General features: G+C 54.8%; 203 protein-coding genes, 5 tRNA genes, 1 pseudogene and 2 riboswitches (1 of these 211 only partly in view). Of the genes and pseudogenes, 52 read left to right on the top strand and 157 right to left on the bottom strand.

What is annotated here, in order from left to right; translation table 11 throughout:
• The 4 genes from Q4G72_RS04985 to Q4G72_RS04970 all read right to left on the bottom strand — a co-directional run.
• Window positions 1–515 carry the 5' portion of a bestrophin family protein gene (locus Q4G72_RS04985; RefSeq protein ID WP_303310304.1) on the bottom strand. Its footprint begins 454 nt before the window's first position, so 515 of the gene's 969 nt are visible here — the first part of the coding sequence; it begins with the start codon at window positions 513–515; the stop codon falls past the left edge of the window.
• Between the two features lie 151 nt (window positions 516–666).
• Window positions 667–2,520 carry a MutS-related protein gene (locus Q4G72_RS04980; protein WP_303310303.1) on the bottom strand — a complete coding sequence of 618 codons (1,854 nt, stop codon included), beginning with the start codon at window positions 2,518–2,520 and terminating at the stop codon, window positions 667–669.
• Between the two features lie 59 nt (window positions 2,521–2,579).
• On the bottom strand, window positions 2,580–3,077 hold the full coding sequence (locus Q4G72_RS04975) for a (4Fe-4S)-binding protein (protein ID WP_303310302.1): 498 nt from the start codon (window positions 3,075–3,077) through the stop codon (window positions 2,580–2,582).
• Window positions 3,078–3,103: 26 nt separating this feature from the next.
• Window positions 3,104–3,535 (bottom strand): RidA family protein, encoded by a 432-nt coding sequence (locus Q4G72_RS04970; protein ID WP_303310301.1) that lies wholly within the window; start codon window positions 3,533–3,535, stop codon window positions 3,104–3,106.
• A gap of 117 nt (window positions 3,536–3,652) precedes the next feature.
• Here Q4G72_RS04970 and Q4G72_RS04965 point away from each other — a divergent pair, with 117 nt between their 5' ends.
• From Q4G72_RS04965 to Q4G72_RS04955, 3 genes are all read left to right on the top strand, one after another.
• Complete coding sequence (locus Q4G72_RS04965) at window positions 3,653–4,486, top strand: energy transducer TonB (protein WP_303310300.1); 834 nt, start codon at window positions 3,653–3,655, stop codon at window positions 4,484–4,486.
• Window positions 4,487–4,513: 27 nt separating this feature from the next.
• A complete protein-coding gene (locus Q4G72_RS04960) occupies window positions 4,514–6,070 on the top strand; it encodes a DNA integrity scanning protein DisA nucleotide-binding domain protein (RefSeq protein WP_303310299.1) in 1,557 nt (518 codons plus the stop codon).
• Window positions 6,071–6,477: 407 nt separating this feature from the next.
• On the top strand, window positions 6,478–6,831 hold the full coding sequence (locus Q4G72_RS04955; protein ID WP_303310298.1) for a rhodanese-like domain-containing protein: 354 nt from the start codon (window positions 6,478–6,480) through the stop codon (window positions 6,829–6,831).
• A gap of 113 nt (window positions 6,832–6,944) precedes the next feature.
• Here Q4G72_RS04955 and Q4G72_RS04950 read toward each other — a convergent pair whose 3' ends face one another.
• The 22 genes from Q4G72_RS04950 to dapF all read right to left on the bottom strand — a co-directional run bounded on the left by Q4G72_RS04950 (window position 6,945) and on the right by dapF (window position 33,520).
• Window positions 6,945–8,036, bottom strand: a complete 1,092-nt coding sequence (locus tag Q4G72_RS04950; protein WP_303310297.1) for a 3-oxoacyl-ACP synthase III family protein — start codon at window positions 8,034–8,036, stop codon at window positions 6,945–6,947.
• A gap of 151 nt (window positions 8,037–8,187) precedes the next feature.
• Complete coding sequence (locus Q4G72_RS04945) at window positions 8,188–8,751, bottom strand: PaaI family thioesterase (RefSeq protein ID WP_303310296.1); 564 nt, start codon at window positions 8,749–8,751, stop codon at window positions 8,188–8,190.
• A gap of 149 nt (window positions 8,752–8,900) precedes the next feature.
• Entirely contained in the window at window positions 8,901–10,895 is a 1,995-nt protein-coding gene (locus Q4G72_RS04940) for a DUF3857 domain-containing protein (protein ID WP_303310295.1), read from the bottom strand.
• Between the two features lie 57 nt (window positions 10,896–10,952).
• The gene (locus Q4G72_RS04935) at window positions 10,953–12,899 is read right to left on the bottom strand and encodes a DUF3857 domain-containing protein (RefSeq protein ID WP_303310294.1); all 1,947 of its coding nucleotides are present in this window, start codon (window positions 12,897–12,899) and stop codon (window positions 10,953–10,955) included.
• Window positions 12,900–13,009: 110 nt separating this feature from the next.
• Window positions 13,010–13,471, bottom strand: a complete 462-nt coding sequence (locus Q4G72_RS04930; RefSeq protein ID WP_303310293.1) for a PPC domain-containing DNA-binding protein — start codon at window positions 13,469–13,471, stop codon at window positions 13,010–13,012.
• A 195-nt stretch (window positions 13,472–13,666) separates the two neighbouring features.
• Window positions 13,667–14,959, bottom strand: coding sequence for a DUF4097 family beta strand repeat-containing protein (locus tag Q4G72_RS04925; RefSeq protein ID WP_303310292.1), 1,293 nt, complete (start codon window positions 14,957–14,959; stop codon window positions 13,667–13,669).
• The gene (locus Q4G72_RS04920) at window positions 14,956–15,711 is read right to left on the bottom strand and encodes a hypothetical protein (RefSeq protein WP_303310291.1); all 756 of its coding nucleotides are present in this window, start codon (window positions 15,709–15,711) and stop codon (window positions 14,956–14,958) included. The genes Q4G72_RS04925 and Q4G72_RS04920 overlap by 4 nt, the downstream gene beginning before the upstream one ends.
• Before the next feature lie 95 nt (window positions 15,712–15,806).
• The gene (locus Q4G72_RS04915; RefSeq protein ID WP_303310290.1) at window positions 15,807–16,370 is read right to left on the bottom strand and encodes an RNA polymerase sigma factor; all 564 of its coding nucleotides are present in this window, start codon (window positions 16,368–16,370) and stop codon (window positions 15,807–15,809) included.
• 259 nt (window positions 16,371–16,629) lie between these two features.
• The gene (gene amaB / locus Q4G72_RS04910) at window positions 16,630–18,228 is read right to left on the bottom strand and encodes an L-piperidine-6-carboxylate dehydrogenase (RefSeq protein ID WP_303310289.1); all 1,599 of its coding nucleotides are present in this window, start codon (window positions 18,226–18,228) and stop codon (window positions 16,630–16,632) included.
• Window positions 18,229–18,395: 167 nt separating this feature from the next.
• Window positions 18,396–19,898: a Do family serine endopeptidase gene (locus Q4G72_RS04905; protein ID WP_303310288.1), complete on the bottom strand. Its 1,503-nt coding sequence runs from the start codon at window positions 19,896–19,898 to the stop codon at window positions 18,396–18,398.
• 183 nt (window positions 19,899–20,081) lie between these two features.
• The gene (locus Q4G72_RS04900) at window positions 20,082–20,525 is read right to left on the bottom strand and encodes an Hsp20/alpha crystallin family protein (protein WP_303310287.1); all 444 of its coding nucleotides are present in this window, start codon (window positions 20,523–20,525) and stop codon (window positions 20,082–20,084) included.
• Window positions 20,526–20,766: 241 nt separating this feature from the next.
• Window positions 20,767–21,558: a hypothetical protein gene (locus Q4G72_RS04895; RefSeq protein WP_303310286.1), complete on the bottom strand. Its 792-nt coding sequence runs from the start codon at window positions 21,556–21,558 to the stop codon at window positions 20,767–20,769.
• On the bottom strand, window positions 21,551–22,783 hold the full coding sequence (locus tag Q4G72_RS04890; RefSeq protein ID WP_303310285.1) for a M20 metallopeptidase family protein: 1,233 nt from the start codon (window positions 22,781–22,783) through the stop codon (window positions 21,551–21,553). Before Q4G72_RS04890 ends, Q4G72_RS04895 begins: the two co-directional genes overlap by 8 nt.
• Before the next feature lie 56 nt (window positions 22,784–22,839).
• Window positions 22,840–23,235, bottom strand: coding sequence for a hypothetical protein (locus Q4G72_RS04885; RefSeq protein WP_303310284.1), 396 nt, complete (start codon window positions 23,233–23,235; stop codon window positions 22,840–22,842).
• A gap of 11 nt (window positions 23,236–23,246) precedes the next feature.
• Window positions 23,247–23,792: a sporulation protein gene (locus Q4G72_RS04880; protein WP_303310283.1), complete on the bottom strand. Its 546-nt coding sequence runs from the start codon at window positions 23,790–23,792 to the stop codon at window positions 23,247–23,249.
• Window positions 23,770–24,456: a deoxyribose-phosphate aldolase gene (gene deoC / locus Q4G72_RS04875; protein ID WP_303310282.1), complete on the bottom strand. Its 687-nt coding sequence runs from the start codon at window positions 24,454–24,456 to the stop codon at window positions 23,770–23,772. The genes Q4G72_RS04880 and deoC overlap by 23 nt, the downstream gene beginning before the upstream one ends.
• 95 nt (window positions 24,457–24,551) lie before the next feature.
• Window positions 24,552–27,953, bottom strand: a complete 3,402-nt coding sequence (gene secA / locus Q4G72_RS04870; protein WP_303310281.1) for a preprotein translocase subunit SecA — start codon at window positions 27,951–27,953, stop codon at window positions 24,552–24,554.
• Window positions 27,954–28,118: 165 nt separating this feature from the next.
• Window positions 28,119–29,162 (bottom strand): acyltransferase family protein, encoded by a 1,044-nt coding sequence (locus Q4G72_RS04865; protein ID WP_303310280.1) that lies wholly within the window; start codon window positions 29,160–29,162, stop codon window positions 28,119–28,121.
• 287 nt (window positions 29,163–29,449) lie between these two features.
• Window positions 29,450–30,631 carry a UDP-galactopyranose mutase gene (glf, locus tag Q4G72_RS04860; protein WP_303310279.1) on the bottom strand — a complete coding sequence of 394 codons (1,182 nt, stop codon included), beginning with the start codon at window positions 30,629–30,631 and terminating at the stop codon, window positions 29,450–29,452.
• 55 nt (window positions 30,632–30,686) lie between these two features.
• Entirely contained in the window at window positions 30,687–31,910 is a 1,224-nt protein-coding gene (locus Q4G72_RS04855) for a glycosyltransferase family 1 protein (RefSeq protein WP_303310278.1), read from the bottom strand.
• Between the two features lie 119 nt (window positions 31,911–32,029).
• Window positions 32,030–32,551 carry a GNAT family N-acetyltransferase gene (locus Q4G72_RS04850; protein WP_303310277.1) on the bottom strand — a complete coding sequence of 174 codons (522 nt, stop codon included), beginning with the start codon at window positions 32,549–32,551 and terminating at the stop codon, window positions 32,030–32,032.
• Between the two features lie 174 nt (window positions 32,552–32,725).
• Complete coding sequence (dapF, locus tag Q4G72_RS04845) at window positions 32,726–33,520, bottom strand: diaminopimelate epimerase (RefSeq protein ID WP_303310276.1); 795 nt, start codon at window positions 33,518–33,520, stop codon at window positions 32,726–32,728.
• Between the two features lie 287 nt (window positions 33,521–33,807).
• On the opposite strand from dapF, the gene Q4G72_RS04840 reads away from it, so the two are divergent.
• From Q4G72_RS04840 to Q4G72_RS04830, 3 genes are all read left to right on the top strand, one after another.
• Complete coding sequence (locus Q4G72_RS04840) at window positions 33,808–34,695, top strand: class I SAM-dependent methyltransferase (RefSeq protein ID WP_303310275.1); 888 nt, start codon at window positions 33,808–33,810, stop codon at window positions 34,693–34,695.
• Window positions 34,696–34,782: 87 nt separating this feature from the next.
• Window positions 34,783–35,739 (top strand): Ppx/GppA phosphatase family protein, encoded by a 957-nt coding sequence (locus tag Q4G72_RS04835; RefSeq protein ID WP_303310274.1) that lies wholly within the window; start codon window positions 34,783–34,785, stop codon window positions 35,737–35,739.
• Between the two features lie 95 nt (window positions 35,740–35,834).
• Window positions 35,835–36,902, top strand: coding sequence for an Ldh family oxidoreductase (locus Q4G72_RS04830; protein WP_303310273.1), 1,068 nt, complete (start codon window positions 35,835–35,837; stop codon window positions 36,900–36,902).
• A 64-nt stretch (window positions 36,903–36,966) separates the two neighbouring features.
• Here Q4G72_RS04830 and Q4G72_RS04825 read toward each other — a convergent pair whose 3' ends face one another.
• On the bottom strand, window positions 36,967–37,800 hold the full coding sequence (locus tag Q4G72_RS04825; protein WP_303310272.1) for a murein L,D-transpeptidase catalytic domain family protein: 834 nt from the start codon (window positions 37,798–37,800) through the stop codon (window positions 36,967–36,969).
• Window positions 37,801–38,096: 296 nt separating this feature from the next.
• On the opposite strand from Q4G72_RS04825, the gene Q4G72_RS04820 reads away from it, so the two are divergent.
• Window positions 38,097–40,469 carry an alpha-amylase family glycosyl hydrolase gene (locus Q4G72_RS04820; protein WP_303310271.1) on the top strand — a complete coding sequence of 791 codons (2,373 nt, stop codon included), beginning with the start codon at window positions 38,097–38,099 and terminating at the stop codon, window positions 40,467–40,469.
• A 71-nt stretch (window positions 40,470–40,540) separates the two neighbouring features.
• On the opposite strand, the gene Q4G72_RS04815 is transcribed toward Q4G72_RS04820, so the two are convergent.
• From Q4G72_RS04815 to Q4G72_RS04805, 3 genes are all read right to left on the bottom strand, one after another.
• The gene (locus tag Q4G72_RS04815; protein WP_303310270.1) at window positions 40,541–41,212 is read right to left on the bottom strand and encodes a HupE/UreJ family protein; all 672 of its coding nucleotides are present in this window, start codon (window positions 41,210–41,212) and stop codon (window positions 40,541–40,543) included.
• Between the two features lie 47 nt (window positions 41,213–41,259).
• The gene (locus Q4G72_RS04810; protein ID WP_303310269.1) at window positions 41,260–42,585 is read right to left on the bottom strand and encodes a tetratricopeptide repeat protein; all 1,326 of its coding nucleotides are present in this window, start codon (window positions 42,583–42,585) and stop codon (window positions 41,260–41,262) included.
• A gap of 110 nt (window positions 42,586–42,695) precedes the next feature.
• The gene (locus Q4G72_RS04805) at window positions 42,696–44,780 is read right to left on the bottom strand and encodes a DUF4331 family protein (protein WP_303310268.1); all 2,085 of its coding nucleotides are present in this window, start codon (window positions 44,778–44,780) and stop codon (window positions 42,696–42,698) included.
• 392 nt (window positions 44,781–45,172) lie between these two features.
• Here Q4G72_RS04805 and hscA point away from each other — a divergent pair, with 392 nt between their 5' ends.
• Both hscA and Q4G72_RS04795 read left to right on the top strand, forming a co-directional pair.
• Window positions 45,173–47,035: a Fe-S protein assembly chaperone HscA gene (gene hscA / locus Q4G72_RS04800; protein ID WP_303310267.1), complete on the top strand. Its 1,863-nt coding sequence runs from the start codon at window positions 45,173–45,175 to the stop codon at window positions 47,033–47,035.
• 90 nt (window positions 47,036–47,125) lie between these two features.
• Window positions 47,126–48,328 (top strand): anhydro-N-acetylmuramic acid kinase, encoded by a 1,203-nt coding sequence (locus tag Q4G72_RS04795; protein ID WP_303310266.1) that lies wholly within the window; start codon window positions 47,126–47,128, stop codon window positions 48,326–48,328.
• Here Q4G72_RS04795 and Q4G72_RS04790 read toward each other — a convergent pair.
• The 54 genes and pseudogenes from Q4G72_RS04790 to Q4G72_RS04525 form a co-directional block, all read right to left on the bottom strand.
• The gene (locus Q4G72_RS04790) at window positions 48,325–48,771 is read right to left on the bottom strand and encodes a hypothetical protein (RefSeq protein ID WP_303310265.1); all 447 of its coding nucleotides are present in this window, start codon (window positions 48,769–48,771) and stop codon (window positions 48,325–48,327) included. The two genes, Q4G72_RS04795 and Q4G72_RS04790, sit on opposite strands and share 4 nt — an antisense overlap.
• Window positions 48,772–48,905: 134 nt before the next feature.
• Window positions 48,906–52,937 (bottom strand): CARDB domain-containing protein, encoded by a 4,032-nt coding sequence (locus Q4G72_RS04785; RefSeq protein ID WP_303310264.1) that lies wholly within the window; start codon window positions 52,935–52,937, stop codon window positions 48,906–48,908.
• 107 nt (window positions 52,938–53,044) lie between these two features.
• Complete coding sequence (locus tag Q4G72_RS04780) at window positions 53,045–53,359, bottom strand: FtsB family cell division protein (RefSeq protein ID WP_303310263.1); 315 nt, start codon at window positions 53,357–53,359, stop codon at window positions 53,045–53,047.
• A gap of 78 nt (window positions 53,360–53,437) precedes the next feature.
• Window positions 53,438–54,709 (bottom strand): phosphopyruvate hydratase, encoded by a 1,272-nt coding sequence (gene eno / locus Q4G72_RS04775; protein WP_044515392.1) that lies wholly within the window; start codon window positions 54,707–54,709, stop codon window positions 53,438–53,440.
• Between the two features lie 319 nt (window positions 54,710–55,028).
• Window positions 55,029–55,610 (bottom strand): 50S ribosomal protein L17, encoded by a 582-nt coding sequence (gene rplQ, locus Q4G72_RS04770; protein WP_303310262.1) that lies wholly within the window; start codon window positions 55,608–55,610, stop codon window positions 55,029–55,031.
• Window positions 55,611–55,822: 212 nt separating this feature from the next.
• Entirely contained in the window at window positions 55,823–56,812 is a 990-nt protein-coding gene (locus Q4G72_RS04765) for a DNA-directed RNA polymerase subunit alpha (RefSeq protein ID WP_303310261.1), read from the bottom strand.
• A 68-nt stretch (window positions 56,813–56,880) separates the two neighbouring features.
• Window positions 56,881–57,486, bottom strand: coding sequence for a 30S ribosomal protein S4 (rpsD, locus tag Q4G72_RS04760; RefSeq protein ID WP_303310260.1), 606 nt, complete (start codon window positions 57,484–57,486; stop codon window positions 56,881–56,883).
• 131 nt (window positions 57,487–57,617) lie between these two features.
• Window positions 57,618–58,010: a 30S ribosomal protein S11 gene (gene rpsK, locus Q4G72_RS04755; RefSeq protein ID WP_054411020.1), complete on the bottom strand. Its 393-nt coding sequence runs from the start codon at window positions 58,008–58,010 to the stop codon at window positions 57,618–57,620.
• A gap of 76 nt (window positions 58,011–58,086) precedes the next feature.
• Window positions 58,087–58,464: a 30S ribosomal protein S13 gene (gene rpsM / locus Q4G72_RS04750; RefSeq protein WP_044515408.1), complete on the bottom strand. Its 378-nt coding sequence runs from the start codon at window positions 58,462–58,464 to the stop codon at window positions 58,087–58,089.
• A 28-nt stretch (window positions 58,465–58,492) separates the two neighbouring features.
• Entirely contained in the window at window positions 58,493–58,609 is a 117-nt protein-coding gene (rpmJ, locus tag Q4G72_RS04745; protein ID WP_045688470.1) for a 50S ribosomal protein L36, read from the bottom strand.
• A 9-nt stretch (window positions 58,610–58,618) separates the two neighbouring features.
• A complete protein-coding gene (gene infA, locus Q4G72_RS04740) occupies window positions 58,619–58,837 on the bottom strand; it encodes a translation initiation factor IF-1 (protein WP_022822146.1) in 219 nt (72 codons plus the stop codon).
• 4 nt (window positions 58,838–58,841) lie between these two features.
• Window positions 58,842–59,612, bottom strand: coding sequence for a type I methionyl aminopeptidase (gene map, locus Q4G72_RS04735; RefSeq protein WP_303310259.1), 771 nt, complete (start codon window positions 59,610–59,612; stop codon window positions 58,842–58,844).
• A gap of 7 nt (window positions 59,613–59,619) precedes the next feature.
• Complete coding sequence (secY, locus tag Q4G72_RS04730; RefSeq protein ID WP_303310258.1) at window positions 59,620–60,936, bottom strand: preprotein translocase subunit SecY; 1,317 nt, start codon at window positions 60,934–60,936, stop codon at window positions 59,620–59,622.
• Between the two features lie 12 nt (window positions 60,937–60,948).
• Window positions 60,949–61,395 carry a 50S ribosomal protein L15 gene (gene rplO / locus Q4G72_RS04725; protein ID WP_044515424.1) on the bottom strand — a complete coding sequence of 149 codons (447 nt, stop codon included), beginning with the start codon at window positions 61,393–61,395 and terminating at the stop codon, window positions 60,949–60,951.
• 13 nt (window positions 61,396–61,408) lie between these two features.
• Window positions 61,409–61,588, bottom strand: a complete 180-nt coding sequence (gene rpmD / locus Q4G72_RS04720; protein ID WP_121235832.1) for a 50S ribosomal protein L30 — start codon at window positions 61,586–61,588, stop codon at window positions 61,409–61,411.
• Window positions 61,589–61,592: 4 nt separating this feature from the next.
• Window positions 61,593–62,201 (bottom strand): 30S ribosomal protein S5, encoded by a 609-nt coding sequence (rpsE, locus tag Q4G72_RS04715; RefSeq protein ID WP_303310257.1) that lies wholly within the window; start codon window positions 62,199–62,201, stop codon window positions 61,593–61,595.
• Window positions 62,202–62,207: 6 nt separating this feature from the next.
• The gene (gene rplR / locus Q4G72_RS04710) at window positions 62,208–62,558 is read right to left on the bottom strand and encodes a 50S ribosomal protein L18 (RefSeq protein WP_044515439.1); all 351 of its coding nucleotides are present in this window, start codon (window positions 62,556–62,558) and stop codon (window positions 62,208–62,210) included.
• A gap of 9 nt (window positions 62,559–62,567) precedes the next feature.
• Window positions 62,568–63,122 carry a 50S ribosomal protein L6 gene (gene rplF, locus Q4G72_RS04705; protein WP_303310256.1) on the bottom strand — a complete coding sequence of 185 codons (555 nt, stop codon included), beginning with the start codon at window positions 63,120–63,122 and terminating at the stop codon, window positions 62,568–62,570.
• A 20-nt stretch (window positions 63,123–63,142) separates the two neighbouring features.
• On the bottom strand, window positions 63,143–63,541 hold the full coding sequence (gene rpsH / locus Q4G72_RS04700; protein WP_044515446.1) for a 30S ribosomal protein S8: 399 nt from the start codon (window positions 63,539–63,541) through the stop codon (window positions 63,143–63,145).
• Window positions 63,542–63,734: 193 nt separating this feature from the next.
• Entirely contained in the window at window positions 63,735–64,004 is a 270-nt protein-coding gene (gene rpsN / locus Q4G72_RS04695) for a 30S ribosomal protein S14 (RefSeq protein ID WP_044515448.1), read from the bottom strand.
• A complete protein-coding gene (rplE, locus tag Q4G72_RS04690; RefSeq protein WP_121235834.1) occupies window positions 63,997–64,557 on the bottom strand; it encodes a 50S ribosomal protein L5 in 561 nt (186 codons plus the stop codon). Before rplE ends, rpsN begins: the two co-directional genes overlap by 8 nt.
• A gap of 24 nt (window positions 64,558–64,581) precedes the next feature.
• Window positions 64,582–64,836, bottom strand: a pseudogene (gene rplX / locus Q4G72_RS04685) (50S ribosomal protein L24); the annotation flags it as partial.
• Between the two features lie 3 nt (window positions 64,837–64,839).
• The gene (rplN, locus tag Q4G72_RS04680; RefSeq protein WP_022822134.1) at window positions 64,840–65,208 is read right to left on the bottom strand and encodes a 50S ribosomal protein L14; all 369 of its coding nucleotides are present in this window, start codon (window positions 65,206–65,208) and stop codon (window positions 64,840–64,842) included.
• A 1-nt stretch (window position 65,209) separates the two neighbouring features.
• Complete coding sequence (rpsQ, locus tag Q4G72_RS04675) at window positions 65,210–65,503, bottom strand: 30S ribosomal protein S17 (protein ID WP_303310255.1); 294 nt, start codon at window positions 65,501–65,503, stop codon at window positions 65,210–65,212.
• Window positions 65,504–65,505: 2 nt separating this feature from the next.
• Window positions 65,506–65,718 carry a 50S ribosomal protein L29 gene (gene rpmC / locus Q4G72_RS04670; protein ID WP_044515457.1) on the bottom strand — a complete coding sequence of 71 codons (213 nt, stop codon included), beginning with the start codon at window positions 65,716–65,718 and terminating at the stop codon, window positions 65,506–65,508.
• Window position 65,719: 1 nt separating this feature from the next.
• Window positions 65,720–66,145, bottom strand: a complete 426-nt coding sequence (gene rplP, locus Q4G72_RS04665) for a 50S ribosomal protein L16 (protein ID WP_303310254.1) — start codon at window positions 66,143–66,145, stop codon at window positions 65,720–65,722.
• Window positions 66,146–66,184: 39 nt separating this feature from the next.
• Window positions 66,185–67,057: a 30S ribosomal protein S3 gene (rpsC, locus tag Q4G72_RS04660; RefSeq protein ID WP_303310253.1), complete on the bottom strand. Its 873-nt coding sequence runs from the start codon at window positions 67,055–67,057 to the stop codon at window positions 66,185–66,187.
• A gap of 5 nt (window positions 67,058–67,062) precedes the next feature.
• On the bottom strand, window positions 67,063–67,548 hold the full coding sequence (rplV, locus tag Q4G72_RS04655) for a 50S ribosomal protein L22 (protein ID WP_303310252.1): 486 nt from the start codon (window positions 67,546–67,548) through the stop codon (window positions 67,063–67,065).
• A gap of 1 nt (window position 67,549) precedes the next feature.
• Window positions 67,550–67,828, bottom strand: a complete 279-nt coding sequence (gene rpsS / locus Q4G72_RS04650; protein ID WP_054410997.1) for a 30S ribosomal protein S19 — start codon at window positions 67,826–67,828, stop codon at window positions 67,550–67,552.
• Window positions 67,829–67,831: 3 nt separating this feature from the next.
• Entirely contained in the window at window positions 67,832–68,659 is an 828-nt protein-coding gene (gene rplB, locus Q4G72_RS04645) for a 50S ribosomal protein L2 (RefSeq protein ID WP_044515466.1), read from the bottom strand.
• A gap of 40 nt (window positions 68,660–68,699) precedes the next feature.
• Window positions 68,700–68,987, bottom strand: coding sequence for a 50S ribosomal protein L23 (rplW, locus tag Q4G72_RS04640; RefSeq protein ID WP_044515468.1), 288 nt, complete (start codon window positions 68,985–68,987; stop codon window positions 68,700–68,702).
• Window positions 68,987–69,625: a 50S ribosomal protein L4 gene (rplD, locus tag Q4G72_RS04635; RefSeq protein WP_121235836.1), complete on the bottom strand. Its 639-nt coding sequence runs from the start codon at window positions 69,623–69,625 to the stop codon at window positions 68,987–68,989. The genes rplW and rplD overlap by 1 nt, the downstream gene beginning before the upstream one ends.
• 6 nt (window positions 69,626–69,631) lie before the next feature.
• Window positions 69,632–70,252: a 50S ribosomal protein L3 gene (gene rplC, locus Q4G72_RS04630; protein ID WP_303310251.1), complete on the bottom strand. Its 621-nt coding sequence runs from the start codon at window positions 70,250–70,252 to the stop codon at window positions 69,632–69,634.
• A 217-nt stretch (window positions 70,253–70,469) separates the two neighbouring features.
• Entirely contained in the window at window positions 70,470–71,750 is a 1,281-nt protein-coding gene (locus Q4G72_RS04625) for an O-antigen ligase family protein (RefSeq protein WP_303310250.1), read from the bottom strand.
• Window positions 71,751–71,914: 164 nt separating this feature from the next.
• A complete protein-coding gene (gene rpsJ / locus Q4G72_RS04620; protein ID WP_044515480.1) occupies window positions 71,915–72,220 on the bottom strand; it encodes a 30S ribosomal protein S10 in 306 nt (101 codons plus the stop codon).
• 20 nt (window positions 72,221–72,240) lie between these two features.
• Entirely contained in the window at window positions 72,241–74,385 is a 2,145-nt protein-coding gene (gene fusA, locus Q4G72_RS04615) for an elongation factor G (protein WP_303310249.1), read from the bottom strand.
• A gap of 93 nt (window positions 74,386–74,478) precedes the next feature.
• Window positions 74,479–74,946 carry a 30S ribosomal protein S7 gene (gene rpsG / locus Q4G72_RS04610; RefSeq protein ID WP_044515484.1) on the bottom strand — a complete coding sequence of 156 codons (468 nt, stop codon included), beginning with the start codon at window positions 74,944–74,946 and terminating at the stop codon, window positions 74,479–74,481.
• 84 nt (window positions 74,947–75,030) lie between these two features.
• A complete protein-coding gene (gene rpsL / locus Q4G72_RS04605; RefSeq protein WP_054410986.1) occupies window positions 75,031–75,459 on the bottom strand; it encodes a 30S ribosomal protein S12 in 429 nt (142 codons plus the stop codon).
• 239 nt (window positions 75,460–75,698) lie between these two features.
• Complete coding sequence (locus Q4G72_RS04600; RefSeq protein WP_303310248.1) at window positions 75,699–76,622, bottom strand: hypothetical protein; 924 nt, start codon at window positions 76,620–76,622, stop codon at window positions 75,699–75,701.
• Window positions 76,623–76,703: 81 nt separating this feature from the next.
• Window positions 76,704–77,039, bottom strand: a complete 336-nt coding sequence (locus Q4G72_RS04595; RefSeq protein WP_303310247.1) for a DUF3467 domain-containing protein — start codon at window positions 77,037–77,039, stop codon at window positions 76,704–76,706.
• 117 nt (window positions 77,040–77,156) lie between these two features.
• A complete protein-coding gene (gene rpoC, locus Q4G72_RS04590; RefSeq protein WP_303310246.1) occupies window positions 77,157–81,509 on the bottom strand; it encodes a DNA-directed RNA polymerase subunit beta' in 4,353 nt (1,450 codons plus the stop codon).
• A gap of 336 nt (window positions 81,510–81,845) precedes the next feature.
• Window positions 81,846–85,721 (bottom strand): DNA-directed RNA polymerase subunit beta, encoded by a 3,876-nt coding sequence (gene rpoB, locus Q4G72_RS04585; RefSeq protein ID WP_303310686.1) that lies wholly within the window; start codon window positions 85,719–85,721, stop codon window positions 81,846–81,848.
• Between the two features lie 224 nt (window positions 85,722–85,945).
• Window positions 85,946–86,323, bottom strand: a complete 378-nt coding sequence (rplL, locus tag Q4G72_RS04580; RefSeq protein WP_303310245.1) for a 50S ribosomal protein L7/L12 — start codon at window positions 86,321–86,323, stop codon at window positions 85,946–85,948.
• A 69-nt stretch (window positions 86,324–86,392) separates the two neighbouring features.
• Window positions 86,393–86,947 carry a 50S ribosomal protein L10 gene (gene rplJ / locus Q4G72_RS04575; RefSeq protein ID WP_303310244.1) on the bottom strand — a complete coding sequence of 185 codons (555 nt, stop codon included), beginning with the start codon at window positions 86,945–86,947 and terminating at the stop codon, window positions 86,393–86,395.
• A 20-nt stretch (window positions 86,948–86,967) separates the two neighbouring features.
• Complete coding sequence (gene rplA, locus Q4G72_RS04570; protein ID WP_044515503.1) at window positions 86,968–87,663, bottom strand: 50S ribosomal protein L1; 696 nt, start codon at window positions 87,661–87,663, stop codon at window positions 86,968–86,970.
• A gap of 20 nt (window positions 87,664–87,683) precedes the next feature.
• Complete coding sequence (gene rplK, locus Q4G72_RS04565; RefSeq protein WP_054410974.1) at window positions 87,684–88,127, bottom strand: 50S ribosomal protein L11; 444 nt, start codon at window positions 88,125–88,127, stop codon at window positions 87,684–87,686.
• 110 nt (window positions 88,128–88,237) lie between these two features.
• Window positions 88,238–88,804: a transcription termination/antitermination protein NusG gene (gene nusG, locus Q4G72_RS04560; protein ID WP_054410972.1), complete on the bottom strand. Its 567-nt coding sequence runs from the start codon at window positions 88,802–88,804 to the stop codon at window positions 88,238–88,240.
• A gap of 12 nt (window positions 88,805–88,816) precedes the next feature.
• On the bottom strand, window positions 88,817–89,011 hold the full coding sequence (secE, locus tag Q4G72_RS04555; protein ID WP_054410969.1) for a preprotein translocase subunit SecE: 195 nt from the start codon (window positions 89,009–89,011) through the stop codon (window positions 88,817–88,819).
• A 50-nt stretch (window positions 89,012–89,061) separates the two neighbouring features.
• A tRNA-Trp gene (locus Q4G72_RS04550) sits at window positions 89,062–89,135 on the bottom strand.
• Window positions 89,136–89,251: 116 nt separating this feature from the next.
• Complete coding sequence (gene tuf / locus Q4G72_RS04545) at window positions 89,252–90,442, bottom strand: elongation factor Tu (RefSeq protein WP_044515515.1); 1,191 nt, start codon at window positions 90,440–90,442, stop codon at window positions 89,252–89,254.
• Between the two features lie 167 nt (window positions 90,443–90,609).
• Window positions 90,610–90,681: transfer RNA gene (locus Q4G72_RS04540), tRNA-Thr, on the bottom strand.
• Between the two features lie 82 nt (window positions 90,682–90,763).
• Window positions 90,764–90,836, bottom strand: a tRNA-Gly gene (locus tag Q4G72_RS04535).
• Between the two features lie 76 nt (window positions 90,837–90,912).
• Window positions 90,913–90,995, bottom strand: a tRNA-Tyr gene (locus Q4G72_RS04530).
• 254 nt (window positions 90,996–91,249) lie between these two features.
• On the bottom strand, window positions 91,250–93,841 hold the full coding sequence (locus Q4G72_RS04525) for a M1 family metallopeptidase (RefSeq protein WP_303310243.1): 2,592 nt from the start codon (window positions 93,839–93,841) through the stop codon (window positions 91,250–91,252).
• Between the two features lie 96 nt (window positions 93,842–93,937).
• On the opposite strand from Q4G72_RS04525, the gene Q4G72_RS04520 reads away from it, so the two are divergent.
• From Q4G72_RS04520 to frr, 3 genes are all read left to right on the top strand, one after another.
• Window positions 93,938–94,438 carry an acyl-CoA carboxylase biotin carboxyl carrier protein subunit gene (locus tag Q4G72_RS04520; RefSeq protein WP_303310242.1) on the top strand — a complete coding sequence of 167 codons (501 nt, stop codon included), beginning with the start codon at window positions 93,938–93,940 and terminating at the stop codon, window positions 94,436–94,438.
• A 64-nt stretch (window positions 94,439–94,502) separates the two neighbouring features.
• Window positions 94,503–95,297, top strand: coding sequence for a UMP kinase (pyrH, locus tag Q4G72_RS04515; protein ID WP_303310241.1), 795 nt, complete (start codon window positions 94,503–94,505; stop codon window positions 95,295–95,297).
• Between the two features lie 109 nt (window positions 95,298–95,406).
• Complete coding sequence (gene frr, locus Q4G72_RS04510; RefSeq protein ID WP_303310240.1) at window positions 95,407–95,970, top strand: ribosome recycling factor; 564 nt, start codon at window positions 95,407–95,409, stop codon at window positions 95,968–95,970.
• Window positions 95,971–96,049: 79 nt separating this feature from the next.
• Here frr and nadD read toward each other — a convergent pair whose 3' ends face one another.
• The 7 genes from nadD to Q4G72_RS04475 form a co-directional block, all read right to left on the bottom strand.
• Entirely contained in the window at window positions 96,050–96,634 is a 585-nt protein-coding gene (gene nadD / locus Q4G72_RS04505; RefSeq protein ID WP_303310239.1) for a nicotinate (nicotinamide) nucleotide adenylyltransferase, read from the bottom strand.
• A complete protein-coding gene (gene gmk, locus Q4G72_RS04500) occupies window positions 96,631–97,215 on the bottom strand; it encodes a guanylate kinase (protein WP_303310238.1) in 585 nt (194 codons plus the stop codon). Before gmk ends, nadD begins: the two co-directional genes overlap by 4 nt.
• Window positions 97,216–97,224: 9 nt before the next feature.
• A complete protein-coding gene (locus Q4G72_RS04495; RefSeq protein ID WP_303310237.1) occupies window positions 97,225–97,515 on the bottom strand; it encodes a hypothetical protein in 291 nt (96 codons plus the stop codon).
• Between the two features lie 18 nt (window positions 97,516–97,533).
• Entirely contained in the window at window positions 97,534–98,184 is a 651-nt protein-coding gene (locus tag Q4G72_RS04490) for a sigma-70 family RNA polymerase sigma factor (protein WP_303310236.1), read from the bottom strand.
• A gap of 62 nt (window positions 98,185–98,246) precedes the next feature.
• Window positions 98,247–99,545: an O-antigen ligase family protein gene (locus Q4G72_RS04485; protein ID WP_303310235.1), complete on the bottom strand. Its 1,299-nt coding sequence runs from the start codon at window positions 99,543–99,545 to the stop codon at window positions 98,247–98,249.
• Between the two features lie 28 nt (window positions 99,546–99,573).
• Entirely contained in the window at window positions 99,574–100,614 is a 1,041-nt protein-coding gene (locus tag Q4G72_RS04480) for a glycosyltransferase family 9 protein (protein WP_303310234.1), read from the bottom strand.
• Window positions 100,611–101,378, bottom strand: a complete 768-nt coding sequence (locus Q4G72_RS04475; RefSeq protein ID WP_303310233.1) for a glycosyltransferase family 2 protein — start codon at window positions 101,376–101,378, stop codon at window positions 100,611–100,613. The genes Q4G72_RS04480 and Q4G72_RS04475 overlap by 4 nt, the downstream gene beginning before the upstream one ends.
• A gap of 307 nt (window positions 101,379–101,685) precedes the next feature.
• On the opposite strand from Q4G72_RS04475, the gene Q4G72_RS04470 reads away from it, so the two are divergent.
• Window positions 101,686–102,276, top strand: coding sequence for a tetratricopeptide repeat protein (locus Q4G72_RS04470; protein WP_303310232.1), 591 nt, complete (start codon window positions 101,686–101,688; stop codon window positions 102,274–102,276).
• 15 nt (window positions 102,277–102,291) lie between these two features.
• Here Q4G72_RS04470 and ahcY read toward each other — a convergent pair whose 3' ends face one another.
• Both ahcY and Q4G72_RS04460 read right to left on the bottom strand, forming a co-directional pair.
• Complete coding sequence (ahcY, locus tag Q4G72_RS04465; RefSeq protein ID WP_303310231.1) at window positions 102,292–103,602, bottom strand: adenosylhomocysteinase; 1,311 nt, start codon at window positions 103,600–103,602, stop codon at window positions 102,292–102,294.
• Window positions 103,603–103,720: 118 nt separating this feature from the next.
• Window positions 103,721–104,431 (bottom strand): DUF4397 domain-containing protein, encoded by a 711-nt coding sequence (locus tag Q4G72_RS04460; protein WP_303310230.1) that lies wholly within the window; start codon window positions 104,429–104,431, stop codon window positions 103,721–103,723.
• 134 nt (window positions 104,432–104,565) lie between these two features.
• Here Q4G72_RS04460 and Q4G72_RS04455 point away from each other — a divergent pair, with 134 nt between their 5' ends.
• Both Q4G72_RS04455 and Q4G72_RS04450 read left to right on the top strand, forming a co-directional pair.
• Window positions 104,566–105,165: a hypothetical protein gene (locus tag Q4G72_RS04455; RefSeq protein ID WP_303310229.1), complete on the top strand. Its 600-nt coding sequence runs from the start codon at window positions 104,566–104,568 to the stop codon at window positions 105,163–105,165.
• Between the two features lie 89 nt (window positions 105,166–105,254).
• A complete protein-coding gene (locus Q4G72_RS04450) occupies window positions 105,255–106,445 on the top strand; it encodes a class I SAM-dependent methyltransferase (RefSeq protein WP_303310228.1) in 1,191 nt (396 codons plus the stop codon).
• A gap of 134 nt (window positions 106,446–106,579) precedes the next feature.
• Here Q4G72_RS04450 and Q4G72_RS04445 read toward each other — a convergent pair whose 3' ends face one another.
• The gene (locus tag Q4G72_RS04445; RefSeq protein ID WP_303310227.1) at window positions 106,580–107,179 is read right to left on the bottom strand and encodes a DNA-3-methyladenine glycosylase; all 600 of its coding nucleotides are present in this window, start codon (window positions 107,177–107,179) and stop codon (window positions 106,580–106,582) included.
• Between the two features lie 94 nt (window positions 107,180–107,273).
• Window positions 107,274–107,501, top strand: a riboswitch (cobalamin riboswitch).
• A gap of 158 nt (window positions 107,502–107,659) precedes the next feature.
• Between Q4G72_RS04445 and Q4G72_RS04440 the strand changes: the two genes are divergently transcribed.
• Window positions 107,660–109,603 (top strand): TonB-dependent receptor, encoded by a 1,944-nt coding sequence (locus tag Q4G72_RS04440; protein WP_303310226.1) that lies wholly within the window; start codon window positions 107,660–107,662, stop codon window positions 109,601–109,603.
• Between the two features lie 27 nt (window positions 109,604–109,630).
• A complete protein-coding gene (locus Q4G72_RS04435) occupies window positions 109,631–110,716 on the top strand; it encodes a YncE family protein (protein ID WP_303310225.1) in 1,086 nt (361 codons plus the stop codon).
• A gap of 76 nt (window positions 110,717–110,792) precedes the next feature.
• Here the strand turns inward: Q4G72_RS04435 and Q4G72_RS04430 are convergent, their stop codons facing one another.
• Window positions 110,793–111,065, bottom strand: coding sequence for a hypothetical protein (locus Q4G72_RS04430; protein WP_303310224.1), 273 nt, complete (start codon window positions 111,063–111,065; stop codon window positions 110,793–110,795).
• Window positions 111,066–111,646: 581 nt separating this feature from the next.
• Here Q4G72_RS04430 and Q4G72_RS04425 point away from each other — a divergent pair.
• Both Q4G72_RS04425 and Q4G72_RS04420 read left to right on the top strand, forming a co-directional pair.
• Window positions 111,647–112,219, top strand: a complete 573-nt coding sequence (locus tag Q4G72_RS04425) for an AraC family transcriptional regulator (protein ID WP_121235863.1) — start codon at window positions 111,647–111,649, stop codon at window positions 112,217–112,219.
• 105 nt (window positions 112,220–112,324) lie between these two features.
• A complete protein-coding gene (locus tag Q4G72_RS04420) occupies window positions 112,325–113,824 on the top strand; it encodes a hypothetical protein (RefSeq protein ID WP_303310223.1) in 1,500 nt (499 codons plus the stop codon).
• 10 nt (window positions 113,825–113,834) lie between these two features.
• On the opposite strand, the gene Q4G72_RS04415 is transcribed toward Q4G72_RS04420, so the two are convergent.
• Window positions 113,835–114,236 (bottom strand): hypothetical protein, encoded by a 402-nt coding sequence (locus Q4G72_RS04415; protein WP_303310222.1) that lies wholly within the window; start codon window positions 114,234–114,236, stop codon window positions 113,835–113,837.
• Window positions 114,237–114,340: 104 nt separating this feature from the next.
• Here Q4G72_RS04415 and Q4G72_RS04410 point away from each other — a divergent pair, with 104 nt between their 5' ends.
• Window positions 114,341–116,536, top strand: coding sequence for a B12-binding domain-containing radical SAM protein (locus tag Q4G72_RS04410; protein ID WP_303310221.1), 2,196 nt, complete (start codon window positions 114,341–114,343; stop codon window positions 116,534–116,536).
• 10 nt (window positions 116,537–116,546) lie between these two features.
• Here Q4G72_RS04410 and Q4G72_RS04405 read toward each other — a convergent pair whose 3' ends face one another.
• The 3 genes from Q4G72_RS04405 to Q4G72_RS04395 form a co-directional block, all read right to left on the bottom strand.
• Window positions 116,547–117,662, bottom strand: a complete 1,116-nt coding sequence (locus Q4G72_RS04405) for an alpha/beta hydrolase family protein (protein WP_303310220.1) — start codon at window positions 117,660–117,662, stop codon at window positions 116,547–116,549.
• Between the two features lie 61 nt (window positions 117,663–117,723).
• A complete protein-coding gene (locus Q4G72_RS04400) occupies window positions 117,724–118,260 on the bottom strand; it encodes a GNAT family N-acetyltransferase (protein ID WP_303310219.1) in 537 nt (178 codons plus the stop codon).
• Window positions 118,261–118,290: 30 nt separating this feature from the next.
• A complete protein-coding gene (locus Q4G72_RS04395; RefSeq protein ID WP_303310218.1) occupies window positions 118,291–118,575 on the bottom strand; it encodes a hypothetical protein in 285 nt (94 codons plus the stop codon).
• Window positions 118,576–118,755: 180 nt separating this feature from the next.
• Between Q4G72_RS04395 and Q4G72_RS04390 the strand changes: the two genes are divergently transcribed.
• Window positions 118,756–118,828, top strand: a tRNA-Gly gene (locus tag Q4G72_RS04390).
• Between the two features lie 342 nt (window positions 118,829–119,170).
• Here Q4G72_RS04390 and Q4G72_RS04385 read toward each other — a convergent pair.
• From Q4G72_RS04385 to Q4G72_RS04365, 6 genes are all read right to left on the bottom strand, one after another.
• Window positions 119,171–119,728 carry a hypothetical protein gene (locus Q4G72_RS04385; RefSeq protein WP_303310217.1) on the bottom strand — a complete coding sequence of 186 codons (558 nt, stop codon included), beginning with the start codon at window positions 119,726–119,728 and terminating at the stop codon, window positions 119,171–119,173.
• Window positions 119,712–120,986, bottom strand: a complete 1,275-nt coding sequence (locus tag Q4G72_RS04380; protein WP_303310216.1) for an ATP-binding protein — start codon at window positions 120,984–120,986, stop codon at window positions 119,712–119,714. Before Q4G72_RS04380 ends, Q4G72_RS04385 begins: the two co-directional genes overlap by 17 nt.
• Window positions 120,987–121,360: 374 nt before the next feature.
• A complete protein-coding gene (locus Q4G72_RS17875) occupies window positions 121,361–121,543 on the bottom strand; it encodes a DDE-type integrase/transposase/recombinase (protein WP_368408970.1) in 183 nt (60 codons plus the stop codon).
• A complete protein-coding gene (locus tag Q4G72_RS04375) occupies window positions 121,544–121,687 on the bottom strand; it encodes a hypothetical protein (RefSeq protein WP_303310215.1) in 144 nt (47 codons plus the stop codon).
• A gap of 183 nt (window positions 121,688–121,870) precedes the next feature.
• Entirely contained in the window at window positions 121,871–125,170 is a 3,300-nt protein-coding gene (locus tag Q4G72_RS04370) for a hypothetical protein (protein WP_303310214.1), read from the bottom strand.
• Between the two features lie 41 nt (window positions 125,171–125,211).
• Window positions 125,212–126,975, bottom strand: coding sequence for a hypothetical protein (locus Q4G72_RS04365; RefSeq protein WP_303310213.1), 1,764 nt, complete (start codon window positions 126,973–126,975; stop codon window positions 125,212–125,214).
• 1,067 nt (window positions 126,976–128,042) lie between these two features.
• Between Q4G72_RS04365 and Q4G72_RS04360 the strand changes: the two genes are divergently transcribed.
• Window positions 128,043–128,372: a DMT family transporter gene (locus Q4G72_RS04360; RefSeq protein WP_303310212.1), complete on the top strand. Its 330-nt coding sequence runs from the start codon at window positions 128,043–128,045 to the stop codon at window positions 128,370–128,372.
• A gap of 8 nt (window positions 128,373–128,380) precedes the next feature.
• On the opposite strand, the gene Q4G72_RS04355 is transcribed toward Q4G72_RS04360, so the two are convergent.
• On the bottom strand, window positions 128,381–128,956 hold the full coding sequence (locus Q4G72_RS04355; protein WP_303310211.1) for a Crp/Fnr family transcriptional regulator: 576 nt from the start codon (window positions 128,954–128,956) through the stop codon (window positions 128,381–128,383).
• A 73-nt stretch (window positions 128,957–129,029) separates the two neighbouring features.
• Here Q4G72_RS04355 and Q4G72_RS04350 point away from each other — a divergent pair, with 73 nt between their 5' ends.
• From Q4G72_RS04350 to Q4G72_RS04335, 4 genes are all read left to right on the top strand, one after another.
• Window positions 129,030–129,560 carry a GNAT family N-acetyltransferase gene (locus Q4G72_RS04350; RefSeq protein WP_303310210.1) on the top strand — a complete coding sequence of 177 codons (531 nt, stop codon included), beginning with the start codon at window positions 129,030–129,032 and terminating at the stop codon, window positions 129,558–129,560.
• Between the two features lie 11 nt (window positions 129,561–129,571).
• Window positions 129,572–130,501, top strand: a complete 930-nt coding sequence (locus Q4G72_RS04345) for a DMT family transporter (protein WP_303310209.1) — start codon at window positions 129,572–129,574, stop codon at window positions 130,499–130,501.
• Window positions 130,502–130,511: 10 nt separating this feature from the next.
• Entirely contained in the window at window positions 130,512–131,018 is a 507-nt protein-coding gene (locus tag Q4G72_RS04340) for a GNAT family N-acetyltransferase (RefSeq protein ID WP_303310208.1), read from the top strand.
• Window positions 131,019–131,139: 121 nt separating this feature from the next.
• Window positions 131,140–131,682, top strand: a complete 543-nt coding sequence (locus tag Q4G72_RS04335) for a GNAT family N-acetyltransferase (protein ID WP_303310207.1) — start codon at window positions 131,140–131,142, stop codon at window positions 131,680–131,682.
• A 641-nt stretch (window positions 131,683–132,323) separates the two neighbouring features.
• On the opposite strand, the gene Q4G72_RS04330 is transcribed toward Q4G72_RS04335, so the two are convergent.
• The 12 genes from Q4G72_RS04330 to Q4G72_RS04275 form a co-directional block, all read right to left on the bottom strand.
• Window positions 132,324–134,249: a YfjI family protein gene (locus Q4G72_RS04330; protein ID WP_303310206.1), complete on the bottom strand. Its 1,926-nt coding sequence runs from the start codon at window positions 134,247–134,249 to the stop codon at window positions 132,324–132,326.
• Complete coding sequence (locus tag Q4G72_RS04325; RefSeq protein WP_303310205.1) at window positions 134,246–134,899, bottom strand: BT4734/BF3469 family protein; 654 nt, start codon at window positions 134,897–134,899, stop codon at window positions 134,246–134,248. Before Q4G72_RS04325 ends, Q4G72_RS04330 begins: the two co-directional genes overlap by 4 nt.
• Before the next feature lie 31 nt (window positions 134,900–134,930).
• The gene (locus Q4G72_RS04320) at window positions 134,931–135,158 is read right to left on the bottom strand and encodes a helix-turn-helix domain-containing protein (RefSeq protein ID WP_303310204.1); all 228 of its coding nucleotides are present in this window, start codon (window positions 135,156–135,158) and stop codon (window positions 134,931–134,933) included.
• Window positions 135,159–135,357: 199 nt separating this feature from the next.
• On the bottom strand, window positions 135,358–135,657 hold the full coding sequence (locus Q4G72_RS04315) for a helix-turn-helix domain-containing protein (protein ID WP_303310203.1): 300 nt from the start codon (window positions 135,655–135,657) through the stop codon (window positions 135,358–135,360).
• Between the two features lie 112 nt (window positions 135,658–135,769).
• Window positions 135,770–136,603 (bottom strand): hypothetical protein, encoded by an 834-nt coding sequence (locus tag Q4G72_RS04310; RefSeq protein WP_303310202.1) that lies wholly within the window; start codon window positions 136,601–136,603, stop codon window positions 135,770–135,772.
• Between the two features lie 53 nt (window positions 136,604–136,656).
• Entirely contained in the window at window positions 136,657–138,027 is a 1,371-nt protein-coding gene (locus tag Q4G72_RS04305; RefSeq protein ID WP_303310201.1) for a site-specific integrase, read from the bottom strand.
• A gap of 361 nt (window positions 138,028–138,388) precedes the next feature.
• Window positions 138,389–139,135, bottom strand: coding sequence for a LytR/AlgR family response regulator transcription factor (locus Q4G72_RS04300; protein WP_303310200.1), 747 nt, complete (start codon window positions 139,133–139,135; stop codon window positions 138,389–138,391).
• A complete protein-coding gene (locus tag Q4G72_RS04295) occupies window positions 139,132–140,238 on the bottom strand; it encodes a sensor histidine kinase (protein WP_303310199.1) in 1,107 nt (368 codons plus the stop codon). The genes Q4G72_RS04300 and Q4G72_RS04295 overlap by 4 nt, the downstream gene beginning before the upstream one ends.
• Window positions 140,239–140,334: 96 nt before the next feature.
• On the bottom strand, window positions 140,335–141,036 hold the full coding sequence (locus Q4G72_RS04290; protein ID WP_303310198.1) for a pirin family protein: 702 nt from the start codon (window positions 141,034–141,036) through the stop codon (window positions 140,335–140,337).
• Window positions 141,037–141,085: 49 nt separating this feature from the next.
• A complete protein-coding gene (locus tag Q4G72_RS04285; protein ID WP_303310197.1) occupies window positions 141,086–141,796 on the bottom strand; it encodes a dioxygenase family protein in 711 nt (236 codons plus the stop codon).
• Between the two features lie 194 nt (window positions 141,797–141,990).
• Complete coding sequence (locus Q4G72_RS04280) at window positions 141,991–142,464, bottom strand: DUF4890 domain-containing protein (RefSeq protein WP_303310196.1); 474 nt, start codon at window positions 142,462–142,464, stop codon at window positions 141,991–141,993.
• Between the two features lie 48 nt (window positions 142,465–142,512).
• Window positions 142,513–142,923, bottom strand: coding sequence for a hypothetical protein (locus Q4G72_RS04275; RefSeq protein ID WP_303310195.1), 411 nt, complete (start codon window positions 142,921–142,923; stop codon window positions 142,513–142,515).
• Window positions 142,924–143,444: 521 nt separating this feature from the next.
• On the opposite strand from Q4G72_RS04275, the gene Q4G72_RS04270 reads away from it, so the two are divergent.
• The gene (locus Q4G72_RS04270; RefSeq protein ID WP_303310194.1) at window positions 143,445–143,615 is read left to right on the top strand and encodes a hypothetical protein; all 171 of its coding nucleotides are present in this window, start codon (window positions 143,445–143,447) and stop codon (window positions 143,613–143,615) included.
• A 92-nt stretch (window positions 143,616–143,707) separates the two neighbouring features.
• On the top strand, window positions 143,708–145,618 hold the full coding sequence (locus Q4G72_RS04265; RefSeq protein ID WP_303310193.1) for a T9SS type B sorting domain-containing protein: 1,911 nt from the start codon (window positions 143,708–143,710) through the stop codon (window positions 145,616–145,618).
• Window positions 145,619–145,667: 49 nt separating this feature from the next.
• Here the strand turns inward: Q4G72_RS04265 and Q4G72_RS04260 are convergent, their stop codons facing one another.
• The 6 genes from Q4G72_RS04260 to kaiC all read right to left on the bottom strand — a co-directional run bounded on the left by Q4G72_RS04260 (window position 145,668) and on the right by kaiC (window position 152,897).
• On the bottom strand, window positions 145,668–147,119 hold the full coding sequence (locus Q4G72_RS04260; RefSeq protein ID WP_303310192.1) for a phytoene desaturase family protein: 1,452 nt from the start codon (window positions 147,117–147,119) through the stop codon (window positions 145,668–145,670).
• Window positions 147,120–147,151: 32 nt separating this feature from the next.
• Window positions 147,152–148,687: a lipase maturation factor family protein gene (locus tag Q4G72_RS04255; protein ID WP_502213667.1), complete on the bottom strand. Its 1,536-nt coding sequence runs from the start codon at window positions 148,685–148,687 to the stop codon at window positions 147,152–147,154.
• A 95-nt stretch (window positions 148,688–148,782) separates the two neighbouring features.
• Window positions 148,783–150,465 (bottom strand): PAS domain-containing sensor histidine kinase, encoded by a 1,683-nt coding sequence (locus tag Q4G72_RS04250; RefSeq protein WP_303310190.1) that lies wholly within the window; start codon window positions 150,463–150,465, stop codon window positions 148,783–148,785.
• A gap of 25 nt (window positions 150,466–150,490) precedes the next feature.
• Window positions 150,491–150,820 carry a circadian clock KaiB family protein gene (locus Q4G72_RS04245; RefSeq protein WP_303310189.1) on the bottom strand — a complete coding sequence of 110 codons (330 nt, stop codon included), beginning with the start codon at window positions 150,818–150,820 and terminating at the stop codon, window positions 150,491–150,493.
• A 1-nt stretch (window position 150,821) separates the two neighbouring features.
• Complete coding sequence (gene kaiB / locus Q4G72_RS04240; RefSeq protein WP_303310188.1) at window positions 150,822–151,154, bottom strand: circadian clock protein KaiB; 333 nt, start codon at window positions 151,152–151,154, stop codon at window positions 150,822–150,824.
• 9 nt (window positions 151,155–151,163) lie between these two features.
• Window positions 151,164–152,897: a circadian clock protein KaiC gene (gene kaiC / locus Q4G72_RS04235; protein WP_303310187.1), complete on the bottom strand. Its 1,734-nt coding sequence runs from the start codon at window positions 152,895–152,897 to the stop codon at window positions 151,164–151,166.
• Window positions 152,898–153,432: 535 nt separating this feature from the next.
• Here kaiC and Q4G72_RS04230 point away from each other — a divergent pair.
• From Q4G72_RS04230 to Q4G72_RS04220, 3 genes are all read left to right on the top strand, one after another.
• Window positions 153,433–153,855 (top strand): STAS/SEC14 domain-containing protein, encoded by a 423-nt coding sequence (locus Q4G72_RS04230; RefSeq protein ID WP_303310186.1) that lies wholly within the window; start codon window positions 153,433–153,435, stop codon window positions 153,853–153,855.
• A 51-nt stretch (window positions 153,856–153,906) separates the two neighbouring features.
• Window positions 153,907–154,335 (top strand): SpoIIAA family protein, encoded by a 429-nt coding sequence (locus Q4G72_RS04225; protein WP_303310185.1) that lies wholly within the window; start codon window positions 153,907–153,909, stop codon window positions 154,333–154,335.
• An 82-nt stretch (window positions 154,336–154,417) separates the two neighbouring features.
• Complete coding sequence (locus Q4G72_RS04220; RefSeq protein WP_303310184.1) at window positions 154,418–155,206, top strand: bestrophin-like domain; 789 nt, start codon at window positions 154,418–154,420, stop codon at window positions 155,204–155,206.
• Window positions 155,207–155,239: 33 nt separating this feature from the next.
• On the opposite strand, the gene Q4G72_RS04215 is transcribed toward Q4G72_RS04220, so the two are convergent.
• Together Q4G72_RS04215 and Q4G72_RS04210 are read right to left on the bottom strand one after the other, a co-directional pair.
• Window positions 155,240–155,926, bottom strand: coding sequence for an SOS response-associated peptidase (locus Q4G72_RS04215; RefSeq protein ID WP_303310183.1), 687 nt, complete (start codon window positions 155,924–155,926; stop codon window positions 155,240–155,242).
• Window positions 155,927–156,044: 118 nt separating this feature from the next.
• The gene (locus Q4G72_RS04210; RefSeq protein WP_303310182.1) at window positions 156,045–157,286 is read right to left on the bottom strand and encodes a PAS domain-containing sensor histidine kinase; all 1,242 of its coding nucleotides are present in this window, start codon (window positions 157,284–157,286) and stop codon (window positions 156,045–156,047) included.
• Window positions 157,287–157,686: 400 nt separating this feature from the next.
• On the opposite strand from Q4G72_RS04210, the gene Q4G72_RS04205 reads away from it, so the two are divergent.
• Complete coding sequence (locus Q4G72_RS04205) at window positions 157,687–157,887, top strand: hypothetical protein (protein WP_303310181.1); 201 nt, start codon at window positions 157,687–157,689, stop codon at window positions 157,885–157,887.
• A 110-nt stretch (window positions 157,888–157,997) separates the two neighbouring features.
• On the opposite strand, the gene Q4G72_RS04200 is transcribed toward Q4G72_RS04205, so the two are convergent.
• From Q4G72_RS04200 to Q4G72_RS04190, 3 genes are all read right to left on the bottom strand, one after another.
• Window positions 157,998–160,997 (bottom strand): PAS domain-containing protein, encoded by a 3,000-nt coding sequence (locus Q4G72_RS04200; protein ID WP_303310180.1) that lies wholly within the window; start codon window positions 160,995–160,997, stop codon window positions 157,998–158,000.
• Window positions 160,998–161,124: 127 nt separating this feature from the next.
• Window positions 161,125–163,863, bottom strand: coding sequence for a PAS domain S-box protein (locus tag Q4G72_RS04195; RefSeq protein ID WP_303310179.1), 2,739 nt, complete (start codon window positions 163,861–163,863; stop codon window positions 161,125–161,127).
• Window positions 163,864–163,943: 80 nt separating this feature from the next.
• Window positions 163,944–166,964: a chemotaxis protein CheB gene (locus tag Q4G72_RS04190; RefSeq protein ID WP_303310178.1), complete on the bottom strand. Its 3,021-nt coding sequence runs from the start codon at window positions 166,962–166,964 to the stop codon at window positions 163,944–163,946.
• Between the two features lie 209 nt (window positions 166,965–167,173).
• Between Q4G72_RS04190 and Q4G72_RS04185 the strand changes: the two genes are divergently transcribed.
• On the top strand, window positions 167,174–168,178 hold the full coding sequence (locus Q4G72_RS04185; RefSeq protein WP_303310177.1) for a chemotaxis protein CheB: 1,005 nt from the start codon (window positions 167,174–167,176) through the stop codon (window positions 168,176–168,178).
• A gap of 209 nt (window positions 168,179–168,387) precedes the next feature.
• Here the strand turns inward: Q4G72_RS04185 and Q4G72_RS04180 are convergent, their stop codons facing one another.
• Window positions 168,388–168,801 carry a hypothetical protein gene (locus Q4G72_RS04180; protein WP_303310176.1) on the bottom strand — a complete coding sequence of 138 codons (414 nt, stop codon included), beginning with the start codon at window positions 168,799–168,801 and terminating at the stop codon, window positions 168,388–168,390.
• A gap of 192 nt (window positions 168,802–168,993) precedes the next feature.
• On the opposite strand from Q4G72_RS04180, the gene Q4G72_RS04175 reads away from it, so the two are divergent.
• Entirely contained in the window at window positions 168,994–169,521 is a 528-nt protein-coding gene (locus Q4G72_RS04175; protein WP_303310175.1) for a DUF421 domain-containing protein, read from the top strand.
• 18 nt (window positions 169,522–169,539) lie between these two features.
• On the opposite strand, the gene Q4G72_RS04170 is transcribed toward Q4G72_RS04175, so the two are convergent.
• The 3 genes from Q4G72_RS04170 to uvrB form a co-directional block, all read right to left on the bottom strand.
• Window positions 169,540–170,043 (bottom strand): hypothetical protein, encoded by a 504-nt coding sequence (locus Q4G72_RS04170; protein WP_303310174.1) that lies wholly within the window; start codon window positions 170,041–170,043, stop codon window positions 169,540–169,542.
• Between the two features lie 121 nt (window positions 170,044–170,164).
• Window positions 170,165–170,752: a hypothetical protein gene (locus tag Q4G72_RS04165; protein ID WP_303310173.1), complete on the bottom strand. Its 588-nt coding sequence runs from the start codon at window positions 170,750–170,752 to the stop codon at window positions 170,165–170,167.
• A 15-nt stretch (window positions 170,753–170,767) separates the two neighbouring features.
• Entirely contained in the window at window positions 170,768–172,804 is a 2,037-nt protein-coding gene (uvrB, locus tag Q4G72_RS04160; RefSeq protein WP_303310172.1) for an excinuclease ABC subunit UvrB, read from the bottom strand.
• Between the two features lie 352 nt (window positions 172,805–173,156).
• Between uvrB and Q4G72_RS04155 the strand changes: the two genes are divergently transcribed.
• Window positions 173,157–175,598, top strand: a complete 2,442-nt coding sequence (locus tag Q4G72_RS04155) for an RCC1 domain-containing protein (RefSeq protein WP_303310171.1) — start codon at window positions 173,157–173,159, stop codon at window positions 175,596–175,598.
• A gap of 174 nt (window positions 175,599–175,772) precedes the next feature.
• Here Q4G72_RS04155 and Q4G72_RS04150 read toward each other — a convergent pair whose 3' ends face one another.
• Window positions 175,773–177,584 (bottom strand): hypothetical protein, encoded by a 1,812-nt coding sequence (locus Q4G72_RS04150; protein WP_303310170.1) that lies wholly within the window; start codon window positions 177,582–177,584, stop codon window positions 175,773–175,775.
• Window positions 177,565–178,146, bottom strand: coding sequence for an RNA polymerase sigma factor (locus tag Q4G72_RS04145; RefSeq protein ID WP_303310169.1), 582 nt, complete (start codon window positions 178,144–178,146; stop codon window positions 177,565–177,567). The genes Q4G72_RS04150 and Q4G72_RS04145 overlap by 20 nt, the downstream gene beginning before the upstream one ends.
• Window positions 178,147–179,113: 967 nt before the next feature.
• On the opposite strand from Q4G72_RS04145, the gene Q4G72_RS04140 reads away from it, so the two are divergent.
• Window positions 179,114–181,696, top strand: a complete 2,583-nt coding sequence (locus tag Q4G72_RS04140; protein WP_303310168.1) for a TonB-dependent receptor — start codon at window positions 179,114–179,116, stop codon at window positions 181,694–181,696.
• Between the two features lie 78 nt (window positions 181,697–181,774).
• On the opposite strand, the gene Q4G72_RS04135 is transcribed toward Q4G72_RS04140, so the two are convergent.
• From Q4G72_RS04135 to Q4G72_RS04090, 10 genes are all read right to left on the bottom strand, one after another.
• Entirely contained in the window at window positions 181,775–182,515 is a 741-nt protein-coding gene (locus Q4G72_RS04135) for a shikimate dehydrogenase family protein (RefSeq protein ID WP_303310167.1), read from the bottom strand.
• A gap of 96 nt (window positions 182,516–182,611) precedes the next feature.
• A complete protein-coding gene (locus tag Q4G72_RS04130) occupies window positions 182,612–183,286 on the bottom strand; it encodes a DedA family protein (RefSeq protein ID WP_303310166.1) in 675 nt (224 codons plus the stop codon).
• Window positions 183,287–183,377: 91 nt separating this feature from the next.
• A complete protein-coding gene (locus Q4G72_RS04125) occupies window positions 183,378–184,025 on the bottom strand; it encodes a spermidine synthase (RefSeq protein WP_303310165.1) in 648 nt (215 codons plus the stop codon).
• Window positions 184,026–184,083: 58 nt separating this feature from the next.
• Window positions 184,084–184,974, bottom strand: coding sequence for an alpha/beta hydrolase (locus tag Q4G72_RS04120; protein WP_303310164.1), 891 nt, complete (start codon window positions 184,972–184,974; stop codon window positions 184,084–184,086).
• Between the two features lie 72 nt (window positions 184,975–185,046).
• Window positions 185,047–185,880: a phosphosulfolactate synthase gene (locus Q4G72_RS04115; RefSeq protein WP_303310163.1), complete on the bottom strand. Its 834-nt coding sequence runs from the start codon at window positions 185,878–185,880 to the stop codon at window positions 185,047–185,049.
• 199 nt (window positions 185,881–186,079) lie between these two features.
• On the bottom strand, window positions 186,080–187,477 hold the full coding sequence (locus Q4G72_RS04110; RefSeq protein WP_303310162.1) for a tetratricopeptide repeat protein: 1,398 nt from the start codon (window positions 187,475–187,477) through the stop codon (window positions 186,080–186,082).
• Window positions 187,478–187,568: 91 nt separating this feature from the next.
• Window positions 187,569–188,585, bottom strand: coding sequence for an NAD-dependent epimerase/dehydratase family protein (locus tag Q4G72_RS04105; protein WP_303310161.1), 1,017 nt, complete (start codon window positions 188,583–188,585; stop codon window positions 187,569–187,571).
• A gap of 1 nt (window position 188,586) precedes the next feature.
• Window positions 188,587–189,351, bottom strand: coding sequence for a tyrosine-protein phosphatase (locus Q4G72_RS04100; protein WP_303310160.1), 765 nt, complete (start codon window positions 189,349–189,351; stop codon window positions 188,587–188,589).
• Between the two features lie 9 nt (window positions 189,352–189,360).
• A complete protein-coding gene (locus Q4G72_RS04095; protein WP_303310159.1) occupies window positions 189,361–191,862 on the bottom strand; it encodes a GumC family protein in 2,502 nt (833 codons plus the stop codon).
• A gap of 26 nt (window positions 191,863–191,888) precedes the next feature.
• Window positions 191,889–192,839: a polysaccharide biosynthesis/export family protein gene (locus Q4G72_RS04090; protein WP_303310158.1), complete on the bottom strand. Its 951-nt coding sequence runs from the start codon at window positions 192,837–192,839 to the stop codon at window positions 191,889–191,891.
• Between the two features lie 236 nt (window positions 192,840–193,075).
• Between Q4G72_RS04090 and Q4G72_RS04085 the strand changes: the two genes are divergently transcribed.
• From Q4G72_RS04085 to hpf, 4 genes are all read left to right on the top strand, one after another.
• On the top strand, window positions 193,076–194,215 hold the full coding sequence (locus Q4G72_RS04085) for an acyl-CoA dehydrogenase family protein (protein ID WP_121235888.1): 1,140 nt from the start codon (window positions 193,076–193,078) through the stop codon (window positions 194,213–194,215).
• Between the two features lie 160 nt (window positions 194,216–194,375).
• Window positions 194,376–194,573 carry a 30S ribosomal protein S21 gene (gene rpsU / locus Q4G72_RS04080; protein WP_044517381.1) on the top strand — a complete coding sequence of 66 codons (198 nt, stop codon included), beginning with the start codon at window positions 194,376–194,378 and terminating at the stop codon, window positions 194,571–194,573.
• A gap of 136 nt (window positions 194,574–194,709) precedes the next feature.
• The gene (locus Q4G72_RS04075; protein WP_303310157.1) at window positions 194,710–195,597 is read left to right on the top strand and encodes a tyrosine-type recombinase/integrase; all 888 of its coding nucleotides are present in this window, start codon (window positions 194,710–194,712) and stop codon (window positions 195,595–195,597) included.
• A 37-nt stretch (window positions 195,598–195,634) separates the two neighbouring features.
• Entirely contained in the window at window positions 195,635–195,934 is a 300-nt protein-coding gene (gene hpf, locus Q4G72_RS04070; RefSeq protein WP_044515627.1) for a ribosome hibernation-promoting factor, HPF/YfiA family, read from the top strand.
• A 79-nt stretch (window positions 195,935–196,013) separates the two neighbouring features.
• Here hpf and metK read toward each other — a convergent pair whose 3' ends face one another.
• A complete protein-coding gene (metK, locus tag Q4G72_RS04065; RefSeq protein WP_303310156.1) occupies window positions 196,014–197,276 on the bottom strand; it encodes a methionine adenosyltransferase in 1,263 nt (420 codons plus the stop codon).
• Window positions 197,277–197,519: 243 nt separating this feature from the next.
• Here metK and Q4G72_RS04060 point away from each other — a divergent pair, with 243 nt between their 5' ends.
• Complete coding sequence (locus tag Q4G72_RS04060) at window positions 197,520–198,962, top strand: hypothetical protein (RefSeq protein ID WP_303310155.1); 1,443 nt, start codon at window positions 197,520–197,522, stop codon at window positions 198,960–198,962.
• Between the two features lie 78 nt (window positions 198,963–199,040).
• Here Q4G72_RS04060 and Q4G72_RS04055 read toward each other — a convergent pair whose 3' ends face one another.
• The 4 genes from Q4G72_RS04055 to Q4G72_RS04040 form a co-directional block, all read right to left on the bottom strand.
• Window positions 199,041–201,494 (bottom strand): S9 family peptidase, encoded by a 2,454-nt coding sequence (locus Q4G72_RS04055; protein WP_303310154.1) that lies wholly within the window; start codon window positions 201,492–201,494, stop codon window positions 199,041–199,043.
• A 123-nt stretch (window positions 201,495–201,617) separates the two neighbouring features.
• A complete protein-coding gene (locus Q4G72_RS04050; protein WP_303310153.1) occupies window positions 201,618–202,268 on the bottom strand; it encodes an HD domain-containing protein in 651 nt (216 codons plus the stop codon).
• Window positions 202,269–202,298: 30 nt separating this feature from the next.
• Entirely contained in the window at window positions 202,299–202,763 is a 465-nt protein-coding gene (locus Q4G72_RS04045) for a GNAT family N-acetyltransferase (protein WP_303310152.1), read from the bottom strand.
• Between the two features lie 12 nt (window positions 202,764–202,775).
• Window positions 202,776–204,452 carry an amidase gene (locus Q4G72_RS04040; protein ID WP_303310151.1) on the bottom strand — a complete coding sequence of 559 codons (1,677 nt, stop codon included), beginning with the start codon at window positions 204,450–204,452 and terminating at the stop codon, window positions 202,776–202,778.
• A gap of 131 nt (window positions 204,453–204,583) precedes the next feature.
• On the opposite strand from Q4G72_RS04040, the gene Q4G72_RS04035 reads away from it, so the two are divergent.
• Complete coding sequence (locus Q4G72_RS04035; RefSeq protein ID WP_303310150.1) at window positions 204,584–205,981, top strand: PQQ-dependent sugar dehydrogenase; 1,398 nt, start codon at window positions 204,584–204,586, stop codon at window positions 205,979–205,981.
• Between the two features lie 103 nt (window positions 205,982–206,084).
• The gene (locus tag Q4G72_RS04030) at window positions 206,085–207,755 is read left to right on the top strand and encodes a T9SS type B sorting domain-containing protein (protein ID WP_303310149.1); all 1,671 of its coding nucleotides are present in this window, start codon (window positions 206,085–206,087) and stop codon (window positions 207,753–207,755) included.
• A gap of 17 nt (window positions 207,756–207,772) precedes the next feature.
• On the opposite strand, the gene Q4G72_RS04025 is transcribed toward Q4G72_RS04030, so the two are convergent.
• Window positions 207,773–208,768 carry a cation diffusion facilitator family transporter gene (locus Q4G72_RS04025; RefSeq protein ID WP_303310148.1) on the bottom strand — a complete coding sequence of 332 codons (996 nt, stop codon included), beginning with the start codon at window positions 208,766–208,768 and terminating at the stop codon, window positions 207,773–207,775.
• 165 nt (window positions 208,769–208,933) lie between these two features.
• Between Q4G72_RS04025 and Q4G72_RS04020 the strand changes: the two genes are divergently transcribed.
• Both Q4G72_RS04020 and Q4G72_RS04015 read left to right on the top strand, forming a co-directional pair.
• Window positions 208,934–210,292 carry an Nramp family divalent metal transporter gene (locus tag Q4G72_RS04020; RefSeq protein WP_502213672.1) on the top strand — a complete coding sequence of 453 codons (1,359 nt, stop codon included), beginning with the start codon at window positions 208,934–208,936 and terminating at the stop codon, window positions 210,290–210,292.
• A 15-nt stretch (window positions 210,293–210,307) separates the two neighbouring features.
• Window positions 210,308–211,180, top strand: coding sequence for a transporter (locus Q4G72_RS04015; RefSeq protein ID WP_303310146.1), 873 nt, complete (start codon window positions 210,308–210,310; stop codon window positions 211,178–211,180).
• A 105-nt stretch (window positions 211,181–211,285) separates the two neighbouring features.
• Here the strand turns inward: Q4G72_RS04015 and Q4G72_RS04010 are convergent, their stop codons facing one another.
• Window positions 211,286–213,937, bottom strand: coding sequence for a lamin tail domain-containing protein (locus tag Q4G72_RS04010; protein ID WP_303310145.1), 2,652 nt, complete (start codon window positions 213,935–213,937; stop codon window positions 211,286–211,288).
• A gap of 136 nt (window positions 213,938–214,073) precedes the next feature.
• On the opposite strand from Q4G72_RS04010, the gene Q4G72_RS04005 reads away from it, so the two are divergent.
• Both Q4G72_RS04005 and Q4G72_RS04000 read left to right on the top strand, forming a co-directional pair.
• Window positions 214,074–215,069, top strand: coding sequence for an aspartate-semialdehyde dehydrogenase (locus Q4G72_RS04005; RefSeq protein ID WP_303310144.1), 996 nt, complete (start codon window positions 214,074–214,076; stop codon window positions 215,067–215,069).
• A gap of 233 nt (window positions 215,070–215,302) precedes the next feature.
• The gene (locus Q4G72_RS04000) at window positions 215,303–217,246 is read left to right on the top strand and encodes a TonB family protein (RefSeq protein ID WP_303310143.1); all 1,944 of its coding nucleotides are present in this window, start codon (window positions 215,303–215,305) and stop codon (window positions 217,244–217,246) included.
• A 3-nt stretch (window positions 217,247–217,249) separates the two neighbouring features.
• Here Q4G72_RS04000 and Q4G72_RS03995 read toward each other — a convergent pair whose 3' ends face one another.
• The 4 genes from Q4G72_RS03995 to dxs form a co-directional block, all read right to left on the bottom strand.
• The gene (locus Q4G72_RS03995) at window positions 217,250–218,008 is read right to left on the bottom strand and encodes an alpha/beta fold hydrolase (protein ID WP_303310142.1); all 759 of its coding nucleotides are present in this window, start codon (window positions 218,006–218,008) and stop codon (window positions 217,250–217,252) included.
• Window positions 218,009–218,160: 152 nt separating this feature from the next.
• The gene (locus tag Q4G72_RS03990) at window positions 218,161–219,630 is read right to left on the bottom strand and encodes a T9SS type A sorting domain-containing protein (protein ID WP_303310141.1); all 1,470 of its coding nucleotides are present in this window, start codon (window positions 219,628–219,630) and stop codon (window positions 218,161–218,163) included.
• Window positions 219,631–219,960: 330 nt separating this feature from the next.
• A complete protein-coding gene (locus Q4G72_RS03985; RefSeq protein WP_303310140.1) occupies window positions 219,961–221,166 on the bottom strand; it encodes a T9SS type A sorting domain-containing protein in 1,206 nt (401 codons plus the stop codon).
• Between the two features lie 703 nt (window positions 221,167–221,869).
• Window positions 221,870–223,813, bottom strand: coding sequence for a 1-deoxy-D-xylulose-5-phosphate synthase (dxs, locus tag Q4G72_RS03980; protein ID WP_303310139.1), 1,944 nt, complete (start codon window positions 223,811–223,813; stop codon window positions 221,870–221,872).
• Between the two features lie 215 nt (window positions 223,814–224,028).
• Between dxs and Q4G72_RS03975 the strand changes: the two genes are divergently transcribed.
• Window positions 224,029–225,108, top strand: coding sequence for a lysylphosphatidylglycerol synthase transmembrane domain-containing protein (locus Q4G72_RS03975; RefSeq protein ID WP_303310138.1), 1,080 nt, complete (start codon window positions 224,029–224,031; stop codon window positions 225,106–225,108).
• A gap of 92 nt (window positions 225,109–225,200) precedes the next feature.
• Here Q4G72_RS03975 and Q4G72_RS03970 read toward each other — a convergent pair whose 3' ends face one another.
• Window positions 225,201–225,614 (bottom strand): hypothetical protein, encoded by a 414-nt coding sequence (locus Q4G72_RS03970; protein WP_303310137.1) that lies wholly within the window; start codon window positions 225,612–225,614, stop codon window positions 225,201–225,203.
• Between the two features lie 239 nt (window positions 225,615–225,853).
• Here Q4G72_RS03970 and Q4G72_RS03965 point away from each other — a divergent pair, with 239 nt between their 5' ends.
• The 4 genes from Q4G72_RS03965 to Q4G72_RS03950 all read left to right on the top strand — a co-directional run bounded on the left by Q4G72_RS03965 (window position 225,854) and on the right by Q4G72_RS03950 (window position 230,642).
• Window positions 225,854–226,141 (top strand): LysM peptidoglycan-binding domain-containing protein, encoded by a 288-nt coding sequence (locus Q4G72_RS03965; RefSeq protein WP_303310136.1) that lies wholly within the window; start codon window positions 225,854–225,856, stop codon window positions 226,139–226,141.
• 200 nt (window positions 226,142–226,341) lie between these two features.
• A riboswitch (SAM riboswitch) is annotated at window positions 226,342–226,455 on the top strand.
• A gap of 374 nt (window positions 226,456–226,829) precedes the next feature.
• Complete coding sequence (locus tag Q4G72_RS03960; protein ID WP_303310135.1) at window positions 226,830–228,206, top strand: O-acetylhomoserine aminocarboxypropyltransferase/cysteine synthase family protein; 1,377 nt, start codon at window positions 226,830–226,832, stop codon at window positions 228,204–228,206.
• 155 nt (window positions 228,207–228,361) lie between these two features.
• Entirely contained in the window at window positions 228,362–229,393 is a 1,032-nt protein-coding gene (metX, locus tag Q4G72_RS03955) for a homoserine O-acetyltransferase MetX (RefSeq protein ID WP_303310134.1), read from the top strand.
• Window positions 229,371–230,642 (top strand): homoserine dehydrogenase, encoded by a 1,272-nt coding sequence (locus tag Q4G72_RS03950; protein ID WP_303310133.1) that lies wholly within the window; start codon window positions 229,371–229,373, stop codon window positions 230,640–230,642. The genes metX and Q4G72_RS03950 overlap by 23 nt, the downstream gene beginning before the upstream one ends.
• Window positions 230,643–230,686 lie beyond the last annotated feature (44 nt).

The following is a 230,686-nucleotide window of genomic DNA, read 5'->3' as shown; positions in this document are numbered from 1 at the left end:
CGTACCAGGTGGGCAGCAGGGTTCAGATAGTGGCGCATCCGTTCCCCTTCTGCTGCTTCCAGGAAAGGAGCTACGGCTATATCCCATTGGTCCGGCTGCCGGCGCAGCTGAATGCGCAACGCATTGCACCAGGCTATTTGCCGGTACACCAGGCGGCGGTGTCGCTCCGTCAGCTCCTGCGCCGTGGCAGCGGGGGCATCCACATCGGGGGCATCTACGCGGGAGGTAATAAACTCCAGTGACTGCATGGCCCAGGTACGGCTGGAGTTCACCACCCCACCCCATAGCTTGCGCCCTTCCCAGAAACGCTCATACGAGCCGTTATTCTTGAAGCCGAGATAAAAGGAAACAGCAATACCCAGCGTAGCGACCGGCTGCCAGGGAATAGACAGCGAATGAAACCCAATAGGCCCATACACCAAGCATATCAGTAAGGCATACAAGGTAAAAATGAGCACATTTTTCCGCGCCACACGCCAGATAAGTGACCAACGGATATTATTACGAACATACATAGCAAGGGCGAAGACGGACTAAGGCCACCATACAACCTAACCATACGACTGCAGCCCCACATAGATGCCAAGCAAAGGCATACTGCAGGCCCGAATAGCCCGCGGTGTGCCTTTTAGTAGCCAGTTCGAAATAGTACGCTTCAACCCGGTGCTAGGAAGCTTCGTTGTCGTCCTCCACCGCAATGCCCATCAGCCGCATCAGCTGACTGGCGTTGAAGGAGCGGCACACGCCGGGGGTCAGGCGGTAGTCAAAGTGAATCTGCTGGCCGCTGAAAGTGCTGTTGAAGCTGTAGTTAGTGACGAACCCCGGCAACTCCTCGGCCAGTTCGCCCAGTTCCAGGTCGTGGGTGCTGACCAGGCCACTGGCGGGGCGCCGGTGTAGCTGATGGATGAGGGCGCGGGCGCCGCGGTGTCGGTCGCGGGAATTGGTGCCTTTTAGAATTTCATCCAACAGATAGAAAACCGGCTGCCCGGTGGCGGTGAGTTCCAGCAGCAAGCGCAGGCGTTTTAGCTCGGCGTAGAAGGAGGAAGTGCTTTCGGCCAAGTTATCCTGCGTGCGCATGGCCGTGTACACCTGGGCCAGGCTCACACGCAAACGGCGCGCGCAAACGGCAGCTCCGGCCAAGGCCAGCACCATGTTGAGCCCCACCGTGCGCAGAAACGTGGTTTTGCCTGACATATTGGACCCTGTTACCACACCCGTGCTGCCCGGACCCAGGGTACTGAAGTTGTTGGTGACGCGCTCCGTCGTAAAGATGAGCGGGTGCCCCAGTTCTTCAGCAGTAAACTCCAGGGGTGAATTGCTTAGCTCCGGCACGGCGTAGGTGGGGTTGGCAAACTGGAAAGCCGCCAAACTTACCAACGCTTCCGTTTCGGCTACTACTTCCAGTATGGCATCCAGGCGGTGGCCGCCGAGGTGCTTTTTCCAGCCTTCCAGCCGCCACATCCAGAAGAAGTCCCAGAAGAGCAGGTTATTGGCAAAAAACGCGGCCAGCGTGCTTTGGCGCATAGAAAAGTACTCCACGATGATGGCCAGACGGCCAAGCAGCCGGGTAGCCGGGGACCCATCGGTGGCGGCATACAGGGTGCGGTGCAGCTCTAGCAAACGCGGGGCCTGCATTTGCCGGTCCTCCAGCAGCAGCAGCTGGTCGCGGTAAGCGCGCAGCACATCGTGCATGCTTTCACTGTGGTCAAAGTAGGCGTCGCGGGCGGTTTGGTAGCGGTGGTTTATGGCGCCCATCAGCACCAGGAATGGCGCCACCACCCACAAGGAGTAGCCGCTGAGCCAAAGCCCTACGCTGGCCAAGGCCAGCGGCGGCAGAATAAACACCAGCGCTTTCAGCCAGGTTTTATCGGCGAAAAAGTCGGGGGCGCGCAGCCATTCGGTAAAGCGGCGCGGGTCATCGGCTTGTTTAGGAAAATGCCGGGCACGGGCCTGCCACTCGTGCTGCCAGGCGGCATCGGGTGCCAGCTCGGCTACGGCTTCCTGACGGGCCAGTAGCGCGGCCGGGGAGCCGGCAGCTTGCAGCCAGGCGGCCAGTTGGTCCTGCCCCAAGCGGGAGGTAGCCCGGCTAAGCAGCTGAAATGCGGAATGCGGCCCGAACACATCCAGGTCGGCGGTGTAGGGGTGTTGGGCGTCTACGTAAGGCAAGCCCGCATCAAAGCCGCTGAGGCGTCCGGCTAGGCGGTCCAGCTCTTCCTGGTTGATCTGACGGAGCAGGCGGAAATGGTCGCGCTGATAGCCCAGGCGGCTGTGCCAGCGCATCACCAGTACAAAGCCCAGGTATGCCGCCAGCAGCACTCCAAGCCCTAGCGCGTACTGCTGTCGGCTCATCAGCAGATAAACAGCCAGTGCGCCGCCCGCAAACACCGCAACCCGCAGCCATGCCACAGCCTGGTGCCGGCCAGCATAGTGCTGCTCCTGCACGGCATGAGCCCTCAGGTTTTCAGTAAAGACATCAGTAGGCGAAACGGCAAGCGGACGAAAATGAGAAGCAACAGCCACGGCAGTAGAATTTTCAGGAACCGTGAAGGTACGGGCTCCAACGCGGCGACCGAGCCGGACTACGCCGGATTTGCGCCCGCCTGGTCCCAGCCGGGCGGCAGGTCGCGGTGCGTGCCGTCGCAGTAAGGCTTATTTTTTGATTGGCCGCAGCGGCAAAGGGATGTGCGCGGGTGGCTATGCTCCAAACCATCGGGGGTGCGCACCACAACCGGGCCACTGATGAGCAAAGGGCCGCCCGGACTTACCTCTACCCGAATAGTGGCAATGGGTACGGCTTCGGCGGCGGTAGTTTTCTGGTCGTCGGGCACGGCGGGGGCTTCATGGTCCAAGAAATAGCTCAGCGCCCCTGATGGGCACTGCTCTATCTGCCGCATAATTTCCGGGCTGGCCGCGGCGGTGGGGTCAATCCAGGGGCGGCGCTCAAAGTCAAACACGCCGGGCAGGCCTCGCACGCAATGCCGCGAGTGAATGCACAGCGCCGGCTGCCATACCACCGTTACGGTGCCGTTGGAATAGTGCTTGACGATGGACGCTTTATCAGAATCAGGCGTAGCCATGGCGGAATCAACTTAAAAATTAAGCTTTATGGCACTATCGCAATACACTTCAGCTCAATGGCAATGGGCGTGGGCAGGCAGTTGATTTCGACGGTGGTGCGGCAGGGCTGGCTGGAGGCAAAATACTCGGCATAGAGCCGGTTATAGGTCGCAAAGTCATCCTTCATATTGGTCAGGAACACGGTTACATCCACCAAGTCTTCCCAGCGGGCGCCGGCCTCCTCCAGAATATAGCGAACATTCTGGAACACGGCGTGGCACTGGCTTTCAAAATCATAGCGGAGGATGGAGCCATCTGAGGCCAGCTCTACGCCGGGCACGTTTTTCTGGCCGCGCTGCCGCGGCCCTACGCCGGAAAGAAACAGCAGATTGCCGGCCCGGCGGGCATGTGGATACAGGCCCACGGGCTCGGGGGCGCGGCTGGAATTATGTACGCTGGAAGTTTCATCGGCTTTCATAAGGTCAAATCTATTGAAATTCGACTCTTTGCATATATCCTGAACCCACAGGGCGGCTTGTACCGTTGAGGATGCATGGCCGGCACGCCCGGGTTTTCCTTTATCTCACATGTTGCTATGATGCGTTTCGTTTCCCGTTTGGTCCTGCTCTTCAGCCTAATCACCGTTAGCCTGGCTCCTGCTTACGCTCAGAAAAAGCTGAAATACCCGAAGCCGGAGAAAGATAAAGTATATGATGCGGTAGAGAAGCCTGCCATTCCGGTAGGCGGCCTGGAGGCCTATGGCCAGTACCTGGCCGACCACCAGAACTATCCCACGGCGGCCCTGCAACGCGGGGTGCAAGGCACCGTTACGGTTTCCTTTGTAGTAGAGAAATCCGGTGACCTGACCGAGGTGGCCCCCATACAGCCCGGCGACGCCGACCTGGACCGTGAGGCAGTGCGCACCATCCAAAGCGGCCCCAAATGGACCCCGGCCATGCATAAAGGGGCCAAAGTGCGGCAGCGCATGAGCATTCCTATTACGTTCCAGATTCCGGCCGATGCCGGTAGTGCCGCCGCACCGGCAGCTACTACCCCGGCGGTGCCAACTACCTCAGCAGCGGCCGCCCCAGCGTCCGTGCCAGCCGAAACCAGCACGCCCACCGTTATTGCCCCCGACCAGCCTGCCCGCCCGGTAGGCGGCACAGAAGCTTTTTTTGCCTGGATTCAGCAGAATCAGAAGTACCCGTCCCTGGCCAGGCAGCGCAAAGTGGAAGGCCGCGTGATTATGGAGTTTATTGTGCAGAAAGATGGCACCCTTACGGATATCAAGCCCGTGAAGCGCATTGGTTCCGGCTGTGATGAAGAAGCCATCCGCCTGCTGAAAGCGGCGCCCAAATGGGCACCGGCCAGCTATAAAGGCCAGCCCATAAAGCAAAAGATGGTGTTGCCGGTTGTATTCCAGCTATAGACATTTCTGTTTTCTATTTTTGTTTCCATGCTTGCTCCGCTTCCCTTACTGAGTGCCCCGCCCGTACAGCCTATTGCCCCCGAGCCGGTTGTCGGCCCGCTGGCTATGTGGCCACATCAGGCCCGGTTTCGGCAGGGGGCGCAGCAAAGTGCCCAGAGCGTATTTGATGCTCTGGATGAGGAGCTAAACCCTACAGTACTCCTGCTGGGTATTCCTGCTACCCAAACCCTGGGCTCGGACCCTAACGTGTGCCTGGAGCCCGCAAATGCCCTGCCCGACCGGGAGCGGTTTTTAGGAGTGCGGCAGCGCGGACTGGCTTTGCAGCAGGAAGAGCCCTGGCCTTTCCGGGGCTATGAGGTGGTATCAGAATGGTATGAGCAGTGGCGGCAGGAAGGCGTATCCCTGCGCCGGGCCGTGCAGGAGGTATTTGATGCCGACCCCGCCAGCCACAAGCGGGTCAGCTTTGTGGGCATGCCCGTGCTGGTCCACAATCATTTTGTGCTTACGGTACTGCAGCTAAATGCCAAAGTAACGCGCCGCTATGCCGCGCTGAAGCCCGAGCGGTACTACACCGATGGACGGCCCCTGGCTACTTCGCTAATTCAGGCTGTTGTTATCCGCTTTCATGAAGAGTGCTGGAAAGCGCTGAACGAGCCCGAAGCCGGCCTGAGCCTGTTCATGCGCCCCCGCGACACCGACGAGCTGATTCGCGCTGCTGGCCGCCTTTTTATGGATACGCCGGCCCAGGACCTGGATCTGGACCCTACTTTGGCCAAGCTGTTTGCCACCTGCACTACCATTTCCTCCCTGCGCTACGAGGGGGCCGAAGGGGTAGGGAAGCTGCTGCTGGCCCGCCGGCGCCACCCCAATCTGGAGGAGGTATTTGCCCTCACCTGCCCTACCCCGCTCACCGACTATCGCGCCGTGCGCAAGCTGCTGGAAATGGCTACGGCCGATGTAAGCCTGCTGGCCGATGGCGAAAATGTGTACGCACTGGGCCGCCTGGTGGGCAACTACGACCCTGCCCGCGAAGACTTGTTTGTCATCAACTTCGTGAAGCACTATATCTGGGAGTTTCAGCACGATGGCCAGGTGCTGATGCGCGCCAACTATGGCACGCCCACCCTGCCTCGTACGCGCCTTAACCGCACCCATTTCCGCCGCGAGCTGCGGCATACCTTCGGCCTTACCGATTCTGCCAAAATAGAGCGTCTCTGGGATGTTATGATGGAAGCCAGCCGGCAGAAACACGGCACTCTATTAGTCATCACCACGGAGGCACTGGCCGAGGCCGACCGGCTTAAGCTGCAATGCACCCTCATTGAGCCCGTGCCGCTTACCCCGCTTATTACCCGCCTTATCACCGCCATCGACGGCGCGGTTCTCCTTGACCCCGACGGATACTGCTACTCTATTGGCGTTATTCTGGATGGCAAAGCTACCGGGCGCGGCACCAGTACCCGGGGCGCCCGCTACAACTCGGCCATTCGCTACGTGGAAAGCAGCCCTTACCCGTGCCTGGCCGTGGTGGTCAGCGAGGATGGCTTGGTAGATGTTATTACCAAGGAAAATCTAGGAGAGTAATATGGCTCCTCTCCTACAGGTACCTCCAATAGCTGGAATAATTTAGCTCTTAAGGGGTTAGTTCTGACAGCAATTGAGTGTCAGGGAATTAAACAGAACCCATACCCGTTGGAAAGCAGTTACCTTTGTAGGCACCTGGTAAAAAACTACTTATAAATTTATCCTCTGCGCTTAGTTAAGATTGCGAAGTTACCCTGAGGCAACCCAGCATCGGTACAATCCTCTGCTTACAAAGTATGGTTGCCCTCTCTTAACAGATTAGCCGTATATACTTTTTAGAAAATAATAGAACCTACTTCGATTACTAGTTATAAGCAAACCGTAACAGTTTGTACATCATCAGGCCTCTATCCGGCTGTTTTTCGACAGTCTTAGAATAATTCTTTTTCATTCTTTTTCTTTTATCCATGTTCGGCATCTTGAAATCCGCTGCTCCTTCTGTGTACCAAAACCTATCTTCTGCGCAGTTTGGCGCGGGCATGCGCCTCACCGGTGCATTATTACTTGATGTGCGCCGTCCCGAGGAGTTTGCCCAGGGCCACCTGCCCGGTGCAGTGAACATGGACATTTCTGACCCTGGTTTTGCTCAGCGTGTAGCCACTCTGGATAGCAAGCGCCCGGCTTATGTGTACTGCCGTAGTGGTGCGCGCTCGGCTAAAGCAGCCAAGGAACTGGGCATTGCCGGCTTTTCGCAGGTTTTTAACCTGGCGGGCGGTATGCTTGACTGGCCAAGTAAGCTGGGCCGTTCTACTTTGCGCTAATAGCCATCGATCCTCCTCTTTAGAAATTTGTTCACTAACAAGAACAGACCCTAAAACCCGAGGCCCTACCTGATTCTTCAGGTAGGGCCTCGGGTTTTAGGGTCTGTTCTTGTTTAAGCTTCTTCCGGAACCTGATATACTACGGCATTAATGTTCATACCCGCCCCTACGGAGGCGAATACAATAACGCTTCCGGGTTCAATGGTCTGATCTTCCAGTTCGCCTTTCAGCATCAGGTCCAGCAAGGTAGGTAGGGTAGCTACCGACGAGTTGCCCAGCCAGGAAACCGTCATAGGCATTACCCCCACGGGTGGCTCCTGAATGTTATAGAGTGCATAGAGCCGCTTCAGAATAGCATCGTCCATTTTGCCGTTGGCCTGATGAATCAGGACTTTGCTGACCGCTTCTATTGGTACGCCGGCTTTTTCCAGACAGGCTTTAATGGCCTGGGGCACGGTTTTCAGGGCGTATTCATAGAGCTTACGCCCGTCCATCTTCAGGAACAAATCCTGGGCGGTGTACTCCGGGTTGTAGGATGTGCCCATGCGCAGCAGGTGCGCAAACTGGTCGGTATCGGAGCGGGTGCCGTGTTTAATGATGCCCACTGGCGTCTCGCTTTCCCGGGCTTCCAGCAGCACAGCGCCGGCGCCATCGGCGTAGAGCATGCTGTCCCGGTCGTGGGGGTCCGATACCCGTGAGAGAACCTCCGCCCCTATTACCAGTACCTTTTTAGCATCGCCGGAGCGCAGGAAATAATCGGCCTGAATCATGCCCTGCAGCCAGCCTGGGCAGCCAAACGGTAGGTCGTAAGCTACGGTATATGGGTTTTTGATGCCTAGCTTAGCCTTGATGCGGGCGGCCAGGCTGGGCACCATATCCGTGCGCTTATTGGTGGCCGATACGTTGCCGAAGTTGTGCGCTACAATGATGTAGTCTAGCTCTTCCTGATCGATAGCAGACGAAGCCAGCGCGGCCTGCGCGGCAAAGAAGCCAATATCGGAAGTGCACAGGTCGTCGGTAACGTAGCGCCGCTCCCGAATTTCGGTAATCTGCTCAAACTTCTCGGCTATTTCCTGGCCGGGTTTATCCAGCCGGTTGCCGCCGGCATCAAAAAACGCCGTAGACACAAAATGCTCGTTGGTAATAACGCGGGTGGGCAGGTAACTGCCCGTGGCCGTAATGACCGAATACAATCTATTACTCATGGCGCGTGCTGTGCGGGATGATTCTGGGAAGGAGCAGTCTGCTACCCCTGTATGTGTGCGGGTTCCGGCATGTTGTTCTTCAGTGAGTTTGCCGGCTGTGGCCTATGGCTGCTCTTCTGACGGAACCGCAAGGTCGGGAAAAGCCGGGGTACTACTGCTGAGCTTCGGGCCGATTTTTTTTCGCCCGGAACGACCATGTGATGCGAAACGTGGCTACCACGTCGCCCTGGGCATCTACACCGGTGCTGGTGCAGAGCACGGCGCGGCCTTCGCCGGTGGCCCGGCTTTCGGCAATGGCCTCCTCTATTTCATGCCCATCGGTGCTGGTGAAGGCAATTAGTCCCACCGCTTTTTTGGTGAAGTCGGCCTGCATGCTCACCACCAGCATCGAAACCGGAACGCCCGCTCCCTGAATGTGCATCATAGCCAGTACACCGCTAGCCATTTCAGCCGCCATGCTCAGGCAGGCGAAGTAGATGCTGCGAAATGGATTTTTAGTAAGGTACTTGAACGGTACCGTGACGGTAGCATGCTCCGGCGTGATGCTGGCCACGCGCAGCCCGGCCAGATAGGCCATAGGCAGGCTGCGCAGCATAAACAGGCGCAGCTTCACGGGGTTGGAAATTGTTTGGCAAAATGCCGCGGCCTTATCCATCGAAGACAGGTTGGAGAGTGGAGGCTGTGGGTCGCGGGTGGGAGCGAGAAAAGGGGTCAAAAGATGCCGCAGGCTCCGCATGGAGGGGGTGGCCAAGCCTACGCTTCGGCAAGATAACAACATCAGGCTGAACATGGCACCCCGGCTTTTCGCTTCCAGGAAAGAAAGGCGGGCAGGACATAGTCAACTGCTTATTAAGTGCCAGCGGTTTACTTTTTCTCGAGCACTAATACTACTTTATTGAAGTTGGCGGCAGCGTTAATGACGCTGCGGTAAGCCTCAAAATCCTTCTTGGGCCAGCGAATCTGGTTGTAAACTTCGTCTATGGTGACGGTGACCAGCTGGCCTTTTTGCTCCGAGCTGGAGCGGAAGTAGTACACGGGTGCCTTGGCATCGGGGCCGGCCTGCACGTTCAGGTTCAGATCCTGGGCGTTGCGCACCTGGTAGCCGGCGGGCAGTTCAAACCTAATGACGCGGTGATAGCTGCGGTTGAAGTCGTTTTCCACGTCAAACTGCCGCTCCGTGGTCTGATACAGCTCCGACTGCGGCCCAATAAGCTCCCCGATGTGGAACAGGTAGCGCGGCCCCGCCCGGTCCAGCAACGCTACCGATTCTACCGTGGCATCCACAATAAAGGGTTTCGTTAAGGGGCTTAGCCCCTGCTCTCCATTGATAATCTTCAGGCTCTTGATGGTAGCGTCTTTCACATTAGACTTCACCAGCTCCTGCATGGCTTCTGTGCGCTTATCTTCCGGAATGAAAGAGTAGAAGGGTTGAATGGCCTGGGCATTATACCCGCCAAAGCTCTGACGCATGTCCACAGTGGCTTTGTCCATTTCCGGGGAGAAGCGCACGGTAATGTCGAGGTCATTGGGGCTTTGGGCGGCCGTGAGCGTGGGGATGTCGCGCACTTTGCCTGTCCCTCTTTCGGCTTTGCCTTCCTTCACCGTGCGAATGAAAAGACCTTTGTTAGCCGTCCATTCGGCGGGTACCATACCATAGCGGTAATCGGGCCGGGTGGGCGCCATAAACTGCTTGGTGCCGGGAAAGTAAATCAGGCTGTGGTCGAGGTAATTCCAGGTATCGAAGGTTTCGTCGAAAGGCGCCTCCTCGCGACCGGTGGTCAGCACCAGCTCGTGCTCCAGGCCCAGGCGCCGGAACACCACAGCAAAGAGCTTGGTGAAGGCACTTTCCGGGGCATTGCGCGTGGCAATTACCTTCACCAGGTCGCCCTCAGCGGCCGGGTCCAGGTTGAAGTTGCTTTTGATATACTGCTCTACGGACTGGATTTTAGCCTCGGGCTTGGCGCTGGCCGAAACTTTGAGCTGTTTCATGAGCTTATCCACGGCTTTACCTTCCTCTTTGGTAAGAGCGTAAATATTGCTGTGCAGATACTGACTGGCATCGTCCCAGGTAAACAGGCGCTCCTCGCCGCGGGTCTTGTTATAAGCCAGCTTGTACTCAATGCGCATCTGCTCGGCCTGCACGTTGGCAAATGCCTCTTCGCGCACCGGCGCTACTTTATCCAGCTGCAGCCGGATCAGGTGCTTGCCATCCACCAGGGTATCGGGGGCGGGCTTGGGGCCGTGGTACACGCGGGTATCAAACACCAGCGTTTCCGGCGAAATGAGCTCAAACGTAACGTTGCGGGCCGGGATATCGGATTGCAGATAATCCCGCCCGTAGAAGTTGAAGGGACGGGCGCGGGTGTAGAGGTATTCAATTTCGCTGCCTTTCTGCACGCCTTCCAGGGCAAAAATCTTGAAGCGCCGCTCATCGTCCTGCAGTTCTTTGATGCTGCTTTGGTCTACCTCCACTATCTCGCCACGGGGGCTGATGGTGCGCGCCTTCAGGGAAAGCAGCTGGCCCCCATCCTGAATGGGAATGTAGATTTTGTTGAACTGCTCAATGGCATCGGCCGAGTTTACCCGGATAATGCGGTGGTCGGTGGTATACAGCTCCAGCTTCTCGTGACTCGCATCGTAGGCATACTCGTGGGCAATAAGCTGGCGCAGGATGATGGCGGGCAATTGCGCGTCGGCCGCAGAAATGGGCAGCCGGCCGCGGCGCGCCTCCCAGTTATAGGTAGCATAGCGCAGGGAAGAGGGCACGGCCGTGGCCGCTGACTGCGCGAATACTGCCGTGGTGCAGGTCAGCAATAACAGCAGCACGGTAAGCAGCCGCATCCGGAAAACAGAAGGCATATAACGGAGGTAAGAAGGGCGCTACAGGCAGCACGCCCGCAGTATAAGGGCGGAATATCAGGCTTTTTTTCGCTTTAAGATGACCACGTCCCGGTAGGCAGTTGTCAGCTTATCCACCACGGCATTCCACTGGGCAAACTGCGTGGGCTGTAGCAGCAGGTAGTTTATGTATACTTCCTTGTCCTGCACAATCTTATTCCCGCTGCGCTCGTAGCGGATGGTGAAGCCCAGCACAGGATCCTGCACGGAGGCATTGGCCGGCAGATATTCCACCTCGTAGCCGGCCGGAATTTCCAACTCGGTGCGGGAATGGGTGGTGTGGTTGAACTCGTTGTAGCGGGGCAGCCGGCGCTTGGCCGGGTCTATCCGGTCGTTGGCGTAGGGCTGCTCCAGGTTCAGGTTTACGTAGATTTCACCGTCCAGCTTCTGCACGTAGTCCTGCACGTGGTATTCGTAGTCGATGGCCAGGGGCTTGTCGCGCTCCTCTCGGTTGCGAATGGTGTAGCGGTCCACGAAAAACTTGTTGTTACCGCGCTCCAGCAGCTTTTTCAGGTACTTGGGCTCGTTGGTTTCATCCAGCCCATCCAAAGCGTAGGACTGCATAATTTTGGGGTAGCCGCTCATCGTCAGCTGCCCTTTGCCGCGCAGCCCCGTCCCGTCCAGCGTCAGCGTCGATACATCGGCTATGCTGTTTTGCTCCTTTGGAATAACCGGCACACTGACCACTTTGGAGGTTTTCCCATCAATTGACATCAACGCCTCTTTGCCCTGAATCATGGAAGAAGGCATCCCAAACGGCGTGTGCTGGCTGGTGGCATCCAGGAAAACGTACTGCCCGGGCTTGGCCTCGTAGGTCGTAATCATGTGGTTATCCACGCCGGGCGTGGCCACCTCGGAGTAGCGGTAGGGCAGGTCGCGGGTGCCAATCCAGGTGAGGTAGGATTTGATGCCCGCCAGCTGCAGCATGTCGTGGGTCAGGTTGGCCATGTCCTTGCAGTCGCCATAGCGGCGGCCGTATACCAGGCCGGCATCGTGGGGAATAAACCCGCGCAGGCCGTTTTCGAAGGCTATGTAGCGCACGTTATCCTGCACCCAGTAGAAAATGCGGCGCACCCGCTCCTCCTCCGTTTTGGCGCCCACTACCAAGGAGTCCACGGTGTGCTTGAGGGCGGGGTTATTCTTCCGGTCGATGCGAGTGATGAAGCTGGTGTAGAGCGAGAATAGCTCCGGCACGCCGGAGAGCAGCTTGCGCTGCTGTCCGGCCACCGGGGCTTCCTCAATGTAGTACATCAGGTGTGGGCGGTAGTAGCTGCCTTCCGGCCCGTCATCGTCGCGTGGGGGCGTGGGCAGGTTGTCGGCTGCCCATCGGTAGACCACCGTATTGCCTTTTTGCTGCTTGCTAAACTGCACCTTTACCTGGTCGGTATTGAAGAGCTTGCCTTCCACTTTCACGCCGGCGGGGGCCGTAATGGTCAGCTCGGCATGGCGCACAGGCACGTAGGAGCTAAAGAAGAAAGGCTGCAGAAAGCGCGAATCGGGGTGGCGCACGGTGTAGTCCGTCACGGTGCGTGCGCCGGGCGTCACCACCGGGAAGCTGAAGGTAGTCACACGGGTGTCGTCGTAGAAAATACCGGGCTGGGTTTCAAACTTCGATTTAAAGTCTGTCACTTTCACGGTGCGGTAGTCGCGGCCGTTGGGCACCAGGGTGCGGGCCTCCACTTTCTGCAGGCGGTTAAACAAGGAGCTATACACCCGGTCATCCGCATACATGGCAGTCTGGGCTTCCAGGTGCAGCATATCGTAGTGGTGGCGGGCCAGCACCTGCACCGAGTCGCCCAAAATTTCCACGGTCAGGTCCTGGCGGTAGTCCAGGTACACGGCTTTTTCGCCGGGGTACTGCTGCAGGGCCTGTGCCAGGAGCTGCGTAGGTTGCTGGGCCTGCGCGCTCAGATGGAAAACGCTTAGCAGTAACGCCAGCAGATATCGATAACGAAATGTATTCATGATCCTTCCAACCATAGAGTAGTACCTAGGAACCCGGGTGCCAAGCTGCCCCTGCCCTATTCACACGATAATAACGCCGGCCCACGTGAAGTTTATCCGCCGGGCGGCTTTTATTTTTTTGGCGATGTGACCTTTTTTCCGGCAGGCTTTGCCGGATACACCACCAATTCCTGATAAGTAGATACCGGGTCCGTTTCGCGCCGGAAATCTACCTCATCCAGCACGCCCAGCACCAGCTCTGCGGTGGTGTAAATGCGGTTGCCATCCAGCAGGTGCCCGCCCAGGGTGCGGCCGGTAGAATCGGCAAACGCCAGATGCAGGTGGCTGCCGTTTACCGACAGCGTGCCCACCAATGACACAATCTCAAAATGTCCCTGGTATACCGTTGGCCCCGATTGATTGGCCAGCCGCAGCGTAGCTGTAGTGAGGCTGCCCACGCAGGTAAGCACCGTAGCCGCTTTCAGCTGGTGCTGCGCTACAAACGCCAATAGCTGCTGGCGTAGGTCGTCGCCCGGGCGCAGGCGCAGGGCGTAGGTACGTATAGAAGAAGGCTGGGCTGTGGAAACAGACATGGGAGAAGCAGAAGTAGCCGTTTGAGCCCAGGCAGCCTGCCCACCCACCAGCAGTAGCATCAATATAAAAAGAGCCCGCATAGAAATCCAGAAATGCATACCGTTCAAAGGTAAGCAGGCGGCTTGGGCACCGGGCGAAAGAGCAATAAAAAAGCCGGCTAAACCGGCTTTTTTATTGCTCCCAAAATAAGCAGCTTATTTATTGAAGCTCACGTTGGTGTACTTGGTCTTGATGTTTACGTTGCCGGTAGGCCGCAACGACGACCGGCCAAACTGCCCCTGCATATCACTGGAAGCCGGGCTGGACTCTTCTGAGCGCACCGTTACCATACGCTTATCCACCAGCAGCTTGCCATTCTGGGTATTCACATCAAAGTTGAAACCGGTGCCATCGGGGAAGTTGAGCAGGATAGTGCTGTAGCCACCGTCCAGGTTAATCTGGCGGAAGTTGGGGCTGGTATTGCGCACCTCAAAGGTGGGGCAATGCTGCACCGTCATATCCAGCCGCTCACTTACTTTATCAATGCTGAACTTGCTGAAGCCGGAGGTGCCTTCCAGATTTTTCACGGTACCCAGCGCTACGTCGCCGTATTTGCTGTGAATCGTCAGGTTCTGCACCGTTCCGATATCAATGTCGGAGTAGTTGTTGCGCAACTCCACGATATTGCCACCATCCAGGCGCAGCTTGGCGTAGCTGGCATCAAACAATGCTTTACGGGCGTACTCCACAGAGGCGGAGCCGTTCTTCACACGCACTGCATTGTCTTCACCTTCTAGCCGGCCGGTGCGCAGGGTGCCATATTCTACGGCCAGCAGGCTCGGCCCCGTCAGGTCGCCGGTAATGCTGATGTCACCAAAAGTGTTCATCACCTTCAGCGCCTGATTTTTGGGCAGCCAGACCGTGTAGTTCACTTCGTAAAGGCGGTGCTTGCTCCAGCACTCGCGGGGCATGGTGCCAAACGTAGTAGTAGCGCTGATGCCGCCATTGGCCTCCGGGTCGTTGTTTTTCAACGACACCTGAATCATTTCCAGCAGCTGCTGGGCTTTCTCATCCGATTCTGCCCGCGTAGTAATGTCCACATCGGTACGTACTTCCTTGCGCGACCACACATTAATCTGTACCCGGCCGTAGCGGGTATTCAGCACGTAAGGCCGGGTAATAGGAGCCACAAAGGTGCGGCTCAGCTTGCGGTTTTTTTCTACTACCGGACCTATGCTTTCTGTTTGCTGCGGCCCCTGGCCAGAGGTTTGCTCTGCCTGATCGGGGCAGCCGATTTGCACGCCCGGCTGCGTAGGATCGGCCTGCCCGGTTTGGGGCTGATTGCCCATAGAGCCAGGCTCCGATGGTTGCTTGTAATAAACGGTGGAAGACTTCGTCAGCAGCTTGTATGCCCCTCCCTGCGCCTGCCCGGGGGCAGCCAGCGGAAGCAGGCAGGCCAGCAATAGGGCCCGATGCCAGTGGCGAGTCCAGATAGAAGCGGAGTTCATCGGTTATCAGCGTAAAGTGTCGGCGCGTCGTGGTAATCGTTCATTTGCTCGCGCATACGCAGTTGCTGGTTGAGAATATCCAGGCGGATCTGCAGATTCCGATTCATGGCGTCCAGCACCATGTTAGGGTCAGGATTACGGGTAAGCTCCACTTTCAGCTCATGATAGGTGGAGTCCAGGCTGGCCAGCTCGCGGTGCCACTCGGCGGGCGCGGCGGTATTCGTCTGCTTTTCCAGCTGCACCAGCTCACTTTGCCGCTCAATAATCTGAGAGGCATAGTAAGACTCCATCCGCTGCACTACCCGGGCAATGTCCTGGCGGGGCGAGTCGACGGCTGCCGTGGTCATGGCCACCGGGCTGCGGCCCGTGTACAGATGCAAGGCTTGCTGCTCGGAGGCCGGTTGGCTAAGTTGGTCTTTCATAGCCCACTGTCCCAGAGTAGCCTTCTTCCAGGGAATGGAAGCGGCAGAAGTGCCAAAGCGGGAGCTGTAGCCCACGCCAGCCAGTACTAAAAGCACCAGCACAGCGGCCAGGCCGTAGCGGCCCGAGCCCCGATGCCAAGCCATAGGCACTATGGAAGCAGGCTCTTCCGGAGCCGGTATCAAACGTAATGTAGGTTGCTCTACCGTACCAGCAGGCGCATCAAGTTCTTCTTCGATGCTGTCCCACAGGTCCGGGCGGGGCTCAAAGGCGTCGAAATCCGCGCGGTGGCGGTCGACGAATTCCTCAAGTCCGGTGGGTTTCTTATTCATACAGGTGGTTATACGCACAGTTCGTCCCTTCGCCGAGTTGATCCGGATCAATCATCCGGAGAGCGGGTGCCTCGGCAAAACGGCAGCCGACTCTTTTACATTCCGTGGTTGCGGGCCAGCTCCAGCAATTTTTTGCGGGCCCGGCTGTATTGCGACTTGGATGTAGATTCAGTGATATTGAGAATGGAGGCAATTTCGGCGTGGTCGTATCCCTCCAGCAGGTACAACGACAACACCACGCGGTAACCATCGGGCAGCTCCTGCACGCACCGTCGTACGACATCAGCCCGCCAAGTGGTTTCTTCCAGCTCCGCGCTGGTTTCCGCGTAATCAGTGCTTATTCCGTCATGCTGCTCACCCAGCGGCACCAGCTGCAGGCGGCGGTTGCGCAGGCAGTTGATGGATTTGTTGATAACAATGCGCTTCAGCCAGCTTCCGAAGGAAGAATCCCCCTTGTAGCTGTGCAGCTCGCGGAAAGCACTCAGAAAGGCCTCCTGCAGCACATCTTCCGCCTCCGCATAGTCGCCCGTAATGCGCAACGACGCATTAAACATGGCGCGGGAGTACCGTTTATAGATTTCGGCCTGGGCGCGACGGTCACCCAGCCGGCACCGCTCCACGAGCGGGGCATTGATGTCGGTATACGCTACTGCTTCCATGCGGTATGCGGGTTGGCAAAAGGTAAAAAATCGGTAACCGGTAAATATCCGACTTTCTAAGCTAAGCTACTAGCTCTGACGGGTAAGCATGAGAAAGACAATCTGAAAAAGAAGAGGTTGCACCAACTTCCTAAAGTAGTGTGAAGGGCCAGCTTTGCTCCCCAGCTCCCAGTAAATTTTGGTCCCGCGGTATACACCAACAGCCCGCCTCTCAAAGGAGGCGGGCTGTTTGAAACCATTTTTAAGTAGCGCTTACCGCTTACACATCAAACGTAATACCCTGTGCCAGCGGCATCTGGGTAGAATAGTTGATGGTATTGGTCTGGCGGCGCATGTACACGCGCCAGGCATCGGAGCCGGACTCACGGCCGCCGCCGGTTTCCTTTTCGCCACCAAAAGCCCCACCAATTTCAGCCCCGGAGGTGCCGATGTTTACGTTGGCAATACCGCAGTCGGAACCAGCGTAGGAAAGGAAAGTCTCCGTTTCGCGCATGTTCAGAGAGAAAATGCTCGACGACAGGCCTTGCTTCACGCCATTTTGCAGCTCAATAGCGGCTTCCACACTGCCGCTGTACTTTATCAGGTACAGAATGGGGGCAAAGGTTTCTTCCTGTACTGTGTGGTAGTGATTTTCGGCTTCTACAATGGCGGGTGTTACATAGGTACCACTGGCATAGGCTTCTCCTTTCAATACTTCACCGCCAATCAGCAGCTTACCACCTTCGGCCTGCACTTCCTGCAAGGCTTTGGTAAACATATGCACCGCCTGCTCATCAATCAGCGGACCAACCAGCGTGCCTTCCTGCAGCGGGTTGCCGATGGGCAGGTTGGGGTAGATTTTCAGCAAGCGGGCCTTCACATCCTCAAAAATGGACTCGTGAATGATGAGGCGGCGCGTGGTGGTGCAACGTTGCCCGGCAGTACCCACCGCCCCGAATACCACGGCGCGCATGGCCATATCCAGGTCGGCGTGCTGGGTGAGGATAATAGCGTTGTTGCCGCCCAGTTCCAGCAGTGCGCGACCCAGGCGGCCGCCTACTACCTCGCCTACCTTCTTGCCCATACGGGTAGAGCCCGTAGCCGAAACCAGCGGAATGCGCGTGTCGGCGGCCATCTTAGCGCCTATTTCGGCATCACCAATGATGAGGTTGAAGATGCCTTCGGGCAGTTCGTTTTCGCGCAGCACATCCTGAATGATGTTTTGCACGGCCACCGCTACAAGCGGCGTTTTCTCGGAAGGCTTCCAGATGTTCACGTCGCCGCACACGGCGGCCAGCATGGCATTCCAGCTCCACACGGCCACCGGGAAGTTGAAGGCCGAAATAGTGGCCACCAAGCCCAGTGGGTGGTACTGCTCGTACATGCGGTGCGCCGGGCGCTCCGAGTGCATGGTAAAGCCGTAGAGCTGACGCGAGAGGCCCACGGCAAAGTCGCAGATGTCAATCATCTCCTGCACTTCGCCCAGGCCTTCCTGCATGATTTTGCCCATTTCGTAGCTCACCAGCTTACCCAGGGGCTCCTTAAACTCGCGCAACTTGTTGCCAATCTGACGCACAATCTCGCCGCGCTTGGGAGCCGGCATGGTGCGCCAGGTAAGGAAAGCTGCCTGGGCTGTGCGTACTACCTGTTCATAGTCCTCGGCGGTGGCCATGGCTACTGTGGCAATAACTTTACCGTCGGCGGGCGAGGTGATGGTGCGGGTGTTACTGTTCTCGGCGCCACCCCAGTTCAGGCCAGTGCTATAGGCTGGGTTATTGGCTTTTACGCCCAGCTCACGTAGAACAGTGCGGATTCCGTGCGGGTCGGCGTGGGCGGGCGCGTCGCCGGTTGCCAGGGCTTCTTCGAGGGCTAATTTCATGGGTGGGTTATTTGGGGCTTGGTATTTTGGATTTGGGGAGCTACTCACGTCCTGTTTCAGCGAAAGAGGGAGCAGCGGTATTTTTATCAGTTCTTCTGTCACAAAGCTAACAAAAAAGCCTCCGCCTGAGTGGCGGAGGCTTTTGAATTTGGCAGGTTAGAAGCGGGTTATTCCGCCTGCCCAATGGGGTAATAGGCTTTGCGGCCATCGGGGTAGATACCTTCTACCAGCGCACCCTGGTTGTTTTTAGCTTCTTCCAAAAAGCGCTTCACGTCCTGGGGCTTGCCCACTTTGTTTTTATCAATGCGGGTGATGATAAAGCCGTCACCAATACCGGTTTCTTTGAAGTTGCTGCTGCGCACACCGGATATTTTGGCGCCGCCCTCCAGGTCCAGCTTATTCATTTCCTGTCGAGTAAGGGGAGCGAATTTGGCACCTTCGTACTCAATAGAAGAGGCTACTTCCTCCCGGACTACATCAGTAGTGCCGGTAGAATTGCGCAGCGTTGCGCCAGCGGCACGCTCCTTGCCTTCCCGCAGGTAGGCAATTTTGATTTTGTCGCCGGGGCGGAAACGGGCCACCTGTTCCTGCAGCTGCGAGGAGGTATTCACCTTCACCCCGTTGATTTCAGTGATGATGTCACCCTCTTTCAGGCCTGCGTCGGCAGCAGCGCTGTTCTTGTTCAGGCCTACTACATACACCCCGTTCAGGGTGCTCAGCTTTTTCTCCGAGGCCAGCGTTGCATCTACTTCACGGATATTAACGCCCAGCAGGGCACGCTGTACTACCTTATATTTCAGTAGATCATCGACCACCTTACTCACAATGGAGCTGGGCACGGCAAATGAGTAGCCTTCAAAGGAACCCGTACGCGAGGCAATGGCCGAGTTAATTCCAATCAGGTCGCCCTTCAGGTTTACCAGGGCACCGCCCGAGTTTCCGGGGTTTACTACGGCATCGGTCTGCAGGAAGGCTTCTACGCCCATGCGGTCTTCGCGCTGCAGAATATTGATGTTGCGGCCTTTAGCCGAGATAATACCGGCAGTTACCGTAGAGTTCAGGTTGAAGGGGTTGCCGACAGCCAGCACCCACTCCCCTACTTTCACGTCGTCGGAGGAGCCGTAACGCACGAAGGGCAGATTATCGGCCTGTACTTTCAGCACTGCCAGGTCGGTGGTGGGGTCGGCCCCTACCAGCTCGGCCTTGTACTTACGTTTGTCGTCCAGTACTACCTCAATTTTATCGGCCTTATCAATGACGTGGTTGTTGGTTACAATGTAGCCGTTAGCAGCAATGATAACACCGGAGCCAGAGCCAATCTGCGGGCCCGACTGGGGCCGCTGCATCTGGTTGAAATCGTCGCCGAAGAACTGACGCAGGAATGGATCCATCCGTACAGCATCGTTCTGCGTCATTTTAGGGGCATATTCGGTCATAACGTGCACCACAGCCGGCGTTACAGCGGAGGCAGCCGCTACGAAGTTGAGGCCCTCGGGCACTTCATAGGTGCTGCTGCGCAGCTCACTGGTGTAGCGTACGTTGGGGTCGGCAGCTAGGGTCTGGGGCAATACTTCGCGCTCCGGCTCCAATAGCTTATACCCACCCACGGCCACCGATCCGCCCAGAACGGCGGAAGCCATGAGGCCGAGCATCATTTGTTTGGCTTGCATGGGTAATTATAAAGTTGTGGTTGAAAAAAAGAAGTCTGACTAAGTTAAGCGTTTCGGCGGAAACCTATATAACAGCAACGCTCTAACGCAAGAGGCGAACTGTGTGGTATACAGTTGCAAGTATATAACCACAACCGGAAGAAAAAAGGCACCAACCCCGGTGCCTTTTTCTATAACCGGTGTTTACCGTACTTCAATCTGGTGTTTGGTTACCTTCTTGCTATCAAAAGGCAGCGCAACGCGCAGCACTCCATCCGTGAGTTGGGCATCAATACCGGTAACGTCCACAGTATCGGGCAGACGGAACGTGCGGGAGAAAGTACCGAAGCTGGTTTCTACCCGACGGAATTTTGGTGCATTTTCTGTCGCCTCCGGAGCTTTTCGCTCCCCGCTGATGACGAGGCGGCCTTCCTGAAAATCGATTTTTACATCTTCTTTCGCTACGCCGGGCAAAGCCAGGTGCAGTTCAAAGCCCTGCTCCGATTCCAGGATATCAGCCTGGGGCACGAAGCTGGCAGTGGGTTTATCCTGCGGTTGCAGGCCTTCGCGCAGCAGTTCATTCAGTACGGTGTTGAAAGCGCGGGGCGAACGGCGGGCAGGGAGCGTGTTATACAAAAGCGTGGCCATGGTTTGGTACGAGAATGTTAAGGTTGAACAGTAATCAGCAATTGATTCTGATGTGTATTCAATAAATTCCATACCAATCTAAACATCAGTCCATTATACAGACATAATGTCTTAAAACAGGCAACTACAGCTTTTCATAAATAGCACCCCAATAGTCAGAACAGGCATAAACCGTATTCTAATGCGGTTTATGCCTGTTCTGACTTAATGCCTAAATGTCATGTGATTCTAAGTTCCTGAATTAGTGTTGCGTCGGCAGCTGGTTTCTGTTAGCTGGCAGGCTGCCACTAAACAACGTAATCCGGGTTTCCAGCCCCACGGTAGGCGTCACGAAATTGCGGCGGCCACCGGGAATGGGGTTGCCATCAGAATCGGTCTGGGGTAGCACGAACTGGTAGGATGCCAGGTAGCCAAACCAAGGCGTAATGTCCAGCCGGTCGGAGAAGCGGATGCCTACTTCGGCGCGAAGCGTGGTAAAATCAATTACCCGCTCTTTGGGCTGCGCTTCCTCGTCGCGCTGCAGGCGTAGGTAAGCACCCAGCTCATAAGCCAGGCGCGGACGTAGCACTACGGTGCTTCCTACTGGAAATTGCCGTTCTAAGTCTAAGCGCAGACGAGTAACGCCGCGGGTTTGGTCTGGGGTATCAGCGAAACGATATTCCGCACTCAAACGCTGCCCAAACGTTAGGGCGCCAATATTGCTTCTATGCCGAAGCAGGATTTCCGGGGTAAAGTCGCCCATGCCGGCCGTATGCGTGTAGCGTGCGGTGCCGCCTACACTCCATTGCTCCGTGAGAAAGGTTTCGTAGCCTGCCCTTAGGTGTTTGCGATAAAAGCCGCCCCTATTCTCCATATCGGAATTAGTACTGCGCTGTCCCCCGGCACTCAGAAACAAGTAGCCCCCGTTTAGCAAGGCATATTCTGCCTGCAGCTCGGGCCATACTTCCAGCTCATAGCCTACCCGCTTATTCTGCGCCTGCGCGGTACCGGCACACCACAGGCCAGCCAGCAATACCAAGAAAAGCTTACGCATGGGCCGTTTCGGCCGTGGCCGCATCAGTAGTGGAGAAGGCCGCCAGCTCACGCAGGGTCAGCCAGGTCATTAGGCCGGGCCCTACCTCCAGGGCTTTAGGGTCGATATCGAAAGTAGGCGTATGTACGGAGGAGGCGAAGCGGCCATCGGCGGCGCGGGTACCCAGGCGGTAGAAGCAGGCGTCTGCGGCCTGCGAGAAATAGGCAAAGTCTTCCGCAGCCATCCACTGGTCGAGTTCGATGACGTTTTCCGCGCCCAAATACTCTTCCGCGGCGGCGCGCACACGGGCTGTCAATTCAGGCTCATTTTCCAGGTAAGGATATCCATGCCGGATTTCCAGTTCGCAGGTAGCACCCATCGATTCCGCTAAACCTTCGCAGAGTTTACGCAGGTGCTGGTGTGCTTCCTGCCGCCACTCCTCGTTTAGGGTACGGAAAGTACCTTCCATGTACACCTCGTTTGGAATGACATTGGTGGCACCGTTGGCAATAACCTTCCCAAAGGAAAGCACGGAGGGAATTTTGGGGTTGGCGCGGCGGCTGACAATTTGTTGGGCCGCTACAATGATGTGGGCCGCTACCAGCACCGGGTCCAGGTTTTGCTCGGGCATGGCGCCATGGCCGCCTTTGCCGCGCACCGTCATGTACAGCTCATCCGTGCTGGCCATGTAGCGCCCCGCCCGAATACCGATTTGCCCGGCCGGCAACATGGGAAATACATGTTGCCCCAGCACACTGGCGGGCTTGGGGTTTTCCAGTACACCTTCCTTGATCATGAGGGAGGCCCCGCCGGGGAGCTTTTCCTCACCGGGCTGAAAAATCAGCTTTACGGTACCTTCAAACTCGTCGCGCAGTTGCGTGAGAATATGGGCTACTCCCAGTAAAGAGGAAGTGTGCACATCGTGGCCGCAGGCGTGCATCACGCCGGGGTTGGTGGATTTGTACGGCACTTCGTTTTGCTCCAGAATAGGCAGCGCGTCCATGTCGCCGCGCAGGGCTACTATCCGGCTGCCGGGGTTGCGGCCTTCAATGAGGGCTACCACGCCGGTCTTGGCCAAAGGCTGCGGGCTGAGGCCCATCTGGCGCAGCTGCTCGGTAACGAAAGCGGCGGTAGAAAACTCCTCAAACGAAAGCTCCGGGTTGGCGTGCAGGTGTTGGCGCCAGCCAACGGTAACGGCGGCCGACTCTGCGGCCAGGGCTTTAAGACGGGAAATCAGATGCTGCATAGGTGGCAAGATACAGTAGCGAGGCCTAGGAATAACGAACCTCAACGAAGCGAGGGTTATTCAAACAATACACTCAGATGTGGCCGTACAGTCAGCAGTAAGGGGCGGCCGGGCATATTGGGGCTGAAAGCAGCTTCCAGCTGCTCATCGGTGGAAAGCATACGGTTTACTAAGAGGCAATCGGCCAGTTCCAGGTACTCTCCGCGTTTATCGTTGTTATAACGAATCCGTCCCCGCACGGCCACCGTCATATCCAATAAAACAGATTGTATGCCCGTGTGCAGCAGCAGGATATCAACGAAGCCATGTTGCGGCCATAGGGACACGCGCAACTGCAGTTCATGCTGCTGCACGCGGTAGTGTAGGCTGCCGCCTGCCCCTTCGGTGGGCACGTCTTCCAGGGCCTGCAATACCTCCAGCTCATCCCACTGCAACTCCCGCAGAAAGGCCATAGGGAACCTCCTTAAAACGTGGTTTTATTCAGTACTACCTGCGTGGCCTGCAGCTCAGCTTTAGGGGCAATGGGCTTTATGCGCAAAAGGGCCTGCTCCGCTTCCAGCCGGTTTAGATAGTCGCCTACCCAGAGACGGTAGACGGGCTGCTTGAAGGTGAGGTAGTCGGTTTCTTCGGGGTAGCGGCTGATAACCGAGCGGCGAATGGCCATAGCCTGGTCGCGCTCCAGCCCCACGTAGGCCAGAATGCGGAAGCCCTGCGCGTACTTCACGTTCTGGTTGGTGTATGCCTGGTCGCGCAGGCGTTGCTCAACCTGGGCATTTACCTGGTTTACGGGCGTTACGTTGGCACGCACGGCGTTGGGAGCGAGAGCTGCCGGGGCTTTGGGCGGCGTGAATACCGGCCGGAAGCGGCTTAGATCTTCGGCCGCTTCTACAGGGGCGTTGCGACGGGCGGTAGAGTCGGAAGAGGTGGTACCGGGGGCTGTGGCGGCACAGGCACCCAACTGGAGGAGAGCGGCGAGCAGCAGCACGTTACGAAGTAGCAGGTGTTTCATCGGGTTGCAGCAAAGCCACACTATTGGAAGAACCAAGCCGGTCGGCGCCGGCGGCCACCAGGGCCAAAGCGGCCGTGCGGGTACGAATTCCACCGGCGGCCTTAATACGTATCTCAGCCGGCAAATGGCGGCGCATCAGGACAATATCATTAACGGAAGCACCCCGGCTGGCAAATCCGGTAGAGGTTTTCACGAAATCAACCCCAGCTTCAGCGCACAGTTCGCAGGCCGTTATGATTTCCTCCTCACTCAACAGCGCGGTTTCGATAATCACTTTCAGCAGGGCTTTTTTGAATCGGCACAGCTCGGTCAGCTGGCCTAACTCCTCCTCTACTTCTTCCAGCTGCCCCGATTTGAAAGCGGCAATATTCATCACCACGTCAATTTCGCGGGCCCCATCGGTCAGGGCCTGATGAGCTTCAAAGAACTTCACCTTCGCAATCTGGTAACCGAGCGGGAAACCGACTACCGTACAGACGGGAACCCCAGTGCCGTACAACTCCTCCACGGCAAACCGCACAAAGGCGGGTGGCACGCATACGGAGGCAAAACGGTGTTGCGCGGCTTCGGCGCACAATTGCGCAATCTGGGCTTGGGTAGCATCGGGGCGCAAGAGCGTATGGTCGATGCGGGCAGCTAACTCAGCGGGGGAAGGCGTACGCATAGGCATAATGCAAGAAAACGAAATGGCGGGCAAACAGCAGTGGCAGGTAAAAATTTACCTGCCACTGTTTTATTACGCAGTTAGGGCGCCAGAGCTTAGTCGATGAGGACGGCGCGGTTGTTCACCACATCATCTTCCACGCTCTTGTATTTCACGTCCCGCACAATGCGGCCGTCCATATACTGCACGCTTACTTTATCGTTGCGGTTGGCAATTTTCTGGCTGCGGGCGGGCTGCTGTTTTTCCAGTACCTGGGGCATAGCACCATCCTGCTCTAAATCCTCAGGCCCAGCGCCCAGCGACGTGGTGGATACCTCTTTCTGCGCTTTCAGCTTGGGCTTGGGCGCGGGCTGGGGTAGCTCGTCTTCCACGTAGAACTCGGGCTCCACAGCTTCACCCTGCTGCGAAGGAATATCGGCGCGGAACAGGAACTGTACGGTGTCCTCGTTCACTTTGCCAATCATGCGCTTAAACAGCTCAAACGACTCGAACTTGTAGATCAGCAGCGGGTCTTTCTGTTCGTACACGGCGTTCTGCACCACCTGCTTCAGGTCGTCCATCGAGCGCAGGTGCTGCGTCCAGGCCGTGTCAATCACGGAAAGCGTTACCACTTTCTCCATGCCGCGAATCAGCTCCTGGCCTTTGTTGGCCTGGGCGCGGCGCAGGTTTACCACCGACTGAATCTGCTTGCGCCCATCGGTGAAGGGAACGGCAATGTTCTCGTAGGGGGCGTTCTGCGAAATCAGGTCGTTGATGAGCGGCAGGGCATGCTCGCCAATCACGCGGCTCTTGTCATCGTAGTAACCCAGGGCCTCATCGTAGAGCTTCTGGGTGAGTTGGGCCGCGGGCAGGCTCGTCAGGTCCTGGGCGGTGAGGTGCGTGTCGTAGCTGAACAGGCGGATAACGGCCAGCTTGAAGTCTTCGAAGTCGTTGGTGACTTTGTGGGCGGCCACGATGTTTTCGCACACATCGTAAATCATGTTCCACACGTCCAGTTCCAGACGCTCACCGAACAGGGCGTTGCGGCGGCGCTTGTACACCACCTCGCGCTGGGCATTCATCACGTCATCGTACTCCAGCAGGCGCTTGCGGATGCCGAAGTTGTTTTCTTCCACTTTCTTCTGCGCACGCTCAATAGAGCTGGTAATCATGGAGTGCTGAATCACTTCGCCTTCTTCCAGACCCATGCGGTCCATCAGCTTGGCAATGCGCTCCGAGCCAAACAGACGCATCAGGTTGTCTTCCAGGGAAACGAAGAACTGCGAAGAACCCGGGTCGCCCTGACGGCCGGCCCGACCCCGCAGCTGGCGGTCTACGCGGCGTGACTCGTGGCGCTCGGTACCAATAATGGCCAGACCACCGGCCTCTTTGGCGGTGCCGCGCAGCTTAATGTCAGTACCCCGACCGGCCATGTTGGTGGCAATGGTCACGGTGCCGGGATGACCCGCGCCGGCTACAATCTCGGCTTCGCGCTGGTTCTGCTTGGCGTTCAGTACCTGGTGCGGGATGTTGCGCAGCTTCAGCATACGGCTCACCAGCTCAGAAATTTCCACGCTGGTGGTACCCACCAGCACGGGGCGGCCGGCTTTCACCAGCGTCTGAATTTCCTCGGCTACGGCGTTGTACTTCTCGCGTACGGTCTTGTATACCTTGTCGTGCTCGTCTTTGCGGGAAATGCCGCGGTTGGTGGGCACTACCACCACGTCCAGCTTATAGATTTCCCAGAACTCGCCGGCTTCGGTTTCGGCCGTACCCGTCATGCCGCCCAGCTTGTGGTACATGCGGAAGTAGTTCTGCAGCGTTACGGTGGCGTAGGTCTGCGTGGCATCTTCGATGCGCACATTTTCCTTGGCTTCAATGGCCTGGTGCAGACCATCAGAGTAGCGGCGACCTTCCATTACGCGGCCTGTCTGCTCATCCACAATCTTCACCTTGCCGTCTTCGGACAGGATGTACTGGTCGTCGCGCTCAAACAGGGTGTAAGCTTTCAGCAGCTGGCTGACGGTGTGCACCCGCTCGCTCTTCTCCTGATAGTCGTTGATCAGCTGCTCCTTCTGGTGCAGCTTGTCGTCGTCGCTGATGATTTTGCTATTTTCAATGGCCGCAATTTCCATCCCGATGTCGGGCATGATAAACAGGTGCGGATCTTCGCCCTGGGCCGTAATCAGGTCAATGCCACGCTCGGTCAGCTCAATCTGGTTGTTCTTCTCATCAATGGTGAAGAACAGGGGCTTGTCGGCCTCGGGCATCTGGCGGGAGTTGTCCTGCATGTAGTGGTTTTCCACTTTTTGCAACACCACGCGCATGCCAGACTCCGAGAGGAATTTAATGAGGGGCTTGCTCTTGGGCAGACCACGGTAAGCGCGGAACAGCATCAGGCCGCCTTCGCCTTCCTTCACGCCGTCGTTGCCTTCTTTAATCAGCTTGCGGGCTTCCACCAGGTACTGCTGCACCAGCTTTTTCTGCTCGTTTACCAGCTGCTCAATGCGGGGCTTCAGGATCAGAAACTCGTGCACATCACCACGGGGCACGGGGCCGGAGATGATAAGCGGGGTCCGGGCATCGTCAATCAAAACGGAGTCCACTTCGTCCACCATGGCATAGTGGTGCTTGCGCTGCACCAGCTCGCCGGTTTCGCGGGCCATGTTGTCACGCAGGTAGTCGAAGCCGAATTCGTTGTTGGTACCGTAGGTGATGTCGGCGGCGTAGGCCGCACGGCGGGCATCGGTGTTGGGCTGGTGCTTATCGATGCAGTCCACGGTGATGCCGTGGAACTCGAACAGCGGCGCATTCCACTCGGAGTCACGTTTGGCCAGGTAGTCGTTCACCGTAACCAGGTGCACGCCACGGCGGGCCAGGGCGTTGAGGAAAGCTGGTAAGGTAGATACCAGCGTTTTACCTTCACCGGTGGCCATTTCGGCAATTTTACCCTGGTGCAGTACCACGCCGCCAATCAGCTGCACGTCGTAGTGCACCATGTCCCAGGTGATTTCGGCACCGCCGGCAATCCACTTGTTGCTCCAGATAGCCTGGTCGCCCTGAATGGTTACGTTGGCTTTGCGACGGGAAATTTCCCGGTCGAAATCCGTAGCAGTAACCACCAGCTGGCCATTTTCCTTGTAGCGGCGGGCGGTTTCCTTTACGGTGGCAAAGGCCGCCGGCAATACTTCCAGCAGGACTACTTCCAGATCTTTGTTCCGCTGCTTTTCCAGCGCATCAATCTGGTCGAAGATTTTTTCTTTCTCGATGATGTCCAGGTTCGCCTCGTCAGCAATGCGCTGATGCAGGCCGCCAATCTGGTCGTCGATGCCTTTAAGACGCTCGTCAATCCGGGCGCGAACATCAGCAGAGTGCTGGCGCAGCTGGTCGTCGGTGAGCGGTGCCAGTTTGGCATATTCGGCATTGATGAGTGCCACATACGGCAGAATCTCTTTCAAATCCCGCTCGGACTTGGTCCCGAACACTTTGGCAACTGCCTTCCCTAAAAAATCAAACATGCTGGTAGATATTGACTGAAAACGCCGGGGCGTACCTCAAATTTACAAGATTTCTATCCAAAACCGCCCCAATCCGTAACGCACCGCCAATCTGGCTGATTTAGAGGGGTAGTGCCGGGTCAAGGCCAGTGGCAACTGCTGCACGGTCCAGGCTGAAGCTCAGCGTCAGTAGGCAACGGTTTTGGTGGCTACTTCGGTGGCAAGGTAGTGGGAACTGCGCTTTAAAAAGGGCTTTTCTATGAAGTGCCAGAGCAGAAATGCGGCACCCAGAACGGTGAGGAGCAACCCGGCCAGCCCCAGCCAGGGGTTAGCCTTGAACAGGCCGAGTTGAATAAACAATTGAATGAGTGGAAAGTGCAGCAAGTAGGTACCGTAGGATAAGTCGCCCCACTTCCCCGCATTCAGGTGAACAGGCAACCGGGTAGCGAAAAACAGCACACTGGCCGCGTAGCACACGGGCTCTACCACCCGTTGCAGACCTGAATCAGGGAAGAGCATCAAAATACTAAACGTTCCCAACGCTACCCAACCGATGATGGGCCCCAGGCGCCGCTCCTCCACCGTATACAGCGCTCCGAATGCAAATAAATGCAGCGCCCCGGGAAACTGCCGGCCTAGCTCCGCTACCATTTTGGGGCTAAGACCTGCTACGTGCGGTAGCAGCCAATCCCAAACCAATGCTATCAAAAAAGCTAGTATTGCCGCCGGATAAGGCCCAATTCGGCGAAACAAGAAAACAAGGAGGGGCACGCAGGCATACAAGCACAGTTCCACCTTTATCGTCCATAAAGAGCCGTTCATAACCGGAACTGGGTGCTGCTCAAATACACCGGGTAAAGTGGGCTGAAGAAAGTTGAGGAAGGAAGCGTTGGCTCCCAAGTATTTGTATGCTGCCGTGGATTGCAGAAAATCGGCTGCCGGCAGGCTGGTTACCGCCAGCCCAATCAGCCAGGCTACGCCTATGGTGGTGAGATAAGCCGGATAGATACGCCGCACCCGTTTTTGAGCATACTCCAGCCCAGTAGCGCTGCTTAGGAAACTGCGGGTAACAAGGCAGCCACTCAGCACGAAAAAGCCCTTTACCGCAAAATCAGCCGATAGATAATTGAGGAACGGTTGGAATGCTGGCAGCTGAGTAAGGACCGCTACATGGCAGAAGACGACTATTAGTGCCAGCCCCAGTCGCACGGCGTCGAAGTTATTTTGCATGAATTGGGAGTAGGCTATCAAGCCGCAAAATACAGTTCCCGCCCCACTCCCGGCACGAGCATAACCCGCTGCTCTAACTTATGAGAAAATGAAACCTATACACCTGCTACAATAGTGGGCCATACTATTGGGTTTGACCGGTATTAAACAAAACTGTCACCCAAAGCTCTCCGCCTTTTCCTGCTTCAGACCAAAGGCCAAGGCAGGTTAGGGAGAGAGTTTTGGATGACAGCAAGCCTATTTACTTATCGGCTGCGAGGTGCAACCTACAAGCCACTTAATCTAGATTATTCTTTTGCGGGGTCGCGGGAAAGAATTTTTTCCATGATAGAAGCCGAGCCCGTGATTGGCGGCGTGGTAGCCGCTTTTTCGGTAGGCTTATCGGTAGTGAGCTTCTTATAAAGGGTAAGTGCCTGGGCCACTACCTGGTCCATGTTGTAGTACTTGTACGTAGCCAGGCGCCCTACAAAGTGCACGTTGGGCGTCTGGTCGGCCAGCTTCTTATACTTGTTATACAGCTCGGCATTTTCCGGGCGCGGCACGGGGTAGTATGGGTCCCCTTCGGCTTGCGGATACTCATACACGATGCTGGTTTTGGGATGTTTCTGGCCGGTCAGGGCTTTGAACTCCGTAATGCGCGTGTAGGGCTGCTCGTTGGGATAGTTCACTACCGGGGCAGGCAGGAAGTTTTCGCAGTTCATGGTTTCGTGCTTGAACTCCAGGGAGCGGTAAGGCAGCTTACCAAACTTGAAGTCGAAGTATTCGTCTACCGGGCCGGTGAAAATCATTTCCTTGAAGGGAATGAAGCTTACCACATCATGGTAGTCGGTATTTAGCATAATGCTGATGTTGGGGTGGTCCAGCATCCGCTCAAACATGCGGGTATAGCCGTGCAGCGGCATTGCCTGATAGGTATCCGTGAAATACCGGTCGTCGCGGTTGGTGCGGGTAGGCACGCGGCTGGTTACGGACTTGTCCAGCTCGGAAGGGTCCATGCCCCACTGCTTGCGGGTGTAGTTGCGGAAGAACTTCTCGTACAGCTCTCGCCCTACTTTGCTTACCACTACATCCTCGGAAGTCTTGATAACCGGAATGCTTTCGGCCAAAGATTCCAGGAATTGCTCTACTTCAAAACTGTTCAGCGAGAGGCCGTAAAGCTTGTTAATGGTATCCAGGTTGATGGGAATCGGCAGGAACTGACCATCGACGGAAGCCAGCACGCGGTGCTCGTAAGGGCGCCACTCGGTGAAGTTGGTGAGGTAATCGAATACCTCGCGGGAGTTGGTGTGGAAAATGTGCGGGCCGTATTTATGCACCAGCACACCTTCTTCATTATAGTGGTCGTAAGCGTTGCCGCCAATGTGGTTACGCTTATCTACTATCAGTACTTTCTTGTTAGATCTGGTGGCCAGCCGCTCGGCCAGCACGCTACCGGCAAACCCGGCTCCGACGATGAGGTAATCGAACATATTTCAGGGTCTTGGTAAGAGCGTAGAACAAATAGGATAAGGGGGTGTACGAAAATTATGCCTTTGGGGTAGCCAGGCGCTGCTTCATCACATCTACCATCTGCTGCCAGGTAAGATCCCAGCTGATGGTCTCCAAGTATTCATCGGTGCGCTGGCGCCAATCTTCGTCAGCGTTTTGCTCCAGGGCCCGCTCAATAGCTTTTCCAAAATCCTCCGCATTGGAGGCAATGTGCACGAGGCCTAAGTCGCCGTAAGGGCGCACCACGTCGCGGATAGGAGTACTTACTACTGGCTTACCGGCCGCCAGGTACTCGGGAGTTTTAGTGGGCGATATGAATTTAGTGCTTTCATTATCAGCGAATAAAAGCGTAGCTACATCCCAACCCCGCAAATAGCCCGGCAGTTCCTTATAGTCTTTACCCCCCAGGTAATGAATGTTCTGGTGACGGGGCAGCGTGGCCGGATCAATCTTTACCACGGGCCCAATAATCACAAATTGCCACTGCGGATACGCTTCTGCTAACTGGCCCAGCAGCTCTATATCCAGGCGCTCATCTACTACCCCAAAAAAACCAACCCGTGGTGAGGGAATACCAGCTTGGTCGGCGGGGTCAGCCATTTCCTGGCGCGCCTGCCCAAAGTGGTCTTTATCGATGCTGCTGGGGAACGGGTGCACATCGTGGTGCTGCAGGCTCTTGGCTTCGTAAAGCGTGTGGCCGCCCGTAAACACCAGGTCTGCTTTTTTAAATAGCTCCTGCTCCCGCTCACGCAACACGGGCGGCGCAAACTTGAAGGCCGCCAGCTCATCCATGCAGTCATACACGGTAAGCGCAGCCTCCAGGTGCCGGGATTTGGCCAGCGCCATGGGCGTATAGTACCAGGCAACGTTGCCGGCAATATTGTTCTCTTTAAAAAACTGCGTGAGCAACTCGGCTTGTGCCGCGTCGGCGGCGGCTTCATCGGCCCGCAAACGCTGGGGCAAGTGGGCTACTACTACCTTTACGCCCTGCTGTCGGTCTTTTATTTCCAGGTGCGGTTCAATCAGGTCGTCGGCGTGGTAGAAGGGTTCTTCCACATAAAACACCCGGCCCTGCTGGGCAAAGCGGGAGAGCAAATGTTGTGGGCGCTGCCACACAAAATCCCAGTGCAGGTGCGCAAAGCAAACTAAATCCGGAAGGTTGGTAGTGGCGGTGGAGGAAGACTGCTGGGAAGTTTGAGTGTTGGTTGAGCTTGATTGAGAAGAACGCGCGGATGCACCTGCCGCTGTGGTAGAGGGCATAGAAAAAGAACTAGAGATGAATAGCTATACATAAGATGCCCCAGCTACACCAGGCAGCATCTAGTGCGTACTACGCATAGCTCCACCAAAAAGATATTCTCCTATTCTCGCTCGCCCATTTACCCGGCCAAAATACACTGCCATTCTACGGCATCCTGCCACCCCGCTGCCGTGCGCAGCCATTGCTGCCGCACCCCTACCTGCCGAAAACCCGCAGCCTGAAAAAGCGCCTGACTGGCCGTATTAGACATTTCCACGGTACAATATAGCTGGTGCAGACGCAGCGTTTGCTCGGCGTAATTCAGACTCAGTTGCAACGCGGCGGCCGCATAGCCGCGGCGGCGCTCTTTAGCCAGCACCGTAATGCCCAGGCCTGCCCGCTGGTGCAGCGGGTTAAAATCAAATAAATCCAGGGTGCCCACCGCACGGCCATCCGGCTGGGTACATATTACCAGCCGCAGTTGCTTCACCTCATGAAAATCGGCGCCGGCATGGTCCAGGTACTGGCGCAGCATGTGCCTCGATACTGGCGCCAACGTATCCGATACCCCCCATAATGCCGCATCATTTTCCAGGTTGTAAAGGAAGTCGAGGTCATCGGCTTCCAGCGCACGCAGGAAAATCAGTTCGTTCCGGAGCATGGGTGGTGACGGTGTTGAAATTTAGAAACCGGTAATAAACTACTCTGTCATCCTGAGCTTGGCGAAGGACCTTCTCACTACTGCAAGACTCGCGTAACAACGACTCGCTCCAAAGTGAGAAGGTCCTTCGCCAAGCTCAGGATGACAGATATTTTTTAGATTGAACAGAAAACTCTACACCTCAATAGAGCCCTCAAAAACGCGGGTGGCGGGGCCACTGAGGAACACGTGGGTGAAAGAGCCATCCGGATGCGCATCAAAGGTTACGCGCAGGTCGCCGCCAATGGTGCGCAGGTGTACCGGGCTGGCCGCGCCGCGCCGGGAGGCGGCCAGGGCTACGGCCGTTACCCCGGTGCCGCAGGAGAAAGTTTCATCTTCTACCCCGCGCTCATAGGTGCGCACCTGCCAGGGCTGGGCGGGGTCAGAAGGGGCTTCCACAAAATTGACGTTGGTGCCCCGCTCCCGGAACCGCTCGTTGTAACGAATGGCGCGGCCTTCTGCAAACACATTCAGCTCTGCCAAGGTGCTGGGCGGCAGAAAGCGCACGAGGTGCGGCGAACCGGTATCCAGAAAAATACCGTCTTCTTCTATTTCCTGCTGGCCCAGCACATCCTGCATGCGCAGGTGCACGGTGCCATCTGCATCAATGCGGCCTTCGTGCTGGCCATCGGCCGCTAGAAAGATGGTGGCACTTTCTATCACGCCTAGGAACTGCGCAAAAGCTACCGTGCATCGGCCGCCATTGCCGCACATAGAGCCCACGTAGCCATCGGCATTGAAATACACCATCTCGAAATCGTAATCGAAATGCTTGCGTAGCAGAATCAGGCCATCGGCACCAATCCCGAGGCGCCGGTCGCAGAGGCGGCGCACCAAGGCATTGTTGGCCGCGTCAAACTTTCGAGCCCGGTCGTCAATCATTACAAAATCATTGCCGGTGCCCTGGTATTTATAGAATTGCAGCTTCATAATAGGTGTGAGGTAGGGATAAGCAGAGTAGATAAACAAGGCGTGGGCCTGATAGCAACGTCTCCGCTTTTCGGCTGCAAAGCTACCGCGAATAAGCCGTTTCCGGCTGTGGTAAAAACCGGGCCGCACCAGCCGCCGGAGACACAGTAAGATACAGGTTAGCCACTGATAATTATGCGGGGAGAGACACCTTTTCTCTGGTGTCATTGGCCGCGCTTCTGCCGCCATTTAACCAGCAATGCCCTACCTTTGGCCCCCCCGCCCAAGGGCGGTTTCGCTTGTACCCTATGTATTCTTTCCTGACCACCGGCAACTGGCCTGATTACGAGCTGATCGACTCGGGCAACTTTGAAAAGCTCGAACGATTTGGGCAACATATTCTGGCCCGGCCCGAGCCCCAGGCTATCTGGGACCCGAAGCTGTCGGCGGGCGAGTGGAACCGCGCCAACGCCACCTTCACCCGTGAAAAAGGCAGCCAGGAGCGCGGCCAGTGGAAAATAAAGCCCGGTACGCCCGAGCAATGGGTTATCAACTACGATCAGGAAGGACTGAAGCTGCGTTTTCGGTTGGGCCTCTCGTCGTTTAAGCACGTAGGTTTGTTTCCGGAGCAGGACCCCAACTGGCAGTTTATCTACCAGCAAACCAAGCTGCGGAAAGCGGCCGTGCCGCGCGTGCTGAATTTGTTTGCCTACACCGGGGCCGCTACGCTGGCTGCCCGCGCTGCCGGTGCCGATGTTACCCACCTTGACTCCGTGAAGCAGGTAAACTTCTGGGCCCGCGACAACATGGAAGCCTCCAACCTGGATGGGGTGCGCTGGCTGGTAGAAGATGCTATGAAATACGTGCGGCGCGAAGTAAAGCGCGGCAGCAAATACCAGGGCCTGATTCTGGACCCGCCCGCCTACGGCCGTGGACCTAACGGCGAAAAGTGGCAGCTGGAAGATGAGCTGAATGAGATGCTCAAGCTCTGCAAAGAGCTGCTCGACCCCACCGACCATTTCTTCCTCATCAACCTTTACTCGCTGGGTTTTTCCGCCCTGATTCTGGATAACCTCGTAACCGACATCTTCCCTCCTACTACCGGCCCGCGCGAAATCGGCGAAATCTATCTGCACGACCAGGCGGCCCGCAAGCTGCCGCTGGGCACGTTCTGCCGCTTTGCCAGTCCTGTCTAGCAGCGGCTCCGTTCATGTGATTTTTGTGTAGCGGTAACCAATTGCCTTTTGGTGTTTCCTTGTTAGCGGCCCGTATTTGACTTTCTGATGACCACTCCTACCAAACACCGCCGCCTGGCCCTGATTGATATGGGCACCAACACCTTCCACCTGCTGATTGTGGAGCTGCCGGAGCCACGCCACCAGGAGCCGGTGGTGCTGATGCGCACCAAAGTGGGCGTAAAGCTGGGCGAAGGCGGTATCAGCAACGGCGAAATTGCCCCCGCGGCCTATACCCGAGCCCTGCATACGCTGGCGGCCTTTCAGGAAGAAATTGAGCTGCACCAAGTAACGGAAGTGCGCGCCACGGCTACCAGCGCCGTGCGCGTAGCCCGCAACGGTGCCGAGTTGGTAGAAGACATCTTCGATCAAACGGGAATTAAAGTCGATATCATTGCCGGCGACCGGGAGGCCGAACTGATTGCCAAAGGCATTCGGCAGGCCGTGCCGCTGGGCGAGCAGCCGCACCTGCTCATGGATATTGGTGGGGGCTCCGTAGAATTCATTATAGCTAATGCGGAACGCACTTTCTGGAAGCAAAGCTTTGAAATTGGGGCCCAGCGCCTCCTGGATAAGTTTTTCACCCACGACCCCCTGCCGGATGCAGCTATCCAGGCCGAGCAGAACTACCTGGCTGAAGTACTGGCTCCGCTCACTACGGCCATTCACCACTACCACCCGGTTGGCCTGGTAGGCGCCAGCGGCACCTTCGATACGCTTTGCGACCTGCAGGCTGCCCGCACCGGCCATCCTGAGCTGGTAGGCAAAGCCGAGCCGGCCACTTTCATTTCCTTTGAAAGCTTCAAGACCAGCTACCACCAATTGCTCTCCCTGAATCACGCGGGCAGACTCGCCCTGCCGGGCATGACGCCCCTACGCGCCGACATGATTGTGGTAGCCTGCGTGCTGATTAACTCCGTACTGACCGCCTACGGATTCCGCTCCATCACTGCCTCGGCCTATGCCCTGAAAGAAGGCCTGCTGAGCGAAATGCTGGCCCAGTAACGATATACGTGGCAACGTCAGCAAGTGAGATGCCTCCACTGCACTCAACATGACGAATGGCGTTCTGCTCAGCCTGAAATTCTGCATACTCCTCCATGACTTCCAACTTCTCCTATACCCACCTCTTCTCCTTCACCGAGTCTGTCTTCAAAAGCATTGGCTGCCCGGATGATGATGCGACCCTCGCTACCGAAACCCTGCTTTCTGCTGATTTGCGCGGCATTGACTCTCACGGCGTAGCACGGCTGATTGGGTATGTACGCTTATGGGAAGCCGGCCGCATCAACGCCACGCCCCGGGTAGGCGTAACGTACGAAACACCCAGCACGGCCGTGGTGGATGGTGATGGTGGTTTGGGACTGGTAGTGGGCCCCAAGGCTATGAAGGTAGCCATTCAAAAGGCCCAACTGGCCGGCACAGGCTGGGTATCGGTGCGCAATTCCAACCATTTCGGGATTGCAGGTTATCATGCTATGAAGGCGCTGCCTTTTGATATGATTGGCCTGGCCATGACCAACGCCTCGCCGCTGGTAGCCCCTACTCACTCTCTGGACCGGCTGCTGGGCACTAACCCCATTGCGGTAGCCATTCCTGCCGGCGACCAGCCCGACTTTGTGGCCGATTTTGCTACTACCACGGCGGCCAACGGCAAGCTGGAAATTCTGCAGCGCAAGAATCAACCCGCCCCTGCTGGTTGGATTCAGGACAAAGATGGCAACACCTCTACCAACCCCAACGAGTTAAAAGACGGCGGCGCGCTGCAGCCCCTGGGCGGTGAAACCGGCTCCCACAAAGGCTATTGCCTGGGCAGCGTGGTAGATATCTTTTCCGCAGTACTCTCCGGGGCCAATTATGGCCCGTGGGTACCACCCTTTGTAGCATTTCTCCAGCCCCCCGCTGACCCGGTGGGTCAGGGTATCGGGCACTTTTTTGGGGCAATGCGCGTGGATGCTTTCCGCCCGGCCGCAGAGTTCAAAGCCCACATGGATAACTGGATTACTACTTTCCGCAACGCCCGCGCCGTACCCGGTCAGCAGGTCCTCATCCCCGGCGACCCGGAGCGCGAAATGGCTGCACACCGCTTGCTGGATGGCATTCCGTTACTGCATCCGGTTGTGCAGGATCTGGAAACGGTCGGTAAGAAATTCGGTCTTTCCTTGTAGAACTAAAGCAAAAAGCCCGCTTGCCGTACGGCAAGCGGGCTTTTTGCTTTATAGAGAATTTGCTTTAAATCAGGGCACCTTCCCGGAAGAAAGTATCCATAGCAACGTCTTTATTGAGGTAACGGGAGTTGAACGATTCGTCCGAACCATTCAGGTAAAGGCAGGTGCCGCCATTTACAGCGTCAATGATCTGTGCATACTGATCCATGGGCAATGCCGGGCAACCAAGGCTACGGCCCAGACGGCCAAACTGCTTGATAAAGTCCTCACTCACGTAGTCAGCGCCGTGCATCACCACAGAACGCGCCATGGCGTTGTCGTTATAGCCTTCGTCCACGCCCTGCAGCTTGAGGGAACGGCCATGCTTGCCATTGTATTCCCCCTGCGTTACATAAAAGCCCAGGCTGCTCATGTTCGACTCATTCTCGTTAGAGAAGGTAGTAGCCACGTTTTCACCAGAGTTATGGCCGTGCGCTACCAGTGTATGGAACAGAATCTGTTTCTGAGCCAGATCCAATACCCATAGGCGCTTCTCAGTGGAAGGCTTATCGAAGTCAATAACGGTAAGCAGCTGCTTGTCCTGGCTCAGCTTACCGTCACCTTTCAGGTTCAGGTAGCCGGTTAGCGCTTTCTCAAACACCTCATAGCGCAGCCCAGTAACCTCTACGCCCAGCTCTTTGTACAACTGGTGGGTGGTTTGGGAAAAGGCACTGGCCCGTAGCTCGGCGGCCGTGGGCAGCCGGTGCTCCGCTGTGGTGGCGCGGGCCTGTGTAGAACCCATGGGGGTAGCCAGCGGAGTAGCCATAAATAGCGAGGCTACAAACGGCAGAATACGACGTGCTGCCCGACGCGCGCGGCGCTTCAGACGGTTCCGGCGAATAACACTTGGCTTTTCCATATAGCAATAAGTAAACAGATGGAGTCGGGGTGTATAGCCTCCACTTGCGCGGAAGCAATGCCGACTATACGTAAAAAAATGGCTGATGGCTCGGTTGTTCTACCAGGGGGCAACTGCTGGAACAGGTATTGTCATCATATAATTCAAATTAGAAGGACTTGGATTGTGAATATCCAAATTTTATATAGGCTCCAGCCATACTTAAAGCATAGTATTTCGCTAATTTAACCTCCCCTTTCGGCCACCCCCGATCAAGGAATAATCTCTCTTTTCTCACTCCCCAATTCCCACTGCTTATGCACACGCGTACTCCTTTCAGGAGGGCCATTGCCCTTCTGTGTCTTCTCGGCTGCCTGCTGGTTGGTGCCAACCGACCGGCGCAAGCCCAGAAAATTGTCCTTCAGGGTTTTTGGTGGGACTATTGGAACAGCAACTACCCCAACGGGTGGGCTAATTACATTGCCCAGCTGGCTCCCCGTCTGAAAGCCATGGGCATTGATGCCGTGTGGCTGCCACCCTCCGTTAAAAACGGTAACCAGGGCAATGGCTATTCCCCCTTCGACAACTACGACCTGGGCGACAAGTACCAGAAAGGCTTTGTAGGCACGCGCCTGGGCACCAAAGATGAGTTGCTGCGCGCCGTAGCTATTCTGCACGCCAACGGTATTGAGGTAGTACAGGATATTGTGCTAAACCACGTAGATGGTGCCGGCTCACAATCCGGTGCCGGCGGCCAGGACCCCGCCGCCTGGGAAGACTATACGACCAGCAAGTACAAAAACTTCCGGTATGTAAGCTATACCAAGCCTGCCTCGGCTGAAGATGCTACCAACTACCTGGCCCGCAACGGCCGCTTCGCGAAAAACTGGCAGAACTTCAACCCCAACCCCGGCAATAACTCTACTTCCGGCGACTGGAACGCAGTGTACTTCGGGCCCGATGTGAGCTACTATAACGGCTCCTATGGTCAGAGTTCCAATGCTACCTACAACCCCGCGCAAACCGCCGACTACATGCGCAATAACACGCGTGACTGGCTGGTGTGGTACAAAAAGCAGGTGGGCTTTGATGGCGTGCGACTGGATGCTGTGAAACACTTCCCCGACTTTGCCATGGAGGACTTCCTCTACAACATGCAAAGCAACGCGGGCTGGGCCAACGGGGGCGCTACCATGTTTGCCGTAGGCGAGTGGGTAGGTTCTTCGGGGCAGATGGACAGTTGGGTAGCCAACGTGCAGAACCGCGCCGGCACCTTTGACTTCTCTCTGCGCAATGGAATTTACAGCATTGTGAGCCAGGGCGGCAATTTTGACCTGGGCAGCCTGCCCGGCTACCAGCAGGGCACGCGCGTAGTAAATATTGGAGGCACCTATGTGCACCGTACGGTGCCTTTCGTGAATAACCACGACACCTTCCGCCCCACCACGGATGCCAACGGCAACTACACCGGCTGGAACACCGGCTCGGAGCTGGCACCCCACATCGACCCATCCGATGGACGGCTTTCGGCGGCGTATGCCGCAGCTTTGGCTTTGGATGGCTCGCCCCAGATTTTCTTTGAAGACCTGTTCAACGTGGGCACTACCAGCAAGCGTTTCATTCACCAGCCTACCAGCACCACAGATCTGCCCACGCGTGGCGACCTGGAAAACCTGATCTGGTGCCACCAGAACTTACATTTTAAAGATGGCGCCTACAAAGTGCGTGGCCAGGCCGTCGACCACCTCGTCATCGAGCGCAGCACCAAAGCCATTATCGGCATCAACGATAACTGGAGCACCTGGCAGAACACCACTGTGAGCTGTGACTTCGCTCCCGGCACCGTGCTGAAGGACTACTCCGGTGCTAACGGCACGGCCACAGTAACAGTGAGCGGCTCGCAGACGGTAGCCATCAACACCCCGCCTTGCAACGGCACCGCCGCTGGTGGCCGTCGGGGCTACTCGGTTTGGGCTCCAACGGGCATTGTGACTAACTACACCAAGGCCGCTTTGACTACCACCCAGGAATGGGAATTGGCCGATGATCTGGGCGATTCGCACGCTTCTTCGCTGAAGCAGGGCGGTCAGCTGCCAGCCGCTTCTACGGCTATGCGCACTGCAGGCCGCATTTATGCCGCTGCCAACAAAACCATTACCTACACGCTGTATCCCACCGATGCTACCCGGAGCCTGACCATTGCCTTGTATAACAACGCGGGCACTACGGTAACCAGCAAAACCGGTATTGGCACGCTCACGGGCACTTACACGCCCACCGCAGCCGGGTGGATTACGCTGAAGGCGCAAAACGCCAGCACCGCTAATCCCGCGCAACGTGCCTTTGTGAAAGTCACCTACACGGCTCCAACGGCTGTAGTTGGCTCCATGACGGCCCGGGGTACTAACCCAACGGATGAACAGGGCGCCAAGCAGGACCTCACTACTGACCTGACGGTATATCCTAACCCCACTTCAGCCAGCCACATTGAGTTTACCGTGCAGACGCCCGCAGAGCGCACAGTTACGCTGCGCCTCTACGACCTGACCGGCCGCCTCGTTCACGAGCAGGCTGAGCAGCTGTATGCAGGCTCCAATGAGCTGCGCCTGAAAGTGCAGACGCTGCCCGCTGGCGTGTACCAGCTATCGGTACCGGAAATAAACCGCAGCAGCAAAGTTCTGGTGCGCTAGAAGTTGTTAAGTATCTTTTGAAAAAAGCCCCTTCCTATGTTGGAAGGGGCTTTTTTATTGTGTCATCGGGCCTACGCAGTAAAAAATACACGTTCTACTGTCCAGTAAATGGCAATGAGGCCAATGACTACAGAGGCCGGTATAACAATGCGCTGCTTATACCACGACTTGCCCGCAAACCAACGCCCAACCAGCAGATACAGCAACAGAATAATTGATACCTGTCCTAATTCCACGCCCACATTAAAGGCCACCAACGACTCCAGAAAGGAAGCGCGCGGCAATCCAACGGAAGTGAGGGCGCTGGCAAAACCCATCCCATGAATCAGCCCAAACCCAAACACAATAGCCAGCCGCCACGGGTTCAGGCGTTCGGTAATGATGTTTTCGAGCGCGACAAATAGAATAGACAAGGCAATAATAGGCTCAATAATAGCTGTAGGCGGCGAAATAAGCCCATACATAGCCAGCCCCAGCGTAATGGAATGCGCCACCGTAAAAGCTGTGGCCTGCCAGAGCACCGCCCGCACGCGAGGCTCCAGCAGGTAGATGCTCACGACGAATAAAATGTGGTCGAGGCCTAACGGCAGGATATGGGTGAAACCCAGCCGCAGATACGTCAGCACGATATCGGTGCGGGAGAGTTTGCTCAGGTCTACATCCAGCACGTGCGCCTCCCCCAACTGGGGCAGCAATAGCAGCGCCAGCACGAGAAGAGTCAGCCGCCACTGAGCTGCTGTCAAACACCGAAGAAACATCGTTCCAAACACAGCACAGGTCAATACAGGAGCTAGCGAATGGCCAGTAGCTTACGGCCCTCAGTAGCTAGTTCCGTTTCCAGATATGGGTTAATGGCGAGGGCCTGACGGATGAGCTCCTGGCCAGCAGCTTCCTGCCCGGTTTTCAGCAAAATAAGCCCGGCCCGGCATAGCTGGGTGGGATTCTGGGAATGGGTCCGGCGGGCCACCTGCATAAATTTTGCCGCCTGCGGGTACTCGCCCCGCTTGTAATGCACCCAGGCCATGGTTTCATTGACGTCCATGTTATCGGGGCGGCGTTTGTACTCGATGGTGGCATGCTCCAGGGCTTTGTTCAGCTCGCCGGTTTTCAGGTAGGCCAGGGCCAGTTCCCGATCCACGTAGTGGCCTACGTTCTCATCGGCATCGGCGGCCTGGGCACTGGCGTCCAGTTGGGCAATAGCATCACGGGCAGCAGCCGCTGATTTTTCCGGTTGGCCGTTCAGCGTGTAAAGGTCTGTTAGCTCTTCTGTGAAAGCATAATCCTGCACCATGGCATGCGCCTGCTCCAAATGCTTAATGGCCGCCGGATATTGGCGCCGGGCCCGTTCTATCCGCCCTATTCCCGCCAGCGCATAGGCGTAGGAAGGCCGGTTCTGCAAAGCTTGTTGATATTGTTGATCCGCCAGGTCGAGGCTGCCGGTCTGCTCATACAGATGGCCCAGCATCACGCGGGCCCATTCTGTTTGCTCCAGCCCTACGTAGCCCGCCTTTACAGCCATTTGCATAGCCTCAATAGCACCGGGCAGGTCACCGTGAATCTCCCTTAGATACGATACCCGGGCATACGCCCGCAGGTCGGGGCGCACGGCATTCATCTTATCTGCCATTCGTACCGCTTCGGGGTAGTTTCCCAGCTCCACGTTAGCATCACAGAGCAAGCCATATACAAAGCCGCTATACGGGTTTTTAGCCTGCGCACGGCGAGCTAGCTCCAGGCCTTCGGAAAAGTGATGCTGCGTGAGACTGAGCGACGCTTTGCAGCACAGCGCTTCAAAGTTTTCGGGCTCGGACTGCAGCACCTGATTCAGCAGCTTTACCGCTGCGGCATCGTAGTAGCCATGGTCGCCGGTCACGCGGCCTTCCTGCATGTAGGCCTGCGCCAGCTGTAGTTGGGCTTCGTAGTCATTGGGGTGAGTACGCAGGCGGGCCTGGAGCCCGTTCACGGCCTTTTTGGTGTTGAGCCACTCGCCACCAACGGCTAAATCTCCGTGGCGATTCTTGAGCTGGGGTACTGGCTCAGGGCGTCGAAACAGAAACAAAGCCGCCACCGCCGCGGCGAACAGCACCAGTAAGGAAGGGTAAAGATATTTTCGCAAAGCACCAGTCTTTAAAGCATTGCATAAGTACTGCGCACACTAGCAGCCGGGCCTTCTACCCCCGGCTGCTAGCTTTTGGCAATATGAATATGTGGCTGAGCCTACCTCGCTTAGCGCGTGTGCAACAGCTTCACCGATTGAATTACTTCTCCGCCTGAAGACATGGTAGCAATGTATAGGCCCTTCTTCAGCGAGGAAGCATTCCATTTCAGTTCATAGGTGCCGGGTTTGCGCACTTCTTCTTTCAACAGAGTAGCCACACGCCGCCCTGCCAGGTCACTGATATACAGCGTTACGGGGGCTTTCACGGTTACTTTGTAGAGGAACGTAGTTTGGCCGCTGAAGGGATTTGGATAGTTCTGGGCCAGAGCCATGAGGGGGGTCTGCATATTTAACCCTGGGCTACGCGGCAAAAGAGCGGTTACTACGTCGCTACTCACGGAAGTACCACGCCATGGCGTTTGCAGGTAGGGATAGGCTGTTTTGAAAGTAGTGTCATTTTTTTCGACACCCGTGGTGAAGCCCAGCACGCTCAACAGATCCGGCGTTACCGGGTTGGTTGCCGTAGCCGTGTAGTCATCATAGAACAGACCAATAGCGGCCAGCGCAACGCCTCCAACTGCCTGCAGCTCAATACGTACCACATCATCTTCCAGGCGGCGGCCATTCGGGAAGCCGTCCATGTTCGGAATACTCTGCAAGGAAAGGTCTTTGTTGAAGCGGGCATCAGTAAGCCCCAGCACTGCGGCCGACAGCAATCCTTCTGAGCTGAAATCGGCTGAGTTACGCGCCGTAACAGGCACCGCCATATTCAACCGCAGCATATCGCCACCCGTGGTGTTGGTACCCGTGTTAGGAAGGAAGTTGTTGATAAACGGCTTGCCGGGGGAAAGGGGGCTGCGAGCAGGTTTCCCGGTGGCCAACTGATATGGAGGCAGATTGGGCACACCGGTATGGAAGATAGGCAGGATATCTACCGAGCGGGGTTTGCCCGCACGCAGCAGGTATTCGCCAAAGCCGCCATCCGCGGCCTTCGCAAAGGCTGTATTAGCCGTAGCGGCATTGCCCAGCAGGCCGGAAACCCCATTTTTCGTGTTCCGGAAGTCAAATGACTGCAAAGAGGAAGTTTGGATACGCAGGGCGCTCAGGCCGGGCACCGCGCCCCCAAACTGGCTGTCATCCATGTACAGCGCCAGCTCGGGGTTTACCAGGTTTTCTTCCGTTGCTTTTTCCTCATTATAAGGAGTCAGCGCGTTCCAATGGTCTTTCTGGCCAATGGGCTGAATGACTTCGTTGGTCAGCGGCATACCCAGGCGCGATACCTGCACCCAGTCGCCGGAGTGTGTTTGCGTGCCATCAGCGTTTAGGGTGCGCAGCTTGGGTCGGCTGGCCGAAGCCCATACGCCAATGATGAAGTCTGAATCCAGAATATTCTTGGCCTCAGTTGCTGCTTTACCATCCTTCTGCAAGTCTTTAATAGGAATTTGCAGCACAATGGCATGGGTGTTTTTGCGAGCCAGACCGTCGCGGGCACCGGAGGCGCTCCGAATACCACCCACATCAAAAATTCCCCCTAAGTCAGCAAAGAAGGGGTCGTCTACCGGGCCGCAGAAAATCTTGGTCCCCCCTACTTCCTCAATGGCATCCTGCATTAAGGTATTATAGGGTTTACCCAGACCTACGGTAGCATTTTCAATGGAGCGCGGCCCAATGTTGGTGGGCGGCACTACACCTGCTGCTACCACCGTAGTAAACGCGGCACCGCCTTTGCTCATCTCACACTTATAGGTGGTTTTGAGATTTTGCTTGCCCAGTCGAATATTGAAGAAAGTAGTTGGGTCTTCGTTTGTGCGGGTGAAGGTGAACCGGTAGGTAATGTCGTCGCCCGTGGTTGTGGTTTTGTTCTTGATGTGAATCTCGTAGCGCACATTCTCTCCAAATGTGTTATAGTTTGGCCCACCCTGCGGAAGCTCTAACGGAATGTAGTTGGCAATTATAGTAACCGTTTCGGGCGCGTTAGGACTCCGGAAGGCGTATAAATCCGTGTTGTCCGCCAAGGGGTCATCGGCAATCAGTGGTGCTTCCCGGTGGCTGGATGCTTCCAGCGTGGTCGTTTGCCCACTCCATACTGCCAGGCTTACCGCCCCGGCCGCTAGTAAGGCAAATGAAAAAATCGGACGAGTAATCTTGTTCATAACTACAGTAGGGTTAGAAGGAGAAAAAGAAAAACATCATCCGTCGGCTATTCAGATAGAAAAGCAGCAAACACCGACCGGAACAAGCAAGAGTAGCGCTACCCAGAAAACACGGGTAACACACCAAAGACTTTAGAGATTTACAACCTCAGGAAGAGCCAGTTATATAGATATGCGAGGATAAAGTATGTACGTAACCCTATGAAATAGCGGATTGTGTATACTGGCTTATTTCTATACATAATTTGGTTATTCCCATCCTCACCATTTCCTACTGGCACCCGGGCATGCCGCTTATTTCTTCGTTACTTTTGTGGCCCCGAAGCGGTTTATCAGCTACCTGATTTTTCACCCCCGTTTCGCTTGCGCCCGGTTTGGGCGCGTCGCACCTTATGGCTAAAGTCGCAATTAACCTCTCCACCGGGAGCCTGCAGCAGGAAGAAATTATCGTTGGGATTGATTTGGGCACCACCAACTCGCTGGTAGCCTACATTCACCCGGAAACCCGCCAGCCGGTGGCCATCAATGATCTGGGCCGGGGCACCATCGTCCCTTCTGTGGTGTACTTCCCCCAAGGCGGGGAAACGCCTATTGTGGGCACCGAGGCCAAGGAATACTTGCTTACTGATCCGCAAAACACCATTTACTCGGTGAAGCGCCTGCTGGGCAAGTCATACCGCGACTTGGGAGAACATGCACAGGACCTGGGCTATAAGGTGATTGATGACAACTCTGAAGGCATGGTGAAAATCCGGGTGGGCGACCGGTTCTACTCGCCTATTGAGCTGTCGGCCGAGATTCTGAAAGAGCTGCGGGCCCGGGCTGAGCACGCGCTGAAAACGCCCGTGAACAAAGCCGTCATCACTGTTCCCGCCTACTTCAACGATTCTCAGCGCCAGGCTACCCGCGACGCTGGCCGCCTGGCTGGGCTGGAAGTGCTGCGTATTGTAAACGAGCCCACGGCGGCCGCATTGGCCTACGGCATCGGCCTTTCGCCTGATGAAGAAAAAACCGTGGCGGTTTACGACCTGGGGGGTGGCACCTTTGATGTCAGCATCCTACGCATTCAGCAGGGCATTTTTGAAGTTCTCAGCACCAACGGCGACACCTACCTGGGTGGCGACGACCTGGACCGGGCCATCATCAACCACTGGACGGCCCAGCACAATCTCAACAGCCTGCTGGCCAACAATGTGCCCCTGCAGCAGGAGTTGCGCCTGCTGGCCGAAGCGGCAAAGCGCTACCTCAGCAAGGACGATGACTTCGGGGCCAATTTCACCGAGAACTTGGTTCTGCGCCTCACCAGGACCGAGTTCAATGAGTTGATTCGCCCATTGGTGGAGCGCACGATTACTTCCTGCCGTCAGGCCCTGGCTGATGCTAAGCTGACGCCCCAGGACCTTGACGCGGTGCTGCTGGTTGGCGGCTCTACCCGGGTGCCATTGGTGTATGATTCCGTTTCCGAGTTCTTCCAGCAGCCGGCCAACAACACCTTGAACCCCGACGAGGTAGTGGCGCTGGGAGCTGCTATTCAGGCTGATATTCTGGCCGGCAACCGCCGCGACGTGTTGCTGCTGGACGTCACGCCGCTTACCCTCGGCATTGAAACGCTGGGCGGCCTGATGGACCCCATCATTCCCCGCAACTCTAAAATTCCCACCAAAGCCGGCCGCCAGTATACCACTAGCGTGGATGGGCAGGTAAACCTGAAAATCTCCGTGTATCAGGGCGAGCGGGATTTGGTAAAAGAAAACCGTAAGCTGGCCGAATTTGACTTGCGCGGGATTCCCGCAATGCCCGCCGGCTTGCCCAAAGTAGATGTCAACTTCATTCTGAATGCCGATGGCATTCTGAAAGTGGAAGCCGTTGAACTGCGCTCCAATACCCGCCAGGCAGTAGAAATCAAGCCCCAATACGGCCTTACTGATGAGCAGGTGGAGCAAATGCTGATGGACTCCCTCACCCACGCCCGCGAGGACGTGGCGGCGCGCATGGTGATTGAGGCCCGCACCGTGGCGGAACAAATGCTCTATCAGGTAGAGCGTTTCGTGGAGAAAAACTCCCTCCATCTCACCGAGGATGAGATTACCGAGACAGCCGCCGCCACCGAGCGGCTGCGGGAATCTCTGGCGACCAACACCAAGGACACTATTCTGAAAGCCGTAGACGAGCTGGAGGAATTGACGCGCCCCTTTGCTGAGCGGGTGATGAATATCTCCATCAAGCAGGCCATGGCGGGTAAGAAGATTGAGTAATGAGTTTTCTCTACTTTGTCATGTAGAGCGGAAGAAAATGCTTCTTCCGCTCTGCATGACAACTTTTATCTACACTTCCCACCATTCTGCATGAACACCCAGCTTGCTCATCTCTGTCGCCTGGCCCAGCAACCATCCAGGCGCATTGTGGGGCTGATGTCGGGTACTTCGTTGGATGGCTTGGATGTAGCGCTATGCCGTTTTACCGGTACTGGGCCCGCTACGCAGGTAGTGGTGGAGCAGTTTGCTACAGTGCCGTACTCGGCTGATACCCGCCAGCGCATTCAGCAGGTGTTTGCCCGGCAGCAGGTCAATTTGCAGCATCTCACGCTCCTACACGCCTGGCTAGGCAATCTGCATGGTGAACTGGTGCTGCAATGCCTGCAACGCTGGCAGGTCCCCCCAGAAGAGGTAGACCTGATTGCCAGCCACGGCCAAACCGTATTCCATGCTCCACGGCACCAACATCAGCTTTTGAAGTGGCCCAACGCTACCCTGCAGCTCGGCGACGCCGACCACCTGGCGGTGCGCACGGGCATTCTGACAATCAGTGATTTTCGGCAGAAGCATGTGGCCGCGGGAGGCGAAGGAGCCCCCCTAGCCGTGTACGGTGACTATCTGCTCTTCTCCCAACCCGGCGAAGACCGGCTGCTGCTAAACCTGGGTGGCATTGCCAACTTCACTTATTTACCCGGCTCGCTTGATGCCACTGCCGTGTTCAGCACCGACACTGGCCCGGCGAACACCTTGCTGGATGCTATAGTGCGGCAGCACTACCCCGGCCGTAGCTACGATGAACATGGCGCACTGGCGGCACAGGGTACGGTGCAGCAGGAGCTCTTATCGGAATTGCTGAAACATCCCTTCTTTCAGGCTTCGTTGCCCAAAACCACCGGCCCTGAGCTATTCAGCCTGGCTTACCTGCAGGCCGCACAGGAGCGTAGTCATACGCAGCATCTCGCCCCTATTCATGTTCTGGCTACGCTGGTAGCTCTGAGCGCAGAAGGAATAGCCCGCGCCGTGCGGCAGCAACTGGGTCCAGAACCCTCATTGCCAATTTATATCAGTGGCGGTGGATTGCATAACCCTGTCCTCTTAGCAGCCATTCAGGCCCGGCTCCCCCACTGCCAACTTTGTTCTACCGCCGAACTGGGTTTCCTGCCTGATGCTAAAGAAGCTGTGCTGTTTGCTACGCTGGCCAACGAAACCCTGGCCGGTGAGGCCCGCATCATTGGAGCGGGTTCTCAGGCAGTGCCGGCCGTGTCGCTCGGAAAAATTTCCCTTCCGGGCTAGTGCCTTGCAGCTGGTACAGGCGCAGGCTGCTTTATCGGCATCAACCCAAAAAACAATACTCGGGTAGCTGCTGAATCCCGAAACGTTACATCCAATTGGACGTGTGGTGCGGCGTTCAGTGTATCGGCTTTAAAGGTAAATGCATAAAAGCGTCGCACATCGTCGCCTTCGCCCAGGCGCAGACCGAACTTGTACAGCTCAAAGGCAGGCTGATACTGCTGGCCTGCCTGCTGCAGAGAACGGGCTGCTGCCTGAAACTGCGTGCGTGAAACGGCCTGGGTTACCTCCGGGGCCAATAAACCATAGGCCGCAGTATAATCTGCTCTTAGCACGGCCAGCAAAAACTGCCGCGCCACCTGCATCTGGGAGGGTGGGCCGGCCACTGCAGCCCCGGTTGAACCGAGCATCAGACCAATACAAAGCAGAAAATGGCGAATTCTCATCAGCAGGTTTTAAGGGGATTCCTTCTAACACAAACCGCTTCAGAAGTACTCATTTAGCTTTTAAATAAATCGGCGGCACTCCGGTGGCTTACGCCTACCCAAGTGCCGCCGATGCGGATGGTATTACTCGAAAGTTAATCGACCACCACGCGGCGTACTACGTGCAGCTGCTCACCAGTAATGTGCAGCATATAAACACCCTGCGCTAGCTGATGGGCCTCGAACTCCGCTTTAGCACCGCCGCCGGGGCGACGTACTACTTGCTGCGCTACCTGCTGTCCCAAACTGTTATACAGAGTAAGTGTAGCTGCGCCCTTAGTGGTGCTCACGCCATCCATATGTACGGTAATGGGAGCAGAATGCGTAGGGTTCGGGTATACGTTAATCGTCAGGCCGGCCGTTTGCTCACGCTGAGCGGTGGCTACCGTAACCGTGAGCGGCAGGCTATATAGATTGTTGGTTCGGCTGGTTTCTGATAAAACCGTCTCTGCATCCAGCATCAACAACACATAATAGCTACCGGCTGTGGTGGTAGCCGGCACAGTGGCCGTAATTTGCTGTGCACGCGTCACGCCATTGGTTAAAGAGGCTCCGGTGCCGGTACCCAGTTTCACGTCAGCTGCATCCAGCTTATTATCAGCCGAGAGATACAACGTAAGCGGAACACTGGTTGCGGCGCTCGTACCCAGGTTGGTTATGGTGCCACCGGCCGTAATGCTCTTGCCGGCCACCACGCTACCGGGTGTAACACTGCCAGAAGCGGCCACAAAGGCCAGATCAGGCTTGGTAACTGCGGGGGAGTTAACGGTGAGAGCCACCGCAGCCACGTTGTCGGTTTCGCTGTTTTCTGTTACAGCTGAAGCTGGATCAGCCACAAACAACACATAATAGCTGCCCGCGGTGGTGCCAGTTGGAATGGTGTGCGTAGCGGTGCGCGTAGCCGTACCGGAAGCAGCCAGGGAGGCGCCGGTTACGGTTTGCAGCAGTACGTCACTGGTTTCCCAGGTAGTATTAGTGGACAGGTAATAACCCAGGGTGCTGGATGCTGCCGCGGCGGAGCCATCATTCTTTACTACTACGCTGCTGGTAACGCTGCCGCCACTCACGACCGAGGTGGACTGCAACGTGGCCGAAGAAAGCATCAGGTTCGGCTGAGCATCGCCTATTCTCAGGGTAGTTACCGCTACGTTGTTGTTTTCGTTTGATTCCGGCTCCTGCTTATCGGGGTCGGCAACGCACAAAACGTAGTAAGAACCATAGCTGGTACCGGCGGGAATAGACAATGTACCAGCACGGGTGGCGCTGCTGCCGGCGTTCAAAGTGCCCCCACTAACTGTAGCCAAGGGCACGTCGTTTACGCTGAAGTTCTGGTCTGTAGAAAGGTAGTAACCCAGGTTGCTATAGGTAGCATTGCCCTGGCCAGCATTGGTAATCGTGGCCGATGCCGTAAGCGTAGAGCCCGGCGTGGTGCTGCTGGTTTGCAGCGTGGCGCCCGAAACTGTAAGGTCGGCAGGTAAAATGCAGGTTACTTTGGCCTGGAAGCCGGCAGCGGTGTAATAGCTGCTGCTGAAAGCCAGCGTTAGCGCTCCTTCGGTGTTCGTAGCCTGCACGGTGCTGGGCGAAGTGCTGTAGTAGGAGTAGTTAGCCAGCACCGGGTAAGACGTGTTTGGCCCATCATAAACAGTCAGGTAGGCATAGGAATTAAGCGACAGTTGTGAAAACGCCAGCTGTAGCTTGGCGCCGGCCGTAGCTGGCTTAATTATCAGGGTCCCGTTTGAGCTGGATGCATAACCATCCGTGCCACCATTGTCGTAAATATCTGCACTGCAGGTAGTCAGCGTACTGGTGCCGGAAGCAGGTACTACTACACCGCTAAACGGTGCGGTTACAACAATCTGGCTTACCGCTGTGGTGTTGTTCTGCTCATTGGTCTCATTCACTAGGTTGGTGGCATCTGCCACCAGCAGCACATAATAATTGCCGGGGGTAGTGTTGGCCGGTACCGTAGCACTAGGCTGACGGTACGAGTAGCCAGACGCGGCCAACGCACCTCCGGTGGAGGTTACCAGCAGCACATCGTTACTATCAAAGGTGGAATTGCTGGAAAGGTAGACCTGTGCGTTACTCGTGGAAGCTGAGGTATTGCCCTGGTTGACAATGTAGAAAGAGCTGGTAAAGTTGCTGCCGGCCGCTACCGAGTAGCGCGACAGATCAGCCCCGGAGATGTACAGATCTACGCTGGGCTGCACTACTGATAAAGTGGTGTAGGTGACGTTATTCTGCTCATTCTTTTCCGCAATGCTGTTCTTATTGTCGGCCACCATGAGTACGTAGTAGGTACCCACAGCGGTGCCAGTTGGTACGGCCACATTAGTAGTTACCGTAGTGTAGTTATTGTAGGCGGTTGCGCTGATGCTGCTTAGCGTGGAATTGCCGAGTAGCACGTCATTCCCATCAAATGAGGCGTTGCTTGACAAATAGAAGCCTACGCTGGTAGCCGCCGAGGTAGTATTCCCTTGGTTATACACATAGCCATACAGCTGCACATTACTGCCGGTTACTACTGAATAGGGCGAGGCAGATAGGGAATACGCCAGCAGATCCACATAAGGGTCCTCAATGGTAAGAGCCACAGCAGATACGTTATTCTGCTCATTGGTCTCCACTACCGTATTCTGGTAGTCGGCTGCAAACAAAACGTAGTATGAACCGGCTTTGGTAGCCGCGGGAATCGTGAGTGTGCTACTACGGTCGTTATACTGGGAAGCACCCAGTTGACCGCCGGTTATAGCCGCCAATAATACATCCTGCCCATCCAGCTTGTTATCTGATGACAGATAGAATGCCGCGTTAGAGCTGCTGGCCGCCGTATTGCCCTGGTTATAGATGTAGCTGCTGGCACCTATCTGGCTACCTGCCGTCGTTTTACTTGCACCCAGCTGCGCCTGTAGCATCGTCAGGTCAATACTGGGGGCCTCCACCGTCAGAGCCAGCGCGGAAACGTTATTCTGCTCGTTGGTCTCGGTGAGCTGATTTTGATAGTCAGCCACCACCAGTACATAATAGCTGCCGGGCGCGGTACCAGTTGGAATAGTGGCATAGGGGTAAAACGACGCGTAATCTTTGGCATAAATGGGGCCCACGTTGGAATTCGTCAGCAGCTTGTCACTGCCATCCAACGTAGCATCTTTAGATAGATAAAAACCTACCCCAGCAGAATTTATCACTGCATTGCCCTGATTCGACACATAGCCGCTTATTGAAACGGAATTACCTGCCATCACGGAAGAGGCCGATAGATAAGCAGAGTAAATGCTCAGGTCAATGGAAGGCAGCACCACGTTCAACGACAGGCTGACAACGTTGTTCTGCTCATTGCTCTCAGCCACCGTATTCTGGTTATCGGCCACAAACAGCAGATAGTAAGCACCACTCAAAGTGTTCTGCGGAATGGTCAGGTTTTGGTCGCGGTAGCTTGAGGCATTCACCGCCAGATACCCCCCCGTGGACGTAGCCAACAGCACATCGGACGCATCCAAGGCATTATCCTTCGATAGATAGTAGCCTACATTGCTGGAAGTAGCAGTAGTACCTCCCATGTTATAAATGGAGGAAGTTACATACATCGAGTTGCCTGCCACTACAGAAAGAGGCTGAGCCGATGCCCCCTGAATAGACAGATCAGAAAGCGGCACTGAGGTAACGCAGCTGATATTAGCAGCGAAACCCTGATAGCCATAGCTGTAATAGTTGGAAGTGTATTTTACAGTGAGTGCCCCCGTGCTATTGGTAGCATACACCGTTCCCGTACCAGAGTTACTATTGAACACCGCAATTACCGGCGCCCCCGTAGAGGTACCATCATAAACGGTAATCTCATCGTAGTAATACATCTGGAGGGTTGTGAAATCCAGTTTAATCTTATTACCACTAACCCCAGGGTTAATCGTCAGAGCGCCGTTAGCATTGGAGCTAGGACTGCTGGAAGGCCCCCCGTCATCATAAAGAGTACCCTCGCAGGCAGTAATGGAGCTAGTACCAGATACTGGCATCGAGTAGGTCTGCGCCTGCGCCCCCTGGCTCACTAGCATTCCTGCCACCATTAACCAGCAAAACATAATCCACCAGCCAGTCTGCCGATGGGCACTAGAGTACTTGTGCTTCATAGAAAAAATTTGGGAGGGTAAGCTGGCAATAAGTAAGTAGGTATATATCAGTCTAAGCCGCGGCTACCAGATGGGCCTACCGGTGACTAAAGCAAAAGAACATGGTCTTATTCCTCTTCCTGAGGTACCAGAATAAAAACATCTTCTCCAGGGCGCTTCATAATGTACTTTTCCCGGGCAAATTTCTCCAGTAGCTCGGGGCTGCTTAAAAGCTCAGCCCGATCTTTTTTAACCTTATCAATCTCATTCAGATAATACTCCTTATCCATCTGCAATTCGTGCCACTTCTGATACATTTCATATTGTTTCAGTAGGTCGTTGGCATCAAATACAACCATCCATACCAGAAAGGCCAGGCCCGTCAGGAAATAGAAACTTCGAAGGAAATGCGGGACCCGGTTTAGGATATCTAGCAGACGCATAGCCCCAAAGATACAGAAAGCCGCCCCACTGTTGCAGGGCGGCTTACTATTTTTTCAAGAATTTGGTACAATACCTGACTACATCTTTTTACCGGGGAAGTAGGCGGTTTCGCCCAGTTCCTCTTCAATACGTAGCAGCTGGTTGTACTTAGCCATCCGGTCGGAGCGCGAAGCTGAACCCGTTTTGATCTGGCCGGTATTCAAAGCCACAGCCAGGTCGGCAATGGTATTGTCCTCCGTCTCGCCCGAGCGGTGGCTCATAATGCTCTTGTAGCCATTGCGGCGGCCCAGATTAATGGCATCAATGGTCTCGGTGAGCGTACCAATCTGGTTCACTTTGATGAGGATAGCATTAGCAATCTGCTCATCAATGCCGCGCTGCAGGCGGTTCACGTTGGTCACAAACAGGTCGTCGCCTACCAGTTGCGTAGTGGCGCCAATGCTGTTGGTGAGAGCCTTCCAGCCACTCCAGTCATCCTCGTCCATACCATCTTCAATGCTGATAATGGGGTATTTCTTGGTCCAGTCGGTCCAGTAGCTCACCATTTCCGAAGAGGTCAGCTTGTCGCCGGTGCTCTTCTTGAAGTGGTAGTGCCCATCCGAGTAGAACTCAGAAGCGGCAGCGTCCATGGCAATCATCACGTCGTCGCCGGGCTTGTAGCCAGCCGTTTCAATGGCTTGCAGTACAATCTTAATTGCGTCTTCGTTGGATTTAATATTGGGCGCAAAGCCGCCTTCATCACCCACGTTGGTGCTGAAGCCCTGCTTTTTCAGCACGTTCTTCAGGTGGTGGAAAATTTCGGTACCCCAGCGCAGCGCTTCGGAGAAAGACGAAGCACCTACGGGCATAATCATGAACTCCTGAAAGTCGATGCTGTTATCGGCATGCGAGCCGCCGTTCAGGATGTTCATCATCGGTACGGGCAGCGTGTTAGCATTTACGCCCCCCACGTAGCGGTACAGTGGCATGCCGGCATCCTGGGCAGCAGCGCGGGCTACGGCCAAAGACACCCCCAAAATGGCATTAGCACCTAGGTTACCCTTGTTAGGAGTGCCATCCAGCTCCAGCATAATCTTGTCCAGCAGGCCTTGCTCGTATATTGAGAAGCCTACCAGCTCCTCCGCAATTTTGCTGTTCACGTTGTCCACCGCCTGCAGCACCCCTTTGCCCATGTACTTCGACTTATCGTCGTCGCGCAACTCCACGGCTTCGTGCTTGCCCGTGCTGGCACCCGATGGTACAGCGGCCCGTCCCACCGTGCCGGTTTCGGTAGTTACATCTACTTCTACAGTCGGGTTGCCGCGCGAATCAAAGATCTGGCGGGCGTGGATGGCGGTGATAATGCTCATGAGAAAGGGTTTGTTGATGATAATTGCTGAGAACCCAAAGCCACAAGCCCAATTTGTCAGGCGCAGCTTTGCAGCAGCAAGGTACTCAATTGAAGTTTTTAGCCCAGCAGTTTCCCCAGCAGATGCAAAGTCAGCATTAGAAAAAGCAAACAGAAAATCAGTAGCCCCTACCCCATTCCCCTTCCTGCCCTTATGGTGCTACTAAAAGGAGCTTATCCTGAGTAAAAGTTAAGCCGATGAATGAAGGCTAATGATTACATCAATAAAAAAGGGACGTACCTCGCGGCACGTCCCTTTTCTGTATAAGCTTATGCTTGAATTACGAAGCAGCTTCTTCCGTGGTAGCAGGAGCTTCACCTTCAGCCTTAGGAGCTTCTTCGGTTGCCGCCTCTTCCGTGGTAGCTTTCTTAGCAGCCGGTTTCTTCTCCGCTACTACTTCAGCCGAAGACTCACCTTCGCCAGCGGTAGCTTTCTTCTTGCTGCGCGAACGACGGGTAGTCGTTTTTGCTTCGCCAGCTGATTTAGCTTCCAGCAGAACTTCGTTGTAGTCAACCAGCTCAATGATGCACATTTCGGCGTTGTCACCCAGACGCGTGTCGCTTAGCTTGATGATACGGGTGTATCCACCAGGGCGAGTGCCAATTTTAGCCGCTACCTCACCGAACAGCTCTTTCAGCGTCTCTTTGCTTTGCAGTACCGAGAACACCAGACGACGCGAGTGCGTGGTATCGTTCTTCGCTTTGGTCAGCAGGGGCTCCACAAACTTGCGCAGGGCTTTGGCCTTGGCTACCGTAGTGGTAACACGCTTGTACATGATCAGTGACGAAGCCATGTTCGAAAGCATGGCATTGCGGTGCGAGGCCGTGCGGCCGAGGTGGTTAATGGTTTTACCGTGACGCATAAAAAAAGGAAAGTGTAAGCTTGCGAACAACGACCACGGCGGAAAGCAGCCAGGCTGCCGTCACATTAGAACCGTTGTCCCTTAGGGCCTACTTAGTGAATTGTATGAATGGGGTGCAAAGGTAGTAAATACCTAGGCAAAAAAAATGTGCTGAAGTGAAAATGTACCGGTAGTACATTCCTCACATTCAGCACATTTTCAAATTACTAAGACTATTCTTCGTCGAGCTTGTACTTGCCCAGATCCATCCCGAAGGTTAGACCTTTTTCCTCAACGAGGTTTTCCAGCTCTGTCAGCGACTTCTTACCGAAGTTGCGGAACTTCATCATGTCGGCCATGTCTAGCTGCACCAGGTCACCGAGGGTTTTGATGTCGGCAGCCTTCAGGCAGTTATAAGCACGAACAGACAGATCCATATCAGCCAGCGGGGTCTTCAGAACCTTGCGCATGTGCAGGGTTTCCTCATCCACTGTCTCCTCTTCTTCAGCCTTAGCCGTTTCGAAGGTCATGGTGCTGTCCGAGAACAGCATGAAGTGTTGAATCAGAATGTTGGCAGCACCCTTTAGCGCATCTTCGGGGTGGATAGAACCATCCGTCTGAATTTCGATGAGGAGTTTCTCGTAGTCGGTCTTCTGCTCTACGCGGGTGTTCTCAATGCTATACTTCACGTTCTTGATAGGCGTGAAGATGGCATCAATGGCAATCTGTCCAAAAACCTGGTCAGCGGGCTTGTTTTCCTCCGCGGGAACATAACCACGACCTTTCTGAACTGTGAACTCAAACTCCAGCTCTTTGCTGGGGTCTACGTTGCAGATTACCAACTCCGGGTTCAGAACCTGGAAGCCCGTAGAGAAGTTGTTGATTTCGCCGGCCGTGAAAACTTCATTGCCTTTGATGCGAACCGTGATTTTGTCCTCGATGGCATCACTCACCTTCTTGAAGCGCACTTGCTTCAGGTTGAGAATGATTTCGGACATATCCTCAATCACGCCCTCGATGGTCATGAACTCGTGCAGTACGCTGGATGTGCGAACCGACGTGATGGCATAGCCCTCCAGCGACGACAGCAGGATGCGGCGCAGAGCGTTGCCGATCGTGACGCCGTAGCCTTTCTCCAGCGGTTTGAATTCAAACGTTCCGTAGAAGTCGTCGGACTTTTCCATCACGACTTTCTCCGGCATTTGAAAAGCTAAGATTGACATAAATGGGGCTTTAAAATTACAACAAGGAATAAATCGAAGAAAGGGCCCGGCGGTAGCCGGGTCCCAGATTACTTCGAGTAAAGCTCGACGATGAGCTGCTCCGTGATTTTCTCCGGAATCAGTTCGCGCGAGGGGGCATTCAGGAATTTGCCCACCATTTCCTTGCCGTCCCACTCCAGCCAAGAGAACTGACGAGCATTACGCACGCTCAGGCTGGTTGTGATGGCTTCCAACGACTTCGATTTCTCACGCACACCCACCACGTCGCCCGCACGGAGCTTATAGGAAGCGATGTTCACTACTTCACCATTTACGGTGATATGCTTGTGCAACACGAGCTGACGAGCAGCACGACGCGTTGGGGCTACACCCAAACGGTAAACCGTGTTGTCGAGACGCGACTCCAGCAAAGCCAACAGGTTGTTACCTGTGATGCCGGGCAGAGCAGCTGCCTTGTGGAAAAGGTTTTCAAATTGCTTTTCCAGTACACCGTACATGTACTTTACTTTCTGCTTCTCCATCAGCTGGATAGCATATTCGGACTGCTTCTTACGGCGGCCACGACCATGCTGGCCGGGAGGATAGTTCTTTTTGTTGAGCGCCTTGCTTGGGCCGAAGATCGGCTCTGCGAAGCGACGAGCAATCTTGGTTTTAGGACCGGTATAACGTGCCATTTCGGGGATGTTGAGTTTTGAAGGGGTTGAACCGCGCGTGTCGGGCTCCTCAGACGCGCCTTGCAGGGGTGAAAGGCAGCATCGGAAACCCGACACAGGGGGCAAGCCGCAAGGCTTACCAGTTCAATATATCAGACGCGACGACGCTTAGGCGGACGGCAGCCGTTGTGGGGCAGCGGCGTTACGTCGCGGATGGTAGTTACCTCAATGCCCACGTTCTGGATGGTACGGATGGCCGACTCACGGCCGGACCCTGGACCTTTTACGAACACTTCAGCCTTGCGCATGCCCAAGTCATGAGCAACTTTGCCGGCATCCGTAGCTGCCATCTGAGCAGCGTAAGGAGTGTTCTTCTTCGAACCGCGGAAGCCCATCTTACCAGCAGAAGCCCAGGAAATAACCTGACCGTTCATGTTGGTGATGGAAATGATGATGTTGTTGAAGGAGGCTTTGATGTGAACCTGACCTACCTGCTCAACCTGGACAATGCGCTTTTTGGCTTTGTCTTTTCTTTTTTGTGCCATTTGGTTATCGCAAAAAAACGCGGAAGGTGTTGACTCCGGTACCGTCCGCCGGCCCGGAGTCGATTTCCGCTATACCTTATTTAGTAGCCTTTTTCTTGCCAGCAACAGTCTTGCGCTTGCCCTTACGGGTACGCGAGTTGTTCTTGGTGCGCTGTCCGCGAACGGGCAAGCCTTTGCGGTGACGTAGACCACGGTAGCAACCGATGTCCATTAGACGCTTGATGTTCAGCTGCACTTCTGAGCGCAGAACACCTTCTGTCTTGAACTCGGCAGCAATGATGCTACGGATTTCACCGGCTTCAGCTTCCGTCCAGTCTTTTACCTTCTTGCTTAGGTCGATACCGGCCTTCGTAAGAATTTGCTGAGCGGAGGCACGACCAATGCCGAAAATGTAGGTCAGCGCGATTTCGCCGCGCTTGTTGTCTGGGATGTCTACCCCTGCAATACGAGCCATGTGCTTTTCTTAAAAAAGTCTGGTGCTGTTAACCCTGACGCTGTTTGTAGCGGGGGTTCTTTTTGTTGATAACGTAGAGTTTGCCTTTCCGGCGGATGATTTTGCAATCAACGCTACGCTTCTTGACGGACGCTTTAACTTTCATGTCGTCGGGTTATTTGTAACGGTACACAATTCGGCCCTTCGACAGATCGTAGGGCGACATTTCCAGCTTCACCTTATCTCCTGGCAGGATTTTGATGTAGTGCATCCGCATCTTGCCCGAAATGTGGGCAATCAGTTGGTGGCCGTTTTCCAGTTCCACGCGGAACATGGCGTTGGAAAGGGCTTCCAGAATTACTCCGTCCTGCTCAATGGAGGTTTGTTTGGCCATAAGGCTACTGTAAGGCTTTTTCTATGTATTCAAAGGATGTCAGAATTTCTGCTTTATCCTTTCTTACTACAATGGTATGTTCAAAATGCGCCGAGGGCTTCTGGTCTTTGGTCCGGATAGTCCAACCATCCTTTTCCTGAACCACCTGCTTAGTGCCGAGATTAACCATGGGTTCAATGGCAATTACAAGCCCCGTTTGCAGCTTCAACCCTGAACCACGTTTACCGTAGTTAGGTACTTCAGGCCGCTCATGGAGCTTCTTGCCAATGCCGTGTCCGACCAGTTCGCGTACCACTCCATAACCTTGTTTTTCAACATGGTTCTGAATGGCGTAGCTTACGTCGCCCATCCGGTTGCCCGCCACTGCCTGCTCAATACCGAGATACAGCGACTTTTTGGTTTCATCCAGCAACGTCAGCACCTCCGGTGCCACCTCCCCGACTGGGTAGGTGTATGCGCTATCGGAATGATAGCCGTTTAATAGCACTCCGCAGTCAACCGAAATAACATCCCCGCTTTTCAGCGTGTAGTCTCCCGGAAAACCATGCACCACCACAGAGTTGGGTGAGATGCAGAGGCTATAAGGAAAATCATTATAACCTTTGAAAGAAGGCTGCCCACCATGGTCACGGATGAATTCTTCTGCGCGGGCATCTAGCTCGCGGGTAGTAATCCCTTCCTTAATCATGCCCGCAACTTCTCCGTGGGCCTGAGCCAACACTTTCGCGCTGGCCCGGATAAGCTCAATTTCTTCCTCGGTCTTATAAAAGATCATGGCCGAATTAGGAAGCCATGGCAATGTCCTGCGTACGGCCGCGAACTTTGCCCGATTTCATCATGCCATCATAGTGACGCATCAGCAAGTAGCTTTCTACCTGATTCAACGTATCTAATACCACCCCTACCATAATGATGAGGGAAGTACCACCATAGAAAGCCGAGAACGGACGCGTTACACCAAGTAGCAGAGCAAATGCCGGGAAAATGGCAATCAGCGCAAGAGCCAATGCACCGGGCAAGGTGATACGTGTCAGAATCTCATCAATGTGCTCGGAGGTATCATTACCTGGCTTAACACCAGGAACAAAACCACCACTACGCTTCAGATCATCAGCAATCTGATTTGGGTTAACACTGATAGCCGTATAGAAATACGTGAACAACAGAATCAATACACCAAATACCAGATTGTACTGCCATGAAGTATAGTCAGAGAACTTCACGCCGATATAGCTCGCCATATCACTATCATTCTGCCATACCGAGGCCACAATAGCTGGTACAAACATCAATGACTGAGCGAAGATGATGGGCATAACACCAGCAGCATTCACCTTCATGGGAATAAACTGACGCTGCGCATTCAACTGGGTAGTACCACCAATCTGCTTGGCATACTGTACCGGAATGCGGCGAACAGCTTGCGTGAGCACAATCACCAGCATTACTACAAAGAACAGAACAACCAGCTCTAAGAGGAAAATCAAGGCGCCGTTGATGCCTTTGGCAGCAGCTTCACCAATGATGGCTCCTGGGAAGCGCGATACAATCCCGATCATAATGATCATGGAAATACCGTTGCCTATTCCTTTGTCCGTGATTTTCTCACCCAGCCACATGCAGAAGAGCGTGCCTGCAGTGATGATAATCATCGTAGATACCGTAAACAGTACCCCGGGATTCATAATTGCATCAGCGTTGATGGTAGCAATGAAGCCAACCGATTGGGCCAATACAATGGGAATAGTAAGGATACGCGTATACTGGTTGATTTTCTTACGTCCCGATTCTCCCTCTTTCTGGAGCTTCTGGAAGTAAGGCACGGCAATTGTGAGCAGCTGCAACACGATGGAAGCCGAGATATATGGCATGATGCCCAAGGCGAAGATCGAGGCGTGGCTGAAAGCACCGCCGAGCAACGTATCCAGAATACCGAACAGTCCTTGTGCGCCTTGCTTCAACCGGTTCGGATCCACACCGGGCAGCACCACGTAAGAACCCAGCCGGTAAATGGCAATGAAAAAAAGCGTATTGAGAATCCGCGTACGCAGATCCTCAATAGCAAAAATGTTCTTAATCGTGGTGATGAACTTGTTCATTGCCAACTAGACTTACAGAGTCACGGCTTTACCACCTGCTTTCTCAATGGCTTCAATAGCCGACTTCGAGAAGGCGTGGGCATGTACTTCCAGTGCCTTGGTGATTTCACCGCGGCCCAAGATTTTCACTTTGGCGTTTTTTGACACCAGACCTGCATTCACAAAGAATGCATTGTCCAAGGTGGTAGTAGCGCCGTTTTCGGTCAGAGTAGCCAATACATCAAGGTTGATGCCTTTGTACTCAACACGGTTGATGTTCTTGAAGCCGAACTTTGGGATGCGACGCTGTAAAGGCATCTGACCACCTTCGAAACCGGACTTTTTAGAGTAGCCCGAACGGGATTTGGCACCTTTATGACCGCGCGTTGAAGTGCCGCCACGGCCGGAACCCGTACCACGACCTACACGCTTTTCATTGCGGGTAGCGCCTGCGGCGGGTTGGAGATTGCTGAGATTCATGGTCGGGATATTCCTAGAGTTCGGTTACTTCTAACAGGTGTTTCACGGTGTTTACCATGCCTGCAACCTGGGGAGTGTTTTCCACTTCTTTGGTGCTGCCGATTTTACCGAGGCCGAGGGCCTTCACCGTGCGCTTCTGCCGCTCGGGGCGGTCAATAACGCTTTTCACGAGTTTGATATGGATCTGCGCCATCTGCTTAGCCGTTAAAAACTTTAGAGAGGCTGATACCACGCGCCTGAGCAATTTGCATTGGGTCACGCATTTTCAGCAGGGCGTCGAAAGTAGCTTTCACTACGTTGTGAGGGTTAGACGAGCCTTTCGACTTAGCCAGTACGTCTTTGATACCAGCGCTTTCGAAAACGGCGCGCATTGCACCGCCAGCAATTACGCCCGTACCAGCAGCGGCCGGCTGAACCAGCACATAACCACCGGAGTACTTACCTTCCATCACGTGAGGAACCGTGTGCTTGTACAGGGGCACTTTCACCAGGTTCTTCTTCGCGTCGTCAATGCCTTTGGCAATGGCGTCAGTTACTTCGTTGGCTTTGCCAAGGCCGAAACCTACGGTGCCGTTACCGTCACCTACTACCACAATGGCCGAGAAGCTAAAGCGACGACCACCTTTTACTACTTTGGCTACGCGGTTGATAGCAACCACTTTTTCTTTCAGGTCGGAATCGCCAGTGCGCGACTGCTCCGCGTTACGGTCGTTGCCGCGACGGTCATTGCCACCACCACGACGGTCATTGCCACCGCCACGGTTATCGCCGCTACCACCACGAGGGCCGTTGTTAAATTCTGCCATGATGATTTAGAAATTGAGGCCGCCTTCGCGGGCTCCTTCTGCCAATGATTTTACGCGGCCGTGGTAGAGATAACCGGAACGGTCAAATACCACTTTCGAAATTCCTTTTCCTGTAGCACGGGCAGCAAGTTCTTTGCCGACTGCGGCAGCGAGGGCGACTCCGTTGCCCCCTTCCACCGAAACGTGCTTCGAGGAAGCAGACGCCAGCGTGTTACCGGTAGTATCGTCAATAATCTGGGCATAAATACCCGTATTGCTGCGAAACACCGACAGACGCGGGCGCTCGGACGTGCCAGCCACCTTAGTGCGGATGATGCGCTGGATCCGTTTTCTTCTAGTTGCTTTATCGAAAGCCATGGTGTGATATTATTTCGAAGCCGTTTTACCAGCCTTACGACGAATTTGCTCACCAACGAAGCGCACGCCTTTGCCTTTGTAGGGCTCAACTTTGCGCAACGAGCGAATCTTTGCGGCTACTTGGCCCAGCAGTTGCTTATCAATGCTGGTCAGAGTAACGATAGGGTTTTTACCTTTCTCGGTTACAGCCGTTGCAGTAACTTCTTTCGGCAGGGCCAAGAAGATGTTATGCGAATAACCCAGTGACAGCTCCAGAGTAGTACCAGCCATGGAGGCTTTGTAACCTACACCTACCAATTCCAGCTTCACTTCGAGGCCTTGACCAACACCACTTACGGCATTGTTCAGCAGGGAACGGTACAGACCGTGCATTGCCTTATGGCGCTTCTGTTCAGTTGGGCGGGTCACTACCAGCTGGCCGTCTTCGGTAGCTACGGTAATGTCGCGGTCCACCGGAACGATCAGGGTACCTTTTGGGCCCTTCACGGTTACCGTGTTTTCGTTGCTCACTTCAATCTGCACGTTGTCGGGCAGGCTGATGGGCAGTTTACCAATGCGTGACATAGTCTCGTTTTCCTTTCAGATTAGTAGACGTAGCACAGCACTTCGCCGCCCACGTTCTCGGCTTTCGCCTCTTTTTCCGTCATCACACCTTTCGAGGTTGACAGAATCGCAATACCCAGGCCGCTGAGTACACGCGGCAGGTTTTCTACGTGAGCGTACTTACGCAGACCAGGTGAGCTTACCCGCTCCAGCTTGGTAATAGCTGGTTGCTTGGTGGCGGGGTTATACTTCAGCGCAATTTTGATTGTGCCTTGTACAGCTGCATCATCAAAACGGTAGCTCTGAATGTACCCCTTATGGTAGAGTACCTTCGTGATTTCCTTTTTGATCTTGCTGGCCGGAATCTCCACTACCCGGTGGTTTGCCTTAATGGCATTGCGAACCCGGGTCAGGTAGTCGGCAATTGGATCTGTATTCATTGGGATGTCGAAATGAAGCGCCCTTTTTTAGGGAGCCGCAAAGATATGAAAATTTCGTTGCCACGGAAAGCGGCAACGAAATTTTCGGTTAAGACTTCTTGACTCGGCTTTCGGGGCTCGGTCAATGGTTTCTCTCGGCAACCTGCCAAGTTTGAGGATGCTGTATAGAAGCTACACAGCATCCTCAGATAATTTACCAGCTGGACTTCGTTACGCCGGGGATTTTACCCGCCAAAGCCATTTCGCGGAAACGCACGCGGCTAATGCCAAATTTGCGCATATAACCACGGGGACGACCGTCAATTTTGTCACGGTTGTGCAAACGCACAGGCGACGCATTGCGCGGCAGTTTGTCCAGGCCTTCGAAGTCACCAGCGGCTTTCAGAGCCTTGCGCTTCTCGGCATAACGGGCTACGGTAGCAATGCGCTTCCGTTCCCGTGCTTTCATCGATTCCTTAGCCATTGTTTTGTTTCTTGGCGTTAGCGAACGGCATTCCGAAAGCTTTCAGCAGCTCGTAGCTCTGCTCATCGTTTTCGGCCGTCGTTACGAAGGTAATATCCATACCCGAAATCGACTTGATCTTATCGATCGAAATTTCTGGGAAGATGATTTGCTCTTTGATGCCCAGGGTATAGTTACCGCGGCCATCGAAGCCTTTATCGTTGATGCCTTTGAAGTCACGCACGCGGGGCAGGGCCACCGTGAGCAGACGGTCCATGAACTCATACATCTGCTCGCCACGTAGGGTAACACGGGCGCCGATTGGCATGCCTTCACGGAGTTTGAAGTTCGACACCGAACGCTTAGCAATGGTAGGAACAGCTTTCTGACCAGCAATGGTCGTCAGCTCATCCACGCCATTATCCACCAGTTTCTTATCGGCTACTGCCGCGCCAATGCCGCGGTTGATGCAGATTTTGGTGATGCGTGGTACCTGCATGATGCTCTTGAACTGGAATTGTTCTTGGAGCGCAGGCACTACTTCTTTGAGGTATATTTCTTTGAGTCGAGCCATTGTCGTCGTACCGGATTAGGCGTTTTTCGAGTCAATTGCTTTCACGTTGCTCACGTGAATGCCAGCTTCGATCTTGGTGATGCCGCCCTGGGGGTTCTTCGCACTGGGTTTGTTGTGCTTAGTAACCAGGTTCAGGCCTTCCACGATAACGCGCTGCGTCGAGCGGTTTACCGACTTGATAACGCCGGTTTTGCCTTTCTCGTCGCCGGCAATCACCTGTACGGTGTCACCGGTTTTCACGTGCAGTTTCGCGGGTGCTGCTTTCGTTTTCGTTGCCATTGCTTAGAGAACTTCAGGAGCCAGCGAAACGATCTTCATGAACTGCTTTTCACGCAGTTCGCGGGCTACTGGGCCGAAGATGCGAGTACCACGGGGCTCGTCGTTGTTGTTGAGCAGAACAGCAGCGTTGTCGTCGAAACGGATATAAGAACCATCCTTACGACGGATTTCCTTTTTCGTACGAACTACTACTGCCTTGGAGACAGTGCCTTTTTTGGCATTGCCGGATGGTATAGCCGATTTAATGGCTACTACTATCTTGTCGCCTACGCTAGCGTACTTCTTACCCGTGCCACCGAGGACACGGATGCAGAGCACTTCTTTGGCGCCGCTGTTATCAGCGACGGTCAGACGGGATTCTTGCTGGATCATCTTACTTAGCGCGCTCTAGAATTTCTACCAGTCTCCACCGCTTGCTCTTGCTCAACGGACGGGTCGACATAATGCGAACCGTATCGCCTTCGCCGCATTCGTTGTTCTCGTCGTGGGCCATGAATTTGGTCGACTTGGTAACGAACTTGCCGTAGATGGGGTGTTTCATTTTGCTTTCCACAACTACCGTGATGGACTTATCCATCTTGGAGGAGGAAACGCGCCCGATGATTTCTTTGCGCAGGTTGCGCTCGGGTGCGCCGGTTGTTGCCTGTTGTGCTTCGTTGCTTGCCATCGTTATTTAGCAGTTTGGGTTGCCTGCTCGTTCTCGCGACGGTTGAGCTCGGTTTGCAGACGGGCTACATTCTTGCGGCTATGCTTCAGGCGAACCGGATTTTCCAGGGGCGAAATAGCGTGCGCAAAGCGCAGCGTCTGGCCATTGGTTTGTTCGGTCTTGATTTGCGCTTTCAGGTCTTCCAGTGAAAGGGCGCGGATATCGGCGTTCTTCATCTTAGTTGCTTTCTTCGTAGTCGCGACGAACAACAAATTGAGTCTTAACCGGCAGCTTTTGCGCGGCGAGACGCAGTGACTCCTGCGCTACTTCCAGCGAAACACCATCCGACTCGAACATAATGGTGCCAGGCTTTACTACGGCTACCCAATACTCGGGCGAGCCTTTGCCTTTACCCATACGCACCTCAGCGGGCTTCTTGGTAATTGGCTTGTCTGGGAAAATGCGGATCCACACTTGACCTTCGCGTTTCATGGCACGAGTCATGGCGATACGGGCAGCCTCAATCTGGCGAGCCGTAATCCATGCCTGTTCCAGGGATTTAATAGCGAAGGAACCGAAGTCTATGGAGCTGCCGCGGTAGGCTAGGCCATGCACGCGACCCTTTTGCATCTTGCGATACTTGGTCCTTTTCGGCTGTAACATGATTTATCTTGAATTGAAATTCGAAAGAAGGGAAAAGGACTAGCGACGCGGAGCGCCACCACCACGGTTCTGGCCGCCTTGGCCACCAGGACCACCGGCACCTGGACCGCCACGGCGCTGTCCACCACCGCCCTGACCACCACGGTTGTCACCGCCACGGTCATTACGGTCGCGACGCGGGCCACGGTCACCACCACGGTCACCACGCTCACCACGTGGGCCACGGTCGTTACGACCGTCGCCACCAGCTGGGCTGGTAGGCTGCTGGTTTGGCGAGAGGTCGGGCTTGCCGAACACTTCACCACGCATGATCCACACTTTGATGCCGATTTTACCATATACCGTCTGAGCTTCAGACAGTGCATAGTCGATATCAGCACGCAAGGTGTGCAGTGGAGTACGTCCTTCTTTGTATTGCTCGGAGCGGGCAATTTCAGCACCACCCAAACGGCCACCGCACTGAATCTTGATGCCTTCAGCACCAACGCGCATAGCTGCCTGGATAGACATCTTCATGGCACGACGGAACGAGATACGAGCCTGCAGCTGCTGAGCAATGCTCTCACCTACCAGCTTGGCGTCAAGTTCCGGACGCTTAATTTCGAAGATGTTGATCTGAACGTCTTTGCCGGTAATCTGCTTCAGTTCGTCCTTGATCTTATCAACCTCTGCTCCGCCTTTACCAATTACCACACCCGGACGAGCCGTGTTGATGGTGATGGTAACACGCTTCAGAGTACGCTCAATCACGATGCGGCTAATGCCACCTTTCGGGATACGAGCCATGATGTATTTGCGGATTTTTTCGTCCTCAACCAGCTTGTCGGCAAAGTCCTTACCGCCGTACCAGTTCGAGTCCCACCCTTTAATGACACCCAAACGGAAGCCAACCGGATTTACTTTCTGTCCCATAGTGCTTATGCGGTGGCTTCTGCCTTGGTTTCAGTGGTTTTTTTCGAGGAACTACGACGCGTAGTCTTGGATTTGCCTTCCGTTGCGGTAGCAGTGGCAGGCTTTTTCTCAGCAGCCTTCTCAGCAGCAGCTTTGCTACCCAGTGGTTCTACTTTCGTGTCAATGATTAGCGTCACGTGGTTGCTGCGCTTGCGGATGCGGTGACCACGACCCTGAGGGGCGGGGCGCAGACGCTTCAGCTGGCGACCTTCATCCACGAAGATTTCCTTGATGTAGAGGTTAGCGTCCTCGATGCGCTCATCCTCGTTCTTCTGTTGCCAGTTGGCCAGAGCCGACAGGAGCAGTTTCTCGATTCTTTCAGCACCCGAGTTAGCCTCGAACTTCAGCAAGCCCAGGGCGCGCGTCACTTTCTGACCGCGGACCAGGTTGGCTACCATACGCATCTTGCGAGGCGAGGTAGGCACGTTACGGAGTTTAGCAGTAGCTTCCATCTTAGCGCTTGCCTTTATCTTTCTTGGCGATATGACCACGGAAGTTACGGGTTGGGGCAAACTCACCGAGTTTGTGACCTACCATGTTTTCCGTTACATACACCGGGATGAACTTATTGCCGTTGTGAACGGCGAAGGTGTGGCCAACGAAGTCCGGAGAAATCATCGAGCGGCGAGACCAGGTCTTCACCACCGACTTTTTGCCGGTTTCTTCCATTGCCGAAACTTTCTTCTCGAGCCGGAAGTCAATGTACGGCCCTTTTTTTAGCGAACGTGCCATTGCTTACTTCTTGCCTTTACGGTTAACGATGAGCTGCTCAGAGTACTTGTTCTTGTTACGCGTCTTCTGACCCTTAGAGAAGATGCCGTTGCGGCTGCGTGGGTGACCACCCGACGACTTGCCTTCGCCACCACCCATTGGGTGATCCACGGGGTTCATAGCAACACCACGTACACGCGGACGACGACCCAACCAACGGTTACGACCGGCTTTGCCGAGACGTACGTTCATGTGGTCACCATTCGAAACGGTACCAACGGTAGCCATGCAGGTTACCAGTACCATGCGCATCTCGCCGGAAGGCAATTTCAGCGTGGCATACTTGTCTTCGCGGGCTACCAGCTGAGCGTAGGTTCCAGCCGAGCGAGCCATGGCAGCACCACTACCGGGCATCAGCTCGATGTTGTGTACAATGGTACCCAGTGGAATTTCGCGTAGGGGAAGTGCATTGCCTACCTCTGGCGCTACGCCGGTGCCGGAAACTACCACCGCATCAACCTGCAGACCAGCTGGCGCAATGATATAGCGCTTTTCGCCGTCGGCGTAGTTGAGCAAGGCAATACGCGCCGTGCGGTTAGGATCGTACTCAATCGTCTTCACCGTGGCTGGAACACCAGCTTTATCACGCTTGAAGTCGATTACACGATACTTCTGTTTGTGACCACCGCCGATATAGCGGTTCGTCATTTTACCCGCTCCATTGCGGCCACCGGATTTTTTCAGGGGTGCCAACAGCGACTTCTCCGGCGTCGACGTGGTTACCTCGTCGAAGGCCGGGGCGATGCGGAAGCGCTGACCCGGTGATGTTGGTCTTAGTTTTTTGAGTGCCATTACTCTAGCTTAGAAAATGCTCTTTGCGGAAAAGCTGGGCTTAGATGCCGTTGTAGAAGTCGATAACGTCGCCTTCTTTCACGGTTACTACGGCCTTCTTGCCGTGGGGACGACGACCAGTTACCTGACCCGTCTTCGTGGACTTGGACTTGAGCTTGCCGTTGGTGCGGATCGTGCTGATGCCTGTTACCGTTACGCCGTAGATTTGCTCAATCTCCTTTTTGATCTGAACCTTGTTGGCAGTGCGCTCTACTTCGAAAACGTACTGACCTTTTTCGTTCAGGCCCGTGGCCTTCTCGGTCACGATGGGTTTTTTCAGTGTGCTCATTATTCTGCGGAGGTATAGAGTTGTTCCAGCGACTTCAGGCCGGCCTCCGACAGCAGCAGCGTGTCAGTGTTCAGCAGGTCGTGCGTGTTCAGCGCTACGGGCGTTGCTACGGTCACTTTCTGAATGTTGCGAGCCGACAGCACCACGTTCTTATCTACTTCACCGGTTACCAGCAGGGTCTTTTTGCCGTTGTTCAGCTTCAGACCGTTCAGGATGTTCAGGAAGTCTTTGGTTTTGGGAGCATCAAGTACGATGTTCTCTACCAGCGCTACTTTACCATCTTTGGCCAGGCTCGAGAGAGCCGACAGACGGGCAAGACGCTTGGTCTTTTTGTTCAGCTTGAAGCCGTAGTCACGCGGCTCAGGACCGAATACACGACCACCACCGATGAATACCGGCGACTTCATGCTGCCGGCGCGGGCACCGCCCGTACCTTTTTGTTTCTTGAGCTTCTTCGTGGTGCCTTGCACCTCGTTGCGCTGCTTCGACTTGTGCGTGCCCTGGCGTTGGTTAGCCAAGTACTGCTTCACGTCGAGATACATCACGTGCTCATTCGGCTCGAGGCCGAAGATGGCGTCGGACAGGGTAACCTTGCGGCCAGTGTCTTCGCCTTTGATGTTATATACTGACAGTTCCATCTCGCGTTATTTTTCCAGGACCACGTAAGAGTTCTTGGCACCGGGAATCGAACCGCTTACTACGATTAGGTTCTTGTCGGCTACCACGCGCATTACCTTCAGGTTTTGCACTTTCACACGGTCACCGCCCATACGGCCAGCCATGCGCATTCCTTTGAATACGCGGGAAGGCCAGGAGCAAGCACCGATAGAACCTGGGTGACGCAGACGGTTATGCTGACCGTGAGTTTGACCACCCACACCAGCAAAGTTGTAGCGCTTTACTACACCCTGGAAACCTTTACCTTTTGAGGTGCCCACTACGTCTACAAACTCGCCTTCCTCGAAGAGGGTAGCGTCGATGGTAGCGCCAGCGGTGTAGGTAGACTCCGCAGCAAGGCGGAACTCAACCAGCTTTTTCTTGGGGGTGGTACCGGCTTTGGCGAAGTGGCCAGCCAGAGCCTTGGTAGTGTTTTTGGCTTTTTTCTCGCCATAACCTACCTGAACGGCTGTGTAGCCGTCCTTCTCGATTGTCTTAACCTGCGTCACTACGCACGGACCCGCTTCAATGAGCGTGCAGGGAATGTTCTTCCCGTCCGGAGTGAAGAGGCTTGTCATACCGATTTTTTTACCGATGATGCCAGGCATTCTATTGGGGTTTATAAAAAGACACAGCGAAAACACCCGAGCGGCGTTTTCGGAAAGGGAGTGCAAAGCTAGGGAATTGTTACGTCATAATCCAACCCCATTCTGAAATATTTTCAGAACCACCTAGTTAGCTACTCAACTCAGTCTTTTTTGGCTCAGTTATAATGGCTTTCTACCTATTGCTTCTATGTTGAGCTGATGTACTTGTTAAAGGGGTTTACACTGGCCGCCAGGCTGTATCAGACTCAGTGACTTTTTCCTGACCATTTAGCGCAAGTAAAAGGAATAGTAAAGTGAAATTAAGCCCTACCTGCAGTTCCAGAGGGTATTCCACTAAGAATGATAACGTCACAATGATATAGTGAGCCAGCAGCAATGGGGCCTGCCGGGGCCATACCCGTATGCCAGGAAAATAGAAAAACACCGTGAATAGCAGAATGCCAATTCTCCCAAAAGCCACTAGGTTAAACAGGAATTGATTGTGGGGGAGTATATAAGCTCGGGAATTAATCTGCGGGAAGCTCTCTTGATATTTCTTCGCTATAGCTTCCTCCATATTGGCGCGCCCCACTCCTACCCACGGGTGGTCTGCCATAATTTGTACCGCTACTCTGTAAGAATAGACTCTCCCTACCAAGGAGTAATTGTTAGCTGAGCCACTTTGCTCTACTCTACCTACGTCCTCCTGCGTATTCAGAAACTTGTTATGAAATGTTGGCAGTGCCAGATAGCTAAATAGTGGTAGCACAAACATCATGCATAGCACAAGCACAGCTTGCTTATACTTCTTTTTCCAAATTACTAGTGCTACTACTGATACGCCAGCCAGTACATACAGAGTAAGTAGGCCACTGCGTACGGCTAACATATGTTGGTATAAGATCAGAAACATTACTGCAGCCAGTAGCCAGTTTCGCCATTTAACTTCTATTGCTTTTTTCCAGAGCAATAGGCTTCCTATAGCAATGGCGTAAGTCACCATTAAGCTAAAACGGATATGATCTGGCACCGTAGGCATTATCTGCGACTGCAAATACAGATTGTGTATCTCGGTACTATGCAGAAGATAGTAAACAGTACTGCCAAGCGCTGAAAGTGTAACTAGCCCGATAAAGACCAGATATAAGCTTCTCAAGTATCGACTGGGCAATCCCCCTAGCAGCCAGAATGCTAAGGGCAGTAATAAGAAGGGGGACTGTAATAAAATGCCCCTCGTGAATTCGCCCCAGTTTCCTTCTTGGGTTTGCACGCCCCACAAGGCATGAATGGCAAACACGCCCATTAGACTCCAATAAGCCAGGGAGTAGCGACTGCGCGATGTGCCACCCTGCACATATGCATATGTAATACTGGTTACTACTAGACCAATGATACCTAGACTTGAAAGCACCCGGACAATATTCCCGGTAAACAGCCCAAGCATTATGCAGCCACACCAGAATACAGCCAGCAGTTGTAAGCGGTGTACAAGTGTCCCGGAAACTTTCACTGAACTCATACGGGGGACAGATACCGGCATTGATGATTTGTAGCGCGAGGCGACTCTACTTTAAAGCGAATGTAGTTTCGCCCTATAAAGTTGGCAGGATTAAACGAAAACACCCCGCCGGTTTCGAAAAACCAACGGGGTGCCATCTTCAGTTAGACTGAAACTCGCTGTCCTCAGACTTTGATTTCAACGTCTACGCCGCTTGGCAATTCAAGCTTCATCAGCGCATCTACGGTCTTCGACGAAGTCGAGTAGATATCAACGAGACGCTTGTAAGTGCAAAGCTGGAACTGCTCGCGCGACTTCTTGTTCACGTGGGGCGAACGAAGAACGGTGAACTTCTCCTTGTTAGTGGGCAGTGGAATGGGGCCGCTTACGATAGCGCCCGTAGCCTTCACCGCCTTCACGATCTTCTCCGACGATTTGTCCACCAAGTTGTGGTCGTAGGATTTCAGTTTGATGCGAATTTTCTGGTTCATGTCTGTAATCTGAAAGCGGATTAGCGGATGGCGTTACCCTTTTGCTTAGCAATAATAGCTTCAGCAAGGTTGTTCGGCACTTGGTCGTAGTGCGAGAAGGTCAGCGAAGCCGAAGCACGACCCGACGAGATGGTACGCAGCGTGGTCACGTAACCGAACAGCTCCGACAGCGGAACGTCAGCCTTGATAACGTTAGCACCACCTTTGGTGTCCATGCCTTTCATGATACCACGACGACGGTTCAGGTCACCCGTTACCGAGCCGGTGTACTCATCAGGAGAAACTACTTCTACCGCCATGATGGGCTCGAGCAGTTTCGGACCAGCTTGCTTGCCAGCCTCACGGAAACCACCACGGGCAGCGAGTTCGAACGACAGGGCGTCCGAGTCAACATCGTGGTAAGAACCGTAGTACAGACGTACGCGCATGCCTTCGATGGGGAAGCCAGCCAACGGACCGTTCTTCATAGCTTCTTCGAAGCCCTTCTGAACCGGTGCGATGAATTCGCGGGGGATAACACCACCCGTGATGTCGTTTACGAACTCCAGACCGGGTTTCTCCGGATCGGTCAGTTTCGGACCGAGTTCGAATACGATGTCACCGAATTTACCACGACCACCCGTCTGCTTCTTATAAGTTTCGCGATGCTCCACCGTCTTGGTGAGAATCTCCTTATAAGCTACCATCGGAGCACCCTGGTTGATTTCCACCTTGAACTCACGACGCATACGGTCGATGATGATTTCCAGGTGAAGCTCGCCCATGCCTTTCAGTACGGTCTGGCCCGTCTCGGGGTCAGTCTGCACTACCAGCGTAGGATCTTCTTCCACGAGTTTGGCAATAGCCATACCCATCTTATCTACGTCAGCCTGAGTTTTAGGCTCAATGGCATAACCGATAACGGGCTCAGGGAACGACATTGATTCCAGAACGATGCGCGACTTCTCATCGGTCAGCGTGTCACCGGTCTTAATGTCTTTGAAACCAACACCGGCAGCAATGTCACCGGCCTGGATTTTGTCAATGGGGTTCTGCTTGTTGGAGTGCATCTGCATCAAACGCGAGATACGCTCCTTCTTGTTCGTGCGGTTGTTGTGCACGTACGAACCAGCATCCAGAACGCCACTATAGCAACGGAAGAAGCACAGACGACCTACGAAGGGGTCAGTAGCAATCTTGAACGCCAGGGCAGTGAAAGGCTCGCTGTTGTCGGGGTGACGCTCGATTTCCTCGCCAGTATCGGGGTTGGTACCGATAATGGGGGGCATATCCAGCGGCGACGGCAGGTAGGCCATTACGCCATCCAGCATCGACTGTACACCTTTGTTTTTGAAAGCTGAACCGCACATTACGGGCGAGAACTTCATGTCGATAACCGCTTGGCGGATAACAACCATCATTTCTTCGCGCGTGATAGAATCTGGGTTGTCGAAGAATTTCTCCAACAGAGCGTCGTCATATTCGGCAACGCTTTCTACCAGCTTCTGACGCCACTCGGCTACGGTTTCCACCAGATCCTCGGGAACGGGGATTTCGTGGTACGATTTGCCTTGGGTAGCATCATCCCATACTATGGCCTTACCAGTCAGCAGATCGACAACACCTTTGAAGGTATCCTCGGCGCCGATTGGAATTTGCAGGGGAACAGGGTTAGCACCTAGCTTATCCTTAATCTCGGCAACAGCCTTGAAGAAGTCAGCACCGGCACGGTCCATCTTGTTGACGAAGCAAATGCGAGGCACTTTGTACTTATCAGCCTGACGCCAAACAGTCTCGGACTGAGGCTCAACACCCGATACAGCACAGAACAGAGCAACAGCGCCGTCCAGTACACGCAGCGAGCGTTCAACTTCTACGGTGAAGTCAACGTGGCCAGGAGTGTCAATCAGGTTGATTTTATACTGCTTGGTCTCGGGCGTAGGGTCGCCGTTGGCATCAGTAGGATAGTTCCAGAAGGTAGTAGTAGCAGCTGAAGTAATGGTGATACCCCGCTCCTGCTCCTGCTCCATCCAGTCCATCGTGGCAGCACCTTCGTGCACTTCCCCGATTTTGTGGGTTTTTCCGGTATAGTAGAGAATACGCTCCGACGTGGTGGTTTTACCAGCATCGATGTGCGCCATAATCCCGATGTTCCGGAGGTAATGCAGATCTTTATTAACAGCCATGGTTTTTATGAGGTCTTAGGAATTAGGGCCTTAAGCCTTAGTAAAGCATGTAAAACACTACTAAGTCTTAAGACCCTAAGTCCTAATAACTGTTTAGAAACGGAAGTGCGAGAAGGCCTTGTTGGCTTCCGCCATCCGGTGCGTGTCGTCCTTTTTCTTCACGGCAGCACCTTCACCTTTCGCGGCGGCAATGATTTCGCCAGCCAGCTTGTCCTTCATGGTTTTCTCACCACGACGACGAGCGTATTGGATCAACCACTTAGAACCTACGGCAATACGACGGTCAGCGCGAACTTCGATCGGCACCTGAAAGGTAGCACCACCTACGCGGCGGCTCTTTACTTCTACAGTGGGCATAACGTTGTTCAGGGCTTTGCGCCACATCTCCAGGCCGCTTTCCTTGGTGCGCTGCTCAACAAGCTCGCAGGCATCATAGAAAATGGTGTAGGCCAGGTTTTTCTTCCCGTCATACATCATGTAGTTGACGAAGCGGGTTACCAGCGTCTCCTTGTATTTGGGGTCGGGCAGGAGGATGCGCTTTTTCGGTTTTGACTTTCTCATGGGTTCAGATGTGAGTAGCGGTAGCCAAGAGTGGGATAAGAACCATATGCTATCCAGCACTTCGGACTACCACACTCGTCTCAATTACTTTTTCTTACCGGGTGCTGGTTTGCCGCCTTTGCCTGTTGCTACGGGCTGGCCTGGCTTCGGACGCTTAGCGCCGTACTTCGAGCGACGCTGCAGACGGCCGTTTACACCGGCAGTATCCAGAGCGCCACGAATGATGTGATAACGCACACCGGGAAGGTCTTTCACGCGGCCGCCACGAATCAGCACGATGCTGTGCTCCTGCAGGTTGTGGCCTTCACCAGGGATGTAGGCGTTAACTTCTTTGCCGTTGGTGAGGCGCACACGGGCTACTTTACGCATAGCCGAGTTCGGCTTCTTAGGCGTGGTGGTGTACACACGGGTGCAAACGCCACGGCGCTGCGGGCACGAATCAAGAGCCGGCGACTTCGACTTGGTCGTCAGCTTCTCGCGGCCTTTTCGTACTAATTGGTTAATGGTAGGCATCTACGGAATGGTTTGTCCAGGGGGGTTCGCTCCCAAAAAATTAGGCTTGCAAAGGTATAGACTTGCTTTCGAAATAGCAAACAGGTTGAATTAGTTAATTTTAGAAGATGAAGCAGTAGTAAATGGCATAGGCTTATGTGCGTTCAGGGCAACTTATTTTCTCCCCCACCAGCACATTTTCCCTCTCCAGCACCCGTCTTATTTAACAGGCAGCATGACTTTTATAGCCGATAGTGCGCTTATAAGTCAAAGTGGGGCAGGCGCCAGCGGCGGCCCGTTGCCTTCCGAAAAGCCCGCCGCCAACCGGGCAAGCTGCTATAAGCCTGCTCCGACTTGTGCAGCTCTGGTATATGCAGCTGGGTAGCCCGGTGGTACAACTCCTCATAACTCTGGCCGGCATAGCGCTCAAACAACTCTACCAGCACCGGCCGCAAGGCCTTCAGATTCCAGTAGTGCAGCAGGTAGCTGGCGGCTTCCCGTACCGGCTCCCCATCCACGGCAAACCGAATACTGAAGGCCAGTTGCTCCATCATATGCTTGTTATAGGCAGCATAGAGTTGCTCGGCTAGCTGCATCACTTCAGGCAGCAGGCCAGCATCCTCGCTATGGAAGCCAAGCACGCCCGAATTAAACAATCGGGTGGTAGGCTCAATACGGAGTGTGTGTCCGGCTATCTGCGTCTGGAAGCTTTTCAGGTGCCGGTATACTTTGCGGCTTAGCTCATTGCCCGTGGCAAGCGCGCCCTCATCCATATGCATGTACCGTACTCCCTGAGATATATCCTCGAAAATGGGCGTTGGGTCTTTTTGCCAGATGGTATCCGTATCCAGAAAAAGCAGGTTGCCTGGGAAGTGCGCTGCCGCATGCTCCAGCACGCCTATCTTCAGCAGATATACTTTATTAACGCTGCCTTTCCACTGAGTCCACTGCTCTTCCCCTATTTTCGGATAGACTATATCCGCCGGTGCTCCCAACACTTTCTGAAAGCTTGCCGCATCATCGGTATAGATAACAATGGTCGGGCGGGCCGTAGCGGGAGTAGTGGCAGCAACTTTATAGTAGGACAGAATACTATATAGCGCCTCGCTCCTGATTCCGGCCGAACCATACGAAAGGTAGATTAGGTAATTCTGCCGCTGACCTGTCACTGGGGGATGTTGCATGGAAAAGCAGGTAGTAAGGAAAAGCCGACGCTCCTCCCGGTGGAAGTGCATCGGCTTTTATGCGAAAAGACAAATCAGGGCTTACGCCTCGCCCATAGCGCCCCCAAAGTTCATCGGGTAGCTGGGCATATCGGGTTGCTGCTTGATGTTGCCAAAGGTTTGCTCAAACCGGTCGATGTTATCGGAAAGGGCAGCCAGCAGCCGCTTGGCGTGCTCGGGGGTGATGACAATGCGGGCTTTCACTTTGGCTTTGGGCAAGCCCGGCATCAGGCGAATGAAGTCAATGACAAACTCGCTGCTGCTGTGCGCAATCATGGCCAGGTTAGCGTATTCGCCTTCGGCAATTTCCTCCGACAGCTCAATATTTATGGCGTTGGGGTCGTGGGGTATGTTCGCGTCTTGAGGGGGCTGGTTCATAGCAGAAAGAATAGGCCGCAGCAGGTGCATTCTGCCCGGCAGGTTAAAACTACCAAAAAAGAAAAAGCCGACCAGATTTCTCTGGCCGGCTTCTCCTACTTATTTACTCCAGAAGAACTACTCCTGTACCGATTCGCGACGTGAGGCGCGGGTCGGACGCTTGGCAGGAACCACTTCTTCCGCGGCCTTCGACGCTTGCAGCGCCTCCAGCTCGTCTTTCGACCCAACGATCTGACGCGTGTATTCGCGCAGACCGGTACCGGCCGGAATGAGGTGACCTACAATTACGTTTTCCTTCAGGCCCAGCAGTTCGTCGGCCTTGCCACGGATGGCGGCTTCCGACAGCACCTTGGTCGTTTCCTGGAAGGAAGCGGCCGAGATGAACGACTGAGTACCCAAAGAGGCCTGCGTGATACCCTGCAGCGTGGGGCGCGATACGGAAGGCTGCGCATCCCGTACCTCTACCAACGCCAGGTCCCGACGCTTCAGGCTCGAGTTTTCGTCGCGCAGACGACGAGCCGTTACAATCTGACCAGGTTTCAGGTTCGTCGAGTCGCCGGCATTCGTTACCACCTTCATGTCGATGATGGTATCGTTTTCTTCCATGAACACGATTTTGTCGATAACCTGGTGCTCCAGGAAGGTCGTATCGCCGGCATCGAGGATAACCACTTTCTGCATCATCTGGCGAACTACCACCTCGATGTGCTTATCGTTGATTTTCACACCCTGCAAGCGGTATACTTCCTGAATCTCGTTCACGAGGTACTCCTGCACCGCACCCGGACCCTGAATGCTCAGGATGTCGGACGGCGTAATAGCACCATCGGAAAGCGGCATACCGGCCCGGATGAAGTCGTTGTCCTGCACCAGAATGTGCTTGGACAGCGGCACCATGTACTTCTTCTTCACGCCGTCTTTCGACTCCACGAAGATTTCACGGTTACCACGCTTCACGGTACCATAGGTTACCACACCGTCAATCTCGGCCACAACAGCCGGGTTCGAAGGGTTACGGGCTTCGAAGAGCTCCGTAACACGGGGCAGACCACCGGTAATGTCGCGGGTTTTGCCCACGGCACGCGGAATCTTAGCCAGAATCTGACCAGCCTTGATTTTCTCGCCGTTCTCTACGTTCAAGTGCGAACCAACCGGGATGCTGTAGCCCTTCGATCCTTCCATGTCACCCTTCTTACCGGGGCGCACGATGATAGAGGGGTTCTGATCCTTGGCTTTCGATTCGATAATCACTTTCTCACGGTGACCGGTCTGTTCGTCCGACTCCTCGCGGTAGGTAATGCCTTCGGTAATGGCGTCGTACTGAACGGTACCATCAAACTCAGCCAGAATAACGGCGTTGTAGGGGTCCCAGTTGTTCAGCTCCTGGCCTTTCTCTACCTCCTGGCCTTCTTCAACCAGCAGGAACGAGCCGTAAGGCACGTGGTTAGAAATGAACACCTTACCGGTGCCTTTCTCCACGATACGAACCTCGCCCGAGCGACCCATCACTACTTTCACTGGCTCGCCATCGGCGTTAGCAGTTTCTACAGTGCGGATATCTTCGAACTCAACCACACCGGCGAACTTGGCGCGGATGCTGGCTTCTACGGCAATGTTAGAAGCTGTACCACCTACGTGGAACGTACGCAGCGTGAGCTGGGTACCGGGTTCCCCGATAGACTGGGCAGCAATAACACCAACCGCTTCGCCTTTCTGCACCATGCGGCCCGACGACAGGTTACGACCGTAGCAACGGGCGCAGATACCACGCTTCGACTCACAGGTCAGTACCGAACGGATTTCCACCGATTCAATGCTGGTATTGTCGATGCGACGCGTGATTTCCTCGGTGATTTCGTCGCCGGCAGTCAGGATAACCTCGTCCGTCAGCGGGTCGATGATATCGTGCACGGCCACGCGGCCCAGGATACGTTCTGCCAGTGGCTCTACCACGTCCTCGTTATCCTTCAGAGCGAAGGTCTCGATGCCGCGCAGCGTACCACAGTCATTTTCGTTTACAATTACGTCCTGCGATACGTCTACCAGACGACGCGTCAGGTAGCCGGCGTCAGCCGTTTTCAGAGCCGTATCGGCCAGACCCTTACGGGCGCCGTGGGTCGAAATGAAGTACTCGATTACGTCCAGACCTTCTTTGAAGTTAGACAGAATCGGGTTTTCAATAATCTCACCTACCGAACCCTGCAGTGACTTCTGCGGCTTAGCCATCAGACCCCGCATACCGCCGAGCTGACGAATCTGCTCACGCGAACCACGGGCACCAGAGTGCATCATCATGTAAATCGAGTTGAAGCCCTGGTTCTCCTTTTCGAGGCGACCCATGAGGGTTTCAGTGATTTGGTTGTTGATACGCGTCCAGATGTCGATAACCTGGTTGTAACGCTCGTTATCCGTAATCAGACCCATCTGGTAGTTCTGCGTTACCGCCAGAACATCCGCCTGTGCCTGCGCAATCAGAGCATCTTTCTCTTTCGGAATCTGGATGTCGCCCAGACCCATCGACAGACCACCTTTGTAAGCCGACTGGAAGCCCAGCGTCTTGATGTCGTCGAGGAACTGTGCCGTGCGGGCCATACCCGTACGCTTGAACACCAGCGAAATGATTTGCTGCAGCTTTTTCTTGGTCAGCAGCTCATCTACGAAACCTACCTCCGTTGGCACGAGCTGGTTGAACAGCACGCGGCCGGCTACGGTCTCGATGATCTTGGTAACCAGGTTATCCTGCTCGTCACGAACCAAGGTGCGAACCTTGATATATGCGTGCTTCGACAGAATACCTTCGTTGATGGCAATAACTACTTCCTCATCGGAGTAGAACGTCATGCCTTCACCGTCGATTTTCTCTTCGGGCGTGGTGCGCTTGCCTTTGGTCACGTAGTACAAACCCAGAACCATGTCCTGCGACGGTACCGCAATAGGCGCGCCGTTAGCAGGGTTCAGGATGTTGTGCGAGGCCAGCATGAGCATGGAGGCTTCCAGGATAGCGGCCGGTCCCAGGGGAACGTGCACAGCCATCTGGTCACCGTCAAAGTCAGCGTTGAAAGCTGTACACACCAGTGGGTGCAGCTGGATAGCTTTACCCTCGATGAGGCGGGGCTGGAACGCCTGGATACCCAAGCGGTGCAGCGTAGGAGCACGGTTGAGGAGTACTGGGTGGCCTTTCAGCACATTTTCCAGAATATCCCATACCACAGCATCCTTGCGGTCAACGATTTTCTTCGCTGATTTCACCGTCTTCACAATACCGCGCTCAATGAGCTTACGAATGATGAACGGCTTGAACAGCTCGGCTGCCATGTTCTTGGGCAGACCGCACTCGTGCAGCTTCAGCTCAGGGCCAACCACAATAACCGAACGGCCAGAGTAGTCAACACGCTTACCCAGCAGGTTCTGACGGAAGCGGCCCTGCTTGCCTTTCAGCATATCAGACAGCGACTTCAGCGCCCGGTTGCCTTCGGCACGCACGGCGTTAACCTTACGTGAGTTGTCGAACAAGGAGTCAACAGCTTCCTGCAGCATGCGCTTTTCGTTCCGCAGAATCACTTCAGGAGCCTTGATTTCGATCAGGCGCTTGAGGCGGTTGTTACGGATGATAACGCGGCGGTATAGGTCGTTCAGATCGGAAGTAGCGAAACGGCCACCATCCAACGGCACGAGAGGGCGCAATTCCGGTGGAATAACGGGCACCATGCGGATAACCATCCACTCGGGCTTGTTTTCCACGCGGGTGGCGGCATCACGGAACGCTTCTACTACCCGCAGACGCTTCAAGGCCTCAGCTTTACGCTGCTGCGAAGTTTCGTGGGCGGCAGAGTCACGCAGGGAGTACGACAGCTCGTCGAGGTTGATGCGCTCCAGCAGGAGGTACAACGCATCAGCACCCATGCGGGCAATGAATTTGTTGGGGTCCTCGTTCGGCAGCATCTGGTTCTCGCGGGGGAGCTTGTCGATGATGTCGAGGTACTCGTCTTCGGTGAGGAAATCGAGCTGCTGTACGCCTTCTTCGGCCAATACGCCCGGCTGTACTACTACATACCGCTCGTAATAGATAATCTGATCAAGCTTCTTGGTGGGCAGGCCCAGCAGGTAGCCGATTTTGTTTGGCAGGGACTTAAAGTACCAGATATGCGCCACGGGCACCACCAGTTCGATGTGGCCCATACGCTCCCGACGTACTTTCTTCTCAGTCACCTCTACGCCGCAACGGTCGCAGATAATGCCTTTGTAGCGGATGCGCTTGTATTTACCGCAGTGGCATTCCCAGTCCTTTACGGGACCGAAAATCCGCTCGCAGAACAAGCCACCCATTTCGGGCTTGTACGTCCGGTAGTTGATCGTCTCGGGCTTTACTACTTCACCGTTCGACCGCTCCAGAATGGATTCGGGCGAGGCCAGCGAGATAGTGACTTTCGAGAAGTCCTGTACCAGTTTTTTGTTTTTTGCAAACGCCATGTGTGGAAGCTATTAGCTGTTGGCTTTGTGTGCTGTTAGAACGGCTCCGCCCTCTTAAGAGCAGCGCGAGTAATTCTAACAGTTCGACTTTGGCAAAAGTGCTCTGCAGATCGGATAGGTACGTCGTGCAGTAGGTTTCACCAAGTCTGGATGATAAACAGCTCGTCTTTGGGCAAACACGAACCACTTTGCGGCCATCTGCTCCCGGAAGTTGATGCCGTTCTGACCTTATCTCGGAACGGCGCCGGCAGCGGATGTTTTCGGTTTCCCGAACCGCGCATTACTTGAAAGAGGGAGCTACCAGCATCGAAACACCAGCAGCCCCCTTTTCAAAATTTAGTCAAGCGTGATTTCCAGGGCCAGACCACGCAGCTCATGAATGAGTACGTTGAATGACTCGGGGATATTTGGCTTGGGCAGTACGTCACCTTTTACAATAGCCTCGTACGCTTTGGCACGGCCTACCACGTCATCCGACTTCACCGTCAGGATTTCCTGGAGAACGTTAGAAGCGCCGAAGGCCTCCAGTGCCCACACTTCCATCTCGCCGAAGCGCTGGCCACCAAACTGCGCCTTACCACCCAGCGGCTGCTGGGTAATGAGCGAGTACGGGCCGATGGAACGGGCGTGCATCTTGTCATCGACAAGGTGACCCAGCTTCAGCATATAAATAACACCTACGGTTACCGGCTGGTCGAAACGCTGACCAGTCAGACCATCGTGCAGGTAAGCACGGCCCCAGTCGGGCAGGCCCGCCTCGGTCAGTTCCTTAGCTACTTCGTCCTCGGTTGCACCGTCGAAAATCGGGGTAGCGTAGGTACGGCCCATTTTCAGACCGGCCCAGCCGAGTACGGTTTCGTAGATCTGACCGATGTTCATCCGGCTTGGTACACCCAGGGGGTTCAGCACGATGTCCATTGGGGTGCCGTCGGGCAGGAATGGCATGTCCTCATCGCGCACGATGCGGGCTACCACGCCCTTGTTACCGTGACGACCAGCCATTTTATCACCCACCTTTAGCTTACGCTTCTTGGCGATGTATACTTTGGCCAGCTGCACAATACCTGCGGGCAGTTCATCACCTACTTCCAGCGTGAACCGGTCGCGCTTGAAGCGGGCCGTGATGGTGTTGCGACGCTTAGCATAGTTTTTCACCAGCGTGGTCAGCATTCCATTCACGCGCTCATCAGCCGTCCAGTTCTCCAGGATCAGGTCTTTGAACATGTTCACCTCTTCCGGCACGGCGTAGTTGCTCTCGTCCTTATAGGGGTTCTTCTCGGGGAACAACGCTTCCGTGATGTTCTTCTTTCCGAATTTCACACCCTTGCTCAGGATTTCGTCGCCAAACTTGTGCTTCACGCCCTGGGAGGTTTTGCCTTCCAGCAGCTGCACCAGCTTCTCCACCATCACGGCTTTCACCGCGCGCAGTTCCTTGGCATACGAGTCCTTCAGCTCTTCCACTTCCTTCTTCGACTTGGCCCGGAGGTTTTTGTCTTTCTTCGGACGCGAGAATAGCTTGGTGCCGATTACCACACCCTGCAGGGAGGGCGGCGCCTTAAGTGAGGCGTCTTTCACATCACCGGCTTTGTCACCGAAGATGGCACGGAGCAGCTTCTCTTCCGGAGTCGGGTCGGTTTCGCCCTTGGGCGTAATCTTACCGATCAGGATGTCGCCTTCCTTCACCTCAGCGCCCAGACGGATAATACCGTTGTCGTCGAGGTTGCGCACGGCTTCTTCGCTCACGTTCGGAATTTCCGAGGTCAGCTCTTCTTCGCCGCGCTTGGTTTCGCGCACTTCCAGTTCAAACTCCTCAATGTGAATTGAGGTAAAGATGTCGTCGCGGACAACCCGCTCCGAAATAACGATGGCATCCTCGAAGTTGTAACCCTGCCATGGCATGAACGCCACCTGCATGTTACGACCCAGGGCCAGCTCACCTTTATTGGTACCGTAGCCTTCGCACAGCACCTGGCCTTTCACCACCCGCTCACCGTTCTTCACGAGCGGCGTCAGGTTGATGCAGGTATCCTGGTTGGTACGACGGAACTTGATCAGGTCGTAGGAAATCTTCTCAGCGTCAAAGCTTACGAGGATGTCGTCTTCCGTCAGGTCGTATTTTACTACGATGCGGTTAGCGTCCACGTAATCAATAACACCGTTGCCTTCCGCTACAACCAGCGTGCGCGAGTCAGTAGCTACGCGGCCTTCCAGACCAGTGCCCACAATAGGAGCCTCGGCTTTCAGCAGCGGTACTGCCTGGCGTTGCATGTTCGAACCCATCAGGGCACGGTTGGCGTCATCGTGCTCCAGGAACGGAATCAGCGAAGCAGCTACCGATACAATCTGGTTCGGGGCTACGTCCATATAGGTGTACTCACCGGGCTCAACCACGGGGAAGTCACCTTCGAAACGGCCTTTTACCAGGTCGCTGATGAATCGACCCTCATCCGTGAGGCGGGCGTTAGCCTGCGCAATGTGGTGAGTGTCTTCTTCCTCAGCAGTGAGGTACTTCACGTTCTCCGTCATATCCACCTTGCCGCTCTCTACCGTGCGGTAAGGCGTCTCGATGAAGCCCATGGAGTTTACGCGGGCGTGCACGCACAGCGACGAAATCAGACCGATGTTCGGGCCTTCCGGCGTTTCAATGGTGCAAAGACGGCCGTAGTGCGTGTAGTGAACGTCACGTACTTCGAAACCAGCCCGCTCACGCGACAGACCTCCAGGCCCCAGTGCCGATACGCGACGCTTGTGCGTCACCTCGGCCAGTGGGTTGGTCTGGTCCATGAACTGCGACAACTGGTTGGTGCCGAAGAACGAGTTGATAACTGAAGACAGCGTCCGGGCATTGATCAGGTCAACCGGCTTGAAGTCCTCGTTGTCGCGCACGTTCATGCGCTCCTTGATGGTACGCGCCATACGGGCCAGACCCACGCCAAACTGAGCGTAAAGCTGCTCCCCTACCGTGCGGACACGACGGTTGCTCAAGTGGTCAATGTCATCGACAATGGCCTTGGAGTTGATCAAGCCAATCAGGTATTTCACGATGAGGACGATGTCCTCGTTGGTCAGCACGCGGGCTTCCCAGTTCGTGTCGATACCCAGCTTCTTATTGATACGGTAGCGGCCTACGTCACCAAGGTCGTAGCGCTTATCCGAGAAGAACAACTTTTGGATGATATCACGCGCAGTTTCTTCGTCAGGAGCTTCCGTGTTACGGAGCTGACGGTAGATCTGCTCTACAGCTTCCTTCTCCGAGTTGGAGTTGTCTTTCTGCAGTGTGTTATAAATGATGGCGAAGTCGGCAATGTTGACGTTCTCGCGGTGCAGGATAACCGATTTAGCTCCGGCATTCAGGATGGTGTCAATGTCGTCCTCTTCGATGGTCGAGTCGCGCTCCAGCAGCACTTCGTTCCGGTCGATAGATACCACTTCACCGGTATCCTCGTCCACGAAGTCCTCCGTCCAGGTGCGCAGCACCCGGGCAGCCAGCTTACGGCCTACAGCCTTCTTGAGCGTTTTCTTATCAGCTTTCACCTCTTCCGACAGCCCGAACAGGTCGAGAATGTCTTTGTCGGTGCCATAGCCGATAGCGCGAAGCAGCGTAGTAACCGGGAATTTCTTCTTCCGGTCGATATACGCGTACATCACATTGTTCACGTCCGTGGCAAATTCAATCCACGAGCCTTTGAACGGAATAATACGGGCCGAATACAGCTTCGTGCCGTTGGTGTGCTTGCTCTGAGCAAAGAACACGCCGGGCGAACGGTGCAGTTGCGATACGATAACCCGCTCGGCGCCGTTAATAACGAATGAGCCTTTCTCGGTCATGTAGGGAATATTCCCTAGGAACACTTCCTGCTCAATGGTTTCGAAGTCCTCGTTGTCCGTATCATTGCAGACCAGACGCAACTTAGCCTTCAGCGGCACAGAGTACGTCAGGCCGCGGTCGATGCACTCATCCACCGAATACTTGGGCGGATCTACGTGGTAGTCGATGAACGTCAGGACAAAGTTTTCGCGGGAGTCCGAAATCGGAAAGTTCTCCGCGAATACCTTGAACAGCCCTTCATCGGTGCGGTTCTCAGCAGCCGTCTCCAACTGGAAGAAATCCATGAACGAGCGAACCTGCACGTCCAGGAAATCCGGGTACTCAATAACCTTTTTAATCTTGGCGAAATTGATCCGCTCGTCAGCGGCCTGCAGCCTTTCCAGCGCAGCCTTTGCTTTCGGTGTAGCCAATGTATGTGGGGTTAGGAAATGGACACAGAGAGGATGCAATAGAAAACCCTGCCTCCGTCTTGTGCGTTTAGGCACAAAAAGCCGCAAAGCGGCGCGTATGAGGACATTAGCAAAGTTTGTTGCCTACAAACAGGAAAAGACCTGGCTTAGTTGCCAGGCCTATCCTTATTTGTAGAGAGAAAATGCGGGCCGCAGAGTTATTTAACTTCTACTTCGGCGCCAGCTTCTTCCAGTTGCTTCTTCAGGCCTTCAGCTTCGTCCTTAGCAACACCTTCTTTCAGGGGCTTAGGAGCACCGTCAACCAGTTCTTTGGCTTCTTTCAGGCCCAGACCGGTCAGGTCTTTCACCAGTTTCACTACAGCCAGTTTCTGAGCGCCAGCGGCTTTCAGAATCACGTCGAACGAAGTCTTCTCCTCAGGAGCTTCAGCAGCAGCACCACCACCGCCAGCTACCATTACGGGAGCAGCAGCAGCAGGCTCGATGCCATACTCGTCTTTCAGGATAGTAGCCAGTTCGTTTACTTCTTTCACCGTCAGGCTAACGAGCTGCTCAGCGAATGCTTTCAAATCTGCCATTTCTGTAGATTGTTAAAAAAGGGGGTTGTTGAACGTTTGGAAATCTAATGTGAAAAAGATGAGCAGCGGTTAGCCTGCAACCTCTTCTTTTTCGGAAAGCGTCTTGAGGATGCCAGCCAGTTTGTTGCCGCCGCTCGACAGAGCAGAAATAACGTTCTTGGCGGGCGACTGCAGCAGACCGATGATATCACCGATAAGCTCGTTTTTGCCTTTAATAGTGCTGAGGCTCTCCAGCTGGTCAGCACCTACGTAAACGTCCGTGTCGATGTAAGCACCTTTCAGGGCTGGCTTCGGCAGTACGTTTTTACCATAGTTCTGCGACTTGTAGAAGTCTTTCAGCAGTTTGGCCGGGGCGTTGCCCGACTCTTTCGAAAACAGAACACCCGACTGGCCTTTCAGCGCAGCGTCCATCTCCGAAGTATCGCCACCCAGGGTGTCGAGAGCCTTACGGATCAGCGTGTTCTTGTACACTTTGAACTCCATGCCGCGGTTGAAGCACAGGCGACGGAATTCGTTGATTTTCGCCACGGTCATCGACGAAGCGTCGGTGATGTAGAACGCGTTGTGCGATTGAAACTTCTCGCTCAACTCGTCGACGAGGGCTTGTTTTTCTTCCCGGGTCATATCGTCGTGTTGGTTATACCTTAAGCGGAAGTTACTTGCGTGTCAACCGGCACTGCGGGCGACATCGTGCTCGAGAGCGTGATGCTCTTGATGTACGTGCCTTTTGCCGACGAAGGCTTCAGACGGTTTAAGGTCTGAATTACTTCGATGGCGTTTTCAGCCAGCTTCTGCGAATCGAACGATACCTTACCGATGCTGGTGTGGATGATACCGGTTTTGTCAACTTTGAAGTCGATTTTACCAGCTTTCACTTCCTGTACAGCCTTGGCAACGTCGGTCGTTACGGTACCTGACTTAGGGTTAGGCATCAGGCCACGAGGACCCAGTACCCGGCCCAGACGACCAACTTTGGCCATCACGGCAGGCATCGTGATAATCACGTCAATATCTGTCCAGCCTTTCTCGATTTTCGAGATATAGTCGTCCAGACCTACGTAGTCGGCACCAGCAGCCGTAGCTTCGGCTTCTTTGTCCGGAGTTACGAGAGCCAGAACACGGACCGTTTTACCGGTACCATGGGGTAGAGTGGCTACGCCACGTACCATCTGGTCGGCTTTGCGGGGGTCAACACCCAGACGAACGTCGATATCAACCGAAGCGTCGAACTTGGTGTAAGTGATGTCCTTAACAACAGTTGCGGCCTCAATGAGGTTACGCACTTGGGTCAGGTCATGCTTGGCAAGGGCTTCCTTGCGCTTTTTGCTAACTTTTGCCATCTGATTCTTCTCCGTTAAGATTATTCAGCGAAAGGAGAATCTCCCTTGATGGTGATACCCATGCTGCGGGCGGTGCCAGCTACCAGTTTCATAGCCGATTCGATTTTGAAAGCATTCAAATCGGGCATTTTCACTTCGGCAATCTGACGAACTTGGTCCCACGTTACTGAACCCACTTTATTACGGTTTGGCTCTTTCGAACCGCTCTGGAGCTTTGCAGCTTCCATCAGCATAACCGGTGCCGGTGGGGTCTTCACCACGAAGTCAAACGACTTGTCGGTGTACATGGTAATGAGAACAGGACAAACTTGGCCGGCCTTATCCTGGGTGCGAGCATTAAACTGCTTGCAAAACTCCATGATGTTAAGGCCTTTGCTACCAAGTGCAGGTCCAACCGGCGGCGCGGGGTTCGCGGCGCCTCCCTTTATCTGAAGCTTCAGATAACCTCTAATTTCCTTGGCCATTTGGATTGAAAGGCTTCGAACAATGTGACGTAACTCACACAGTCCTCAGATGATGTAATGCTCCTAGTGGAAGCACCGCCGGCCCGGAGCGGACAACCGACGACGTACTATTAAGACTCTTTCTCGACCTGCGTGTAGCTGAGCTCCATAGGAGTGCTGCGGCCGAAGATTTTCACAATTACGTTGAGCTTCTTCCGCTCTTCAAACACTTCGGAAACCGTACCAGAGAAACCACTGAAGGCTCCATCTACTACTTTTACCAACTCGTTTACCACGAATGGGGTTTCCAACTGGGCCGTCTGCTCTTCCGCTTCGTCTACCACTCCGAGGATGCGGTTAACTTCCGAAATGTGCAGCGGCACTGGTTTGGTGTTCTGGTTGGCTGCTTTGCCTTCTTTATCACTCAGGAAACCAATTACGCCAGGCGTGCTGGTGATAATATGGTCTACTTCGCCGTGGGAAAGGTCAGCGTGGATGATGATGTAGCCGGGGTACAGGTTCCGCTCACGCACGCGCTTCTTGCCGTTGCGCATTTCGAAAACCTTTTCAACCGGAATCAATACCTGCGGCACCAAATCCGAAAGGCCATGACGACCAATCTCAGTTTCGAGATACGTCTTGGCCTTTTTCTCTTGTCCGCTTACCGAGCGGACAACGTACCATTTCAACTCACCCATCGATTCTTGTGCTTAACGGAACGAGTTGTAAAATGCCTCCAGTCCCGTTTTGAAGATGATGTCCATCAAGCCTACCACTGCCGCAAACACGAGCGAGCCGATGAGAACCAGACCGGAACTCTTCTGCAGCTCTTCGAAAGACGGCCACGTTACTTTGTAGCGCATCTCTTCGGTAGTCTCGCGGAAATACTTTGTCAGCTTGCTCATGATCCGTGAACGGGCTTTGGCGATAATAACTGGGCCAGTAACTGGCTAAATGGCACGGGCGGAGAGATTCGAACTCCCATCAAAGGTTTTGGAGACCTCTATTCTACCCTTGAACTACGCCCGTGTAAGCGCTCCAAACGACTATAAAGCCGGATTGGGACTGCAAATGTACTGAACTGATGGCACAAAACAAATCCGCCCCCGAAAAATCGAGGGCGGATTGTGTTATGCTAGCAGAAACTAGTCGAGGATTTCGGTCACCTGACCGGCACCTACCGTACGGCCACCTTCGCGGATAGCGAAACGCAGGCCTTTCTCCATTGCTACGGCGCTGATCAGCTCCACCTGAATGGTGATGTTGTCGCCGGGCATTACCATCTCAACACCTTCGGGCAGGGTGATGATACCCGTTACGTCGGTGGTACGCAGGTAGAACTGCGGACGGTAGTTGTTGAAGAATGGGGTGTGACGGCCACCTTCCTCTTTCGAGAGAACGTAAACCTCAGCCTTGAACTTCTTGTGGGGAGTTACCGAGCCGGGCTTGCAAATAACCATACCACGACGGATATCGTCCTTTTCAATACCGCGGAGCAGTAGACCTACGTTGTCACCAGCTTCGCCACGGTCTAGGATTTTGCGGAACATTTCCACACCCGTAACTGTCGACTTCAGGCCTTGCTTGGCACCCATACCGAGGATGTCCACTTGCTCACCAGAGTTGATAACACCACGCTCGATACGGCCGGTAGCAACCGTTCCACGACCCGTGATAGAGAATACGTCCTCTACTGGCATCAGGAAGGGCAGGTCGGTCAGACGAGCTGGGATTGGAATATAGCTGTCAACGGCAGCCATCAGTTCCTCGATTTTTGGAACCCAAGCAGCGTCGCCGTTCAGGCCACCCAGAGCTGAACCCTGGATAACGGGAATGTTGTCACCGTCAAAGTCATAGAACGACAGCAGTTCACGGATTTCCATTTCCACCAGCTCGAGGAGCTCGGGGTCATCCACCATGTCTACTTTGTTCATGAATACCACCAGCTGAGGTACACCTACCTGGCGAGCCAGCAGGATGTGCTCACGCGTCTGCGGCATTGGGCCGTCAGTAGCAGCTACTACGAGGATAGCGCCGTCCATCTGGGCAGCACCCGTTACCATGTTCTTCACATAGTCAGCGTGACCAGGGCAGTCAACGTGAGCATAGTGACGATTTTCGGTAGCGTATTCTACGTGCGAAGTGTTAATCGTGATACCGCGCTCTTTTTCTTCGGGAGCGTTGTCGATTGACGAGAAGTCACGCTTTGCGGCCAAACCTTTGTTCGCCAGTACCATCGTGATAGCAGCGGTCAGGGTAGTTTTGCCGTGGTCGACGTGCCCGATCGTACCGATGTTCACGTGCGGTTTGGAACGATCAAAATTTTCTTTAGCCATTGTAAAGAGATTAAGAGGAATTTTGTGGTGAAGGAGGGGAAAACGCGACTTGACTATACTGCAAGAAAGCGATACGCAGCTCCGCTTAGTGGGGACTGCACGTCGCTTTACTTTTCTCGCAGGTCCAAACGGTGCAGACGCGCTGCCCCGGTGGTACTCGTATTCAGAGCCATTTATGGGATTTGAACCCATGACCTCTTCCTTACCAAGGAAGTGCTCTACCACTGAGCTAAAACGGCTTATGTAAAGGCAAATTTACAACGAAGAAAGCACAATGGCCGGCCAATGCTTTTCTTCATCATCAATTTGAGATTGACAATGAGCGGGAGACGAGGTTCGAACCCGCGACCTGCAGCTTGGAAGGCTGCCGCTCTACCAACTGAGCTACTCCCGCAGAGAAGAAATGAATGGATGGCCCGCTAAAAAGCAATTGCTTGCTGCTTGCTATACCATCCATTCACTCAACTACGTGGGGAGAGAAGGATTCGAACCTTCGAAAGCTTACGCTAACAGAGTTACAGTCTGTCCCATTTGGCCGCTCTGGAACCTCCCCGGGTGTTATTTTTCTCAGCCGATTGCAGAGAACCTTTACTTTAATAACCTTCTCCAGAAGTGGGTGGGTTGCTAAAGGAGTTGCAAAATTAACGGGTTTATGATGCAAGTCAAGCGCTAGCCCTAAATCATCCTAATATTTTTTCCTTCCTCCCGTATTAACCAGTAGTAGGTATTTACCTCTCAGGGGGTTGAAAAGACAACAGGCACTAGAAAATTTTCATAGTGCCTGTTGTCTTTCGTCACCTTAACACATTAAAGCAGATTATACATTCCTTTCAGCCCCTCATCTTTTTCCTTGGCTCGAATGTCTTGTAATACTGTTTTTAGCTCCGGACTCCGTTCCGATACTGCTGCTAACCCTTTATAGGCTCCCAGACGCACGTAAGGCGAAGGATTATTGCGCGCCAAGGTTTCCAGCTTTTTTAAACCTTTCTCCCGCTCAATTGGCGGCATGCGTTGCATAAACAGACCAAAGTTAGGCAGGAAGGTATACAGATCGGTGTCGCCCAGTGTTTCTACGTGGCGCAGGTACCAGTCATACTGATCTACTTTGCCATTTAAGACATAGAATCCGCCCAAGGCATTAATAACACCGGTATTGGGCGTTTCCTGCAGCTTAGCAATACGTTCCGCCGTTTTGGCCGTGGGTGCTTTCGTCAGGGCATTGATTGCAGCAGTAACTACTACATATGAACTGTCATTAAGCCCTGCTTCATAGATAGAGCCAAAGTCTTCGTTGGGAAAAGAGGCCAGCGTAGCAAGAGCAGCCGCGCGTACTTCACTACGCTTATCTGTGGTAGCGGCCCGCTGAATCTCATTGCGAATAGCCCCGCCTTCCGGGCCTTTGTACTTCCGGAATGCGCTGAGCGCCGCCGTTCGCACGGCCCAGAAATTATCATTGAGCGCCGTGCGTAGCATTCCCGATACCACCAGGTCGCCAACCTTCGGGCGCAGTTCCTGAATGGCCTCGTATTTCTGCAGGTAGTTACGGGCATGGTAGAACTGATAGAGCAACTCATCCTGGCTCCGCTCCTCTTCTATCTTGGCCAGTAGCTGGGCCTGATCATCAAACTTTACTAGGCTGGGGCGCTGCGTAACCGGCAGAACAAACGTCTGGTCGGCTTTGGTAATGGTCAGCTGGTGCTCCGTAGGTTGGTTGTTTACCCAAGTAGTAACTGTAACGGGCAACCGGAAGATGGGTGTGAAAGTAGAGTCCTGCTGTTGCTGCACATGCAGCAGCACTTGGCTATTATTGTAACTATGCGTTACGCGCAACTCCGGGTGGCCACGCTGCATAAACCACTGGTTAAAGAACCAGTGTAGGTCTTCTCCGGTCACATCTTCAAAAGCCAGCCGAAGCTCATCAATTTCAACGGCGGAGAGCTTATTACGCGTCAGATACAAGTTCAGCGCTGCGAAGAAGGCATCATCGCCAACGTATTTGCGCAGCATGTGTAGCACGCGTCCCCCTTTTTGGTAGGAATGACGGTCCAGCATGTCCTCCCGATTGGCGTAGTTATACCGGATCAAGGGTACCCGCTTATCTTCTGCTTCTTGGAAGTATAACTCTGCCGCTGTTTGCTGTACCAGCGCGGCGGCATCGGCTCCATATTTATATTCTGCCCAGAGGTACTCTGAATAATCCGCGAAGGACTCGTTCAGCGGCAAGTTAGACCAAGACTCACAGGTAACATAATTGCCAAACCAGTGGTGAAACAGCTCGTGGGCAATCACCCAATCCGAGTTTTTATCCAGCAACTCCCGCCGGGTAGCCTGAATTCCTTCGCCGTGAATAGTAGCCGAGGTGTTTTCCATAGCACCGGATACATAGTCACGCACGGCTACTTGGGCATACTTCTCCCAGGGATATTCTACACCCAGCTTTTTGGAAAAGAACTCCAGCATTTCGGGGGTATTGCCGAACACCGCCTTTGCCGTTTGCTGGAATTTGGGCTCTACATAATAATCCACGGCTTTTCCGTGCCAGGACTCACTAACCACCGCAAAGTCGCCTACGGCCATCATAGTGAGATAAGGCGCGGCCGGCAGGCTTTGCTTCCACACATCCGTGCGAGTTCCGTCCGAGTTCTTCTTGGAGGAAACAAGCAGGCCGTTAGACAAGGTTTTGTACTGCGCATCTACCGTCATGGCAATTTCCTGCGTCATCCGCTGGTTAGGCTTGTCGATGGTGGGGAACCAGGCGGAGTTATTCTCCGTCTCGCCCTGCGTCCAGATCTGCCGGGGCTTATTCTTTTCTGCCCCCAGCGGGTTAATAAAGAATAAACCTTTGTTGCTGGTAATAGCCTCGCTGCCGCCGCTAGCCAGCTCATTGGGTTTCGCTACATAATTCACGCGCACCTGGTAAGCCTCGGTGCGGGCATAAGTCCGATCCAGATTAACGGTAAGCTTGCGCTTGTCGTAGCTGTAGGTCAGCGCCTTCTCCTTTTCCTTGCCATTGGCCACTGATATCAGCCGTATGCTGCGTATATCAAAGCCTTTTGCATCGAGTACCAGCTGGCTTTGCGGATAGAAATGGGGCCGCACTGAAAGCGTGGCCGTACCAATCAATTGCTGCTTACTCCAATCGAAACGTACGTCCAGCCGCGTATGCAGCACATCCGTCAGAACAGTAGCGGTAGGATGCTCAGGAGTGGTATTAGGCAGCCACGAAGGAACGACGATAGTGGAGGAAGCCGCATCGGAGGAGGAAGGATCCGTAGTGGCTTGGGGCTTCTTGCGGGATGACTTAGCTGGAGTACTTTTATCTGGCTTAACGCTCTGAGCAGGTGCAAACAGAGGCAACGCCAGCACCAAACTAAGGGCACCGATAAACGGGTATTTCATGCAAGTGGCAATAGGGTATTGTGGCTCAATTTCCGAAATAAGTTTGAGATTTGGCCTATCTTTAAGCCCTTTTCCGCCCAACGTAACTTTGATAGAATGCTCCAGGTAAACACCGGGTCCAACCAGGTTTGGGAAGTCGAATATCAACCCGATGCCATTATAGTGAATGGCGAGCCGTTTATCTGGGACCTGGCCCCGCTGGGCAACGGGCGTTACCATATCCTGCACGAGGGACGCTCTTTCTCTGCTGAGGTTGTAAGTGTAGAGCGGGCTACCAAAACTATTCAGCTAAAGCTGAACGGGCATATCATCGATATCAATGCCAAGGACCGCTTTGATCTGCTCCTGGAAAAACTAGGCATGAGTGATGTGGCCGCGCACAAAATTAACGAGTTGAAGGCCCCAATGCCCGGCTTGATCGTAGACATCCGCGTGGCCGCCGGCCAAACCGTGCAGAAGGGCGACCCTTTACTGGTTTTGGAAGCCATGAAAATGGAAAATATTCTTAAGTCGCCGGGCGATGGTGTGGTAAGTGCCATCAAAGTTTCTCTGCGCGACAATGTGACCAAAGGACAGGTACTGATTCAGTTCAGCTAACTCTCCAACGCTTTTTTAAGGCTTTCGCTTCTAATATTCCTCCCTCACGCTAAAATTTCGCGTTTTGAAGTACAAACGAATTCTGCTCAAGCTCAGTGGCGAAGCGCTCATGGGTGCTCAACAGTATGGCATTGATGCCGAGCGCCTGATGCAGTATGCCAAGGAAATCAAGACGGCCACCGAGACGGGCACCCAGATTGCGGTGGTGATTGGCGGTGGCAACATTTTCCGGGGTGTGCAGGCAGAAGCCTTCGGGCTGGACCGGGTACAGGGAGACTATATGGGTATGCTGGCAACGGTCATCAACTCTATGGCCCTACAAAGTGCCCTGGAAAAACTGGATGTTAATACCCGCTTGCTCTCGGGCGTGACCATTCAGCGGGTGTGTGAGCCCTATATTCGTCGTCGGGCGCTACGGCACTTGGAAAAGGGCCGCGTGGTTATTTTTGGCGCTGGTATCGGCTCCCCCTACTTTACTACTGACTCGGCTGCTTCTTTGCGCGCCATTGAGATGGATGCTGACGTAGTCCTGAAAGGAACCCGCGTAGATGGTATTTATACCGCCGACCCGGAGAAAGATCCAACGGCTACTCGCTATCCACAGATTACCTTTGATGAGGTTATGGAAAAGAACCTGAATGTGATGGACATGACGGCCTTTACCCTGTGCAAGGAAAATAATTTACCCATCATTGTGTTCGACATGAACAAAACCGGCAACCTGCAGCGCCTCATTGATGGCGAAACGGTTGGTACTTTGGTCACGATGAATGGAACCCAACCGGAGGCTGATGAGGCCACGCAGGAAAGCAACCTGCAGTCTACTATTGAAACCACTACCTCAACCGAGCAAGCCTGAATCAATTAAAAGTTAAGAATGCAATACGCCGCAGAGCTAGCCCTGCCAGGGTTTAACCAGCGGCTTCATTCCTGATTTTTAATTCTTAATTTCTAATTCACCCTAACCAATGGACGAAGAAATCCAGTTTTACCTGAGCGACGCGGAAGAATCAATGGGCAAGGCCCTGCAGCATACGGGCGTTGAGCTAGGCCGCATCCGGGCCGGCAAAGCCAGCCCGGCAATGCTTGACGGCCTGCGTGTAGATTATTATGGTACTCCTACCCCCCTTAGCCAGGTAGCCAACATTGCTACGCCTGATGCCCGCACGCTTTTTATTAAGCCTTGGGAAAAGAACATGGTGGGCGAGATTGTAAAGGCCATCAAGAACAGTGACCTGGGCCTGAACCCACAGTCAGATGCGGAAGGCGTACGCCTGAACATTCCGGCCATGACGGAGGAACGTCGCCGGGAATTGGTAAAGCAGGTAAAAAACGAATCGGAGAGCGGCAAAGTACGCATCCGGGCCATCCGTAAAGATGTTAATGAAGCCTTGCGCAAGCTGCTGAAAGATGGCGCTTCGGAAGACTCTATTAAAGATGCGGAAGCCAAAGTGCAGAAGTTCACGGACACCTTCATTGTGAAGGTAGATGACTTGGTGAGCAAGAAGGAAGCCGAAATCATGACGATTTAAGCGCTTCTAAAACATAAAAAAGCCCCGGTGAAGGATCCTTCACCGGGGCTTTTTTATACGTACGGCTCCTTCAAGGTGATTAAGAGCGCCAATATCCTTCCGTATTAATTCGATTTTCAACCGCTGCCGGTACTAGATACCGGATGGATTTACCGGCCCGTACACAGTCCCGGATAAAGGTGGCGGAGATATCCAGCAGTGGAGCATCTACTACGCGCACACCCGGGTGGGTGTTGACCTCAGATGCATCAACACCCGGACGCGGATACACATACACTTCGTATTCGGCCAGGATGCGGTGGGCATCTTTCCAGCGAGGCAGACCCGGCAGGTTGTCCTCGCCCATCAGCAGGACAAAGCGGTGGGTGGGATATTGCTGGTGCAGGGCATCCAGCGTAACAATGGTATAGTTGGGCAGGGCCATACCAAATTCAATATCCAGGGCTTTGAGCCGGTCGTTATCGGCAATGGCAGCTTGTACTAACTCAAAGCGCACTTTCTCTGGCAGCAGATCCTGCCCTACTTTGAATGGGCTTTGCGGCGAAACCACCAGCCACACCGCATCCAAATCGGTGTGGGTAGCCATGAAATGGGCCAGAATGAGGTGGCCGGTATGCAGGGGATTGAACGAGCCGAATAGCAACCCCACTTTGGGGGCACTCACAGAATGGCAGATTCAGCGGTAATAAAATCACGCACCAGCTTTTCAGCTTGTGCGGTAGCCTCATCTAAGTCATCGTTTACGACCACTTCATCGAAGCGGTCTTCAAAGGTCAACTCGAAGTTGGCTTTGTAAAGACGGGAGGAGATACTGGAGGCGGAGTCGGTGGCACGGGCCCGCAGGCGGTGTTCTAAAACCTCCAGAGAAGGGGGCTTGACAAAAATGGCCAGTGCCCGGTCTTTGTAAAATTCCTTGATGCTGAGGCCACCTTTCACGTCCACATCCAGCACGGCATGCTTGCCGCTTTCCCAGATGCGTTCAATCTCGGATTTGAGGGTGCCGTAGAAAGCCCCTTCGTAGACTTCTTCCCATTCCACAAAAGCATCCTGCCGGATTTTCTCCTGGAACTCCTGTACGGAAATGAAATAGTAGTCTTTCCCGTTGGCTTCGCTACGCCCGCGACGGTCGCGCGTGCACGCTGAAATCGAGAAACTTAGCTCCGGGATACGCTCGAGCATCCGGTGCACAATAGTGGTCTTGCCGGCGCCGGAGGGAGCCGAAAAGGCGATGATTTTACCCTGCATCGGGCAAAATTAGGCCATTTCTGCTTGTAAGCGCTGAAGAATTGTTTGCGACAACACAGCAGGAGCTCCTTTACGGCCTACATGCTGGGACAGGAAGTCGACGAAAATGCGCTGTTTATCAATGGTATCGAAGCACGGCGAGCAATCCTCAGCATGGCTAACAAAGTATTCTTCGTCTTCTGCTGTAGGCGCTTGCCCTACGATAATCTGGTCGAGAATTGTATTCACACGCTCACAGTCAGCGCCGGACTCAGGAGCAGCGGCGGCCGGTTGGTTGATTTTTGTAGATGTAGTTTCCATACTAATGCGGCTGGAGTGTTAGTCGTGGTCTTCGTCAGAATCGTGGATATCAGTGTCGGCGTCTTCGTCGTTGCCGTAGCCCATGGACTTGGCGTATTTCTCAAGTTTCTCCTTCAGAAAGTTCCGAGCCCGATGGAGGCGTGAACGAACCGTACCAATAGGGATATCCAGCACTTTGGCCATTTCCTCATAAGTAAACCCTTCCAGGTCACAGAGGATAATGACGGTGCGAAAATCCACCGGTAGCGAGTTGAGTGCACGTGCCACTTCGTCGCCGATGAGGTCACGCACGGCTTGCTGCCGCATATCGGACGAGGTACTTCCCGCGTCGCCCTCAGCCTCTACATCCTCCGAATTATAGTACCCTTCAATTTCGCTGTAGTCGACCTTGGCGGGTTGTTTACTCTTCTTTCGGAAGTCGTTGATGAATGAGTTTTTCAAGATGCGGAACAGCCACGCTTTGGCGTTGGTTCCCGGCTCAAAATATTCAAAAAACCTATATGCCTTCAAATAGGTCTCCTGGACGAGGTCGTTGGCATCGTCCTCGTCCAGGGTAAGACGGTAGGCAAAATTGTACAGGGAATCGATAACCGGCATTAATTCCGCTTGAAAGCGGCGGTCTTTCTCTTCCTTACTCAGCTTAGAAACCCGTTCGGGAGAATCGCTCATGGGCGCAGAAAATTTCGGATACCACCACTGCCTTTAGGGCAGCCGGTGGCTAAATGTAGCTATTATACCGTACCGCTCCCAGGGGTGTTACACACTTCAGCAGCAGTTTGTCGTTCGGTGGACACTACGAGAAAACCATAGAGAAAGACGAATAGATTAAATCCTATTTGCAATTCCAACAGAGAATCCGTCAACATAGCTACCCCTAACACGCAGATACTGTGCACAACATATGGATTTCGGCGCTGTGCCGGTTGTGCCAGTGGGCCCAGCAAAACCAATAGCCATAACCCCAGCTGAAGCAGCCCTCCGCCTACCAGATAATGCAGGTATTGATTGTGCACCATTACCCAATTGGCCCGGGTGAGCCCAAAGCTTTGCCAGGCGTATTGTTGCATCATAGCGGCCCGCACATCAGCCGGGGCCACGCCCACGAGCGGATGTGCCTGAAAGACAATATTGGCCGTTTGCCAGGCCGCCAGGCGTTTGGAGAGGGAGTAATTGTTGATATCTCCCCCCGAAGAAAACTGTTCTAAATCGTAGCGCGTGACCTCCAGCCGCTGCCGCGCTGACTCCAGCGTCTGCAGGGCCGTCCAAGGCAATAGCAGTAGCAGCCCACCTAAGATCAACCCTAGCCGCCACTTCCGCCGCGTTACCAGTAGCAGGACTATGTCGAGCAGTAAGGTAACGTAGAACACCAGCAGCCCCGTACGATAGGCCAGCACGTGCAGCACAAGTAAAGCGGCTATACTGGCGGCCCTTAGTAACCAGCGTAGCGGCGAACTGGTCAGCGTTTCCCGGGATAGCAGCATTCCGATAAACACCGCCAGTGCCAGCATAATACTGAAATGAATATGGAATACGCCCGTAACCGATGGCATACTCTGCCCCAAACCAAAAGCCTCATTGGCCTGCGGGGCATTCATCAGGTATTCGCCTAGCGTAGCTATACCTAAACCGGATACGCCCAACACAAAAATGCTACCTACACCTAGCCGCTGGCGGGCAGTAAGTGGAACCGCAACCCCAAAAGCATAGGGTACAACGAGAAGCGGCAACTGTCGAAAAAGCTCATGCCGCCAGACACTCCATTCCGAGGTGTATAGGCCGCTCATCAGCAAAAACAGATACAGCAGCGCCGGAAACCAGACGGTACGAAGCCGTAGCCAGCAGGCAAGCTGTCGGCGCAAATTTGGTTGAGCAACTGTCGCTAATACCCCGACCACCGGACTCAGAGCAATCAAGGCCCGGGCCATCAATAGACCTATCACCCCCGCAACGCACGCCAGCAACAGCAGGTACTGCGACAGGCGCCCACTGTAGTAGAGTTGCCGAATGGAAGGAAGAGGTAAGAAGGCCATGGGAGCCGCAAAGAACGTAGAGGGCTGGTCAGAAACCAGCAGGCGGCAAAGATTCCCATACGTTAATACGATTTAGCACTTCCACCGGATTAATAGCGGCCAGGCAACTACACGCGGCTGGCTCCTTCCGGCACTGCTGGCAATCAGGCTGATTAAACACCAGAAACTCAGCCTGCGGGCCTACGGGCGCCCAGCGGCCAGGATGCATGGGCCGGATGGATGGATATAATCCTAACGCATGGCGGCCAAGTGCTGCTGCCATATGTAACGGCCCGGTGCTATTGGCTACCAAACCATCGGCAGCAGCAATGAAAGCCAGTAGCTGCGGCAAAGTCAGCTTTCCAGTCATATCACCTGCCAGGAAGGGAGCATGCTCGGTTAGCCAAGGGCGCAGCTCCTCCCCTTCAGCGCTGGTACCGGTGATAAAGACGCGGTGGCCAGCCTGCTGCAGCATCCGTGCTAAGGTGCCGAAATTAGAAAGCCCCCACTCCCGGGCACTACCTCGGCTCCGCGGATGCAGAATAACGTTTAGCTGCCCGGATTGACGCAGGGCCAACAGGCGCTGCCACTCCTGGGCTAGGGCCTCGGTGGGATGTAACTTCACTAACTCCCCCACGTCAGCCAATGGCATAATACCGCTATATCCCAGAGGCCGTAATAACGCTAAGTTAAGCTGCGCCTCATGCAGAGGTGAATGGCGCCGGCTTAGGGCTACGCGGTGAGTACAGGTAAGCCAGTGAAACCAGCGGTTGCGGGTACCAATGCGCATGGGAATACGCGCCTGACGAGCCAGCGCAGCTAAGTGTTTATCGGGGAAGATGTGCAGGAAAGCATCGGCGTGCTGCTCCTGCAATTCCACTACCTGTGCAGCGGGCGTGAGTTGGCGCAGTTCGTCTACATTAATAAAATCATCTATCCAAGGGCAGGCCGCCGCAATAGCCTGCGTATAGGTGCGACCCAATAGCACGACGCGGCAGCCCGGAAACATCTTTTTTAGCTGACCGCAGACAGGAAGCGTGAGTACCACGTCGCCAATAGCATCGGTGCGGCTGACCAGGAATGTCTTCATACGGTAGTGGCCCGACGGGTACGCAGCTTGGCAAATTTCAGGAAAACACCCCAGGCCGAGATGGTAGCAATGCTGAGGCCCGCGAAACCATCGAGCATACCCAGACGGAGAAAGTATCCGTGCCCGAACTTCCAGATGGGTTTTAGCAACAAGTGAAATAAGGTTACTCTGCGCTTGCCCCGCCACCACAGCTCCTCGGCGGCAATGCTAGTGAAGCGGTTGAGCTGGGCTACATGCTGCTCTACGGAGTCGTAAGAATAGTGCAGCAGGTCGCCGTTGAGGCTACCCACTAACTGACCGGTGTGAACTTCGTAGCGTTCATGCAGGAGTAGGCCTTCCCACTGGCCGAGGCGCCGGTCGTAGAGGCGCAGTTTGCGGTCGGGGTACCAGCCGCCGTGGCGCACCCAGCTGCCGCAGTAGTTGGTGAGCCGGGCCAGCGTGTAGCCGGCTCCCTGCCAGTTTTGTTTGGCTTGGTGGATGCTCTGGCGCAGCTCATCCGTCAGGACTTCGTCGGCATCGAGCTGCAATACGTGGTCATATTGCGCCTGGGCGGTGGCGAAGTTCTTTTGCTGCACATAGCCCTCGAAAGCGTGCTGAAAGACGCGGGCCCCGTACTGCTGGCTGATGTCGACTGTGCGGTCAGTGGAGAAGCTGTCTACTACGATTACCTCGTCGGCAACATCACCCAACGCCTCCAGGCAGCGGGCAATGTTGCGTTCTTCATTGTAGGTAATGATGACGACGGAGAGGGGAACGGCGGGCATACGTAGTACAAATATGCCAGGAATACCGGGCAAGTAGAATAGATTTACCTTTTAGGTAGCCTAACTTCTGCTTCTCCATCTTGATATCTAATTCAAAATGCGTCTTAGCTTTTACCTAGTTGTATCCTTTCTGTTATTTTCCTCAGCAAGCTTTGCCCAGAGCAAATATTACCTCCACAATACACAGGTAGCGCTGCCTCGTACCCTGAATACAATTAATATTATTCACGTAGAATTTGATTCTACTATCAAAGCCGGCAGTTTAATAGAAGCTGGTCATGCTATAGGTCATGCTGATCAAGCACCCATGATTCGCTCGGTCCGCTATGGGTTGCAGCTCATCGATTCTGAGGCAGCGTATGAAAAAGGGCAATATGCGGCGGCGGCAGCAGCCTTGGAAGAGGCAGGCCAGCGGGAACCTCAAAATCCGTTTGTAATCTATCAGCTAGCCCGCTCTTTGTATAAGCTTGACGACAGCAAGCCCCAGGCCTATACGCTATATAAGCGGCTCATTACGCAGCTCGATGAGGCTGGCTCCCAAAATGACTCGACACTGAACGTGGACGTATGGTTTGCAGAAGCTTACTGGAAGCTCAGCACTCTCTATATGGACAATCAGCAGTGGCCTGAAGCAGTAGTCAGTATTTCCCAGTTTCTATTGGCCGCACCTGAAGAAGATTATAAAGGCACGCCGCTGCAGGAGCAGGTTCTTGCCTATTTGACCGAGTGCTTCTACAGTATGAGTGACCGGCAGATGTGTCAGTATTACGGGGAGCTTACGCTGAAGCTTTTTCCGCAGAATCAATACGTAAAGCCATACCTGGCCGAGCTACGCCGGACGGCGCCAACGGCTCAAAAAAAGCCCGCCCGAAAAGCTTCGGGCGGGCGAAAAAAATAACGCTAAACGTTTGGCCTAGTAGCGGTACAGATCCGACTTGAACGGGCCTTGCACTTCTACGCCGATATAAGCAGCCTGCTTAGGCTTCAGCTCTTCCAGCTCCACGCCGATTTTGGCGAGGTGCAGACGGGCTACCTTCTCATCGAGGTGCTTGGGCAGGGTGTATACTTTGTTTTCGTAAGCCGCCGTGTTGGTCCACAGCTCCAGCTGGGCCAGCGTTTGGTTGGTGAAGGAGTTTGACATCACGAACGAAGGGTGGCCGGTAGCGCAGCCCAGGTTCACCAAACGACCTTCGGCCAGAATGATTACCTCTTTGCCATCAATGGTGTAGAGGTCTACCTGGGGCTTCACGGTGTCTTTGGTGTGGCCGTAGTTGCCGTTCAACCAAGCCATGTCAATTTCATCGTCGAAGTGGCCGATGTTGCAGACAATGGCTTTGTCCTTCAGAGCACGGAAATGCTCTTCCGTGATGATGTCGCAGTTACCGGTAGCAGTTACCACGATATCCGCCTGAGGAATAGCTTCAGCCATTTTCTTCACGGCATAACCGTCCATAGCAGCCTGCAGGGCGCAGATGGGGTCAATTTCCGTCACGATAACGCGGGCACCGGCACCACGCAACGAAGCGGCAGTACCTTTTCCTACGTCGCCGTAACCGGCTACTACTGCTACTTTACCGGCCATCATGACATCGGTAGCGCGGCGGATAGCGTCCACGGCCGACTCTTTGCAACCGTACTTGTTATCAAACTTCGACTTGGTAACCGAGTCGTTTACGTTGATGGCGGGCATGGGCAAGGTGCCGGCTTTCACGCGGTCCATCAGGCGCAGTACGCCCGTGGTGGTTTCTTCCGACAGGCCTTTGATGCCAGCAGCCAACTCAGGGAACTGATTCAGGACCATATTGGTCAGATCACCGCCGTCGTCCAGAATCATGTTCAGGGGCTGACGCTCTTCGCCAAACCATAGGGTCTGCTCAATGCACCAGTTAAACTCTTCCTCGTTCATGCCTTTCCAGGCATACACCGGAATACCAGCGGCCGCAATAGCAGCAGCAGCGTGGTCCTGGGTGGAGAAGATATTGCACGACGACCACGTTACGTCAGCACCCAGCGCAATGAGCGTCTCGATGAGCACGGCTGTTTGAATCGTCATGTGCAGGCAGCCGGCTATGCGGGCACCTTTCAGCGGCTGGCTGGCGCCATACTCCTCGCGCAGGGCCATCAGACCCGGCATTTCTGCCTCAGCCAAACGGATTTCTTTGCGGCCCCACTCGGCCAGCGACATGTCTTTTACTTTATACGGAACGTAGGTCGTCTCTACCATGATGCAGAAAATGTTTGCGAATCAACCGCAAAGGTAGCCAAAAAGTTGCGCCTTAAATACCATAACAAAGCCCGGCCAACTTGGCCGGGCTTTGTTATGGTACAGGATAACGCGGGGGTTATTTGTTCTGAATGACGTCCAGCGTAAGCGCCTCATCGGCTGGTACGGCTGGCGAGTTGCGGCCCCGCAGAACCACCGTATAGCTCTTGCCGTCGCTGAAGGACACGTTTGATTTGGTAGCCAGTGTTACGCCTAAGGAGTTGCGCGCTTCCAGCGAATAGGTTTTGGCATCAACTGGAGAGAAGGCAACTGCGGTGCCGTAAGCCACATTCGTAAAGAAGGGAGTAGACCCAACGGCCGTCAGGGTAATGGCGCCAGCATCGAAACCAGTGTTCACGAAACGGATATTGGCTTTACCAGCCGCCGGCGTGGTCAGATCATCGGTGGTCACTAGGGAACCCAAGGTAGAGGCAGTGGGGTTATAGATGAATACCGAGTAGCTCTTGTCTTTCTCAAAAGATTGGGAGAAGCCAGGTAAAACGTCGGCCTGAGACGTGCTGTTCTTCACTTTTATAGTGGCGCTACCGGTATCTACTGTCTTATAACCAGTGCTTTTGCCATAGTCTACGTCTACCAGCTTCTTATCATTTACCAAGAAATCGAACTTGACCTTATTGTAAGGGGCCACGTGGATTAGCTGGGCCTGGCCGGTACTGGGCACTGGTGCTACGGTGTCCTCATCATCATTACTGCAGCTGGCTAATACCGATGCTAAGGCCAGGGAGGAAAACAGGAAGGGACGGAGAAACTGCTGGAAGGTCGTTTTCATGTTGGGGCAAATCAGGGTGAAAAAATGATTTGCGGACAGAACGTAACTACTGGACGTTTTGTTGAGTCGGGAAATAAAATTTTTTTAATCCATAGCTGGCAATATATTGTCGCGCAGACCGTTAGATTTGCATTATGCTCCTACCACGCCTTAGCCTGAACCGGCTTGCACATCTGCTATTTGTTCTCGCTTTTGTACTGTTTGCTGCCCCACTCCGGGCACAACAGGCACCTGCCGTTATCCGGTTGAGCCCGGAAGATCAGGACCGAGGATTCAATGGCCCGCAGAAAAACTTCTACTTTGCTACTGGCAGCGACAAAGAATATCAGAATGCTGGTTTTTTTGGACAAAAGCTGCGCCCATACGTGGCTGATAACCCGGAAGCACTAAAAAACCTTAACCATTACCGCCGGCAAAAATGGCTGTATCTAGGCGAGCGGTTGGTATTTCTAGGATCATTGAGCCTGTATAGCCAGCAGGTATTGGCCAAAGATGAGAAGCAGTACTTCAGCCAAACTCAGCGCGGTGCCATTGGGGTAGCTGCTGCCAGCTTACTGGCCAATGTGCTGATTAGCCGCAATACCAACGAGCATTTCCGGCGGAGTATCGAAGCCTATAATGCTGGTCAGCCGGCTGCCCGTACGGGCGCTTTGCAACGTCTTGCCCCCAGTGGCGTAGGCATTACGGCGGTGGGCACACATCCACAGCTGGCCTTGCGCTGGTCGGTGCGCTAGTACAGGCACGCCGTACGATATATAACCCTGTTTCAAAAGGGCCCGTCCTGCATAAGGATGGGCTTTTTTCTGTATGTTAGTCCTGATTTATGGAATATCCGCTGCCTGAAGCGGCGCGTCAATACGTAGCCGACCACCTGCACGAGGACCCCGCCAAGCTGGCTTTGCAGGCCCGCCGCTACCCGGGCTTGCCAGTACCAGAACTGGTACGCCAGATACAGGCCCGCCAGAAAGCGCGCACCAAGCTCCCGGCCTGGGCCGCCAACCCTGATTTAATTTTCCCACCGGCTCTTTCTGTAGAGCAAGCCTCTTCTGACCGCACGGCCGCGTTTAAAGCCAGCCTGGTGAGTGGTGCATCCCTCTTAGCCGACCTGACCGGGGGCTTTGGCGTTGACAGCAGTTTTTTTGCCGGCCAGGTAGAGGAAGTCCATTACGTAGAGCGCAACCCGGAGCTGGTAGCGGTGGTGGAGTATAATCTGCAACAGTTGGGCATTCATAATGTGGTGTGTCACGCCGATGATGCCGTTGCCTTTCTCAAGCATACAGAGCAGCACTTCGACTGGCTTTATCTGGACCCTGCCCGGCGGGATACGGCCGCCCGCAAGATTTTCCGCCTGCAGGATTGTGAGCCGGATATTCTGCGCCTCATGCCCCTGCTACTGCATAAAGCCGACCGGGTGCTACTGAAAACCTCTCCCATGCTGGATATTGAGCAAGCTTTGGAAGAGTTGGCACATGTACGCCGCTTGTGGGTAGTGGCGGTGGATAATGAGTGTAAGGAGGTACTGTATGAGTTAGGGCAGAAGCCCGCCGTTGATCCGGAGCGCTTTACAGTTAACCTGCGCCGCGACGGCACCCAGCAGGAATTCCGCCTGAACCGCGCCCGGGAGGCCCGCGCCATTCCGCGCTACGCGGAGCCCCAGCAGTATTTGTACGAGCCTAACAGCGCCATTCTAAAGGCCGGTGGGTTCCGCAGTATCGGTACGGCGTTTGAGTTGCTGAAGCTGCATCAGCACAGCCACCTCTACACGTCCGATACGCTCCGGGCCGACTTCCCCGGCCGCATTTTCCGCATTCGGGCAGCTGAGCGCTACGACCGGGATGCCTTGCGTGCCCACTTAGGCCCGGAGTTACGGGCCCATGTCACGACCCGCAACTTCCCCGACTCGGTAGCTGATTTCCGCCACCGCACTGGTATTCGGGAGGGTGGAGAATTGTATCTTTTTGCCACTACTGATTTGCGCGGCCGTTTGATGGTGTTGGTGTGTGAGAAGCTGTAAGCGAGAATAGCGCTTCAAAAATTATCATCCTGACGCAGCCAGGACCTTATCATGCTAAAACAACTGTCGCCACAACGACTTTGGCTGGAGTGATAAGGTCCTGCCTGCGTCAGGATGATAGTTATAGTGGATGCCTACTTAGCCGGGCTGGTCCAGGGGCTGTCTTTCAGGCGAAAGCGCCAGGGCAGCGCGGCATCTTCACCAGCATAGTCAATACCCACGCGAGGGGAGGCAATAAGCTGATTAGGCGGAATTAGTTCGCCTTTGTCTTCCAGCCAGATATCCGGACCAGATAAGTCGGTGCCGTAATGCTTGGTGCCGATACCCAGCGCCTGTGAAAGCAGCCCGGGGCCACCGGTGAGGTTACGAGCCGACGCACTTAGCCCTCTACGGAGTAGCATTTCCTCTACGCCTACCAGTGGTTCCAGCCCTCGAATCAGGACGGCATCGGCTTTCCCGGCTTCATTGGTAATGATATTAAACAGGGTGTAGCGACCATAAATTAAGTAAGCATAGGCCACGCCGCCGGCCTCATACATAATGCGGGTGCGGGCCGTGTACCGGCCCATATGCGAGTGGCAGGCCTGGTCGTTGATATGAGCATAGGCTTCTGTTTCTACAATGCGGCCGCCAGTCAGCACCCCATCAAACCGCGTAAACAGATATTTGCCGATTAGTTCGCGGGCAATCTGTACTACATCAGGGCGGCGGTAGAAGGAAGCGGGGATTTTCATATGTAAGAAACAATCAGCAACGGAGGAACAAAGGCCCTGTACGTAAGCCACCCCGCTTGCTGTTGGTTATTGCGCCGTTAAAGCTTAAATGCTTTACCTTTGTCCCAGTAGAGGTGGCCAGACCCCGATTGTGGGGCGCGGCTGAAAAGGGAATTCGGTTAAAATCCGAAGCTGTCCCCGCAACTGTACGCTTCATATAACCAGGCACGCCAATCCCCCGGCCACTGTTTCGCAGAAGGTTTTTTCACTGGAAAAACCGGAGAGATGGGAAGGCGGCGTGCCCGAAGCAAGCCAGGAGACCTGCCCCTACGCATCCCAAGTTCAGCGCCTGCGGAGGAAGGGCGGAGAATGAATGCAGTGGCTGTCTGGAAGGGCAGTCTTTTACCCTGTTTTCGGCCTCGGCTTCGTGGCGCGCTGCTTTCGGCAGCTATCCTAGAAGTTCTGAACTGAATTTTCAGCTTTGAAAATTTGGTTCATCGAATGCGTACCGGTGCTTTTCACATTTTATGGCTGGTACTGGCGGCCTGGGCTCTGCCTTTACCCGCTTCTGCCCAGCTACCCGCAGGAGTAGAACCTACCGATACTGCCCGGCTTTTGCCTGCGGTTCGGGTAGAAGCTACCCGCCCGGAGCGGTTTGCCGTGGGCAGCCGTCTGCAGGTGCAGGACTCTGCCGCTCTGGCCCAATACCGGGGCCAGACCCTGGCCGAAGCACTAGGGGCACAAACAGCCATTTACCTGAAGAATTACGGGCCGGGCCAGTTGGCCTCCATGACTATGCGCGGCACCTCGGCGCGGCATACCGCCGTGCTATGGAATGGGCTCAATATTAATCTACCTACGTTAGGCGAAGCAGATTTTGCTCTCCTGCCCACTACGGGCGCAACGCAGGTAACCGTTCAGCATGGCCCGGCCGGGGCCACCTACGGCACTGGTGCTATGGGTGGCACCGTACTACTGGCCAGCCCGGTGCGGTGGGGTGCTGGCTTGCAAGCCAGTGCCCAGCTGGATTATGGTAGCTATAGCTTATGGGCACCCAGCGTAGAAGGCAGCTTTAGCAACCAGCAGGTTGCTGTGCGGGTAGCGGGGTCAGCCCGCACGGCCCGCAATGATTTCCCTTATAATTCGCCGGAGCTACAGGGCATGGTATCCCGCCGCCAGCAGAACGCCGATTTTACGCAGTGGAGTTTAAGCAATGATATAACCCTGCGTACCGGTCAGCGTGGGGAGGTGATGATGGCAGCCTGGCTGACTGATACGGATCGTGCCATACAGCCCGCTATAGGAGCAGGGAACAACCACGCCCGGGAGCGGGACCAAAGCCGCCGTATTCTAACTGGCTACCGCCACATAGCGGCCCGACAGGAATCGGTAGTGCGGGTAGCGTGGTTTGAAGACATCCTGAACTATCAGGCAACTGGTATTAGCAGCAAATCACGGGTGCGCACGGCTCAGCTGCAAGGGCAGCACACCATTACCATTGCCCCCAGGGCCAGCATTCAGGTAGGTGCCGAAGTCCAGCATTTCGGAGCAGTTGTAGACGGCTATGCCCGGCCGGTGGAGGAAAACCGCTTCAGCGCTTTCACCCTGGTGCGCTATGACCCACATTCCCGCCTCCATCTTACGGCCAACCTGCGCCAGGCAGTACTGCCGGGCCGAAAATCACCCTTAGCTCCTACGCTGGGCACGGAATGGCAGGCGGGCGTATGGACTCATCAACAACTGACAGTAAAAGCCTCCGCCTCGCGCAGCTACCGGGCACCTACACTGAATGAGCGATACTGGCGGCCGGGCGGCAACCCCAACCTACTCCCGGAACAGGGCTTTGGCTATGAAGGCGGGCTGCAGCATACCTGGCAGCTCGCTCCCCGGCTGAGGGTGCAATCAGAAGTAACCGTGTATCGGCAGGTAATAGATAACTGGGTGCAATGGCTGCCGGCAGCGGATGGAGGTTATTATGCGCCGCGCAATCTGCGTACCGTGCGGGTTTGGGGCCAGGAGGCCAGTACCCAGCTTACCTGGAAAACCACCCAATACCGGCTGCAGGCGCAGGCAGCCTACGCATACACCCGCTCGGAGAAAGTGCGGGGCTACGCCGACGACGTGGACCCCACCTACCGGCAACTCCCCTATGTGCCCCAGCATACCGTGGTCCTTACTACCAGCCAGAATTGGCGGGCCTGGCAACTGGGTACCACCACCACCTTCACCGGATTCCGCTACACCGATTCCGGAAGCCAAGAGTTTCTTCCCTCTTACTTTCTACTGAATACCTCGCTGGGTTACACGCTCAGGGCCCAGCAGAACTGGTCCCTTACGCTGCTGGCCCAAGGCTATAATCTGACAAATACTCACTACCGCAGCTATGCGGCCCAGGCTATGCCGCCCCACAATGGGCAGCTCAGCCTACGGGTGGCGTGGCGCTAACCCTGCTTTTCCTAACCTATCTTCCCAATGTTCACTCCTCCCCGCTTTCCTGCATTCCTGATCCGCACAGCCCTAGCCCTAACCAGCCTGGCGGCCCTTACGGCCTGCGACCCGGAAAATGACACGCCTGACCCTACGCGCCTGGCTGACGTCTTCATTCTTAATGAAGGCAGTTATAATAAAGCCAATGCCGGTATCAGCACCTTCAACAGCACCAACCGCCAGATGCTGGACGTAAACCGCTTTCAGACGGCCAATAACCGGCCGCTGGGAGATGTAGCGCAGTCTATGACGGTAGTGGGCAGCCGCGGCTACATTGTGGTGAATAACAGTAACAAGCTGGAGGTAGTCTCCATGCCCGATTTAAAGCAGGTTGCCACTATTACGGGCTTGCTGCTGCCACGGTATTTTGTGGCAGCCACGGCTGATAAGGGGTATGTAACGGAATGGGTAGACTATGGTGTAGCGGGCCGCGTGGCCGTCATCGACCTGAAAACCAACACTATTCTACAAACTATTCCGACGGGCACCATGCCGGAAGCCATGCTGCTGGTGGGCAGCAAGCTGTACGTGGCCAACAATGGGGAAAATACGCTGACCATCATCAATACCCTCACCGATGCTGTGGAGTCAACGGTGACGGTGGGCGACTCGCCTACCAGCCTGGTGCAGGACCGCGCCGGCCGGGTTTGGGTGTTGAACAGTGGCTTGGTGGTTTATAACCCCGACTACACCATAGACTATGAGCATACCACAGCTGGCTCGCTCGTGGACTTTGCCCCGCAGAACCCAATGGTGCAGAACCGCCGCCTGTTTGCCTCAAACCAGGCGCGGCCTCAGAAGCTGATGATTGATTTTAGTGGTATTACGCTGTATTACAGCAACGGCACGGCGGTGTTTCGCATGAACACCACGGATGCCGCTTTGCCCGCTACTCCCATCATCCGGCGCCGCTTTTATGGGCTGGGGCTGGATCCGCGCGACAATACGGTATACGGTACTCCGGAGAATTTCAGCGGGCCGACTAAGTTCATTCGCTACCAGAGCACCGGCACCCCCATAGATTCGTTTGCAGTGGGCATAGGCGCCAATAGCTTCGTGTTTTACCGCTAGTAGCGGAAGCTCTTCATACAAAAAGCCCTTCCATAGCTTCTTATGGAAGGGCTTTTTGTATGAAGAGCTTGCTTCATTAATCGGCAATACCATCGTTATTACGGTCTTTGGCCTCACCGGCCTGGTCATAAATTTCCTTGCCCGTGAGGCGACGGGTAGTGTCCTGGGTGGTGCCAGTGGTAGAAGTACCGGATGAAGTGGGGTTTACTTCCGTAGGGTCGTGGCTTTTATCTACGCCGCGCTCCACGTTTGTGTCGCCGGTGCTGTTGCCCGTGCCGCAGGCAACCAGCGTGAAGGCAAAGAGGGCCGCGCCCGCAACGGTGCGCATAGTAGGGAGAGAGAGAATCATAGGGCGAAATGGTAAAGCAAGTTGTGAGACAAGCAAGTATAGCTCCTCCTACGGCTGCCTCTTTGCGGGGTTTACGCCGTGGCTGCCGCTGCCAGGGCCTGGAGTCTTTGTCCACCCATGAATTGCTGCTATGGCCGCCGCTTTGCAAGAGCTCAACTCGAAGAGGTGAAACTTGGCTTTCGCAAATTTGGTATATTTGCTTTATGCCGAAGCGCCGCTCCTCTTCCCCATCGATCCGCCTTGCTTCCCCCCTGTTGCGCCATACGGCACTGGTAGCTGTTATAAGCCTATTCTTAGCAATACTGCTGATAGCCTATGTTTTCGGTTTCCATAATGAGTTCTTCTTCAGAACTTCTGCTGCTTTTTTCGTACTTTTCTGTCTGTTGGCCGTAACGTTCCTCGTTGTCGTGCCATTCGTCAATTGGGCTGCCAGCAACTGGTTTGGTGCGGGCTGGCAGGAAACCCCAATTGTACCTACACGCCGTAGCCGCCCTACTGTTGCCGCCGCCCCGCGGAAACAAACACCCAGCCGTTCGCGGCTGGCTCCTTGATTCATTAACGCCCAACTTACCTTCTACACTGTGAAAACAACCCGCTTGCACATCAAGAATATGGTTTGCCCACGTTGCGTTAGTGCCGTGCGCCACCTCCTGGAGCAGGCTGGCTACCGGCCGGCTCAGGTAACACTCGGAGAAGCAGTATTGGCAAAAGACACGCCAGCCGACCCCAAAGAAGTAGCCCCGCTGCTTCGTGAGGCTGGCTTCGATGTATTAATGGATCGGGCGGAGCAGCTTACGGAACAAATTAAAACCGCTTTGGCCGAGTACCTGGAGCACTTACGCACGGCGCGCATGCCCCTCACCACCTCCGCCTTTCTGACGGACCGCTTTGCTGCTACTTATTCCCATCTGAGCAAGGTGTTTTCGCGCACGGCTAATCTCACCATTGAGAAGTATCTGATTCGCATGAAGATTGAGCGGGTGAAGGAGCTGCTCAGCTATGGCGAACTGACCCTGGGTGAAATTGCCGAGCAGATGCGCTACAGCAGTGGCCAGCACCTGAGCAATCAGTTCCGCCAGGTGACCGGCCGCTCCGTTAGCGAGTTCCGCCGCGACCTGATGCCCAAGCGCATGGCCCTGGATAAAATAGCTTAACTGCCCCGCAAGCCATAGTATCGTACTTACACCGCCGGAATTCTGTATAACCGGCACCCCCCATTCAGGGTATTAGAGGTAACTCCTCTGATACCCTGATTTTTTATGGCCTACCACCTTCCTTTTGCCTTTGGCCTGTTTCTTTTGCTTAACGCCTTTCCTGGCTATGCCCAGCACGAGCAGCATCAGATAAAGCAGCCTGCTGCTATGGATACTATCCGGCACCCGGCTGCTACCATGGACCATAGCCAGCACCACATGCCCGGCATGGCCCCCACCGATACCGCCCGGCCCGTAGCCCCCATGAACCATGCCGGCCATGATATGAGTGCCATGCAGAGCATGGACCACGGCACCACGAATATGGGCTCGATGCCGCATGCCTACTCGCGCCAGCTGCCCATGAGCCGCAACGGCTCCGGTACCGCCTGGAACCCCGACCAAACCCCCATGTACATGTGGATGAGTCACCACGGCAAATGGATGGTGATGAACCACGGGGCTATTTACCTGCGCTACACCAACCAGAACATGGGGCGCGATGGTAAACAGCGCGGCGGCAGCACCTTTGATGCAAGCAACTGGTTTATGACCATGGCCCAGCGGGAGGTAGGCGAAAAAGGCCTCCTGAACCTGACGGCCATGTTCTCCCTTGACCCTATCACAGAAGGAGGCAATGGCTACCCGCTGTTATTTCAGAGTGGTGAAGCTTACCAGGGTAAGCCGCTGGTAGACCGCCAGCACCCCCACGATTTATTCTCAGCGCTCAGCATTGGTTACACGCACGCCTTTTCCGAGGATGTAGACCTGACCGCCTACGTGGGTTACCCCGGAGAGCCGGCTATTGGCCCAGTGGCTTTCATGCACCGCATCTCGGCCATGCCCAATGCCGATGCGGCCCTGGGCCACCACTGGCAGGATGCGACGCACATCACTTTTGGCGTAGCCACGCTGGGCCTGCGCTACAAGCAGTTCAAGCTGGAAGGCTCCAACTTCACCGGCCGGGAACCCGACGAACACCGCTACAACTTCGACAAACCCCGCGCCGATTCCTGGGCCGGCCGCCTGAACTGGAACCCCACCAGCAACCTGGCCCTGCAGGTAAGCCGGGCCTTTCTAAAACAGCCGGAAGTGTTGCACCCCAATGAGGACGTGAAACGCACCACGGCTTCCATTATTCAGAGCAACCAATGGGGCAATGGCCGCTATATAGCCTCGGCGCTGGTATGGGGCATGAACCGGAATATTTCTGATGAGCACACGCACACCTCCCACTCCGTATTGGCCGAAACCAATGTGCAGTTGGGTAAGCCGGCGGTGTATGGGCGTTATGAGTTTGTGCAGAAATCGGCTGAGGAACTGCAGACAGAAACCAGTATTCTCTATCCTAATGATTCAGATAAAGGACCGTTCAATATTCATGCGCTTACGCTAGGTGGCACGTACCGCCTTGTACAGCTGGCCAAAACGGACTTAACACTGGGCGCACAGGCAACAGTCTATCGTCCGCAGGAAATAATTCAGCCTCTGTATGGCAAAACGCCCGTTTCGGCGCAGGTATATCTGCGCCTGAATCCTTCGCTGATGCAGATGGGCAAAATGTAGCCGCTTCTGCTTATTCCGGATTGTGGTCGTAACAGTAATCAGAATGATACATGGCCGCTGAGCCACAATCCTGGTGGGAGCAGTTGCGGCGCGTGGGGCGGAACTGTGGGTAAGGGCGGCTGACATCAGTGGGCCGCTCCCGTAAGCGGGCCAGGTGGGCGCGGGTGCGTTGCTCCCGGATGCGGCTGGCCAGTTCCCGCGGGCTGTCCTCGCCAAAAATCAGGCGCGAAGACTGGGAGCGGTATTGGTGAATAAAGGCTAGTGCCTCGGCTATTTCTTCGGCCTCGGGCGTATGGCCGTAGGCAAAATGTATCTGCACCTTGCGGCAAAACTCCTGCACATAGGCCGCCTGCCGCGGCCAGGAGCCGCGGGCCAGGTACATACCAATACGTTGCAGGGCGCCGGCGCTCATACGGGAGAAAAACAAGTCAGGAGTTACAGAGGGGAAAGCAGCGCTTTACCCGGATAGCCAAACAGCCATTGTATCTTTGCGGTTCGTTTTGCTTTCGTGTTGCCGTGTCTACCTCGCCCCATATCCTGCTCATTACACCGCCGCTTACGCAGCTGAACACGCCGTATCCGGCTACTGCCTATATAAAGGGCTTTTTAGGTGGGCGCGGCTACTCCGTAACGCAGGCAGATCTGGGGCTGGAATTAGTGCTGAAGCTGTTTTCGAAAGCGGGTCTTATGCGGGTAATCACAGAAATTGAAGCCGGCCACTACCAGCTGAGCGACAATGCCCGCCGGATGCTGCGTTTGAAACAAAGCTACTTAAGCACCATTGGGCCGGTTATCCGCTTCCTGCAAAACAAGGATAATACGCTGGCGCCCCGTATTTGCCACTCCCGCTTTTTACCCGAAGCCAGCCGCTTCGATAACGTGGCCGATCTGGAAACCGCCTTTGGTACCATGGGCCTCACCGATCAGGCCCGTCACCTGGCTACGCTTTACCTGGAAGACCTCGCCGACCTGATTAAAGAAACGGTGGGCCCGCAGTTCGGCTTTTCGCGCTACGCCGAGAAGCTGGCTATGTCGGCTACCACGTTTGATGCTCTGCACGAAGCGCTGCAAGCCGCGCCCAATCTGCTGGACCAGATGCTACTGGAGCTGCTGGACGAGTTGATGACCCGCGTGCAGCCCGAGGTAGTAGGCTTTTCCGTTCCCTTCCCCGGCAACCTTTACGGAGCGCTCCGGCTGGCGGGCCGCATCAAACAAATCAGCCCGGCCACTAAAACCCTGATGGGCGGCGGCTACCCCAATACCGAGCTACGCACCTTACAGGAGCCCCGCTTTTTCGACTATATCGATTACCTGACGCTGGACGATGGCGAAGGTCCCTGGTTGCGGTTGCTTGAGTATGTACAGGGTAACCTTCCACAGGCCCAGCTACAGCGCACCTTCCTCCGCACCGAAGCCAAGCAAGTAGCGTACATCAACTACCCGCACCCCGATATCCCTCATGCCGAAGTAGGCACGCCGGATTATTCTGATTTGCCCCTGACGGAATATCTTTCCGTTATTGAAGTGCTGAACCCCATGCACCGGCTGTGGAGCGACGGGCGCTGGAATAAACTAACTGTGGCGCACGGCTGCTACTGGAAGCGTTGCTCTTTCTGTGACGTAACGCTGGACTATATCTCGCGCTACGAAACCGCGCCCAGTACCCTGCTGGTAGGCCGCATCGAGCAGATTATTGCGCAAACCGGACAAACCGGCTTCCACTTTGTAGACGAAGCAGCTCCGCCCCTGGCCCTGCGAGACCTGGCCATTGAGTTGCTGAAGCGGCGCGTTACCATCACCTGGTGGGGCAACATTCGCTTCGAGAAAACTTTCACCCCTGACCTGTGCCGTCTGCTGGCGGCCTCCGGCTGCATTGCCGTAAGCGGAGGGCTGGAAGTAGCTTCTGACCGACTATTGGCTCTTATGGAAAAAGGCGTCACCATTGCCCAGGTAGCCCGCGTCACAGATGGCTTCACGCAGGCTGGCATTATGGTACACGCTTACCTCATGTATGGCTTCCCAACGGAAACCACCCAGGAAACTGTGGACAGCTTGGAAGTAGTGCGCCAACTTTTTGCGGCGGGTATTGTGCAAAGTGGCTACTGGCACCGCTTTTCCATGACGGCCCACTCGCCCGTGGGCAAGAACCCGGAAAAGTATCAGGTAGCCCCCATCGGCCCGGAGCCCGGCCCCTTCGCCTGGAACGACCTGTGGCACGACGACCCTACCGGCACCGACCACGAAGCCTTTGGGCCGGGGCTGGCCAAAGCCTTGTACAACTACCTGCACGGTGTGGCTCTGAATGAGCCGCTGAGCTTTTGGTTCGATTTTAAAACGCCCCGACCTACGGTGCCGCGCCACCTTATTCAGCAGGCGTTACAGGAACCGGGCAAACCGGATTCTGCCCGCCCCAATAACCGACTTTTCTGGCTGGGTAATGCTCCTGAGCTACGTCTGGAAACTGGGAAAAAAGGCCAGCAGGCGGTACTCACTTTTTTTGAGCAAGCAGAAGATTTCGAAGTAAAAGTACCCGCCGCTGTGGGTACGTGGCTTCAGGAACTGCTAACCCGCCTGGCCACGGATTATGACACTAAAATTCTGCTGAAAGACGCAGCCCAAAGCTTCCCAGCCGATAGTGGCCAGAAGTGGGAACAGTGCCTGCAGAGTGCCAGCTGGCAGCTGTTACGCGAAAAGGGCCTGCTGATATTATAAACTCCAGCCTTTACTTGCTTAGACGCTGCTGCAGCCATTGCTCCACATCTTCTACGTAGCCAGCGGCAAAGTGCGGCCAGCTCCATAGACCTGCCGTACTGGTACTGCCCGGCAGCAGGAAATAAGCATTAGCATTGGGATATACATGTACCGCATTTCCGCGCCCGTACCCGATGGCCGTGCGCATACGGCGCGCACTCTGGCGGACATCCACCGATGGGTCGGCGCCGGCATATAGGGCCATTGCCGGAATACGCTGGCGAGTCAGGGCTTTATATGGCTGAGCTTCCCCCGCATTGCTCAGCGGTACGGCTTCCAGAATAACCGCTACGGGGCGTTGTTGCTCAATACCATGCACTACCTGGGCGGCGGCGGTACCACGCACCCACAGAGCTACCCGGGCCGTATCGATGTGTGGCGTGGTGCGCAAGCGGGTAAAAGCGGCCTGTACCCATTGACGCGCGGAGGAATCAGTAGGCGCTAATTTGGAGGCGGAAGGGGAAAGCAGCAAGGAGGCCATGCCTTTACGCGCCAACCAGGCAGCACGTGCCGGGCCACCAGCAGTAGTAGCCGAATCGGGCATGACAATGATAACGGGATGCCGGGACACAGTGTCCTCAGGCAAATAAAGCGTAGCAACCTGGATCTGGCTGCCGGCTTTCAGGCGTACGGCCTGCTCTTGATATTGTCGGGGAGCAGCCGGACCACGGCGGACCCAAACAAACTCGGCGCGCAGGCTGTCCAGCAGGAAAGCGCCGCGTAGAAAGTCGCCCTCCCGAATAGCATTTACCGTTACTTGCCCCGGGAAACCACCCCGTTGCTCAAACTGGAGCTGTGGCTCCTTGTAACGCACGTTATTAATCGGCACTTCCATACCCGGCACTGCCGGAAACGACAACTCGGCCTGTAACTTACCGGGCGTTACTTCGCGCAGATCCAGCACAGCCCGCAATTCGGTACCCTGAATAGTAACAGGCCCCTCAAAGTGGCCGGTAGGCAGCGGCAAAGCCGGTTTGCTGGATTTCCCGGAACAGGCCGCCAACAGCAGGCAGCCCATAGCCAATGCCCGCCCCTGGACACCCCAGGATAACAGACGGGAGGAAAAGACTAAGCCATTTGCGGGCACAGGGAAGAGAAAAAAGGAAAAGAATACGGCAAATGTAAGGCTTGCGCGCTAGTCAACGCCTTTACAGTCCCTTGCGCAGAATCAGGTCAGTCTGGATATCGGTTCCTACCTGAAATGGGTGCTCCCCAATGACTTTAAAGCCAAACCGCTGATAAAACTCAATGGCCCGCTCGTTTTTTTCCCAAACTCCCAACACCACACTCCGGCATTTCTGCGTGCGGGCCTCTTCTATAGCGCGGCGCATGAGAGAAGCACCCAAACCGGTACCAATCCAATCTTCGCGCACATACAGGCGCTCTATTTCCAGCCGGTCGGTGGGAGATTTGCCTTCGGCGAGGCCCAGTTCCGAACCAATAAGAAGTTTAGCGTAGCCTACAGGTTCCTGCTGCATGTGGGCCAGCAGAAATATAATGGCGGGGTCCTGTAATTCTGCCATTTGCTGCTCGGGGCCGAAATTGGCTTCCAGGTAAGCGGCCATATCCTCGGGACGGTTGTCAGCGGCGAAGGTTTCCTGAAAGGTTTGGCGGCCTAGTTCAGCCAGTTGAACCGCCACGGCAGCGGTGCGCTTGGCCACCACAATACGTAAGGGTGAAGACATAGGAAAAGACGCGCCGAAACGCGGAAGGAATCAGGAAATGGAATGGTCGCCGGGCTCATCGGAGATTCGGGCGTCGCGGCGCATCCGTCGCCCGTAGCGAATAATAATGATGAAAGCGGCAAATGTAGCCAGCGTAAGCAGCCAATCCTGCAGCGGTACCAGCGGCACAGTTTGCTCAGGCAAAAGCCCGCTACCTGGCAGCATGCCACTCAGATAGAGCTGAGTCACCGTTCGTACCAGCATCAGAGCAGCTCCAATACTGCCCAGAATAATCAGTAATAACCCGGAAAGGCGCCGTCCGGCAGGAGTAGCCATAGCAGAAGGATTTTGGTGCAATAAACAGCTTTTGATTCACAACAGCTGTTCTGGTGAGGTCTCCTTTACTACGAAATTCCAGAAGGCCAGGTCTGAATTCCTGAATAGCCCAAATGTAAGTCCCCTACCTACCCAGGTTGCATATTGGTTTTGCCTGTGTATTTTTGCCTACCACACCCCGCGAGAGTAGCTCAGTTGGTAGAGCATCAGCTTCCCAAGCTGAGGGTCGCGAGTTCGAGCCTCGTTTCTCGCTCATTAATAATCAGCCACTTACCTACCTAGGCAAGTGGCTGATTTGCTTTTGGGTTATACTTTAGGTTATACATCTCCATAGCTCTCCACATTATTACTCCTGTATTCCAAGTCGTTTGCCTACGTGTAATACTCGAGTTTCTGCAATGATAAGTATGCGTGGCATACCTACATTTGATTCTAACTACTTCTGCTGTAATGTATGATTGCCAGCTTTCTGGGGCTTAATTTCAATCCAGATCATGCTGATGTTTTAGAGTGGCAGGAACCTATAAGCTTGAGCAGGTCCACATCCTTATGAATTACTTGTACATTGAAGCCTAAGCGCACTCCTGATCAATCTTCACACTAATGGCTCAAGTTTGATCATCGCTTGCGTTCTAAGTACTATACCAGCTTCCTTGAAAAAGGAGTTAGCACTTTGAATCCGGGATTCATTAAACCGTGGATGCGCTTTATTAACACTATAGGCCATCCGGCGCTTATAAATCGTTAGATCGTAGGAATCTGCAAAAACTTTGATAGTAGCTTCTAATTGACCTATTGATGACTCTAGCCAACTACGCCGCTTCTCTTTTAACTCCACAAAAATAATACTGTCTTCATACAGCAACATCCCATCACAACGGCTTGCTTCTTCTAAGCTACCATCTGTCAGGGGAACGGGTTTGTAAATAGTGATACAATCATCAATTCCTTTGAACGTTACTTCGTACCGAGGAGCGTTATCAACTGTCGCTATCCATTTATTTGGATTGCTAGTATCAAGGTAGGCCCGACTCTTAAGCGTTCCTGCTACATGTGGGTCGTCACACAAACCGAACTCAGCAGCATTAGTTACATCATCTGAGAGAGATCCGTCAGCACATCGGGTGGTAAAAAAATCAACCTTGTTGGGCATACTGCTCTATCTCTAATAAGTCGGAAAAGCGGGCATTGGTCGCTCCTAGAGCTTCATTCAAGTCGTTGTCGTCGGAGGGCAGTCCATCATACATTGGCAGGAGCGAAATCTTGCCTGTTTCGGATAGTTCATACACGACTACATCCTCAGCTATAACCGCCGCATTATCGGGCACTATTTCTGCCAGTCTGCGTTGGAGCTTATCGTTTTGTTTTGAAATATTAATTACTCTTTTAACCTCATGAGCTTTGATAGCTAGCGTGAGGTAATTAATAATGTATGGGCTATGGGTAGTCAAAACCAATTCATTCCCTGGGGTTGCATTAGCAAATTCCAGCAGTTGATATAGTATTACCTGCTGTGATTTTGGAAACAGATTTTGCTCAGGCTCCTCCACTATATTAAAAAACACTTCATTTCGAAATTGGGAAGATAATGCTTCCAAAGCTTGTTGCTGCACCTCGAGTGACAGCTTATCATCGGCTAATATTTGGGCAATACGTACACGCAATTTTTGAAGAACCTCTCCACTTAATTCACTCCGGGAAGCATCGTGTTCCCGGGAAATCGAGCCTGCCAGATAGCGAGAAACTAGTAGAAGTGGTACAAAGGATTGAAAACCGCTCGATGCCTCTGATAACCGAAGTCGATAGGGAACGTTCCCGGCAGTTTGTCCTACAAGTCGGGAAATCTTGTTCGATTTATCAAACGTGAACCGAACATTACCAATTGGCAGCAGAAAATCCGCTGGTAATTCCCGTTGTGCCTGACGTAATTCTTCCCAAAAAGTAACCAAAGACTTAGGTAGCCCTTTCAATTTATCTGGTTCGTCTACAGCACTCAGGAAATTACGTTCAGCTGGCACATACATTATTTGAGGCACTTTGTATTCTGGCGTTTTCATTCCTGATAAACGAAGAATCTCATATACTTCCAGCTTCCGATCTCGATAAATAAGCGTATATGCCCGTCCTCTATATTCTATTACCGTATCGTCACGGAAGTAGTTTTTCAGATTCTGATACGCACAATATTCTTTAACGAATCTATTGTATTTCGTCACATAATCCTGCGTCACTCGTCCTTGAAACAACGCCTTCTCCAGCCAGCTCATCGTAGAAAATAGCTTCGCTACGCTACTCTTGCCGCTGCCTTGGTTGCCGATGAATACCGTTACCTTACGAAAATCCATAAACCCATCGTTCTCAGTGAAACCGGTGGTAATAGGACCAAAGTTTTTTACTTTTAGCTTGCTCATGTTCATGCAGAAGTAGTTAGCTCAAAGGTAGCTCAACATCAGGAGTAACTTTTGTCATTGACGCCACTCGCTCCAATATCCGCCGGTACACCTTGCCCGACAAATATTGAGGTGGTCTAGTTAACCCGGACAGAGTTGCGACTTAGTTTGGAGTTGGGTTTCGAAGAAGTTGGGCGTTTGATATCCGAGGGACGAGTGCCGCCGTTCGGCGTTCGGCGTTGTAGTAGGCAATATAGTGGCTAATTCCTACGCGCGTTTCTTCTAGGGCGGGGAAGCTGCCGCCATCGAGTAATTCGGTTTCAGCCGACTCCGAAACGATTCGGCGTGGGCGTTGTCGTAGCAGTTGCTCCGCCGGCTCATGCTCGGCAAAGCCCCTAGTGATCCAGTAAGTTCTTAAACCGGGTAGCGGTGTACTGACTGCCTTGGTCCGAATGGACGATCAGGCCCGCGGCGGTCTGGCGCACGGCTAGCGCTTGGTGGAGGGCCTCGCTAACCAGATCCTCAGGCATGGTTTCGCGTAACTCGCATCCCTCTACCTTGCGTGAGCAGCGGTCCAGCTAGGTGGCTAAATAGAGCCAGCCACCGCCCTGTTTAGGCAAGTAAGTGATGTCCCCACTCAGACTCGGTTTGGAGCAGTGCTGGCCCAGCAAGCGGTTCGGGACGTCCCAGAGGGCCAGATACGAATCGGTTGTGCGGGGCATGTTCTAGGCCGTGCAACTACGGGCAACGGGCCAAGCCAATGACAACATTGTAAAAGTCCTGCAGCTGTAGCAGGAGGCAGACCGGCTTATTCAGGGTGCGGGCAGGATAGGCCGTGAAGGGGCTTAATAGGACCAACTGTTGCAAAATCAGTTACTCAAAAAGTATCTGCCGGTTTTTTAGCATTAGCTGCCCCATCTCCCGCTACGCATCATGGCTTGTAGAGTAAGAATCGGTGGCTCTGTGACACCTTCTGGAATCACCGGCTCATCGTGTAAAGCTATGCCAGCGCAGTCAGGGTCATTAAGACCTACTTGCCATGCTTCACGAACGAAGACTTTGCGTTTGAGGATACCCAACTCCTGAAAATAAAGCGGCTCAGTCGTGGGACTTGTAAATACACCAGGAATAAGCACATAGGCACCTGCTTGTTGAAAATGCGCCATAAAAGGGTCAATGTTGTTTGTGGTGGGTTTGTCCATCACGTGCACCCGGTGCGTCGTTATCAGACGTTTCTCTCGCTGCTTCGGGGAAAGGGCATCTATGTTGGTGCCCACAATTGCTCTGTATGCTAACGGATTGTTGCGGTCGTAGCGCCGAATTAAGGAGATTCGCAACTTATCCTCGGTGTCTTCCCATCCCATTTCTTTGCGCCATAGTTCAAAGATTTTCAAGCCCGCGTCTTTATCTGAAAACAGTAAACACAGCACAGGATATGGAAGTGATGGCGAACCACCAAACCCTACTCCTACCCAACCCGCCCGGTCCCAAAGGGCATGGCGCAGGAGTGAGCTGATTTCAATTTCATCGTGTGCCACAGCTGCATCCGGTTTTGCATCCTTAATTGGAGCAGCAGGTTTTGGGGTAGCCGTAGCGGTTGGCCTACTTTCAAACCATGCCCTTGTGCGCTTAGCAGGGTACTCGCGACCGGTAGAGACGGCCCAATGCGAAATGCGATATTTGGGTTCGTCACCCAGCACATTAGTTGTAGCGATAAAGGAGTTAGAAAAATCGATTGCACGCGACATAGCCAACTCGTCGCGGAATAACACGGCCATCTGCTCTTCTATACCACTTCGCATCACTACGCTGGCCAACATGGTGAACAACAGTTGGGTGAGTGCTTCTTTGAATTCGGTTTGAGCTTGCGGCGTTGCAAAATGTGTGTTAAGCTGACCGCAACGAATGCGAATATGTGGCCGACCCTCGCGCTCTTCGTGCTCTATCACAAACGGCTCAGTTACCAATGAGTCCCGTTGCACATCAATGGTCAGCACTGGTTCCATTAAGACAATAGCCGTTGAGATGCTAGTAGCTAGGAAACTCTCAAAGCCTGCTAACAAAGACTCCGCTAAGAGAATAGCTGCCAAATCATTTACGGCGGTTACTTCCAACCGGCAGCCCATTACAGTGCTACTCAGGTGCACTATCTCGCCTTCGTAGTAAGAAGGAAAAGTAGGCAAATCAGTGTTAGCCGGCTGGTCGAGCCACTTTTCAAAAAAGACAGCAATATTTTCTGGTTGCTCCGAAAACGGGCCTTCTTTCAAAATCTCGTCTTCATAGCCTAGCACGTACAGCACTGCCAACGATGAATTGAAAAGTCCAAGAGTATCGAGCTTATCCGGAAGTTGATGCAGCAACGGCAAATCGTGGGCGGCGGTTTTCAGCAGTAATAAGCCCAACACGAGGTCAAACTCCTGCTGCTCCTCCTCGAAGTTTTCAAGCACATAGTTTTTGTCCCGAAGTATGTTGCCTACTACGAGATACGACTCGAACCAAGACAAGGCAAATGCTACCCTACCTAACTGCAGTTCCAGCCAACTAAGCCGCTTGTAAGATGCGTATTGAGCCGGCGTAATTTCGCCGTAGCGCCAATGCTCGTCCGTAGCAATAGAAGCTGACACCAGCATAGAGTTACGCGCTGCCCAGTGAAGATTTAACTTATCATAGGCCACGCCGCACACGGCCAAAGCCTTCACTGCCTCACGCCGGCTTTCATGCTTGTACAGCTTGCCCAGTGCCTTGCCGAAATTTTTTATCGCCTCTGCCGGCTTACCACCGTCGCATTGCTGCACGCCACGTTCCACCAGCATGGTAGCACCAGCCACTTCGCTTTTTCTTATTGAGCTAATCTCGACTAATTCATCAAACAATGAATCATATGCTGGCAGATCAACCACCAGTTTGCCAAGGGTAGTTATCACGTCCACTAGCGGGTCGAGTACAAATCCTACAAGCCCGGCGCTTTGCCGCACAACTGCTCGCATTTTTACTAATACCGCGTCCAAGCCTGGCCAGTCCGCGTCGCTTATGTGTTGTAATAACTCAATTAATAGTAAATGTGATCGGGCTTGTAGCGACGTGCTGGGTCGGCTCACCTCATGGCTAAGCCGCGTCAACTCTGTCACGAGCAGTTCTGTTCTACGAGCAACTTCTCCCGGTTCGGCGTTGATGTCTTTGTGACGAACTGCCGTTTGGTAAATAGACCACAAGTTTTGCAAGCGCTCCAAGTCAAATACATTGCGGGTGCCAGCCACTGCCTTCTCCAGCTTACTGTACAGCTCTTCAAACAAGAGCAGGTCTTCATGCCACCAATAGGCTGTCCAAGCTCTTTGGTATAAACAAGTAATGACCTGTTGCTCTGTTCCGTATTTGGCCGCTAGGCGACTAGCGCGAGCAAAAAGCCCGTCCGTTTCATCGGTTGCTCGTTCCAATTGGCGGGCTAGGATGGCCGCTTCTAAGCATTCATCTACCAGTGCCGACGAGTACTGCTGCTGACTAATGGCTTCGCGGATGCGAGTCTGCATCTCCTCCAATTCAACAAGACGCTGCGCATCCTGAGGGCCCGGCTGCACCTGTTGGTGCACCGGTACAGCCATACGAAGAGTTTCGATTGCCAATGTCTCGTGCCGATTCTCAAACACTTTGTCCAGCAGCCATGTTCGGTCAAAAATGTGCACTTTCACTTGATGCTTCTTCGCCAAAGCATCTTCTACTTCTGCTCGCTCCTTGTCGCGGATGTAGCGGCTGCTGAAAAAGAAAACAGTGGTATAACCGCGATCCGTGGTGATGATTTTGGCTACGTCTGACTGCACTTTCGGGCGCCAGTCCTTTTTTGCGCTGATGGCAAAAGCCCACCGCTCACTAGCCGCTTCCCTGCCAATGCCCGAGTACCACGCTTCAGCTAGCGCATCCGCCACCGGATAAGTTTCAGAATCTACTTTGCTGTCGCCGCCGCCAGTAGGGCCGGTGTGGGGCATCAGGTTGGGGCATATTTCGCGTTCGGCCAACCGGCGGCAAAAGGTCTCGAAATCGTTTTCCTGCCCCCGGTTAGTCAGTGTATCTAAGTGGTACTCCAACAATGAACGGTCTAACTGCTGCCGCTCGGTTGGCACCGAATCCGAGAACTGCTCGGGTCGACGCCCTCGCAAGAAATCCTTGGGGGAATACTCTTTAGAAGATTTCGGCTGCTTAGAATCGGACATATCAAAACGTTTTATATGCTTACACCAAGCGAAAAATACGCTTATGACGCGATTTGTCCTTCAGCACTAAGCACTTTAGCTATCTGGTAAATGGCCCCCGTGCATGCAGCTAAAAGTTGGTAGCCCTGCCACACGAAAGGCAATGTTTCATCGATGTTTACAAGTGCCAGCGCATCCTTGGTTTTGCTGCTTGGAAGGTGCGCATCGGCAAGCCGCAATTCGTAAGTACCGACTAAGGGCGTCAACAACGCACGCGCCTTTTCGGGGCCAACCCTTTGAGCCAATAACTTCTCTAATGATTTCAATGACCCCCACTTTTCCCCTTTTGGCGGGGGCGTGTGCTGGTGCAATGCACCAATATTGAGGCTGTCGGCTGTGAGGCGAGCAACGTCCTTGGCCAGTTCATACAGGCCTTCCTCAGTGGTTGCCCGAAAACGGTGAACCTTGCCAATCAAGTCTGTGGAGATTTCATGCTCACGGAATAATACCCCCTGGTAATGCTGTTCAAATAGCTTATTAAGGAGTTCTATTCCCTTACCAAAGAAGGCTTCGGGCGCTTGAGTATCCGCCGGAATGGCTTGCATCTGCACGGTGTGCAGCTCAGGCGAAATCCCGCCGTCAGGCCCAATACTATTACCGGCCCACAGTTGCTGTTGCCAATCGGGCAGGTTACCGATGTCTTTAGCAAAGACATTAACCAGACCTAGTTTATTGAGACCGAAATCTACATTGTAGCCCGGCGAACAGCTCACGCGGCCGGTTTCACGTGTGTACCACATCAGTGCTCCACCCCGGCGGTGTACCAAATCCATTATCACTTGCGGCCGGAACCAAAGCCAACGGCTGCCCTGATCCAGGGTGTCACGGCTTTCGCGCTGGCCCGACGCGTCGGTGATGAAGAAGCTGGTGGCGGGCACATCGTCTTCCCGTACACGGGGGCTTGCACTGGCAGGCTCTAGCCATTCATCACGCCATAGCTCTCCCCATACCCGAAATAGCTTGCGGCCCTGTGCGGTACTCTGCCAGGAATCTAAGACCACCTCGTCGTCATCTGGCAAGCCGTAGGCTGGCACTTCGTCTTCCAAGTCCACTTCTTTACGCCCGACGTGAATAAAGGCGGTGCCTGCTCCAAACTGCATTCCACCTTCATTTATTTCCTGAATCTGGCCTTCCCACCGCTGGTCAGCTTCCTCCTCAACAGTTGGATTAGCTTGCCAGACAATCCCATTGGTATCTGCCTTTACTTCGTAGCGGCTGCGATAAGAGCTGACATATAACCCCATTTCGCGGGCGCACAGGTAGTCCCGTAAGTACTCAGCTTTTATTTCCAGCAAGCAAGGTTCGCCATTGTCTCCCCGTTGCAACCGGGCCACTTCGGTGTAGCCTTCCGTCGGACACACCCATATGTCGCCTTCGCGCTGCAAATGCAGCGCAAGCACAAGGTCTTGGTGCAAATGCCATTGGTTGCGCTCAGCGTGGTTGAGGTGTTGTTTCAGCACCAGCCGGAGCCCAAGCAACAACCCATTGTTGTCGGCGTGGGTGTCAGCTTGTACGTAGCGGCCCTCATGAATCCATGGTATATGGTCCGGCCCAGAGCCAACTCGGTTCCAGCCCAAGGCCATTGCTTCTGCTTTTCGGGCCAGAGGCACAGCTAGAGAACCGGCGCCGAAGTATTCTTCTACTTGTCCTAGGTGCCCATGTTCTCCTTTCGCTAGCACGTCCTGTGAGGCTTGTAGCGGAATCCAGACTGACGTATTGAGTTTCCGCTTGCGCACATCGCGCATTTCAAACCATTGCAGTTCCATGTCTTATTATATTGCTATTAACGTGTTTCACGCCCACGCGCTACCAAAACTATTAGTTTAATAGTACAGACCAGCTTGTCACAGGCTCAACTTAGAGATTAGAATAAATTATGATAAGTCTGAGTTATTAGACCTCATCTTCTTTTCACTTAGATTCCGACAAACCTTTGTTATTAGACCTTAAGCTGAAGCAGATGTACTACTGACTGGAGTGCTTTCCATACCTAGATATGGGGTGGGCTATGGGGAAAGCACTGCTCGGGTATTTATATAATAGCTAGTGGAGCATCAAAAAAGTGAATACTTCATAATTGAAGGTACCCAGTCTGGCTTTTTCGTTTCTTTTTGGACTAAATACCCCCGCTATTCTACCAGCTACCCCACCATTATGAGTCTCTCTCCCCGACTTTCTGAAGAAGGGATTGACATTTAACGACAGTGGGCTTAAACGCCGTTTATGCTACTGCCAGAGCACTATTTACCGGGAGGCATACAGGTTATCTCGTATACTTTTCATCAGGGGGCAGAAGCTGTCAGGAGCAGTTCCGCATAAAAGCACGAGAGCAAAAATATTTGAAAGGTGCGGCCTGTAATCATCAGGCCCTGCTATAGCCCCAGACGAATTTCCTTCTCACTACCAAATACCCCACTGACTAAACGGACCAAAGTGCTTTCGTCGGTTTAGTCAGTGGGGCGAATGCTAGTTGCTGGAAAAAAGCTGGGGGTTGGCAAGGTAAGAGGGGGCAGGGCCTACAAAAAGACTGTCCAAAAAATAGCCCCGAAAAACCGGAGTTTCGGGGCCGTTAAGGCGGGTCAGAAAAGTGTCCAGCAAACGAGCCTTTGTTGGACAGGAGATAACCTATGTTACTTAATGCACGAGCTGCTATAACAGATCCAGCCAGCGGCTGCGCGGGGCCCGCTGCGGCACAGAGGGCATTTCTCCAGGGAGCGTCTCATGGGACTTTAGCCACTGCCGCTGAGTAAGCTCTTGGTAGCGTTTTTAACATTGGTAAAAAGAAGGGTGTGCGCTAGACTAGACCTTTGTCCCAGTACATTTCCTATTCGTCATGCAATGGTTGTTGTTGGTCCTGGCCGGGTTGGCCGAAGTCGCGTTTGCCTTTTGCCTGGGCAAGGCGAAGCTGGCTGCTGGAGCCGAAGCGGTCTGGTGGTACGCCGCCTTCGGGGGGTGCGCGGTTCTGAGCTTTTACTTGCTCAACCTGAGCCTGGCGCAGATACCCTTGGGCACGGCCTACGCCGTCTGGACCGGCATCGGGGCAGTGGGTACGGCGGTGGTCGGGGTCGTCGCGTTTGGGGACCCACTGACCGGGCCGCGCCTATTTTTTCTCGTTACCCTTATCGGGTCCGTACTGGGGCTAAAATCGGTAGCACACTACTGATGAGGCGACTACTTAAATTTGGCACGTACGCGGCTCAGCGTGACTTGGGTAATGCCCAAGTACGACGCCAGGTGCCCCAGCGCCACGCGGTGCAGCAGGTGCGGGCTGTGACGCAGCAAGTCCGCGTAGCGTTCCTCCGCGGTACGAAACTGCCGGGCAATGAGCTGCTGCTCGGTTTGCTGCCACACGCGCTCGACCAGCACCCGCCCCCAGTTGGCCAGGTGGATATCCTCCCCGTACAAGGCGTGCAGCGCCCGCATGTTGAGGCGAAACAGGCCGCTGTCTTCCAGCAGTTCCATCGTCTCGTAGCTCACGGCCTGCTCGGTATAGCCCCGAATTGAGGCCAAAACAGACCCCTCTTCGGAAAACCAAAACGTAACCTCCCGGTCCTCTCGTCGGGCATACACCCGCGCCAAGCCGCGCTGCACCACATACACGTGGTGGGCCAGCGCGTCGTCCCGAAACAAGACGGCACCCTTCGGCAGTTCCACGTATTCGGCCAGCGCCAGCAGCTTCTCCAGCGAAGCGGGCGGCAACGGGTGCGTAGCAAGCAGAATCTCGGAAAGGGTCAGGTTTGGGGACACGCCCGCAAGATAACCGATGCTTTTTCTGGTGGGGCTCCGCCTTGCCGACTTTTTATACTTCAACGACTCCCCTATGGAACCCATCACCCTCCGCCAAGCTACTCCAGCTGACGTTAGCCAGTTGCAGCACATCGGCCGCCAAACGTTTTTCGAAACGTTCGCCGCCAGCAATTCCGAAGAAAACATGCGCGCCTACCTGGAAGAAGGCTTTGCGACCGAAAAGCTAACCACGGAGTTGCAAGAGCCGCACTCCGCCTTCTACTTCGCCGAGCAGGCGGGCCGCGTTATTGGCTACCTAAAAGTCAACACCGGCCCGGCGCAAACCGAGCAACACGCCCCCAACGCCCTGGAACTCGAACGCATCTATGTGCTGCAGGAATTTCACGGCCAGCGTGTGGGGCAGCTGCTCTACGAGCAAGCGCTGCACCTGGCCACGCAGGCGCGGGCCGAGTGCCTGTGGCTCGGGGTGTGGGAAGAAAACCCGCGTGCCATCCGCTTCTATGAGAAAAATGGCTTTATCGCCTTCGACAAGCACGTTTTCAAGCTCGGTGAGGACGAGCAGACCGATATTATGATGAGGCTGCCCCTGCCCATCAACCAGTAGCGGTGACGTCCATGCCAAAGAAACCACTTTTTCTGGGCCTGCTGCTGCTGGGCACGGCTTTTTGGGGCATCTCCTACCCGGTGGTCAAGGCCGGGGTGAGCTACGCTGACCCCTACAGCTTTCAGACCTATAAATTTTTGATGGCCGCGGCTGCCGTTGCCCTGCTGTTTCCCCGCCAACTCGCCCAACTGACGTGGCGCCCGGTGGGCTGGGGGCTGTTGCTGGCCCTGCCACAGTTCTTGGGCAGCACCCTGCAAACCATCGGCCTGCAAACCACCAGCGCCGCCAATGCGGCTTTTCTCACCGGCCTGAGCGTGTTGCTGGTGCCGCTGGGCAAGGCCCTGCTCTATCGACAAGCCGTGGAGCCCAAGATGTGGGCGGCGGGCACGCTGGCTCTAGTCGGCCTCTACGTGGTGGCCATGCCGGGGAGCTGGCATCTGCACGCAGGCGACGGGTGGATACTCGCCTGCGCCGTGGCCTTTGCCGGCTACGTGCTGCTGGGGGGACGAACGGCCCGAGAGCCGCACTTGATGGCGATGCTCGTGGTGCAGCTGCTCGGCTGCGCGGGGCTGGCCCGTCTTGCGGGCTGGGGCGCGGGCTACCCGTTGGCCATGCCGGCGGCCGGAGCGTTCTGGCAAGCCATTGGCTTCTCGGCGCTGCTGGCCACGGCCTACGGGTACGGGGTGCAACATTATGCCCAGCAATACCTGAGCGAAGAAAAAGTGGCCCTCACTCACTTAGGCGAACCCATTTTCGCGGCCCTTGCGGGGGCCGTGTTGCTGCACGAAACCCTTACGCCCCGCACGGTAGTGGGGGGAATGCTTATTTTCGGGGCGATGGTGCTTGCGGAGGTAAAGCTGTACGGCTGGGAGCGCCGCCTGAAGCCGGCCAAAGCGCCCGTTCCGCCCATTCAGAATTCTACCCTAACCTCCTTACCGTAGCCTGCCCAACATGCCTACTTCACCTTTCCGCGTGGACTTAGCCACGGCCGCCGACATTCCCGCCCTGTTACCGCTGATGGAGGGACTGGCCGACTTTGAGCACTACCGCGACACGTTCGCTGTCACGGCCGACGTGCTCTACCGGCAGGGTTTCTCCCAGCAGCCGCCCGATTTCTACTGCTTGGTGGCCCGCCACGATGAGGGGCACCTGGGGGGCCTGCTGGTGTATTATTTCATCCCTTTCACCGCCAGCGCCCGGCCCACACTCTTTATCAAAGAGCTGTTTGTCGCCGAATCTTACCGGGGGCATCACCTGGGCGAGGAATTAATGCGTGCCGCGGCGCGGGCCGCCGTAGCGCACGGCTGCGGAGCGATACGCTGGGCCGTGGCGGCCTGGAACGAGGCCGGACGACGCTTCTACGAGCGCCTGGGTGCGCAGGCCAACCCCGTTTGGGTGGACTATAGCCTCAGTGGCGATGCGCTGCTGGCGCTTACCACCCCGCCCACTGGTAGTTAGACGGTCCGACCCAGAACAGGCCAACTGGCCTGGTCTAGCGCGAGTAGTTCGAAGAAACTCTTCCCCCACTGGACTCGCCGCACCGCACTGCACGACCGTATTCATCCCTTGTTTTTTCTTTATGCCTGCTTTTTCACAGCAACCCGTTCTGGAAACCGACATTATCCGGTTACTGCCCTTGCAGGCAGATGATTTTCAGGTCCTCTACGCGGTAGCCGCTGACCCCAAGATTTGGGAGCAGCATCCCAACAAGGACCGCTGGCAACAGCCGGCCTTCACGACCTTCTTCGAGGGGGCTATGCAGAGCAAAGGCGCCTTCAAAATCGTGGATAAGGGGACGGGTGCCACACTCGGCAGTACTCGTCTGTACGATTATAACCCACAGGACAACAGTATATTCATCGGCTATACCTTCTACGGAACGCCGTCCTGGGGGAAAGGCATCAACCAGGCCGTCAAGGCCTTATTGCTTGACTACGTGTTTCAGTTTGTGGAGACGGTGCGCTTTCACATCGGGGCCGACAACGTGCGGTCACAAATTGCCATCCAGCGCCTAGGCGCCACCAAGGTGTCCGAGCAGGAGGTGACCTATTATGGCGAGCAGCCCAAGCTCAACTTCGTGTATGAGGTGACGAAACCCACCTGGACCACTCGGCCCAAGTAAGAAGGGCACGTAAGTATCGGAGCTCCCAGCCGGCCCGCTCGTTTAACCGTTGTACCAAACTTTTAACCAAGGCCAATAATCAGTATTAGGATAAGGCCCGATAAGTGAAATTTATTAGCCCTTAAGGTGATGAAGATTTACTAGTGGTTGCAATGCTTTTGAAACCTGGGTATGGGTTTGGCTGTGGAGAAAGCACCGCTCGAGTAATTTTTCAATAGCTGGTGGAGCATCAAAAAAAAGTAAATACTCCATAATTGGAGGTACCCAGTCTGCCTTTTGCGTTTCATTTTCTGCCAAATACCCCCACCTTTTTATGAACTACCCCATCATTATGAGTCTCTCTCACCAACTTTCTGAAGAAGGGATTGACATTTAACGCCTATGGGCTTAAACACCGTTTTTGCCACTGCCAGAGCACTATTTACTGGGAGGCAAACAGGTTATCTCGGCTACTTTTCATCAGGGGCTAGAAGCTCTCAGGAGCGGTTCCGCGTAAAAGCACAGGAGCAAAATATTTTCAGCAAACGGCTTGTAAGGATTATGCTTGCTGTGAAACCTCACTAATTTCCTTTTCAGTACCAGATACCCCACTGACTAAACCGACAAAAGGGCTTTCGTCGGTTTAGTCAGTGGGGCAGATCCTAATTACTGGATAACAGCAGCGGATTGGGCTGATAGGCGGGAGCGGGTGGCCGGCCGGTAGGCTTTGCTGCCACCGGAACCTCCCGCAGCCAGTTCAGGGCTACCAGTTCCTCCAGTGCTTCCTGTACAGCACCCTTACTGTTCAGTCCCCGCCAGTTTCGTCGTTCCACGTCTCTGGCCGTAAACGGGGTGGGCAGGGCCGTCCGCCGCTGCAGCTGCTCCCCCAGTGCGGCCGCACTGCGCTGGGCACTGGCACCATAGCCATACAGACGGCGGGCATGCGCCTCCAGATAGGTACACCAGCGGATAGCCAGCTGCAGCGCGGACAGGCTCACAGGGCCGGTGACACCCTCTGCGACAATGTCCAGTAGGTGGAATACCAGCGCCAGGCAGGGCAGCAGCTTCCGGTATTTGGCCAGATGCTGCACCAGCGCGGGCAGTTCGCCAGGGGTGGTCAGCTTCCTCTCCAGCGCGGTCAGCCACTCAATGAAGACCAGCTGCGCTCCGCTCTCGAAGTGGAAACAGGGAATGGCTTCCCCGGGGAGCAGATGGGCTCCGACAAGGGTAACATCCAGCGTATCCAGTCGTCGCAGTAGTTCCTGCAGTTCGTCCTGGGCCTGCGCATTCGGGGCCGCATCCACATAGTGATAGGGGCGGGCATCAGGCCAGGAAAGCAGTTGCAGGCGCTGCAGCATCCCGTCATTCTGCCCACGTACCGTCTGCGCCAGATAGGGCTCTATCTTATCCGGCTGAATGCCGCCCAGCAGCGAGAGGCAGCAATGCGGCACCAGTGTCGTGCCCCGGCCGATCCGATCCGAGCTGTAGCTGCTCGTCCCGTTCCACCCCTCCAGATAAAAGGCTCGATCATTTTCATGGCCCTGCTTTTCCCAGCTCTGCAGCAGCCCGGTCAGCTCATCGCGAAACATCAGCAGCCCGCGCGGATTCTCTCCCAGCAGTTCGGTGAGCTTCTCCACCGTGCAGTCATTGGCCAGATAGCGGGGAGGGGCAGGCAGGGCTACGGCATCGAGTTCCAGTAATTCCTGCTTCAGCTTCTCCAGCTCTTCCCATGCCTTTTTCTTCGCCGCTGCACCCATCGCTGACCGGAGTGCTTCCCGGCGGATTTTCAGCACCTCCGCGTCGGCGGCATGCTCCTTTTCTGCTTGGACATAGGCAGCCTGCGCCTCTTTCTCCAGCCGCTTCAGCGGGGCAATGGCGGCGTTCAGGGTCGGCGTCTTTAACCGGGAGGGTTCGGCAATAATGGCCCCCCACAGATTGGGCACTTCCTTCCAGGAGGTATCCTGCTGCTTGGGCCAGATACCGCACCGAGTACCGATCAGCGAGCCCAGCATCGTCAGCGCGCCCATTCCCAGCCAGTCCGGTGGGCTCTGCATCCGGTGGGCAATGTCAAGCAGCGCCGGCCGCAGCGGGGGCGGAAAGAGCGACTTATCAAAGACAGGCACCGGCAGCAACGCCGGCACCACCGGCAGAGGCAAACCCCACTCCTCGGCAGTAACTGGTAACGGAGGATACATACCGCGAAGCTTACCATCTGCCATGTATGGCCTGCAGTTATGAGCCGCCTGATGTCGATTGTAGATACCCTCAATGGTTGGTTTGATGCGCTCCGGGCCATGTCCGGGCCCATCGCAGTGCTGCAGAGCCCAGGAAAGCAGTTCGTCCCGAGGGACACCCCGCTCATTACAGAACAGGGTAAGCTTAGTCAGCCAGTTATTACGGCCGCTGTTTTCGCCCTGGGGCGATGGTCCGCTACTGAAGTGCTGCAGGCACCATGTCAGGGCATCAGTAGCATGCTGAGAAGCTTGGTTTTCAGTGCGGTTGTCAGGCAATGTGTCCTTAGGAGAGTATAGCGAAGGAGGAGCTGGCAGCGTTTCCAGCAGGTCACTATAATTGAGATGAGGGGTCATGAAATGGGTGGTACAGGGGAAAAGTGATGAAAGTTTGGATGCAGATAGGCATCGGGATCATGTGCCACAAAGCAGGCGCGGGCAACATCCTTACCGGCCGGGTCCGGGGTCAGGCCTAGGGTGCTGTAGTGATGGCGCAGGTAAGCCTCTAGTGTATGCCAGCTGTCCCGGTACGAGGCATGGGGGTTGGTGGGGAGCAGGCATTTGAGCCCGTCCCCCGAAGGGCTGGTGAACAACAGCACGATGGCCGGGCCCAGATGAGGATCGTTTAGCAGCGTCTGTCGGGCGGCAGACACATCAGGCAGCTTGTCGAAGTCCAGCACGAGCAGGCCCGAAGGCTGCTGCAGGCCATGGTTGTGGCGGCGGGTAAATGTACCGGCCGGGGTGACATAGTCCAGACTGCTTTTCAGTCGGGTATACGCCGGGCTTCCCCGACCGGCAGCGCGTAGCGCCTCGGTCCGGGCCTGAAAGCGCGGGCTGACGAGTAGCTGATACAGTTGTCCGGGGCTGATGGCCGCATGGGGCAGGATGCTTCGAATCCCTCCGGTAAAGTAGCTGAAGCGTGGGGAGCGTTCTCCCGGGGCCGCAGGGACCACCCGTTCGGGGTGGTCGCTGGCAGCCTGTGGTAAGGAAAAGAGGGTGTTGGGCATTCCAACAGAGCCGAGCTATCGGGAACCCTGCTTAAGCGCTGGCTGAACTCGGCGAGAGGTATAGATCAACGTAGGTGTTGAAGTAAATGGCTTTACCTAAGGTTTCTGCCTCAGAACGAAGGTAGTAGATGCGTCTGCCCTGCCGAATGCGCTGCAGCCAGTTGTTCTGGGCCCAGCGGCCCAAGGTACGCGCACTGATCCGTAGGGCGTTGCAGGTATCTGATGTAGAAACCAGTTCCTGCGTTGGCGACCCAGCCATAACCCACGCCCGCAGCCCATCATAGTGTGGGAGTTGTTCTGGTGTCAATGAGGCCCGTTCATGGATCCGGTGGAAGAAAATAGCAAGATCCGGATGCAGACCACAGATGGAAAAGTGTCCCTGCATTGCAACAGCCGGAAGTGGCTGGGGTGCCGCAGGAAGTTGCGGGTTCTCCCCTTTCAGTCGTTTCAACAGCGCACTAAACATGGGTCACCTCCTTCCCGGTGCGGTTACCGGCTTCCACCCACGCCATCAGGTCGGTGCGGTTGAAGTAGAGTTTGTTACCCCGCTTGCTGTGTGGGATGACCCGATTGTGTACCAAAGCATAAATTCGGGACTTACTCAGGCGAGTAATCTCCTGAGCCAGCTTTACTCCCCCTAGTTCAGATGTTGGCTGTTTAATGGGGTTAAGTAGATTATCAACCTCATGCCGGATAGCTAAACGGAGGTCTTCAAGAAGTTGGGCATACTCTATGCCAATTGTAATTAATGTTGCCATGTGGCTTCAATTCATCGGGGGTGTTAACCGATTACTTCCACAAAGAGAAAGCTTTTGAAGCATGGAAAATCGCGGTTTTGCGCCGCGCAAAAAAAACGCAAAAACGAAAAAATCACATTGTTGTAAGTAATGCTTTTGCGCGCTGATACACATCCTGAGATATAGGATTACCAGCATTAAAATCTCCTTGTAATGAGCGAAGCGAAGGGAGCTGACCTGACGTCTCTCCATACCTGTTTAGCAGTGCTTGGTGAAGAGCTACATTATCTGAGAGGATGAGACGCTTGCCGTCTCTCAGCGCCTCTATTACCGCTCTCCAGATTCGGGGCTTAGAATCTTCTGTATGGTGAAGCGAACCGTCTAAAATCCCAAGCTTAATTAATAATTGGTCAAGGTCGGTCTCTTTGAAACCATTAGGAAAAAGTCCAGTCCACGGAATGCGGCCTTTAGCAGGGGATACACTAGGAATCTTCTTATGCTTATGCTCATCCGCCTCCAATTTCGCCCTTTTAGTCCTCACCCACTTCCTCGCCCGGGCTATGTTCTCACTATAATATCGACTGACAAATGGACCAATGTCAAGGTTAGAACCTTTAAACGTTCGATAAGGCTGATCTACCCAATCAGAAATTTTATCCAATTCATCTAGCACATCTTCCAGATATTCCAGATCCATTTCGTCTGGTTCAGGGAAGTGGTACTCTAGTACTCCTGGAACATTTATTGGGTCGGTACCTCCAAGCCAAAAGCCTAAAAACTCATCAAACCGTTCTGAATAAGGAGGTACAGCCCGTAGACAATCTTCCTCCTGCACAGCTGTCAGAATACCCCAGTCGATGAACTTATGAGTGCGAAATTTTGCAAACAGCTTCCGATAGATTTCCTCAGCCTGCGCCCTACGTTCATTATATGATTGGGGCCTTTTGCTGTTTTTAGCACCGGGCATATGTGTTTACTGGTCTGTGAAGAAAAGGATCAAAAACAAGTCTAAGCGCTTCATTAAAGCAATTGCTCAAACGCTGCGTCCATAGTATCAGATGTAAACGAATCTAAATAGATAGCAGTTACTGCCTCTGACTTATGCCCCATAGCTTGTGAAATAACAGCTGTATTGGTTCCAGTCATTTTAAGCGCCGTTGCGAAGCTATGTCGAGCTACATATGTAGTTAATGGAGTCTCGATGCCTGCCTGCACCCCAAGGTCTTTCAGATCCTTATTTACCTGGCCTAGCACTTTGTGCAGTCGGTTTTTTACCTGACTGGGTGTTTGATGCTTGCTTAAGTCTAGGATAGGAAATATGTAGCTATCGGGTTGAGCAAATGTATACGGCCGGTAAGCAGATAAAATGGCAGCAGCAGGTGGCAATAGACGAGTTGAAAACTTCCCTCCTGTTTTCTGCCGGACATAACTGAGTCGTTGAGGTTGTCCTATTTCGTCGGCACCACTCAAGTTGGTCCACCGAAGCTGCGCCAGATCTACGAAATTGATTCCTCCGCAGTAGAAAGAGAATAAGAATACATCTTTCGCCAGTCTTTGTCGGTCGCTGTCTGGTAGCAGTGCTTCTAGTTTGCGGAGTTCTCCGCGGGAAACAGCACGCTTTGCAGTGGAGACGTTGAACTTACCAACTTGAAATTTATGGCGCTCAGAAATATTACGAGCAAAGGGGTAGCTATCTGCCTTTGCTAGTCCTGTCGCTATAGCTTTGTTCAGGACTGCTCTGAGCGTGCGAAAACGTAACGACAAGGTAATTTCCTCTACACCTGTTGCCCGTAGTGTTGCTTCCCATTCATTGCAGAAGCTTACCGTCAAACGGTCAAACGGAATGTCATACTGCTTTACCCAGGCAGCCTTTTCTGCTTCTTGGCCTTTTCCTAAGGGTGGGGCAGGTGCATTGTATTCGGCACCAATAAACTTTGCCAACTGGTTGCTTAGGTCGCGGTAAACTCCTGCATTACCTATTTGGCCACTTCCAGCCATGCCTGTAGCTAACTCCTCAATGTAGGCCAGCAGCTTTACGCGACGTTGCGCCTGACGACCTTCCACAGCTTTCTTGAAAACTGTTAGAGCATCGTGTTCCTCGTCATTTCCGGCTAAAGTATTGGCTGCAGCTTCGTATTTCTTCCGCCAGCCCTCTAAATCATTTATTAGTTTTTCCCGCGCTGGTTCAGGATAGCTCCGACGAATCTCCTTCTTTTCCGCATTCCAGTATTTAGGATGAAGGCTTAGCCCAGTATAACGATAGACTTGCTTCCGGTTCTTCGTTACCCGCACAACAAACGGATGAGCCCCATCCGCTAGCGTTTTGCTGGTGTAATAAACCACTTTGATGGTGGCCTTGCCTTCCTTGTGCTCTGTAGTCCTTGTGCTCATTTTGCATAACCCGGATTATACACTGGGTTATACAAGTATAACAATTTTCGAAGTACGAGTAACAAATAAGAGTAGAACAAAATTTGTAACCATCTGTAAATAAACCACATTAACAAATAACGGCAAACCATAAACACATAATACCCACAGCTTCCCAAGCTGAGGGTCGCGAGTTCGAGCCTCGTTTCTCGCTCATTAAAAAATCCCCTTGTCTTTTACGGCGAGGGGATTTTGTTTCCTATACAGGTTTAGGCACCAACACTATTTTCGCTGTTATTGCTAAGATGTGAATGGGGTAGGCAGTTCCCATTATTAGCGTAAGTCTATCCTCTTTCTGACAAATATTTCAGATTACAGCTTTCTATTTCCAGCGGCTAATAAACTGGTCAAAGGCCTCGCGGTAGCCGTCACTGATAGGAATGGTTTCGGTTCCTATTTGCACGGTACCGCGTCCAATAGTAGTAATGTGCTGCAGGCCTACAATGTAGGAGCGGTGAATGCGCATAAACTGCCGGGCAGGCAGCTTCTCCTCCAAGGACTTGAGACTCATTAGGGAAAGCAGTGGCCGAGGCTCGCTGCGCCGATGCACTTTCACGTAATCCTTAAGCCCTTCTACGTACAGAATATCCTGGAAGGGAACCCGCACCAACTGGTACTCCACTTTCAGGTAGAGGTAGTCCTCCTGGGGCTCGGTTGGCTCGGCGGCCGCAGGCGCAGGCCGCAGGTTTCGTTCGGCGTAGGCCCGGGCTTTATCCGCAGCTCGTAGAAACTCCTCGTAGTTGAAGGGTTTGAGCAGGTAATCCAGGGCATCTACTTTATAGCCCTCCAGCGCATACTGGTTAAAGGCAGTGGTAAATACTACCCGAGGCCCGCCCCCACCCGGGCCCTTATCCAGAAGGTGGGCCAGTTCCAGACCGTTGAGGTCAGGCATCTGTATATCCAGAAATAGCAACTCTACCGGGGCAGTCTGCTGTTGCAACCCTCGTAAGGCAGCTACGGCGCTGCTATAAGAGCCCACCAGCTTCAGAAAGGGCGTGCGCTCGATAAAGGAACCCACCAGCTTCAGCGCCAGGGGCTCGTCGTCAACGGCAATGCAGTTTAGCGTCATGAGAGCAGATCCAGCGTAAGATGCACCCGGTACTCATGCCCGGGTGTGGATTCCGTAATAGTGAGGGTATGCCGACCAGGGTAAAGCAACTGCAGACGCCGCCGGGTATTGGCAAGCCCGATACCGCTGTTTTCATCCAGCGCAACTGGTCGGTCAAGGAATACGGTATTCTGCACCGTCACGTCTAACATATGAGGCAGCGGCTGCTGTACTGCTATCCGGATACGACTGGGCTCCAGAGCGCTGACACCGTGTTTAAAGGCGTTTTCCACGAAAGTGAGCAGCAGCATAGGGGCAATAGATACGTCTCGTAGCGGCTCGGGCACTTCAAATTCCACAGTCACATTGTCGGTTAGCCGCAGCTGCATCAAATCAATGTAGTCGTGCACAAACTGAAGCTCCTGACTGAGCGGTGCCGTGCCGCTTTGTGTCTCGTAGAGCACGTAGCGCATCATGCGCGAGAGCCGGTGAATGGCCTCTCGCGCCTGGTCGCCATTCATCAACGTGAGGGCGTAGATGTTATTAAGAGTATTGAAAAAGAAATGCGGGTTGATCTGGGCTTTTAGCCAGGAAAGCTCCGTGGAGAGCTTTTCCTGCTCCAGTGCCTGGCGAATTTGAGCATCCCGCTGCCCGCGCTGCACAGCGGCAATACTGGTACTCAGACCCAGCACCAGTAGCGTAGAGAGCAGCACGGCTGGGTCTACCAGGCCGGAACGGCGGCCCGGCTCCCGGTTAGGGCGCGGGGGCAAACCAGTGGCGGCTCCTGGTACCGCCCCGTTTGCCGGAATCCAGTTGGCGGACGGGCGCGGAGGTGCCAGCAGATTTCTTAGGGCTCGATAAGGAAACACCACGCTACTGACCACCAGAATCAGGAAAAGCAGGTAGACCAGCACGCGGCGGCGATACAGCAGTTGGGGCACGGCCCAGCCCAGGTTCAGATAAAAGACGCCCAGGCAGACCACAAACAGGGCAGATTGGAGCAGGTAAAACGGCAACTGTGGCAGGCTATGACTGGGCTGAGTAAAAAGCAGCACACCCAAAAGCCCCCATACCACCGCATGCAAAAGCCCGGCCTGCGCCTGACGAGGAGTAAAAAATGCCATCGGTTAGCCTTTACGTAAATGTGGGTCAAGCTACTCGCACACCCAATAAAAACCGGCATAACGGTCAGGCAGCCGGGTGTAAACAATTAGTACCGGTTAGGCCGGCATTTCCAGAATCAACACCACGGCATCGTGGCTGAGGGCTTCCAACTCAACTTCTGCCGTATCCCACAAGGCCAGCCCGTCGTTCTGGTGCAGAAGTCGGCCTTCTACCTCAAAGGCGCCGGCCAGCACAAAGGCAAAAAAGCGCGCCTGCGGGCTCTGCATTCTAGATACTGCCTCCGAACGGCCCGCAAACTGCCCCAGGCTTACATTAAACGGTAGTGGCAGGCTGGGTATAGCGGGCAGGACATTCACCAAAGTATTAACCTGGCCCGCCAAATCAAATGGGAAAGACCTTCCAGGGCCGGACACCTCTGGTAATGCTGCCCTTATCCATAGCTGCAGAAAGTGAATGGTTTCTGTAGGGTAAGGATTAGAAAAAACTAGAGAGCTGCCCGCAGCCACGGGCGAGAACAGCAGCTCTCCTACCTCCACGGGTACGGCGGAAGAGGCCACGGCCACATTCACCGTCCCGGTTAAGGGCAGGACCAGGACATAGATAGGCTCCTCAACCGGCAGAATGAGTTGCCGGCCCCCACCCACCACTTCCTCATTCAGCGCCTGGAGTAGTCCAAAGGCCTCCTTGTCTTCGGCCTGAAACTGGCCAAACCGAAAGGTACTGGAGCGCCGGAAGTAAGGGCTTTCCACCACCCCGCGTTGCTCTGAAAGGAAAATCTTTCCAGGTATGCGCTTCATGACAATCATAATTCGTGGTGGTGCCCCAAACGGGCAGGGTAATGCGCCGCTAGGCCGCTACTCCAAAGGTGATGGCCAGGTCAAAGCCGTTGGATGTATTCCCGGTTACAGTAGCCAGTTCCTGGCTTACTCCGTCGCTGAAGACGTTGTCGTTCTGATGGTAAGTGTAGCCGCTCAGGCCCTTGCTGTAGCCATTCACGGCGGCCAGAGCCGTGCCACTCCCTTCAGGGAAGGCAATTTGGGTTACCTTCAGAGAGGTACCACTGGCACTATACACGTGCACGTGGATGTGAGTAGCGCGCCCGTTGTACCAGCCAGGAAAAATGGTGGTAAATGTTACCTGCCCGTTGGCATCGGTCACTTGTCGGCCGCGCAGAAAGTGTACGCCCTGGTAGTTGGCAGACTGCATACCTCCACCCCCGTATTCCGAATAATTACCCGCAGCATCACAGTGCCAGATGTCTACAAAGGCACCAGCCAGGGCGGCACAGTTGCTGTTGGTATTGGTGATGGTAATGATGGCCTTCATGAAGTAGCCTTCTTTCCCATCCCGGATGTCACTACGCACATAAGAGGAAGGCACTTTGGTAGGGAATGGTCCTTCGGTTTCGGTTGGGGCCACATTGCAGTTGCCTGCGCCTGCGGTGCCGGTGCTGCCAGTGGTTGGCGTTATCTCATTGTCTTTACTGCAGGCAGCGAGCAGAGCCGGAACTGAAAGGCTGCCTACCAGCAGGCTTTTGAGAAAGTGGGATCTTTCCATGGTGTTTCAGTTCATTAGAATGAAGTTGAACATGCACCAAAGATGTTTGGTAGCAGCTGCTTCGCTTTCTAACAATCGACGCTTGCAGAATTTCTATCGACGTATCCGGCCTATAGCTCTAATAGCTAAAAATCAAAATGCCTGACCGGTATGGTCAGGCATTTTGATTACTGAGGTTAGTTTATCGGAGCAGGTTAACGGGCGTTATACGCCGCACTGCTCTGGCCCTTACCCCGGTGCCCAGCCTGGCTGGCACCACCCTGACCAGGACCGTGGTGGCCGCGGGCCTTCTTGTCTTGCTGCAGCTGGGTATATTTTGCATACTGCACCTTGGTCAGCACTTTTTTAAACTGGGCATCGTACTTGGCGCGGCTGGCTTTCATTTGAGCACCCCGCTGTTCCCGGGAGCCCTCGCCTTTGGCCTGGCCCCGCTGGGCCATCATTTCCTGATTGCGGGTCAGCAGGATCTGCTTAATACGGCTGGTTTGCTTAGCTGAAAGCCCCAGCTCCTGCTTTAGCTTTTCGCTATGCTTGGCGGCCCGCTCTTCGGCGGAAAACTGGCGATGCTCGCGGCCAACTGCTGACGAAACCGGACGGGTACTTTGCGCAGAAGCAGCACTAAACGTAAGAGCAAAGGCGGCAACCAGGGGAAACAGATATTTTTTCATGGAAGTAGGGTCGAAGAGTTAAAAAAGAAACTGGAAACATGGGGTTGCCTAGCGGCGACCATCACGCTGGTTGCTTCGGTGTGCGGCCTCCCAGCGGGCCCGCTCGGCCGCACTCACGCGGTGGTTGCGGTCGTAGCCATAGTTAAAATCCTTATCGTAGCGGTCATTGCGGCGGTCGGCCTGGCGCTGCGCATCTTGGCGGTTGCGTTGGGCAGCGGCCTGCTGGGCGGCACGGTAGTTGGCTTCCTGGCGTTGGGCTGCTTCCCAGCGGGCTCGTTCGGTAGCAGTTACTTTATGGCGCCGGTCATAGCCGTAGTTAAAGTCTTTGTCGTAGCGGTCATCGCGGCGGGCAGCTTCCCGGCGGTTGTTGTCAGGAAGGTCCGCGGCCGAAGCAGAGAAAGAACCCGTAGTTACGAGCAGAGCCAGAGCAGCGGCAAAGGAAAAAAGGGAAGTTTTCATAGGGATAGTGAGGTGAAGATGAAAGGCCGATGCGTCTCCTTTATCGGAAGCAAGCGGCCCGGAAAAACCATTTAAGCGCTTGATTCCCCAATTGCAAGCCCAGTGCCACGAACCGCCTACAAACTTCTCTGGCGCTTAGTGTGTCGATAGAATAGCCGCTTTTATCGGCCAGACCACTAATTGGCTCGACCACACGAACAGGCCCGTAGGCTGGGCCTGACCGTGGGTCAGGAGAGGGCCGCATGGGCTCAAGACCCTTCTTGCAAAATCAGGAGGGCAGTTTACTCTCTCTGTCTACTACTATGCTCGGCGAGGAAGCCAATAGGACTCAGGAGCAGAACAGTAGCTTTCCAGCTTCTTATTCAGGCTATCCGTCCAGTTATTTAGCCGGCTAATCGATTCATTCGCAGTGGTATCCAACTAGCAGGCAGATTGAGTAGGCAGTCAGATCAGCGGCTGCTGCCACTGCCTTACCGGCGAAACCGGCCCGCTGTTTTTTCATTTTTCTTCCCTATCTTTTTATGGCAGCATCTGTTCGCCTGGTTCCGGCTGTCGTCGGGCTGCTATTGGTTGCCCTGACCATGAGCGCCTGTGATGCGCTTGTGGTAGCCCCCAAAGGCCGTGGTGGCAAAGCCTGTGGTACACCACCGGCCGCCGACACCACATCTTCTACTACCCCGACGGCAACGTAGCCCCGGGCTCCAGAACACTGTCCTGCTCGCCTAACAATTAGGGCAGTGTTTTTTCAGGAGGATTATCGTGTCATTCTATGCCAGCTACCTCTATGCTTTCTGGGTGCAGCCGCCTGGGATACCACCTACGATTTCTCTTCCTGGCAGGCTTTTTCCTGATTTGTGCTTCTCCTGCCTGGGCCACCCACATTGTAGGGGGAGAAATGGAGTTGCGGTACAAATCGGGCGCTTCATATACCCTAATTCTCAACCTGTACTTTGATGATGTGCATGGCGACGACCAGGCGCTGAGCTTCGAAGTATTGGCCGGAATTTTTGACAAGGCCACCCATCGGCCGATGCAGGAAGTCGTGCTGCCGCTCGTCAGCAACACCTTCGTTAACTACACCAACCCGGCCTGTACTCAGCCCACTTTGCGGACGCGTAGGTTAGTGTATCGCCGGGATATAACCCTTGATCCGCAGGTTTATACCAGCATGAGCGGTTACTATGCCGCAGTTGAGCTTTGCTGCCGCAACGAGGTTATCAGCAACATAGCTGATCCGGGGGGAGCGGCTCAAACCTTTTATCTGGAGTTTCCGGCCGTGGAGCGCAACGGCCAGCCTTTTATTGATTCTACTCCCCAAATCTTTCCGCCGCTGAATGATTATGCCTGTAAGGGAGAGCTGTTCTATTATGACTTTGGAGGCGTAGACCCAGATGGTGATTCCCTGGCTTATAGCATGGTGACCCCGCTGAATGGACATGCCATACCGCGCAACCCCTCTCCGCAGCCGAGGCCCTCACCTTACAGCCTGATAACCTGGTTGCGCGGATTCAGCGAGCAGGCGCAGCTACCTGGCAATCCCACCATGCAGATTGATGCCCACACCGGGCGCCTGACGGTGCGCCCCTCTGAATTTGGGCTGTTTGTGTTTGGTGTCCGCTGTGAGGAATACCGCCAGGGAGTGAAAATTGGGGAGACCCGCCGCGACTTTCAACTGTTTGTACTGAGTTGCGAGCCCAACACGCCTCCCAGCGTACAGGTGTATCTAAATGGCAGTACCCGAGCCTACCAGCCCGGGCGCGACACACTTCGGATTTTGCCCGACCAGAACCCATGCCTACAAGTGCGCTTTACCGATTCTGACCGTAACTCGCGGCTCACCGTTTCGGTGCGGCCTGTGAATTATAGCGGCCCGCTTCCCACCTGGTCGGGCCCTACCAGCGGCACCGTACGGGCCAGTAACGTGCCGGATACGCTGCAATCCACCTTATGCTTTCCCAGTTGTCAGGATACCGAGGGCAAGGTGCTCCTGCTGGATGTTATGGTGGCGGATAATGGCTGCAGTCTGCCCAAGCGGGACACCGTGCGCCTAGCTTTTACAGCCGTATCTGCCCCCAATGTGCCGCCAGACCTAACTTCTTCCTTTCCTCCATCCGCTACGGATGCTCCTACTCTGGTAGAGGTGCCCTTAGGCAGTGTGTTCACGGCCAGCTTGCTGGGGGTAGATAAGGATGGTAACCCATTGGTGCTGAGTGCCGCAGGGCAAGGCTTTGACTTAACGGCGGCGGGCATGGAGTTTTCTACTCAGAACGGCCCTGGTCGGTCTACGGGAACCTTCCGGTGGCAGGCAAACTGCGAAGCGGCCGAGCTGGGCCAGGAGCTGACCGTGCAGTTCCAGTTGCAGGAAAGCACCACCTGCCCCGGTGAGGCACGCCTGCTGCCGGTGCGCTTTGCGGTAGTGCCCGTGCTGCCTACTACCTCCTTTCTGCCCCCCAATGTTTTTACGCCCAACGGCGACGGGGTAAATGACGAGTTTACTTTACCAGACCTACCCGCAGATTATTGTGATGCCCGCTTTGCCGGCATCCAGATATTTTCGCGCTGGGGAAATGAAGTGTACCACTCCGGGGAGCGGACTTTCCGCTGGCCAGGGGCGGGCACGGCAAGCACTTATTATTACCTCATTACCTACACCGATGGCCGCCGTTTCAAGGGCTGGGTTACGGCGGCGCCCTAAAACGCTCCGCCATTATGCATAGCCTTGTCAGGGGATAAAGACCGGGCAGCTATTCGCGGTAAAGTGGGGGTGCTGGCAGGTGAAAAACGTCCTGCAGAGCGCGGCGGGCCGCGTAATAGCCACACATACCGTGTACCCCCCCACCGGGCGGGGTGGCCGAGGAGCAGAGATACAGCCCCCGCTGCGAGGTGCGGTAAGGCGAAGCCCGCAAAGCAGGGCGCGTAAACAATTGCCTGATGTCCAGCAAGCCCCCGCTGATATCCCCTCCCACATAGTTTGGGTTGTAATCCTCCAGCTGGGCCGTATCAAAGGTGTGGCGGCCGAGGATGCGCGCTCGGAAGCCGGGTGCAAAGCGTTCCACCTGGCGCTCAATAGCCTGCGTCATATCTATGCGTGAGCCATTGGGCACGTGGCAGTAAGCCCAGGCCGTGTGCCGGCCAGCCGGAGCACGGGTAGCGTCAAACAGGCTTTGTTGTGCCAACAGCACAAAGGGCTGAGCCGGGTGCTGCCCCCGCGACGCGGCTTGCTCACTGGCGGCAATTTCCGTCAGCGTATTACCCAAGTGTACAGTGCCTGCCTGGGTACAGCCCGGCGCGGTGAAGGGAATCGGCTCGGCCAGTGCCCAGTCGACTTTAAACACGCCCATGCCATAGCGGTAGCGCCGAAGCTGCCATTGGTAGATGCTGGACAGGCTATGGCCGGCAATCTGCAGGAGTTGGGCGGGCGTTACATCCAACAAAACTGCCCTTGCTGCCGGCAGCTGTGCCAAAGAGCGCACGTACGTACCCGTTTCAATTTGACCGCCCAAAGCCACAAAATGTGCCACCAGCGCATCGGCAATGGACTGGGAGCCGCTCTGGGGCAAGGGCCAGCCATTGCGGTGCGCTGCTATCAACATGACCAGGCCAATGGCCGAGGTAGTGAGGTTGCTCAGCGGCTGAATGGCATGGGCCGCCATGCCGGCCAGCAGGCCCCGGGCTTTTTCGCTCACAAAATGCCGTGCCAGGACCGTAGCTGGCAACAAGGCCCGCAGGCCAAACCGAGCCATGTTTAATGGGTGCTGTGGGAAGTGCAGCGGGGCCAGTACGTCATTGGCAATGCTGGGCCATTGCCTAACAAGGGGGCCCAGCAAGCGCTGGTAGGCCGCCGCGTCGGGGCCGAGGCTCTGGGCGGTGTCCGCCAGCGAGGTTACCAGGGTAGCGGCCGTACCGTCATCAAAGGGGTGCGCGGCGGCTACGGGCGGGGTAATATATTTCAGCCCATACTGGGCCAGTGGCAAAGTCTGCAGGAACGGCGAGGCGGCAGCCAACGGGTGAATGGCCGAACAGATGTCGTGGCGAAAGCCCGGCAATGTCAATTCAGCTGTGCGCAGGCCACCACCTAACTGCTGTTTGCCTTCCAGCAGCAAAACAGACAAGCCTGCCTGCTGCAATACTATGGCCGCCGACAGACCGTTAGGGCCGGAACCAACGACAACGGCATCATAGGTGGGCGTGCTCATACGTAGCAGGGAAAGTGACTCGTCCGGGCAAGTTAGGGAATCCAGCCAGCGCTTTTCAGGAACTCCACCAGTTGCGGATTACTGGTAGACAAGGCAGGCAGCCAGAGGTCTACCCGGTCCCGGGTCCACCACAGGCCCTGTGGGTTCCCGGGCCGGGCAAATGAATATCGGTACCGAACAGCGCGGATGTAGCGTGGCGGCTGCCCGGGAAAAGGGTTGCTGGCAAACAGACTGAGCGCCGCAGGGTCGTTATGCAGTAGTTTCCACACCAGGTGCACCGTCCAGGGGTACTCGTTGGGAGAGGCCATGGCCGCGAACCACATCTGCCAGTCTAACCGCAACTGATAAGGCGCAATTTGCGGGGGGCGCTGGTTTAGTGCCACCGGCAGGCCTTTGTAGGGGTAAGGTTTCCAGTGGGCAGTATCACTGGGGACTTTATCCATTGTGCCTTCAAATACGATGTTCCACCGCTCCTTTCCCACCGTCCCAAAGGCACCATAGGTGTTAACCAAGCCCAGGGGGTCGAAGGAAGTATTCATAATTTGCCCGGGCGACACCATGTTTAATACCGGCCTAATGCTGAGCACAGCAATAACCGCTGTAACTACCCAGGCCGCCGTGCGCATAGGCGGAGACACTTCCGCCTGCCCTGCCGCTGCTGCTGCCTGGCGTACTAACCCTTGGGGCAGCAGCCGGGCCCAGAAGCCATCATCAAAACAGGCCAGCGCCGGGACGATGGTCAGCCAGTTTAAAAACGAGAGGTTACCGCTCAGAATCAGGTTGAACTGAAAGAGCACGATGATGGCGCCGGCCAGATGACGGGCAAGCCGCGGGCCGAAGACGAAAAAGGGAGCCACCAGCTCAGCCAGCCAGTTAAACCACACGCCCATTTTCAGGGCCATATGGGGCAGGAAATGAAACCAGCGGCTAAGGGGGCCGGGAATAGGCTGGGTTTCGAAATGATAGTAAAGGGCCGTGCTATTGCGCCATACTTCGTCTCCCCGAACTTTGATTAGGCCGGCCCCCAGCATAATGCGAAAAGCCAGCCAGCGGAATAACACGATAATGGGCATGGGCGGCGCATAGCGGGGAAAAGGGCGCCAGTCCAGCAGGGGACAAAGAAAGATGGCTAAGAATCCGGTTTCCGTCAGTTGGATTTCCCAGCCGTAGCCATACCACTCCTGCCCAACGTGCACGAAGGACATATACAAAACCCAGAGAACCAGCAACAGCAGCCCATTGGCAAAGCCGGCTACCACCACGCAGGAAAGCGCAAAGCCCAGCCAGGCAGCGACCAGCAGGGCCGTATCAGAATGCCAGAGCCAAAAAAGCGAAGGCAGATGCGCGAAGCCCGCTCCCGCCGACCCCGTTACCTGACTTACCCGCTGCAGGAAAGCCTCAAGGGGCAGCAGCCCCTGCGAGCCAATTAGTGGGAGAATCTGCTGGATGGCGACCAGAAAGGCTACTGCATAGATGAGGCCCAGCAGGCGCAGCATAACAAACCTAGTAAGCCAGTACGTGGGCGTAGTCTCGGGTACGCGAGGCAGGCTTGGGGACGCGCTTTCCATTTTCTTTTTCGCTGATGGAAAAGAACTCGCAAATGGAAAAGTATACGGCGGGGGCTGAGGGGAGGACAGCCGGAATACAGTTTAATAGCTCCCGGCTATCCTTTAAAATAAACCATGAAGGTGGAGCCTTCCTGAAAGGTGCTCTGTACCTCAATCCAGCCTCCCATGTTTTCAACAATCTTTTTAATCATATAAAGCCCCACCCCACTACCGGGTACATGGTCATGGAAGCGCTGAAACATGGTAAACAGCTGGCCCTGATTGTCTGGGGTAATGCCCAAGCCGTTGTCCTGTACCTGTAACACTACCAGGTCTGCTTCCCGGTAAGCACGGAGCTGGATGCGCGGCGGACGGCTGGGTGCATGGTACTTCAGGGCATTGCTGAGCAGGTTATACACCACACTGCGCAAGTTTTTCTCAGAAAACGAAATAGCCAGGTCAAGCGGAATATCTACCTCCATCTGGGCACCGGTTTGCTGAATCAGTGGGGCCAGATCCAGGCCTACCCCCTCCACAATGGGCAGCAGCTTTACCAGGGCCGTGGGCTGACCGTACTCTTTCTGCAGCTTAGAAACCTCGGTGAGGTGAAAAACGGTCGTCGTAAATCGGTCTATGGAGTCCTGCATCATCTGCAGAATGCGGTGCACTTCTTTTTCCTCCTGCACAGCGGCCGGCAGCTCTTCCAGCAGGGCCTGCACCAGGCCTTCAATGTTATTGATGGGGGCCCGCAGGTCATGAGAGGCCGTGTAGATAAAATTATCCAGGTCCACGTTTACCCGGGTGAGCTCCTCATTTTTATCCTGGAGCTGGTGCTGGGCCTGATCAATCTCCTCCAGCGCCAGCTTGTGCTCATGGATATCGGTGCAGGTGCCAATCCACTGTATAATCTGGTCCTGCTCATTGCGCGAGGGCAGGGCCCGCCCCAGCATCCAGCGGTACTCGCCCTGCCAGTTGCGGAACCGGTATTCAATTTCAAACGCCTCCCCGGTAGCCAGACTATGCTCCCAGCGCGCCTGACTGCGGGCCCTGTCGTCGGGATGGATATGGTTGCTCCACTGCCTGTCCAGGGGCTGGTCTATACTTTCCCCGATATAAGCAAACCAGCGGCGGTTGAGGTAGGTAGTAACCCCTTGGGCATTTGCTGTCCAGGCAATCTGGGGGATACTCTCCAAAATCCGGATGGCTTCGGCGGCCGCCTGCTCTACTACCCGGCGGGCCAACTCCTGCGTTTTCAACTCCTGGTTTTTGCGGTCAATCAGGGCATTCTGCTCGGCTACCTGGGCCCGGATGTGGGTAATTTCCCGTTGGGAGGAGACATCGGTAATAATGATGGCCAGCACCGGGGTCTGGTGGAAGGCCAGCGTATTCATGGAGAGAGAAAAAGGCAGCAGCGTGCCAGCCGAAGTGCGCAGTGGCATCTCGCCCCGCGTTTTTCCGGCCCAGCCTTTTACCAGCAGACTTTTCCAGTAAGCCTGGAAGCCCTTGGGCACAAAGCCGTGGAATGATCCACCAATCATTTCGGGCAGCGCTACCTGCAGCAGGCCGGAGAGGGCGGCATTGCAGTACAGAATAGTGCCATCGGGACTCAGCAGCAGCGCTCCTTCGCTCATCTGCTCTATCAGGGTGCGGTAGCCCTGGTCGGCGCCTTCCAGCGTAAAGATGCGGGGGCCATCGGCGCCTTGCACGGCCAGGGCATCCACGGCGCCGGTACGGATGGCATAAATCAGGTCTTCGGCTTCCTGCAGCCGCTGGCGCAGCTCCTCCAGTTCACGGTTCATATCCGAAACATTGGATGTTGCCATATCAGCTCCGGCGTAGCAGCGGGTCCGGGGCCGGCGTAATGCCTAGCACCGCCAGCACCCGTTCCCGGTCCGACAAGTCGCCGACTAAGCGGCGCACCAGCCCCGGCCCCCTTTTAATCAGGATGGGTATGCCGATCAAATCTTCATCCTTGGCCAGCTCCGGCTGCTGATACACATCCATAATGAGCAGTTCATAACGCCCCTTCAGGTACTGCTCGCAGATTTCCTTGATGTTGCGCACAGCCCGGGTAGAATTCGGGGTAGCTCCGGTGATGTACAGATGAAGCACGTATTCGGCCGCCGACGCTTCAGACGTTTCTTCTGCTTCCATCCTACGCTTTGCCGAAGCCCTCCAAGGAACGGATATCCAGGCCAACCAATACCTTTTCCTTGTTCGATAAGTCCCCGATAATCTTGCGGATGGGCTGCGGCACCTTGCGCACCAGCGTGGGAATAGCCAGAATCTGGTCACCCTCGGCCAGCTGCGGATTTTGCAGCAAATCAATTACCTCCAGCTGGTAGCGTCCCTTTAAATGCTCTTCGCAGTATTTTTTCAGGTTGGCCAGGGCCGTCACCGATTTTGTGGTTTGCCCTGCTACATATAAGCGCAGTTCCCAGGTTTCCTCTTCCATGACAAGGGGCGTATTCGCCAGTAAACTATTCATAAATGCTTGTTAGGCCTGGGGCGCGTTGTCGTTTAATTTCGGATTTTTTTCCGAAGGGAAGGCACTGGCTACTTGCTGGCGGCCGCTGGAAAGGGCCTGCTGCCGAGTATTTTCCTCGTCATTAATTCGGCGCAGTTCCTCCTCTACCGATTCAAACTCGGTGCGCAGGTTGGCAATAGTGGCTTCCAGCACCCGGCGCTTGCGCTCCAGCTCCCGGTCGCGGCGCTCCAGCTCCTGCTGTTGTGCCATGGACAAGGCCTGCTCCTGTATTTTTTGCGTCAGGCGGCTGGCGCCCGTCACAATGCCGGTGGGTCCGATAACCACATCTAACAGGCGAATACCCTTGCTGGTCACAATAAACTCCCGTACCTGATTGGAATGAGACATGCCGCGCGACTTCAGAATACTGAGTCCCCGGTTCCGCTCGCCAATTCCTTCCAGGTCGCGCACGCTAATCCAGGTATCTACCAAGGAAGAAACCCCTTCCTCCGTCATTTCCTGCTGAATATTGCGCCCGCTCACCAGCGAGGTAAAAAAGGCCGTAATACCCTTCACTTTGAGGTAATCAATCAGGCGGGTAAGCATGCTGCGCACCTCGGCCAGGTTGCCCACCGATATAAGGTTGCTGATGGGGTCAATGACCACGGCATCGGGCTTGAACTCCCCAATCAGCTTATGAATGGTGACCAGGTGGCGTTCCAGCCCACTCAGCGTGGGGCGGGCGGCCTCAATTCGTAACAGCCCCTGATCCTGCCAGGTGCCCAGATCCATGCCCACAGAGCGCATGTTGCGCACCAGCTGCTGAGGCGACTCCTCAAAGGCAAAATAAAGGCAGCGCTTCCCCTGCCGACACATTTCGTGGGCAAAAGAAGAAGCCAGCGTGGTTTTGGCCGTGCCGGCTGTGCCGGTAATCAGCACGCTGCTGCCCTGATAAAAGCCGTGCCGGTCAAACATCTGATCCAGCGCCGGTATCCCCGAGGATACTATCTGATCAGACACCTCATGGTTGAGCTGCAGGGAAGTAACGGGCAGCACGGAAATGCCATCCTCACTGATCAGGTAAGGGTACTCATTGGTGCCGTGGGTACTGCCCCGATATTTTACGATGCGCAGGCGGCGGGTCGTAATCTGGTCTATCACCCGGTTATCCAGCAGAATGACGCAGTCCGACACATATTCTTCCAGCCCCTGTCGGGTTAAAGACCCTTCGCCCCGCTCGGCGGTAATTATAGTAGTAACTCCTTTATCCTTCAGCCACCGAAAAAGACGGCGGATTTCAGACCGCAGCACACCCTGATTGGGAAAGCCCGAAAACAGCGCTTCAATGGTATCCAGCACCACGCGCTTGGCCCCAATGGAATCAATGGCATAGCCCAGGCGAATAAAGAGCCCTTCCAGGTCGTACTCCCCGGTTTCCTCAATCTCGGAGCGGTCTACGTGCACATGGTCCAGGCGCAGCAGCTTTTGGGCCTGCATAGCGGGCAGATCGAAGCCCAGGGAAGCAACGTTGGCGGCCAGTTCATCGGCGGTTTCCTCAAACGTCATCAGCACGCCGGGCTCCTGGTAGTCCTGGATGCCACGCACCAGAAACTCAATGGCCATCAGGGTCTTGCCACAGCCGGCACTGCCACACAGCAGCGTAGGGCGCCCCAGCGGCAGCCCACCGTCCGTTATTTCATCCAGCCCTTCAATACCGGTTGGCGCTTTGGGTAATGAAGGAAGTACAATGGCAGAAGATGGCATATCAGCGGACATAAAAGCAGAGAGGAGCGCAGGCTAGGCGCAAAGGCAATGAAATGATGATGAGTAATGGAGAAACCGATTTCCCGATAGCGCCGCAATTTCTACTAAGCAGAACGCAGTTTTGGGTTCCGGGTGCTGAGACCCTTATACTCTTTTCCAACTACACGGTTATTCTGTGTACTCCAAATAAGCTTCCGGGAAGAGAGAAAGGCCAACGAAATTCGCTTAATGAAAGCATATCATCAAATCCAGTAAAACCCAATAGATAAGCTGATGTGGATATATTTCACAAAAATTTTACCTATACTAAGGATACAGTCACAAAACAGCTACTTGCTTTCCCCATGCCTACTGCCCGTTTGCTTTCCCGCTACCGATGGTAATTTAAGTGCCGGGCTTTGCTACAGCAGCCCAATAAGTAGAAGTAGATAGGACCAGGTAGGTAGCTTAGGCAGAGCCCTGTAGGCAGCTATAGCCGTTGATAACCTGGAAAAAGTGGATGGTTTTCTTTCCCGGCTGCCTTGCTGCCTGCTCTATGAAGCCTATTGAACTCAAAACCGCAGCCGGCCGCATCTACCTGCACATCAACTATGACGCGGCCAACCAATGGCTGTATCTGCACTGGAAAGGCACACAAACCTACGAGGGCATTCGAGCCGGGGCGGAAGCATGCCTACAGGTGCTGGCCGAAACCAAGTGTCATTACCTCATCAATGATAACCGGCAGGTATATGAGCCCTGGCAGGAGGCAACCGACTGGGTAGTAAACCAATGGGCACCCCGGGCCGTTGCGCTGGGCCTCACCCACTTTGCCCAAATTGTCAGCCCCGATTCGCTGCTTACCCTCACGCCTGAGGTCATGCAGCAGGCGCTGGGAGAGCAGCTGCAAATGCGCACGTTTATCAGTGTAAGCCAGGCCCAGGAGTGGCTGCATCAGGCCCGGGCGGCGGTTTCCTAGAAGCCGTTAGCCTTATGATTTCCTGGCGAAACCTATTTTTTCACTTTACCCATGTTCTCCGATCATTCCAATGGAACGGGTACCGATTCGCTACTCGTTGCGTATGACCCGCAAAATTTATGGGTACACTGCACTTGGACGGGTGAGTATACCTATGAAGGAATAATAGCCGGACTTGAGGCCTGCCTGGCCCTACTGGTAGAACACCACTGCGCTCATATGCTGAGCGATATACGGCACCTGATAGGCCTGTGGGACACCCTGGTAGATTGGTTTGTGGTTGATTGGTGCCCGCGCGCCCGAGCCCAAGGCGTAACCTGCATTGCCATTGTCGTCAGCCCGGAGTCGTTGGTAGCGCAGTCGGCGCGCGCTGCCCAGCAAAGTATGGGCCCCGATACGCGGCCGGAGGTCCGCCTGTTTCTCAGCAATATAGAGGCCGAAGCCTGGCTACGCCAGCGCCAGGAGGAGGCTTTACTCTAACACTAATTGATGCACTCTGGGCGCAAGAGGTGGCCTGGCGGTATTTGTGAATGGTACCAACACTTTACTTTCTATGCCGGGCATGAGCACCAGTGTTTTCATTACGTCCCTGCCTGTATGGGCTTTGTTTCTGCTGGTGCTCCTGGTGGCCTTAGGTGCCTATGAGCTGGGGTTTCGGCTGGGGCGGCTTCTCATTAAGCGGGGCCGGCGGGAGCCGGAGCCCGCCGTTACTGCACTGGTAGGCGCCTTACTGGGCCTGCTGGCTTTTCTGCTGGCCTTTACCTTTGCCATGTCGGCCTCCCGCTTTGATGCACGCCGGGAGCTGGTAATTGAGGATGCTAACCGCATTCGGACGGCCTATCAGTACCTAAACCTGCTGCCCGAAAAACAGGCGCAGGAATTACGAAAGCTTTTCCCGGAGTACGTCACGCTACGCCTGCATATTATTACCCCGCAGGATGCCCAAAATCGGGTGCAAAGGGCCGATGAAATTCACCGTTTAATGTGGCAGCAGGCCTCTTCCCTAATCCACGAGAACATGGATTCGGAGCTGCGCAGCATGTTTATCAACTCCCTAACGGAGATGATGAATGTGTACGTTATGCGGAAAACGGTGGCCCTGACCTACCACATTCCGGGCAGCATCTGGGTTGTGTTGCATCTGCTTTCGGTGCTGAGTATGCTGAGTATGGGGTATCAGACGGGTATGTTCAGCCCCCACCGATTGGTAGGCATGCCTGTACTGGCCGCTGCCTTTGCCTTGGTCCTAACCCTGATTGCTGCCATGGATACCCTGGGCCAACGGCGTTTTTCCATCAGCCAGCAACCGTTGGAACAGGTATTAGCGCTGATGCAGCGCAACAAGCCATAGATACGGGAAGTTAAGCCGATTGCAACCGGCTCTTTACTGGCCTGCTGCAGCCGGCTCCAGCACCTCGGGCGAGTTGTGTGCCGGCGAGTTAACCAACTTGCTCACCACGTACTCCTGCATCTGCTCGGCAGGGTACGGCTTCAGCAGCAACTGGTGCTCTGCTGCTGACACCGCATCATCCAGCCAGGCCCGCTCGGCCGCGCGCCCCTGCAGAATTACGGGCATGCGGTGGTGCAGCGGCTGCATCAGGGCATTGGGCGAGGTAGTAATAATGGTGAAGGTGGGCAGCACTTCGCCGGAGTCCCGGTCTACCCACTCATCCCAGAGGCCGGCAAAAGCGTACGGCTCGCCGGAGCGCAATAAAAAGCGGTGGGGTGTTTTGGCCGGCAACCCATGGGCTGCCTTTTCCTGCCATTCATAGAAGCTATCTGCCAGCACCAGGCAGCGCCGCCGCTGCAGCAGCTGCCGGAACGAGGGCTTCTCCGCCAATGTCTCGGCCCGGGCATTAATGGGCTGCGGGCCGGAGGTGCGGTCCTTTACCCAGGACGGCACCAGCCCCCACTGCACCAGCTGTACCTGCTGCGGGGCGGCATTCGTGATAATGGGTAGCTGCTGCGAGGGAGCCGCATTATAGGTTGCCGGAAAGTCATCAGCCATAGTGGCCTCAAACCGCTCCTCTATCAGGCCCGGCGGGGCAATAAAGGTGTACCGTCCGCACATAGTGGAAAGCTAAAGATGAGTGGACTGTAGTACGTCGATACTAAGGGGAGGTTCCGGTGGGCTTTCCCTTGAATGGAGTACCGGAAACAGGATAGGAAAAGATAAATTCCCAGGCCGATTAAGCCTGGTTACCCGGTGCCTCTGTTCCCTCCTTCTCCAACTCAATAAAGAAGGTAGAACCTTCCTGCTCGCGGCTTTCCAGCCAGATGTGGCCCCCATGCAGCTCCACAATTTGCCGGGCAATGAACAGGCCCAGCCCGGTGGTGGTTTCGCCCTGCAGGCCGGCCCGGCGGGAGGGGTTGAATTTATCGAAGAGGTTGGTGTGCAGCTTGCCGGGAATACCGATACCGGTATCCTGGACCTTCAGGCGGGTATGGCCATTGTACTCCTGCAGGCCAATGGTGATACAGCCCCCGGCCGGGGTAAACTTCAGCGCATTACTGAGCAGGTTATCCAGCACCCGGCCAAACTTCTCGGCATGGATGGGGGCGTGCAGGGCCTCGGCAGGGAGGTCAAGGGCTAGCTCTACGCCCTTTTTCTGAGCAGCTAACCGGTGTACCTCCAGCTGCGCCGTGAGAAAGGCGTTCAGGTCGGCGGGGGATTTCTGTAGTTCGTTTGCATCCAGCTCGCCAATGTAGAGTACATCTTCCATCAGGGTATTAGCAATGCCGCAGGCCCGCTGAATAAGGTGAAAATAATGCACCATTTCCGGCGGCACAGCATCTCCATCCCGGCCAGCCAGCTCGCGCTGCAGCAAATCTACCAGCAGCTCTATCTGGGCAATGGGCGCTTTCAGGTCGTGCGTGGTGAGCTGCAGAATGGTTTCCTGGGCGTCATACACCCGCTTGAGTTTGGCTTCCAGGCGCTTCCGCTCCGAAATATCTTCCAGGATAGTGTAGCCTAGCTCGCCGCCATTATCGGGGAATAGCACCGACGTAACCTGACACCAAAAGCTGGAACCATCGGCACGAACCAGGCAGGTTTCCAGACTGAAGTAGGGCATTTTGTGCTCCCAGAGGCGCTTCTGCAATACGCGCCAATCCTCCTTAAAGTGGGCATGGGAAAAATCGAGGATTTTGCGACCAATCAGCTCATCGGGCCGGGTATAGCCCATCATGGCCACAAATGACGGGTTTACCTGGCGCATGGTCAGGTCCGGGGTAATGATTTTCTGCCCCAGGGGCGAGTTCTCGAACACGGTGCGGAAGCGAGCCTGACTTTGCTCGTAATGCTCCTTATGCAACCGTTGCTCACTAGCTTCTCCCTGCCGCGCACGAAGCTGACGAACTTCTTCCCGCAAGGCACGGATTTCCACCTCCAATAAATCAGAGTTGGCAGGCAGCGAGGAAATATCAGACATAGAAATAATACTAGGAGCAGCCTGTAAGGTACAGGTTTGTTAATGGTGACGCTGAGATATAGGTCTCTACAAGTCAAGTTCCGGATACTAGGTTCCGTTTAGGGGCGGCGGCCGGCGGCATATCAGCCTCAATTTGGTTTATGCAGGCATAGTATTGTGCCTCTGCAGGCAACTGCCCAACATTATCGGAGCTGACTTCGCTTTATGATATTTCTAAACAGGCGGGCTTTTTTCCTGCTTCCCGGATTTCCCGCAGCAGCATTAGTGGATTTTCGGAGACGTGGTAAAAACCACTGAAAATGTGTGGTTTTGGGCAAGATGATATCCTTCAAATAAAAGCTTACGTTTCAAGGATAGCCCTTCTCTCCCAAGGTTTCTTTCTTCTTTCAAAGTCAGTACCATGAAGAGCAAGCCCACATCCAAACCCAGCACACCAAAATCGGATTGGAAAAGCACGGACCAGGTTCGGCAGCCAAATAACTATTCCGAGGATTTGCTTCCTCTGCCCAGCGAGCAGGACCAGAACTATATTCCGCCCCAGGTGAGGGGGCGGCTGGAGCCCGGCCAGGCTACAGAGCCAGGCTCCCCCGACTGGTACTAGCCAGACTCAGCTACCTACATGAACCCAAAAGGCCCGCTATTGCGGGCCTTTTGGCTGAGCCTCTGGGGCGCATTGCACCTTCCCAATCTACCAGGAAGCGTGCCCAGGCATTATTGGGGGAAATACACAGTGAAGGTGGAGCCTTCGCCTACCTGACTGAGTACCTCCACCTTGCCACCGGCATTTTCCACCATTTTCTTGACCATGTACAGCCCGACGCCAGAGCCTTCTACGTGGGTATGGAAGCGCTGAAACATCTGAAAGGGCTGCCGCTCCCGGCTTAGGTCGATGCCCAGACCGTTGTCCTGCACTTCCAGGGCCAGGTATTTTTCGGCCGGGAAACACCGCAGGCTGACTAAGGGCGTCCGCTCCGGGCTATGATACTTTAGCGCATTGCTGACGAGGTTATACACCACCGAGCGGAGGTTTTTGGCCGAGAAGGCAATAGAAGGGCAATTCTGTACTTCTACGTGCAGGCGCGCGCCCACTTCCTGAATGAGTGGCGCCAGGTCCAGGAGCACATCTTCCACCACTTCGGCCAGCTTTACCTGCGTGAAGACGGGGTCGTGCTCCTTTTGCAGGCGCGATACATCCGTCAGGTGCTCTATGGTGCGCTTGAAACGGTTGACGGAATCATGCATCAGCTCTAACACGTAGCTGACGTCGCGCGTGCGCTGCTGCTCCGGTAGCTCGTCTTCCAGGGTTTGCAGCAGGCCTTCAATATTGGTAATAGGAGCTTTTAAATCGTGCGAGGCAGTGTAAATGAAGTTATCCAGGTCTACGTTGGTGCGCACGAGCTGCTGGTTGAGGTTGTCCAGCTCGGCGTTGGCAGTCAGCAGCTGCTGGTTGGCCTGGGCCACCAGCTGGCGGGCCGTTACCTGCTCGCTTACTTCGGTAGCCACTGCGGCAACACTGCCGATATGGCCTTGCGCATCGCGCAGGGGCTGGTAAACAAAGTTGAGATACACGGTATCCAACTGGCCGTTGCGCTCCAGCAACGTGGTTACCTCCTGGGCCATAAATGGCTCGCCGGTAGCTACCACGTGGTCCATTAGCTCCTTGAAACCCTGGTCGCGCACTTCCGGCAGGGCTTCAAAAATGGGCTTTCCTATTACCTGCTCCGGCTTGCGGCCCCATATTTCCGCCACGCGGGGGTTTGCTACCTCAATGACATATTCCGGCCCCTGGAGAATGGCAACTGCTACCGGAGCCTGCTCAAACAATGCCTGCAGCTGGGCCTGCTGGTTGGCATGCAGGCGGCGGGCCAGCACCTGCTCCGTTACGTTGAAAGCGAAGATGGAAACCCCCACTGTGGTTCCAGCCTCCTGATACGCCTGATAAGTGAAGGTATAGTACTCCTCCGGCAGCAGCCGGCCATCGGGGGCGCGCACCTGCAAGGGTAGCTCGGTGCCAAAGAAAGGCTCTCCCGTGGTGTATACCTGGTTTAGCAGATTTACAAAGCCAAATTCCACCGTCTCAGGTAAGGCTTCAGCCAAAGGATGCCCTACCAGCTCCCGCCCCGGAAACAACGCCTGGTACCCCGGGTTCACGTACTCGAAGCGGTGCTGAGGGCCGTGCAGGATGGCAACGCTGGCTGGCGTTTGCTCGAAAACCTGGAACATGGTTTCGCGCTTCCTTACTATTTGCTGCGCGGCTTCCAGAGCCTGGGTTTGTAGCTGGTCGGCCCGCAGGCGGCTTTGTTCCTGCTGGGTCACCTCAAAAGCAAACACCAGTACGCCATCAATTTGGCTATTGGCATCGAAGCGGGCCTGCTGAATAAAAGTAAAGTAGCGGTCCTCCAGCAGTCCGGTATCGGGCCGGGCCAGTGGAATCAGGATACCGGTTTCTTCGTGTGTTACGCCGGTATCATATACCTGCCGGAATGTGTGGTACACGGCATGGTCCTGCAGCTCAGGCATAGCTTCCAGCAGGGTCCTACCCAACAGCCGGCGGCCCGGAAACAGCTGTTGATAGCCGGGGTTTACCAGCTCATACACCAGCTCCGGCCCATTGAGGATGCAAATAGCAGCCGGCGCCTGCATGAATAGCCGCTCCAGTCGCTCCTTTTGCCGCTCGGCTTCGGCCTGGGCCAGCAACAGCAGATTGGTGCGCTCCTGTACCCGGGCTTCCAGCTCCAGGTTCAGTTTCTGCAGCTCCAGCTGCGCGCTCAGCAGCGCTACATTGTTGTTCAGAAACTCCTCATTAGAGGTATGCAGCTCTTCATTAGTGGCGGCCAGCTCCTCATTCGCAATAGCCAGGTCGGCATTCAGGTTCTGCACCTGCCGCCGGGCATGCACCTGCTCGGTCACTTCTATGCCTACCACCACTACGCCCGTCACGAAATTCTGCTGATTATGCAGGGGCTGGTAGACAAAATCAAAATAAGCGGCGTCTAACTGCTCGTTTCGCCATAGCAATACCTTCGCTTCTTTGCCGATGTAAGGCGTTTCGGTGCGGACCACATTGGCCAGAATATGCTCAAACCCCTGGCCATGCAACTCCGGCAGGGCTTGCAGCAAAGGCAAGCCTAACACCTGCGCTTCGGTTCGGCCCCACATCTTGCACGCCAGCGGATTGGCCGTTGCAATAACAAAATCAGGCCCCTCCAGGTAGCTGAAAGCCACGGGGGCCTGATGCAGGATGTTACGCAGCTGCTCGCGCTGTTCTTCCATTTCGGCGCGGGCCGCCTGCTCCCGGACCTGACTTGCGCGCAGGGCCTGCTCCACGGGGGTACGGTCGTGGTCGGAGGTATCCGTGAAGCTGACGACCAGCACATCCTGGTGGCGCCGGGCGGCCAGGCGGAAATAGTTATCCAGGCCATCGGCCTGGTAATTCACCTCATACTGGCCCGCCTCACCGGTTTCAAATACCCGGCAGTAGAAGGCAAATACCCCCTTATCCAGGGTTTCGGGAAAGTGGGTGCGCAACGTGCCCCCGGGCCGGGCTGGTAGCCCTACCATGCGCTGAGCGGCCAGGTTCAGATACTCCAGCTCAAAGTCTATTAGCTTTCCGCTGGAGTCGTAGAGGGGGCGCAACAGATTAATAGCCGTCAGCGAGACGTCCAGTACCGTTTGGAGCAGGTCGTTGGAAAAAGCGGAGGAGTCAGGCAAAACGGCAGGAGTATCAGAAATAAACAGGAGCGCCGGAAAGTTTGCGCAACAACAGGCAAGCTTACGCAGATGCTGGCAATAGCGCCATGCCGTAGATGGTTGACATAGCCTTATATACCCTATCTGCTTAAGGTTGGTTTTCTTCTGGTACTGCGGGCAGCAGATCCTCCTGTACCGGCAGGGTTAGGGAAATAGTAGTGCCCTGCCCCACGCGGGAATGAATGTTCAGAGAGCCGCCCAGCAGGGCTACGCGGGTACGGATACCGGCCAGCCCAATGCCGTGCGATGCCCGCGGAGTGCTGGTATCAAAACCCACTCCATCATCTTCCACGCTCACGTATACATAGTTATCCTCCCGCGCCACCGAAACAAAGGCCTCCCGCGCCTGCGCGTGCTTCATAACATTGTTGAGCAGTTCCTGCACCATGCGGTAGATAGCCGTTTGCAGCTGCCGGGGCAGGGGCTCTTCCAGCCCGCTCAGGTTCAGATCAACCGGCAGGCTGCGCGGAATCAGCTTCACCAGCTCCTGCAGGGCTACCTTCAACCCAAAGTTCTCCAGCACCCCGGGCGTCAGCTCATAGGAAATGGTGCGCGTGGCCCGGATGGCCTCACCCAGCAGATTATGCGCCGCCTGCTTCTGCGCCGACTCCGGCAGCATATCCAGATTCAGCTTGGTGGCATACAGCAGCTGGCCTACCCCGTTGTGCAGGCTCTCGGCAATGCGGCGGCGCTCCTCCTCCTGGGTGTTGAGAATGGTGGAAAGCACCATCTGCTGCTGGCGCAGCTTGAGGTCCGTGGTTTCCGCCATCAGCGTATTGCGCTCGGTTACGTCGCGGGCCAGAATAAGGGCGCCCTGGCCGTTGCTTTGGTGCAGGGGCAGCAGGTGCAGGTCGAAAGCGCCCTGCGGGGAAAGGCCGGTCCAGTTTAACTGGTGCCCGGCAGTACCGGCCAGGGTCTGACGCAACAGGCTCTGGAAAACAGTATTATCCGTCAGGTGCGGCAGCAGCTCCAGCAGGGGGCAGCCCAGGGCATCGGCCTCCGGAATACCGGTGAGCCGCGCGGCGCGCTGGTTCCAGGCGGTTACGCGCTGGTCGGCGTCGCAGGCCATAATGGCGTCCACGCTGTTATCGAGCAGACTTTTAGTGAACTCCTGCTCCTGACGGATTTTTTCCTTCATCAGCTCTGATTCCGTCACGTCAATGGCAAACATAATTCCCTGCTGCCGCTGCGCCTCAAAGAAGCCATAGTTCTGGAAAAACACCGGCTTGCCTTGGTATTCGGCCGTGCCAATGAAGGTGAGCGGCTGCCCGGCCAGTAGCTTACGCACGGGCTTGGCCAGCGCCGGAAACTCTTCAAACACGCTGGCCCCTACCAGCTCGTTATCCTGCAGGCCCAGCCGTTGCAGTCCTGCCCCAATCATCTCCAGGTAGCGCCCCTCCGGGGTGAGGCGGCTCAGCAGCACTGGCAGATTGACCAGAATGTGCTCCAGCAGCTGGTTTTTATAGTTCAGCTCCTCGTCCGATTCTTTGCGGGTGGTAATATCCCGTACCAGCCCCAGCAGCCGCCCCCGCGGGTGGTCTTCATCCGTAAACATGCGGCCTACCATAGACACGTATGTAATAGTGCCATCGGGCCTGACGATGCGGTATTCAGTATCCAGCGCTAGCTGCCCCTGGCGCAGCTTTCGGATGTTGTCCAGCAACCGGGGCCGGTCATCGGGGTGCAGGCGGCTGAGGGCCATGCTGGTGGGTACGGGGTTGGAATCGAAGACGTGCCCAAAGATTTCCTGAGCCCGGGCATCCCAGTAAAGCAGGTCATCGGTCAGGTTCCAGTCGGTAATACCCATAGCCGTGGCCGTGAGGGCTTCCTGCAGGCGCTCCTCGTTTTCCCGCAGCCGGTGGGCGGCCTGTTTTTCCTCCGTAATATCGCGCCAGGCAGCGTGGACGATGGTGCCGCCCACTTCCGGAATAGCCGTCAGGAGCACATCTTCCCAGAATTCCTCGGTACCATGGCGCAGGCGGCACCATTCAAACCGGCAGTAGCCCTGGCGCAAGGTTTGCTCCCACAGCTCATCGGCCCAGGCAGAGGAAAGCCGCCCATTGGGCTGGTATTTAGGCGAAAAGGCAGCGGCATGCTGGCCCAGCAGCTGTTTTTTGTCCGTAAGCCCCAGTAGCTGCAGCGTGGCGGCATTGCAATCCACAATCCGGTTATCACGCATGAGCAGCATACCGTCGTGGTTTCGCTCAAACAAGGTGCGGAAACGCCGCTCGCTAAGCTCCAAGGCCTGCGAGGCGCGTTGCTGCTCGGTTATATCAATCAGGGCCAGGCGGCAGTGCCGCTCGCCCAGGGCATTCGTAGCTGTACTGCCTTCCAGGCGTACAAACAGGGCCGTGCCATCTTCCCGGAGCATTTCCATGGAAGTGGTTTGCCGGGAGTCGGTACTTAGTATCTGCTCTAAAAACCGGTTAAAATCCAGACGGCAGCTCATGGCCACAAACAGCGCCAGGCGGCGCCCCTGCAGCTGCTGGCGCACGGTGCCCAACTGCTGGGCGGCCCGCAGGTTCAGCTGCAGAATAGTGCTATCGGCCGTTAAGGTGCAGTATCCTACCGGGGCAAAATCATAGAGGTCTACATACTGCGCCCGGGAGTTTTCGGCCTCCACCTGAGCCATCAGCAGCTCTTCGTACTGCATTTCCAGCTCAATCTGATGCACTTGCAGCTCCTGCACCAGTCGCTGCACTTCCGGCGCCGTGTCTGAGGCCAGGCTTTGGGTAGCCAGCTGCCGGCGCTCGGCGCGTAGTCGGAGCTCCCGCAAAGCGGCCTGCGGGTCTAATTGGGTAAGCGAAGTAGAGCCGGGAACATCCATAGCGAAATTAAGAAGCGGTTCTTAAGAGCGGTGGACAACAATATAGCTATACGCAAGCTGGAGCTTTTGCGCCACTCCAGCTAGGCGGGTCTGATGCCCAGCAGGATACGGTCGGTCGGGTGGCCTTCGCTGTGGATGCGGCGGCCGTACACCAGCACCTGTTGGGGGGGCTGCCCGGGGCTGTAGGCCGGCAGCGTCAGCGGAACGTCGTCGAAGCGGGGGCTCTGGCCGTTAAGCAGGCTCATCAGGTTGTCGCGCAGCATGGGCTGCCGCCAAGCACCATTGCTGAGCTCCTGCAAAGGCTGCCCGCTGGCGGGCTCCTCGCCAAACTCATCGGAAAAGGCCTGGCTTACGGTTAATACGCGCAGCTCATGGTCCAGCACCAGCATCGGCTCGCGCACGGTTTCCACAATGCTCTCGGCATAGCGCCGGGTGCTTTGCAGCTGCTCTTCCAGGCGTTTCATGCCGGTGATATCCGTAAAGGTGATAACGGCCCCGCTGATGTAGTTGTCCAGGGTGCGGTAGGGAAGAATTCGCATGGCATACCACTCATTGCTATGCGTCTGCACCGTAGATTCTGTACTGATGAGGCGTTCCAGCACCTGGTTTACATCCTGCACTAGGTTGGTATAGCGCAGGTTGTTGGCAAAGTGGGTAATGGGTCGGCCTATATCGGTTGGTTGCAGGTGCATGATGCGCGCCACCGATGGGGTGAAGCGCTTGATGACCATATCATTGTCCAGGAAGATAGTAGCTATTTCGGTAGCATCCAGTAGATTCTTCATGTCATTGGCGGCCTGACTGAGCTCTTCGGTCTTGCTCAGATACTGCATGTTCAGCGTCATAAGCTCCTCGTTCAGGCTCTGCATTTCCTCCTTGTTGGTCATGGCCTCCTCGTTGGTGCTCTGCAGCTCCTCGTTGGCCGACTGCAGCTCCTCGTTGGTGCTTTTCAGCTCTTCCAGGCTGCTTTCCATTTCCTCAATAGTGGTCTGCAGGCGGTGCTTGGTAAACTGCAACTCTTTTTCCAGCGCCGCCACCACAGAATCCCGGCTAATACCAGTGTCTACCCCTGCCTTGCCGGTGCGCACCTTTTTGGGCGTGGGCTGGTCTTCAAACGCTACCAGCAGCAGGCCGGCCAGCTCTTCGGGCTCCGTCAGGTAGGTAACGGTAATGCGTAGCAGCTGGAAGCCCGCATCGGTTTTCACCTTTACATGGTCTGCCACCACGCTCTGGCGGGTAGTAGTGGCCTTGTGCACCGCCGCGCTGATTTCGTAGTTCAGCTCTTCGCGGGCCATTTCAAAAATATTCAGCACGCTTAGCCCGGGCGCAGGCTCCAGGTAGCGGCCCGTGCGCCCGTTTACATACAGGATTTCGCCCTTGCTATTGATGAGTACGGCCGGCGGTGTGAAGGCACGCAGCATTACCTTCTGCACCAAGGAAGCAAAAGGCCCTTCTTTGCGGGGGGAGGAAGAGGTCATATGACTAGGCGCAGCCGGCGAGGCGACCTGCTGGCGGGAAAGCGCGAAAGGGAAATTGATGAGGCGGGTAACCGGCGAGACGACATCGTTGCGGCGGGAAATCTTCCATTTAATATCCAAGGGCGCAAACAAATCCTGAAAGCCGTTCAGGTTTTCACTGGGGCCCAGAAACAGCAGCCCGCCGGGGTTCAGAGCATAGTGAAAAACCGGCAGCAGATTTTTCTGCAGCTCGGCTGACAGGTAAATCAGCAGGTTGCGGCAACACAGCAGGTCCAGCCGGGTAAAGGGCGCGTCTTTGTTGATATCGTGCAGGGCGAAAATGACCAAATCCCGCACATCCTTCTTAATCTGGTAGCCTGCTTCCTGCCGGGTGAAAAACCGGGCCAGCCGTTCCGGGCTGATGTCGGCCACAATGGTTTCCGGATACAGACCAATGCGGGCAAAGTCGATGCCCTGGGCGTTGATATCGGTTGCGAAAATCTGAATTTTCAGGTACAGGCCAGGGTCAATGCCATCCAGGCATTCCAGCAGCAACATGGCCAGGGAATAGGCTTCTTCGCCGGTAGAACAGCCCGGCGCCCATACCCGAATAACACTATCGGTCGGCTTTTTACGCAGCAGCGGTATCAGGTGGTTTTTCAGAGACTCAAACGCATCCGGGTCCCGGAAAAACTTGGTTACGCCAATCAGCAGCTCCTTAAACAGGGCATCAACTTCCTGCGGATTTTCCTGCAGAAAGCGCACGTAATGGGTAAATTCCTTGATCTGATGGGAATTCATGCGGCGCTCGATGCGCCGGAACACGGTGTTGCGCTTGTAGTAGCTGAAGTCGTGGCCGGTCTGGGCCCGGATCAGCAGGAATATTTTCTGCAGGGCATGGGCCGGGCGGGAGGCTGACTCAGTGGTTTCGCGGCGAGGGCGCGCCATTACAGGCTTGTGCAGATATTCCAGCAGCTTATTCGGGAGCTGCTCGGCCGGCAGCACATAGTCTACAAACTCGGTGGCAATGGCCGAGCGTGGCATGGAGTCGTATTCCGCCGTTTCGGGGCTTTGTACCATCACCATCCCAAAGTTTTCCATTATCATTTTCAGCCCCAGGGTGCCATCGGCCCCCATGCCGGATAAGATGATGCACACGGCCCGCTCCCGGACATCTTTTGCCAGGCTCTGAAAGAAAAAATCGATGGGCAGCCGTTTACCCCGGGGCTGGGTGGGCGCAAACAGCAGCAGCGTGCCGTGCAGAATGCTCATGTCCCGGTCGGGCGGAATGACATACACGTGGTTGGGTAGCACTTTCATCCCATCGGCGGCTTCCAGCACGGGCATGCGCGTGAAGCGCTGCATCACCTGCGGCAGCTGCCCTTCCGGTTCGGGTGCCAGATGCATGACCACCACAAAGGCTACTCCGCTGTCGGGGGGCATGTGCTGGAAAAACTGCTCAAACGCATCTAAAGAGCCCGCCGAGCCACCCAGCCCTACAATAGGAAACTTCTCGCTGCCATCACCCTGGGCCTGCGCCCGGTGGAGCTGTGCCCGCGACACTTTGGCGTCTATCGGTGGGGTTTGGGTGGAAACAGGCCCCGTGGTGGGCTTTTCTTCCGGCAGTGGAGTGGTAGCAGGCATAGCAACAGGCCGAGGACCACGAGAAGATAACTGGCCGCGGCGCTCTACTTCAAAAGTACGCATAAACCTCACTTTAGGCCGATACCCCTCCGACTATGCTCCCTGTTGAAAAGCCCGGCTGTAAACCGAATTCAGGTCGGTGCGTAGGTTGGGAAAGCAGGTAGCAGATGGGGCCGCCCTCCCGCTTTTATGCCTTGCTCCAACTACTCGTGAAAGATCCTCAACATATCATTGTCATTGGTGCCTCGGCGGGCGGCATGCCGGCACTTACCCGCTTAGTCAGCAATTTAGCCGGCGACTTACCGGCAGCCGTGCTGGTAGTGCAGCACTTTGCGCCGGAGTCCTTCGGCCAACATCTGGTAGACCGGCTGGCGCGCCACACCACCTTACGATGCCTGCTGCCCAGCCACGGCGACAAACTGGAAGCCGGCACCCTGTACCTGGCCCCGCCTGACCGCCACCTATTGGTGCGCGACGGGACGCTGATGGTTACCAAAGGCCCCCGGGAAAATAACTACCGGCCTGCGGCCGATGCCCTGTTTCGCTCGGCCGCAGCTCAATATGGCTCGGCGGTTATTGGGGTGATTTTAACGGGGATGCTGCATGATGGCACTGCCGGCCTGGAGCAGATTAAGCGGTCCGGCGGCCGGGCCGTGGTGCAGGACCCCGATGATGCCGAGTTTTCCAGTATGCCGGAAAGTGCCCTCATCAACGTGTCTATTGATTATGTGGTGCCGCTGGCGGAAATGGGCGCTTTGCTGACGCAACTTGTACAAACCCCACCATCCGGCCCCATCGTTATTCCTCAGGATATCAAAATGGAGGCCGCTATTGCGGAGCGCATCGTGGGAGAAACAGAAGATATAGAGCGTTTGGGCACGCCCGTGCCCCTTACCTGCCCCGACTGTGGCGGCTCGCTGTGGCAGCTTACGGAAGGCAGTGTGCTTCGCTACCGCTGCCACACCGGCCACGCTTTTGCCGCAGAATCTTTACTGGAAAGCACGCAGCATGCCCTGGAAGAAACCCTTTGGGTGGCCCTGCGCATGATGGAGGAACGCAAGAACCTTCTCACCAGCATGGCAGGCCGCGGCCAGGGCTACTGGAGCATTCAGCAGGAGGAGCGCATTATGGAGATAAAGCGCCACATCAACCGCCTACGGGAGTTCCTCCTGAACGGCCAGGAGCACAATTCCTCTACTGAACAGGCGGGCTGAGGCACCTCGGTCCAGCATGGATGCCCTGGAAGCGGCCACGGGCTATGATTTGCTCTCGGCCGTGGCCCCCGGTGTGCATGCCACTCTCGAAGCCCAAGTCGATAATGGCCCCACCCAGTAATTAAGCAGTTACCTAGTCAACAAGAAGGCCCGGCTGTTAAACAGTCGGGCCTTCTTAATTGATAGAATATAGGTGTTGGGGAGCAGGTTTACTTTGCCTTACGGAAGGTGTAGCGGGTGAGGAAAATGCCCTGGCCCGTGGTACCGGCACTCTGCAAAGTTTGCGTGAGCGGCACGGCCTGCACCAGCTCCCAGCCCTCGGAAGTAATATCGTTGAGGAGTTGCACGATGGCCTGCTCGTTGGTGCGCACGTTGTTGATGTTGATACCCGTCAGACTGAACAAATTTTCCAGCGTGGCCTCTTTCTGGCCCTTGAACTCGGGGGTGAAGAGGATGCGGGAGCGGCCCAAACCACCTGCCACCACCGATTCGATTGTGGTCATGTGCATGTAGGTGTAAGATGGCGCGGTGCCGGCAACAGCTTTGGCAGCCAGCGGGCCAGGCATCAGTGGCGTAAGGGCCAGGGCCAGCACCACAGCAAAACGGGTAAGTGTACGATTCATAGAGTTTAGCAACAGGATGTGAATAAGACCAATTGCCAAAATAAGCCAAAACCCATACGCCCGTCAATAGGCAGGGTGGGTAGTAACTCCAAGGTTTGCATCCGGGTATATAGGCAAACCCGGCCTTAGCGCCTGGCTACTATAGCCAAGGCTGCGTAGGTCAAGCAACTATCTGACTTTTCTTTCTGCCTGATGGAGGAGCTAAATGAGCTTTTAGGCTTACACGTGCATTCCGATGATATTACCGCCCTGCAAATGTCTATGCGGGCGGTGGTAGTCTTTTTTGTGGCGCTGGCGCAGCTTCGGTTGGCAGGCACGCGGGCTTTCAGCAGCGGTAGCGCCTTTGATATGGTGCTGAAAATTATTCTGGGTGCCGTGCTCAGCCGGGCTATAGTTGCCGCCTCACCGTTCTGGCCCACGGTTATTGCGGCCACCGTATTTGTGGTGCTTCATCGGCTGCTGGCTATTGCCGCCTACTATTCCGATTTTGTGGGACGGATCATTAAAGGCAAAGCGCGGGTGCTGGTAGAAAACGGGGAGCTACACCTGCACAACCTGCGCCGCACCAGTATCTCCCGCAACGACCTGGCCGAAGGCCTGCGCGACAGTGGCGGACTGGAAGCTACCACCCAGGCCAAAAAAGTAGTACTGGAACGCAACGGCCGCATCAGCGTGATTAAGATGAAGCACGATAAGCCCAGTTCGCGGCCGGAGCAGTAGTGCCAGCGCCTATTGTGGCTACCTGGCAAGTGGCTTGCGCAGCAGATAGCGGGTTTGGGTCAGGGTTTCAATAGAGGTTTTGGCCGTATAAGCAGGCCGCTGGGGGTCGTTATATGCCAGATCTGTTTCTATTTGCTGCTTGGCGCCGACTGGCTGTACCGAGGATTGAATATCCACTATCTCCCACCCAGCTGCCGACAACTCATTAAGCGTTTGGATGAGCAATGAGTTTAGCGCATCGGGCACGTACGGCGTAAACAGCCCGCGCTTGGGTGGCTCCAGCTTGGTACGGCCCTGCCAGGCCGGTGATAAGAACACTGCTTCGTCGTTGTATAAGTGCACCATTTGGTACTGAAACCGCACGCCATTGCTGGAGGGTACCAACGTATGACTACTCACCGATTGAAAAGCTGTTTCGGGGAGCTTGGGCACCACCGGAAACGGGGTTTGGGTTTGCGCCGCCGTGGTATGTAGCGCACCGGAAAAGATGAGGAATAGGCCCAGGCGTACCGCTGTTTTCATAGCAAAAATGGAGAGAGGGTTAAGCATTGTTCTGATGAACAATGCTTAACCCTCTCTCCTAATATTATGCCAAATGAATATTTGCTTTTTACACGCCTAAATGGCCGGCCTCCTTACTAGCTTATTTCTTGCCCTTCCGCAGCAAATACACTAATCCGCCATTCTGAATTGAAGCCATTTCTACTACTTCCCAACCATCAGCGGCAGCATCGTTCAGGGCTTTGCTGAGCAAGGAGGTGACATTGTCATTATGCTCTGAGACAATGCGGGCGTATTCGTTTACGCGGCTCATTTGTTCATCATTCCCTTGCTTCCGGAGCTTTTCCAACTGTTGAGACGTCTGCTTTTTTCCATCTATGTAGGTATTACCATCACCATCAACATGGGTAGTCGTTACCGTCGCTTCAATTATTTGACCTGGCTCAGCAAGCAGTCCGCTCGTAGGTGAATGGAGCTTCATAAACTCATCCGGCTTCGCCAAAGACACTTCCTTCTGTGCTTTAAACTCCGGGCTAAACCGAATAACGGGCCCTATAGTGGTCTGGGAACCGGAATAAAAGATTTGCATGTACTGCGTAGAAGCTTTCTGCGCCAGACCGATCCGGGCAGAGAATGAGCCTACCAACAGCAAAACAGCCAATAGAATACGGGAGCTTGAGAACATCATCAGACTAATAAATGGATAGGTTAGAAAAACAAACCTATCCATTTATCCGGCATCCTACTAGTCACGCTTCATCTTTAGCATTTGCTTGAGAGCCGCCAGCTCGTCCCGGTACTTGGCGGCCTGCAGGAAGTCCAGCTCTTTGGCGGCAGCTTCCATCTGCTTTTCAGTTTGCTTGATGAGCTTCTCCAGGTCTGGTTTCGTCATCATGGCCACCACAGGTTCGGCCGCTAGTGACAGGGCCGACTCCTCGCTGGGACCCACGTAAGCTTTCGGCTCAATGGTGCGGTAGTCAGACAAAGACGTTTGCCCCATAATGGCTTCCCGCGACTTTTTCACCGTTTGCGGGGTTATGCCGTGCTTCTCGTTGTAAGCCATTTGGGTGGCGCGGCGGCGGTTGGTTTCCTCCATTGCCCGCTCCATGGAGCCCGTAATCCGGTCGGCGTACATAATCACCTTGCCCCGGTCGTTTCGGGCAGCGCGGCCCATGGTCTGGATCAGGCTGCGCTGGTCGCGCAGGAAGCCTTCTTTGTCGGCATCCAGAATGGCTACCAGGCTTACTTCAGGCAAGTCCAGTCCTTCGCGCAACAGGTTTACGCCAATGAGCACGTCAATTTCCCCTAGGCGCAGCTGCCGCAGGATTTCCACCCGGTCCAAGCTTTTCACATCGGAGTGCACGTAGCTGGACTTGATGCCCAGGCGCTCCATGTATTTCTGCAGCTCCTCGGCCATGCGCTTGGTGAGGGTGGTTACCAGCACCCGGTCGCCCATTTTCACGCGGTTATCTACTTCGTCCAGCAGGTCATCAATCTGATTCACGCTGGGGCGCACGTCAATAACGGGGTCCAGCAGACCGGTGGGGCGAATAATCTGCTCCACTACCACGCCATTAGCCTGGGTTAGCTCATAGTCGGCGGGGGTAGCTGACACAAACACCGCCTGCTGGTACATACTTTCAAACTCGTTAAAAGTAAGCGGGCGGTTATCCATGGCAGAAGGCAGCCGGAAGCCATATTCCACCAGGGCTACTTTACGGCTCCGGTCGCCGCCCCACATAGCCCGAATCTGGGGCATGGTCACGTGGCTTTCGTCTACCACCAGCAGGTAGTCTTTAGGGAAGTAATCCAGCAAGCAGAAGGGCCGCGAGCCCGGCTCACGCCCATCAAAATACCGCGAGTAGTTCTCAATGCCGGAGCAGTAGCCCAGTTCCCGAATCATCTCCAGGTCGAACTCCGTGCGCTCCATAATGCGCTTGGCTTCTGAGTCACGCCCCTCCTTCTCGAAGTAGGAATGCTGCTGCATCATGTCAAACTGAATTTCCTTGATGGCTTGATTCAGCGTGTCTTTACCGGTTACAAAAAGGTTTGCCGGGTACAGCGTTACATCTTTCTCATCCGCCAGCTTTTTGCCGCTCTGTGGATCTATCTTCTGAATGCTTTCGATTTCATCGCCAAAAAAATAAATCCGGTAGGCGTAGTCCGCATAGGCCGGGAATACGTCCACGGTATCTCCTTTCACGCGGAAAGAGCCACGCGTGAACTCTGCCTCGGTGCGCGAGTACAGAATCTGCACAAACTGATAGAGCAGGTTGTTGCGCGAGTAGCGCAGGCCCGGCGCCAGGTAAATAACATTCTTGGCAAACTCTTCGGGGTTGCCAATGCCATAAATACACGACACCGAGGCAATAACAATGATATCGCGCCGCCCGCTCAGCAGCGAGGAAGTGCAGTGCAGGCGGAGTTTTTCTATTTCCTGGTTGATGGCCAGGTCTTTCTCGATGAAAACATCAGTACTGGCAATGTAGGCCTCCGGCTGGTAGTAGTCGTAGTAGCTGATGTAGTACTCGACGGCATTATTGGGAAAAAATGTCTTGAACTCGCCATAGAGCTGCGCCGCCAGCGTTTTGTTGTGGCACAGCACCAGGGCCGGCTTGCCGGTTTCGGCAATAACATTGGCCATGGTAAAAGTCTTGCCGGTGCCTGTGGCCCCCAGCAATACCTGTGCGTGTTCCCCGCTATTAATTCCCTGCACCAGTTGCGCAATGGCCTGTGGCTGGTCGCCGGTAGGTTCAAATTCTGAGGTAAGCTGATACTTCATGCAGAAAGACAAGAGAAAGCAACGGGTAGCCTGCTATAACCCGGTAAAGGGCCCGGGGGTTTCTACGAACATAAAAAATCCCCGGGTAAGCTAAGCAGATTGACAACACCATAAGGCGGGAATGTTGCTTTACGGCGGCCCGTAGGTCACTGGGTTTTACCCGGGAGTACAAACACTACTCTTTGCTCTTTCTGCCACCTCGTGAAACGACTTTCTAATAATATTCTTAGCACTGTAGCACTTCCTTTATAGCCTATCTTTACCAACCCAAGATTCAACTAAATATTATTCTATTTATAGCATGTCTTCATTGTTTCGGTGCGCATGTTTCTGGTTGGTATTGCTTTTTACTTTGGCCGCCACAGCACCAGCCCAAGCTCAGTTTCACTCCCTTCTGGTACAAACCGATGGCAGCCTCTGGGCCTGGGGCAACAATGAGTATGGGCAGCTTGGCGACGGCACTACCAGCAACCGGGCTACGCCTGTCCGCATTGCTACCGGTATTAAATGGAAGAGTGCTGAAGCCGGAAGATTTTATACGCTCGCTATTCGGCAGGATGGCTCGCTCTGGGCCTGGGGCAACAATGAGTATGGGCAGCTTGGCGACGGCACTACCAGCAACCGCTCCAGCCCCGTGCAAATTGCCCCCGGCACCAAGTGGCTCAGCGTAAGCGCCGGCAATGCCCACACGCTGGCCATCCGGCAGGATGGCACCCTCTGGGCCTGGGGTAGCAACTCCTATGGCGCCCTTGGCGACGGCACCACTACCGCACGTTTAACTCCGGTACAAATTGGGACGGGCATCACCTGGCAAAGCGCAAGCGCGGGCGACTACCATTCCACCGCCATCCGGCCAGATGGTACGCTCTGGACCTGGGGTAATAATACCAATGGCGCCCTCGGCGACGGCACCAAAGCACATCGGTTTGCTCCTTACAAGCTTGGAACAGGCATGCTAAGCGTTAGTGCCGGTAATGGCTACGTTGTGGCCCTTGACAAAACCGGCACGCTCTGGAACTGGGGAGAATCCAGCCCGCTGCTTTCGGTTTACCCTAATCTGTCGCCTTCAGAATTCCAGCCTGCCACCAAGTGGAAGAGCATCAGCGCGGGATACAACCACTGCCTGATGATCAAAGCCGATGGCACGCTTTGGAGCGCCGGCTACAACACCTTTGGCTCTCTGGGCATTGGAACGAGCCCCGACAGTCGCCCTAACGCCGTGGCCGCGGGTACGACCTGGCAAAGCGTGACAGCCGGCTTTTGTCTCTCCATGGGTATTCGGCAGGATGGCTCCGTCTGGACCTGGGGCTACAACCAAACCGGCGCCCTGGGCACCACCACCATCAAAACCACGCAGATAACTCTCCCGCTCCCGGTGGCTCCTAAAGTTGCCTGGAAAGAATATAGCGGCGGCTCCATCTATTCCGCCGCTATCGATGAGGCAGGAAATTTATGGGGCTGGGGTGATGCGTACCACCTGTCCATTAACCGGTATAACCTCTATACGGCTCCGGCAAAAATTGACAGCACGCATCACTGGACCAAGGTATACGTGGGGCCGCAGCCAATCAGCAGCTACCTGCTGGGCATCCGGCAGGATGGCTCGCTCTGGACCTGGGGCAATACCCCCGGCCGCTACGGCAAAGACTCCTATAACAGTAAGGAAAATACCTATTCCGCTGTGCAGGTCGCGCCCGGCGCTACGTGGCATTCAGTGGCCGTGGGGCCGCAATGTGTCTGGGGCATTCAACAGGACGGTACACTCTGGGGCTGGGGTGGCAACGTAGGCCTGTTTTATACCCGGCCCGTATTAGGTGACGGTACTAACAACGCGCAGCAGGAGCCCGTCCAAATTGCAGCAGGCTTCCACTGGCTCCAGGTAAGCACCAGCCTAGTTGATTATTATGGATACCCTACTGAGTCCGGGTATTACACAGCCGCAATCCGCCAGGACAGCACCCTCTGGACGTGGGGCTATAACCTGAAAGGGCAGTTGGGCATGGGTGACCAAGCTCCCCGGCTGGCTCCGGAGCAGGTAAAACCCGGCAGCAAATGGCGTAGCGTCAGCACCGGCGCCAATCATACGGTAGCCATTGCCCAGGATGGCACGCTCTGGGCCTGGGGCAGCAATGAGTACGGCAAGCTGGGTAACGGCACCACCACTGACGCTACCAAACCCATCCAGATAGCCTCTTCCAAAACCTGGAAAGTCGCAAGCGCCGGCACCTTCTTTACGGTAGCCATCGACAAAGATGGTAAACTCTGGACCTGGGGCTATAATGCGGACGGCGCGCTGGGCAACGCCTCCAACATTGATTCCACCACGCCCCAAATGGTAGCTCCTGATGCCAAATGGCAGGGAGTGCAGGCGGGCATGCGCCACGTGCTGGCCACCCGCACCGATGGCACGCTGTGGACCTGGGGAGCAAATAACTATGGCCAGGCCGGCCACTCGTATTACAGCAGTATCCCCCTGCGCATCGGTACTCTTAGCCTGCCCCTGCCCGTTCATGGCACTGCCGCAAATGCAGACAATGCGCTGCAGCTTTCCGCCTGGCCTTTGCCTTTTGGCAGTGCCGGCGCGCAGGTGCAGCTGCAGGCTATGCAGCCGGGTTCTGCTACCGTAAGTCTGCTGGATGCCACCGGACGGCGGCTCTGGCAGCGCACCATGTACGTGCGGGCGGCCGCTAACACCCTGCTGCTGCCGGAAACGGGCACCTTATCGGCAGGCATCTATTTACTGCGGGTGCAGCAGGGCCAGCAGCAGGCCACCCTCCGGCTGATTCACGAATAGGCACCCGCCTACTGTATAGCACTACCTCCTGCGCCCGGTAGTGCTACCATCCGTTCCTTTTCGGACATCTTTAAAACCGAAAAACCCGCCTCCAACCGGAAGCGGGTTTTTCTATAAGGTATTTCAAGAAGCGTCTCGTTAATAGGCTGGCCGGGCCAGCAGCCCACCCAAAGGTTAGTGGGCGGCAGCCATGGGCTTGCCCACGCCAAACTCCACGCTGGCTTCCAGGCCCACTGAGTACGGGCGGTTCTGCTGCCAGTAGGACTGAGTAGGATTGGCGTTCATCGTATTCAGACCCGCTTCAGCAGCTGGCCCCAGGGCTACCATCCAGGCAGCACCAGCGGGCCGGTACTGCATACCAGCACCACCACGTAATGAGGCCAGCACATGCCGATATGGCGAGTCAGCAGACTTTAAATTATATTCTCTTTGGCTCACCAGCGCGGGGTTTTCCGGCGAGAGGCGGCTGCCGAACAACACGTTAACGGCGGCACCCATACGGGCATATAATGACCAGCCAGCCTTATCCGTGGCACCATACTGCAATGAAACGGGCAGCCCGGCGGTGCGGTAGCGGTAGCGGGTTGTTTGCGGTTCCGACAGCACCGTCAGGTCGGTAGCCATCTGGGTGCGGATGCGGGTGCTCTGCTGCAGGTCGCCGGTGAAGGTGGACTGTTGATTGTGTATCATGGCAGCATATGAGGTCTGCGACGAAGCCCGGTACTCAGCGGCTTCTACGCCGGCGGCTACACTCCAGCGACTAGAGAGCTTCCGGCGGGCCAGTAAGGCTACGCGCTGCCCAAGGCCCGCCTGCAGGTTCTTGCGGTATTCCGTGGCGCCTTCTTCGTACATCTGGGAGTTTACCCGCACTGTAGGAGAAGCATTCTGCAGATTGGCTGCACTGACAGAACCGCGGGAGAAGTTGATATTGGGGTTGAACGAAGACAGGTTATGGCCTCCGCCCAGGCTCCAGCTACCGTTCTTTGCCAGCTGTTTTTCATCCTTGGCGGCCAGTGCATCGGCCCAGGCCAGCGCATTGGGAGTATAGTCTGAATCCAGGGAAGAAGGCAGAGCGGCCAGCGTTCCATGAAGGGCAGCGGCCCGAGGAGAAATGACCTCTACCGGATCCGTTGCTATTCCTGCAGGTGGCTGAATGGCAGAGGCCACAGCAGCGCCCGGCGTGGCGGCTGCTACCGTTGAAACGGCCGTATTACGGCTAAAGGCACTCAGCCCGGCACTAGCCGAAGGAGGAGGAGTAGCTCCTGTCGGACGAAGCTGGCCGGCAGCCTCTTGCTGACGACCTTGTGCTGTGCTGTTAGCAGCATAACCCAGGAAAGTATTACGCCCTTGGGCAGCCTGCCGATTAGCATCTCCCTGAGGGGAAGCAGCTTCCGTAGCCGATGAAGTATTGACGGCCTGGGTATTGGTTGGCAAGGTGCGGGAGGCTCTACCGGAGGCAAGAACGGCCGTACCGGTACGGTTTGGCGTAGCATTGCCCGCTAATCTTTCCTTATCCGAAATGCCGGAAGCACGGGCTGCAGCCAATTGTGTGGCAGCACTGCCGGCAGCCGCTGATTCAGAATGGAATGAAGCCGAAGTAGTAGAAGTAGCAGCAGAGGCTGGCTGGTTTAAGGTTGAAGCAGGCACCTGAACGGCTAACCGGGCTGATTTAGCGGCATTGCCGGAAGCGTTCCGGCTGTTAGTGGGCTCCTGCCCTACTGCCAGCTCGGCCTCATGGGTACTAGTGAAGTGCCGGGCAAACCAGCCTCCCATACTCAGCATGAATAATACGCAGGCGGCGGCCACCCACCGGTGCACCCGCAGCCGCTCCCGGAAGGTTTCGTTTTGCTGTACTACCAGTTCATGATCGAGCTGCTCCCACAGGCTGGCCCGGGGCTGAAACTCGGCTTCCTCAAATTTTTGGCGAAACAGGTACTCCAGGTCGCCCTTTTGTGGGGAGGTGGGCTTATCGGCTGAAGGTTCCATTGGTCCGGTGAGCATCGAGACGCTCTAATTTGTTTTTCAAAATAACCCGTGCCCGGGCGTACTGTGACTTGCTGGTGCCTTCGGAGATGCTCATCAGCTCCCCGATTTCCTTGTGGCTATAGCCCTCAATGGCAAATAAGTTAAAGACCATACGGTAACGCGGCGCCAGTTCCTGAATCAGCGTCAGAAGCTCCTCAAAACCATAGTTGGCTAAGGTAAACTCCTCATCGGCCAGGTCTTCGGGGTACTCCCCTTCACTTACGGCTACCAGGTGGGCATTGCGCCGGTGCTGGCGAAGCGCGGCATTCACCATAATACGGCGGATCCAGAATTCCAGCGGGCATTCTCGTCGAAATTTTGGCAGGTTCTTAAACACCGTCAGAAAGCCTTCCTGCAACACGTCTTCGGCCTCAAACGTGGTTTGGGCATAGCGCATGCAAACTGCCATCATCCGGGCAGAGTACCGGTCGTAAAGCTGCTTTTGTGCCAGGCGGCTACCAGCCAGACAAGCATCAAGCAGCTCCGACTCGCTCAGATTGTGGGGTGAGGAGAGAGGACGCACAGGGGCAGTAGCAGGGCGAAGAATCGGTTCGGAAACGGCAACCGGCGCAAGCAGGCTGTTCAGAACCGACCCGCCGAAGGTAGGTAATAGCGCGCTCATGCTACAAACCAACCGCTACGGCTGCCTCTCTGCTCATCGTAAACAGAAAAGATTAAGCCACTAAAATTGCTCCGGGTGCTAGGCTGGGGCATACGCTTGGGCTACTGGAAAAAGTGAATAAAAACGGGAGCTATGCCCGCCCTCTACTGTGAAGAGTACAGCGGGTTATCCAAGCGTTGCATGTCGGTTACACAATTGCCCCTGTCCTCATTCAAAATTCTGATATTCAGCCCTATAATTATCTAAAAAAGAAGATATTCAGGTAGAATCCTAATAAGCTAAACCCTGGTTTCTTTTGGGTTTTTCAGCTGAACTATAACCGAGGCAGCATCTTGATATAATCTACCTATGATTACCCGGTTGCCAGTCGGCTTAGGTTAGTATTAAAGCACATTTACTCTCTGGTGTCAATCCGATAGTTTTTCGGGAATAGCCTGCCCCTACCCCATGAAATCTGAGGAAAACCATCCCGATTAAAGACTAGGAAATCAAGCACAAAATGCTACATTTCAACTTCAGTATCTACACACCTCCTGCAACACAGCCTCCCGATTTCGGGAGGCTGTTCTTTTGGGTGGCTAGCATATTATCAGGGTGTTGCAGGAAGCCGCCATAGTTTTTGCCGGCCGTTGCCGGGATTTTGGCTTAGCAAGATAAAGTGAGCGGGGCGGTAGGCATCGGGTAAGCGAAAACCTACCTTTGCGGCGGCAAATTCCTTTCCTGACTTCCGATAAGAAAGAAGCACAAAATAAAATCGGCGGAATGCAACCCACTGCCGGGTTTTATCATCTGTGCTGAAGTTGTTGATTATACCCGGGAGATATACAGCCGCACACCTGCCTTTACTGCGCTTTTACCGAACCATGCTATGAAACACCTCTTCGCATTGCTGCTAGCCAGCACTTCGCTCACTACACATATGGCCTTGGCTCAAGGCGCCGCACCAGCCCCTGCCGGAGCAGCCCGGCCGGCCGGTGCTGCACCGGCCATCACGCTGGCTCCAGCGGCTAAAGGCACTGGCCGCCTGAGCGGCACCGTGCTGGATGCTACTACGCGCCAGCCCGTAGAATTTGCTACCATTACCCTGCTGCCGCCCGTGGGTGAAAAACCCGTAGATGGCACTGTGTGCGATGATAAAGGCCGCTTTGCCTTAAAAGGCCTGGCCGCCGGTGAGTACCGGGTTGTCATCAGCTTCATTGGTTATGGCTCCAAAACCCAGATTGTATCGCTGGCGGAGGGGAAGATGACCCAGGACCTGGGCACTGTTACGCTACAAACGGAAACCAAGCAGCTAAACGAAGTAACCGTGACCGGCGAGCGGCCCGTAGTGGAAAGCAAGCCTGACCGCCTGGTGTACAACGCCGTGCAGGACAACACCAACAAGGGCGCCACTGCTGCTGATGTACTGCGCAAAGCGCCCATGGTGAGCGTAGATCCCGACGGCAACCTGCAGCTGCGCGGCTCCGGCAACGTACGCATCCTCATCAATGGCAAGCCTTCCTCCGTAGTAGCCAGCGACGTGGCCCAGGCGCTGAAACAGATGCCCGGCGACCAGATTAAGTCCGTGGAGGTCATTACCAACCCCTCGGCGAAATATGAATCCGAAGGCTCGGCCGGCATCATCAATATTGTACTGAAGGAAAACAACCTGCAGGGCATCAATGGCAACGTGGGCGTAGCCATAGGGACCCGCAACAGCAACGGCAACCTGGCCCTGAATGCCCGTAAAGGCAAATTCGGCTTGTCTTCTTCCCTGAACGGGTGGGCATTTTATGCTCCCGGCGTGCAGGGCGTAGACCGCACTGATTTTAATGTGCAGAACAGCGAAGGCCAGTCTACTACTGGTTTCCTCACCCAGCGCAACAATGGCAACGGCGGCGGCGGCGGCGGCAACGGCCGCATCGGACTGGACTACGAACCCGCGCCTAACCACGCGCTGAACCTTTCCCTGAGCATGGCCCAGTTCCGCAACCAATTTGATGTGGACATTGAAAACCGCTACCGGCTAGCCCAGGGTAACGTGCCCGGCGAAAGCCGCGACTATCAGCGCGACCTGCTCCAGAAATTCCGGATGCAGAACTATGACCTGACGGGCTCCTATACCCGCACGTTTGGCCAGGGCAGCCGCCGCGAGTGGTCGGTGCTGGGCCAGCACAGCCGCAACCAACGACGCACGTTCTACAATATCGACCAGTTTGCTATTGATGACGACGCGCACAGCACGCCGGAGTATCAGGAAAACAGCCCCAACCTGGCCCGCAACCGCGAAACTACCCTGCAAACCGACTATGTGCACCCCCTTACGGAAACGCAAACCGTGGAGCTGGGCGGCAAGCTCATCTGGCGCAATGTGGGCAGTGACTACCACGTAAATAAAGCCTACGGCGACGGTGCATTTACGGAAGATGCCGCCCTCAGCAATGTTTTCTCCTACGATCAGAACGTGGCTGCTACGTATGCCACTTATGCCACCAACCTGGGCAAGAAGTACACGGCGCGCCTAGGTGCCCGCCTGGAGCGCACCGACCTAAGCGGCGAGTTTCAGGGCCAGGACGGCCGTTTCACTACGGACTATACCAACCTGCTTCCTAACCTGAGCCTTACGCGCAACCTGAAGCAGCAGGGCTCTACGGTGCGTGTCAGCTACTCGCGGCGCATTCAGCGGCCTTCTATCTTCTACCTGAACCCCTACCGCAACCAGACCGACCAGTATAACGTGCAGTTCGGCAACCCGCAGCTGGATGCTGAGTTCAGCGACAACTACGAGCTGAACTGGAATGCCTTTGTGAAAGGCTCCGTTATCAATATTTCGCCCTACGCCCGCATCACCAACAACGCCATTGAAGCCAAGCGCACCACGGTGCCGGTGGTGAATTCCTTGGGCGAAACCATTAACGTGGTAGAGACGACTTACGGCAACATTGCCCGCAATCAAACTTACGGCATGAACCTGTTTGGCTCTATTAAGCCGCTGCCGAAGTGGGATATCAGCGGCAACGTAAACGTGTACTATGTGTACCTGAGCAGCGTAGCCCTGAATACCACGAACAGCGGGGTGGTGTATTCGGCCAATATTAACTCCGGCTATAAGTTTGAAAAAGGCTTGAGTCTGCAGTTTTTTGGGATGCTGAACTCGCCGCGCATTCAACTGCAGGGTACATCTTCCGCCTGGCAGATGTATTCCGTTGGCCTGCGGAAGGAAATAATGAAGGGCAAAGGCGACCTGACGCTGAATGCTGACAACCCCTTCACCAAGTACGTGCGCATGACCAACGACTTCCGCACGCAGTACTCGGAGCAGACCAACACGACCCGCATTTATAACCGCGGCGTGCGAATGGCCTTCAGCTACCGGTTCGGCAAGCTGGAGAATAAAGCCAAGCGCCCAGCCCGCAGCATCCGCAACGACGACCAAAAGCAGGGCGACGGTGGCGGCAACGGCCAGCAATAGTATTCTGACCCGCCTGTTTGAAAAAAGCCGGCCTCCTGCATGCAGGAGGCCGGCTTTTTTATGTGCCAATGGAGCAGCTTATTTATTCCAGATAGCCCAGGCAGCTTCCGCTTGCAGGCAGAGCATTTCGAAACCATTTTTGGTATGCGCGCCCATCTCCCGGCCCTTGTGCATAAAGAGGGTTTCACCGGGGTTGTAAATCAGGTCGTAGAGGTAGTGGCGCTCGGTCAGGTGCTCGTAGGGAATGCTGGGGCACTCGGCCACATTGGGGTAAGTTCCCAGCGGGGTAGTATTGATGATTAGCGGATGCGCCTCCAACAGTGAGGGGGTTAAATCGGCATAAGTAAGGCCGGCCGCCAAGGGGTTGCGGGATACCAGCCAGCAGCGGATGCCCAAGTCGCGCAGGGCGGTTTCCACGGCTTTGGCGGCGCCGCCAGTGCCCAGAATCAGCGCGCCGGCATGGTCGCCGCGCTCGGGGTAAAACCGCCGCACCGATTCCTGAAACCCGATGTAGTCGGTATTGTGGCCAATACGGCGGCCATCAGCCGCAAACTCAATAACGTTCACGGCTCCAATACGGGCCGCAATCGGTGAGATTTCATCCAGGTACGTCCAGACCTGTTCTTTATAGGGAATGGTAACGTTTAGGCCCACCAGTTCCGGATGCCGGGCCAGCAGTGCCGGCAGCTCCGTAATGGAATACAGCTCAAAAAGCTCGTACCGATGGTCGCTCAGTCCCAGATTTTCAAACTTCTGGGTGAAGTACGTCTGCGAAAAAGAATGCTCCAAAGAGCGACCAATCAATCCAAATTCCTTCATAAACAGTGCTCTTCTATGTAAGCACTTCCAAAGCAACAAAAAAACCGCCCGGTACCTATGAGGGCCGGGCGGTTTCTTCAGTAAATACTATTTTTTCTAGGCGCTGGTAGGGCGGGCCGAGAATTTACTTTTCAGAAACTGAAACAGCGGCGGCAGAATAGATAGCAGAATGATGCCGTAAATCACCAAAGTGAAGTTGTCGCGCACTACCGGGATATTACCGAAGAGATAACCGGCCATGGTGAGGGAAACCACCCAGAGCAAGGCCCCACCAATGCTGTAGCTGATGAAGTAGCTGTATTTCATGGTGCCCACGCCGGCCACAAACGGAGCAAACGTGCGCACGATAGGGATAAAGCGGGCCATAATGATGGTTTTGCCCCCGTGCTTGGCATAGAAGGCCTGCGTTTGGTCCAGGTATTTGCGGTTGAGCAGCTTATAGTTTTCGCGGAACACCCGCGGCCCCAAATAGTCACCAATAAAGTAGTTGAGGTTATCACCCAGGAAAGCGGCTACAAACAGCAAAGGCATCAGGTACCAGACGTTCAGCAGGGTTTCGGATGAGCCAGCGGCCACAGGCTGAGCGGCCAGCGTACCGGCCACAAACAACAGCGAGTCGCCGGGCAGAAAAGGAAATACAACTACCCCGGTTTCGGTAAAGATGATCAGGAACAGAATCAGGTACGTGAGCGTCCCGTATTGGAGCACCACATCCACGAGGGTTTTATCGAGGTGCAGTACCAGGTCAAAGAAATGCTTGATAATCTCCATAGGGTGCTAACGGCAAAAAGGCGTCGGAATATTTCCACAAAGAAAACAGGCTGTCGCGAAAGTCTGAGAAAAGTATTTCTGGCCGGGGCCTTTAAGCGGGCTTCTGGGCCAGCACCAGCAGATTCAGCTTTTCCACTTTGGGAAATAGCCGCACGGTTCCACCTAATGCCTGTACAGCTTCCTGTAACTGATGCAGCGCGCCGGCCGGCACTTCGGCCTGCAGGGTATTCAGCAACACCTGCCCGCCGGGGCGCAATTGCCGGAAGATATTCTGCCAGAATACCGGCGCAAACACGCCTTCCTGAATAGCGCTATCCACAAACAAATCCACCAATACCACATCAAAGGGTGGGTGAGAATCGTTCACATAAGCAAAGGCATCGGCACACACAATCTGCAGGCGTGGGCCTGCCTGTATGCCAAACTCCTGCGCCGCCAGCTCAATTACCACCGGGTCAAAATCAACGGCGGTAATGTGGTACTGATAATCGAAGTCCTCCCGCAGCGTTTGGATAACGGAGCCTCCGCCCAGCCCCAGCAGCAAAATCCGTCGACACCCGGTTAGTGACAACTGCTGCAGACCAAAGCGTAGCACCCGCTGCAAAGAGCCGTAGGAATAGTTGGCCGTACGGGAGTCCAGCACCTTGCGGCCCCGGTACCAGCTCACCTCCAACTCGCCATTATAGGTGGAGGGCACCTTGCGCGTGAAAGGGAACAGATAGCTCAGGGCTTTTTTCATGGCCTGTAAGGTAACAGGAATAGCAGCACGAATTGGAGCCTGGCGCTGCTGTTGGCGGCTACTTCTTACCCAGCAGAAATTCCAGCGGAATAGTCAGACGCTGCTGCCAGGCTGCTTCGTTGTGAGCAGCGCCCTCAAAGCGGCGGGTTTGCCAGTGCCGGGCATCGTAGCCACGAGCCCGCAGCACGGCATCAATACGCTGCTGGTGCGGCTCATACAAGGCATCCAGGGTAGTAGTGCCGTAATCGAAATAAAGCCGGGGCTTATGGCGGCGCGGCAGCTTCTGCTCCAGGTACTGCACCATAGCATTGGTGAAGTCCGGGGTGTTGGATTGCAGGCTTAAAGGCCAGTGCGTGGAGAGGCAGCCGGCGCCACCAAACACCTGCGGGTATTCCAGGGCCGCGTATAGCGAAATCAACCCGCCCATGCTGGAGCCCATGATGAACGTATGCTTACGGTCTGGCTTAGTCTGATAATGCTGGTCGATGTAGGGTTTCAGCTCTTCCACTAGGAATTTCAGGTAAGCATCGGACAGCGGCCCGGCGTGGTACTCCTCTTGAAAGGCCTGCTGGCGGGCCGGGGGCAGGTTCCGGAACGGCTTCTCGGGCGTATACTCGGCAAAGCGCTTGGGGGAGTTCCAGATGCCCACTACAATGTATGCGGGCACTTTTTTCTCCCGCTGCAGTTGCGTGAGTACACTATCTACTTCCCAGGCTACGCCTCCGTACGAGGTTTTAGGGCTGAACAGGTTCTGGCCATCATGCATGTACAGTACCGGATATTTTTTGCCGGGCACGTAGCCCTCCGGCAGCCACACATCTACATGGCGGGGCTGCACAAACTTCGAGGCAAAATCAGGCAAGTGTTCTACGCGGCCCATGGTTTGCGCCGCAGCCGCCAGGGAGAGCAATGCCACCAGCCAGCCGGAAAGAAACAGACGAAAGAGCATGACAATAAAGTAGGGAATGGGCAAGAAAAAACCCGCCTCCAGTAAAAGAAGCGGGTTTTGTAGTTTCCTGACTTAACCTCTGGGCATCGACGTGCCGGGCTTGCCGGGCGCCTTCACCTCAGGCTTGAACATCTCCGCTACATTGTCCATATCCAGGAAGTGCGTGAAGGTGTCGCCGCGCAAACCCAGACGAATGGTTTCCAGCGAGATAATTTCATTGGGAGCAATGTTGCCCAGGTTCACGTTGGCGCCCAGCATCTTGATAAACCATACCTGCTGCGCTTTCTGGGGCGCTTCCCAGATGATTTTCTCGAAGGGAATCTGGGTCAGAATTTCTTCTACCAGACCCGAGCGTACTTCGCCAGTGCTGCGGAACAGACCTACGTTGCCTGCCTCGCGGGCTTCTCCAATAACCTTTTCGGCGCCGGCTTCCAGTTCCGTGCGCATCTGCTGAATCCACTTGTAGGGCGGAATGATCTTCTCCGCGTCCTTGGAGCCTACTTCTGACAACACGCGCACGTCTTTCGACAGCGTCTGAATGAACTTCAGCTTTTGCTCATGGTCCAGATCAATGGAACCGTCAGATACCTCGGCATACTCCATGCCCATGGTATCGAGCAGGCGGCGGTAGTCGTCAAACTGATTGCGGATGATAAACGCCTCGAACAGCGTACCGCCGAAGTATACCGGAATGCCGGCCTCTTTGTACACTTCCAGCTTGCGCTTGAGGTTAGGGGTTACGTAGGAAGTAGCCCAACCCAGCTTTACGATATCGGTGTAGGAGGCGCCTACTTCCAGAAAGTCTTCTACTTCGCGCACGCTCAGGCCTTTGTCCATTACCATGGTAAAGCCTTGTTCACGGGGCTTAGCGGTGCGCTCAGGAATTTGGTTCAGGTCGTAGTTCATCAGAAGAAAGTAGGCACTTAGGCGTGAAAAGGTGTGAAAGGCTCCCTTATGGTACCGGAGCCGCTACTCGGAAAAAGTAAATCCGATACGCAAAAGTACTGTTCAGATTTTATATCGGCTGAAAAGATAAGAGCCCGGGAAGCTGGCGCTTGGCCAAACCTCCCGGGCTTCTTCCTTAAATGCAGGTAGCTCCTGTTGCTTACTTGCGGTATTGATCAATCAGTCGGGCCAGGGCGCGCTGCGACTCCAGCTCGGGGAAATAATCGAAGAGCAGGCGGTGCTTATCGAAATCGAGCACCAGGGCATTTTCCAGGCACTCGTAGGCCTCCCGGTAACGACCAGCGGCCAGCAGGTAGGCGCACAGACGGTAGTGCAATTCGGCTTCGGCAGGCTGAATTTCCACGGCATTACGCATCAGGTCAATAGCCCCATCATAGTTGCCTTGCTCGTAGAGAATGATGCTCCAGTTAAGCCAGGCGTCTTTGTTATCGGGGGCTACCAGGGTGGCTTTTTCGTAGCACTCAATGGCACTGACAATGTTACCCACCTGATATTCTGCCGTGGCCAGTGCCATCCAATACTCCACACTTTCCTCATACAGGTTTACTGCCCGCCGGAAGAAGTGAATGGCCTCGAAGTTCCGGTCCTGCGCGCTCAGCACAATGCCGATGCCGAACCAGGCTTCATCCATGGTTTCATCCAGATCAATGGACTTCTGGTAATACCGGCGCGCCTGGTCCCATTCGGCTAGTTTCTCGTGGCACTCACCAATGTTGCACAGCGCTTCCGCCGTAGGCTTATCCTTTTCGTAGCTCAGCTGAAACTCTTCAATAGCCTTGCGGTAGAGTTCCTGGTTCACGTAGGTGCTGGCCAGGTAGCCATGCGCATCGTAAAACTTGCCGTCAATCAGAATAGCATACTCAAAAGCAGCTACGGCATCATCGTACCGGCCCAGGCGGAAATAGGCCTGCCCCAGATTGTACCAGGCTAAAGCGGAGTACGGATCATCATCGGTGAAGCGGCGGAAAAACTCCAGGTTGGTCTCCAGCCTCTCCGAAACTTCCAGACAATACAGCAGTTCCTGCACGGCCACCTCGTTATCCAGGTTCAGGCGCAGGCTTTGTTTGTAGTACTTGGCCGCACTCTTGAACTTCTGCCAGCTTTGGTAAGCCAAGCCCAGATTAAAGTGGATATCGTCACGGTCAGGGGCGCGCTCCAATGCACTTAGGAAATAGGCTACGGCTTCTGAGAATTCGCCTTTCTGCGTGGCAATGATACCACGCGTTACGGCCACGTCCGGGTTGTCCGGATCGAGCAGGGCTACATCTTCTATCTGCGCCGCCGCCGCCAGGTACTCGCCCTTCATGGCTAATACCTGGGAACGGTCAATAAGCAATTCGGTGCTGAAAGGATATTGGGCAATAGCCGCCTCGCAAGCCCGCAGGGCTTTATCGTACTGGGTGTGGGTGGTATAATGGTCGATAATGTTCTCAAAATCGCCTAGATCAAAAAACACGGGCTCATTGTTGGCCAGCATCCGTTCAAAACGACGTACGGTGTCCAGCACTTCATCCCGGTCCTCAAAATTCTCATTCATTCTCATGCTACTACTATCAGCAGGAAGCCGCCAAAACGGCAGCATTTGCGGTCAAATGCTCTTCTTTTAAACCGAAAAAAGAGCGGGTATACTAAGATACAACAACCGCACCGGAGGCGTGCACGTTCCGTTGCAATTCTGTACAGCACCAGTCAATGGTTTCAGCTACGGCCCGAAAAGTGAGCCCGGTTGCCTGTTGCACCTTGTTGGCCTGATACACCAGGTAGCGACGCCCGGCCCGGGCCGTATCCTTAGTGATGAGCGGCCGGGCACCCGTTAGTAAGGAGCGTAAATGCTCTACCCGCCAGATGGTCTCAGCAGCCCAATCTGGAACGAGGGTAGCAGGCGGTTTTTTGCCGAAACATTTAGCAGCCTGTACCAGGAAGTCATGCAGGGACAGGGCCGCCGCACTCAACACATACCGTTCCCCGCGCACCGGCAGATCCAAGGTAAGGCATAGCATGGCGGCCACTACATCGCGCACATCAACTACATTGATATTGCCGGGCGTATAGAACCAGTGCTCGTTGTAAGCATATTGAAACAAGCGGGTACTACTCCTGTTCCAGTCGGCCGGTCCCAGGATAACCGATGGATTGACAATAACCGCCGCCAATCCTTCCGAAATGCCGCGCCATACTTCCAGTTCACCCAAGTATTTGGAAGTAGCATAAGCCGAGTGGCTGGCACCTAAATCCCACTTAGCCTCTTCGTTTACTAGTGTTGGGCTATTGATTCCTATAGAAGGTAAGGCGCCTCCTCCCAGCGCTGCGACAGAAGACACGTGGCAAAAGCGAATACCTGATTGCATCAGGCAGGCATCAACCAGGACAGCAGTACCCTCCACATTCACCTGTAACAGGGCTTCTTCATCCTGCGGCGCGTAAGAAACCAGGCCAGCACAATGAAAGACATGGCTTACGCCCTGCACTGCCTGTTGGATGGCCAGTGAATCGCGCAGGTCTCCTTCCACCCATTCTACCTGGTCAGCAGCAGCAATAGTGGGTATCTGTCCCCGATACAGGGCTCGCACCTGCAGTCCGCGTGCTACCAGCGCCGGAATCAAGAAACTGCCAATAAGCCCGCTGCCACCCGTAACGAAAACCATTTTACAGGTACTTGTTAAGCAAGGGTAATGCTAATGCTTTCTGCAGATATTCGGCCATCAGAACTTTGGTGCGGAGCGTTTCAGTATGCTTTACATGATGCGCATCAGTCCCCAGCATATCTACCAAACCGGCATCAATAAGCTTTTCAGCTACATGACGGGCGCCCTGCGAGTAATATCCGGAAAGAGAGTTCAGATTCACCTGCAGCAATACGCCTGACTCCCGGATCTTTCTCAACTCATCAAAACGTCCATAGAGGTAAGTATACCGCTCTGGGTGCGCCATGACGGGTTGATAGCCCGCCGCTTTTAGGTTGAAAATGGTTTCCTGCAGGTTAAAAGGCTCGTTGATATAGGAAGTTTCAAAGAGCAGGTACTTCTGGCTTCCGCCGAAACTGAGAAGGGGCTCGGCAGCCTCCAGCTTCCGGCCAAACCATTCATCCAGATAATACTCAGCGGCGCACTCCAGTGCTAAGTCAGTGATGCCAGCCTGCTGAGCGGCCTGCTGCAAATTGTTCAAAGCAGCCCGCACTCCCTCCGGCGTATTTTTGTAAAAATCCCCCATGATATGGGGCGTCATTACCAGTTTTCGGTAGCCCAGCGCCTGCATTTCCCGGAGCAACTCGATAGAATGCTCCAGCGTTTCGGCACCATCGTCCAGCCCCGGCAGCAGGTGGGAATGCATGTCTACTTCCAACGCTCCTAAAGAGGCTGCTTCCACCGCGGCAGCGCGGCTACCAAACAACTTACTTAGGAACGAGGCCATACCCGCAGGTTAAGCAAAACGCTGCCGCAACCGCCGCCACAAGCTGAGCTTGGGTTGTACCTCTTCATAATATCCCTGCCCATAGCCCTGTCCGTAACCATAGCCGTAGCCATAGCCATAGCCATACATACCGGCGCCACGGGCATCGTTCAGAATAGTAGCTAACCGGGTAAAGCCATTCGTACGAATTAGCTTGTTAATATTTTTAAGGAAAGCCTTTTTCGAGTAGTCAGCCCGCACAATATAAATCGGCAGGTCGGCCTTACGCATGATGAGAATACCATCTGTCACTAGTCCTACGGGAGGCGTATCAATCATGATGACATCATACTGCTGGTGTAAGTTGGCCAGTAGCTCATCAAACTTAGGGCTGAGAATCAGCTCAGAAGGGTTAGGCGGCGTAGGCCCGGCAGAAATAAAATCGAGCGTGGGAATAGACGTATGCTGAATGCATTCCTCCCAGCTATGCCGCTCAATCAAAATTGTACTAACCCCTTTTATATTTTCGGCCCCAAAAGCCAGATTGACTTTTGGCTTGCGCATGTCCAGATCCAGAATGACGACACGCTGTTCCGACAGAGCTATAATTCCACCCAGGTTTACCGCCACAAACGTTTTGCCTTCGCCGCTCACCGTTGAGGTAATAGAAATCAGCCGCTTCTTTTTAGAAGAGGCCATAAATTCCAAATTGGTACGAATAGACCGGATGGATTCTGAAATAGCTGACTTCGGATTTTTGTCGACAATCAGCTTGGAGACAGAAAGCTTCTCTTTATCATAGGTGGGAATAACACCCAATACGGGAGCCATGCAGTTATTCTCTAGTTCCCGGCTACTGGTTACAGTGTTGTGCATAAAGTAGCGGACTGCCACTAAACCCAGGCCTAACACAATACCACTAGCCAGCCCAATAGCATATACAATCATACGCACCGGAGAAATGGGCGCTCCGGGAGACGAGGCTGGAGACAGAATTTGAAAATCCGGGGTAGTACCAGCTTTAGCAATGCTGAACTCCACTTTCTTATCCATCAGCATTAGATAGGACTTCTCAAACAGCTCAAATGGACGACGTAACCGCGCCAGTTCCGTCTCACGCTGGGGAAGCACTTGCAATTGGGCGCTGTACTGCCCGCGCTGTTGATTTAGTGTAGCAAGCTGTTCCCGTACTACTCGCATACTCTGCTGCAAAGCATCCTGCACGTTATGCTTAGCATACTCTACTGCCTCTTTCCGTTGCTGAACAGCTTCTGTAGCTTCCGTACTGGAACGCATTACCCGACGCAGATCCTGCTGCGCTAAATTCAATTCTGAAATCTGTTGGGTCAGAACCGCATCTTCTAACATCACCAGACCGGGTATGCTCTGCTCCACAGTGGCATTATCATCCCGAGTGATACGGTCCCGTTGCACTAAGCGGGCCACGCCGTTTAATAAGTCCAGCCGTTTTTGCAGTTCTATTCTTTCCTTTTCCTGTTCGGCCAGTTTACCGGTAAGCGCACCAACATCTGCTTTTACATCATAGGTCTTATTAGCTTTTACAAAGCGCTGCAAAGCTAATTCAGCCCGTTGCAGGCTGTCGCGCGTAACATCTAGCTGTTCATCCAGATACTGTAAGGTTTGTTGCTGGCTCTGTGAGTTCTTCGCCAGCTTTTCTACCAGATAGACGGTATCAATCCGATTAACAATATCCTGGGCTTTTACCGGATTATGATCCGTAAACGAAATACCAATTGTGCTGGCATCCGGATTAATAACTTCGACTGTCAGATTCTGGTCAATATATTGGTTAATAGCGCCATTATCTTTTATCACAAAATGATAGTCCTTACCAATAACATCAGCAGAAAACTGCGGCGTGAGGCTAATCTGTAAACTAATACCAGGATTTGTAATAGGAGAATTAACGCCATGCTCCTCTGATACTTCATTCTGCCCTGAAGAATAGGAAAGAACAAATTTGTCCTTAGACAGAAATTGCACGTTAAACCGAACTCCATACAGGGTCGGATCCTTGATACTATACTCTACATGAAAGGGTGCCGTTTTGTACAACTCACTTTCTAATACGGTACCCTGCGCATAATAATTTACATCCAGTTCCAGCGAATCCCGTAACTGCCGATAAATCAAATTTGATTTGATTAATTCTACTTCTCCCGATAAGTTATTTAAAGTGAGGGGACTTTCCGGTCCCGCCAGATTGCCTGCTAATCCTAAAGTACCAGCCTCCTGCTTTTCATCTATTTTTAGAATAGATGAAGATTTATAAAGTGGCTGCGTGTAGCGTAAATAAGTCCAGGATGCTAGTAACCCAACAAGGATGAACAGTAGCATCCAAGGCAGGCTTTTGCGCACTACCATTACTAAGGTAGCCACATCAAGCCCACTGCCCTCGGTTTCTGATTCCGGCTCTGGAGTATTTATAGCTGGTTGATTTCCCAAACTATTACGGATCAGGTTTTCCAGTTCAGCGTTTTCGTTTCTTGCCATTCCAGCTTTAGAAGTCAAAGATTCTTTTTACAGAATATAGATATTTATTTACTAAGATTATTAATTAACAATACCGTTGTAATAACTGATGTTATAGTAGACAATATGGGAAGTATATCTGCTACAGCCTCTGTAAAAGGCTTGCGTACTGGCTCTACATATATAATATCATTTGGATGAATCTGCAGATCTGCTTTCCGCATGCCATCAATTGTTGAAAGATCAACAACCTGCACTTGAGGATTTCTAAGGTCGCCCCGAATGAGGCGTATATTATAGGCTTTCCCTAAACGCCCCCCCATGTTAGCACCTCCGCCTATACTACCATTGATACCTGTTGCATCAATTCCCCCAATGGCCGATAAAACCTCTAAAAGGTTCATATTTTCGTTATACAACGGCACAATACGACCACCTGGAGCACCTAACACAAATACCCGGCTGTTCGTTACCCGGGTGGCGACGAAAGATTCTTTGTAAAAGGTATTATACCGTAACTGCAGAACACTATCAGCCTGCACCAAGGTATAGCCACTTACTTTCACAAAGTCAACCATAGGCAGCTTCACCCGTCCGTCTGCCTGAACCAAAAATTCTGCTTCCCCAGCCGGCTTGCTTCCTACATCACCACCGCGTGGTATAGAAAGATTACCAGCACCTTGCGCATTATTATTGTTTAGGGTACTGCCCGATACTCCACTCTGTACCGACTGGTTTCCAGGAACTCCAAAACGCAACTCGCCATTAGGATCAAGCAGCCGCTCGCCCCGGTTGGTATATACTCTAACCTGTAAGTAATCATTTGGCCGAATAATATAGTTTCGGCCTAACCTTCCCAAGGCATCACGAAGCTTGCTCGTATCGACCACGGCAGTGCTGCCCTCGGTCCGAAACATGATATTCTGCTTATAAAGCCTGGAGGAGGCGCAGGAGCTGAGCAAGGCACCCTGAACTAGTAGAAACCAAACTAGCGGGCGGAGAGAAGTAATGCGCATGAAGGCTGGGTTAGCCAATGAGGTAAACAAAATTTATTGTAGCAAAACCAGCTACTGATTAGCCAATTTCTCCTAAAAAACCTTCAAAGTTACCGAAATTGCGCCCCCTTTCAAAATCAGCAGCTTGACTGGGATTGGCAGAGGCAAGCGTAGCTGCTGTAAAAAAGCTACTTTCGCAAACCCAAAACCGGGCTTTTTCGGTTATCCCCTTACTTCCCACCCAAACGATTTACTACATGGAACTGGTAGCTACTGAAAACCAGACAATGATTGCGCAGATGGTGCGTGACTTTGGTGCCACACACATCAAGCCGCACATGATGAAGTGGGACGAAAGCCAGGAATTCCCGGTGGAAGTGTTTCACAAACTGGGTGAGCTAGGTCTAATGGGCGTACTGGTACCGCAGGAATACGGCGGATCCGGTTTTGGTTACACCGAGTACGTAACCGCCATTGCGGAGTTATCAAAAATTGATGGCAGCATTGGTTTGTCCATGGCAGCGCATAATTCGCTGTGCACGGGCCACATTCTGCAGCATGCCTCCGAAGAGCAGAAACGCAAGTACCTACCCAAGTTGGCTTCCGGCGAATGGATTGGCGCTTGGGGCCTCACGGAGCCCAACACCGGTTCTGACGCCGGCAACATGCGCACGGTGGCCATTGAAGATGGCGACCATTACGTGCTGAATGGAGCCAAGAACTTTATTACCCACGGCAAAAGCGGCAACGTAGCCGTAGTGATTGCCCGGACGGGTGAAGTAGGCGACTCCCACGCCATGACGGCCTTTATAATTGAGCGGGGCACTCCTGGCTTTGCAGCTGGCCGCAAGGAAGACAAGCTGGGTATGCGCGCTTCCGAAACCACCGAGTTGATTTTCACGGATTGCCGCGTCCCCAAGGAAAACATCATTGGCAAAGTAGGCGACGGCTTCGTACAGGCGCTGAAAGTGCTGGACGGTGGCCGCATCAGCATTGCAGCCCTGAGCCTGGGCATTGCCCAGGGTGCCTATGAGGCCGCGTTGCAATACTCCAAGGAGCGTTACCAGTTCAATCAGCCTATTTCCAGCTTCCAGGGTATTTCCTTTAAGCTGGCCGATATGGCTACCGAAATTGAAGCTGCTTCGCTGCTGACGTACCGCGCTGCCGATATGAAGGACCGAGGGCTGAACGTAAACCGCGAGTCAGCTATGGCGAAGCTGTATGCTTCGGAAGTGTGCGTGCGCGCGGCGAACGAAGGTGTGCAGATTTTTGGTGGTTACGGCTTTACCAAAGACTATCCGGCCGAGAAATACTACCGCGACGCTAAGCTTTGCACTATTGGCGAGGGTACTTCGGAGATTCAAAAGCTGGTTATTGCTCGTACGCTCCTAAAGTAGAAACCTTGATTGGGCCAGGTTTTGCTGGATTTCACTGATTGGCACAGCCCTAGCGTAACGTACCGCGCAGGAAATTCTGTGGAATCATTTCAAAACATTGAAATCTCTGCTTATCTTTGCCCCCCTCAATCCAGGAATAGTTTTCAAGCTCACTGAATATATGATCATCGTCCAAATCAAGGAGAACGAGTCGGTTGACCGTGCACTTAAGCGTTTTAAGAAGAAGTTTGAGCGCACTGGCGTGCTGAAAGAGCTGCGTCGTCGCACGTTCTTCCAGAAGCCTTCTATCACGAAGCGCAAGCAGAAGATTAAGGCTGCCTATAAGCAGACGATGTACGGTAACGAGGCCGCTAACTAACTGCCCCCGTTGACGGAATATAAAAACCGTCTGATTTGCTCTCTGGAGCGAATCAGACGGTTTTTTCGCGTTCTTACTTTTCAAAATAATTCCATACATTGGTTGTCCGGCCCCTTTGGCTGGCAGTAGCCCGCGTATGGAATTATTTTTTGACTATTTACGGTTCGAGCGACGCTTCAGCCCCCATACGCTGGTGTCTTACCAAACGGACTTGCGGCAGTTTGCCGAGTATCTCCACACCACCTATGAGCTGGAGAAACCAGCGCAGGCAGATCATACTTTGATCCGCTCCTGGATTGTGACCTTAATGGAGCAGCAGCGCGACCCGCGCACCGTGAACCGCAAAATTGCCTGTCTCCGCTCCTACTACAAGTTTTTGCTGCGTACGGGGGTTATCAGCAAAAACCCGATGCTGCGCATTACTTCGCCTAAAGCAGGCAAGAAGCTGCCCGATTTTATTCCGGAAGACTCGCTCAATGGTCTGCTCAATTCCTTTGAGTTTCCGGACTCCCTTGAGGGTGTGCGCGACCAGTTGATACTGGAACTTCTCTATGGTACGGGAATCCGCCTTTCAGAGCTACTCGGTATCCGGCACGATGATGTCAGTCTGCCGGCCCGTACGGTGCGCGTAACGGGCAAAGGCAACAAGCAGCGCGTGGTACCGCTCAATCCTACGCTAGTACAAGTACTGGAGCGCTATATAGCGTTAAAGCAACACGAATTTGGCAGCGGCGACAACGCCCGCGGCGTCCTGCTCGTTACCAATAAGCAAGAACCGCTCTATGAAAAGTTCGTGTACCGTACTGTAAAGCACTATTTGGGGCAAATTACCACGGCTACTTCGCAGCAGCACCCGCACGTGCTGCGGCATTCCTTTGCCACGCATCTGCTAGGGAAAGGAGCCGACCTAAATGCTATTAAAGAGTTGCTGGGCCACGCTAATCTGGCAGCCACGCAGGTATACACGCACTTATCTATTGATAAGCTGAAAGCGGTTTTTGAAAAGGCCCATCCAAAGGCCTGAGTTGTTTCTTATTTCTTACTCCCAAACCCCACAATCGATGAAAGTACAGACGCAATCGGTGCACTTTAACGCCGACCAGAAACTGCTCGATTTCATCCAGAAGCGCCTCGACAAGCTCGAAACCTTCTATGACCGTGTGACCGAAGGTGAAGTTATTCTGCGCCTGAATAACAAGGATGGTATTTCTAATAAGACCGTCGAAATCAAGGTTCACGTGCCGGGCACTACGTTGTTTGCCCAAGAAGATGCGGGTACGTTTGAAGCAGCCGCTGATGCTGCCGCCGATAGCCTGAAACGGCAGATTACCCGGTACAAGGACAAAATGGTGAGCCACTAGCTTACCCTTGCCATTTGGCCATAAAAAAGCCCCGCCTGATATATCAGACGGGGCTTTTCGTTAGCTGCAGAGTGGGTGATTACAGGCCAAATTCTGCTTTAATTTTATCCACGTAATCCAGCTTCTCCCAGGTAAAAGTTTCAAAGGTCTTTACTTCCCCATTGCTCATGGTTACCTGCTTGGTACCGGGGTTGCGGCCCAAATGACCATAAGCGGCGGTATCGCCAAAGATGGGATTCTGCAGCCCGAAGCGCTTTACAATAGCGTAGGGGCGCATGTCAAAGAGCTTGTTTACCTTCTCGGCTATTTCACCATCGGTAAGAGGCTGGCCGTTGGCGCCCTTTACTTTGGTAGTGCCATAGGTAGTTACATAGAGGCCCACAGGCTGGGCTACGCCAATGGCATAGGCCACTTGTACCAGTACCTGGTCGGCTACGCCGGCCGCCACCAGGTTTTTGGCAATGTGGCGGGTAGCGTAGGCTGCGGAGCGGTCTACTTTAGAGGAGTCTTTACCGGAGAAAGCACCACCGCCGTGGGCACCTTTGCCGCCGTAGGTATCTACGATAATTTTGCGGCCGGTCAGGCCGGTGTCGCCGTGCGGGCCACCAATGACGAACTTGCCCGTGGGGTTGATGTGGTAGGTAATCTGGTCGGTGAAGAGCTGCTGCACTTCCGCACCCAGTCTAGCTTTTACGCGGGGAATGAGGATGTTGCGGATGTCGTCGGAAATCTGCTTTAGCATTTTCTCCTCTGAGGCATCAAATTCATCATGCTGCGTGCTGACCACGATAGTCTCAATGGCTTCCGGGGTGTTATCATCGGCGTAGCGGATGGTAACCTGCGACTTGGCATCGGGACGCAGATACGTCATTTCCTGACCAATTTTGCGGATGCGGGCCAACTCTTCCAGCAAGCGGTGCGAGAGGTCTAGGGCCAGCGGCATGTAGTTCTCGGTTTCGTTGGTAGCGTAACCGAACATCATCCCCTGGTCACCGGCGCCCTGCTCTTCGTCTTTGGCGCGTTCTACGCCTTGGTTAATGTCCGGTGACTGCTCGTGCAGGCGGTTCATTACCTCGCAGGTATCAGCATTAAACAGATATTCGGGCTTATTGTAGCCAATGCGGCGGATGACCTCGCGGGCAATGGGCTCGGCCTCTACGTGCGCCTTAGATTTGATTTCGCCGGCAACCAGCACGAAATCCGTGGTAACAAGGGTTTCGCAGGCAACCTTGGACGCAGGATCCTGACGCAAATACTCGTCAAGAATAGCATCGGAAATCTGGTCGGCTACTTTATCGGGATGACCTTCCGAAACGGACTCGGAAGTAAACAGGTACGACATCAGCTTTTTAGATAGAAGTGCGCGAGAGGCCGGTAGCCCCTGCCCTGCCCAAAGCACTGGTGGGCGGGCCGCAAAGCTACGAGTTTTATGCAAGGCAGGAAGCATGTAGAAACTGGTGTTACCCTAATGCTTCTTCAATCTGCCTTCATGGCCGCTAGAGTAGCCAATGCATGGCGCCTGGCTTCCCTGCGTCCTGTGTATCTTTCTGCATCCTTGAGGCCTTATTCCATTTATTGTCGGTCTATGCTTCGCTACCTCTACGCATTAAGCGCGGTTATCTTCCTATCGTTCTGCTTTTCGCTTTCTTCGGGGTTTTCCCAAACGATTCAGCCCGGCTACTATGTGCGGGCGGCCGGCGACACGGTGCGGGGCGACTTGGAAAACGCCTACTGGCAGGATGCGCCCGCCATTATCCGGTTCCGGCCTCAGGGACAGATGGCCCTACAAACGCTTCGGACTCGTTCCCTGCTTGGGTTTGGTCTGCACAACCTGCGCAACTGGCGTACGCAATACCTGACTTATGATGCGGCCGCGGAAAGCAACCCGGCCTATCTGCAAACTGATGCACCACGCACACGCTTTGTGAAGGACACCCTGGTGACTGAAGTATTGGTAGAAGGTCCCATCACGCTACTGGCGGCTTTTCAGGGTACTACACCGCATTATTTCTTACTGTACCAGGAACAGACACCGCTGGAATTGGTAGACCGTCGGTATCAATACACCGGCCCCGACGGACGGCGCTATTTAAGCCGAGTAAATGACTATCGGGAGCAACTCCGCGCCTTTCTGCCCGCCTGCCCGGAAGTGGAGTCTCGCATCAGCAAATTACCCTACGACGAGAAAGCCATTATCCGGCTAGTGCAGCAATACAACACTACCTGCCTCGGCCAGCCGATGGCCGCTACCCAGCACAACGATGAAAAGCCCAAAGGCCAAAACCGCGTGCGGCTGGATTGGGGCGTGCAGACCGGCGCCGCATACGCCAGTACGACTGCCCATAGTGAGAAACCAGACGCTGAGCCTGGCACAGTATACTCTAGCACACAGGGATATGATTTGATAGCTGTTGAAATGCAATATCTGAAAAATGAAAGACTGGAAAGTAGTTTACGCCCTCTGGCTGGGCTGTACGCTGATATCCTATTTCCCGGTCGGCACTTTGCGCTGCACACAGAAGGCAGTTACCGGACTATGCAACGCTACCAGAAGGAATTTACTTCCGGCCAAGCAGGCTACCCACGCAAAATGTACCGGCTTAGCGGCAACCAAATTACTGCTCAACTGGGTTTCCGGATGCTACGCCCCCTGCAAACCGGCCAATTGCTGGCCGGCGCCGGTATTACAATGGCTTTTACTTCACTTCGTGAGAATGAAGCTGCCTACCCCGGCGCTACAAATTTGACCTATAAAGGCATTAACCTTCCCAGAAGAAATCGGCTGACTTATCCTTACCAGCAGGTAGGGCTTTATGTGGAAGCTGGCTACCGCTGGAAGCGCTTCACTTCTACTATAAGTTGGCGTTATCAGGAAGGGCTATTAGAAGATCGAACGGCCGTGGAATCCATTGTTATAGCACAACCAAGCAATACATTTATCGACGTCATTCACACGGAGTATAATTTACGCAGCCACTTGGGGGTCATCAATATTGCCTACCGCCTGAACCGGAATACTGATCAGTAAAGCGGATTCTGAACCATTTAAAAAGCCCGTGCGCTACTAAGGTGCACGGGCTTTTTAAATGGTTCAGAATCCGCTGTTCTACCTACTGATTTGGCCAGTTGCAGCCGGTGTACTTACCGATTTCAGGTTGGTTTCAAACAGCTTTAGAATACGCTTGTACTCATCGGTCCAGGAGCTGGGCTCTACAAAGCCGTGGTCTTCCATGGGATATACGGCTAGCTCCCAGTTTTCCTTTTTCAGCTCGATGAGCCGTTGGGTAAGCCGCACAATATCCTGGAAGTGTACATTGGTATCTACCATGCCGTGGCACATGAGCAGGGCTCCCTTCAGGCCATTAGCATAATAAATGGGCGAAGAGCGGACATAGGCCAGGCTGTCGGAGTATGGCTCGTTCAGGATGTTATCCGTGTAGGCGTGGTTGTAATGGGCCCAGTCGGTAACGGAGCGCAGAGCGGCCCCGGCTTTAAATACTTCGGGCTGGGTGAACATGGCCATCAGGGTAATAAAGCCACCGTAGCTGCCACCATAAATACCAATGCGCTGAGGGCTGACACCATATTTCTCCGCCAACAGCTTGGCGCCATCTACCTGATCAGTGAGGTCCTTACCACCCATGTAGCGGTAAATACCGGTGCGCACATCGCGCCCGTAGCCAGCAGAGCCCCGGTAGTCAATATCCAGCACGGTGTAGCCCTGGTCAGCCAACAGATTATGGAACATGTACTCCCGGAAGTACTGGCTCCACCACTTGTGCGCGTTCTGCAGGTAACCGGCGCCGTGTACGAAGACCACGGCTGGCCCCTGAGCCTGCGGCGAAGCCGGGCGATACAACCGGGCATATACCTGCGCTCCATCCCGGGTGGGAATAGTAATGACCTCAGGGTCGCGCCAGGCGTAGCTTTCAAACTCCGGAGTGGTGGAGTGTGTGAGTTGGCGCATGGTGGCGCCGGGCTTGTTGGGCATCACATACAGCTCCCAGGGCTTATTGGTGTAGCTGTAGCGCACAGCGAGGGTTTTCTCATCGGGCGAGAGGAAGATTTCACTAGCTCCGGGGCGCGTGGTGAGTTGGGTGAGCGGGCCGCCCTGCACCGGCATGCGGTAGGCCTGTTGCTCACCAGGCGCGGTTTTGTTGGCCGTCAGATACCAGGTTTTTCTGTCACGGCTTAGGCGCGCTGTCTGGATTTCGAACTTCCCACTGGTCAACGCCTTCTTCTGTCCACTGGTTATATCTACTGAGTAGAGGTGCGAATAGCCGGTTTCTTCACTTTGAAACCAGATATGCTGGTTATCGGGCAGCCAGCCTACGGCGCCGGCTTCGTAGCCAATGCCCGGGCCGTTTACCCAGGCATCATCGTGCTGGCGGTCCAGCAGCTTGATTTTCTGGGTGGGCGCGTCCAGCGCTACAATCCACCGGTCCTTGTTATCGGTGGAGCGAATGACCAGAAAGGCGTGTTTACCGTTATCGGACCAAAAGGGGCCGTAGGGAATTACGCGCCGCAGTTCGGTGGCAGGCTTCTCTTTTTTGACTTTGCTGGAATCGGCAGGCTGGGGTGCTTTGGCCGCCAGCTGATATTCCTTACGGTAAGCGGGCTGCTCATCCAACCCTTTCAGGTCGCGGTAGCCTAGCACAAACGTGGTATCCCGCCCGATGTCATAAAGTCCCAACTCGTAGGCCGTTTGGGCCGCGCCCACTTTGGTGCGGGTGGATAGGTCCTCGGTGAAGCCCGAGGTAGTAACGAAGCTGGGCACTACAGCTACTTTGCTGACGGCAGGCTCCTGGGCCAGCGTGTAGGTCACGAAGTGACCATCGGGGCTGAGCTGCAGGTTTTCGACGGTTTTGGTACCGAGGTAAATAGCTTTGGGACGAAGCAGGGCCAGAGCCTTTTGCTGCCGCTCGCGCGCCCTGGCATCCTGCTCCCGCTGCTGTAATACTTCAAACAAGGCCAGCTGCTGGGCCTTCAGAAACTTCTCCGATTTATCGGTGGGTTGCGGGCCGGCAGGTTTAGGGCCGCGGCGGAAGTCCGTGCGCTGGGTGGTTTCGCCGGTTGTGGGGTCCCAGGTAAACAGGTTGCCATTGCGCGTGTAGCTCACCACTTGCCCCTGCAGAGCAAAGCGCGGGTCCGACTCCCGCTCTGCGGTATTGGTTACGCGCCGGGTTTTCATCGATTTCAGCTCCAGCAGGTAGATATCTCCTTCCTTCTCATACACTTTGCGGGTGTAGTTCTGGTTATAGACGCCGGAAGCAGCAGGCAAGGTGCGCTGCTCCCGCAAGCTGACTTTCTTTGGGATTCCACCGTGGGGCGCAATGGCGTACAAGGAATCACGACGGGCTTTTTCCGGGTTCCAGTTGAAGTAAATAAGGCGGCCATCCTCGCTCCAATAGATGTTGGTGGGCGAGCTACCGAGCCACTGAGCCGGGTCGCGCATTATTTTTTCAACCGTGAGCGGGGCAGTGGCCGGTACCGCTGATTGAGCTAATGCTGCGGAAACGGGAACCAGCCACAGCAGCTGAGCGAAATAGAGAAAGCGCATGGGTAAAGAGAAACGGTAATAAGAATTCGCGAAATACGCGGCGAACAAGGACGGCACCGGAAGGTAGCGTGTTGCAGGCACTCCTTACTTACATTAGTGTCTGCAACACGCTACCCAGGAAACTCACAAGCCTCCCCGCTCCCACTTGGATAGTTCTGCCTGCAAATTATACCGAGCCGCTTCTTCCAGCTTCTGATGAAAAAAGTTGGTGCGGTACAATGGTGAACTGCTTAGCAGCTTTTCCAGCACCTTCCGGCGGCCCCGGCGGTACAGAAAGTCGGGCACCAGTCGGTACTCCTGGCGTACCTGCTGCGCATACTGCCCATAGTCTGCCTCCGGGGCACCCAGAATCTGTAGGTCGGCATCGAGGAAGAAATGTAAGTCGGTATCGTCAGCAGGCTGAGGCTGACTATGGTCTTTGGTACGCTCAATCAGAAACCTAACCCGCGCCCACTGCTCCTTAGACAACGAGGTATTCTCCAGAAATTCCCGGGCCAACTGAGAACTTCGGGCTTCATTATCGTCGCGCAGAGGGTTGTACACGGCATCATGAAACCAAATAGCCAACTCTACCACCGTGGCATCCTGCACCATATCCCGGTGCTCGTCCAGAGTGTTCAGCAGCCGGCGAATGTGCTCCAGGGAATGATAGTGCCTTTCAGGCGCTTCGTAAGCCCTTACGAGCTGGCGGTAAGTAGCTTCGCGCAAGGCGGCGTCGGGAAGCAAGGGGGCGGTAAGTTGATGCCAGCGCGCTTCCAGAGCAGTAGGGGTCACAGAGGAGGACAAATAAGTGCTGTTGATGTATTAGTTAGCGGTTTCTACCCCATAGGGATTATGCTGGCGGATTTCCAGAAACCGCTCTGGGGCGACCAAGGGCGCAAAGCCAAACTGAGTATATAGGCCGTGGGCATCCAGTGTAGCCAGCATTCGCCGGCGCAAGCCTTGCAGGTCCGGGTGAGCCCATACCACTTCCATCAGCCATTTAGAAAGGCCTTGGCCACGAAACCCCGGCAGCACGAAAACGTCACAGAGCCAGGCAAACGTGGCGTAGTCGGTAATGATGCGGGCAAACCCGGCCTGCTGACCATTGGGGGCATATAGACCAAAGTTGAGGGAATTGGCTATGGCCCGGTCTACTGTAGCATACGGAATACCCTTTGCCCAATAGGAATCCTCACTCAGGTAACGGTGAATGGCTACTATGTCCAGAAGCGCGACATCGGTACTGATAGTGAAGCTGGAAGAATGTTGGGCCTGATAGGAAGTCAAGGAGCAGAAAAGTTAAAAGGTGAGAGGAGGATGCTTTTCATCAAAATCAGTAGCATCCTGATAGGCTTTCACCAAGGCCAGCAGCCGGGCCTCGCCATACAGCGGGGCACAAAAAGTAATGCTGGTGGGCAGCCCATTGGCATTAAAGCCATTGGGCACCGTCACGGCCGGGTGACCGGTGAGGTTAGTCAGAATAAGATTAGCGCCCGAAAACGACGGCGCAAGGTAGGCATCCAGCCCTTGCAGGCGCTGATCCATTTCCTCAATCAGTAGGGTGCGCACGCGCTGCGCCTGCAGATACTCTACGGCCGGAATAAACCGCGACGAGCGAAAAATACTGGGCCAGGCATCCCGGCTTTGCTGCACCATTTGCCGGTCGCGGCCGGAGCGGGTCAGCTCATCAAACGCCGCCGCCGATTCGGCCGTGAGCCCAAAGGTGAGGTCTACGGCAGGCAAGTCCGGCAGCTCCAGGGGGACCAACTCCAGGCCCAGCTTACGTAGCACCGTGAGCGTCGCCTGGTCGTGGGCCTGATTGGAATATAACTGCGCGAAATCAGTCTTCAGATAGCCCACCCGAAGCTTTTTCACTCCGGCATCAAAAGCATACTGGAAGCTGGCAGGTGCCAGCAGCGTGGCGGGGTCGCGGGGGTCGGGGCCGGTAAGGGCACCCAGCACGGTGGCACAATCCTCGGCAGAGCGGGCAATAGGGCCTGGTTTATCCATGGTCCAACTGAGCGCCATAGCGCCGTAGCGGCTGATGCGACCAAAGGAAGGGCGTAGGCCGGTAACTCCGCAGGCAGTACTGGGACTTACAATAGAGCCCAGCGTTTCGGTACCAATGGCAAAGGGTACCAAACCAGCCGAAACGGCCGAGGCGGAACCGGCCGAAGAGCCACTGGAACCTTTGGTAATGTCCCAGGGAGTTCGGGTTTTACCCCCATACCAGACATCCCCCATGGCCAGCTCACCCAGCGTAAATTTGGCCACCAGCACGGCTCCCGCCTCCTGCAGGCGGGTAACTACCGCGGCATCTTCATTCAGCAGTTGATCCTTGAAAGGTACCGAGCCCCAGGTAGTGCGGTACGTTTTGGTACTGAACAGATCCTTAATACCATAGGGCACGCCATGCAAAGGGCCCCGGTAGTGTCCCCGTCGTATTTCAACATCGGCAGCGCGGGCCTGTTGCAGGGCCAGTTCATCGGTGAAAGCAGTAACGCAGTACAGCTTTTGGTTATAGCGCCGGAGACGGGTCAGAAAGAAGGTGGTCAGCTCTTCGGAGCTAATCTGCCGGGTGCGGAGCAGTTCGCCCAGCTGCCGCACAGAATAGTAAGCCAGTTCGTCGCGGTTAGTGGGCAGCGCTACTTTGCCCATTTTCGGCAGCCGGCGAAAGTCGGTAGCCAGGGCAGCAGGCGCGGTACGCAGGCGCAGCGGGCGGGGGTCGAAGGCCACGGCCGGGATTAGGCTGTTGGGCAAAGCCACCTGACGCAACGCCAGATAGTTGTTGCGGTAATCCTGCAGGTCGCGGCGGGCCGAATCCAGTTGGGAATCGGAGAAGTTCAGGCCTACCAGCTGCTGAGCGGCCCGCGCCATAGACACGGTAATATCAGGCAGCTCGGCAGGGCGCGGGAGCATGGCGCCGGCAATCAGCCCAACAAAGCCCATCAGCAACAAGGGTAACAGCTTCTTCATCAGCGTGAATATACTTATCGAAAGGCAGTAGCAAGACAACATATCCAGATGCGGTCAGCATGCATCACCATCTAAAATTGTTATCTTTCTACTTAACCCAGTGCTATTTATTCATCTTTTCTTATACCTCCATGAAAAGCATTGTACTGGTGAGCTTACTATGGATCTGGGCAGGAGTATGCGCAGCGCAGCCCACCACCCTGCAAGTGGGCAATACCACGGTCACGGTTACCCAGTTGGTCAACAAACTGGATACTCCCTGGCAGTTGGTTTGGGGCCCTGATAGTTTTCTCTGGATGACGGAGCGCCCCGGTCGTATCAGTCGGATTAACCCGGCCACGGGGGAAGTAGTGGCGCTACTTACCGTGCCCGACGTAGCGGAGGTGGGAGAAGGCGGCTTGCTCGGCATGGCTCTGCACCCGGACTTTACCAACTCCCCCTACGTGTATGTGGTTTACACCTATACAGCCAGTGGGCAGACACGGGAAAAGCTGGTGCGCTACACGTATGCTGCCGGGGCACTCAGTGCGCCCGTCAACTTGCTTTTGGGCATCCCGGCAGCCAGCAGTCATAGCGGCTCTCACCTGGCTTTTCTACCTGATGGCACCCTCTTGATGTCAACGGGAGATGGGTCTAACCAGAGCACCCCGCAGGACCCAGCGAGTTTAAACGGAAAGATTCTGCGTCTTGCTTTGGATGGCAGTATACCGGCCGATAATCCACAGCCCGGAAAGTATCTATATACCCTGGGCCACCGCAACCCACAGGGACTGGTACTGGCATCCAACGGGCGCCTGTATAGCTCAGAGCACGGCCCCGACTCTGATGATGAAGTGAACCTGATTGAAGCGGGGCGCAATTACGGCTGGCCCACGGTAAAAGGATTTTGTAATGAAGCGGCGGAAAAGCCTTTCTGTACGGAGAAAAATGTGAAGGAGCCCTTGTTTGCCTGGACGCCCACCCTGGCGGTATCAGCCTTGGCCTATTATAATCACCCCGCCATTCCGGAATGGAACAACTCTTTGCTGCTGAATAGTCTGAAGGCCGGGCAACTTCTGCAGCTTCCCCTGCAGGCCGATGGGAACAGTCTGAAAAGCGCGCCAGTGCTGGTCATCAATAATCTTTTCGGGCGCCTGCGGGCTATCTGCGTGGCGCCGGATGGGCGGGTGTTTATTGGGACCAGTAACCGGGATGGAAGAGGAAGTGTGGGGCCGAACGACGACCAGATCCTGATGCTGCAAAACAAGGCGTACCTGCCCACCGCCAGTACGGCCGCAGTGGCACCCTCCGTGCTGGCTGTATGGCCTAATCCGGCCAGCAACCGGGTAGAGCTCCGGTTATCCGCTTCCTTTCCGGTGCCGGTAGACGTTACGGTGCATGATGCTGTGGGGCGGCAAGTGAGCACGGCTACGCTGGCGCCCCGCCAGGCTTATATAGCGCTGCCAGTGCGCACATTAAGGTCCGGTTGGTACACGGTGCGGGTGCATGGCCCCCAACAGGAATTACGCACCCGATTTACTATCAAATAACCCGCTGGGGCACCTGCTTATCTTCCGCTGCTTCTCCTGTACTTTTGGCCTTCTGACTTTCCGCCAACCGGAGGCCATTACGATACTTCAGTTCAGCAGCTATATGGGTAGAGCGCTACACGCAATAAATAAACTATGGCTGTTTCTGATATGTATAGCTCTGCCGCAGTCAGTACTGGCCTCGCACGCGCAAGGGGGCCAGCTCACCTATGAATCCCTTGGCAACAATCAATACCGCATTACCTGTGGCTTTTTCCGGGACTGCTCCGGAGAAAAGGTGCCTGAAGAAATCAGACTCGACTACCGGGCCAGCGGTACCGGCTGTGTGGACCTGGTCCCCCTGAGTGGCTATGTAATGGTTCCGCAGAAGGGTCCTACTACGCTGGGAAACCCGTACTGCACGGCGCTGGGTGCCCAGGCTCCCTGCGACCCGCGCAAGGCCACTAATTACCAAACCGCACAGTATCAGACTACCCTGACGCTCCCACCCAACGCCGAGTGGCGCTTGTTCGTGACTATTGCCTCCCGGCCGGAGGTGGCCAACCTGCCTGGTGGCTTTTCTCATGTGCAACCCCTTCATTTTGAGGCCACCCTACGCACGCTGATTAACAACACTGCTTTGGAGAATACCTCGCCTCAGTTTCTGGAGCAGGATATTCCGGTCCCTTTTGTGTGCTGGCGTCAGCCCACTACGCTTACCTTCTCCGCTACCGAGCCCGATGGCGACTCCCTGGCTTATGACCTGGCAGATCCGATGGCGGGTTGCGAGGAGCCCCTTGGCTGGGGTCTGTATCCGGGCAGCGTTGATGCTACTAATCCACAGTGCCAGGTAATTGACCCCGGCGGAAATTATTCTGCCCGCTTTCCTATTCCCTCTTTTAAGCCGGGCACCTGCGCAGGCGGCAATGCGTTGGCAGTGCCCAATTTCCGCATCAACGATTTTAACCGCAGTGTTACTTTCCGCCCGGCGCTATATACCCCCGGCCTGGAAACGGCCAAGCAGGCGCAGAATAAGTACGTAATGGTGGTACAGATTAAAGAGTACCGCTTTCTGGAAGGCCAGTGGGTTCTGATTGGCTCCGTACGGCGCGATATGCTGGTCATTGTGATGGACTGCCAGGAAAACCAAGTACCTAACCCGCCTCTGGCTACGGCAGCACCGGCTCCCGAGGTACACATTCTGAACAGCGACTCTACCCTGATTGAAGTGCCGGCCGGCCGGCTCACTATGGCGCGCCTCGATTTTACGGACCCTAACCCCGACGACCAGCTTACAGTAACCACGCCCGAACTGGCGCCCAGCGTTCCTTCCATTACTACACCCGAGTTCCTCCCTGTGGGAGTGGGCAGTTTGGTGCTGACGGCAAACAAAACCAGCCACCCCATAGCACAGCTGCTGCTGCAGCCTGATGCTCGCTATATCGGTAAGACCTTCCGGATTCCTTTTCGCATTGAGGACAATGCCTGTCCGGCTAAGGCCGTGCAAAACCGGGTGGTGGTTGTGCGCGTGGTGCCCGCCTTGGTGGCCAAGCCCTTTGGCGCCTACAATGTATTTACGCCGAACGGTGACGCCCGGAATGACACCTTTGTATTTGATAGCCTGCCCAATGATTGCCAGTTGCGCATCTTCAACCGCTGGGGCCGATTGGTGCGCCAGTACAGCCACTATCAGAACAACTGGACTGGGGACGGGCAACCTAGCGGGCTGTATTACTACATTTTGACGCCGCCCAACGCACCCGCTACCAAAGGCTGGGTGCAGCTCATTCGCTAAGCCGGAAGCGGCCCTGTTTAGCTGGCCTCCTGCTCCAGGCGGTGCCGTTCGTTTTTCACCACGTTGGAAATCACCCAGGGAATCTCCCGGTCAAAGGCGTGCTGGCGCACGGGACAGTCGGGCATGCGGCAGTGCGAGCACGCGGCAAAGGTGCAGGGGTCGGGGTGCACAAACATTTCCACCTCCACAGTAAACCGGCTGCGCACCACCTGCTCAATGTTGTGCAGTTCGGTGTGCGTCTCTTCCAGGCTGAAATAGTATGGGAGCGTAAAGTGGCAGTCGATGTGCAGATTGGCACCGTAGCGCAGCACGCGCAGGTTGTGTACATCTATCCAGGCGGGCTGCCGGTGGGCGCTCAGCTCAGAAATGACCTGCTCCACCGTTGCTACATCCGACTCATCCATCAGGCCGGAGACGGAGCGGCGCACCATGCGGTAGCCATTTACCACAATCACCACGCCCAGAATCAGGGCGGCCACGGAGTCGAAGAGCACATTGCCGGTAAGCATTACCAGCAGCAGCGCCACCACGGAAACCAGTGTGCTGACGGAATCGAGGTACAGATGCTGCCCGTCGCCCACCAAGGCTACTGAGTGGTACTTTTTACCGGCCCGAACCAGCAGAAAGCCCACTATCAGGTTCACAATGGCCGTGATGCCCAGCAGCGCCATACCCCAGTCGGGCCGGGCAAGCGTATGCGGATGGATCAGACTTTGAATGGCCGAATGGAAAATGTAGAAGCCGGCTGATAGAATCAGGGCACCTTCAAAGCCGATAGACAAGTATTCAATCTTGCCATGGCCGTAGGGGTGGTTTTCATCCTTAGGCAGGCTGGCCAGGTAAATACTGTAGAGCGCAAAGCCGCTAGTAGCCACATTGATAATGGATTCCAGCGCATCGGTCAGCACCGCTTGGGAGCGGGTCAGGAAGTAGGCATAGAACTTCACTCCTACCAGCGCCAAGCTCACCACCAGGGAAAGAAGACCAAACCGCAATTTAACCGACGACAACATAGAGCAGGAAACGAGAGCTACCGTACAAAAGTCCGGAAAGAAACCCGGGCGCTAAAACTTTTTACCGAATACAGAGTATTTATACCGGCTTAAAAATATTTTTAGATCAGCCTAAAATAGCCGTTATTTGTGGAAACTTGTTCTCCTGCTAAAATGCCTGTGACTATCCCTCCCCCCGCTCCGGCTCCACCCCAGGAAGCTCCTCTTACCGGGTGGCGGCGCCCCCGGCACGCACCTTCTTTAGTAGAAGTGTTTGGCTCTATTAAAGTACCGCCGGCCAGTGCTTCGTTCTGGCGGAAGCTATTTGCCTTCTGGGGCCCTGGCCTAATGGTGGCAGTGGGCTATATGGACCCTGGCAACTGGGCCACAGACCTGGCCGGTGGCTCCCGTTACGGCTATACGCTGCTTTCCGTCATTCTGATTTCGAATTTGTTTGCCATGTTGCTTCAGCATCTGGCAGCCAAGCTCGGTATTGTAACCGGGCGCGACCTGGCCCAGGCCTGCCGCGACCATTACTCCAAGCCCGTGGCCATGGTGCTGTGGGTACTGTGTGAAATTGCCATTGCCGCCTGCGACCTAGCCGAGGTAATTGGCTCGGCCATTGCCCTGAACCTGCTGTTTGGCCTGCCGCTGGCCTGGGGCGTGGTGCTTACTATTCTGGACGTGCTGGTAGTGCTGATGCTGCAAAGTCGTGGCTTCCGGGTGCTGGAAAGCATTGTTGGTGGCCTCATTGTGCTCATCTTCGGCTGCTTCCTCTACGAAATCATTGTTTCGCACCCCGATTACTTTGCCTTGCTGAAGGGCCTGGTGCCGCAGCCGCAAGTAGTGACCAATCCCCAAATGCTCTACGTAGCCATTGGTATTCTGGGAGCTACCGTCATGCCGCACAATCTGTATCTGCACTCCAGCATTGTGCAGACCCGTGCTATTGAGCAGACCGAGGAAGGCCGACGCATGGCTATCAAGTTTTCTACCATCGACTCCACGGTGGCGCTGTTTCTGGCCTTTTTTGTGAATGCCGCAATCCTGGTTATGGCTGCGGCGGCCTTTCATAGTACCGGCCGCCAGAACGTTGCCGACATTAACGAAGCCCACCAGCTCCTGACACCAGTACTAGGGGCCGGCGCGGCCAGCATCGTATTTGCTGTGGCCCTGCTGGCTTCGGGTCAGAACTCTACGCTCACGGGCACGCTGGCCGGCCAGATTGTAATGGAGGGCTTTCTGGATCTAAAGCTAAAGCTGTGGGTGCGTCGGATTATTACCCGTGGCATAGCCATAGTACCGGCTCTGATTGTTACGCTGTTGTACGGAGAGAAGGGCACCGGCGAGCTGTTGGTACTGAGTCAGGTTATTCTCTCATTCCAACTCAGCTTTGCGGTGGTGCCGCTGGTGCTGTTTACTGGCAGCAAGGCCAAGATGGGCGTGTTTGCAAACAAACCCTGGGTGCAGATCGTAGCATGGCTCGTTTCAGCCATTATTATCCTGCTGAACGTGTACCTACTGGCTCAGACTTTCTGGGGCTAGGGCTCCTATACTTTCATGTATCGATTTGTACCTACCCTGTCCCTGCTTCTGGCGGGGCTGGCAGCAGCGCCTTTGGCCTCTGCCCAATCTTTCCCGGAAAAACCAACCGCAGATTCCTTACATGTCTTAAAGCGTGGCTACACACTGACTCAGCCTACTCCTGAAAACCTGTTGCGGCCACTCAGCACCGACCGGCCGGATGCTACCGAAAGCCCATATTCTGTAGACGCCGGACACTTTCAGTTTGAAACCGACTTAGTGCGCTTTAATCGATTACGGGAAGACGGCCAGCTTCAAAAGCAGGAAATAGCCCTAAACCACATTAACCTAAAGCTGGGGATAAGCCGCACTACCGATGTGCAGGCGGTGGTGGAGACCTACACGTGGCAGAAAACAAAAAACCAAGACGGGGTACAGCGTCAGCACGGCTTCGGCGACCTTACCCTACGCCTCAAGCGCAACCTGTGGGGAAATGAGGGCGGCTTAACTTCTTTCGCCCTGATGCCTTTTGTAAAGCTTCCTACCGGCAGCGTTGGCTCCGGAAAGGTTGAGGGCGGCCTAGTAACGCCTTTTGCCTGGCAGCTGCCGGCCGACTGGAACCTGGGTGCGCAACTGAAAGCCACGCTCACTCACGATGAGGAAACCGAGCAGGGCTTTCTGGAGCTGGCTCCCAGCCTCACAGCCAGCCATAAAATTTATCGGGAGCTGGCAGGCTTTGCTGAAGTAGCCTCTGCCTGGGACACCCGCAATTCCCATTGGATGAGCACCTTTGACACAGGCGTTACCCTGGGCCTCAGCGACAACCTCCAGCTCGATGCCGGCGCCTATCTTCCTCTCACCGACGGGACGGAGGCCAGCTGGTTCCTTGGGGTAAGCTTCCGGCGTTAATACACCAAAAACAGAAAGGACAAATAATACCGAATCCTCCGGCAGAGCAGCATAGCGCTCTGCCGGAGGATTCGGTATTTCTGACCCAACAAGGGAAACAGGCAACTATAAGCGGGCGCCTACCACCACCGTGCGCTTATACTCCCGCTTTGCGCCGCCCTTAGGCTGCAGGAGCTGAATGTGGAGCAGGTAATAGCCTACGGACGCTTTACGGCCCTGGTCGGTGAGGCCATCCCACTGCACAAAGCCCTTGGTTGCCAGGGTTTCATTGCGCACCAGGCGGCGGATTAGCCGGCCCTGCGCGTCATAAATAGTCACACTGACGAGGTTACCGGGCTCAGTGAGCGTGTAGTTAAGCGTGGTGAAGTCTTGCTGACCGTCGCCATCAGGCGTGAAGATTTCCGGTTCCAGCGTGAACAGCTTGCTGCCGTTGGGGTCTTCCTGAAACTGAGAGTTGCGGCGACCGGGGGTGGCATACCCCACGCTGCCAGCCGCCGAGTGGAAGTTGGCCGCCGTGCTGGGCCCTTCCGGCCGAATACGCTCCAGCGAAACACCATTTACATCAGAAAGCACCGCCAAGTGCTGTTTAGCATTATAGACTACCCGGTCCAGCTGCACACCCGCGCTATTTTTCAGCACCACCGTACCGGCATCATCCGCCAGGGTAGGGAAACCGGACATAGTCAGAAAGGCTGCGGGGTCATTGGTGGGGTAGCTGGCCTGCACCACATCGGGGCGCGTGGTGAGCACCAGCAGCTTGCCGGGGGCCAGCACAGTTACCTCCTCACTTATGGTTTCACTATCCAAGCTACCATCGGCCTTTTCATTGCCCAGCAGCCAGCCTTGCAGATCAATATATTTGGTTGAGCGGTTGAGAATTTCCACAAAATCAACACCGCCGGTGCGGGGGTTGAACAGGATTTCATTAATTACCACGTCACCGGCTTCAGCTACGGAGGGCAGCGCGAAGGCGGCGGAAGTAGCCGGGCCCGCAGCATTGCCTACGCAGTCGGTAGCGCTTTGTACCTGTACGGTCACGGCCTGGCTGGGCTGTAGCGCCGAAGCCAGCTGCAGCGTCACGCTCCGAAAATCAGGTGAAGATACTGTAGCTCGCGTGACGGCCGGGCCACCGGCAAGCGTATAAAGCACGGGGTTGGCGGCGGAGGCGCTGTCCAGCTTTTCCGCGAAGCTAAGCCGTACCGACGTAGTACTTAAGGCTACGGCTTTCAGCAGCACGGGGGCTATGTGGTCGCCGTTGGTGGCCTGCACGGCGTTGGCCTTGCCGGGTGTACCGCCGCTGGCATTAGTGCTAGCCGTCCAGTTTTCTATGCCGGCGCAGGGGTTGGTGGTATCAACCATTTCCAAGGCCCAGCCTCCTTCTTTTTTCACGGCATCCTTGTACCAGGTATCGGAATAGCTAACCGAAAACAGCGTCTGTCCGTCGCGGGCGCGGAGCACCAACTCGTCGCCGCTGTTATTGAGGCTAGGGAAATTACTCAGGGCAAATACTTTTCCGTAGCTGGCAAATAAGCTGCCGCGGGTACTGCTGCACACCACCGCATACTCGCCGGGCTGCAGCGAGGCGCCGGTGGGGAATACGGCCGCCGTGCTGCTGCCCAGCTTCAGCAGGCGAATACCTGCCAGGCTGATAACGTTGGCGGTGGGGTTGAAAATCTCCAGGTACTCCGAAGCAGGCAGGCCAATTACAGGTGACTCATCGGCCAGAATTTCAGTGATAAGCACCTGATTGACGCCGGGCTGCACGGCAAAGCCGCTGTTTACAAAGTCTACCTGTGCCGGCGTGGTTAAAGCGTTGCCAAACAGGTCAGCTACCTGCTGCACGGTAAGGGTATTGGCGCCTAGGGGCAGGTTGGCAGCCAGGGTCAAATGCACTAGGCTTTTATCGGTAGCGTCGCGCACGGCCGCCGTAACGGCTGGGGTGCTGTTTTTCAGCTGATAATTGCTGGCCTGTTGCGTTTCGGTTACGGCTTCCGAGAATTGCACATCCAGCTGCCGGGCCGCGGTAGGTGTTGCCGTCAGGGGCTTGGGCGCCTGCTGGTCGCTTACACTGAACTCATCGAAGTAAAAATTGCGGCTGTTCGAAGAGGAATAGGTAAGGGCAATGCCTAGGTAGCTGCTGGCATGGTAGGTAGCATCGGTAGCGGTACCTTCGGTGGTGTAGCTCTGGCCAGTGCCTGTGAGGTCGGTTTCCAGGGTCCAGGTATCATCGGCAGTGCGGGTAACCCGCACGCGCACCACGTTGTTGTTGCTGGAGTTCAGCAGCTGGTCCCGGCCGTTTATCACGTAGGCGGCGCTGGTGGCGGCATCTTTGCGAAACAGGCTGACCTCATCCGGTGTACCACCCAGGCGTACAAAGTAGCCGAAGTTGCTGGTGGCCCGCAGGTCGCTTTGGTCAGAAAGCAGCCACACATCGGCCAGGTTGCCGCTGCTGGTGGCCAACTTCAGGTTAGCATAAAACTCCCAGGTGGTGCCCGAGGCCGCCACGCTGGGGGTAGCCAGCTGCAGGCTGGTGCCGGTGACGGCCGGGCCATTGCTTTGCAGTTGCTTGGCCGTATTTACTTCAAAGCCGGAAACATCCCCGGTCCAGGCCGGATTTTCGGTGAAATTGCCGTCGGTAAAAGACTCACTTAGCTGTGCCCGGGCCGGAACAGCAGCTCCCAATAGGAAGAGAAGAAGTGTAGAAAGCAGTGGAAGATGCGCAAAACGAGGCGCCAACGCGCAGGAAACGTGGTTCACGAGGGAAACTGACAAAAAAGAATAGGGCCACCCGGCAGGGCACACGCCGGATCATGCATCTAAGTAACTGGCTTTTCCCGACATTTGCCATGCTTTGGGCTTTGCCCAGGGCTTCATTTTTTTGCTGTACGATTTTATGAAAGTCGCAATTGTAGGTGCCACCGGCCTGGTTGGGGGCGAAATGCTGAAAGTTCTGGCCGAGCGCCAGTTTCCGGTTACCGAGCTTCTGCCCGTTGCCTCAGAAAAATCAGTGGGTCAGGAAATCGAATTTCAGGGCCGTAAGTTTAAAGTCGTTAGTATGGACGACGCCATTGCGGCCCGTCCGGACGTGGCCATATTCTCGGCAGGCGGCTCTGTTTCTAAGGAGCAGGCTCCGCGCTTTGCGGCAGTAGGCACCGTTGTCATTGATAACTCCTCCGCCTGGCGCATGGACCCGACCAAAAAGCTGGTAGTGCCCGAAATCAATGCCAAAGAGCTGACTTCTGAAGATAAAATCATTGCCAATCCTAACTGTTCTACCATCCAGATGGTGCTGGCTCTGCACACCCTGCACGATGCTTACCGCATCAAGCGTATTGTGGTGAGCACCTACCAGAGCGTAACGGGCACGGGTAAAAAAGCCGTGGACCAGCTCATGCAGGAGCGCGCTGGCAGCGAAGTAACCAGCCCGGCTTATCCGCACCGCATCGACCTGAATGTGCTGCCTCACATTGATGTGTTTGAGGACAATGGCTACACCAAGGAGGAAATGAAAATGGTGAAGGAGACCAAGAAAATCATGGGCGACGACTCCATTCAGGTAACGGCCACTACGGTGCGCATTCCCGTGGTGGGCGGTCATTCAGAATCAGTGAACGTGGAGTTTGAGCGGGAGTTTGAACTGGCCGACGTCTATAAAATCCTGGCCCAAACGGAAGGTGTGGAAGTGGTTGATGATCCTGCCCAAAACCGCTACCCCATGCCCAAAGATGCCCATGGCAAAGATGCCGTATTGGTAGGCCGCATCCGCCGCGACGAATCCCAGCCCCGTACCCTGAACATGTGGGTGGTAGCTGATAACCTGCGCAAAGGTGCTGCCACTAATGCCGTGCAGATTGCGGAGAAAATGCTGAAAATGGGGCTGTTGCGTTAAGCAGCCCCATTTTCCTTACCGTTCTATTCTTTCTTCTATTAGCTGATTAGCAGACTTATTGGCGCAACCTTGCTGGCAGTTTGGTATTCCTCTACAGCAGCTCGGGAAGTAGTGCCCCATATGCCTACCCAGAAGCCCGACAGTAGCCAAGCCCATCCTATGGCCGTGCAACTGCACAATATTTCGCTGCGCATCAGCAGCAAATAGTATTTCACTTATACCTTCTATTCCTTTTGAAGACTCTGATAGTCGGGGCATTCCTGCTCCTAACCAGCACCCGCGTATTGGCGCAGGAAGAGCAAAAAAAAGCTACCAACGAAGTATACACCTATGTGGAGCAGATGCCAGTTTTCCCGGGCGGGCAAGAGGGCATTTTTAAGGCGCTGGGTCAGGTTATCCAGTATCCCACTGAGGCATTGCAGCAACGCCTTGCCGGTAAGGTATTTGTCAGTTTTGTAGTGGGCCCTACAGGACGCATACAGGATGTGAAGGTGGCAAGAAGCGTGCATCCACTCCTCGATTATGAAGCAGTACGGGCAGTACAGGCGCTGGCTGATTTCACGCCGGGCCGGCAATTGGGGCGCGCCGTGTCCGTGGCCTTCACGTTGCCGATAACCTTTCAACTGCCAAAAAACGTGGAAGAAATACTGGCTCAACGTGTGGCGGCCCGCATGGCCCCGCCTACTGCCGGCGCCCAAGACACGCTGCCGGCCACGGCGGCTCAGCCTATCTACACCGCCGTGGAGAAAATGCCGGTGTTTCCCGGCGGGCAGGAAGCGTTATACCACTTCATTGTACGAAACTTGCGCTATCCAGAGCAGGCTAGCGCGCAACGGTTGCAGGGCCGGGTATTTGTATCGTTTGTGGTTAATACCTCCGGGCAGGTAGAGCAGATCAGGGCCATTACCAACGTGCATCCTGTTCTGGAAGAAGAAGCCAAACGCGTGGTTAGCTTGTTCCCTGCTTTTGAGCCTGGCCAGCAGTCGGGGCGCAAGGTAGCCGTCAGTTTTACCGTGCCCATCTCATTTCATCTGAACCCAAACAACGGCAAAATCCCCGGCCAGCAGGCCAGCAGAGAAGAAGCTGCGGCCGCCAATCTGCTGAATGAAATAACTACTTGGCAGAATAGCCGCATCGGTTATACAATGTCGGGGCTGAATCTGCAGGATGCGCCGCCCCTAGCGGAACACCAGGTACAGGAGCAGCTGCGCAACTTTGACTATCCTACTGATGCCTTACGCTTGGGCCTGCAAGGCCGGGTCAGAATTAGCTTCAGCCCCGATAGCAGCGGGCGCGCTACCAATGCCCGGATACTGCAGGGCCTTCATCCAGCCCTTGACCAAGCAGCGCTGCTGGCTGTTGTCCACGGCGTTCAGCTTAAACCGGCCCAGTTGCGTGCCCTGCAAGGCAAAATGCTGATAGTATCCGCACTGTTTCAGCTGCCGCCCCGTGCCGACGAGCTACTGGCGCAGCGCATGGGGGAAGAGGCAGTGGCTCCCAATCCGGGCTTTAGCGCGGCACAATACCCCGGTGGGCCGGAGGCCTTGTACGCTTTTCTGGCGGCGGCTCCCTACCCGGAGGCAGCCAGGCAGCAGCTACTCAGCGGCCGCATCTTCATCACTATTACCCTGGATGCCAGCGGCTGGGTGAAAAGTATGGAGCCGCTTATGTCGACCCCGCCTTCCGGCGCAGAAACGACGGCTACCAAGGCCCGGGGCAAGGCGCTGGATGAACTGTATGAAGCGGCTATGCAATACCTCACGCAAATGCCCCAGTGGCAACCTGCCCGCTGGAATGGGCAGCCCGGCCCTACCTCATTCACGTTGCCCCTCACCTACTACGCTCTGCCCCCGGCTACTCCCGCGCCCATGATATATGCCTACGCCGATGAGATGCCGGTACCGGTTAAGAGCAACATCCTGCAGGCTTCCTCACATCGGCTCAACTATCCCCCAGAAGCGTTACGGGCACAGGCGCAGGGCTTAGTGTGGGTGTATTTTGTAGTAGATGAAACCGGCAAAGTAACGCAACCCGTTGTGGTAAAAACACCCCACGCCAGTCTGAGCGAGGAGGCGCTAAAGCTTGTGGCTGGACTACCGGTTTTTAAACCAGGACGCCACCACGGCCAGCCGGTGAAAGTGGCGCTAATGCTACCTGTCACCTTTGCCATAAAGTAGAAGCTACTTCCCGAACACGGCACCGGCAAAATCTATTACGGCGCGGCGGGTTAGCTCAGGTTCTTCAAAGTACCCTAAGTGGCCTACGTTACTCAGAAGCAAGGCATGACTCTGAGCTGGCAGTGCCAACTGAGGCAGAATGCTTTCCACGGATACGGCTACGTCTTCCTTACCCACAATAAACAGCACCGGGAAGCGCGCATTGCGCAGCACCTGGGTGCGGTCGGGCCGGTCACGCATGGCTTGCAGGGCGCCTAGCACGGTGGTTTCAGGTGTGGCTTTCCCAATATCCTCCAGGAACTCGCGCCGATCCAACAACCGTTCCCGATTTACGGGCGCAAACAGGGGGCGAATAAAGGACTCCATAAACTTTTCCACCCCATTGCGGCGCACAAAGTCCATGTTCTTATCCCGGTTGGCTTTCTTTTCTTCCGTATCGGGCAGGGCCGTAGAATGAAACAGCACCAGGCCAGCCACCATTTCAGGGTAGCGCTCTGCAAAAGCAAGGGCTACATACCCACCCATGCTATGGCACACCAGTAGTGCTTTGTCCACGTTTTTCTGCCGTAGCTGTTCGGCCACGTAGCGTGCCTGCGCTTCCATGGAGTAGTCCCGGATATCGTGCACATTCGTACCATGACCCAGCAAATTCAGGGTCACCAGACGGTAATGATCGGGAAAGCCACGAGAAAAGTCCGTCCAGACCTCGCGCGATTCGCCAAAGCCGTGGAGAAAGAGTAGCGTGGGGTGAGCGTCAGACATATTAGTAGCAGAGTACAGGCATGGAAAAAACAGGGCTAATTTATGTGCAGAAAGGCACAATCTACTAGCATAACTGAAAGGTAATGACCAACAAAAAGACCAGGACGTTTCCGTACCTGGCCTTTTTGTTGGTCGTAAAATTGGCTTACCGCTTATTTGCGGCTCAACTTCAATACTTGCTGCTGAGCACCCTGACGGATGGTGAGGTAGTATACACCACCACGCAGTGTAGCTGCTTCTGGTAAGCCTACTTTCTGCAGGCCCATACCCGACGTCGTTACTGTGCGCGTCAGCAATTTCTTGCCTAATACATCATATACGGTGAAGACGATAGGACCAGCGCCTATGGATTCCACTTCTACAGCCACATTCTTATCGAATGGGTTAGGGAATGCCGAAGCTTTGAAGCTGGCTTTGCTGGTCCGTACCTGCAGTGCTGCTACGCTGGAATAGGCAAAGGTGCCATCCGTGTTAACCTGGCGCAGACGGTAATACACCGTGCCTGTAGCGAAGGAAGGAAGGCCGGCATCCACAAAGCTGTACTCGGTGCGGCTCATGGTGCTGCCTGCGCCGGCGCGCTGGCCAATGGCTACAAACGAAATACCATCTAAGCTGCGCTCCACTACAAACGACTCACTGCTCTTTTCTGATGCCGTAGCCCAGGTGAGCAGTGGCGCTTTGCTATTCCAAGAAGCACTAAAGCTGGCAAACTCGACCGGCAGAATGACACCGTTTACCGTGATGATTATAGAGGCTGTGCCCGGGCAATTAGCAGGTGTTGTAGGACCAGTTACAGTGTATTGGGTGGTTCTTAGTGGATTAACCGTTATCTGCGCCCCTGAAGATGGGATTGTAGTCGTTGTAAAACCATTGTAGGCCTTCCAAGTGTATGAACCAGAAGTGCCACCACCTGCTGTTAAAATAACAGAGCCTCCAGGCGAAACATTGTTATCTGCGTCGTTTGAGTTTAGGCTTAAATTACTGGTAGTAGCAACTGTGATTTTCTGTGAAACTGTACCAGTACAAGTAGCACTTGTGGTCTCAACGGTATATGTAGTTGATGCTTGTGGGGTAACAGTAAACACACCACTCGTATTGCTATCAATAGTCGCACCATTAGCCTTTAGAACATAGGTGCCATTACCACCACTTGCATTCAGTGTTACAGCAGTTCCGGGACATACAGTTGATGATCCAGCGCTTGAGGTAAGCGTTAGAATTGGGTTGATTGTAAAGTCAACGTATGTAATCTTACTACAACCGGTAGAAGTAAGCCGGTATACCGTCGATGTTGAAGGATAAACAGTAAGAAAAGCTGTACCGCCTGATACTGTTCCTGAAGTAACAGGGGTCACGGTAGTGCCGGTTACTATCTCCCATTTATATACTGCAGCACTAGTAGACGAGGCCCCAGAGAGCTGAATAGAAGAATTTGAATTGGTAGTGGGACAGTAGGTAATATCTGCTACCCCACTTTGGCCTTGGGGGATTTTTTGGCCTTGCTGTACTCCATTAATGAAAGCCGTAAGCTGGTTTGAACATCCTGCCTGGCCATTACTAACGAAAGGTAATGCAAATAAACTGAGGCAGAAGCAAGTCAGAAATGTGTAAAGTGTTTTCATAGTGGAAAAGGTTCGGTGATGCATTCGACTTAATTTATTACAATATGCAAAACTACGGTATTAATCCGAAGGCACCATATGATGTTTTTTATATGTTTATTATGAGAGTGTAACCTTATGTAAAGATAGTCCCAAGGCAGGTCACTGGTTATCACTCAGAAGAATTATCCTATTTTCATCACCATATTTTACACATTAGCAACTCCGCCCTAGTTTGAGCTTTTAGCTACTTGTGAGCTTTCCAAAATATTCAAACTAGCTTTTTTGGTACGCAAAAAGACCAGGCCGGATAGAGCCTGGTCTTTTCGGTAAAAGGTAGTAGTGGCCCGCCTAGTTATGACTGAGCTTGATTACTTGTTGCTGCTGCCCCTGGCGTACGGTTAAGTAATAGATGCCTGAACGCAGCGAAGCAGTTTCTGGCAACCTAATTTCCTGCAGACCCACACCTGAGGCTGTGACCGTGCGCGTCAGCAACTGCTTGCCCAGCGCATTGTGCACCGTGCAGGTGATGGTACCGGCACCCAAAGCTTCCACCTCTACGGTAACAGCCTGCGCCGAGGGGTTAGGGAACACAGTAGCTTTAAAGTTGGACCGACTGGTAGGTACTTGCAGGGTTTTAATGGCCGAGTAGCTGAAGCTACCATCAGTGTTCACCTGCCGCAGACGGTAGTACACTGTGCCAATCGTCGAGGCCGACAGGCTCAGGTCCGAGAACTGGTACTCACTGCGGGTGGTAGTGCTGCCCGCCCCGGCGCGCTGGCCAACCGCCGTAAACGTGTGCCCATCCAGGCTGCGCTCCACCACAAAGGAGGCGCTGCTTTTCTCTGAGGCGGTAGCCCAGTTCAGTTGGGGCGCTTTGCCGGCCCAAATGGCTGTGAAGCTCGCAAATTCTACTGGTAGAATGACCCCGTTTACCGTGATGATTAACGAAGCAGAGGCAGGGCAGTTACCAATTGTAGTATTACCGCTCACCGTATATTGAGTTGATGACCTTGGATAAACCGTTACCTGTGAGCCTGAGGAGGTGATAGGAGTACCATCACTAGCGGTCCAGGTGTAGGCACCAGCGGTACCACCACCTGCTGTCAGGATAACCGCAGTACCTGGGGCTACATTATTATCCGGGTCGTTCGAGGTTAATGTCAGGTTGTTCGTGTTTACAATTATTCGCTGTACTACGTCGGCACCACCGCAATTATCTGTCTTAGTAGTTATAGAATAGATGGTGGAAGTAGTAGGATTCACATCAAACACACCCGTCTGGTTCTGATCAATTAAAGTACCACTGGAATTACGCAGGAAATATGTCTCCCCCGCGGTGGCACCAGCTGCGGTTAAGGTTACCGTTGTGCCGGGGCAAACGGCACCGGTGACAGGCCGGCCATCCTGCGTAGCAGTAATGGAAAGCGTAGGAGCTAGGGTCAGAGTGAAAAAATTGGTCTTAGGATTATTACAGTTGATGTCGCTACGTAGCGTATATGTGGTATTCGTCGAGTTGACAGGCAGACCAAACGTATAAGTAGAATCAATTGGCACATACCGCTTGCTTACTCTAACAGTATCTGTACCGGTACCTTTATAAAGGATAAAGACAGTATTAGTTAACGGCTTGACAACTACTTGGGAAGCCGTTGATTGAAGCGAAGGACAGTAGTAACTGGTAATGTCGCCAGAGCCATTATTTATATCTACTGTTTCCACACCATTTACAGCAGTAGCTGAGTTGGAAGGGAAAGAAATAGTAAACTGCCCGGAACAGTTATTCCCACCACCAGGTGTCCCTCCCCCACCACTTCCTCCACCCGGATTAGTTGGCTTTTGCCCATAACCAATCGTTACGGAGCCAAACAGAAGAAGAAAGAGACTCAAAAACGCGTATATATTTTTCATGTTGCAGGTATTAACAAGAGAGCGAAAACTTAATTTTCTGCAATACGGAATACGCCTACTACATAGTTATGAAATAGTATTAAATAAATTATTTACCTCATTTACAGTGATATATATCATAATAATATATTGCTTAGCCTATGATTTGGCACTTTTATTTTATTAAAATAGTTATAAAATAATGAAGCTTATTTTATATTCTTAGCTCAATAACAACCCCACTCATGTCAAATACTTCTCATAGCTAGAGGCTACTCTAGTTGACTGCAGGCTCCCTACAACGCCAGGAACGCAAAAAACCGAAGCAGCTGACGCTGACTTCGGCTTTAAGTTTAAAGGCATCAAAGACTTACAGCAGCACTTTTGCCTTAGGCGCTGTAGCTACCACCTTCCCGTGCATCTCGCGCAGCGCGGCGGCTATGCCGGCGGCATCGAAACCACACTCCTTATATAGCTCGTCCTGGGTGCCGTGCTCTACCACGCGGTCCGGAATGCCAAGGCGCTGCACAGGCAGGCTATAGCCGTGGTCGGCCATGAACTCCAGCACCGCCGCACCGAAGCCGCCCTGCAGGCAGCCATCTTCCACGGTTACAATGGCTTTATACTGGCGTAGGATGTTGTGGAGCATTTCCTCATCCAGCGGCTTGCAGAAGCGCATATCATAATGCCCGGGGTTAAGTCCCTCGGCCAGCAGCTGCTGGGTGGCTTTCACAGCATAGTTGCCGATATGGCCAATACTGAGTACTGCTACGCTCTCCCCATCACGCACTACGCGGCCAGTGCCAATAGCCAGTTTCTTGAGTGGCTTGCGCCATTCCGGCATCACGCCCTCGCCACGAGGGTAACGGATGCTGAAAGGGCCGGCATTTTCCGGGAGGCTGGCTGTATACATTAGGTTGCGCAACTCTTCCTCGTTCATGGGGGCTGAAACCACCATGTTAGGGATACAGCGCATGTAAGCCAAGTCGTAACAGCCGTGGTGCGTGGGGCCATCGGCGCCGGCAAAACCGGCGCGGTCAAGGCAGAAGACTACGTGTAGATTCTGCAGCGCTACATCATGCACCACCTGGTCGTAGGCACGTTGCATAAAGGACGAGTAGATATTGCAGAACGGTACCAGACCCTGTGTAGCCAGGCCCGCAGAGAAGGTTACGGCGTGCTGCTCAGCAATACCCACGTCGAAAGCCCGGTCGGGCATGGCCTCCATCATAATGTTCAGCGACGAGCCCGAGGGCATGGCCGGCGTCACACCCATGATTTTGTCGTTCTTCTCCGCCAACTCTACTAGCGTATGCCCAAACACATCCTGATACTTAGGTGCCTGGGGTGTAGAGTAGGTTTTCTTATGAATCTCGCCGGTTACCTTATCAAACAGACCGGGCGCGTGCCAGAGAGTCTGGTCTTTTTCCGCCAAAGCATAGCCCTTGCCCTTCACGGTAACGCAGTGCAGCAGCTTGGGGCCGGGAATGCTTTTCAGGTCATTGAGGATAGTGACCAGATGCTGCACATCGTGGCCATCTACCGGGCCAAAATAGCGGAAGTTTAAAGCTTCAAACAGGTTTCCCTGCTTCAGTAAGGTGGCCTTCATTGCTTGCTCCACCCGGCGGGCAATCTGCTGGGGGTTGGGGCCAAACTTGGAGAGTTTACCCAGCACATTCCACAACTCGTCGCGCACCTTGTTGTAGGTGCGGGAGGTGGTAATGTCGGTAAGGTATTCCTTGAGCGCGCCCACGTTGGGGTCAATGCTCATGCAGTTATCATTCAGAATAACCAGCAGGTTGGATTTCTCCACGCCAGCGTGGTTGAGGGCTTCGAAAGCCATGCCAGCCGTCATAGCACCGTCGCCAATAACGGCAATATGCTGGCGGTCGAATTCTCCTTTGTAGTCTGATGCCACGGCCATGCCCAGTGCGGCGCCAATGCTGGTAGAGCTGTGCCCTACACCAAAAGCATCATACTCACTCTCCTTGCGCTTGGGAAAGCCCGACATGCCGCCGTAGCGGCGATTGGTAGGAAACTGCTCCCGCCGGCCCGTCAGGATTTTGTGGCCGTAGGCCTGGTGGCCAACGTCCCATACCAGCTGGTCGTAGGGGGTTTTGAAGACATAGTGCAAGGCTACTGTCAGCTCCACCACGCCCAACGAGGCGCCAAAATGGCCGCCGTAAATGGAAACGGAATCAATGATGAATTGCCGCAGTTCCTGGCTGAGCTGAACCAACTGGTCTGGGCTGAGCTTTTTTAGGTCGTCGGGCGAGTCAATAGCGGCCAGCAGGGCACCGGGTTCAACAATCATCTTTGGGAAGGACAAATAGCAGGAACTAACAGGGCAACAGATAACCTTGGGAAAGGTTAAGGGCAGCTACCAGATAGCATCCCCATAGTGGGCAAAGGTACGAGTTTTCCGGGCCAGCGGTTTATCCCTTTCCTCGCGCTTTTGGACTTCTTACCTTCCTTACTTCGCTCTGGCTGAATATTGGCTACTTTTGCCCATCCCCACACCGCTTGCTTATGCCGCTTACCCAGGACTCCGAGGAACAGCAACTACTCGATAAGCTTCGGCCGTCGCGCATTGTGCTGCCCGTACTTATCGGGCTGGGAGTGGTGGGCTTTATGTTCTGGCGCAGCTACAAGCCCGGCGACCTAGCCCCGCTGGGTAACGCCAGCCCCACGTGGCTGCTTATTTCCTTGCTGGTGCTGGTAGCCCGCGATGCCGGCTACGTTTATCGGATCCGCGAAATATCGGAGCGAGTACTTAGCTGGCGCGCTTCCCTGGACATTATTATGATCTGGGAGTTTGCCTCCTGCCTGCTGCCATCGGCTGTGGGCGGTACCTCAGTAGCCCCCATTCTGCTGCACAAGGAGGGTATTACCTTGGGTAAGTCGGTGGCCTATGTGATGGTAACGGCCCTGCTTGACAATCTATATTATGTAGTGATGGTACCCTTGGTGGTATGGCTGGCGCACGAAGGGCTGTATCCGGCTGAGTCCCTGCAAAGCGGGTTTATGACCACACTCAAAATAGCCTTTGGGCTGAGCTACGTGATGGTATCGCTGTATTCCGGGCTGATGCTGTATGCGCTGTTTATCAACCCAATGTCCGTAAAGCGGCTGCTGGTGCGCTTGTTTTCTGTGCGTGGCCTGCGGCGCTGGCGCGCCAAGGCCTATCAGCACGGCAACGAAGTAGTGTGGGCCTCAGCCCAGCTGCGTGGGAATGGTGCAGGCTACTGGCTGCGGGCCGCGCTCAGCACCGCCTTTGTCTGGACGGCGCGCTACCTCGTGATTGGCTGCCTGATTGCGGCATTCGTGAACGTATCGGCCAGTGAGTTTACCATGATGTTTGCCCGCAACATCACCTACAAAGTCATTTTGCTGGTGGCTATTACCCCAGGCGGCGCGGGTATAGCGGAAGGCGCTTTCCCCACTTTCTTTGGCAAGTTTATTGGCACAGCCACCATGACCAGCTTTATGGTGTTGCTCTACCGCATGGTCACGTACTACCTGTATCTGGTGTTGGGTGCGGTATTCCTGCCGCGTTGGGTGGCACGCATATATGGCAGGCGCACGGCTCAGAAGCTCATGCATTCTTAGCCAGCCATTCCATAGCAACACAAAAAGGCCTTTCTACCACTGGTAGAAAGGCCTTTTTGTGTTTTTGTCAGACTTTGATTTTCAACCGGAGCTTAGTCGGCCTCCAGCATCATTTGCGAGCCATCGGGGGCACGCAGGGTAATTTCATCTTTGGTGAGGTTTACGACATCGAAGGCCATTGAGTTGCTACCACCGGTGGGCGTGAGCGTAATTTTTTTAGCCGTTTGGTCGAAAGTGTAGGTGCCCTGCATCGTCTGGGTAGGGGACGTCATATTGAAGTTACCATTGGCAAAGAAGCGTAACTCCGTTTTCTTGTCGGCGCTGGTCTGGTCTACTTTGTCGCCGGTGGCGGTAGTCTCTTTATCGGTTTTCCAGACTTTGCTGTCGGTACCGTAAAGCATATTGGTTTCGCCTACTTTATTTTCCTGCTTACAGGAAGTAGCAAACAGGGCTACCAATACCAGCAAGCTGGCCAAGTAGCGCAATGGGAAGGGCATTAGTTTCATAGGAAATGGATGAGAAGTTGGGAGAAACTTTCAAGTCGAAATACCCGTCAGCTGAACCAGCTTTTCCAACGGATAGCAACTTCTTACGATAGCCTCTGCAAAGAGTTGGGATAAGTCTATCGGCTCTCGGAATAACAACTAAATTCATTAATCCGCGTACGATTCAGTGTTACATCCCCATGGCTTTCAGGCCGATGGGAGTATGTCTTGCTCCTCTCCCACTACTAAAAACCAATCCCATGGGACTCTTTGATTTCTTAAATAAAGGCGAACAAAAACCCGTTCAGCCTACCACGAAACCCAACACCGGCAACACTGATTTCTTTGGAAATACCAACCAGCCGGCGGCCACTACCCAGGGCGAAACTTATACTGTAGTTTCCGGCGATTCGCTTTCCAAAATTGCCAAGCACCATTACGGCGACGCCAGCAAGTGGCACCAGATTTACGAGGCCAATAAAGCCACTATTGGCTCCAACCCCGACCATATTGAAGTAGGCCAGGTATTAACTTTACCAAAAATTTAATTTCAGGCGCTACTTCCTCCAAACGCCGTTCTGCCCCGCAGAACGGCGTTTTTTTGTTCCTATCCAGCGCATTCGGCCGGCAGGTTTACACAGGAGAAATTGAAAATAGAAGGCGCTGAATTTTGAGTTCTCAATTCGGCGTGTACATTTGCATTTACCAAACCGGTACTCCCCCGCTCGCGGCGGGGCAGTTTTCATAGGATTTATACAGAAGCGGCGAGAGAACAGGCTCCGTGACCCGCTGGCAACCTTCGACCGCGCGAAAGGTGCCAATTCCTGCCCAGACCAGCTGTTGCTGGCGGGAGATATAAGTTGAGTGCCATGGAAAACACCCTCGCTTTCGCTTTATCGTATCCGTTTGCTGCGGCCGCTTCTCTGCGTTCCGGCCTTACTACGGATGTTTGTGTTTCCGCCTTCGCTACTGCGCGAATGCGCTGCTGTTGCAGCGCGTGTTGTTGCTGTTGCTAGCCACCTAAAGGCGGCTCCTTCCAGCACCCTTCCTCTTTTCCTGTTTGGTTCTCGACGAACAACCCCTCTGGGTACTTCGCAGGTCTAACCACATCCTAACCCCAGGCATTTCAGTGCTTTTGCCGGTTTCAGGAGGGTTTCCGCTACGTTTCATCGTGGCCTTTTCGCGCCCTCGGCGCTTCCCCTAGTCAAAACATTCTTCTCTAAATACAGCTCCATTATGTCTACGCAAAACCTGCACTTCGAAACCCTTCAGTTGCACGCCGGCCAGCAGCCCGACCCCGTAACCGGCTCCCGCGCTGTACCGATTCATCAGACGACCAGCTACGTGTTTAAAAACGCGGAGCACGGCGCTAACCTGTTTGCCCTCAAGGAATTCGGCAACATCTACACCCGTCTGATGAACCCGACGACGGACGTGTTTGAACAGCGTATTGCGGCGCTGGAAGGCGGTGTAGCAGCACTGGCCGTGTCCTCGGGGCAGGCCGCACAGTTCATTGCACTCAACAACATTCTGCAGGCCGGCGACAATTTCGTTTCCACCTCTTTCCTGTATGGAGGCAGCTATAATCAGTTTAAAGTAGCCTTTAAGCGCCTGGGCATAGAAGCCCGCTTTGCGGATGGCGACAAGCCTGAGAGCTTTGAGGCGCTGATTGATGACAATACCAAGGCCCTATACCTGGAAACCATTGGCAACCCCAGCTTTAGCGTGCCTGATTTTGACCGCATTGCCGCTATTGCCAACAAGTATGACTTGCCACTGATTGTAGACAACACGTTTGGCGCGGGTGGCTACCTGTTCCGCCCCCTGGAGCACGGCGCGCACATTGTGGTAGAATCGGCCACGAAGTGGATTGGCGGGCATGGTACCAGCATTGGCGGCGTTATTGTGGATGGTGGCAAGTATGATTTCGGCAACGGCAAGTTTCCGCAGTTCACGGAGCCCTCGGAAGGCTACCACGGGCTGATATTTAATGATGTTTTTGGTAAAAATGGGCCGTTCGGCAACATAGCCTTTATCATTCGGGCCCGGGTAGAAGGCCTGCGCGACTTTGGTCCTTCGCAGAGCCCATTCAACTCTTTCCTGCTGCTGCAGGGCCTGGAAACGCTGAGTCTGCGCCTGGAGCGCACCGTAGAAAACACGCAGCGTATTGCTACCTGGCTAGAGCAGCACCCCCAAGTGGAGCTGGTAAACTATCCTGGTCTGAAAAGCAGCCCGTATTATGCGCTAGCGCAGAAATATCTACCGAAAGGTGCCGGCGGCGTCCTTACTTTCAGCATTCGCGGCTCCAAAGACACGGCCACCCGGTTTATTGACAACCTAAAACTGGTAAGCCATCTGGCCAATGTAGGCGACGCCAAGACCCTCATTATTCAGCCTTCTGCCACCACGCACCAGCAGCTTTCCGAGCAGGAGCAGCAGGCAGCCGGTGTACTGCCTACGCTGTTGCGCCTTTCAGTGGGCATCGAGCACTTTGAGGACATCCGCGCCGACCTGGCTCAGGCGTTTGAAGCCGTTCGGGAAGAAGCACCCCAACTGCAGGAAACTACCCTGCTGGAACCCAAGCGGGAGCACGCACAGCCGCTGGAGGTATAAGCTCAACAACAAAATACAGTCATTGGGTTGGGCCTTGCTGGCACTCAAGAGTCTATTGGGTGGGACTAGGACTCGTCGGCATTAGGGCTCAACCCTTTCTATCACGGCGCTGCCCTTGGGGCAGCGCCTATTAGGACTTTCCTTCCGGACACACCATGCCTGAAGACCTATTATTCACGCTGCCTAAGCCTCTGCAGCTGGAAGGGGGCGGCCAGCTTGCCGGAGCGCAGGTAGCCTACCGCACCTACGGTACCCTAAATACAGACCGCAATAATGTGGTGTGGGTGTGCCATGCCCTTACAGCCAATGCCGAGGTGCTGGCCTGGTGGCCCGGCTTGTTTGGAGCGGGTTGCTATTTTGACCCGGCTGACTGGTTTATTGTGTGTGCCAATGTGTTGGGCTCATGCTATGGCTCTACAGGCCCGCTTTCCTCTGATCCTGAAACCGGCCAGCCATGGTACCAGACATTTCCCTTACTCACAGTGCGGGACCTGGTGGCGGCGCATGAGCAGTTGCGGCAGCATTTAGGACTAGCAAGGATTCATATCCTGATTGGTGGTTCTTTAGGCGGTCAGCAGGCCCTAGAATGGGCTGTGCAGCAGCCAAACCTCTTTGCCCACCTGGTAGTGCTGGCTACTAATGCCCGCCATTCTCCCTGGGGCATTGCCTTTAATGAAGCGCAGCGGCTGGCTATTCTAGCCGATGAAACCTACCACGCTGCCTCTCCAACCGGTGGGCAGCGCGGCCTGAAAGCAGCCCGGGCCATGGCTCTGCTAAGCTACCGCAGCTACGATGCCTATCATCAGACCCAGGCGGAACCAGAAGATGATACCCTGGAGGATTTTCGGGCCAGTGCCTATCAGCAGTACCAGGGCGACAAACTGGTAGCGCGCTTTAATGCCTATACCTATGTGGTGCTATCCAAAGTCATGGACTCACACCACCTGGGCCGTGGGCGCGGCGAGGTGGCCACTGTGCTGAATGGCATCAAAGCCCGCACGCTCATTATCGGCATTGGCTCCGATGTGCTGTTTCCGCCTTCTGAGCAGCGCCTGCTGGCGCGGCATATACCGGGAGCTATGTACGCTGAAATGGATTCCCGCTTCGGCCACGACGGTTTCCTGATTGAAACCGACCAAATCACGCATTTTCTCGAACAATTTCATGTCCAGACCTTCGCTCACTAGCTTGTCGTCCGTCTCATCCTCTCCTCTGCGCATTGGCCTTATGGGCTTTGGCTGCGTAGGCCAGGGACTGTATGATATTCTGCAGCAGCTGCCCGGGTTTGGGGCCGAGGTTCGGCGTATAGCGGTGAAGAACCCCACCAAAACCCGTTCCTTACCGGCCGACCGATTTGAATACCACGCTGATGCTTTGCTGGACGACCCGGAGCTGGATGTATTGGTAGAAGTAATTGATGATGCCGCTGAGGCCTTCCGGTTGGTAAAAGCAGCCCTGCAGCAAGGCCGCCGGGTAGTAACGGCCAACAAGGCCATGCTGGCCCGCCACCTACCGGAGTTGGTGCAGCTTCAAGATGAGTTTGGCGGCACGCTCTTATACGAAGCGGCCGTTTGTGGCAGCATTCCCATTCTACGCACCCTGGATGCCCATTTTGGCAGTGAACCCCTACGCTCAGTCAGCGGCATTCTGAACGGCTCTTCCAACTATGTGCTCACGCGCATGACGCAGGAAGGCACTGATTATGCAGCCGCGCTGGCCGAAGCGCAACTGTTGGGCTTCGCTGAAACCGACCCCACGCTGGATATGGCTGCCTTTGATCCTCGTTCTAAAGCCGTGATTCTGGCTGCTCATGCCTATGGCTTATTCCTGAAGCCAGAACAGGTGTTGCATCTGGGCATTGAAGGAATTACCCCGACGGATATTGCTTATGCTAAAGCTCAGGGCCTTAAAATAAAAGTAGTGGCCACCCTCGAGCAGCTTCCCGATGGACGCGTAACGGCACTGGTCGCTCCTACTTTTGTTGCTGAAAGCTCCCCTTTATATACGGTAGAGCACGAGTTTAATGGCGTCATCCTTGAAGCAGCTTTTGCGGGCACGCAGTTTCTGCGGGGGCGCGGGGCCGGTGGGCATCCTACCGGCTCGGCTGTTCTGGCCGATCTGGCCGCTTTACGGCAGAAGCGCGCCTATACCTACACAAAGCTTCGGCAGCCGGCTGCTGCCTTTACAACTGATCTGGCCGTGGAAATTTACCTGCGCAGCCCATCCGAAAGCATACGGGAAGACTTGGCTTTAACCGACATTTCGCTGGAAGGCACCGGCCCGGATGGATACTTTGCGGTGGGCTTTACCACATTAGCTCGGCTTCTGAAACAACGGGAGAAGCTGCGGGAAGCAGGAGCACTGGTAGTGCGCACTGGGCCCATAAGCGCACTACAGGAAGCGCGACACTCGGCCCAGGAAGCTCTGGCGCAGTAAGAAGAAGTGCATAGCCACAGGAGCAGCAGCTAAGCCAACCCATA

The organism is Hymenobacter sp. BT730 (assembly GCF_030542105.1).
Taxonomy (GTDB): Bacteria; Bacteroidota; Bacteroidia; order Cytophagales; family Hymenobacteraceae; genus Hymenobacter.
This window is presented reverse-complemented; position numbering and strand designations above follow the sequence as displayed.

What these genes read in the sequence shown, in the direction of transcription:
- Q4G72_RS04055 (WP_303310154.1), bottom strand. Translation starts at nt 201,494, where the DNA reads ATGCGCTTTCTCTATTTCGCTCAGCTGCTGTGGCTGGTTCCCGTTTCC.
- secY (WP_303310258.1), bottom strand. Translation starts at nt 60,936, where the DNA reads ATGAACAAGTTCATCACCACGATTAAGAACATTTTTGCTATTGAGGAT.
- Q4G72_RS04825 (WP_303310272.1), bottom strand. Translation starts at nt 37,800, where the DNA reads ATGGAAAAGCCAAGTGTTATTCGCCGGAACCGTCTGAAGCGCCGCGCG.
- Q4G72_RS04970 (WP_303310301.1), bottom strand. Translation starts at nt 3,535, where the DNA reads ATGAAAGCCGATGAAACTTCCAGCGTACATAATTCCAGCCGCGCCCCC.
- rplK (WP_054410974.1), bottom strand. Translation starts at nt 88,127, where the DNA reads ATGGCCAAGGAAATTAGAGGTTATCTGAAGCTTCAGATAAAGGGAGGC.
- rpmJ (WP_045688470.1), bottom strand. Translation starts at nt 58,609, where the DNA reads ATGAAAGTTAAAGCGTCCGTCAAGAAGCGTAGCGTTGATTGCAAAATC.
- kaiB (WP_303310188.1), bottom strand. Translation starts at nt 151,154, where the DNA reads ATGAATAGTTTACTGGCGAATACGCCCCTTGTCATGGAAGAGGAAACC.
- Q4G72_RS04300 (WP_303310200.1), bottom strand. Translation starts at nt 139,135, where the DNA reads ATGACGCTAAACTGCATTGCCGTTGACGACGAGCCCCTGGCGCTGAAG.
- rpsM (WP_044515408.1), bottom strand. Translation starts at nt 58,464, where the DNA reads ATGGCTCGTATTGCAGGGGTAGACATCCCAGACAACAAGCGCGGCGAA.
- Q4G72_RS04935 (WP_303310294.1), bottom strand. Translation starts at nt 12,899, where the DNA reads ATGAATACATTTCGTTATCGATATCTGCTGGCGTTACTGCTAAGCGTT.
- Q4G72_RS04255 (WP_502213667.1), bottom strand. Translation starts at nt 148,687, where the DNA reads ATGGAAAGCGCGTCCCCAAGCCTGCCTCGCGTACCCGAGACTACGCCC.
- Q4G72_RS04805 (WP_303310268.1), bottom strand. Translation starts at nt 44,780, where the DNA reads ATGAACAAGATTACTCGTCCGATTTTTTCATTTGCCTTACTAGCGGCC.
- Q4G72_RS04925 (WP_303310292.1), bottom strand. Translation starts at nt 14,959, where the DNA reads ATGAACTCCGCTTCTATCTGGACTCGCCACTGGCATCGGGCCCTATTG.
- Q4G72_RS04060 (WP_303310155.1), top strand. Translation starts at nt 197,520, where the DNA reads ATGCTTCGCTACCTCTACGCATTAAGCGCGGTTATCTTCCTATCGTTC.
- rpsL (WP_054410986.1), bottom strand. Translation starts at nt 75,459, where the DNA reads ATGCCTACCATTAACCAATTAGTACGAAAAGGCCGCGAGAAGCTGACG.
- Q4G72_RS04035 (WP_303310150.1), top strand. Translation starts at nt 204,584, where the DNA reads ATGAAAAGCATTGTACTGGTGAGCTTACTATGGATCTGGGCAGGAGTA.
- Q4G72_RS04005 (WP_303310144.1), top strand. Translation starts at nt 214,074, where the DNA reads ATGAAAGTCGCAATTGTAGGTGCCACCGGCCTGGTTGGGGGCGAAATG.
- rplL (WP_303310245.1), bottom strand. Translation starts at nt 86,323, where the DNA reads ATGGCAGATTTGAAAGCATTCGCTGAGCAGCTCGTTAGCCTGACGGTG.
- Q4G72_RS04330 (WP_303310206.1), bottom strand. Translation starts at nt 134,249, where the DNA reads ATGACCCCTCATCTCAATTATAGTGACCTGCTGGAAACGCTGCCAGCT.
- Q4G72_RS04315 (WP_303310203.1), bottom strand. Translation starts at nt 135,657, where the DNA reads ATGGCAACATTAATTACAATTGGCATAGAGTATGCCCAACTTCTTGAA.
- Q4G72_RS04765 (WP_303310261.1), bottom strand. Translation starts at nt 56,812, where the DNA reads ATGTCAATCTTAGCTTTTCAAATGCCGGAGAAAGTCGTGATGGAAAAG.
- Q4G72_RS04385 (WP_303310217.1), bottom strand. Translation starts at nt 119,728, where the DNA reads ATGCCCAACAAGGTTGATTTTTTTACCACCCGATGTGCTGACGGATCT.
- dapF (WP_303310276.1), bottom strand. Translation starts at nt 33,520, where the DNA reads ATGAAGCTGCAATTCTATAAATACCAGGGCACCGGCAATGATTTTGTA.
- gmk (WP_303310238.1), bottom strand. Translation starts at nt 97,215, where the DNA reads ATGCAGGGTAAAATCATCGCCTTTTCGGCTCCCTCCGGCGCCGGCAAG.
- Q4G72_RS03970 (WP_303310137.1), bottom strand. Translation starts at nt 225,614, where the DNA reads ATGAAACTAATGCCCTTCCCATTGCGCTACTTGGCCAGCTTGCTGGTA.
- Q4G72_RS04325 (WP_303310205.1), bottom strand. Translation starts at nt 134,899, where the DNA reads ATGCCCAACACCCTCTTTTCCTTACCACAGGCTGCCAGCGACCACCCC.
- Q4G72_RS04900 (WP_303310287.1), bottom strand. Translation starts at nt 20,525, where the DNA reads ATGGCCACGCTTTTGTATAACACGCTCCCTGCCCGCCGTTCGCCCCGC.
- infA (WP_022822146.1), bottom strand. Translation starts at nt 58,837, where the DNA reads ATGGCCAAACAAACCTCCATTGAGCAGGACGGAGTAATTCTGGAAGCC.
- rpsJ (WP_044515480.1), bottom strand. Translation starts at nt 72,220, where the DNA reads ATGAACCAGAAAATTCGCATCAAACTGAAATCCTACGACCACAACTTG.
- Q4G72_RS04220 (WP_303310184.1), top strand. Translation starts at nt 154,418, where the DNA reads ATGAGCACCAGTGTTTTCATTACGTCCCTGCCTGTATGGGCTTTGTTT.
- rplV (WP_303310252.1), bottom strand. Translation starts at nt 67,548, where the DNA reads ATGGAAGCTACTGCTAAACTCCGTAACGTGCCTACCTCGCCTCGCAAG.
- Q4G72_RS04820 (WP_303310271.1), top strand. Translation starts at nt 38,097, where the DNA reads ATGCACACGCGTACTCCTTTCAGGAGGGCCATTGCCCTTCTGTGTCTT.
- hscA (WP_303310267.1), top strand. Translation starts at nt 45,173, where the DNA reads ATGGCTAAAGTCGCAATTAACCTCTCCACCGGGAGCCTGCAGCAGGAA.
- rpsE (WP_303310257.1), bottom strand. Translation starts at nt 62,201, where the DNA reads ATGGCAGAATTTAACAACGGCCCTCGTGGTGGTAGCGGCGATAACCGT.
- Q4G72_RS04150 (WP_303310170.1), bottom strand. Translation starts at nt 177,584, where the DNA reads ATGGAACCTTCAGCCGATAAGCCCACCTCCCCACAAAAGGGCGACCTG.
- rpmC (WP_044515457.1), bottom strand. Translation starts at nt 65,718, where the DNA reads ATGAAGAACGCCGATATCCGCGCCCTTTCACTGGAAGACCTGAAAGCG.
- Q4G72_RS04890 (WP_303310285.1), bottom strand. Translation starts at nt 22,783, where the DNA reads ATGCAGCATCTGATTTCCCGTCTTAAAGCCCTGGCCGCAGAGTCGGCC.
- Q4G72_RS03950 (WP_303310133.1), top strand. Translation starts at nt 229,371, where the DNA reads ATGTCCAGACCTTCGCTCACTAGCTTGTCGTCCGTCTCATCCTCTCCT.
- Q4G72_RS04600 (WP_303310248.1), bottom strand. Translation starts at nt 76,622, where the DNA reads ATGCAACATCCCCCAGTGACAGGTCAGCGGCAGAATTACCTAATCTAC.
- kaiC (WP_303310187.1), bottom strand. Translation starts at nt 152,897, where the DNA reads ATGCCATCTTCTGCCATTGTACTTCCTTCATTACCCAAAGCGCCAACC.
- fusA (WP_303310249.1), bottom strand. Translation starts at nt 74,385, where the DNA reads ATGGCTGTTAATAAAGATCTGCATTACCTCCGGAACATCGGGATTATG.
- Q4G72_RS04400 (WP_303310219.1), bottom strand. Translation starts at nt 118,260, where the DNA reads ATGTCTTCACCCTTACGTATTGTGGTGGCCAAGCGCACCGCTGCCGTG.
- secA (WP_303310281.1), bottom strand. Translation starts at nt 27,953, where the DNA reads ATGTTTGATTTTTTAGGGAAGGCAGTTGCCAAAGTGTTCGGGACCAAG.
- Q4G72_RS04830 (WP_303310273.1), top strand. Translation starts at nt 35,835, where the DNA reads ATGACTTCCAACTTCTCCTATACCCACCTCTTCTCCTTCACCGAGTCT.
- Q4G72_RS04270 (WP_303310194.1), top strand. Translation starts at nt 143,445, where the DNA reads ATGGCAGCATCTGTTCGCCTGGTTCCGGCTGTCGTCGGGCTGCTATTG.
- Q4G72_RS04975 (WP_303310302.1), bottom strand. Translation starts at nt 3,077, where the DNA reads ATGGCTACGCCTGATTCTGATAAAGCGTCCATCGTCAAGCACTATTCC.
- tuf (WP_044515515.1), bottom strand. Translation starts at nt 90,442, where the DNA reads ATGGCTAAAGAAAATTTTGATCGTTCCAAACCGCACGTGAACATCGGT.
- Q4G72_RS04445 (WP_303310227.1), bottom strand. Translation starts at nt 107,179, where the DNA reads ATGAAAATCCCCGCTTCCTTCTACCGCCGCCCTGATGTAGTACAGATT.
- Q4G72_RS04470 (WP_303310232.1), top strand. Translation starts at nt 101,686, where the DNA reads ATGATTCGCTCGGTCCGCTATGGGTTGCAGCTCATCGATTCTGAGGCA.
- Q4G72_RS04290 (WP_303310198.1), bottom strand. Translation starts at nt 141,036, where the DNA reads ATGAAGCGCATACCTGGAAAGATTTTCCTTTCAGAGCAACGCGGGGTG.
- eno (WP_044515392.1), bottom strand. Translation starts at nt 54,709, where the DNA reads ATGAGCATTATCACCGCCATCCACGCCCGCCAGATCTTTGATTCGCGC.
- Q4G72_RS04040 (WP_303310151.1), bottom strand. Translation starts at nt 204,452, where the DNA reads ATGAAGAAGCTGTTACCCTTGTTGCTGATGGGCTTTGTTGGGCTGATT.
- Q4G72_RS04895 (WP_303310286.1), bottom strand. Translation starts at nt 21,558, where the DNA reads ATGCGTAAGCTTTTCTTGGTATTGCTGGCTGGCCTGTGGTGTGCCGGT.
- rplQ (WP_303310262.1), bottom strand. Translation starts at nt 55,610, where the DNA reads ATGCGTCACGGTAAAACCATTAACCACCTCGGCCGCACGGCCTCGCAC.
- Q4G72_RS04835 (WP_303310274.1), top strand. Translation starts at nt 34,783, where the DNA reads ATGACCACTCCTACCAAACACCGCCGCCTGGCCCTGATTGATATGGGC.
- Q4G72_RS04245 (WP_303310189.1), bottom strand. Translation starts at nt 150,820, where the DNA reads ATGGAAGCAGAAGAAACGTCTGAAGCGTCGGCGGCCGAATACGTGCTT.
- rplB (WP_044515466.1), bottom strand. Translation starts at nt 68,659, where the DNA reads ATGGCACTCAAAAAACTAAGACCAACATCACCGGGTCAGCGCTTCCGC.
- rpsS (WP_054410997.1), bottom strand. Translation starts at nt 67,828, where the DNA reads ATGGCACGTTCGCTAAAAAAAGGGCCGTACATTGACTTCCGGCTCGAG.
- Q4G72_RS04395 (WP_303310218.1), bottom strand. Translation starts at nt 118,575, where the DNA reads ATGGCTACTCCTGCCGGACGGCGCCTTTCCGGGTTATTACTGATTATT.
- Q4G72_RS04075 (WP_303310157.1), top strand. Translation starts at nt 194,710, where the DNA reads ATGGAATTATTTTTTGACTATTTACGGTTCGAGCGACGCTTCAGCCCC.
- Q4G72_RS03990 (WP_303310141.1), bottom strand. Translation starts at nt 219,630, where the DNA reads ATGAAAACACTTTACACATTTCTGACTTGCTTCTGCCTCAGTTTATTT.
- Q4G72_RS04090 (WP_303310158.1), bottom strand. Translation starts at nt 192,839, where the DNA reads ATGCGCATTACTTCTCTCCGCCCGCTAGTTTGGTTTCTACTAGTTCAG.
- Q4G72_RS04120 (WP_303310164.1), bottom strand. Translation starts at nt 184,974, where the DNA reads ATGCTCTTTCGTCTGTTTCTTTCCGGCTGGCTGGTGGCATTGCTCTCC.
- Q4G72_RS04030 (WP_303310149.1), top strand. Translation starts at nt 206,085, where the DNA reads ATGGGTAGAGCGCTACACGCAATAAATAAACTATGGCTGTTTCTGATA.
- glf (WP_303310279.1), bottom strand. Translation starts at nt 30,631, where the DNA reads ATGTTCGATTACCTCATCGTCGGAGCCGGGTTTGCCGGTAGCGTGCTG.
- rpsN (WP_044515448.1), bottom strand. Translation starts at nt 64,004, where the DNA reads ATGGCTAAGGAATCGATGAAAGCACGGGAACGGAAGCGCATTGCTACC.
- Q4G72_RS04190 (WP_303310178.1), bottom strand. Translation starts at nt 166,964, where the DNA reads ATGCCTGCTACCACTCCACTGCCGGAAGAAAAGCCCACCACGGGGCCT.
- Q4G72_RS04865 (WP_303310280.1), bottom strand. Translation starts at nt 29,162, where the DNA reads ATGCAAAATAACTTCGACGCCGTGCGACTGGGGCTGGCACTAATAGTC.
- Q4G72_RS04380 (WP_303310216.1), bottom strand. Translation starts at nt 120,986, where the DNA reads ATGAGCAAGCTAAAAGTAAAAAACTTTGGTCCTATTACCACCGGTTTC.
- metK (WP_303310156.1), bottom strand. Translation starts at nt 197,276, where the DNA reads ATGTCGTACCTGTTTACTTCCGAGTCCGTTTCGGAAGGTCATCCCGAT.
- Q4G72_RS04960 (WP_303310299.1), top strand. Translation starts at nt 4,514, where the DNA reads ATGCTTGCTCCGCTTCCCTTACTGAGTGCCCCGCCCGTACAGCCTATT.
- rplW (WP_044515468.1), bottom strand. Translation starts at nt 68,987, where the DNA reads ATGAGCACACTGAAAAAACCCATCGTGACCGAGAAGGCCACGGGCCTG.
- Q4G72_RS04595 (WP_303310247.1), bottom strand. Translation starts at nt 77,039, where the DNA reads ATGAACCAGCCCCCTCAAGACGCGAACATACCCCACGACCCCAACGCC.
- Q4G72_RS04180 (WP_303310176.1), bottom strand. Translation starts at nt 168,801, where the DNA reads ATGAATCGTACACTTACCCGTTTTGCTGTGGTGCTGGCCCTGGCCCTT.
- Q4G72_RS04415 (WP_303310222.1), bottom strand. Translation starts at nt 114,236, where the DNA reads ATGAGCGCCGGCGCCCTGCAACGTATTGGTATGTACCTGGCCCGCGGC.
- Q4G72_RS04955 (WP_303310298.1), top strand. Translation starts at nt 6,478, where the DNA reads ATGTTCGGCATCTTGAAATCCGCTGCTCCTTCTGTGTACCAAAACCTA.
- Q4G72_RS04215 (WP_303310183.1), bottom strand. Translation starts at nt 155,926, where the DNA reads ATGTGCGGACGGTACACCTTTATTGCCCCGCCGGGCCTGATAGAGGAG.
- rplJ (WP_303310244.1), bottom strand. Translation starts at nt 86,947, where the DNA reads ATGACCCGGGAAGAAAAACAAGCCCTCGTCGACGAGTTGAGCGAGAAG.
- dxs (WP_303310139.1), bottom strand. Translation starts at nt 223,813, where the DNA reads ATGATTGTTGAACCCGGTGCCCTGCTGGCCGCTATTGACTCGCCCGAC.
- rpmD (WP_121235832.1), bottom strand. Translation starts at nt 61,588, where the DNA reads ATGGCGCAGATCCATATCAAACTCGTGAAAAGCGTTATTGACCGCCCC.
- Q4G72_RS04480 (WP_303310234.1), bottom strand. Translation starts at nt 100,614, where the DNA reads ATGAAGACATTCCTGGTCAGCCGCACCGATGCTATTGGCGACGTGGTA.
- Q4G72_RS04375 (WP_303310215.1), bottom strand. Translation starts at nt 121,687, where the DNA reads ATGCCCCGCACAACCGATTCGTATCTGGCCCTCTGGGACGTCCCGAAC.
- Q4G72_RS04475 (WP_303310233.1), bottom strand. Translation starts at nt 101,378, where the DNA reads ATGCCCGCCGTTCCCCTCTCCGTCGTCATCATTACCTACAATGAAGAA.
- Q4G72_RS04450 (WP_303310228.1), top strand. Translation starts at nt 105,255, where the DNA reads ATGGAATATCCGCTGCCTGAAGCGGCGCGTCAATACGTAGCCGACCAC.
- Q4G72_RS04495 (WP_303310237.1), bottom strand. Translation starts at nt 97,515, where the DNA reads ATGGAAACTACATCTACAAAAATCAACCAACCGGCCGCCGCTGCTCCT.
- Q4G72_RS04920 (WP_303310291.1), bottom strand. Translation starts at nt 15,711, where the DNA reads ATGAATAAGAAACCCACCGGACTTGAGGAATTCGTCGACCGCCACCGC.
- Q4G72_RS04015 (WP_303310146.1), top strand. Translation starts at nt 210,308, where the DNA reads ATGTATCGATTTGTACCTACCCTGTCCCTGCTTCTGGCGGGGCTGGCA.
- Q4G72_RS04420 (WP_303310223.1), top strand. Translation starts at nt 112,325, where the DNA reads ATGGCCTACCACCTTCCTTTTGCCTTTGGCCTGTTTCTTTTGCTTAAC.
- rpsU (WP_044517381.1), top strand. Translation starts at nt 194,376, where the DNA reads ATGATCATCGTCCAAATCAAGGAGAACGAGTCGGTTGACCGTGCACTT.
- ahcY (WP_303310231.1), bottom strand. Translation starts at nt 103,602, where the DNA reads ATGGTAGAGACGACCTACGTTCCGTATAAAGTAAAAGACATGTCGCTG.
- Q4G72_RS04785 (WP_303310264.1), bottom strand. Translation starts at nt 52,937, where the DNA reads ATGAAGCACAAGTACTCTAGTGCCCATCGGCAGACTGGCTGGTGGATT.
- Q4G72_RS04350 (WP_303310210.1), top strand. Translation starts at nt 129,030, where the DNA reads ATGGAACCCATCACCCTCCGCCAAGCTACTCCAGCTGACGTTAGCCAG.
- Q4G72_RS04430 (WP_303310224.1), bottom strand. Translation starts at nt 111,065, where the DNA reads ATGATTCTCTCTCTCCCTACTATGCGCACCGTTGCGGGCGCGGCCCTC.
- rplD (WP_121235836.1), bottom strand. Translation starts at nt 69,625, where the DNA reads ATGGAACTGTCAGTATATAACATCAAAGGCGAAGACACTGGCCGCAAG.
- Q4G72_RS04855 (WP_303310278.1), bottom strand. Translation starts at nt 31,910, where the DNA reads ATGCCCTCTACCACAGCGGCAGGTGCATCCGCGCGTTCTTCTCAATCA.
- Q4G72_RS04930 (WP_303310293.1), bottom strand. Translation starts at nt 13,471, where the DNA reads ATGTCTGTTTCCACAGCCCAGCCTTCTTCTATACGTACCTACGCCCTG.
- Q4G72_RS04110 (WP_303310162.1), bottom strand. Translation starts at nt 187,477, where the DNA reads ATGAATGAGAATTTTGAGGACCGGGATGAAGTGCTGGACACCGTACGT.
- Q4G72_RS04435 (WP_303310225.1), top strand. Translation starts at nt 109,631, where the DNA reads ATGTTCACTCCTCCCCGCTTTCCTGCATTCCTGATCCGCACAGCCCTA.
- rpsD (WP_303310260.1), bottom strand. Translation starts at nt 57,486, where the DNA reads ATGGCACGTTATACCGGTCCTAAAACCAAGATTGCTCGTCGCTTCGCA.
- rpsQ (WP_303310255.1), bottom strand. Translation starts at nt 65,503, where the DNA reads ATGGCAAGCAACGAAGCACAACAGGCAACAACCGGCGCACCCGAGCGC.
- Q4G72_RS04625 (WP_303310250.1), bottom strand. Translation starts at nt 71,750, where the DNA reads ATGAGTTCAGTGAAAGTTTCCGGGACACTTGTACACCGCTTACAACTG.
- Q4G72_RS04105 (WP_303310161.1), bottom strand. Translation starts at nt 188,585, where the DNA reads ATGGTTTTCGTTACGGGTGGCAGCGGGCTTATTGGCAGTTTCTTGATT.
- Q4G72_RS04225 (WP_303310185.1), top strand. Translation starts at nt 153,907, where the DNA reads ATGTTCTCCGATCATTCCAATGGAACGGGTACCGATTCGCTACTCGTT.
- Q4G72_RS03965 (WP_303310136.1), top strand. Translation starts at nt 225,854, where the DNA reads ATGGGACTCTTTGATTTCTTAAATAAAGGCGAACAAAAACCCGTTCAG.
- rpsK (WP_054411020.1), bottom strand. Translation starts at nt 58,010, where the DNA reads ATGGCACAAAAAAGAAAAGACAAAGCCAAAAAGCGCATTGTCCAGGTT.
- Q4G72_RS04965 (WP_303310300.1), top strand. Translation starts at nt 3,653, where the DNA reads ATGATGCGTTTCGTTTCCCGTTTGGTCCTGCTCTTCAGCCTAATCACC.
- Q4G72_RS04780 (WP_303310263.1), bottom strand. Translation starts at nt 53,359, where the DNA reads ATGCGTCTGCTAGATATCCTAAACCGGGTCCCGCATTTCCTTCGAAGT.
- Q4G72_RS04135 (WP_303310167.1), bottom strand. Translation starts at nt 182,515, where the DNA reads ATGAAGGAATTTGGATTGATTGGTCGCTCTTTGGAGCATTCTTTTTCG.
- rpsG (WP_044515484.1), bottom strand. Translation starts at nt 74,946, where the DNA reads ATGAGAAAGTCAAAACCGAAAAAGCGCATCCTCCTGCCCGACCCCAAA.
- Q4G72_RS04265 (WP_303310193.1), top strand. Translation starts at nt 143,708, where the DNA reads ATGCTTTCTGGGTGCAGCCGCCTGGGATACCACCTACGATTTCTCTTC.
- rplR (WP_044515439.1), bottom strand. Translation starts at nt 62,558, where the DNA reads ATGGCTTTCGATAAAGCAACTAGAAGAAAACGGATCCAGCGCATCATC.
- Q4G72_RS04320 (WP_303310204.1), bottom strand. Translation starts at nt 135,158, where the DNA reads ATGGCTGGGTCGCCAACGCAGGAACTGGTTTCTACATCAGATACCTGC.
- rpsC (WP_303310253.1), bottom strand. Translation starts at nt 67,057, where the DNA reads ATGGGACAGAAAGTAAATCCGGTTGGCTTCCGTTTGGGTGTCATTAAA.
- nusG (WP_054410972.1), bottom strand. Translation starts at nt 88,804, where the DNA reads ATGGGTGAGTTGAAATGGTACGTTGTCCGCTCGGTAAGCGGACAAGAG.
- Q4G72_RS04130 (WP_303310166.1), bottom strand. Translation starts at nt 183,286, where the DNA reads ATGGAGATTATCAAGCATTTCTTTGACCTGGTACTGCACCTCGATAAA.
- secE (WP_054410969.1), bottom strand. Translation starts at nt 89,011, where the DNA reads ATGAGCAAGCTGACAAAGTATTTCCGCGAGACTACCGAAGAGATGCGC.
- Q4G72_RS04275 (WP_303310195.1), bottom strand. Translation starts at nt 142,923, where the DNA reads ATGAAAACTTCCCTTTTTTCCTTTGCCGCTGCTCTGGCTCTGCTCGTA.
- Q4G72_RS03960 (WP_303310135.1), top strand. Translation starts at nt 226,830, where the DNA reads ATGTCTACGCAAAACCTGCACTTCGAAACCCTTCAGTTGCACGCCGGC.
- rplE (WP_121235834.1), bottom strand. Translation starts at nt 64,557, where the DNA reads ATGGCTCGACTCAAAGAAATATACCTCAAAGAAGTAGTGCCTGCGCTC.
- Q4G72_RS04790 (WP_303310265.1), bottom strand. Translation starts at nt 48,771, where the DNA reads ATGAGAATTCGCCATTTTCTGCTTTGTATTGGTCTGATGCTCGGTTCA.
- Q4G72_RS04490 (WP_303310236.1), bottom strand. Translation starts at nt 98,184, where the DNA reads ATGAGCGATTCTCCCGAACGGGTTTCTAAGCTGAGTAAGGAAGAGAAA.
- Q4G72_RS04915 (WP_303310290.1), bottom strand. Translation starts at nt 16,370, where the DNA reads ATGGAAGCAGTAGCGTATACCGACATCAATGCCCCGCTCGTGGAGCGG.
- Q4G72_RS04520 (WP_303310242.1), top strand. Translation starts at nt 93,938, where the DNA reads ATGCTCCAGGTAAACACCGGGTCCAACCAGGTTTGGGAAGTCGAATAT.
- Q4G72_RS04165 (WP_303310173.1), bottom strand. Translation starts at nt 170,752, where the DNA reads ATGGATAGGTTTGTTTTTCTAACCTATCCATTTATTAGTCTGATGATG.
- Q4G72_RS03995 (WP_303310142.1), bottom strand. Translation starts at nt 218,008, where the DNA reads ATGTCTGACGCTCACCCCACGCTACTCTTTCTCCACGGCTTTGGCGAA.
- rplN (WP_022822134.1), bottom strand. Translation starts at nt 65,208, where the DNA reads ATGATCCAGCAAGAATCCCGTCTGACCGTCGCTGATAACAGCGGCGCC.
- Q4G72_RS04460 (WP_303310230.1), bottom strand. Translation starts at nt 104,431, where the DNA reads ATGAAAACGACCTTCCAGCAGTTTCTCCGTCCCTTCCTGTTTTCCTCC.
- Q4G72_RS04950 (WP_303310297.1), bottom strand. Translation starts at nt 8,036, where the DNA reads ATGAGTAATAGATTGTATTCGGTCATTACGGCCACGGGCAGTTACCTG.
- rplC (WP_303310251.1), bottom strand. Translation starts at nt 70,252, where the DNA reads ATGCCTGGCATCATCGGTAAAAAAATCGGTATGACAAGCCTCTTCACT.
- Q4G72_RS04170 (WP_303310174.1), bottom strand. Translation starts at nt 170,043, where the DNA reads ATGAAAACAGCGGTACGCCTGGGCCTATTCCTCATCTTTTCCGGTGCG.
- Q4G72_RS04025 (WP_303310148.1), bottom strand. Translation starts at nt 208,768, where the DNA reads ATGTTGTCGTCGGTTAAATTGCGGTTTGGTCTTCTTTCCCTGGTGGTG.
- Q4G72_RS04905 (WP_303310288.1), bottom strand. Translation starts at nt 19,898, where the DNA reads ATGCAAGCCAAACAAATGATGCTCGGCCTCATGGCTTCCGCCGTTCTG.
- Q4G72_RS04940 (WP_303310295.1), bottom strand. Translation starts at nt 10,895, where the DNA reads ATGCCTTCTGTTTTCCGGATGCGGCTGCTTACCGTGCTGCTGTTATTG.
- Q4G72_RS04125 (WP_303310165.1), bottom strand. Translation starts at nt 184,025, where the DNA reads ATGAAAAAAGCCCTGAGCTATCTGTTCCCTTTCACGCGCAAGGTGCCC.
- Q4G72_RS04210 (WP_303310182.1), bottom strand. Translation starts at nt 157,286, where the DNA reads ATGTCTGATATTTCCTCGCTGCCTGCCAACTCTGATTTATTGGAGGTG.
- metX (WP_303310134.1), top strand. Translation starts at nt 228,362, where the DNA reads ATGCCTGAAGACCTATTATTCACGCTGCCTAAGCCTCTGCAGCTGGAA.
- Q4G72_RS04525 (WP_303310243.1), bottom strand. Translation starts at nt 93,841, where the DNA reads ATGAAATACCCGTTTATCGGTGCCCTTAGTTTGGTGCTGGCGTTGCCT.
- Q4G72_RS04100 (WP_303310160.1), bottom strand. Translation starts at nt 189,351, where the DNA reads ATGGCCTCGTTCCTAAGTAAGTTGTTTGGTAGCCGCGCTGCCGCGGTG.
- map (WP_303310259.1), bottom strand. Translation starts at nt 59,612, where the DNA reads ATGATCTTTTATAAGACCGAGGAAGAAATTGAGCTTATCCGGGCCAGC.
- Q4G72_RS04140 (WP_303310168.1), top strand. Translation starts at nt 179,114, where the DNA reads ATGAAACACCTCTTCGCATTGCTGCTAGCCAGCACTTCGCTCACTACA.
- Q4G72_RS04360 (WP_303310212.1), top strand. Translation starts at nt 128,043, where the DNA reads ATGCAATGGTTGTTGTTGGTCCTGGCCGGGTTGGCCGAAGTCGCGTTT.
- Q4G72_RS04345 (WP_303310209.1), top strand. Translation starts at nt 129,572, where the DNA reads ATGCCAAAGAAACCACTTTTTCTGGGCCTGCTGCTGCTGGGCACGGCT.
- Q4G72_RS04340 (WP_303310208.1), top strand. Translation starts at nt 130,512, where the DNA reads ATGCCTACTTCACCTTTCCGCGTGGACTTAGCCACGGCCGCCGACATT.
- Q4G72_RS04280 (WP_303310196.1), bottom strand. Translation starts at nt 142,464, where the DNA reads ATGAAAAAATATCTGTTTCCCCTGGTTGCCGCCTTTGCTCTTACGTTT.
- Q4G72_RS04365 (WP_303310213.1), bottom strand. Translation starts at nt 126,975, where the DNA reads ATGGAACTGCAATGGTTTGAAATGCGCGATGTGCGCAAGCGGAAACTC.
- Q4G72_RS04195 (WP_303310179.1), bottom strand. Translation starts at nt 163,863, where the DNA reads ATGGATGTTCCCGGCTCTACTTCGCTTACCCAATTAGACCCGCAGGCC.
- Q4G72_RS04230 (WP_303310186.1), top strand. Translation starts at nt 153,433, where the DNA reads ATGAAGCCTATTGAACTCAAAACCGCAGCCGGCCGCATCTACCTGCAC.
- Q4G72_RS04175 (WP_303310175.1), top strand. Translation starts at nt 168,994, where the DNA reads ATGGAGGAGCTAAATGAGCTTTTAGGCTTACACGTGCATTCCGATGAT.
- rplA (WP_044515503.1), bottom strand. Translation starts at nt 87,663, where the DNA reads ATGGCAAAAGTTAGCAAAAAGCGCAAGGAAGCCCTTGCCAAGCATGAC.
- deoC (WP_303310282.1), bottom strand. Translation starts at nt 24,456, where the DNA reads ATGCGTACGCCTTCCCCCGCTGAGTTAGCTGCCCGCATCGACCATACG.
- Q4G72_RS04085 (WP_121235888.1), top strand. Translation starts at nt 193,076, where the DNA reads ATGGAACTGGTAGCTACTGAAAACCAGACAATGATTGCGCAGATGGTG.
- Q4G72_RS04370 (WP_303310214.1), bottom strand. Translation starts at nt 125,170, where the DNA reads ATGTCCGATTCTAAGCAGCCGAAATCTTCTAAAGAGTATTCCCCCAAG.
- rpsH (WP_044515446.1), bottom strand. Translation starts at nt 63,541, where the DNA reads ATGAATACAGATCCAATTGCCGACTACCTGACCCGGGTTCGCAATGCC.
- Q4G72_RS04455 (WP_303310229.1), top strand. Translation starts at nt 104,566, where the DNA reads ATGCTCCTACCACGCCTTAGCCTGAACCGGCTTGCACATCTGCTATTT.
- Q4G72_RS04840 (WP_303310275.1), top strand. Translation starts at nt 33,808, where the DNA reads ATGTATTCTTTCCTGACCACCGGCAACTGGCCTGATTACGAGCTGATC.
- Q4G72_RS04205 (WP_303310181.1), top strand. Translation starts at nt 157,687, where the DNA reads ATGAAGAGCAAGCCCACATCCAAACCCAGCACACCAAAATCGGATTGG.
- Q4G72_RS04335 (WP_303310207.1), top strand. Translation starts at nt 131,140, where the DNA reads ATGCCTGCTTTTTCACAGCAACCCGTTCTGGAAACCGACATTATCCGG.
- Q4G72_RS04310 (WP_303310202.1), bottom strand. Translation starts at nt 136,603, where the DNA reads ATGCCCGGTGCTAAAAACAGCAAAAGGCCCCAATCATATAATGAACGT.
- Q4G72_RS04440 (WP_303310226.1), top strand. Translation starts at nt 107,660, where the DNA reads ATGCGTACCGGTGCTTTTCACATTTTATGGCTGGTACTGGCGGCCTGG.
- rplF (WP_303310256.1), bottom strand. Translation starts at nt 63,122, where the DNA reads ATGTCACGCATTGGTAAACTGCCCATCAGCCTGCCCGACAACGTGCAG.
- rpoC (WP_303310246.1), bottom strand. Translation starts at nt 81,509, where the DNA reads ATGGCGTTTGCAAAAAACAAAAAACTGGTACAGGACTTCTCGAAAGTC.
- frr (WP_303310240.1), top strand. Translation starts at nt 95,407, where the DNA reads ATGGACGAAGAAATCCAGTTTTACCTGAGCGACGCGGAAGAATCAATG.
- Q4G72_RS04485 (WP_303310235.1), bottom strand. Translation starts at nt 99,545, where the DNA reads ATGGCCTTCTTACCTCTTCCTTCCATTCGGCAACTCTACTACAGTGGG.
- Q4G72_RS04285 (WP_303310197.1), bottom strand. Translation starts at nt 141,796, where the DNA reads ATGGAAAGATCCCACTTTCTCAAAAGCCTGCTGGTAGGCAGCCTTTCA.
- Q4G72_RS04115 (WP_303310163.1), bottom strand. Translation starts at nt 185,880, where the DNA reads ATGAACTACGACCTGAACCAAATTCCTGAGCGCACCGCTAAGCCCCGT.
- hpf (WP_044515627.1), top strand. Translation starts at nt 195,635, where the DNA reads ATGAAAGTACAGACGCAATCGGTGCACTTTAACGCCGACCAGAAACTG.
- Q4G72_RS04260 (WP_303310192.1), bottom strand. Translation starts at nt 147,119, where the DNA reads ATGAGCACGCCCACCTATGATGCCGTTGTCGTTGGTTCCGGCCCTAAC.
- rplO (WP_044515424.1), bottom strand. Translation starts at nt 61,395, where the DNA reads ATGAATCTCAGCAATCTCCAACCCGCCGCAGGCGCTACCCGCAATGAA.
- Q4G72_RS04850 (WP_303310277.1), bottom strand. Translation starts at nt 32,551, where the DNA reads ATGCTCCGGAACGAACTGATTTTCCTGCGTGCGCTGGAAGCCGATGAC.
- rplP (WP_303310254.1), bottom strand. Translation starts at nt 66,145, where the DNA reads ATGTTACAGCCGAAAAGGACCAAGTATCGCAAGATGCAAAAGGGTCGC.
- Q4G72_RS04885 (WP_303310284.1), bottom strand. Translation starts at nt 23,235, where the DNA reads ATGGCCTTTCTGCGGGAGTTGCAGTGGGATGAGCTGGAGGTATTGCAG.
- Q4G72_RS04880 (WP_303310283.1), bottom strand. Translation starts at nt 23,792, where the DNA reads ATGAAACACCTGCTACTTCGTAACGTGCTGCTGCTCGCCGCTCTCCTC.
- uvrB (WP_303310172.1), bottom strand. Translation starts at nt 172,804, where the DNA reads ATGAAGTATCAGCTTACCTCAGAATTTGAACCTACCGGCGACCAGCCA.
- Q4G72_RS04295 (WP_303310199.1), bottom strand. Translation starts at nt 140,238, where the DNA reads ATGGCATTTTTTACTCCTCGTCAGGCGCAGGCCGGGCTTTTGCATGCG.
- Q4G72_RS04250 (WP_303310190.1), bottom strand. Translation starts at nt 150,465, where the DNA reads ATGAACCGTGAACTGGAGGAGCTGCGCCAGCGGCTGCAGGAAGCCGAA.
- amaB (WP_303310289.1), bottom strand. Translation starts at nt 18,228, where the DNA reads ATGAAATTAGCCCTCGAAGAAGCCCTGGCAACCGGCGACGCGCCCGCC.
- Q4G72_RS04305 (WP_303310201.1), bottom strand. Translation starts at nt 138,027, where the DNA reads ATGAGCACAAGGACTACAGAGCACAAGGAAGGCAAGGCCACCATCAAA.
- Q4G72_RS04795 (WP_303310266.1), top strand. Translation starts at nt 47,126, where the DNA reads ATGAACACCCAGCTTGCTCATCTCTGTCGCCTGGCCCAGCAACCATCC.
- Q4G72_RS03975 (WP_303310138.1), top strand. Translation starts at nt 224,029, where the DNA reads ATGCCGCTTACCCAGGACTCCGAGGAACAGCAACTACTCGATAAGCTT.